Source organism: Pseudomonas parakoreensis, assembly GCF_021602155.1.
GTDB classification, from domain to species: Bacteria; Pseudomonadota; Gammaproteobacteria; order Pseudomonadales; family Pseudomonadaceae; genus Aquipseudomonas; species Aquipseudomonas parakoreensis.
The window spans coordinates 1-230,686 of record NZ_BQHY01000003.1; the positions used below are offsets into that span (position 1 = coordinate 1).

The following is a 230,686-nucleotide window of genomic DNA, read 5'->3' on the forward strand; positions in this document are numbered from 1 at the left end:
GTAAAGGTAAACTTTTTCGACTTTGGCGTCGGGACGCATCATGAGGTGCTGGCTCCAGAAAGAGATCGGGAGCGCAGCATCGGGCTTCAATGGGCGGCTTTGAATGTGTGAGTGATGGATCGGTTACAAATCCTCTATGTCGACGACGGCAGTAATGACCGGACGGCCGACATTCTTCGCCACTATCAGGATGGGTCATCTGTACGTTGCCTGTCCCTGAGTCGCAACTTCGGCAAAGAGGCTGCACTGAGCGCCGGGATAGACCATGCCCGTGGCAGTGCGCTGATCTTCATTGATGTCGACCTGCAGGATCCACCAGAGCTCATCGCGGCCATGGTGGACTACTGGCAACGCGGCTACGACGTGGTGAACATGCAGCGCAACCTGAGAATCGGTGATTCGTGGTTCAAGCGCATGAGTGCCCGGGCTTACTACTGGGTCATGCAGCGCCTGGTGGAGAAGGTGGACATGCCGGCCGATGTCAGCGATTTCCGATTGATTGGGCCTGCGCCGCTGGCAGCCCTGCGGGCCCTGGATGAACGCTCCAGGATTCTCAAAGGCATGATCGGCTGGGTAGGCTTTCGTACCATCGAACTGCCCTACAATCGCACTGTTCGCCATGCCGGGAGCACCAAATGGAATGCAGCTGGCCTGTTCAATCTGGCCATCGAGAGCATCGTCAGCTTCTCTCGCAAACCACTGCGCATTTTCAGCCTCATCAGTTTCGGTCTTTTCGTCTCCAGCATCTGCTACATGCTTGCGTCGCTTGTGGCAGGCAGTTTCGACATCCATCACCTGATCGTCGGAATGGCTTCATTCATGTGCGTCGGTGTCGCCATGGTGGGGGAGTACCTGGGCGTGACACTCGCGGAAGTGAAGCGCCGGCCTCTCTATTTCCTGAAGCACAGCAACAAGGCAGATCCCGTGTCACTCCACCCTTCGATGGCTTCGATCGAGGGTAAGAAATGCTGAACCTGAAGAACGAGAGGACGCTGTGGTGGGTCCTGGGTTCGATTTTGCTATTGCGTTTGGTGGGGCTGGGCATCTACCCGCTGATGGACACATCTGAGGCCCGTTACGCTGAAATGGCTCGCAAGATGGTCGAGTTGAATGACTGGATCACGCCCATGTTCGACTACGGGGTACCGTTCTGGGGCAAGCCTCCGTTGTCCTTCTGGACCCAGGCCGCGAGCATGACGGTCTTCGGCGTTAACGAGTTCGCTGCGCGCTTCCCAGCGTGGCTACTCCACCTGGCAAGCTGTTTCATCATCATCAAACTCGGCACGCAGCAGATTTCTCGTAACGCCGGCATCTGGGCTGCCATTATTTTTTCCAGCACCACACTTGGCCTGGTCTCCAGCGGTGTTGTGCTGACTGACCCTGTTTTGTCGTTCTCGATTCTGCTGGCCAGCTACGGTTTCTGGCGTTGGATGAAGTGCGCCAGCAAGGCGGATGCCTACCTGATGTTCGCAGGTCTCGGGCTGGGCTTGCTTGCCAAAGGGCCGCTGACCCTGGTGCTTATGGGGGCGCCGGCATTCGCCTGGTTCGTTATCTACAAGGAATGGGGACGGGTACTGAGGCTTCCCTGGATTAGCGGCCTTGTACTCATGTTCGGTATATCCGTGCCATGGTATGTCGCGGCCGAGATGAAAACGCCCGGCTTCATGGAGTACTTCTTCGTTGGTGAGCACTGGAGCCGCTACGTCGTCAGTAACTGGGCAGGGGACCTCTATGGTAGTGCTCATGCCAAGCCGTACGGCAGCATCTGGATCCAGCTCGGATTGTCGCTACTGCCATGGGCCTTGTTTCTACCACTGTTGATCCGCAAGCGTGGATCGATGCAGCGCTTCAAAGCCTACCTCTGGCTGTGGGCCTTGGCGACACCGGTCTTCTTCACATTTGCAGGCAACATTCTGTGGACCTACCTGCTACCCGCGCTGCCAGCGTGGGCATTGCTGCTGTCTGCACGGGTCAGCGAAGTTGGCCCGAAGACCACCTGGGCTGCCGCTGCGAGCGCATTGGTGTTGCCAATCATCGGTGCGGGCATCATCTACGCCGGGGTACTAGAGGAGCGCCCTCAGAATCAGCGGGATGTGGTTCAAGCCTGGCTCAATGTGCAGTCTGCTCATTCCGCTCCCCTGATCTATCCTGGCCGCCGCTCATACTCGTCGGAGTTTTACAGCAGCGGGAAGTCCGAGAACATCAAGGATCCTGCCAAGTGGCCGCGGGATGGCTCGTTCTATCTGTCCAGGCGCTTGCGAGACAGCAAGGATGGTCTGCCCGCTGATCTAGCTTGCACATCGATCACCGAAGCGAACGCCAGCCAGCTCCTGCTGTGCCATTGGAAACGCCCCGCACAAGGTGCCGAGGGTCTGGCCGGAGAAAGCAATGCGGAAACGCCTCGCAAGAACGAAGGCTAAATTCCAAGCACAAAAAAGCCAGGTTTTACCCTGGCTTTTTTGTCGATTTCTTTCGTCATTTGAAGTCCTATTTAACCGCCGATTAATTGTCGGCTTGTTCCTTACCATCCTTGCTTTCTTTCTTTTGCTCTTGAGCGACTTGTTGTTTGTTCTGGTCCGAAGAGTCATCGCTCCATAGGCGAGCCTGTTCGGTTCGGAAGTTCTCGTTGAACTGTTTCGTTCGCTCGAAGCCGCCTTCAGCGTAAGCGGTACCCATGAGACCCAGCAGCAGGCTGCCAATAGCGATAGATTTGACAAATTTCATTGTGAACCTCGGTTCATACTAGGCCAACCTGATTAGCGGCCTTTGTTGGTTTGTAGTTTAGGAACGCGAAGCTAACGACAAGGTGAGTCAATAATTACAATTCCGTAATTTTGGCTGCAGATAGGATGCGTTAAATCTTCAAATCTGGAAGGATCATGTCTATCTCGGCACTGTCGAGGGCGACTTCGAATTTTCTCTTAAATTACAATTTTGATATCTAGCGCGTTAATTCAGCGCGGCGTTGTTGGCCGCCCTAGGAGATAGCCATGAATGACATAGAGCCCTGGGCAGTTGCTATCGGTGACTTTCGCCGCTGCACTGAAAAACTCACTGTCCAGCTCGATGAGCTGACCTCGCAGACGCGCACCTCCAGCGCTGTTCTGGAGAGGTCGAACGAACTGGTGGAGCAGGTGGACGCTGTCGGCCGGCAGATTCAGGAGGAGGTGCGAAAGGCGGAGAAGGCTTGGTCGAACGCGGAGGAGGTTGCCTTGCGCGCCGCTGCATCAGCGTATTCAGCTGCATGCCGCGGAGTCGACACCGCCATCCAGCCACTGATCTCGGAGCTTACAGCAGCGACAAAGGCGGCGGACGCCTCTATCCAGGAGCTCAAGCGGGCACCGGTGCTGGCCAAGCGTTATGTGATGGTGGTCGCCACGGCGTTCTTCATTCTGGCGCTGATCTGTGTCTACTCGACCATGCGCCTGATCGATGCCGCCGGCAGCGTAAGTGCTCAAGAGAAAGTGAATGCTCAGTACTTCTCACACCTGTGGAAAAACGCCAATCCTGACGAACAGAAGATTATTAAGTCGGTGATTCTGCGGTCGCCCATGGACCCTGTGGTCCTTCGGCACTGATGCATTGAGGCAAACAAAAGGCCCGTCGATTGACGGGCCTAATCGTGTCTGCGCAATTTAAGCGGCGGTCATTGCCGGCTGCATTTGCTGGGCTTCCGGAAAGTGAAGGTGGAACCAGGTGAAGTTTTCTTCGGTCACCTCCACGCTCGCCGATCCCTGGTGCAGACTCATGATCGACTGCACAATGGCCAAGCCAAGACCGGTACCGCCTTCGCTCCGTGCTCGGCTCTTGTCCACACGGTAGAACCGCTCAAACAAGTGCGCGTGGTGTTCCTTGGCAATACCACGGCCGGGGTTGCCGACACTCAACGTCGTACCGCTCGCACTATGCTGCACCTTAACGTAGACCGTGCGGCCGCGAGGGCAGTAACGGATCGCGTTCGAGACCAGATTCGAGACGGCACGTTGAACCATCAGGCGATTCCCGCGCACCACGTCATCACTGCCGGAGATCTGCAGCTGAATCTCGCCTTCTTCTGCTGAAATGCTGAAGAGATCGCACACTCGCTGAACCTCGTCGACCAAGGAGACGGATTCGAACTCCACCATTGATGCTGGATGACTGACCTGGGCCAAGAACAGCATGTCGGAAACCATGCGGCTCATGCGGTCCAGCTCTTCTGTGCACGACTCCAGAACCTCCCGGTACTCGGAAAGCGATCGTTCTCTGGTCAAGGCAACCTGGGCCTTGCCCATCAGGTTGGAAAGCGGTGCTCGAAGTTCGTGAGCAAGGTCGTCAGAAAACTGCGAGAGCTGCTGAACCCCATCATCCAGGCGAGCCAGCATGATGTTGATGCCGTCGGCGAGCATTTTGAGTTCTGCCGGCATCCCATCAGTTGGAAGGCGATGGTCGAGGCTCTCGGTTGAGATTTTCGAGGCGATCTTGAGGAACTTGGTCAGTGGTAGCAGGCCTCTGCGCACAGTCCACCAGCCAATGGCCAAGATCAGTGCGAGGATGACGGGGGACATCATCAAGGCCCAGGTCAGCAACGCATCGAGCAGCGCCTCACTGGATGACTGGTCCATGGTCATATAGACGCTGACCTCTGTTCCATCGCCCAAACGCATGATTCGAGAAGCACTCAGCAGAGGACGGTCCTGCGTATCACGCCATTCGTGCTCTTTGGGCTGGGCCGCCGGCTGAAACTTGTGCACCTCCAGATTGACCTGTTTCGAGCCAATCGAGAGCAGGGGAGTCTGATTCTGTGAGGTATCGAATATGCTCACATACAGGTTGTTGTGGCCCATGACCAAATCGACAAGCTGATGCGCATCCGCGTTGACGCCGGAGATGTCCGGGATGGTGGACAGGTTGTGAGCCATCCCCGCCATCTTTACTTCCAGGTCTGCTCTGGCATTTCTTTCCAGAGCCTTGCCTACCATCAGATAGCCAAAGGTGGCGAACAGAAGCAGCAACGCTGCGCTCATCAACCCAACTTTTAACCCCAGCTTTGCAGCCAGGCTGAATGGCCTCATGCGCGTTCCTCAAAAACGTACCCAACGCCACGAAGCGTGTGAATGAGCTTGGTTTCAAACGGGTCATCGATCTTCGAGCGCAAGCGCCGGATGGCTACATCGATGACATTGGTGTCGCAATCGAAATTCATATCCCAGACCAACGAGATGATCTGAGAGCGAGTCAGCGCTTCGCCCGTTCGGCTCATGAGCAGGTGCAGAAGCGCAAATTCCTTGGTGGTGAGATCGATGCGTGTGCCACCGCGGAAGACGCGATGGCGGACGGAGTCGAGTTCCAGATCGGCAATTTTCAGCGAGCTCTTCTCGACTAACTCATCACCACGGCGTTGCAGCGAACGGATGCGAGCAAGCAGCTCAGGGAATTCGAATGGCTTCACAAGGTAGTCATCCGCGCCGCCGTCCAAGCCCTTGAGCTTGTCATTGATGCGTCCGCGGGCGGTCAGCATGATGATGCGGACCCGGCTGGTCTTACGGATGGTTTCCAGCAGGTCCCAGCCGTCGATACCCGGGAGGTTCACGTCCAGGAGGACCAACGAATAGACATTAGTGTTGAACAAGTGCAGAGCATCTACACCGTTGTGCACGATATCTACGACATACCCGCTTTCGGATAGGCCCTGCTGAAGATATTCGGCAGTTTTAATTTCGTCTTCCACAACTAGAACGCGCATAACTTATCTCAAGGTGTGAGGAAGGAGTTGGCCTAATCCGCCAAGATTATGGTTGCAGGCTGTTCGAAAGTTTGGCTGAGGGTATGGCATGTGGTAGTCGCTACCTCTGTCCATACGCCGGGTCACCTGAGGACGCTTGAATCTTAACGCGAAGAAGCTGGCCGCGGCGAAATCCTACAAATTTGTAATGTAGCCGCAAGATTTCTGACAGTCATGCAGGCTCCACCCCTAAGCATAGCGGATTCTGGGGCCTGCGGCGGTGTATGACAGATTCGCCTGGCAGGTGGAATCGGCCAGGACAGGCAGCATTTCGGTCGTTAGCTTGCAAGGACTGGTACTGGCCTTGGATCGAGGGCGCCACGCAGGCAGACCCCATGCACGGCCGCAAACCGCAGCGCCTTTCTGCAAATTAGTTCACGTGGCGGCTCGATATTCTCTCGAATAATTATCTTACAATCTATTACATGTCCAAATTGTAATTGCACGATCATCTTGGTGTTAGCCTCCTTTGCTAGTTTAAGGGCAGCGGAAGAGGCATCGCTGCTTTGGAAATTGTCTCATTTCAAAGCAGCTTGGCAAGAGCACCGAGCAGTTGTTCGCGCCAGTGCATTCACCTGTAAACCATACGCTCCTTTGGTAGGTGAATTTTAGCGCCCCCCTACGGGCGCTTTTTTATTAAGGGACTTCTTATGAACACTACTGTATCAGCGATCGCCGTGTTTATGCTCTTTACATCACTAACAGCCAATGCCCAAAGCGGTATGGAGATCAATAAACACATCGAGCGTACTGCTAGAGAGGCTACAGCGGATTATGCTCAACGCGTAAAAAAGCCCATGCCTCAACTAGAAGACTACGCCTATGGCATGGACCTGGACGTTGGTAAGTTGGTGTATGTATCACCCAATGTGCGGTACTGCGGTAATGTAAGAAGCATGATGACCTACGAAGACTCGAAAGGCGAACTGCACATGGTTCGCTACCTGGTGAAGGGCGAGTGTGTTAATAGCCGTTAAGACTCATCAAGATGATCCCTGCGGCCACCGGATCATAGAAGCTCAATGCCGAACCGGCGCAGCAGTATGGCGAAGCCTCCGAAGCTGGCCATTGTGATGAGGATGCTGCTGATCAGTGTCGGCCAAAAGCCGAGCTTAGGTAGCAGCAATGGAAAAGCAATAAACATCGGCAGGGTCGGAAGCACGTACCAGAACGTGTACCAAGCATGGTTGGAGATCTTCTCCATGCTCTGGTTCTCTAAATAGAGCCAGACCAACGTCACGACCGTGACCAAGGGTAGGGCGGCGACCAAGCCGCCCAGCTTGTCGCTGCGTTTCGCCAGCTCTGACACGAGAATCACTATACCGGCAGTGAGTAGGTACTTCGTGATGATCCAGGCCATCGCTGAGCCTTCTGGAGGTTGTTGACGAGGGCAGGCGAAGCCATTCACCAACCCCCTTGAAGCGCTCCTGCCGTTTACGGCATCCCTCACCGCATTTTTTTTGCAACATCACCCTCAGCCAGGAGGGTGATGTGTTTGCATGGTGTTTACCGATCGGTCAGTGCGAGGGTGAGGGAACGCTCTCGTGGAAAGCTGCCCGCTCGATCTGGATGGTGCAGTGATGGATTTCGAATGCATCGCTGACAGCATCCACGACGGCCGCCAACACAGCATCCCCATCTGCAGAATCCCGAACCACTACGTGCGACGTCATCACGTTACTGCCACTGCTGACAGCCCACACGTGCAAGTCATGAACGTCCGTCACGCCATCTACTCCGAGGATGGTGGCCTCGATTGCCGTAACGTCGAGCCCCCTCGGGACACCCTCCATGAGGATCCCCAGGCTTTCGCGAAGCAACTGCCACGTCCGCGGCAGAACCCAAAGGCCGATCGCCACAGCGACAATCGTGTCGACCCAGGTCCAGCCGGTGAAGCGGATGATAAGTGCCGCGATGATTACGCCAAGCGAGCCGAGCATGTCGCTCCAAACTTCGAGGTAGGCTCCTTTGACGTTGAGGCTTTCGTTGCTCGCAGATGCCAGAAGGCGCATCGAAATTAGGTTGATGATCAGGCCGGCGATTGCGATCCACATCATCGCTCCGGTAGCGATCTCCGCCGGCATGAAGAAGCGCTGGTAGGCCTCATACAAGATGTACATCGCCACCAGGAAGAGCAGCACGGCGTTGAACGTCGAAGCCAGAATTTCCAGGCGCGCATAGCCGAAGGTTCTTTTCTGATCCGCCGGCCGCTTGGCTATCTGAAGTGCAATCAGTGAGATCGCCAAGGCGGCAGTATCTGTGAACATGTGAGATGCGTCCGACAGCAGCGCCAGGCTGCCGGTAATCCACGCACCGATCACTTCTGCAATCATGAAGCTGCCAGTCAAGCCGAGCGCCATGATTAGCTTCTTCTGATGCCCCTCGCGTACTGCAGCGCTGCCATGGTCATGATTTGAACCCACGTATTTCTCCTTGCGCAGGGTTGTGGTCTCGTTGGCCTTCCTGTCTACCTAGCCTTAGAGCGTCGCTTGGCCACACTGACTGCAAAATCTTGCTCCTGCACTCAGCAGCGAGCCGCAGGCGGTGCAACCACTCGATAGCGGTGTTCCGCAGTTTAGACAAAAGCGTGCTGACGGATCGTTGGCCGTCCGGCACTGCCTGCAGCCCTGCAGATCTTTGATGGGGGCAGGAGTGGGAGGGCGCCCGCCGTCATACACCTGATTACCGCCGTCGCAGCCCTGCTGCCGGCCATGGCGATCATATTGCTCGGCCCCATGTCCCCCGCTGTGGTGCTTGCCTCCACCGTGGTTTCCACGGCCATGGTGCCCGCCCAGGATGTTTTTGAAAAAGCTCATGGTATTCGCCCCTCATTGATGGGTGACATATTAACGAGCAAAAGTTGAAAATTATGTTCTGCTCGCGAGAAAGACTTGTAAGTTGAATTGAAAGTTCAAAATTAGCCTACGACAAAACGAAACCGTTTTGTTTGTGAAATTAAATTTATCTAGCTGAGCGGAGCATTGCTTTTGGTGGGTAGTATTCCCCTAATTTTGATCATAGCGTGATCAATGACAATCAAAACAGCAGTAATTGGATTTCTGTCAGCATTGTAATCCCGAGGTCATCGTGTCGTTATCAGGTCCCGGAAATAATGCGCTCAGCGAGATTCATTTCTCTTTTTATCCCTATGCCTCACACATACTAAGCGTCCCCAACGCCTAGGGGCCTAAGGCCTCTGACGCTCCGCACATTGCGCAATCGCTCAGCATCTGTCGACGGTTTGCCTTGTAGCTCCCGCTAACTCCATAGCTACCGCCATGGATAAGCAGCTTCCAGAGTTTGATAATGACACCTTCCAAATCCATTGTTCACACCCTGTTAAGCAAATGGATCTTTGCTATTCGCAATGCGCGGCAGAAAGGCATCAGTACTAATTTGCTAATCGGCCTGGTGACTTTTTGGTTACTGCTATTCGCGAACGCTGAGCTCTGGAACGTGCTCTGGAAGCTGGTATTCAAAACCGATGAAGTGAACTGGCAGCTAGCGGCTAGCCTCCCAGTCATAGTATTCGCATGGGTGTTTACCGTTCTGAGCTTGCTGTCATGGGGGCGGCTGGCCAAACCCATACTGTGCCTGGTACTGATCAGCGCGTCTTTTGCGAGTTACTTCATGAATGCCTACGGCATCGTGATCGATTACACAATGTTCACCAACGTTGTGGAGACCGACGTCGCTGAGGCAACCGAGCTGCTGAATTGGAAGCTCGGTCTTTGGGTCGCAATGGTTGGGGTGTTGCCCGTCTACCTGATTGCCCGGGTTCCCCTCCGGCGCAAGCCTTGGGCCAAAGCTTTGGTCAGCAGGTTCATTGCTCTGTCGCTCGCTCTGTTGACCTTATCTGGCATCGCGTTGAGTCAGTACCAGTCGTATGCCTCCTTGCTGCGCAACAATCGGGAGATCCGGCTGATTCTGGTACCTACCAACTTGTTTGCGGCTGGCCATGGGTACCTGAAGCGTCAGCTGGCCTCACCTAAAACGCTGACGGCCATTGGTACTGATGCGGTAGTTAATCGACAGGGTGCGGCTCGTAAACCCAGGCTGCTGGTACTGGCAGTAGGAGAGACCGCTCGCTCCGCCAACTTCTCCCTCAACGGCTACTCCCGTGAAACGAATCCGGAACTAGAAAAGCGAAATGTCATTAGCTTCACGAACGTGAGCTCCTGCGGTACCGCTACCGCGGTCTCGCTGCCATGCATGTTCCTGGACGTGGGTAAGGCCCAGTACAAAGATGGCTTGGCCAAGAGCCGAGAAGGGCTGCTCGACGTGCTTCAACGCGCTGGCATCAGTGTCATGTGGACTGACAACAACTCGGGGTGCAAAGGGGTCTGCGACAGGGTTCCCAACCACAAGGCTGCCTCTCACGCGGATTCCCAACTGTGCACCAGCGAGGAGTGTAAGGACGGGGTGCTGCTCACGGAGATGCAAGACTTCATCAAGCGCCAGGAAGGCGATGCTGTCCTGGTGCTCCACTACAAAGGCAGTCACGGCCCGGCCTACTACAAGCGCTACCCCTCGCAATTCAAGAAATTCGCACCGGTGTGCGAGACCAACGAGCTCGACAAATGTAAGCAGGAGGAGGTGGTCAATGCCTACGACAACTCAATCCTCTACACCGATTATGTGACTGCAAATCTCATCGATATCCTGGCGGCCAACACCAAGTTCGACACTGCGCTGATGTACGTTTCGGACCACGGCGAATCGCTGGGGGAGGGTGGGCTCTATCTACACGGGCTGCCTTACGCGATGGCTCCTGACGAGCAAACAAAGGTGCCGTTGGTACTTTGGATGTCTGACTCGCTCGCGAAGAGCGAAAAGGTCAACGTGGGTTGTTTGAAAGCTCAAACCACGTCACCGCTGAGCCACGACAACCTGTTCCACACCGTGCTCGGCATGATGAACGTCCAGACGTCTTCGTATCGCTCAGCGCTGGATTTCACTGCCCCTTGTAAGCCCTTTGTCGGAGGCTCTTATTCTGGCCTCTGAATGTTCGATGTGGACCGGATCATCGGCCAGGCGGTTCTGCACCAGCCTGCTTTGACAGCTGAGAGAAGCTGGACTAATTACATAGCTGCATTCAACAACCCAAGCGGAAAAGGAAGTTTTGCATGAGCATCAAGCCAGGCCCAAAGCGCACCAATGAAGATGGCACTCCGGACAAAAGGCAGCGAGTCACCCCTGAAAAGCAGAAGGACCATCCGGACCTGAAACCCCACAAGCACAAAAAGGGGGAGTAAGAAAAAAGCAGCTCTCGGGAGCTGCTTTTTTTTTGGGGCTGTGTGCAAACCCTCCCGACCGTCTCGCTGATCAATCGGACCGCGTCGTGAGTCTTCCGCTTGGCTTGATGGATTCTGAAGCTACCTCCGGATCGGTTATCCCTTCAGTGCGGACGACGAGACTGATATCCCAGAGCGTTGAGCTGATACTCGCTGACAGCCCGAAATTGTGATTCTGCGATTTGACGCAGGCGCTCAACCTCTTCGGCAGATGAGCCAGAAGCCTGCGCCTCGTGGTATTGCTTCATCGCATCCACTGCGTCGGTATACATGGGGTGGTCGGGGAGAAGAGCTGGCATCTTTTTCGTCATGTAGCGGCAGGTCCTCACTGGATAGTCGACGGTGGTTTACCTGCTTTGAGGAGCTGAAAATCAATGACCGCCTGATAGAGCGAATCTGCCAATGGGTGAAGACGCTGTACCTCAAGGTCTGGCAATCCAGCAGCCTCCGCTTCGTGGGCCTGTCGGATAGCTTCAAGCGCTTGCCTCATCAGTGGCTCACCAGCCTCGACCATTCCAATGAATGTGCGCTTCACAACATTTTGCTCCATTCAGCTGAAGATGAATTATAGGACACCGCGGCGTGGCAAGGCCCCGAGCAGCATAGGTGTTCGACGCCCGACTGAACGAATCAATGAGGAGCGCGCTGGCCTGGGGAGTGGCCAGGGCGCGTGTCGTAGCTACGTTGTAAACCACTTTTTTTCACTGTAAACCACTGTGGTTACAGTGAAAAAAAGTGGTTTACAACAGGCCTCCTCAGGCCTGAGTCAGCTCCAGCAGATCGCCCAGTTCCTCCCGGGCCATCTTCACTCTATCCATTCTGCGATAAGGATGATCAACCGGCATCCGGATAAGGGATTCGAACCAAGCCGAATCGAATTTGATGACTTCCTTGTGAATGTGCTCAAGCTCACCTCCGCGAGGCTGTGACACTACAAACTCCATGCTTTCAACCAAGCCGGACGCTTCACTGTCTTTGACGATTCGATGGCGGATGAAACTCATTTTGAGATCAAAATATGCCGCCTTCGAACCAGGCACCTTCTTCGATTCCAGCCGACCAGTGCTGCTGATTTCCGCCCCTGGCACCTCAGCGGCAATAGCTTTCACCAGCTCAGCATTTCCAATGACCTTCTGGCCAAACAGGCGGGTGGCGTCCGACATGTAAGCAAAGATCCATGGCACATTGCGAAGCGTCGCGCCGGTATAGAGGTAGCCACGCTCTCCCTTGTAACGCTGCAGCATGCCTCTCAACGCGTTCTCGGAAAGGACCAGTTGGGTCTCTTTCTCCAGGATGTAAACCACGCGATCGAACTGTTCGATCAATAGCTTGAGAATCTTCCGTGGGACGCCGTCAAACCTGGTTTTTCGTTCTGTTTTCTTGTGCTGGCGAGGCTGGAAGTACGGGCAATCGTTACGGGCCTCACTATCAAATGGAGCGATGCCGCGAATGCTCTTAGTAGCATGTTTCCCGAATGGGTTCTTCACGTTAGGCGGTAGCTCATACAGCCCAACCAGCTGGACAGGGTTGTCGCATGCCGGGCATACAGCAAACTGAGCTAGCTTGCCGGCACTTCCAGGCTGGTACCATGGATCTCTGCGGAAGGTCTCGGCCTCGAAACCTTCCTTGTCGATGATCTTGCTTTCTGTGTCTTCGATGCGGACCTTATAGACATCCATCTTTGCTGAAACCGTATCAATAGAGGGTCTCTGGATGGTAACGAGCGAGGATAGGCAGCAGTAGGCCTAACTGACCCTTTTGGTGGTCACCCACTGGTTTGAGGCCCGCCCAAAGCATGCCTGATCGACCTGGGCGGGCCCTAGAAACAACTAACCCCCTGGTGCGCAGTACAGGTCTGGGACCTGCCCGAGGCGTGGGGGCTATTCTTGGAGCGACAGTGACACCGGCTCCGGAGAAAATCAATTGGTTTGTAGAGCAGCCGGTCAGCTAAGGTCAAACCCAGATCCTAAAGGGGAGGCCGATAGCAGCTCAGTCAGCATCATCGGCACCTTCTTCATCTTCATCGGTATCCCCAACACTGAGCCAGTCGTGAAGGTTGTACCGCACGAAGTCTTCCGCATCGAGCATGGTAAAGTCTTGGAGCACCGTGACGTCTGCTCCACCGAAGTACAGCCCATCGTTGAGATTTCTGGCCACCCCGAGCAATTCATTCAGCTGGTCGTGCAGCTCATTTGCGCGCCTGGCGTGCTCTCGTTTGGTCAAAAACCGGAACACCACCTCGTAGGGCTCAGCCGGGTCGCGAATCTCGCCCTTGGGGTTGAAGGAAACCCAAGCACTAGCGAAAAATTGGTTGTTCTGATGGAGGAAATCGTCGACAAGCACGGCGATGCCCTTCATGCCGTCGTCACCTTGGTCTGCCTTCAGGCGGTTGACCAACTCGTCCGGCATCGCAATACGGTTGTAATGGTGGGACATCCAGTATGAGAAATACTGACCGTTTTCTTCGCTCAGCGTGATTACCGGATTTCGGTGGAGCGTCGGAAGCACGGCTCTCTTGGTCCACACACGCTTGTGAATCTTGAGCTCCAAAACCTGCTTTTCCGCGTGCTGCAGGTGCAGCGTACGTGGATTGAGGGCGTGCAGCTGCTTATCAAAGGCCTTTTTCTTTACCTTAACGGCAATCCACTCTATCCACGGCGCATCACAAAGGTTGCGTGCATGCACCGTGCAGGAATGGGAGGCCAACATCCAATAAGCTGGAGCCACCCCCTCGAATTGGCCTTTCAGGACCTCCTCGGATATGTGTTCAATCAAGGCGTCACCTGAGACGGTATCTCCTTGCAGCCAACCAGCAGCGCTAATGGCACTTACGATCTCTTGCTCAGGTGTATCAGCCATAATCAAACCAAATTCGAACCGCCCGATTTTTCTAACCTGGCGATGGTTTTGAGGTCCCTATCACGTAGCTGCTGCGCCTTGCCAGCCAACTCCGCAACCATTCCGTACACACCTTTAGCGCCATTTCGATTCCACGCTTCATCCGAAAGCGCATCCTGAATCAGGCGGCCATCGGCGGTTGGATAGAAAAGCACCCGATGCAGATACTGCGCTTCTTCGGCGTTAACTTGGCGCAACGCCTCAGTTAAAGCCGCAAGCCTCTCGGGAAAACCAGTGGCGGTTTTTCCAGTCCGCCAATTGTACACGGTCTGACGAGACACGTTGAAGATCTGCGCGATGGAGCTATCTGACAACTTGAAGTCGCTCCTAAGCTCCTCGATTAAGGCCGGCGCTACGTCTTCGGTAACATTGGCATCCTGGCTGGTGTCCACCTCGGTCCAGGCACCAGCATGCACGCCATGAAAGCTCATGCCTGCTGAGCCGATAAGTTGTGGATAGGGCAGGGAGGCAGTCCCAGGAGCGACTACTACCGAAACGGCCAGCATCGCTGTGAAAGCAATCGCCAATACAGGGTTTGCTGTCGTGCTACCTACACGCGGAGCAATTTCAGGGTTTTCCCAAGTAGAAGATCTGCTTACAGCAGCCCCGGTAGGATCAATCCATTGCCCATTCATTGCTGTAGTCATTTCGCCTTCCCCCAAACCTCAAAGGCATGATCTTTCGCGACTGTCCTAAAAGCAAAGTTAGCAGTCTTATGCAAACCGTCGAGTCTCGTGCAGATCTCCTCGGTTCCCAGTCGTTCGGCTAACTGCAGCGGCCAATGCGCATCCGTATCGAGAAGAGCACCATTTTCGCTAACAGGCACAAATGCACCTTGCAGAGGAGCACCATGCTTGGATGAATTCCTCGATTGCTTAGCAATTTCGAAAACCATGGCCGGCTCGACCAAATCTTCCGGTATCCACATACCAGTCTGCCGCCAGCATCTGATGTGCAGATACTCCGGATCTAGATGGTAGGTGGTAGTAGAGATTCCAAGCTGCTCCTTGGGGACTTTCCCATGCGCCGCTAGCTCATCGCATTTAAGTGGGAGCATGGCTTCCGGAAGGTAGTCGGCTAGGGTCTCACCTTCAGCTGGTTCAATTTTATCGACGTACCGCATCCCGATAGCGGTGATATCCAATGCACCTGCTTGCCCTACCAGCGCCTCAATGCACTCACGGAAAAGCGCTAAGTGGTTATCAAAATGAAGATAATTTGTGCTTTGCAGGATCATGTGATCCATGGCCAGCACGCACGCGTAGTCAGCATCCCGATTAAGGAACGCCCAAGAATTCGGTTCTCCGCTGTGCATCACTCCAGGCGGCACGCCCTTGACCATCTGGAAGAAGCCCGGGAGGCTCTGACGGATCGTGTGCTGAATGTCTGGGATCAGCTTTGGCAGCTTAAGAATCGGGGCAAATCTGATTACGCTCAACGCATAGATAAGCGGCGCCCTTGCTAAGACCCCTTCGCGTTCTGACATGTTAACTCCTCCACCGCGCCCAACGAGGGACCGGATTCTACATCATTTGACAAATCCTTTGACAAGAACTGTATAGCAGGGCCTTTCGATTTGACAAGCGGTCCCCGTGAGGGATGGAGTGCAGAAAACGCCTCCATCAGGAGCTTACTCGTCATTCCAGAAAAGCCTCTACAGACACCATCGCTAAGCCTCTGAGGAAGCACGAATTTTTAATCAGAGCTCTTCCTAGCAGTGAGAAGAAACTCAACGAATCGTCACCAGATAGCTCAATCCAGGGGAACGCTTGCTCTGATGGGGTGGTTCAGAAACGTGCTGTCTGGTCCAGATTTCTCATCTACGAAGAGCACGAAGAGCTCTTGGATCCAGAGTTTGAGGCCGTGATTGGCTGAATGGAGAGGTCGGAAAGAGGACGGGTGATCCAGTGAAGCACAAGCGCAGTCAGGAGGCTTGCGATGGTGTTCACTGAGATTGAGACGAGAGCATTCCGCATTTTGGAGAGTCCATTTTTTGAAGTGGACCTCTATTTAATGCGCATAAACTGTGTGTCACCACCACCCGCAGAAAATTTCGTCACGCCCCAGAATGGGAATTTGCATTCGGGGCGCACCACGATTCATCTCGTGCCAGAAGCCGCCTGCAGTGCAATCAATTGGCGAGCCAAGACTCGACTACCTCAGCGCCATACTCGTTTTTCCAGGCCTTAAGCGTACGCTGATTACCACCCTTGGTCTCAACAACCTCTCCGCTGTGTGGATTCTTGTAGACCTTTACTTCGCGTGGTTTCCGAGAGGTTTTTGGGGCCATATCAGTGGAAGCCACCGCTTGCGGATCGAGGATCAGCACCACTTGGCGCAGGCCGTAGCCATACTCGTTGAGCAAACTGCGCAGCTTCGTTTCAAATTCCATTTCCTGCTTCAGGGCAGAGTCATTTTTCAGCGCTTCCAGCTCCGCCAGTTGGGCTGCGAGCTGTTGTTCGAGCAGGCGGAATTCAGCGAGACGGGACATAAGATTCTCCAAAATGGGTTCGATGATTTTAGCAATCAAGAAAGAAAGCGTGCTAACTATCTTGATCCCACATGCCTGAATCGGCAATCACGAGGCTGAGCGATCGGTGTGGATAAAAACGTGATGGCTTCAGGATCGTCGATCTGGGCGGCTTCACTTGCGAGGTAATCGATCAGCTTTTTGCTTCTTACCCAAACGTACTGCCGGCAAGCCGCGTTTGGAATGGATGGCCCCGCAACGGGGCGAAACCTGGCCTCCCAAAGGTGCTTGAACGCCTCCCTGGTCGACTTCCCCAAATACACCGCAATCTCCGGTCCCAAGATATAGCCACGCCTGAATCTGTCGATGGCTTGAGGCTTAACCATCAATTGCGTACGCCGGCCTCGTTCGACAGCAGTGCTCCATAGCAGACCCAGTCGAACGAACGCGTATGCGCATTGTTCTTTGACGCCTAACAGCGCAGCAGCCTTGACTACCGACAGGCCGGGAAAGACCGGACTCTTGTTCTCAGCTCGGGCTTGTTGCCACGCTGCAAAATCTTGCGGCTTGAGTAACCACGCCCCTACCGCAACCGAGCCATTCTCAGCTGGGCCGTAAGCGCGAAGTTCACCTGCACGTATTGCCTGAACCAACTCGACCAACCCACCCCCCTTGGGCAGAGAATGCTTGGCCAAGTAGTTGATCGACACCAGGCTCTGGTCAGAGCTGGTAGGCAGCTTCTCATCAATCAATTCGTTGATCGAGCGGCAGTCAATCAGCCACCTTTCGCCTGGGCGCGGTTCTCCACCAAAGAACTGGAGGGTACCACCAGCTAGCAGCTGCCTAACCCGATTGCGACAGAGGCTTAGCAAAGTCGAGGTTTCTTTCATATCAGCCACGCCCTGGAGATGCTGCGAGATTGCCTTCAAATGATCCAGGTCCACGACCGTAAAGACTCGATCTTCATGGACCTTCTCCCGATAGGCGATTTGTCCCTCCTGATGAAGGCGTTTTATGACTGATACCCCGAGACCACAAGCTTCAGCAGCAGAATCGAACGACACCCAACGATGTCTCTCAATCGTCTCCTCACTCAAATTGCGATTTCGCTTCGCTAACGGTGCTTCCCACGCATGCTGCAGAAATGATTCGAACTCTCGACGAAGAAAGTCAAAACAAGAGTCATCCAGATCACGGTGGATGTCGTGGTATATCGGGCCGAACGATCTGCTGAGCGTCCAATGTTCGTTATCGGAATGGACTGCCTTGAGGCCACTCAGCAGTTCTCTGAATGCGAGAGGCCAGTTCATGAGAACCACGCCCGCCGCGTTTGCCATAAGCCGCGATATCTCTAGCGAACCCGAATCAGCAACCTTCAGCGGCTGGGTTCTTTCCGTAGGCAAACTTCTGACAGCGAGACGCGATGACAACTCGTGAAACTGTTCGTAGGTGAGGGCCGCCAATCCCGCGTCAGCTGGCAACGAGTCGGCGTAAAACCTATCTTCAAAGCCAGAGGTGAGCCAGGCGGCCGTATCACTCGCCGGCGCGATCTCAAAATTGGTCCCACTCAATGAGGTGCCACACGCTTGGCAACTATTCGCACTCATTGCGCTTGGATCGGTTTCCTTCAGACAGTTGGGGCACCGCCCGTGGAGTTCAGTGCCGTGGACAGAACACGTCGTAACCAGGGTCAAGCCCCAGCTTTCTCTCCAATAACCGGCTTCGCCCAAACAGATCGGACAGTAACGAGCGTGATGAGTCGTCCATAACTTGACCCCCTTGGGCCTTGGATCACGAAACTCAGCAGATACCGCAGGCCAGCTCAGTGGTCCTTCCATCATCTGCAGCCAGTCCGCAACATCGGTCTCGTCGGCTCGTGCAAAGGCGGTGAGCAGTTCCTTTCTGGGTAATCCGTTGGCTTTCGCCAGGCGCTGCAGGTACCCCAAAAGACTTTCGTCTTGGTGTGGTCGTGGGTTGATTAAAAGACCAAACATTCCTACACATCCATGAAATCGAAGACATAAAAATCAGGGGAGTAGAGCCGGGCCGATAAGCCCGGCCCTTGGCCGTCAGGTACTGCTCTCTTCGAACGTCTCAAACGGCTCCCGCTTCCCGAACAGAGGCTGGAAATTGAAGCTCGCACTGAAGGGGTTTCGATCCTCGGTGGCGTAGCTCCAAACCTCGTCTTCAAAAGCCTGGGCCAGCACAGGAAGTTCAATCCCGACAAGGTCCTGGACTTGAACCAGCCAAACAGCCCTGTCCACAATCTTGATGAGGTAGTCGATCAATCCATAGGAAGCCAGGTAGAAGCGTTTAATCATCGCTGGCTCTACAAAACTGATGGTTTGAACAGGCAGTTCGCCCTCGATTGCCTGCAACAACATCACGAAATGAAGAGACGTATTAGCGGAGAAGGTGAAGCGATCGTATGCCACCGTGGCCGAAAACCTGCGTCGCAGTTGCTCGTTTGCTAGCAGGAGATTTTCGGTGCGCTTCAGCCCAATCAGAACAAACGCGATACTGGTTTCATTCATCAGACTCTTGATCCAGTCTGCTGCCTCATACGCACCATTACGACGATAATCGACCAGGTGCTGCGCCTCATCGAGGACCAACATCTCCACGCCAAGGTTCTTCAGCAGCAGGACTACTCGCGCAAATTTAACCTCTGCCGAATGTCCTCGTGCCTCTGCGAAGGGATCCTTCAGCTCTGCCAAAATGGCTGCTGCCAGGTTCTTTTTGGTTGGAGACGAAGGCATCTCGACGAACAGAACTGTCCGCTTCTGTGGGTCATGGCTCTCCAATTCCTCCAATGACCGAATGTACTCCTTGACCAATGTGCTCTTGCCCACTCCGCTTGGACCTTGGATCAGCAACCCTTTACTTGCTCTGGTACGCCGACTATCGCCGTGGATATCGCCTAGTCGCGTCAACGCTCGCTCGACTTGAGGGCTGTGAATAAAACGATCGCGGAGCGTAAAGCTGTATTCACCATGCTCGTAGCATTCGTACAGATTGATGGCGTTCATGGCTTAGAACTCCCAGCAGGGCGACGAACCGAGACCTTGAAGGCTGCTGGCGGAATGTTAGGAATAGAGTCACCGGTCCATTCCACTTCAGCGAGTACCTTGGGTGGAGGCGTGCTTTCGGTCACTCGACCCTCCTTGTCGATTTTCGCTATGGCAGCTGCGCGTCGTTTTCTGAGCGTCTGCGAACGGCGGGCCTCGTCTGCATCTTCCATAATTTCCTGGTAGCACCTGTGCGTAGCCTCGAAGCTAGGCTGCTCATTATATTTTTCTCGCAGCGCTTTCTCGGCAGCCTTCCACACCTCCCTGCTCTTACCGGCCATTCGCTCATCTTTGGCGGGCACTTTGAAGAACAAGTTTCTGAAGCGGTCGTGAACCCAAACGTGCCCGGCTTCGTCTCGATAGCGGACGTTTACCTTTTCTCCGTCTGCCAAACGCATACGGAGCTCAGCAAGTTCCGTAGAGTGGTAGCCCACTTTGGCAACCTCGATGCCGTAATGGTGAACCTTCACCGAGGCCCGCTTGGCCAGAATGCACTCCAACGAGTCCAGGTCGACGGGAAGGCTGATGACATGGTTCGCCTCGCTAGTCCCCCAGACTTGAGCCGGTGTTCTGTTGTCCAGCCCCCGATGAGGAGTCTGGTGGTAACCATCGACGATCCATTTCACTACCACCGCCTCCAATTGAGGGAGCGTGAAACATGCATTCTTCTCCGAGTCGTAATCGCCACGCTGCTGGATATTCGAGAAGGTGGTACCCGGGAGGTTGTGGATAAGCCCCAGGTTCTGTGTGCTGAAAAAGCGTTCGACGGCACCTTTCCTTTGAGGGGCCCTTGAAGCGGGATACATGATCTCGATACCCAACTCGTTGAATCCCATGATGAGATCGCCCGCGTGAAATTCCGCTGCGTTGTCTGGGACTATTCGAGCCGGCAGCCCACGTGCCCACCATTCATTTCTCACTTTCGGAAAGCGCTTCAGCAATTCGGCTTTTGGACGGATTGAGCGTTCGATCACACGAAGCACGGTTTCCGTATTTGGCGCCGACAGGTGGAGCAAATATCCCATCACCATTCGAGAGAAGCGGTCGAGGACGATCGTCAGATAGGGGCGCCCAATGCACAGCCCCGAGGTTTCATCCACAAGCTGGACGTCCAACAAGGTGTGATCAATTTCCCAACGTTCCAAAATCTCATGGACACGTAGGACACCCGCCGCAACACGGTGCTTCTTGTCTGCTGCGTGTTTTCCGAGCCTCTCCTTATCCACAAGGTACGGATCCAGCTTGGCGATGTACCTTCGGACAGTCATTCCGCTTGGGATCTTGAGCTGATCCGAAGGCAAACGACTTTTGTTCCTCTCTTTTATCTGATCTTCGAATTCTGAAACGACCACGCTGACCGCTGGAATCGTATCCTGCAGGTAGGTTTTATTAATCACCCCTTCAAGAATAACTTCGAGCTCTCCCTGTATCGCGGCAGCCCGACCCTTTTTGGCATGCTGAGGGATAAGCTTTACTACGTTCTGGCCAATGTATTTGGCTGCCCAACGTCGAATAGTGGAAACCGAGGGTGCGCACGCATCCCCAATCTTTTTGGCGATATCTCTAAGTTTCTTGATCATGTCTTCGTCACCCGGTAGCTTGTATTTACCGCGCTTAGTTAGGTCGTCCAGATACTTGCGTCGACGCAATGCCTCATCTCCATGTTTTTTGGGGAAGCATGAAATATCTGGAGGGACGTTCCGCACATACGGAACCTTCCCAAGGTATGGCTGATCAGCGGAGATCTCGATCTCGCGCTTCTCGTAGGCCTCATAGAACTCCTTCTCGGATAGCTTCGTGGGCTCACCAAGCTCATCGAAAAAGAGCAGCTTCCGGTCAATAAGCCTCTTCTCAAGCACCATCAGTACGCCACGAACGATGACGACCAATTTCACCCTAAGGGAAAAGGTTTGCATGACGGTGCCCCCCTTGCAGGAAGACCGGGGAGTCAGTGTCAATTGACCTATCAAGGTCAATGCCCACCACCCCAAGGCCTAACAAGCGCCAGGCTTTCCCCTCACCAACCACGTAGAGCAGATCTGCAACGGTCATAGGCGGCCATTCGTTGAAGGTCGCCATTACCTCCTCCAACGCCTGATGCGAAAGCTCTGGACCGCGCCGGTGATACATCAGCCTTCTAAGATTGGTAGCCAGGGGCTCAGCTTCAATTAACTTTTCAGTGATCACCGAAAAGTTACGGGCAGTGGCGTTGAAGTAGCGCTCAGCGGCATCCAGTCGCTGCCTGACGCTGGCAATCTTCAGTCGGTCGTGAGGCTTCACTTCAAACCACCACTCGCGCCCATCCGCGAGGAAAACCTGTACGTCTGGGTAATATTTGAAGTAGCCCTGGAGCGATGGAACACGTTCCTCACTGGGCTGCGGGACGTAGCCGATGACCGCAGGAGACAGCTCAAGAAGCCGAAAAAGAGCGCCTTCGAGCTGGGACTCCCAGGGCACAGGCTTTTTATTTTTGAGCGATGGGAAGTAGCCGCGGTAATGGTTGGACCGCCGCGTGACCACCTTTCGTACTGTCATGAAACACCTCCGAAAATCTCGAAACGAGCGCCGACGCTGCGCCAAAAAATCAAGGCGCAGGGCGGGCGAAGTGAGGCCTTTCGACAGGCAACACTGTGCCGTCGAGTAACCTCGCTAAGGTCGAAAAAATGGGAGAGGATTGACAGTCGCTTCGAAAAAGCAGACATTGCGGGTTCTGAGGACGCAAGTCTGCTTCGCTAAGCGCGGTCAGTCCTCTCGGGATTGATCGCGTTTTTCTACATTTTCAGGTCTCCTTTTCTCTCATTGGTCATGACTCTCATGACTGATCAGAATCTAAAGCAATCGGCTTGCTCTCTTTATTTCTAAACGGCCACTTCGTGATCGCTGGAGCAATTTGGATCAGGTCTGAAGCTCTCGCTTCAAACAGCTGATTTGGCTGAAAATCTTCAGTGCAAAGCGGAAAAGTTGGTCATAGATCTTATTCCAACATCCCTTCGAAATCTACAAAAAATCCAAAATGGCAACTTCCACCAAATTCCATTTCCATACTAAATTGTTCAAATTAATACTTAACACGTACGCTTAATTAACTATTAAGGTGTTCAAATATTAGTTTTAAAGTCCTCTCAATCTCTCTGCTGCTCAGATCCGCCCGCCGACCCTCTCAGCACTTCCAGCGCCCCATCAAATCACTTCCTCAAATCCCCCCATCTGCATCATTTTCCAATGAGCGGAGTAGGGCGCCCCGGCAGGAATTCCAGGCAAAAAAAAGCCCGCGAAGGCGGGCTTGATGGTGACCGACAGGGGCCATGGTTGAAGCCCGGCCGGTCATCTATTTGTGAAAGCGTGCAGCTTTTCTGTGAACCTACAACGCCGACCGGGATCAGAAATCCAGGTTGGACACCGCCAGCGCATTGCTCTCGATGAAGTCACGGCGAGGTTCGACCGCATCACCCATCAGGGTGTTGAAGATCTGATCCGCGCCAATGGCATCTTCGATGGTGACTTTCAGCATGCGGCGCACGCTTGGGTCCATGGTGGTTTCCCACAATTGATCCGGGTTCATTTCGCCCAGCCCTTTGTAGCGCTGGATGGTATGGCGCTTGGTGCTTTCAGCCATCAGCCAGTCGAGGGCTTCCTTGAACTCGGTGACCGCTTTCTTGCGCTCGCCACGCTGAATGTACGCGCCTTCGTCGAGCAGGGTGCTCAGTTGAGCGCCGAGGGTGACGACGGTCTTGTAGTCGTTGCTGCCGAAGAAGTCGCGGTTGAAAGTGACGTAGTTCGACAGGCCGTGGGAGATCAGTTCAACCTCCGGCAGCCACACGCCACGCTCACGGTCTTCACGCAGGCTGGCCTTGTAGACCAGGCCCGACTTCTCGACGGTGCGCAGACGCACTTCGTACTGAGCCAGCCAGTCTTGCATCTTGGCGTGGTCGCCAAGCATTTCCAGGCTCACGGCCGGCAGGTAGATGAAGTGCTCGGTCAGCTCCTGCGGATACAGGCGCGACAGACGCTTGAGGGTCTTCATCACCATGCGGAAGTCGTTCACCAGACGCTCGAGCGCCTCACCGGAAATGCCCGGGGCCTCTTCGTTCAGGTGCAGGCTCGCATCTTCCAGGGCCGACTGCGTCATGTACTCTTCCATGGCGTCGTCGTCTTTGATGTATTGCTCTTGCTTGCCTTTCTTGACCTTGTACAGCGGCGGCTGGGCGATGTAGATGTAACCGCGCTCGATCAACTCCGGCAACTGACGGAAGAAGAAAGTCAGCAGCAGGGTACGGATGTGCGAACCGTCGACGTCAGCATCGGTCATGATGATGATGTTGTGATAGCGCAGCTTGTCGATGTTGTACTCTTCGCGACCGATACCGCAGCCCAGTGCGGTGATCAGGGTGCCCACTTCCTGGGACGAGATCATCTTGTCGAAACGGGCTTTCTCGACGTTGAGGATCTTGCCCTTCAGCGGCAGGATCGCCTGGGTCTTGCGGTTACGTCCCTGCTTGGCAGAGCCGCCCGCGGAGTCACCTTCCACAAGGTACAGTTCGGACAGCGCCGGGTCTTTTTCCTGGCAGTCAGCGAGCTTGCCCGGCAGGCCGGCAATGTCCAGCGCGCCTTTGCGGCGGGTCATCTCACGGGCCTTACGGGCCGCTTCACGGGCACGGGCCGCGTCGATCATCTTGCCGACGACCAGCTTGGCTTCGTTCGGGTTTTCCAGCAGGAAGTCGGAGAAGTACTTGCCCATCTCCTGCTCGACCGCTGTCTTCACTTCGGACGACACCAGCTTGTCTTTGGTCTGCGAGCTGAATTTCGGATCCGGCACTTTCACCGAAATGATCGCGGTCAGGCCTTCACGGGCATCGTCACCGGTGGTGGCGACTTTGTGCTTCTTCGCCAGACCTTCCTGCTCGATATAGTTGTTCAGGTTACGCGTCAGTGCGGAACGGAAACCCACCAAGTGAGTACCGCCGTCGCGCTGCGGGATGTTGTTGGTGAAGCACAACAGGTTCTCGTTGAAGCTGTCGTTCCACTGCAGGGCGATTTCCACGCCGATGCCGTCTTCACGCTGGATGTTGAAGTGGAACACCTGGTTGACCGCAGTCTTGTTGGTGTTCAGGTATTCAACGAATGCACGCAGGCCGCCTTCGTACTTGAACAGCTCTTCCTTGCCGCTGCGTTCGTCCTTGAGGACGATGCCGACACCGGAGTTGAGGAAGGACAGTTCACGAATGCGCTTGGCCAGGATGTCCCAGCTGAAGTGAATGTTCTTGAAGGTTTCGCTGGAAGCCTTGAAGTGAATCTGGGTACCGGTGGTTTCGCTGTCGCCAACGATCGCCATCGGTGCCTGAGGCACGCCGTGGACGTAGGTCTGTTCCCAGATCTTGCCACTGCGGCGTACGGTCAGTACCAGCTCTTCGGACAGCGCGTTCACAACCGACACACCTACACCGTGCAGACCGCCGGAGACCTTGTAGGAGTTGTCGTCGAACTTACCGCCAGCGTGGAGGACGGTCATGATGACCTCGGCAGCGGAAACGCCTTCCTCTTTGTGCACGTCTACCGGGATGCCACGGCCGTTGTCTTTAACGGTGATGGACTCATCCGGGTGGATGATGATGCTGATGTCGTCGCAGTGGCCGGCGAGGGCTTCGTCGATCGAGTTGTCGACCACCTCGAACACCATGTGGTGCAGACCGCTGCCATCGTCGGTGTCACCAATGTACATACCGGGACGTTTGCGTACGGCATCCAGGCCTTTCAGCACTTTAATGCTCGTTGAGTCGTACGTATTTTCTTCGCTCAATGCCTTCACTCCCGATGGTCGTGGGTCTGGGTGATACGGCCCTGTTCCACGTGGAACAGAGCGACTGGCGTTTCCGTCTGCCAGCCTTCCCTCAATAATTCGTGATCTACACAGGTGATGAAAACCTGGCAGCGTAAGTCTTCCAGCAAGCGGCACAGCGCGCGGCGGTGGCTCTCGTCCAGCTCGGACGGCAAGTCATCCACCAGATAAATACACTGGCCGCGTCGGGCCTGGCTCACCAGATGCCCTTGGGCAATTCGCAAGGCACAGACCACCAGCTTCTGCTGACCCCGGGACAAAATGTCCGCGGCATTGTGTGCGCCCAATCTAAGACGCAAATCAGCCCGTTGCGGTCCGGCCTGGGTATGACCCATTTGCTGGTCCCGTTGCACGGAGCCAGCCAGTACGGCACTCAATTCCCGGTCCTTGTCCCAGCCTCGGTAATAGCTGAGCGTCAAACCTTCAAGCTCAACCAGTTCGCTCAAGGTTTGTTCAAAGACTGGTTTCAAGGCTTTGATATAAGCGCGGCGGTATTCATCGATTTCAGCGCTGGCCTGGCACAGCTCCCTGTCCCAAACCGCTTGCGAAACGGCGTCAAGTGTACCATGCCGCAGCCAGGAGTTTCTCTGGCGCAAGGCCTTCTGCAAACGCTGCCAGGTCGCCATGAAACGCGGTTCGACGTGGAACACGCCCCAGTCCAGAAACTGCCGGCGAATCTTCGGCGCGCCTTCGAGCAAGCGGAAGCTGTCGGGATTGATCAGCTGCAACGGCAGGATTTCTGCCAGTTGCGCAGCGCTACGGGCGTTCTGCCCGTCGATGCGAATCTGGAACTCGCCCTGACGGTCGCGAGATATGCCCAACGCACTGTGGCCACCCTCGGCCAATTCGACCTGACCGAACACGGTGCAGGCGAGTTGCTCGTACTGGATGACCGGCAACAGCCGCGTGCTACGAAACGAACGGGCAAGCCCCAGCAGATGAATGGCTTCCAGAACACTGGTTTTGCCGCTGCCGTTGGCGCCGTAAAGAATGTTGATGCGGGGGGAGGGGGAGAAGGTCACCGGGTGCAGATTGCGCACCGCGGTGACCGAAACACGACTTAACGACATCCAGGATCAGCTGATTACAGACGCATCGGCATGACAACATAAGCCGAGTCGTCATTGTCGGACTCTTGCACCAGCGCACTGCTGTTGGAGTCGGACAGGATCAGGCGAACCTGCTCGGTGGTCATCACGCCCAGCACGTCGAGCAGATAGCTCACGTTGAAGCCGATTTCCAGCGAACCACCGTTGTATTCAACGCCCACTTCTTCTTCCGCTTCTTCCTGCTCCGGGTTGTTGGCCTGGATCTTCAACTGACCGTTGGCCAGTTGCAGACGGATGCCGCGGTACTTCTCGTTGGACAGGATCGCGGTACGGCTGAAGGCTTCACGCAGAGCCTGACGATCGCCCAGTACCAGCTTGTCACCACCCTTCGGCAGAACGCGCTCGTAGTCCGGGAACTTGCCGTCGACCAGCTTCGAGGTGAAGGTGAATTCGCCGGTGGTGGCGCGGATGTGGTGCTGACCCAGAACGATACTGACGTTGCCGTCCGGCTCGGTCAGCAGACGCGCCAGTTCGAGGATACCTTTGCGCGGCACGATCACCTGGTGGCGATCCGGCTGACCGATATCGGCCTGCATCGAGCACATCGCCAGACGGTGGCCGTCGGTGGCCACGGCACGGATTACACCAGCCGAGACTTCCAGCAGCATGCCGTTGAGGTAGTAGCGCACGTCCTGCTGGGCCATGGCGAAGCTGGTGCGTTCGATCAAACGACGCAGTTTGCTTTGTTCCAGGCTGCAGGTCAGCGAACCCGGGCCTTCCTCAACCGTCGGGAAATCGTTGGCCGGCAAGGTCGACAGGGTGAAACGGCTACGACCGGCCTTCACGACCAGTTTCTGCTCGTCGACCTTGATGTCGATCAGTGCGTCGTTGGGCAGGCTCTTGCAGATGTCCATCAGCTTGCGCGCAGGCACGGTGATGGAACCGGTTTCGGCCGGCTCTTCGAGTTGCACGCGCCCCACCAGCTCGACTTCCAGGTCGGTACCGGTCAGCGACAGTTGCTGGCCGTCGACGACCAACAGCACGTTGGACAGTACCGGCAAGGTCTGTCGGCGCTCGACGACGCCTGCGACCAGTTGCAGGGGTTTCAACAGGGCTTCGCGTTGAATGGTGAAATGCATGGTCTAGTCCCTTGCCTTAATAAGCTGCGCTGGTGTTCATCAAGTGGTCAGTGTACGCAGCAGGTTCTTGTAGTCCTCGCGGATGTCCGCGTCGGATTCCTTAAGTTCGTTGATCTTGCGGCAGGCGTGCAACACCGTCGTGTGGTCGCGACCACCAAACACATCGCCGATTTCCGGCAGGCTGTGGTTGGTCAGCTCCTTGGACAATGCCATGGCCACCTGACGCGGACGTGCCACCGAGCGCGAACGGCGCTTGGACAGCAGGTCGGAAATCTTGATCTTGTAGTACTCGGCGACGGTGCGCTGAATGTTATCCACAGAGACCAGTTTGTCCTGCAGTGCCAACAAGTCCTTCAGGGATTCGCGAATCAATTCGATGGTGATGTCGCGGCCCATGAAGTGCGAGTGAGCGATCACGCGTTTCAGCGCACCTTCCAGCTCGCGGACGTTGGAACGAATGCGCTGGGCAATGAAGAACGCCGCGTCGTGAGGCAACTCGACTTTGGCCTGATCAGCCTTCTTCATCAAGATCGCCACGCGGGTTTCCAGCTCCGGCGGCTCGACGGCAACCGTCAGACCCCAGCCGAAGCGGGACTTGAGGCGCTCTTCAAGGCCTTCGATTTCTTTCGGGTAGCGGTCACTGGTGAGAATGACCTGCTGGCCACCTTCAAGCAGGGCGTTGAAGGTGTGGAAAAACTCTTCCTGGGAACGCTCTTTACGGGCGAAGAACTGAATATCGTCAATCAGCAGAGCGTCCACCGAACGGTAGAAGCGCTTGAACTCGTTGATCGCATTCAGTTGCAGTGCCTTGACCATGTCGGCCACGAAGCGCTCGGAATGCAGGTACACGACCTTGGCATTCGGGTTCTTCTTTAATAGATGGTTGCCCACCGCGTGCATCAAGTGGGTTTTACCCAGGCCGACGCCACCATACAGGAACAGCGGGTTGTAGCCGTGCTTGGGATTATCCGCCACCTGCCAGGCCGCCGCGCGGGCGAGCTGGTTGGACTTGCCTTCGACGAAATTCTCGAAGGTGAAGGTGCGGTTCAGGTAACTGGTGTGCTTGAGCGCGCCTTCGACCTGCACTGTGCGCTGTTCGGCGCGAACCGGGGCCTGTTGCGAGGCGGCACCGGCCATCGGGTCAAAGCTGTCGCGGGACGGCTCTTCACTGACTTCCTCGGTTTTCTGCGTCGAGCGCTTGGCCGGGGCTGCACTTGGAGCGGGGGCTGGCGCACTGGCCGGCGCGGTATTGGCCTGCGCCTGGGATACCTGCGCAGCGGCCAACGGCGCATTAGGCGCGGCACGCGGGGCCGAACTGCGTTTGCTGCCTATTAATAAGGAAAGCGCTGGCGCCATGCCATTGCCGTGCTCATCCAGCAGTTCAAGGACGCGACCGAGGTACTTTTCGTTGACCCAGTCCAGCACAAAACGGTTCGGTGCATAGACGCGCAACTCGTCGCCTTCGGCTTCGACCTGTAGTGGACGGATCCAGGTGTTGAATTGTTGGGCAGGCAGCTCTTCGCGCAAAAGCTCCACGCACTGCTGCCAAAGTTCCACTGACACGGATATCCCCTAAGTTGAAAGCCGGTGAGGCAAAAACAAGCGGCCATTGTAGCGGCGAGCCGTCCACTTATCCACATGCAGGTGGTGTGGCGAGCATGATTAATCAATGCGTTAACCGGGAAAAAGGCGACCAACGGTGTGTGCATAAGCTCTGTGGATAACCGCCTCTGAGAGCACTGGACAACTGGGGGTAGAACTCGGTGGATAACCAGCCTGTGGATAACAGGTCATTCCACGCACAGGTTATCCGATAGCGCAGCACAGGCTGAACACGGTTTTCCACCGTAGTTGTCATTCTCTGTACATTACGCTTTACAAGGCCTGAGCACGGTTATCCACAGAAGAGGGCCGGCATAGCTTTTACAAGCTTTACAGAAAAGCTTTAAATAATTCCCTTCTTTATTTTTATGTCTGGCTAACAGGATTTCGGTTACGTGAGCTCCAGAGATCTATTTATAAGGAAACGCTGGTTGGAAATTGACCTGAAGGCTTGCTTTCTCTAGAATCCCCGGTCTCTTAAAACGGGGGCCATTCCGGCCCGTTGTGGACGAACCAGGTAACACGACATGAAACGTACTTTCCAACCAAGCACTATCAAACGCGCTCGTACCCACGGTTTCCGTGCTCGCATGGCTACCAAGAACGGTCGTGCCGTCCTGTCGCGTCGCCGCGCCAAAGGTCGTGCGCGTCTGGCAGTTTGATAATCCGGCACTGGAGGTGAGTCAGGACTTCAGTCGGGAAAAGCGTCTGCTTACCCCCCGGCATTTCAAGGCAGTCTTTGACTCCCCTACCGGCAAGGTTCCGGGGAAAAATCTCCTGCTCCTTGCGCGCAACAACGATCTTGATCACCCCCGTCTCGGGCTGGTTATCGGGAAAAAGAGCGTAAAGCTCTCCGTTGAGCGCAATCGCCTCAAACGTCTGATGCGCGAATCGTTCCGTCTGCACCAGGATTCTCTGGTCGGCTGGGACATCGTTATCGTCGCGCGCAAAGGTTTGGGCGACGTAGAAAACCCCGAATTGATTCAGCATTTCGGCAAACTCTGGAAGCGCCTGGCCCGTAACAAGCCAGTTCCAGCAGTCAAAACCGAAACTGTAGGGGTAGACAGTCCAGATGCGTAAACTGGCCCTCGTTCCGATCCAGTTTTATCGCTACGCCATTAGTCCTTTGATGGCCAATCACTGTCGTTTCTACCCCAGTTGTTCTTGCTACGCGTATGAAGCCATCGAAAATCATGGCCTTCTGCGCGGTGGCTGGCTGACCTTTCGTCGTTTAGGTCGCTGTCATCCGTGGAATCCCGGTGGTTATGACCCGGTTCCACCTATCCCTACCTCCCGTTCTTCTTCGATGGCCGAGTAATCATGGATATCAAACGCACGATCCTGATCGTCGCCCTGGCAATCGTGTCCTACGTCATGGTTCTTAAATGGAACCAGGATTATGGCCAGGCTGCCCTGCCGACTCAGAATGTTGCTTCCAGTACGACTGCATCCGGTTTGCCGGACACCGTTCCTGGCAATAACGCTTCCGCCAGTGACGATATTCCGCGTGCCGCCAGCGATACCAGCGCACCTGTGGAAACGCCAGTCGCTGCCAGCAAGGATCTGATCCAGGTCAAAACCGACGTGCTCGATCTGGCGATCGATCCACAGGGCGGTGACGTTGCTCAACTGACTTTGCCACTGTATCCACGTCGTCAGGACCGTCCTGATGTGCCGTTTCAACTGTTCGACAACGGCGGCGAGCGTACTTATCTGGCACAAAGTGGCCTGATCGGCACCAACGGTCCGGACGCAAGCCCGGCCGGTCGTCCGGTTTACGCTTCGGAGAAGAAAAGTTATCAACTGGCTGACGGTCAGGACCAACTGGTTGTCGACCTGAAGTTCAGCAAGGACGGCGTCAATTACATCAAGCGTTTCACTCTGAAACGCGGGCTGTATGACGTGACCGTGACCTACCTTGTGGATAACCAGAGCGCTCAGCCTTGGTCGGGTTCGATGTTCGCCCAGCTGAAGCGCGATGCCAGTGCCGACCCTTCGTCGACCACTGCCACCGGCACCGCGACTTACCTGGGCGCTGCCCTATGGACAAGTTCCGAGCCGTACAAGAAAGTGTCCATGAAAGACATGGACAAAGGTCAGCTGAAGGAAACCGTCACCGGTGGCTGGGTAGCCTGGCTGCAACACTACTTCGTGACTGCGTGGGTTGCGCCGAAAGGCGAAAACAACATCGTTCAGACGCGTAAAGACAGTAAAGGCAACTACATCATCGGTTACACCGGTCCTTCGCTGACCGCTGCACCGGGTGCGAGAGTTGAAACCAGCGCCATTCTGTACGCCGGTCCGAAAAGCCAGGCCGTGCTGAAACAGTTGTCCCCAGGTCTGGAACTGACGGTCGACTACGGCATTCTGTGGTTCATCGCTCAACCGATCTTCTGGCTGCTGCAACACATTCACGCGATTGTGGGTAACTGGGGCTGGTCGATTATCTTCCTGACCATGCTGATCAAAGGGATCTTCTTCCCATTGTCGGCCGCCAGCTACAAATCGATGGCGCGCATGCGTGCCGTTGCGCCGAAACTGGCTGCATTGAAAGAGCAACATGGCGATGACCGGCAGAAAATGTCGCAAGCCATGATGGAGCTGTACAAGAAAGAGAAGATCAATCCGCTGGGCGGCTGCTTGCCGATCCTCGTGCAGATGCCGGTTTTCCTTTCGCTGTACTGGGTTCTGCTGGAAAGCGTGGAAATGCGCCAAGCGCCATTCATGCTGTGGATCACTGACCTGTCGATCAAGGATCCGTTCTTCATCCTGCCGATCATCATGGGCGCGACCATGTTCATTCAGCAGCGTCTGAACCCGACTCCACCGGATCCGATGCAGGCGAAGGTGATGAAAATGATGCCAATCATCTTCACCTTCTTCTTCCTGTGGTTCCCGGCTGGTCTGGTGCTGTACTGGGTTGTGAACAACTGCCTGTCGATTGCCCAACAGTGGTACATCACGCGTAAGATCGAAGCGGCGACGAAAAAAGCCGAGGCGTAACTTACTCTGTGGATAACACCACTCAAAACGCCCCCTAGTGGGGCGTTTTGCTATCTGCCACTTTTGTCTGGATTCCGGTTTATGAGCGCACCTCGTGAAACCATCGCCGCTGTCGCCACCGCTCAAGGTCGCGGCGGTGTCGGCATCGTCCGTATTTCCGGGCCGTTGGCCAGCGTCGCAGCCAAAGCCATCAGCGGCCGTGAATTGAAACCGCGTTACGCGCATTACGGTCCGTTTTTCAGTGATGATCAGCAAGTGCTGGACGAAGGACTGGCCCTGTATTTCCCGGGGCCGAACTCGTTCACCGGCGAAGATGTGCTGGAACTGCAGGGCCACGGCGGCCCGATTGTTCTGGACATGTTGCTCAAGCGTTGCCTGGATCTGGGTTGCCGTCTGGCCCGCCCCGGTGAATTCAGCGAGCGCGCGTTCCTCAACGACAAACTCGACCTGGCGCAGGCCGAGGCGATTGCCGATCTGATCGAAGCCAGTTCTGCACAGGCTGCACGCAATGCCTTGCGCTCGCTGCAGGGAGCGTTTTCCCAGCGTGTGCATAACCTCACCGAACAACTGATCGGCCTGCGCATCTACGTGGAAGCTGCCATCGACTTTCCGGAAGAGGAAATCGACTTTCTTGCCGATGGCCATGTGTTGAGCATGCTCGACAAGGTACGCGAAGAGTTATCCACTGTGCTGCGAGAGGCCGGACAGGGTGCCTTGTTGCGCGACGGTATGACCGTGGTGATTGCCGGTCGTCCGAATGCCGGCAAGTCCAGCCTGTTGAATGCCCTGGCTGGCCGCGAAGCCGCGATCGTGACTGAGATCGCCGGTACCACGCGGGACATTCTGCGCGAACATATCCACATTGATGGCATGCCGTTGCACGTGGTGGACACCGCCGGTCTGCGCGATACCGATGATCAGGTGGAAAAGATTGGTGTTGAACGAGCGCTGAAGGCGATCACCGAAGCCGACCGGGTGCTGCTGGTGGTCGATGCCACTGCGCCGGAAGCGGCGGATCCGTTTGCCCTGTGGCCGGAATTCCTCGAAACCCGGCCAGATCCGGCCAAAGTCACCTTGATCCGCAACAAGGCTGACCTGACGGGTGAGACGATTGCCCTGGAAGTCAGTGACGATGGCCACGTGACCATCAGCCTCAGCGCCAAATCCGCCGGCGAAGGTCTGGAATTGCTGCGCGACCACCTCAAGGCCTGCATGGGCTATGAGCAAACCTCGGAAAGCAGCTTCAGTGCCCGTCGCCGCCATCTGGAGGCCCTGCGCCACGCCAGTGCAGCGCTGGAACATGGTCGTGCACAGCTGACGCTGGCGGGCGCCGGTGAACTGCTGGCCGAAGATTTGCGTCAGGCACAGCACTCACTGGGCGAAATCACCGGGGCATTCAGCTCCGATGACCTGCTCGGCCGGATCTTTTCCAGCTTCTGCATCGGTAAATAAGCTCTCTGCTGTAACCAGACAGGCCCATTCGCGGCCTGTCTGCACCCTCATTTCCAATTCCTTTCTCCAGTGCCGGGCAGATTCCCTCTCCCTCAGCGGATTTCCGTCGGCCGTCGTACAGTCGCTCAGCCGATTTCTGTGGATTAAGCCCTGTGAATAACTGCCACTGAGGGCAGTTGATAACAGGGCTCCAAAACTGGATATAACTGCCTCTGTGGATAACAACCCCATTCATCCACAGGCTTAAACCGGTTATCCAAGGGCCTCATTGGCACCTGGTCACAGGGTTTTGAAACGCTGTACATACTGAAATATAAGGCTTGTAGCGATCTATCCACAGAAAGGATGGTCAGTAAGAATAAACATAAAAACAAAGGTTTTATAAATTTCTCTCTTTTTTATTCTTTTGATCTCGAGTTCTCCACAGCTGGTTAAATTTTGTGCAAAGGGTTCTTTAGGAAGGGCGAAGTCCCTATACTTGTCGACCAGGTTCAGAAACCTGATCTCAAACTATTCCTGAATGACCTACTTAAGCAGGCACGAGGTGCGTGGTGGATTTCCCTTCCCGTTTTGAAGTGATCGTCATCGGCGGCGGTCATGCCGGTACCGAGGCAGCACTGGCCTCAGCACGTATGGGGGCAAAAACCCTGTTGCTGACGCATAACGTGGAAACCCTCGGTGCCATGAGCTGCAACCCGGCCATCGGTGGCATTGGCAAAAGCCATCTGGTCAAGGAAATCGATGCCCTCGGCGGCGCGATGGCCGTGGCTACCGACCTGGGTGGCATCCAGTTTCGCGTGTTGAACAGCCGTAAAGGCCCGGCCGTGCGTGCGACCCGTGCCCAGGCGGACCGGATTCTGTACAAGGCCGCTGTCCGCGAAATCCTGGAAAACCAGCCGAACCTGTGGATATTTCAACAGGCTGCTGACGACTTGATCGTCGAGCAGGAACAAGTGCGTGGTGTGGTCACACAAATGGGTCTGCGCTTCTTCGCCGATTCCGTGGTACTGACCACCGGAACGTTCCTCGGTGGACTTATCCACATTGGTTTGCAGAACTTCTCCGGCGGTCGTGCAGGTGATCCGCCATCGATTGCCCTCGCACATCGTCTGCGTGAACTGCCGCTGCGTGTCGGTCGCCTGAAAACCGGTACGCCACCGCGTATCGATGGCAAGTCTGTGGATTTCTCGGTGATGACCGAGCAACCAGGCGATACGCCGATCCCGGTGATGTCGTTCATGGGCAACAAGGAACAGCATCCACGCCAGGTCAGTTGCTGGATTACTCACACCAACGCCCGCACCCACGAAATCATTGCGGCGAACCTCGACCGTTCGCCGATGTATTCCGCTGCCGGCGAGATCGAGGGCGTCGGCCCGCGTTACTGCCCATCGATCGAAGACAAGATTCATCGCTTTGCCGACAAGGAAAGCCATCAGGTGTTCATCGAGCCGGAAGGCCTGACCACCCATGAGCTGTACCCGAACGGGATATCCACAAGCTTGCCGTTCGACGTGCAATTGCAGATCGTGCAATCGATTCGCGGCATGGAAAACGCACACATCGTGCGTCCGGGTTATGCGATCGAGTACGACTACTTCGATCCGCGCGACCTGAAGTACAGCCTGGAAACCAAAGTCATCGGCGGTCTGTTCTTCGCCGGGCAAATCAACGGCACCACCGGTTACGAAGAAGCCGGTGCGCAAGGTTTGCTCGCCGGGGCCAACGCTGCGCTGCGCGCCAAGGGCAAAGAAGCCTGGTGCCCGCGCCGCGATGAGGCGTACATCGGCGTACTGGTCGACGACCTGATCACCCTCGGTACCCAAGAGCCGTACCGCATGTTCACTTCCCGTGCCGAGTATCGCCTGATCCTGCGTGAAGACAACGCCGACCTGCGTCTGACCGAAAAAGGCCGCGAACTGGGTCTGGTCGATGACGCGCGTTGGGCGGCGTTCTGCAAGAAGCGCGAAAACATCGAACTGGAAGAGCAGCGCCTGAAAAGCACCTGGGTTCGCCCGGGCACGCAGCAGGGCGATGCGATTGCGGAAAAATTCGGCACACCGCTGACTCACGAATACAACTTGCTCAACCTCTTGAGCCGTCCGGAAATCGACTACGCTGGTCTGGTCGAAGTGACCGGGCAGGGCGCCGAAGATCCACAGGTCGCCGAACAGGTTGAAATCAAGACCAAATACGCCGGTTACATCGACCGTCAACAGGACGAAATCGCCCGTCTGCGCGCCAGTGAAGACACGAAACTGCCTGTGGATATCGATTACACCAACATTTCCGGTCTCTCCAAGGAGATCCAGAGCAAGCTCGGTGCGACGCGTCCGGAGACGCTCGGCCAGGCTTCGCGGATTCCGGGCGTGACCCCGGCAGCGATTTCGCTGTTGATGATTCATTTGAAAAAACGCGGCGCGGGCCGTCAGTTGGAGCAAAGCGCTTGAGTTCTAAGGTCACTTCGCAACACGCCGAAGAGTTATCCACAGGAGCCCGCGCGCTCGGTGTCAATCTCAGTGCAGCCCAGCACGAATTGCTGCTGGGTTACCTGGCCCTGTTGATCAAATGGAACCAGGCCTACAACCTGACTGCAGTGCGCGACCCGGACGAGATGGTCTCGCGGCATCTGCTCGACAGTCTGAGCGTGATGTCGTTTATCGAAGACGGTCGCTGGCTCGACGTCGGCAGCGGCGGCGGCATGCCGGGGATCCCGTTGGCGATCCTGTATCCGGACTCGCAAGTGACTTGTCTGGACAGTAACGGCAAGAAAACCCGCTTCCTGACTCAGGTCAAACTCGAACTCAAACTGGATAACCTGCAAGTTATCCACAGTCGTGTCGAAGCTTTCCAGCCTGCTCAGCCATTTAACGGGATCATCTCCCGGGCGTTCAGCAGCATGGAGAACTTCACCAACTGGACTCGCCATCTGGGCGATGCCGACACGCGCTGGCTGGCAATGAAGGGCGTTCATCCGGCCGATGAGCTGGTAGCATTGCCGGCAGACTTCAAACTCGATAGCGAACACGCCCTGGCCGTCCCCGGTTGCCAAGGCCAACGCCATCTGCTGATACTGCGCCGCACGGCATGATTGGGAACACAAGCAAGAATGGCTAAGGTATTCGCGATAGCGAACCAGAAGGGTGGTGTGGGCAAAACCACCACCTGTATCAACCTCGCAGCATCCCTGGTCGCGACCAAGCGCCGGGTGTTGTTGATCGATCTCGATCCACAGGGCAACGCCACCATGGGTAGCGGTGTGGATAAACATGGCCTGGAAAACTCGGTCTACGACCTGCTGATCGGCGAATGCGATCTGGCCCAGGCCATGCACTTCTCGGAACATGGCGGTTATCAACTGCTGCCGGCCAACCGGGATCTGACGGCGGCCGAAGTGGTGCTGCTGGAGATGCAGATGAAGGAAAGCCGTCTGCGCAGCGCGCTGGCGCCGATCCGTGAAAACTACGATTACATTTTGATCGACTGCCCGCCGTCGCTGTCGATGCTCACCCTGAACGCACTGGTCGCTGCTGACGGGGTGATTATCCCCATGCAGTGCGAATATTTTGCGCTCGAAGGCTTGAGCGACCTTGTGGATAACATCAAGCGCATCGCCGAACTGCTGAACCCCAACCTCAAGGTCGAAGGTTTGCTGCGCACCATGTACGACCCGCGGCTGAGTCTGATGAACGATGTTTCGGCGCAGCTCAAGGAACACTTTGGCGAACAGCTGTACGACACAGTGATCCCGCGCAACATCCGTCTGGCCGAAGCGCCGAGCTACGGTATGCCGGCACTGGCCTACGACAAGCAATCGCGCGGCGCGCTGGCCTATCTGGCCCTGGCGGGCGAAATGGTTCGCCGTCAGCGCAAAAATTCACGCATCGCCACTGCCCAGCCAACTTAAGGAATCCCCATGGCCGTCAAGAAACGAGGTCTCGGACGTGGACTGGATGCACTGCTGAGTGGTCCGACCGTCAGCGCGCTGGAAGAACAGGCGGCGCAGGCCGATACCCGTGAACTGCAACACCTGCCTCTGGATCTGCTGCAGCGCGGCAAATACCAGCCACGCCGCGACATGGACCCGCAGGCACTGGAAGAGCTGGCGTCGTCGATCAAGGCGCAAGGCGTGATGCAGCCGATCGTGGTGCGCCCGATTGGCGGCGGCCGCTTCGAAATCATCGCCGGTGAACGCCGCTGGCGCGCCAGCCAGCAGGCCGGCCAGGAAACCATCCCGGCGATGGTCCGTGATGTGCCGGATGAAACCGCGATCGCCATTGCGCTGATCGAGAACATCCAGCGTGAAGACCTGAACCCGATCGAAGAAGCCGTCGCCTTGCAGCGTCTGCAGCAGGAATTCCAGCTCACACAACAACAGGTGGCCGAGGCTGTGGGTAAGTCCCGCGTGACTGTGGCTAACCTGTTGCGACTTATTGCACTGCCGGAAGTCATCAAGACCATGCTGTCCCACGGTGACCTGGAAATGGGTCATGCCCGTGCTTTGCTCGGTCTGCCGGACAATCAGCAGGTGGAAGGGGCGCGACATGTTGTCGCACGCGGCCTGACTGTGCGCCAAACTGAGGCACTGGTTCGCCAGTGGTTGAGTGGCAAACCGGAGCCTGTGGAAGCGCCCAAACCCGACCCGGATATCGCCCGGCTCGAACAGCGTCTGGCCGAGCGCCTAGGCTCTGCGGTGCAGATCCGCCACGGGAAGAAGGGAAAAGGTCAGTTGGTGATCGGTTACAACTCCCTCGATGAGCTTCAAGGTGTGCTCGCACACATCCGCTGAAACATTTCCTCATGTAGCGCGCAGTCGGAAATCACTACCTGACAGTTGAATAGGGGCAGAACCGCCCCTATACTCTGCGCGCATTTTGTCGGCACAAATTATGCCAAGTTATTGAATTTCGGCAGCCGGCCATTGGAGAGCAAACGTGATGGAAACCCGCAAGCCAAACCGCCTGCCGTTCCATCGCCTGGCGGTTTTTCCGGTGTTGATGGCTCAATTTGTCATTTTGCTCATTGCCGCTTTGGCGCTCTGGCAATGGCATGGAGTCGTTGCCGGATACTCGGGACTTTGCGGAGGCCTGATAGCCTTGCTGCCCAATGTTTATTTCGCTCACAAGGCATTTCGGTTTTCCGGCGCCCGAGCAGCCCAGTCCATCGTCCGGTCATTTTATGCCGGCGAGGCAGGCAAACTGATTTTGACGGCAGTGCTGTTTGCACTGGTGTTTGCAGGTGTGAAGCCATTGGCGCCGATCGCAGTATTCGGCGCTTTCGTGCTGACTCAGTCGGTCAGCTGGTTCGCTCCCCTGCTGATGAGAACAAGACTTTCGAGACCTTAGGGCGTTTGAGGCAACCATGGCAGAAACAACCGCTTCGGGCTATATCCAGCACCACTTGCAGAACCTGACCTTCGGTCAGCTACCTAACGGCGGCTGGGGCTTTGCCCATTCCGCAGCAGAAGCCAAGGAAATGGGCTTCTGGGCTTTCCACGTCGATACCCTCGGCTGGTCGGTCGCGCTGGGTCTGATCTTCGTTTTTCTTTTCCGCATGGCGGCAAAGAAAGCGACTTCGGGTCAGCCGGGTGCTTTGCAGAACTTCGTTGAAGTATTGGTCGAATTCGTCGATGGCAGCGTGAAAGACAGCTTCCATGGCCGGAGCCCGGTGATTGCACCGCTGGCACTGACCATCTTCGTCTGGGTGTTCCTGATGAACGCCGTCGACCTGGTACCGGTCGACTGGATTCCTCAGCTGGCCATCCTGATTTCCGGTGACCACCACATCCCGTTCCGCGCCGTGTCGACCACTGACCCGAACGCGACCCTGGGCATGGCGTTCTCGGTTTTCGCACTGATCATTTTCTACAGCATCAAGGTCAAGGGCATCGGCGGTTTCATCGGCGAACTCACCCTGCACCCGTTCGGCAGCAAGAACATCTTCGTTCAGGCCCTGCTGATCCCGGTGAACTTCCTGCTGGAATTCGTGACCCTGATCGCCAAGCCGATCTCTCTGGCCCTGCGTCTGTTCGGCAACATGTATGCCGGCGAGCTGGTGTTCATTCTGATCGCTGTGATGTTCGGCAGCGGCCTGCTCTGGCTGAGCGGCCTGGGCGTTGTTCTGCAGTGGGCGTGGGCTGTGTTCCACATCCTGATCATCACCCTGCAGGCGTTCATCTTCATGATGCTGACCATCGTCTACCTGTCGATGGCGCACGAAGAAAACCATTAAGAGCAGCCTCGGCTGATCTGATGTCCCTCCCGGTCAAACGGGAGGGGGCTCTTAACCGGGCCTCTGAAACGATTTGTTTTACCGCTTTAATCTAAAAAACCTAAACCATACGACGTAAAAGTCGGGAGGAAAGATGGAAACTGTAGTTGGTCTAACCGCTATCGCTGTTGCACTGTTGATCGGCCTGGGCGCACTGGGTACCGCAATTGGTTTCGGCCTGCTGGGCGGCAAGTTCCTGGAAGGCGCAGCGCGTCAGCCAGAAATGGTTCCAATGCTGCAAGTTAAAATGTTCATCGTTGCCGGTCTGCTCGACGCCGTAACCATGATCGGTGTTGGTATCGCTCTGTTCTTCACCTTTGCGAACCCGTTCGTTGGTCAGATCGCTGGCTAATTACCCGGATTCTTCCGAGTAATTTGATGTGATGGACAACGTAACTGCGAGGTGTTGGCGTGAACATTAATGCGACCCTGATTGGCCAGTCCGTTGCGTTCCTGATTTTTGTACTGTTCTGCATGAAGTTCGTATGGCCTCCGGTCATTGCGGCACTGCACGAACGTCAAAAGAAGATCGCTGATGGTCTGGACGCTGCCAGCCGAGCAGCTCGCGACCTGGAGTTGGCCCAAGAGAAAGCGGGTCAGCAACTGCGCGAAGCGAAAGCTCAGGCAGCTGAAATCATCGAGCAAGCCAAGAAACGCGGTAACCAGATCGTTGAAGAGGCTGTTGAAAAAGCCCGTATCGACGCTGACCGTGTGAAGGTTCAGGCTCAAGCCGAGATCGAACAGGAACTGAACAGTGTCAAAGACAAGCTGCGCGCCCAAGTGGGCTTGCTGGCTGTCGGCGGCGCCGAGAAGATCCTGGGTGCCACAATCGATCAAAACGCGCACGCAGAGCTGGTTAACCAACTGGCTGCTGAAATCTAAGCGAGGGCGATCATGGCAGAACTGACCACGTTGGCCCGACCTTACGCTAAGGCGGCCTTCGAGCACGCTCAGGCCCACCAGCAACTGGCCAATTGGTCAGCCATGCTCGGCCTGGCAGCAGCGGTGTCGCAAGACGACACCATGCAGCGCGTGCTCAAGGCCCCGCGACTGACGAGCGCAGAAAAGGCCGCCACGTTCATTGACGTGTGCGGCGACAAGTTCGATGCCAAGGCACAGAATTTCATCAATGTCGTTGCCGAAAACGACCGTCTCCCGCTTCTGCCGGAGATCGCCGCTCTTTTCGACCTGTACAAGGCCGAACAAGAGAAATCGGTAGACGTTGAAGTGACCAGTGCTTTTGCATTGAACCAAGAACAGCAAGACAAACTCGCCAAGGTTCTCAGTGCACGACTCAACCGGGAAGTGCGCCTGCAAGTTGCGGAGGATGCTGCCCTTATAGGTGGTGTCGTTATCCGCGCCGGCGACCTGGTTATCGATGGCTCGATTCGCGGCAAAATCGCGAAACTTGCCGAAGCATTGAAATCTTGAGTTTGAAGGGGCAGCAGAGCAATGCAGCAACTCAATCCTTCCGAAATAAGTGAAATTATCAAGGGCCGCATCGAAAAGCTCGATGTGACCTCCCAAGCCCGTAACGAAGGCACTGTCGTCAGCGTATCTGACGGCATCGTGCGGATTCACGGTCTGGCCGACGTCATGTACGGCGAGATGATCGAGTTTCCGGGCGGCGTCTACGGTATGGCTCTCAACCTGGAGCAAGACTCCGTAGGTGCCGTTGTACTGGGCGCATACACCAGTCTGGCTGAAGGCATGAGCGCCAAGTGCACCGGCCGCATCCTCGAAGTTCCGGTAGGTAAGGAACTGCTGGGTCGCGTAGTCGACGCACTGGGTAACCCTGTTGACGGCAAAGGTCCACTGGGCAACACCGAGACCGACGCGGTCGAGAAAGTTGCACCGGGCGTGATCTGGCGTAAGTCGGTAGACCAGCCTGTACAGACTGGCTACAAGGCTGTCGATGCCATGATCCCTGTCGGCCGTGGCCAGCGTGAGCTGATCATCGGTGACCGTCAGATCGGTAAAACCGCTCTGGCGATCGACGCGATCATCAACCAGAAAGACAGCGGCATTTTCTGCGTCTACGTGGCAATCGGTCAGAAGCAATCGACCATCGCCAACGTGGTTCGCAAGCTGGAAGAAAACGGTGCACTGGCTAACACCATCATCGTTGCAGCGAGCGCTTCGGAATCTGCAGCACTGCAATTCCTGGCTCCGTACTCCGGTTGCACCATGGGTGAATTCTTCCGCGACCGCGGTGAAGACGCGCTGATCGTTTATGACGATCTGTCCAAGCAAGCAGTGGCTTACCGCCAGATTTCCCTGCTGCTGCGCCGTCCACCAGGCCGTGAAGCTTACCCAGGCGACGTGTTCTATCTCCACTCCCGTCTGCTGGAGCGCGCATCCCGCGTTTCGGAAGAGTACGTAGAGAAGTTCACCAACGGCGCAGTGACCGGCAAAACCGGTTCCCTGACCGCACTGCCGATCATCGAAACCCAGGCTGGCGACGTTTCCGCGTTCGTTCCGACCAACGTGATTTCCATCACCGACGGTCAGATCTTCCTGGAATCGGCCATGTTCAACTCGGGCATCCGTCCTGCAGTGAACGCCGGTGTTTCGGTATCCCGTGTGGGTGGTGCCGCTCAGACCAAGATCATCAAGAAGCTGTCCGGTGGTATCCGTACCGCTCTGGCTCAGTACCGTGAACTGGCAGCATTCGCCCAGTTCGCTTCTGACCTGGACGAAGCGACCCGCAAGCAACTTGAGCATGGTCAGCGCGTTACCGAGCTGATGAAGCAGAAGCAATACGCACCGATGTCGATCGCTGACATGGCGCTGTCGCTGTATGCCGCTGAGCGTGGGTTCCTGACTGACATTGAAATCGCCAAGATCGGCAGCTTCGAACAAGCGCTGATTGCTTTCTTCAACCGCGATCACGCCGATTTGATGGCCAAGATCAACGTTAAAGGTGACTTCAATGACGAAATCGACGCTGGCCTCAAAGCCGGTATCGAGAAGTTCAAGGCCACCCAAACCTGGTAAGCCGCAGCGGGAGCCGCAAGGCTCCCGCTTGCTAACCTGATAGGTGTTACATGGCAGGCGCAAAAGAGATTCGCAGTAAGATTGCGAGCATCAAAAGCACGCAAAAAATTACCAGCGCCATGGAAAAAGTGGCGGTCAGCAAAATGCGCAAGGCACAAATGCGCATGGCTGCTAGCCGTCCTTATGCGGAACGTATCCGCCAGGTAATTGGGCATCTGGCCAACGCCAACCCGGAATACCGCCACCCGTTCATGATCGACCGTGAAGTAAAGCGCGTCGGTTATGTCGTAGTGAGCAGTGACCGTGGTCTGTGCGGCGGCTTGAACACCAACCTGTTCAAGGCCCTGGTCAAGGACATGGCGGTAAACCGCGAAAACGGCGTCGAGATTGATCTGTGTGTTGTTGGTAGCAAGGGTGCGGCCTTTTTCCGCAACTTCGGCGGTAACGTCGTTGCAGCTATCAGCCACCTGGGTGAAGAGCCGTCGATCAATGATCTGATCGGCAGCGTCAAGGTGATGCTGGATGCCTACCTGGACGGCCGTATTGACCGCCTGTCCGTGGTATCCAACAAGTTCATCAACACCATGACGCAACAGCCTACCGTGGAGCAGTTGATTCCACTGGTGGCGACCCCGGATCAAGAACTCAAGCACCACTGGGACTACCTCTACGAACCAGACGCCAAAGAGCTGCTAGACGGCTTGATGGTGCGCTACGTGGAGTCGCAGGTGTACCAGGCGGTGGTCGAGAACAACGCGGCCGAACAAGCTGCGCGGATGATCGCGATGAAGAACGCTACCGACAACGCCGGTGATTTGATCAGCGATTTGCAGCTGATCTACAACAAGGCGCGTCAGGCTGCGATCACCCAAGAGATCTCGGAAATCGTCGGCGGCGCTGCCGCGGTTTAACGGTTCAAATATTCAGAGGATCCAGCTATGAGTAGCGGACGTATCGTTCAAATCATCGGCGCCGTTATCGACGTGGAATTCCCACGCGACAGCGTACCGAGCATCTACGACGCCTTGAAGGTTCAAGGCGCCGAAACCACTCTGGAAGTTCAGCAGCAGCTGGGCGACGGCGTGGTACGTACCATTGCGATGGGCTCGACCGAAGGCTTGAAGCGCGGTCTGGACGTCAACAACACTGGCGCAGCCATCTCCGTACCGGTCGGTAAAGCGACTCTGGGCCGGATCATGGACGTACTGGGCAACCCGATCGACGAAGCTGGCCCGATCGGCGAAGAAGAGCGCTGGGGTATCCACCGCGCCGCTCCTTCCTTCGCTGAACAAGCTGGCGGCAACGAGCTGCTGGAAACCGGCATCAAGGTTATCGACCTGGTTTGCCCGTTCGCCAAGGGCGGTAAAGTCGGTCTGTTCGGTGGTGCCGGTGTAGGCAAAACCGTAAACATGATGGAACTGATCCGTAACATCGCCATCGAGCACAGCGGTTATTCCGTGTTCGCCGGTGTGGGTGAGCGTACTCGTGAGGGTAACGACTTCTACCACGAGATGAAGGACTCCAACGTTCTGGACAAAGTGGCCCTGGTTTACGGTCAGATGAACGAGCCGCCGGGAAACCGTCTGCGCGTAGCACTGACCGGCCTGACCATGGCCGAGAAGTTCCGTGACGAAGGTAACGACGTTCTGCTGTTCGTCGACAACATCTATCGTTACACCCTGGCCGGTACTGAAGTATCCGCACTGCTGGGCCGTATGCCTTCGGCAGTAGGTTACCAGCCGACTCTGGCTGAAGAGATGGGCGTGCTGCAAGAGCGCATCACTTCGACCAAGCAAGGTTCGATTACTTCGATCCAGGCGGTATACGTACCTGCGGACGACTTGACTGACCCGTCGCCAGCGACCACCTTCGCCCACTTGGACGCCACAGTCGTTCTGTCCCGTGACATCGCTTCCCTGGGTATCTACCCAGCGGTAGACCCACTGGACTCGACTTCGCGTCAGCTGGATCCGAACGTGATCGGCAACGACCACTACGAAACCGCTCGCGGTGTTCAGTACGTGCTGCAGCGCTACAAAGAGCTGAAGGACATCATTGCGATCCTGGGTATGGACGAGCTGTCGGAAGCCGACAAGCAGTTGGTAAACCGTGCTCGTAAGATCCAGCGCTTCTTGTCGCAGCCGTTCTTCGTGGCTGAAGTCTTCACCGGTGCTTCGGGTAAATACGTTTCCCTGAAAGACACCATTGCTGGCTTCAAAGGCATCCTCAACGGTGACTACGACCACCTGCCAGAACAAGCGTTCTACATGGTTGGCGGCATCGAAGAAGCGATCGAGAAAGCCAAGAAACTGTAATCCCGGCGCCCGGCAACGGGCGCTAATTTAGGTTGAGGCAATCAGATGGCTATGACAGTCCATTGCGATATCGTCAGCGCGGAAGGGGAAATCTTTTCCGGCCTGGTCGAGATGGTGATTGCGCACGGTGCACTGGGTGATCTTGGTATCGCTCTGGGTCACGCGCCGCTGATCACTAATCTGAAGCCAGGTCCGATCCGCCTGATCAAGCAAGGCGGGGAAGCCGAGGTGTTCTACATCTCCGGTGGTTTCCTCGAGGTTCAGCCGAACATGGTCAAGGTGCTTGCCGATACCGTGCAACGTGCCGCCGACCTGGATGAAGCTCAGGCTCAAGCAGCCCTCAAGGCTGCCGAAGCTGCTCTGCATGAGAAGAGCGCAGATTTCGATTACGGAGCTGCGTCCGCACGTCTGGCCGAGGCTGCAGCTCAGCTGCGCACCGTCCAACAGATCCGCAAGAAGTTTGGCGGTTAATCCGTCAGCCACTTGTTGTGCGATTGATAAAAAAGGGTAGCCTCGGCTACCCTTTTTTCTTTTCCGATTTTTACAACCCGGTCGCAGTTGCTGACCGCCCAGGATTGGTAGCCAGTCATGTCTCTCGAAATCGTTATTCTCGCGGCCGGTCAAGGCACCCGTATGCGTTCGGCGTTGCCCAAAGTGCTGCACCCGGTTGCCGGCAACTCCATGCTTGGGCATGTTATCCACAGTGCACGGCAGCTCGATCCACAGCGCATTCATGTGGTGATCGGCCACGGTGCCGACGTGGTGCGCGAACGTCTGGCGGCTGACGACCTGAATTTCGTCCTGCAGGACAAGCAATTGGGCACTGGACATGCCACGGCTCAGGCGGTCCCGTTCATCAGTGCTGAAAACGTACTGATCCTTTACGGTGACGTGCCGTTGATCGAAGTCGAAACCCTGCAGCGTCTGCTCAAGCACGTCGTACCGGGGCAGATGGGCCTGCTGACCGTTGAGCTGGAAGACCCGACCGGTTACGGCCGCATCGTGCGCGGGGCTGACGGCAAGGTCGCTGCCATCGTCGAACACAAAGATGCCAGCGAAGCCCAGCGCGCGATCACTGAAGGCAACACCGGCATCCTCGCTGTCCCGGCCAATCGCCTGGCCGACTGGATGAGCCGCCTGTCAAACAACAACGCGCAAGGCGAGTACTACCTGACCGACGTGATCGAAATGGCGGTTGACGATGGTCTGGTGGTGGCCACCGAGCAGCCGCACGACCCGATGGAAGTGCAAGGCGCCAATGATCGCAAGCAACTGTCGGAACTGGAGCGGCATTACCAGTTGCGCGCCGGCCGCCGCCTGATGGCGCAAGGCGTGACCCTGCGAGATCCTGCGCGTTTCGATGTGCGGGGCGAAGTCACCGTCGGTCGCGATGTGCTGATCGACGTCAACGTGATTCTCGAAGGCAAGGTTGTCATCGAGGACGACGTGGTAATCGGCCCGAACTGCGTGATCAAGGACAGCACCCTGCGCAAAGGCGTGGTGATCAAAGCCAACAGCCACATCGAAGGTGCGGTGCTGGGTGAAGGCAGCGATGCCGGTCCGTTCGCCCGACTGCGTCCAGGCACGGTTCTGGAAGCGCGCGCGCATGTGGGTAACTTTGTCGAACTGAAAAACGCGCGCATGGGCGAGGGCGCCAAGGCCGGGCACCTGACCTACCTGGGCGACGCGGAAATCGGTGCACGCACCAACATTGGCGCCGGCACCATCACCTGTAACTACGATGGCGCCAACAAATGGAAAACCGTGTTGGGCGAGGATGTATTCATCGGCTCCAACAACTCGTTGGTCGCGCCTGTGGATATCTCGTCCGGGGCAACCACTGCGGCTGGCTCGACCATTACCCAGAATGTGGATAACGCGCAGTTGGCGGTGGGTCGGGCGCGGCAGAAGAATATCGATGGCTGGAAGCGGCCGGAGAAGATCAAGAAGAGCTGAGTTATCCACAGCTGCTTTTAGATCAAAAGATCGCAGCCTTCAGCAGCTCCTATAGAGGGTGCCGGGGGCTGCGATTTTTTATGGCCTGAGCTTGACGATTGAAGGGCAATAGGTTTTTATTGCTTCCGTTATCTTTCGAATCGAAACTTTAGCCGCCATGTCGAAACGCAACACGCCCCAACGCCGCCACAACATTCTCGCCTTGCTCAATGAGCAGGGCGAAGTCAGTGTGGATGAACTGGCCAAGCGCTTCGAAACTTCGGAAGTTACGATCCGCAAGGATCTGGCAGCACTTGAGAGCCATGGTCTGTTGCTGCGTCGTTACGGCGGGGCGATCACCATGCCGCAGGAGCTGGTCGCTGAACCCGGCCAGAGCGTTTCGAAATACAAACAGGCGATTGCCCGCGCTGCCGTCAAACGTATCCGCGAGCACGCCCGCATCATCATCGACAGCGGCAGTACCACCGCCGCCATGATCCCCGAGCTGGGCCAGCAGCCGGGTCTGGTCGTCATGACCAATTCCCTGCATGTCGCCAACGCTTTGAGCGAACTCGAGCACGAGCCGGTGCTGCTAATGACCGGCGGTACCTGGGATCCGCATTCGGAGTCCTTCCAGGGCCAGGTGGCCGAGCAGGTACTACGCTCTTACGACTTCGACCAGTTGTTTATCGGCGCCGATGGCATCGATCTGGTGCGCGGTACCACCACATTCAACGAGTTGCTCGGTTTGAGCCGGGTGATGGCGGAAGTGGCGCGGGAAGTGATCGTGATGGTCGAGGCCGACAAGATCGGCCGCAAAATCCCCAACCTGGAGCTGCCGTGGAGCAGCGTCCATACCCTCATTACCGATGATCGCCTGCCACAAGAGGCCCGCGATCAGATTCAGGCCCGCGGTATCACCGTGATTTGCGCGGCTGTCAGTCAGGAGAAATAAGCATGTGTGGAATTGTCGGCGCAGTTGCTGAACGTAATATCACCGCCATCCTGCTCGAAGGCCTCAAGCGCCTTGAATACCGCGGCTATGACAGCGCCGGCGTAGCGGTTTTCACCAACGACGCAAAGCTCGAGCGCATGCGTCGTCCGGGCAAGGTCAGCGAACTGGAAACCGCGCTGGCCGAACAGCCGCTGGCCGGCCGTCTCGGTATCGCCCACACCCGTTGGGCCACCCACGGTGCCCCTTGCGAACGTAACGCGCACCCGCATTTCTCCGGTGACATCGCCGTGGTGCACAACGGCATCATCGAAAACCACGAAGCCCTGCGTGAGCAACTCAAGGCGCTGGGTTATGTGTTCACCTCGGACACCGACACCGAAGTCATCGCGCACCTGCTGAGCCACAAACTCAAGGATCAGCCTGACCTGACCGTTGCGCTGAAAGCCACCGTCAAAGAGCTGCACGGCGCCTACGGTCTGGCCGTGATCAACGCACAGCAGCCGGATCGTCTGGTCGCCGCGCGCAGTGGCAGCCCGTTGGTGATTGGTCTGGGCCTGGGTGAGAACTTCCTCGCGTCCGACCAGTTGGCCCTGCGCCAGGTCACTGACCGCTTCATGTACCTGGAAGAAGGCGATATCGCCGAAATTCGCCGCGATACCGTGCAGATCTGGGACGTCAACGGCAACGCCGTCGAGCGCCAGACCGTGCAGTACAGCGATGGCGCCGAAGCCGCCGACAAGGGCGAATTCCGTCATTACATGCTCAAGGAAATCCACGAGCAACCGTCCGTAGTTCAGCGCACCCTCGAAGGTCGCCTGAGCAACAATCAGGTGCTGGTGCAGGCCTTCGGTCCACAGGCTGCCGAATTGTTCGCCAAAGTGCGCAATGTGCAGATCGTCGCCTGCGGTACCAGTTACCACGCCGGCATGGTCGCGCGTTACTGGCTCGAAGAACTGGCGGGTATCCCGTGCCAGGTCGAAGTCGCCAGCGAATTCCGCTACCGCAAGGTAGTGGTGCAGCCGGATACCCTGTTCGTCACCATCTCGCAGTCCGGCGAAACTGCCGACACCCTGGCCGCGCTGCGCAACGCCAAAGAGCTGGGCTTCCTGGCCAGCCTGGCAATCTGCAATGTGGGCATCAGTTCGCTGGTGCGTGAGTCCGACCTGACTTTGCTGACTCAGGCCGGTCGCGAAATCGGTGTGGCTTCGACCAAAGCGTTCACCACGCAACTGGTCGGTCTGTTGCTGCTGACCCTTTCGCTGGGTCAGGTACGCGGCACGCTGGGTAAAGACGTCGAGGCCACGCTGGTGGAAGAGTTGCGTCGCCTGCCGGCCCGTCTGGGCGAAGCGCTGGCCATGGACAGCACGGTGGAAAAAATCGCCGAACTGTTTGCCGAGAAGAATCACACCCTGTTCCTCGGCCGTGGTGCGCAGTTCCCGGTGGCGATGGAAGGTGCCTTGAAGCTCAAGGAAATCTCCTACATCCACGCCGAAGCCTACCCGGCCGGTGAACTGAAGCACGGCCCGCTGGCGCTTGTGGATAACGACATGCCGGTGGTCACCGTGGCGCCGAATAACGAACTGCTGGAGAAGCTCAAGTCCAACCTGCAGGAAGTCCGCGCCCGTGGTGGTGAACTGATCGTGTTCGCCGACGAGAAAGCCGGGATGACCAATGGCGAAGGCACCCACGTGGTGCAGATGCCGCACATCCACGACATCCTTTCGCCGATCTTGTACACCGTCCCGCTGCAACTGCTGTCGTACTACGTCGCCGTGCTCAAGGGCACCGACGTCGATCAGCCGCGCAACCTGGCGAAGTCGGTGACGGTGGAATAAGTTATCCACAGCTGACATTGACCTGGTTTTTAACAATAAAGATTGACACAAAACAATAAAGTTTGACACTGGCGAACATAGATTGACACAAGGCTCAAACCCCCGTATCTACGGGGGTTTTCCTTTCCAGGCTTTCCCTTTGGTCTGGAATCATCGCTTCAACTTTCAGCGGGTGTAGTCTAGAAAACGTTTTGTATACGGCCGCTTTGCCGGTCGTGTCCTTCTACGACTTTTTCTCGGCGCGAGGTGAAGCGGTCCGCATCGACTGAGGAGGCGTGGGTTGCGAGGTCGTAAGTTTGCATCACAGCAGGACATTGAACGGCACATTGCAAATGGATTTGGCGAAGGCGCCGGGGCAAGCTACGTGCCTTGGCTGCGGGTACAAGATGTCCCGTCGATAGGTCGTTCGCACAAGATTCAAGGCGTGAAGATCGAGAGGATTCATCACCTCCTGTCAGATCTCGAGCGTTCGTACTTCCTTGTGTGTGAATTTTCTGAAGACGTCGTGGATATACGGGAGCAATACCCTTTACTACCCACAGAGCGTGCGCAAGCGATAGCGTCGGCGATCGATGTACGCTATCCAAGATACCCTAGAACAACACTGCCTTATGTGATGACAACAGACTTCCTGTTAACTGTTAAGGACCCGAGCGGAAACTTCAAATCGGTAGCTAGGACGGTGAAGTATCGTTCCGATTTAATTGGCAATGGAAGTAAAAGAACGCTTGAAAAACTTGAAATTGAAAAGCGTTTTTGGGAAAGCCAAGGTGTTGATTGGAAAATCGTAACAGACGAGTTTTTTACACGAGATTTGATTAAAAATCTTGGACTAATCAGGAGGTACTCGAAGCTCTCTCGTGATTTAATGAAAGCGCCGTTGCATTCGAGTTTTATCGAGTGCCTTGTAAACAGCCGGGAATATTCGTGGACCTTGGCCACCTGTCTAAGAAAAATAGCATCACTTCTGTCCATTTCCTATATAGACGCTCAAGCAATTTTCTTTCATCTGGTTTGGAACAAGATACTGAAAATCGATTTGGTTAACACTCCTCTCCACCTTACTGGTCTAGTTCCTGGCTTCGAAGTTTCACCGGGCCCTGTCCAAGTATCGTTGAAGGAGAAATTATCATGACTGTTCTCGTTAATGACGTTTTCGAGCCTGTAACCGATCTGTCGGTCATTGCTACGATAGCCAGGCTCCTTTACCAGGATGAAACGCATGACTTAGCAGTTTTGATGGATCTAGCTGACCCACCCCGGCAGCCGTACGCGGTTGGTCTGGATGAGCTGCGTCGCTCGATAGCGTCTGGTCACACCAAACCAGCAGCCATCACCACGCCCGAGTTTATGCTTGTGCTTGAGGAACAGTTGGATGAGAGAGCCAAGCAAGGCCGGGACGAAAAGTGGGCCGTCATCGCCCCTCTATTAGATCCTGAATACCCGGGACAAATATTTGTACGAGGTGAGTTAGGCCGGCTTGTTAGCAGACGGGCGTCAGAGCTCGGAATCCAGCGGAAAACGATCTATCGGCTTCTTTACCGATATTGGTTTTATGGTCAAGTTCGCAACTCATTGCTTAATAATTATACGGCGGTAGGTGTTGCCGATAGAAAATATGATCCGAGCAGGCCACCAGGGCGAAAGCCTAAATTTCAAGGCGTTCTTACTTCGCCTTCCAAGATGCTCAGTGCAGTTGATAAACGATGCATCCGTGTTGGATATGCTCTTTATGTAAGAGATAAGAAATCATCTATTTCGAGCGCATATGACGAAATGTTGAGACGATTCTACTCTGTTCGAGACATCTCTAAAAACAGTGAAGAAGAGCTTCGTTTGTTGCCTGGTTCAGAACTCCCCAGCTTGAGGCAGTTCCAATATTGGGGACAGATTTTTTTCGACGAGATTGAAACCGAGCGTGGCCGTAAAGGGTTGAGGAGGTGGTTAAAGGATTGCCGTCCGCTTTCAGGTACCGTTCGAGATTGGCTGCGTGGACCCTGTCATCAGTTCGAAATCGACGCAACGATTGCCGATATTTATTTGGTCAACAGCTACTCTAGACGGATGCTCATTGGTCGGCCCGTTGTTTATATCGTAGTGGATAGTTTCTCCGGAATAATTGCTGGTCTCTATGTAGGATTGGAGGGCCCTAGTTGGAATGGGGCGAGACAAGCGCTGTTCAACGCGTTTACCTCCAAAGTCGAGTTCTGCGCTCAGAACGGCGTTGACATCAATGCAGATGATTGGAATTGTCACCACCTGCCCCACCAGATTTACGCCGACCGGGGAGAGATGCTGTCACTCGCAGCAGAGGGGTTATCCTCAGGGTTGGGAATTGAGATGGGCACTGCCCCACCTTATCGGCCTGATTGGAAGCCTATGGTAGAAAGTCGGTTTGGCATTTTGAATGATTTGACGGGTATCAGGTGGCTACCTGGCGGGGTAGCTGCGCGGGACAAAGAGCGCGGCGAGCGAGATTACCGGCTCGATGCCACGCTGAACCTCAAAGAGTTCACCCAAATCCTCATCAATTGCGTGCTCCACTATAACCGTCACCATCGACAGCCTGACCGACTGACTCAAGCGATGATGAATGACGGCGTAGAACCTACGCCTAACGGTATATGGAATTGGGCCTGCGACAACGACCTGATCGAATCCAACAAACGTCCCGACGAGCTGGTTTATCTCCACCTTTTACCGCGTGAGCGCGCGACCGTTCAAAAGGGCGGAGTGATGTTTCGCGGCATGCACTACGTGTGTGATATGGCCATAGAGAAAGATTGGTTTGCCAAGGCTCGCAAAGGGGGCGTTTGGTCAATAGAGTGTTGGTTCGATCCGAACTCTGCGGCACACATTTGGATTCAAGGAGAGGCCAAGCAGTTTATCCGTTGTGATCTTCGACGATCGGATGCCGGTTACGCGAATTATCGCTCGGACGAGATTTTTGATCTGCTCGAAGCCTATCGCCAAAAACCGCCTACTCGCCGTCGAGCTGAGCTGGAAAGCCGTGTGCAGCTTAGCGATCAGGTCCACCAGATCATCAGTCACGCGCTCGCAGAACGAAAACAGGAACCTGCTCCGCCTACTAAGGCAGAGGCCACTGGAAACATCCGCGAGAACCGCGCAGAAGAACGTCTCCGCGAGCGTGAAAATGCGGTTGTTCCTGAAGGCGTCAGGGTGGAGCCAGCTTCACTTCAATCTGAAACGACACAGAAAGCGCATGATTCATATGCCGGTGAGCGCACCGCTCAGGTTATCGATTTGCTCAAAAGAATTCGGCCAGGACAGGCAAAATGAAAGGTGCACAGACGTTTGCCAATTACGTCAGACAGGACATTAGTGAGTATGCGGGTAACCCGCTTATCGAAGCTTTGCCTCCGATATTGTCGGAGGCGGCGGCTGTTGAACTGATTTCGAACTTTCCTCAGCCGGTGGATCCGAAAGAGCTGACGCTCGAAGGAGCCACTCGAATTCACTGTATCGACAGGCTGAGAACCGTCGTACAGCCGTTCTTGCTACATCTGGAACTGGAGGCCCTGTTCTCACTGCTCATCCGTCGAGGGTATGTCGGGCGTAACCCGATGTCGCCCGCTACCGTCCGGCATTTGCATTCTTTATCGGGAGCTCAGCGTTACCACGATGCGTTCAAGTCCACTGCAGAAACGTTTACGGTCGTCGGCCTGAGCGGCATTGGCAAGTCAACGGCACTCCACGCCATCTTGAGCCTTTATCCACAGACAATCCGTCATGAGCGCTATGAGGGAAAGCAGTTTGTTCATACCCAAATCACATGGCTGAAGCTTGACTGCCCTCGGGATGGATCGCTGGCTGGATTTTGCCAGCAGTTTTTTTATGCGGTTGGAGACGCTCTAGGAGACAAGGACTACCACAAGCGCTACCGGCATCGAAACATCAATGATGCGCTGCAACAGATGGAGCAGGTGGCCAGCACGTTTTTCATCGGCGCCTTGTTGATCGACGAGCTGCAAAACCTCCACCTGGCGAAAACCGGTGGTAAGGAGAGCATGCTGAATTTTTTCCTGCACTTGGTAAACAACATCGGTATCCCGGTGGTTTTCAGTGGCACGAACTCGACGATTAGCCTGTTCTCAGAAGCCATGCGGACTGCCCGCCGAGTTTGTGGTGCTGGTACGCTCGAATTCAAACGATTCGAAAAGGATGATGAGGAGTGGCGGTTGTTGGTCGAAAATCTCTGGAGCTATCAGTGGTGCAAACAGACGGCTGAGCTGACCGACGAGATTTTTGACACGCTGTATGAGCACACTCAAGGCGTCACGGATTTCCTGGTCAAGCTGCTGGTATTGAGTCAGCGTTATGCGGTCCAGAGTGGCTCGGAGTGTTTGACTGCCGAGATCCTGGTGAAGGTAAGCAACTCAAAAATGCAGATTCTAAAGCCAGCCCTTTCAGCTCTGCGTAGCCGTGATCCGAAGCGGATGCGACAGTTTGACGATTTGCTGCCGATTGAGGATCAGCTGAGCGAAATGATGGTTTTCGATGGATTGGCACGAGAGGATCGCCTCACCTTGCTTCGAAGCGTTGTATCCCGTGAGAAGCCGGTAGACCCATCTCCGACCATTTTTGCGAAAGATCACCCATCGCCGATTGCTACTGCTGTGGAAAACTCAGAGGCTAAAGCGCTTAGCGAACATGACGCTCCCCTCGACGCTCTGCGCGCTGCGGGCTGGCTCAACGAGGACCTGTTTGAGTTCTCACCGATGTATCACAAAGCGTGAGTCGGAGGGGGGGTGAAGTGCAACTTAAACTCCATTTCTTCCCCGCCGCGTTTCCCGACGAGACGCTGCACAGCGTGATTTCTCGTTATGCCCGTCTTTGCGGTGTTCGTAATTGCCAAGCAGCATTTGCCGGACTGAAATCGGCGGCAGCTTTTTCGCAAAATGTGGCATTCCCGAGTCATTTAGGGGATTTTGTCGATGCGCTACCCAGCGGTACTGAGCTATCGGTAGCCGAGGTCCTCATGCGCCACACATTATTACCCTACTATGCGCCGTTTTTGAGGATGAGCCAGGTCGAACACGCTCGGACGCTGATGACCGCTGATGGGAAAGGCTTGATGTTGAAGCTGGGCGTCAACGCGAGCCGTATTGGATTCGCCTCCCGAGTGCGGTTATGCCCAGAATGTATCGCACAAGATCAGGCTCAACGGGGAGTCGCTTACTGGCACAGGGTCCACATGCTTCCAGGCGTGCTGGTATGTCCGCATCACGGTACGTCACTCAGGATCCTTGATCCTCGCTGGTCCAGCCGCAGCTCTCGACAACTCAATCTGCCCAATGATGAGAATGTGCAAGCACACACAGTACTTCTCGACACCCCGTTGCGGTGCATGCCACCGCTTCACGAAATAGCGTTGCGCTCACTTCAGGTCCTCGAGTCTGACGTCACTGCTTTGTCGGCGGAGGCGGTGCGCTTCACGCTTTTACACAGGGCAACGCAGCTCAACCTTGCTTCTGATAACCATCGCTTGCACCTGCACATGCTGGCGCAGCACATGGCCGATTTTTTTGCTGCACTCCCGCGAGAATGGGAGTTTTCTATACTCGGAGATGTTCGTGCAGGTACACCCGCCTCATGGGTCACGAAGCTGCTTCGTACGCCTATAACCTCTCACCATCCGCTCAAATACATTTTATTGGCCGGTGCTCTGGGCGTTGAAATGGTGAGCTTGCTTCATGGTCAATGCCCAGTGAAAGAGGCGGTGGCATGTGATCCGAAAGCTCACATTCGGCTTCACGCGCGCCTTTCTCCGGTGATGCCTGGTGAAGGCCTGGACTGTTCGTCAGCCGCTGTGTGGCAACATGCTCTTGAAGGAGCTGATGCCAAAAAGATCGCTGCCGTTCTAGGCGTTTCATCAGCGTATGTCTATCGTCACATCAGAAATGTACCCGGCGGGCAAGATGCTTGGAGGGAGGCACGATTTCACACTGAGCTATGCGCAAGACGCGCGGCTTTCGAGGCTGATTATCGATTTTACAAAGCACATGCATGCAGGGGGTATGCGTGGCTGTATCGCCACGATAAGCAGTGGCTTTCGGAGTCAACTGCAAACCCAAGCCCCCATCGTACGCCTCGTCTAAATAGCACCGAAATGTTCGCTGCCCTCGATGCGAGACTGGCCGGCGAAGTCCGTCAGTGTGCCGACGCGCTTTATGCTCTTGCGGGTAAGCCTGTCCGCATTTCGCGTACCAGGATAGGTCGGGAGCTTCATGTTCTTTCTCGCTTCGAAAAGCAGCTTTGCAAGCTTCCTCTGTGTGCAGCAATGCTCGAAAAAGTATGTGAACCAATCGAAGGCTTTCACGATAGGCGTCTGCGATGGGCTAGACGCCAATTGCTCTCAGAGGGCAAGGCTGTATCACGTTCTTCGCTCTACAGGGTCGCGAGCATTCGACCCATGCTGTAATCCAGCTGGGCATTCCCCCTCCATCTAAAAAGTTCTAAATCAATTCACCATAAACCCATTATTTTTCTGTTAATGAAAAAATTCCCCTCCAGAATAGGTCCGGCATACGCTGGATCATCACGATCAGCATGTAAACGTACTAACCCGCGATCAACGGAAATAGTTTTGCAACCGGCATGGGCTGACCTACGCGGGTTTATCGATACGTGTTTTGTATTCGAGGAATACGGGCGCGGCAGGATTTAGATGAATTCACTACGATTCAAAGTTGAGCGGCTTGTCATTTCAAATCCAGACCGGATGCAGAATTTTAGGGGTCGCATATATACTGCCCCCGGATGCACATTCTCTTCGAGCCCTACCTTTAATCGGTAAATGATGTCTGATCTATTATTTTTCCCCGTTTCGATGCCGGATGAAATGCTTTACTCTCGTGTCACCCGATATCACTATCTGTCAGGTAACAGAACCGCGACGGAAACCTATCGCGATTTGTTCGCATCGAAACCCTTTTGCATCGGTGGCATCGTACCCAAGCAGATCGAGAGGCTCGCGCACAGGCTGCCGGGGCAATCGGAGAGCAATCTCGCAGAGTTGATCAGAAGCAATACTACTTTTCCTGCTTACCGACCGTTTCTTGGGGTTAAGCAGGGGCCAGAGAACGACGTAGGGCCACTGGGTTATGACGGGGTGGTACGGGTGCCCCGCAGAGAAGAGTCCACCCATGGCAAGGCTAAGCTTTGTCCTACCTGCGTTCAGGAAGATTTGATTGAGCGGGGTTCTGCCTACTGGCATCGATCTCACCAGATACCCGGTGTTGCCGTCTGTTGGCGTCATGGCGACGCATTGATCCATGCCTGCCCCGAGTGCTCTCGCCCGTTCTACCGTAAATTGAAGCTGCTTCCCAATCTGACTGAGCCATGCGCATGCGGCTGGAGCCCGTTAAACAGCGCAGCAATACACAAGGGGTCAAAGATGGAACAGAAAGTCGCTCTGTTCGCACACGATATCCTGCAACGCAATATCCCTCCGATAGGCAGTACGGTATTAAGTTCGTGCTACGTCCGCCAATGCAAGAAACGCGGATTCATTTTCGGAAAAAATGCGGGTATCGCAAAACTATTCGACAGCATCCAAAGCGCTTACGGCGATGAGCTTTTGGCGCAGATTGATCCAGCCTACAACACCGGAAAGCATGAGCAATGGATCCGGCTCAAATCAGATAAAGGTCAGCTAAATATGCCGCTCGCGCGGCATTTGATCATTGCTCTTCATTTGTTTTCCAGTGCAGATGGCTTTGAAGAGGCTCTGAAGAATGAGTCTATTCTGCTGAGTGCCGCTGTTTCTCCGCGAGCGCCCAAAGTCGAAGAATCGCGTCTTAGTCAAAAAACTAGATATCGCCAAAAAATCGAGTTGCTTTTAGCGCTACGTACCGATGCCAATATCGAGTACCTCTGGAAGAAGGCGTACAAACCTACGCAATGGATTCTAGAAAATGATAACGCATGGTTAATGGCAAAACTCCATGCACCTAAAAAAGCTACAGTTAAGGTCGAAAAGTCCATCGATTCTAGAGACGACGCCTATGCAGCCCTTATCGAAGCGGGCGTAGATGAGCTGTATAAAGTTACGAAAGATCCGAAGAGAGTGAACATTCGGAATTTGCAATCGCTGCTCCCAGGTTCGTTACCTCATGAGCTGGATCTACGCAAGCAGAGGTTCCCTCTTACTTATCAACAGATCAAGATTCATCAGGAGTCAGTATGGCATTTCCGTCTAAGAACTTTAGTGTGGACTGTCTCTGAACTCATCAGGATGAAGCTCCCCGTGAATTACTCGACGGTAAGATTGACCTCAGCGGTATCAAGCAAGGTTTTCCTGGCTTTTTGCAGTTTCTTCGAGTGGGATCTGGAAAGCCTGGCAAGAACCGGGGTCGACGCGGAGGCCCTGCTCAGGTCTACCGGCGTATCGAGGAATTGGGAGGGACCATCGGTTCAAATAAGCTTTTGAGGGCATCTTTGTTCCGTCAGCGTCTGCCAAACTTTGGTGTTAACAAAAATCCCATCTGGCTTGAAAGCGTAAACGCGGGGTAGCGTCAACCTTTCACATTAGTAACCTTCGCGGCAGCTTTCTGAAAGCTTTCACTTGTTACTCTTTAACTCAGTAAATTGAGCTTTAGGAGAACATCATGAAAGCAATGACAGCAGTGAAAGCGTTTTACGCCGCTTCGATTTTGACCTTATCTTCATTAGCCATGGCTGAAGGAGGCGGTGACCGCGTGTATGGTCGAATGATGCAAGAGAACCAACAAGCAATGGAACAATACGCCTCAAAGAACGGCAAGACTCCTCCTGAAGTTGTTCATTATGAATATGGTATGAACCTCGATATCCAGAAGGTCGTCAGTGTCACGCAAGCCAATAAAACCTGTGGGGTTGCTCCTTCGCGCATGACCTATGAAGACTCTATGGGCAAGCTTAACACCGTGGAATATAAGGTCATGGCCGACAACTGCCCCCATGGAAGCTAGACAATGAAAATTATTTAAGAACTGCATAATTCTCCTTTGTCCGAAACTAGCTTACTGCTCGCTGACGTAGAAGTAATTTTCAGGAAAGCCTGAAGTAATCCATTTTATGAAATCATGTCCGTCAGTTGAAGTGTGTCTAACGTACAGTAAACAATTTCTCGACTACCTGATACATCCCGCCTCCTTGTTTTTCCTTTGGTTTGGGAGGTGGTTTAGGCGCCCTAGTGGCGCCTTTTTTACGTTCGAAATGAGCTATGTCCTCTGCACGGGCATGACCCTCACCATGCAGGAGCAAGATTAGAAGATCAGTTTTCGGGGTATTCAGCAACGACGTGGTCTGTGCCTGCCTTTGACAAGCCGATTACCTTATACGCGTCATGTTTCCCGTCCACATCCATTCCTGGGGAGCCGGCCGGCATGCCTGGAACGGCAATCCCGAGCAGGTCATCACGTTTGCTCATCGCAATGATTTGCTCGGCGGGCACGTGACCTTCAGCAAACTTTCCGTTGATGGTTGCTGTGTGACAGGACGAGAGCTCAGGAGAAATCCCGAGACCGCGCTTGATCGCGCTCATGTTGGTTTCCACGTGATCAACGACGGTAAAGCCGCTGGCTTCAAGGTGCTGGACCCATTTCTTGCAGCATCCGCAATTAGCGTCGCGATGTACATCGATCGTCAATGGCTCTGCTGCGTGACTGGCTGAACTGATGAACAGAGCCACGAGAGCAGCGAGACGAAGTGCCCGTCTGCGACGAAGAGAATTATTTCGCATGGGTATGTTCCTTCCCATCAGTATGTGTATGTGATTTGGGCTGTACGGTTGGAGTCGGGGCCGCGTCATCTGAAGCTTCCCTACCCTTATGATCGGCGTGGTCCGCAGGCTCCTTTGCAGACGGCGCTGCGGAGGGGCCATGGGCATGTGCCGTGTTTTTCTCGTCATCATTAGCGCGGACTTCCGCCCTTTGGTTGGCAGCACCTGCGCCACTTTGCCCCTGGGTCGTTCCATGTTGACCCTCATGGTTGTGCATCACGCTTTCGCCACCACCGTGTTGATGGCCACCGCTACTCGTGATCAGGGCTTTGTATTGCTCTGTATCAAGTGACGGAAGCTGCTGGAGAAATGCGACCATCCCCTATATGTACGGATCGGCCATGCTTTTGCCCCACGCGGGCATGCCGGTGGATTTGATGCCGTGCTTGATGATCCAAAAAGCTGCGGCTGGGTGCCCATCGACGCCCAGTTTTGAAAGGTTCGGAGGTGCGGGGTAAAGGCTGTTACTCAGTTCGGTGCCTGTAAGGCCCGGAGCCAAATGGCAACCGACACACATCGAGTTGTAGTTGCCAGCACCTTCACGGATGAGGGCTTCTTGGCTCAGGTCGGGGACCTGAATGTCGCGCGAGCGCACTTCGATCGAGCGATCCCGAGCAATAGAAAGTAGCGCGTAGACAGGGGCAGAGTGGGGATCATCCGCCCCGACATTGATCACGCCGAAATATACCACGCCGGCAGCCGCTGCTACGGTGGCCAGACCAGCAGCTATCAGTGCCTTCAGTGTAATCTTCATGCCCGGTTCTCAGAACCACATCCGGATACCGGCGACAAAGCGTGCCTCGCTGGCATCTTCACCTTCCTCACGTGCAAAGTCTGCCGTATTGCCATAGGAACGGCTCCAACTCACCCCGATATAAGGGGCAAATTGGCGGACAATCTCATAACGCAATCGGAGCCCCACTTCGGTGTTGGCTAATCCGGACCCGATGCCGCGCTGAGGGTCATTCTTCCCATAAAAATTGACCTCGGCCGTCGGCTGCAAGATCAATCGATTCGTCAGCAGAATGTCGTAATCGCCTTCCAGTCGAGCAGCCGATTGACCGTTCTCACCGATGTAGGCAGTCGCTTCGGCCTCGAAGTTGTAGAGGGCCATGCCCTGAATGCCGAGTGCGGCCCAGGTTTGAGGAGACCCTGGTTTGAAATCCTGTCGTACACCGGTGACGACGTCCCACCACGGTCCGATGGAGTGCCCCCAGAGCGCGGATAATTCAGCACTTTCCGTCACGCCATTGGTACGTTCGCCTTCCGAGCGCAACCACAGTCGATCAATGTCACCGCCGATCCATCCTTTCGCATCCCAAGCCAACGCACTACCGTTGTCAGCATCCTGGTATTCAAACTTATCCAGCAGCATGAAAGAGTTGATTGTTTTGTCGTGGACACCATGACCAGCGACATCTGGAAAGGCGGCTGCACGGTCAGCATCGGTAAGTACGGGGACAGGGGTTCGACTGGTTGTCGTCGTCCCTTCATCCATACTTTCCATGCCGGTCATTTGACCGTCGTCCATTTTCATCTTGCTGTGGTCCATAGCCCCCATGTTGCTATGGTCCATCGCTCCCATGGAGCCATGGTTCATCTTCGAGTGATCCATCTCTTCAGCGGCGTGAGCCACGGCAAAGAAGACAGGACTCGTAGAAACTGCCAATACCATCAACGTTGGGCGTAAAAAATTCTTGGTCATGATCTCAATCCGCCTTCTTGTTTTCATGGTCATGATCCATCGACTCATGGCGCATCTTGGTATGAGGTATCGTCGCGTGATTCGGCGTTGCCTCGTTTGACGTGGTCGCAGTCTTGTTCGGCGCATCCGCAGAAGTAGCAGGTGAAGGATCACCACGTTCTTCGACTGCCAATGCTACGCAGGAGAATCCACCCATCAGGCCAAAAGCAAAGAGGCAACCGATCAGCGATTTACGATTTAGGTGTGTGCTCACAGATCGTCTCCTTTACTCATCAACCCGTACTTCACGGAACATGCCCATTTCCATATGGAAAAGCAGGTGGCAGTGATAGGCCCAGCGACCTAAAGCATCGGCGGTTACTCGATAGCTGCGCTTGGTACCCGGTGGCATGTCGATTGTGTGCTTACGTACCATGAACTTGCCGTTTTCATCTTCAAGGTCGCTCCACATTCCATGAAGGTGGATGGGGTGCGTCATCATGGTGTCGTTTACCAAGGTGATGCGAAGACGCTCCCCGTACTTGAGACGAAGGGGCTCAGCATCAGAAAATTTGATGCCGTTGAAGGACCAGGAAAACTTTTCCATGTGACCGGTCAGATGCAGCTCAATGGTGCGATTGGGCTCTCGGCCATCAGGGTCCTGGAAAGTGCTCTTCAGATCTGAGTAAGTGAGCACCCGTCGACCGTTGTTCCGCAAACCGATACCTGGATCGTTCAGTTTTGGCGTTGGGTTCATGGCCTGCATGTCAACCAACGGGTTGTTGGTTTCGGACGCTGGGTGAGATTGCATCTCGCCTCCCATACCGCCCATCCCTGCCATCTGGCTGTGGTCCATGCCGGCCATGTCGGACATGTCGCCTTTGTCCATCCCCGCCATCTTGCTGTGGTCCATGCCGGCCATGTTGGACATGTCACCTTTGTCCATACCTGCCATCTTGCTATGGTCCATGCCGGCCATGTTGGTCATGTCACCACTGCCCATGCCGGTCATCCCGGTCATGTCACCTTGGTCCATTCCCTGCATCTTGCTGTGATCCATGCCAGCCATACCTGACATGTCACCCTGTTTCATATCGCCGCCGCCCATGCCAGCCATGCTGCCATGGTCCATGCCAGCCATACCGCCCATGCCCATGTCATCCATGGTCAACAGCGGACGCGGATCGATCGCCGGTACCGGTGCTTTCAGTCCTTCACGAACTGCCAAGGTCCCCCGCGCATAGCCGGTTCTATCCATGGACTGGGCAAAGATTGTGTAAGCCTCCTCGGTGGCAGGCTCAACAATCACATCATAGGTTTCTGCCACGGCGATTCGGAATTCATCGACACTGACTGGTTGGACATATTGGCCGTCGGCCGCCACCACGGTCATTTTCAAACCAGGAATGCGAACATCGAAATAGCTCATCGCTGAGCCATTGATAAAGCGCAGGCGTAGCTTCTCGCCAGGCTTAAAAATACCGGTCCAGTTGCCGTTCGGCGCTTGGCCATTCATGAGGTAGGTGTAAGTATCCCCGCTGACGTCTGCCAGATCAGTTGGGTTCATTTTCATTTCGGCCCACATTTTCCGGTCGGCGACGGCAGCAGACCAACCTTGCTTGCTGACGTCGTCGATGAAGTCGCCCACGGTACGTTTGTGGTGGTTGTAGTAGTCCGATTGTTTCTTGAGTTTGGCCATGACGCGCCCAGGATCCTCATCGGTCCAGTCAGTCAGCATCACCACATAGTCGCGATTGTATTGAAACGGCTCAGGCTCTTTCGAATCGATGACTATTGGCCCGTAAACACCTGCCTGCTCTTGCAACCCAGAATGGCTGTGGTACCAGTACGTGCCGTTTTGATGCACCTTGAACTTGTATTCGTACATGCCGTCGGGCGCGATGCCGTGGAAGCTCAAACCCGGTACGCCATCCATGTTGGCAGGCAAAATAATGCCGTGCCAGTGGATGGAGGTGTCTTGATCCAGACGGTTCTTCACGCGCAGAGTGACCGTCTCCCCTTCGCGCCAACGCAGCAAAGGCCCCGGCAACGAGCCATTGATGGTCATGGCTGTGCGCGGCGAGCCAGTGATGTTTACCGGCGTTTCACCAATAAACAGATCAAATTCGTTGCCGGTGAGGACGCTCGGCAGGCCGGGACTGGTCACTGCCCATACAGGAGTGCGCCACAGACCAAGGCCACCAAGGATGCCGCCGGCGGCCAGGCCTTTAACGAATGTCCGTCTAGAGGTTTTGGAATGCATGCCGTTTATTTCCAATCAGTCAAAAGGGAGCCGTTCAAATCAACCCGTGAGTTGGCAAGATGAGCTTCGCGTACCGAAAAAAAGACGAATTTTTCATTGCAAGCGAGCTCAGAAATTGCCACATCTAAACCACCTTCGTGATTACATTTCTGTCAGCTTGGCCGCGTGCCTGATCGTTCAGCAGTTTTTATGGTCCATCGCTTTGGCTTTGCTTTCAGCGACAGGCGGTTGAGCGCTCTGCGTTTGAGCTACCTGGTACGATTCCATCGAATTCGTCCTGGCCACTTCCATACGTGCGAAAGTCCGGTCACCACCGCCTTCAGCCATGGCCAGAGTGGAAACAGTCAGCGCTGCGACGACGAACAAGGTTTTGATGGTGTTCATATGGGCTACCTCAGATGTGTGAAAATATCCCCTCTGAATCACATCATGGATTGGACTCTTTGGGGGTGAGCAAAAGACTCAGTTGGACTATAAGAGACACCCCCTGTCAGGAAGCTTAGGCCAATATTACAGTTGTGTCAGTTTGGAATATTTTTCTTGAAGTACACGCTATTTAATACGTATGGTCTCCATCTTTTCGCATTGCGCGACTTTTATTGAATATAAGATTGAAGTGTAATCATTGCTTTGGGTTCCATTAATTCTCACGGAGGCGATGTTCTAGGTCTCTGCATTAAAATTAATAGGAGACTTGAATGCTCTGCTGCAACAGCTGGGTGTTCAATGATCAAAGAAGATAGTAATGCCACCGAGGGTGATTAATTGTGAGTATTAATTTTGAGAAAGCATTAGGCTCCGCAGAAAGAGCGTTAGTTTATCGTGGCCAAAGAGCTGAGATCTTAAGTAACAATATCGCGAACGCTGACACTCCGAACTTCAAAGCCCAAGACTTGGATTTTTCTACTGTGCTCGCCAGCCAAACCAAAGAACCTGCTACCACTGCGTTTTCTTTGAAAACAACAAACGCAAAGCATTTTCTTAAGAAAGAATCGGCGGTGGCTATATACGGGCGCGACTTGCTTTACAGCACGCCGGCTCAGCCTGCCTTGGACCAAAATACTGTCGATCAGCAGGTCGAGGTCGCGAAATACACGGAAAACGCGATACGTTTCGATGCCGCTTTTACTCGGCTAAATGGAGCATTCAAGGGTTTGCTCAAAGCTCTGCGCGGTGACTAGCAGCATAGGCGCATGCGAGCCAACTTTGGCCGATACAGCGGCTCAGGTACTTTCGGATTCAAAGGTATTCACCATCAGACGACGCTCTACTCAGGAGCAGGCGTCTCCATTCAATGGCTGATCTTGGAAGGAAAACCAACAGCCTCCACAGCTTTACGGAGCTGTTCAGCGTTTTCGCTACTTTCAACACTCACCTTACCGGTTGATCGATCGACGGAGACCGTAGCGTTGTCGTCCAGTGCCTGGATCGCTCTGGTGATTTTGCCGACGCAGCTGCCGCAACCAATGCCTGATACATCTAAGACGACCATGTGAATTACCCTCGTGCTGAGCGGTGTCTTTTCCCCGCAGCGACAGCATCGACGTTGACACCATGGCAAGGTCAACGATTATCTAATCAAAGCCGTGAGCGCAGATTTCGAGAAGTTTTACGGGACTTGACCACTCGGCTGCTAATTAGCTCGCTACCATTTGAACGGTTTCCAGGAGTGCGCCCTATTGTTCTCGTCGGTAAAGGTCGGCTAACGGCAACATTGCGGCTCTCTCGCTTGATCCAACGATTTTGTATGCCTCTCGTTTCGTCAACGGCTTTGATCTGTCCTCCCGCGAACCTTGCATAGGTATAGGGGGGAGGCCTATCATGCGACCCTATATAGGTAGGGGGGGTATAGCGTGGGTCATATCGCATCACACAAAGACGATCTTCTTAAACGTGTAAAACGTATTGCCGGGCAAATTCAAGCTGTTGAACGAGCATTGGAATCGGACTTCGACTGCGCCAAGACACTACATCTTGTTGCGGCCACTCGGGGTGCCATCAACGGGCTGATGGAGGAGATCATCGAGGATCACGCACGAGCACATGTCGCGAACCCCGCGCTCAGCGAAGAAGAGCGTAACAAGGGCGTCGAAGAGCTTCTTGAAGCTATCCGCCGGTACTCCAAGTGAATGCATCCAGGTAAACACGTATGAGCAGGACCGACATCGATTACACACACGACCACGTGTTTCTAGGCTCAGCGCACGATGAGAATGCCAAGCGTACGCTTTGGGTTGTAGCACTCACGGTGGTAATGATGATCGGGGAGATCACCGCCGGCTATATCACGGGTTCGATGGCGTTACTGGCCGATGGCTTCCACATGGCAACCCATGCCGGCGCATTGGGCATCGCGGCGGCCGCTTACGGATACGCAAAACGCCACGCTACCAGCCAGCGCTACAGTTTCGGTACAGGAAAGGTTGGAGACTTGGGCGGGTTCGCCTCGGCGCTGATTCTTGGCATGATTTCGTTGGGCATTGGCGTTGAATCGTTCATGCGTTTGTTGCAGCCAACACCGGTTCAGTTTGGCACCGCGACCCTCATCGCCGTTGTCGGTTTGCTCGTCAACATTGTCAGTGCCCTGCTGCTGGGTCATGGGCATGGGCATGGGCATGGACATGGACATGGGCACGACCACGATCACCCTCATGCCCACAACGGAAACGACAACAACTTGAGGTCCGCCTATGTCCACGTCGTTGCAGACGCGCTGACGTCGATTCTGGCCATCGCTGCCTTGCTTGCCGGTCGATATCTGGGTTGGGTGTGGCTCGACCCGGTCATGGGTATCGTCGGCGCTATCGTTATCGCGCGTTGGGCCTGGACCTTGATGGGGGTAACTGCGGGCGTGTTGCTCGATCAGACCGACGCGCACGTTGCCGAGGAAATCCGCGAACTCGTTGAGAAACCTGGTGGCGCTACCATTACAGACTTGCACGTTTGGAGGGTGGGACCTCAAGCGTGCGCGGCGATCGTCAGCGTTCTAGGTGAAGCCACTGTGAACGCCGAGAGCATTCGTGAGCGTCTCAAAACAGTTCACGAAGTCAGCCACCTGACCGTCGAGTTCCGGCAGACATGACTCAGCGCCTGTCCAGCACAACCTCTATAGGACACACCGATGCCGCCCGGTAAACGTGAACTGGCTCGGATCGAGCGCCAGTTGATCGTCACGCTCACCGACGCGTGCGAAACAGCAAAGGACGAGATAAAGGGGTTTATTTGGCTCACTCACACCGCTGACCTAAGTGCGTTGGCTGAAACCCTGAAGGTCATCTGGGTGTTCGAAACCCTGGCTGACAGGAAGCGGGCCGAGATTGACGCGAAGGCCCGCATCTTTGAGTTGACGGCGATCGCCTTGAAAGAGGCCAATCTTGACCTGCCTGTTTCAGACCGCAATGTCCGCTTTGACTCGGAGCAAGAGTGCCAACGCACGCACATAGGCGACTGGAAACGTCGCGTGGCTCAACTACATAAAGCTAAGGGGGACTGACCATGGCAAAAGAAATCGAGAATCCTTGTATCTCGGTTTGCCAACTCAGTGGTGATCTGTGTGTGAGCTGCGGGCGGAATAAGGAAGACATCAGAAAGTGGAAGCGCATGAAGCGGCCCGAAAAAATGGCCGCTGTGCAAAGGGCGAATGCGCGCTTAAAGGGATTGAAGAAAGCACATGGATCGCCATTCCCCCCGAGTTAAAACCGCTGCAATTTTGAAGGTCAGTCAACTCGGGTATTCCTCAGCCTCAATGCATTGAAAACTACCGACGCGGAACTGACGCTCATGGCTATGGCAGCGATCATTGGCGACAGGAGGTGCCCCGTCAATGGATAGAGCAAACCAGCGGCAAGAGGTATACCCATTGAGTTGTAGAGAAAAGCAAAGCCCAAATTCTGGCGCATGTTTTTAACTGTGGCGACCGAAAGAGCTCGTGCTCGTAAGATCCCCATCAGGTCACCTTTGACCAGCGTGAGTTGCGCGCTATTCATCGCCACGTCAGTCCCCGTTCCCATGGCTATCCCCACATCTGCTCGCGCCAGGGCCGGAGCATCGTTGATACCGTCACCTGCCATGGCCACTTTTCGCCCGTGTTGCTGTAGGTCTGCCACCAGACGTTCCTTGTCTTGGGGTTTGACTTCACCGTGGACCTCTTCAATCCCCATCTCCCTGGCGACAGCCCGAGCGGTAGTAAGCCCGTCCCCAGTAGCCATGATGATTTTCACGTTGTGAGCCTTAAGCTTGGTGACGGCCTCTTTTGAGGTTGGCTTGATCGGATCTGATACGGCCAACAAACCTGCCAATGCGCCGTCGACGGCGAGGTAGATAATACTGATGCCGTCAAGTCGCAACACCTCAGCGCGCTCTTGTAGGGAGTTGGTGCTCACGCCTGCGGCTTCCATCAACGCTGTGTTCCCCAGCTGGAGCTTCTTGCCATCGACAACGCCACTGACGCCGATACCCGAATCCGACTCAAAGGATTCGGGCTTGGTGAGCTTTATGTTCTCGGCTCGGGCGTGATCGACGATCGCATGTGCTAAAGGATGCTCGCTGCCCTGATCAAGGCTGGCAGCCAGGTGAAGGACGTCGTCGGGATTGAAGGTGGGAGTGGCCTCCACGCTGTGAAACACGGGCCGTCCCTCTGTCAGGGTGCCTGTCTTGTCGACAATCAGCGTGTCGATTCTGCAAAGGCTTTCAATTGCACTGGCATCTCTGAACAAAACACCCATGCTGGCTGCTTTACCTGTCGACACCATGATCGACATAGGCGTAGCAAGTCCCAACGCACAGGGACAAGCGATGATCAGCACGGCGACAGCGTTGATTAGACCAAACACCCAACTGGGCTCAGGGCCGAAAAGCCCCCAACCGATAAATGTCATTATCGCAATCGCGATAACACCCATCACGAAGTAGCCGGCAATCGAGTCGGCCATTCGTTGCATCGGCGCCTTGGAACGCTGAGCTCTCGCGACCATCTGTACGATCTGGGACAGCATGGTTTCGGCACCGACCTTCTGGGCCTCCATCACCAGGCTCCCATGCGTATTCAGCGTGGCGCCGATCAGGCTATCTCCAGCTTTCTTCATTACCGGGACTGGCTCGCCAGTGAGCATCGACTCATCCACCGCACTTTCACCCTCAAGTACCGAACCATCAACTGGCACCTTTTCACCCGGTCTGACCCGTAAGTGGTCTCCCAGGTGCACATGTGTGAGAGGAATGTCTTCCTCCTGGCCATCGGCATTGATCCGGCGTGCAGTTTTGGGCGAAAGGCCGAGAAGAGACTTAATGGCGGCGGAAGTTTGTGATCGGGCTTTGAGCTCAAGGATCTGGCCAAGCAACGTGAGCGAGATGATGACCGCTGCCGCTTCGAAGTAAACGCCGATACGTCCATCTTGCATGAAATTGGAGGGAAAACTTTGGGGGAAGAGCGTTGCTATGACGCTGTACAGATAAGCTGCGGCGGTGCCCAACCCAATCAGAGTCCACATGTTGGGACTGCGATTTTTAACCGAGGCCAGTCCCCTTACAAAAAAAGGCCATCCTGCCCATAAGGTCACGGGTGTCGCCAGAGCGAACTCGATCCAGTTTTGAGCCGAACCATGAAGAAGTTGTAACGAGTGACCCGCCATCGCGAGCACGGTTACGACCACGGTTAAGGGCAGCGACCACCAGAAGCGGCGATTGAAATCCCGGAGTTCAGGATTTTCTTCTTCATCAAGCGCCGGCATGACAGGCTCTAGTGCCATGCCACATTTAGGACAGTTACCGGGGCCGGTCTGCCGTATTTCAGGATGCATCGGGCACGTAAATTCAGTGCCCGTTTGTACCGCAGACTCCGGCGTTGTGCTGCCTGACTCGTTGCGCACCACGTGGCCACTGTAGCGCTCAGGGTCCGCTCGAAACTTCTCCTGACATTTCAGGCTACAGAACCGATACGTCTGTCCTTGGTAAGTCTCAGCAAATTTACTCGACGAAGTGACTGCCATTCCACACACCGGGTCATGTAGATCAGCATCATCCCGGGAAGCAGCATGGGTGTGATTATGGTCGTGATGGCCAGAGGTGGTAGGCATGTCTATTCCCCTTGTAAGGTGCTACTAGAAATGAGCATATTCAGTACAACGCTGATTTGCGGCTCCACAGTGGTGCGGTGATGTTTCCGCACGGACCCCGGCTGAGAAGCGTTGCTATGTTACTTGCGACTTAGCGTAGCCAACTCTTGCGTCGGGCCGGCAGAAACAGCCGACTCCGGTTTATTTCAGATCAAATTCGCCGACCATTCCCGATTGGTAATGCCCCGGCACGTTGCAGGCAAACTGAAGCCCTGCACTGTCGTTGAAGGTCCAGATCAGCTCTTGGGTTGAGCCAGGCTCAATCAGGACACTGTTAGGGTCGTCATGCTCCATTGCGACCATCTTCATTCCGCCCATGCCGTGGCTCATGCCGCTCATCTTCCCGGTACCGGTAGGGCTTAATGTTCCGTTCTTGAACATGCTTGCCATTTCTTTCTGGTGTGCTGCATGAGCAGCGGCTTTGCCGATGTTGAACTCATGCAGCAGCGAACCCTCGTTGCGAAGGACAAAGCGGATTGTTTCACCAGGTTTTACGTCGATGCTTTTAGGCTTGAAAAAAATGTCGCCCATCTCGACCTCTACAGTGCGGGTAACGTCAGAGGCCACACCAGGCTGGCCTATGTCGTCTTGTCCATGCCCAGCATTAGCCATAGCCGTAGCAGCGAAAAAAAGGGTCATTGCTGCGATGAACGGGGTAGCGAGCGTAGTTTTCATGGTGACCTCAGGAATACGTGGGAACATTGGCTATGCTAATGATGCTCAGCTGCCAGCTAACTGACTTGGGCATTACTTCTTTGTCAGTTTTCTAAATAGATACGGCGTCCAATTGACGCCGCAACAAGATGCTGACAAGTACTTATCCTGGGGGCGTTTATTGATGGTTTTCTGAAAGCATCAATTTGTGCTCGCGCTGCATCTGGCGCAAAACGTCGTCAACAATTTTGTCGTGCTTCTCCATCCAGGCTAGATGCTGTTGGGGTGACATTGAGGCATCTGGGTGATCGTTGTGGAGCTGGCTCATGATGTCGCCAAGCATCTTCATGTGTTCTGCCATGTGGACGTGACGCTCTCCTTCAGGGGCTTGTTCAGCTTTCATCAACGTGGCCTCGGCCTTGTCGCGCAAACCTTCCATACGCTCAATCACACGATCTCCGCCGCTTTCAGCCCACACAGAAGCCGAGACCAGTATCGAGCTTACAAAAAACAGCATTTTCAGGTGGTTCATCGGGGTAGCTCCTCATGAGGGAATCCGACTTCCATACGATTCATCGCTCAGAGGTCGGTCGAGCACCAATGAAGTGCTCATGTCTGAACCCTAGCCAGCACTCGCTGACATCTACCTGAAGCCAAGATTACTTTTCTGTCAGTTGCTGGTTGGCTGCCAGTTTTCGTTGCAGACTCCGCTTAACCTTTATCTGAGAACGACCTCATGAGACTTCTTGTCGCTGAAGACGAACCAAAAATAGGTATCTATTTGCAGCAAGGGCTCAACGAGGCCGGGTTCAATGTCGACCGTTTCACGAATGGAAAAGAGGCGCTTCAGCACGCTTTGAGCGAAGCCTATGATCTGCTGATTCTCGACGTCATGATGCCGGGTTTGGATGGCTGGGAAGTCCTGCAGAAGGTGCGCGCTTCCGGGAAAGACGTCCCGGTGCTTTTTCTCACCGCCAGAGACCGCGTTGAAGACCGAGTGAAGGGACTTGAACTCGGTGCGGATGACTATCTGATCAAACCCTTCGCGTTTTCTGAATTGCTTGCTCGAGTCAGAACGCTGCTGCGTCGCGGTAGCAGCGCACCTTCGCAAACCTTTATGAAACTGGCTGACCTTGAAGTGGACCTGCTCAAGCGTCGAGCCATCCGAGGAGGCAAACGCATAGACCTTACGGCCAAAGAGTTCGCGTTGCTTGAGCTTCTGCTGCGTCGTCGAGGGGAGGTGCTGCCAAAGTCTCTTATCGCCTCCCAGGTTTGGGATATGAACTTCGACAGCGATACCAACGTTATCGAGGTTGCAGTGAGACGGCTCAGGGCCAAGATAGACGACGATTTTGAGGTCAAGTTGATTCATACCTCAAGGGGAATGGGTTACATGCTCGATGCACCAGATTCGGAGTCGTGATGAACCGGATGTCCCTGACGACTCGTATGAGTCTGATGTTTATGCTCGCGGTAACGGCCGTGCTCACGGTCGCCGGACTCAGTTTCAATAACCTCAGCCGGCATCATTTCAAGATGCTGGATCAGCAGGCATTGTACGAAAAACTCCACTCGACCCAGCGGATCTTGTCCGGGCTGAGCAACATCGATCAATTCAGCGAGGCTAAACCGGAGTTAGAAGCGCTGCTGGGCGCACACCGTGATTTGACTGCGCTTATCATCGATGGCGACGGCAAGGTGCTGTTTGCGGATCCCGGCCCGGTCGACGTTCCGAAGGCGTTTCGAACAACCACAAACACAACCGTCTGGGAATGGCGGGAGCAAGAGCAGATGTTCCGTGGTGTGACTGCGCAATCCGTAGTGACGGGACAAGAAAGGCCATTAACTGTCATGTTGATTTTTGACGTTACGCAGCATATGTCCTTTTTCGAGACGCTCGAACGATGGTTTTGGATAGGGTTGGTGATCAGCGCATTGGTCAGTGCTGCACTCGGCTGGATGGTAGCTAGCAGTGGCATGCGGCCTATCCGCCAGGTCACATGGGTTGCTGCCTCCATGTCAGCAAAATCACTCAAGGAGCGTATTCCCCTGGCACCCGTTCCGAAAGAGCTTCAACAGATGGTGTTGTCGTTCAACGCCATGTTATCCAGGCTCGACGATGCATTTGTCCGGTTATCCAACTTTTCGGCAGACATTGCCCACGAACTACGGACCCCCGTGAGCAACTTGATGACCCACACTGAAGTGGTGCTTTCGAGAAAAAGAAACATCGAGGACTACGAAGACAATTTGTACTCCAATCTTGATGACTTGAAGCGCATGAGCCGGATGATTGATGACATGCTTTTTCTGGCGAAATCTGACAATGGTCTAATTACGCACGAGAGCAAGCCAATAGACCTGGTGGCTGTCGTGGAAAAATTGCTTGAGTACTACCGCCTGTTGGCTGATGAACGAGGGATCGAGCTCAAGGTTTCAGGACGGGGGAGCGTGCGAGGTGATGTTCTTATGCTCCACCGAGCGATTTCCAATCTGCTCTCAAATGCGCTGCGCTACACCTATGAAGGGACGTCAATCAGTGTCGATATTCAGCACAAGGATGCGTCGGTAACGGTTGTCGTGGAAAACTATGGTGAGCCCATTGCCCCCGAACACCTTGAAAAGCTGTTTGATCGTTTTTATCGCGTGGACCCAGCGCGGCGAGAAGGAAGTCCGAGCAACGCAGGGCTAGGTCTGTCAATTACCCGATCAATTGTCGAAGCGCACAATGGCAAGATCTGGTGTACGTCAGGCGACGGGAAAACGGCTTTTCATCTTGAGTTTCCGGCCGTCGATTCCACGGTTAGCTGAGCGACAAAACATTGGGACCAACGACGTCTTGGCGTTCTGCGTTTGCTACGCCTCTGCGGATTTTTCAAAGTGATTGAGCTCCCCTGTCCTGCGGTACGCCGTGTCTTTTCCAGGTCTTGCTACGCTCAACGATTAGATGCCAAACATCGGATCAAGCTGACTGAAATGTAATCGAACAGTTTGTGATCGTGTGGCATCGTGTTCTCGCACTGTGACGTTAGGGCTAGCGAGTTTCTCCTGTTCAACCTAGCGAAGAGGACGGGGGCTCCAAGTTAATCAACAGTGGTTTTTAAAGAAATTAAAAACTAGTTCCTCCCAAAAAACCTCGAATCAACAGCGCTTGCTGTGAGGAGTCTTGCATGTCATTCCTTAAAACTACGTCCGTGGCTGTTGCAATCACTGCTGGTTTGCTTCTGAGTGCAGTGGCCCAGGCACATCCAAAACTACTTTCTTCCACTCCGGCAGAAGGCTCGGATGCGGCGGCTCCGTCGAAAATCGAACTGCATTTTTCTGAGAATCTCACCACTCAGTTCTCCGGTGCAAAGCTGATCATGACCGACATGCCAGGCATGCCTAACTCACCCATGGGTGTAAAGGCCGCCGTCGCTGCTGGTGGTGATCCGAAAACCATGGTGATTACGCCGGCTGCACCGCTGACCACCGGCACCTACAAAGTTGAATGGCGTGCAGTGTCTTCGGACACCCACCCGATCACCGGCAACTTTTCATTCAAAGTGAAATAATCCATGAGCGACTCATTAAATATCGTGGTTCGCTTTGCTCTCTATTTTGACCTGATGTTGTTATTTGGACTGGCCATATTTGGCTTGTACAGCCTCAGGGGAAAGGAAAGGGTATCGGGCACGGTCTTGAACTTTGAGTCGCTTCTCTACGGTACTTCTGTTGCAGGTGTAGTTCTGTCCCTTGCTGCGATGTTGTTGCTTGCAAAAGCAATGAGCGGTGTATCGGAGCTTATGGAGCTACATCACCACATTTTTGAAATGGTCATCATGGGCACCGACGTTGGGCTGACCTGGATGGTTCGGATAGCCGCCTTGGTGGGGGCAATTCTGGGCGTCGCGTTGAATAAACGATATCCGACACCCAGCCTCTGGATCGTCACCGTCTGTGGAGCAATCGCGTTGGCCACGCTAGCCTGGACGGGGCATGGTGCCATGGACGAAGGCAGCCGCCGCTACTGGCATTTTCTCAGCGACATTTTCCATTTATTAGCGGCAGGTGGCTGGTTGGGTGCTCTAGCGGCCTTCGCTCTACTGCTACGGTTGAAATCGCTGAAGGGTGAGGAGGAAGCACGTATTCTTGCCCGCGTGCTGACTGGCTTTGAGTCGGCCGGCGGTGTGATTGTTGCGATCATAAGCGTTACGGGAGTAGTAAATTACCTTTTCATCGTCGGTCCCAACCTTGATGAGGTCATGCTCAGTACCTATGGCCAGTTGCTGTTTTTGAAGATCCTGCTCTTTGCCGGGATGATCGTTTTAGCGACGCTGAACCGCTTTCACTTAAGCCCGCTATTGGAGCGCTCGGTTCGCAATGGTCAATACTCTGTAGCGGTCAATGCCTTGCGCCGCAGCATGAAATTCGAATTCCTAATGGCAATCCTCATCATCTGTCTTGTCGCATGGTTAGGCACGCTAAGTCCTGAAATGGAAATGAGCGCGCAATAGAGGTTTCTGGCAGCTAACCCAGAAGCCTGGAGCGTGATTGTTAGCACCATTTCTACTGGCTACACTTCAGCCCATGACACGCTGTCTACGGCTTTGCCTGATTTTCCTGATTAGCCTGGCGCTTCCCCTCAGCGGGATGGCGGGTGTTCAAGCGCCGGAGAGCCATGTCCAATGAAACCCTTGGATGGCGGATGACAACATGGGCCAACGCTGCCGCCGTGACATGAAGTCCCCCGAACTCGGTGAACCCCGTAAGCCGAGCAAGGGTGCAAAACAGGCGGTAAGCTGCACATTTCAAAGCGGCAATGAATTTACCCTGTCGCACGGTTAAGCACTTTGCGTCAGAAATTTAATAAGCACGGAGGTGTCGGTGGTTCAATAATGATAACTGAGCACGGTTAACTTAGAGCTATTACCATCGATTTTCCCACATGTCGCCGCATGCGGTTTTAATGGGATGGCAAATTTGCGAACCACAGGACAATCCTAAGGCACGCATCCTGAAATAAACCAAGATAGCGGACTTTATTGCACAATGACGATTCTCACCTCGTACAATCTCTACGCACATGGAGTCTTTTGCCGCGTTAACTACGATTCGACAATGATTCAATGATGCGACATTGCTCTATAACACCACCGTGGCAGCAAACACTCAGTCGTGTCAGTTCGGCTTCTAAACCTCGTAAGTCCTGAATACGGATTCGAACTTGTTGGAGTTGCCCTTGCACTTTCGCATCCACAGCGGCGCAGGAAGCGTCGCGTCGGTCAGCCAGGCCGAGTAGATCGCGAATGTCATCGACGCTGAACCCAAGCGCGCGGCTGCGACGGATAAACAGCAGCCGGTTGCGCTCTTCATCTGTGTAAAAGCGATAACCCGACGGTGATCTTCCAGCAGAAGGCAGCAGCCCTGACTGCTCGTAATAGCGGATGGTTACGGCTTTGGTATCGGTCAGCTTCGCCAAGGCACCGATCGTGTACGTGGGCGCATTCATTTCTCTTGACCCTATAGTTGCTGGAATCCTCATTCTACTCGCGTCAGGCAACAAGCAAATCCTTGCTCACCGTTCTACCGATCGCCAGGCCTCTGATCGATGAAAACCCTCCCCGCCGATCTCTTCAACTCGAGTTTGGACGCTTTGCTCTGCACATGGCTGCTTACCTTCGTAGCAGAGCTTCTGTGCTGCTCGTCGGCCGCCGCATAGGGCAAGTGCCCTGTGTGCTTTGCTGTGAGGACGGGATGCCGCCTGATATTAGCGTCACGAAATAGGACGCCGTTGATGCCAACACCGTAGGCGCGAGGGGAAGCAGCATTTCCTATCTACTACCGGCCACTTACTCACTGTGATCACGTTGAACATGAATGGTCGCTGGTGGATGCCTTAAGGCATCGAAGAATCTCTTGACCTTATAGTGGCTATAAGGTGTTCACTCTCGCCATGAAAAGCGGAGAGCGTTCTCATGAAAAACTGTTGCGGTGACGAGCAAGCACCAAAAAAGCCAGCGGGCGTGGACGTTTTTGACCCTGTCGCATCCGGGAGCTGCTGTGCGACTTCCGCAACATCGGGTGAAGACGAAACCGATCGAGATCGAACTACCAGTTGCTGTTCTTCTAAGACCTCGGACGTGAATCCTGCGCTTTCAACAACCAAAAGTGCGGATGGCTGCTCTGCTGGAGGCAACGGCGGAAAGACAAGCTGCTCCACTTCATCTCCGACATCTTCTCAATATCCACCTACCGAACCGAACGAGCCCACCACCTCGGTTGTTACCGATGCATGTTGCTCTGCATCTGGAACGGATGGCCCAAGCGCGTGCGCATCCAAAGTGTCATCAGCCGTTGTCAACGACACGGCTCGCTTGAGTCGTTTCCGGATTGGGCAAATGTGCTGTCCTACCGAGCAGGCGATGATTGAGGGCAAGCTTGCAAAGATGCCTGGAATTCAGAAATTGGAATTCAACATGATGAACCGTACTCTAGGTGTCTGGCACGAATTGCCACATACCCTGGGAATCGAAGCGGCCGTGTCATCGCTTGGTATGCAGGCGGAACCGTTGAATGGCGCGGTCGACGTACCAGGCGCGGATAAGCAGCAAAGCCAGTTTGAAGCTGAATCACTGCGCAAAAGCACCTGGTGGCCGTTAGCGCTGTCTGGTATTGCTGCGGTAGGCGCGGAATTTTTGCATTTCACCCAGGCAGCCCCCGAATGGGTGATTGCTGCTGTAGCTTTAATCTCGGTAGCACTCTGCGGGCCCGCGACTTACAAGAAAGGTTGGATCTCTCTCAAAAATTTCAATCTCAACATAAACGCGTTGATGAGCATTGCGGTGACGGGAGCGGTCCTGATTGGGCAGTGGCCAGAAGCGGCGATGGTCATGTTTTTATTTACTGTTGCCGAATTGGTTGAGGCCAAGTCGTTGGATCGTGCACGCAATGCGATCAAAGGACTGATGGACTTGACCCCAAATCATGCAACGGTGCGCCAGGCAGACGGCAGTTGGCTGGACGTAGATGTCAAAACCGTCCAGATCAGCTCCTTGGTTCGAGTTCGCCCCGGCGAGCGCATTGGTCTGGATGGCAACGTGATCTCCGGCAACTCTACCGTAAACCAAGCCCCTATCACCGGGGAAAGCTTGCCCATCGAGAAAGCTGTCGGTGACCCTGTTTATGCCGGCTCGATCAATGAGTCCGGTTCCTTCGAGTACCGCGTGACGGCTGAGGCCAGCAATACGACACTGGCCCGGATTATTCATGCTGTGGAGGAAGCCCAAGGTTCACGCGCCCCGATCCAGCGGGTCGTCGATAAGTTCGCCAAGGTTTATACGCCATCGGTGTTTTTCTTCGCCCTTGCCGTTGCGATATTCCCGCCCCTGTTTATGGCCGGATTATGGGCTGACTGGATTTATCGGGCGCTGGTGCTTCTGGTAGTCGCTTGCCCTTGCGCACTGGTGATTTCGACCCCGGTGACCATTGTAAGCGGCCTCGCGGCAGCGGCGCGAAAAGGCATTTTAATCAAGGGCGGGGCGTACCTGGAAAGCGGTCGCAAGATCACCCATCTGGCCTTGGATAAAACTGGGACCATTACCCATGGCAAGCCCGTACAGACCGATTTCCTGCCTCTAGCTGATGGATTATCTAGAGATTATCGCATTGCCGCCGCGAGCCTTGCCCAACGTTCGGATCATCCGGTTTCGCGGGCTATTGCCAAACAAACGGCCCAGCAATCGCTGCGGTTGCTGGAAGTGGATAACTTCGAAGCGCTGCTGGGCCGAGGGGTCCGCGGCGAGATCGAGGGTAAGCGCTACCAGTTGGGTAACCATCGTTTGTTGGAGGAGTTGGGGTTCTGCTCACCTAATACCGAAGCCGCCCTGGGCCACCTTGAGCGGCAAGGGAAAACTGTAGTCATTCTGTCCGATGACAAACGGGCGCTGGCGTTGTTTGCAGTCGCCGATACGGTAAAAGCCACCAGCCGAGCCGCAATCGAGGAGCTTCACGCGTTAGGTGTGAAGACTGTGATGTTGACAGGGGACAACCCACATACCGCGCTGGCAATTGCCGCGCAGGTAAACATTGACGAGGCCAAGGGCAATCTCCTACCGATCGATAAGCTCAAAGCCATCGAAGCCTTGATCGATCATAAAGGCACCGTCGGCATGGTCGGTGACGGAATAAACGATGCCCCTGCGCTTGCTCGGGCTGATGTGGGCTTCGCGATGGGGGCAGCTGGCACCGATACGGCGATCGAGACTGCTGACGTAGCAATCATGGATGATGATTTGCGCAAGATTCCTGCCTTCATTCGTCTCTCCCGCCAGACCGGAGCAGTACTTACGCAAAACATTGCGCTCGCGCTGGGCGTTAAAGCCATCTTCCTAGCCGTTACGCTCACTGGTCACGCTACGATGTGGATGGCGGTATTCGCGGATATGGGGGTAAGCCTGTTGGTAGTACTGAATGGCCTGCGCTTGCTGCGCAAATGATACGGACACGATGCCTGCTTTGCTGTTCCAAGACCTGGATCCCAGTGGGTGATACCGCACGAGCAAGAGTCAGTGCTTTTCAAAAAATACCAGTTTCAGATGTACTGGAACGGTTACTACGGAATAGCCAATGAACGGTTTCCCAATGACAGCTCGTGTACAGCCGCCTACTTTGTGGTGGGGAATTGCAGCGGTCCTGGCGTTGATCGATCAAAGTCTAAAGCTTGGCGTCGAGCACCTTTATGAGCTGGGCTCATCGGTCGCCGTAGGCTCATTTTTCAACATAGTGCATGCACGCAATACCGGCGCCGCGTTCAGCTTCTTGGCTGACGCTGGAGGCTGGCAGCGTTACCTTTTCGTTGTTGTTGCGCTAGCCGTAGCATTGACGCTCGTCGCGATCCTTCAACGGGAACGTCACTGGAGCGAAGCCTTGGGCTATTGTCTCGTTTTGGGTGGGGCTGTTGGCAATCTTATCGACCGTTCTTTGCGAGGCTTTGTCGTGGACTATCTGGATTTTCACTATCAAGGCTGGCACTGGCCCGCGTTTAATCTCGCAGATATATGTATTGTCAGCGGCGCATCGTTTTTATTGGTCATAAGCGTGATTAGCCCCGCGTCGCCAAGCAAACGTTGACGATGGAGCGCCACCTTCCAGTACGTGTCCTAAGGTGGTCTGGTCGCGCATGGCTAACGCCTGGGTTAGCGGTTTTTGCTGGGCATGCTGGTCATCAAGATTGGCATCAGCATCAGGCTCACCAAATAGCTATAGGTATCGACGTGCCTGTAACAGTGGAATGCCTGCCGCGTCAGCACACCGAGTTTGCAGTGTTTATTCCAGCCGGTGTTCGGCATCGAATCAGCGGAGCCCTCATCGTTTCAATCTACTTGGACGTCTTGGCAGAAGAGGGCCAGGTTTTGCCGAAGACCATGACGCCGATTCCGATCAATATCGCCCCGGCTGACGCCGCACTAATTGCTGACTCCTTGAAGGCAGGCGCGGGAGACACTCGGTCCGCAGTGCGAAAAGCCCTACAGATAACCGATGCACCTCCAGTCGCCGATCCTCGCCTGGCAATAGTCAGCACGGCCATTTACCAGGGCATGGTACGACGTGAAGAGTTGGCAGCACTGGTACACCTGTCCCCAACTCGATTCTCGCATTGGTTCGTGGAACAAACCGGTTTGCCGCTGCGTAGCTATGCTAAATGGCTACGACTGACCCAAGCTGTTCGACATCTGGCATCCGGAGAACCTATAACCACCGCTGCGCACGCGTCAGGCTTCTCCGACTCAGCCCACTTTTCCAGAACCTTTCGCTCGCTGTTGGGTATAGATCCCTCATCGGCGCTCGCCGAAGTGAGCTTGCATTAAGCGACTAGGTTAGAGGCTTGCGGCCTTAGCTACAGGCCGCTCGCCGATTGGAATAGTTAAGCTTTTAGAGCCAGGATTCGACGTGCGCCGTTCAAAACGATCAGGCCAACGACCGTACCAATCACCAAGTCTGGGTACGGAGACCCTGTCCAAGCGACCAATGCTCCTGCAGCGATTACGCCAACGTTCGCAATCACATCGTTGGCTGAGAAAATCCAACTCGCTTTCATGTGTGCTCCTCCTTCGCGGTGGCTGTAGATCAGCCACAGGCAAGTGACGTTTGCCACCAGCGCGACGGCGCCTATCCCCATCATCAGCATCGATTCAGGTTCACTGCCATAGAGAAAGCGTCGAGCAACTTCCAAAAGCACACCCAAAGCTAGAATGATCTGAAACATACCTGCCAGGTGTGCTGCACGTACTTGCATTCCCGCGCTGCGGCCGACCGCAAAGAGGGCCAGCCCGTAAACGGCCGCATCAGCAAACATGTCCAGCGAGTCGGCAATCAGCCCCGTCGATTGGGCAATCAGGCCAGCACTCATTTCGGCGAGAAACATTGCACCATTGATGCCGAGCAATATTTTTAATGTGCTGGCTTCCTTTGAAGCGTTTTGCTCTTCATTGGCACTGTTGGCTGATACGGACTCTGGGCTGATGGGCTGCGTATCTAATAGCCTTGCCCCCAAGCCAAGTGACTCCAACTTGGTAGCGATCTGCTCTACGGCCCCTTCGTGAAAAACACTCACCTGTCTACCGGATAGGTCAAAAGAAAGTGAAGCTATTTCCTGCAAGCCATTCAGCGCGAGTCTGATCATCCGTTCTTCGGAAGGACAGTCCATTTTTGGTACTGAAAATTTGCTGATCCATGTCCCTTCATTTAATGGCTTAGCTGCTGCTTCTGGGCCTGCTGAAGCCGGGCCACAGCCACAGGATTTGTCACACGAACTCATGGGGCCGCTCCTCTAAATACACTTGATCCTGTCGATTACAAACCTTCTAGCCGCTATAAGGTCAAGCGAGGATATTCATCATTCGATTGTAGCTCTTTCGTTCAATCCAAACGCCAGCCTGTGACTTATCGTCTTCGCTTCCTAAAAGGAGGTGAGCGATGATCATTATTTTCCGATACGTCATACGTTGGATGAGCTATCCGCTCATATTTGGTGGCACCGCTGCGTTCATGGTTTGGGCGCTTTACACCGGGATTCCGCCATGGCCCACAACACTCCTGATCGCTATTGTGAGCTTGTTCACGATCGCCGCGCTGGAGCAATTCCAACCCTTTCGTCAATCCTGGCTCGAAGATCATCAAGACACCTCGACCGATTTATTGCATATGCTGGTCAACCTTTCTGTCATTCAGTTCACTGCTGAAGTCCTCGCCAAGCTTGGCGATGCGGTGCCGGCATCAGTTCGCCTTTTTCCCAGCGAGAGTCCCCTCTGGTTACAGCTGGTTCTGGTCGCAACCGTCCTCGATTTAAGCCTGTATGTCATGCATCGCATCAGCCATCGGGTGCATTGGCTGTGGCGTATGCACATGATTCATCACAGCGTTGATCGCCTTTATTGGATGAATGGGGAGCGCAGACATCCGCTGCATGCGGCGCTAATGGCCGGACCGGGGCTGGTGGTTCTGCTCGCCTCAGGTGCGCCGTCGGCCGTTATCGCGACTTGGTTCAGCATCTTGACCGTTCATTTAGCCTTCCAGCATTCGAACCTGGACTACTCGTTGGGCTGGTTACGCAACGTGATTGGAGTCGCCGAGACACATCGCTGGCACCATAAGCGAGAGTTCGAAGATGCCCAGGTCAACTTCGGAGAGTTTTTACTTATTTGGGATCACCTATTTGGAACCTTCTATGACGCAGCAAACAAGCTCGGTGATGCGCAGGTAGGGCTAAAAGAGCGAGACTTTCCAACAGGCTATCGTGCGCAGCTAATCGCGCCGTTTAGGCGCAAGCCTCAGAACCATATGATCTGAAGTTGCGTACCACGAAACGCCTATTCGCGCATTTACTGCCATGTGTTGTAGGGTCGTGTAGTGACGAACGTCGTAGGGTATGAGGAAGGTATGTATCGAAATTAGGGAGTTTATGTCTTTCGCATAAATTCCCTAATTTCAATACATACGCTGTGCTCAGCACCCCATTCCCAGCACTTGCCCAAAACGAATGCGGCCATCACTTCGTTTCGCTGAGTCACAAAGTGTCCGGTTCGAAGCCGATCCAGCGCCCATCACCCTCGAATCGCTCTTGAAATCAAAGCAAATGGCCTTAAGATGATCTTATCTTGCCATCATCGTTTTTAATCATGGATGTTTCTCGGGGGTAGGTCGGAATGGCAGAACAAGAAGATGCTAAGCCCGCAAGCGGGCGCTTCAACACAAATGAAGAGACGAAGCGGATCGTATGGACACAGACCGCTGGTCATTGTGAACTGTGCGGTACGGATCTGACGTTCGACTATCGTGCTGGCAAGCCAATGAGATGGGGCGAAGTGGCGCATATTCTGCCCGCCAGTCCCAAAGGCCCTCGGGGACGCGCGGATCATGATGCTGAGGCGCACACTAACGATACCGCTAATCTGATGCTCCTGTGCCCAGGTTGTCATGACAAAATTGATCGTGATGCAGACGGGTATCCTGAAAATGATTTGAGTGGTTTACACCAAGCGTACCTGGAACGCATCCGACTCGCCGCAACGACCCCCGATGGTGGTAGAGCCATTCCTCTCATCGTCCTGAGTCAGCATTTCCAGACGATCAACGACATTCCCGTTCGCGATCTGTTGACTGCGATGTCGGCTGAAGGACTAACGGCCTTCGATCAAGGCATTAAAATCACTTTCCCTGCACCCGGACCGCGAGGTAGGGACGCGACCTATTGGCAGAACATCAAAGACAGTGTCCAGTATGAGTTGGAGCAGCAACTCAAGCGTCGCGGCGGCACCTACGGCGATGCGCCTGCACTAGCTGTAGTGGGCTTGGCCGATATCCCGGCATTGATGATGTTGGGCCAGGGTATCGGCGACCGTTCCAAACGCTTGATCTTCTCCTTCCACCGCGAGCATCGGTTGCGCTGGCCCGATCAGTCCGCTGAGCCGCCCGCTTTTTTGTTTACACCTCCCTCCGACGGCGACGGGCCACTGGCGCTTGTGCTCTCCATTTCTGCGCAAGTCCCGGTTCGCGACGTGACCGACGCTCTGCCCGGTGCACGTATTGCAGAGCTGTCGATCCCAGAACCAAGCTATGCGATGGTACAGAACCGTCGGGTGATTCATGCCTTTCGTGACGCACTTCAAATACGGCTGAGCCAGCTTGAAGCTCTGACTCCTGAACCTATCCACGTCTTCGCCGCTATTCCTGCGGCATTGGCCATCGAGTTTGGTGCGTTGCTCACAACGCAGCATCAACATACGTACCTGATCTTTGATCGGGACAAAGAAAACCAAGATCGGTTTACGCAAACACTGCAATTGGGCTCGATGGCCCAGGAGGCTAGGTAAATGCTGTTGAGCAACGAACAGACCAAGCGCAGCAGTTGGGAATATTTTCTGCTTCGCGCCGCGCGGGAAATCTCGCTGTCGGAAGCGCAGTACCAGAAAATCAATGACCGCTACTCCCAACTGGAAAAAATCCTCTCGGCCTCCGACAACCCGCTCCTCGCTGAGGCCCATATCTTCGTTCAAGGCTCGATGCGGCTGAAAACGACCATCAAGCCAATCCCCGGTGCGCCTGCGGATCTGGACACCATTGATGCGGACGCGATTATCTGGCTCCCTCACGCTCAAGGCGCTAGTGCGAAGGAAGTTCTAGAAGCGATTGAGCAGCGTTTTAGGGAAGGCTCCCGCGTTCAGGAAGAAGTTAAGCAATTACGTCGTGGCATCCGGATTGTTTATGCCGACGAGAATCCAGGCTTCCACATCGATGTCACCCCCGCACGTGCGATCAACGGAAATGGCGAAGCCAACGGCGAGGGTAAACTGGAGGTTCCGGATCGGGTCACAGGGTGGAAAGCAAGCAGCCCTATCCCGTACTCGAATTGGTTACAGGTTGCCTCTGCCCAGGAAATTTCTCTGGAAAGCTTGGTAGTTGCCAAAAGCCAGCGGATGCTCGATGCCGCGACACAAGATCCTTTGCCGCATTATCAGGATTACATCGATCAAGATCCCCTGCGTGCGACCATAAAGCTGCTCAAGCGGCATCGCGATGAATGGGCCATCAACACAAGGAGCGCTGATACTCGCCCCATATCCGCTGTCATAACCACTTTGGCCACTCACGCATACCTGGATGTCGTGAAGGAATCACAGTCGAAGCCTTTGGCTCCGCTCGATGCAATTTTGGAAATCGTTCGTAGAATGCCGCAGCACATCGCGCATAGAGGTAACGATTGCTTTGTCTGCAACCCTGCCGATAACGGCGAAAACTTTGCAGAAAAGTGGAATCGACCAGGCGAGGGGCAAGGCTATCGACAAGCATTTGCCAAGTGGCATGCGGACGCCAGTGCATCCGTATCATTGGGTTTGGAAAGTTTTGAATCCAATGATTCCTTTGCAGAAGCAGTGAAAAAGAATTTCGGTATTGCACCGGCATTCATTTCGGCAGTGAACAATGAGATCCCTGCGAATTGGACCATGCCCGGCCGACCGGATGGCACTACTCGAAACTCTGCTTCGATGGGTTCGCTCTTCGGAGGAGCCAGCGGTGGCGGAACCTCTCAGTCGAGCGTAAAGCCAGTTGGACGCCTTGGCTGATCCTATTACGACGCCATTGCAGCGCGGAATCGCCGCACTGCGAAATACCCTAGGTCAGGATGCTGCCGATGCATTGCTCCAGCCCGCACCCATGCGGGCTGACGAAGCGGCGTCCTTTCACTTTCCCTTGCCCATCGATTACACGGGCCAGGAGCGGCGACTGCGTATTGGTTTTCCCTCCAACTTCCCCCGTGGGCTTTTGCGACTGAACGTCGAACCCTCTCCGTGGCTGGTCTGGCCGCATGCCACCAAGTCGGGGCTTTGCCTTCATGGCTTTCAGGAACGCCCCATTATGGGCTCCCCGGAGGTCGTTGTAGAGGACAGCCTTAATCGCCTAGCCCAGATCGTTTCGTTGTCCAAGATGGGATCAAGCCAGGCAACGCGCGATATCGAATTTCAGAATGAGATCACTACCTACTGGTCTTTCCAGCACGGTCAGTCATTCCAGAACCTCTTACTTTTGGATCGACCCCAGGCCGCCTCGCAATTGTTTGCGCTCAGCGATCCGCGCCGGGCTGTGCCATCCGGACAGGAAACGGTTTGGCTAGCATCGAACGTAGCTGCACTCAAAGGGCATTACCGACGGGTTGTCGGGCGCTCCGCTGTCATTCGCGCGGCCGAAACTCCCGGTTTTTACGTCAAGCTTCAGACCTATCCGGATATCCGCACCCCGGATCCAGAAGATCTAATGCTGTGGCTAACACCACATCTTCAACCAGACGATGCCGAGCAATTGCTGGCATGGTTTGAGCAGCATGGAACGTTGGCAAGTCGATGGATTGTTCTAGAGCTTCCAGGGGGGACGGATTCTCCAACTTATTGCCTCAATGTACGCTCGCTTGGCGTACAGCAGGAGCGGGGGGCAAAGTTTGGCTTGCGTACAGCGCGCCGCAGGCCAGCGATCGCAAATGCACATCCTCCGGCGCTCGTCCGAGCAACTGCCCTGGACGTGCTTGATCGAGCGTCCATTCTGTCCCGCGATAAAAGCGGCACTGCACAGCGCCTTGAAAATGCTCGGGTAGTTTGCGTTGGTGTTGGCTCGCTAGGCAGTGCGGTGGCAATACAGTTGGCACGATCCGGTGTTGGCCACCTTACCCTCATCGATCCTGACACCTTGGTGTCAGCCAATCTGGGAAGGCATGTTCTGGGAGCGGATAGCCTAGGGAGATTGAAAGCGTCAGCGTTGAGGGACAAGATTCTGTTAGATCTCCCGACGACAGAATGCACCGCTTATTCGACATTCGCCGAAGTGGTGATGAGCAGCAAACCAGAAGTGTTCGATAATGCAGATCTGGTGGTGATCACGACAGCAGACTGGCAGTCGGAGGTCACTGTATGGCGAGCCAAATCCAGCGGCGTTCCTTGGGGGGTCTTACAAGCCTGGAGCGAACCGTACACCCAGGTAGGCCATGCGCTATTCGCACCAGCCGGCACCTTTGATGGCCGTCATCTATTCACGGACGTCGGCGATTTCTTGCATAAATTTACAGAGTGGCCGGGAGGGGGTGTGGTTCCATTGCCCGCTTGTGGGGAGAGCTTTATCCCAGGCGGCTCGCTGGGGATGACCAATATCGCCTCTATGGTTTCGCACACGGCCTTACGCGCATTGACCGGCAACATTGCCACTGCATCTTGGGTCAGCAGTATCTACAGGCCTGAAGATGTGCCGAGCCTGGGAGGCCAATACCATGGGCCCGAACTGCCAGAGGGGGCGCAGCAAATTTTACTCGAGCGCGGATGGCCGGAAGATAAGGACGAAACGGTATGACGGATATTGCGTGGCGCTGGCGATGGCCGGAAGTTAATTCCGAGCTATTGGTGTCCCAAGCTGTCGCGGACATCTTGAATAGTCATCGGCAGGGCCTTTTTGGCGTGGAGCGAGGGGGACAGTTATTCGTCAATCCGGTTGATCCCAAAGGGTTGCTGCTGGCCTCGGCCACGTTGCCTCATCGCGCTGATCGGTCAGGCTGGTCTTGGCTAGAATTGGATGCGGAGCGATGCCGTCTGGAGATCCAGGCTGCCAACGAACAAGGGTTACGTCTAGTGGGCTATTGGCATACGCATCCCCAATCCATTCCAGTGATATCTCCGGCAGACATCGGAAGTTTTTCCAAATTTGCTGCACGTTACACGCAGGATCTGCCGCACCCCATAGCCGTTATTGTCGGCAAGTCCGAAAAACCAGAAGGTATCAAGGCTTGGTCATTCAGGGACGGCAGATACATTGAGGCAACCTGGGTCGGATGAGCTTCAAGTCCGTGCGGTGGAAGGCGGATCAGCGGTTACCTTTACCCGCTAACATTAGGGCGAAGAGCTCCGCCTGAAAGCGGGCATCATCCAATGCGTTATGGTTGGGTTCGCTGATTGGCTTCAGCGCAGCGGTCATTTTGGATGATTTTGTTTCCTGCCAATTGCAACCTACAGCGCCCATAAAGTAGGCCTTCATGTCGATAGCTGTGAAACCAAAGGGGTTGGTTTCCAAATATTTGTGGAAGTAGTAATTGACGAATGACCAGTCAAACGGTGCGTTTAGCCCTACGAAAATGACCTTCTGCCCCGTTTGGCAGGACGATTTCAGCCATTCACTAAGTGTCAGCATCGCCTCTCGCGGAGCGAGGCCCTCGTGCTCCAGCTTTTCCAGACTCAGCCCCGATACTGCCAGTGCTTCTGGATCGTGTTTTGGGCTATCAGGTCGCAGTTCAAGATAGATGGACGTTGCAGGTTGGTTTACAAGGCAAGCTCCAATGGAAAGCAGACTGTATTCGCCTGGTATAGGCCCAGACGTCTCGACGTCGACGGAAACGTATAGCTCATCAGCGTTCATGTCATATCCTTTTCGTGTAATTGCCTGATCACGCTACCAGCGTATTGCGCGTTCCTTTGGTCAGCTCTGCGCCCGAGCATAATGATGTGTGTCATTCTCTGATGGCTTTGATGAGGGCCAGGCGATCATGAGTGAAACTGAGCGGTGGGTAGCCAAATGCCAGAATACTGAGGACGGTACTGGCGACATCATCATTGAGCTGCCTCCAGAGTTGCTTGACCAAATGGGGTTAGGTATTGGGGACGATCTGGAGCTAACGGTAGCGAATGGCACAATAATGCTAACGCCCATGCACAACTTAACATCGGTGCTGCCCATGTTTGCTGGCATCCTGCGACAGGATGTCTATCATGCTTACCGCATGCGTCTGGAGGCCCTTCTTGATATCTCTGTCAATGCTTCGTGTCTGGACATTCACCACATGATAGTAGCTGGATTCCCGGCCTGTCTGGTCCATGTGCTGTGTGATAGTGGGACCCTTAGCAATGAAGAACGCGACAGAATCGTTCAACCAAAAGCGCTCAAAACAAGGTTGGCAGCCAATCAGCTCTTGACGCTGCATGAGAGCGATCGCCTGTTCCGGTTTGCACACATCAGCGCCTTGGCCGAGGTGATCTTCGGTGACAAAGGCAAGGCCAAACAATGGCTTTCCAAGCCCAAAGCCCGTTTTTTGGGTGAAAGCCCATCAGCGATGGTCACTACAACCATTGGCACACATCTAGTCGAAGAAATGCTGATTCAGGTGTCTGAGGGCCTTTCATTCTAGTTCCACCGCAGCCGAGTGGAACCAACCCTAAGTAATTATGCGAGCACAGCACGCATTGCTAAGGCGGCGCGCTCCATTAAAGTCGGGCGCTACAGAATTGAATATTTTTCTCGCCGACCTTCAGATAGCGCGCTGATCCGTGCTGCGTCAAAAGGTAACTGAAAAAATAATGCAGGCTTAATGCTGATGGGCTTACATCGTGCGTTATTAAGCGGCTCGCATGCGCTAGCTGAAAGCCAGCGTTAATTAATTGTTCGCGCCAATTCTGACGGCTACACTCCAACCTCATGAAACGCTACCTGCGGTTTTGTCTTATTTTCTTGATCAGCCTGGCGCTTCCCCTCAGCGGGATGGCGGGGGTGCAGGCACCGACAGAACCGTGCCCGATGAAAGCCACGGGCATGGCGATGATGGACGACATGGGCATGGATTGTTGCAATGACATGAAGAGCCCGACCGAGCATGGGAAACCCTGCAAACCGGGTCAGGAGTGCAAGACGGGCGGGATGCTACAAGTTTCGATCGTCAAGCCGCCCGTGACTCTGCTCAGCCCCGTCGTGCTGGCCTTTTCCAGCGATTCCGTTCCTTTGTCCACCCCATCCGGTGTATGGCGACCGCCCCGCGTCTGATTCCTGTCCGTTATTGAACCTCATCCTGTTTTTAACGGGATGGCATGGCTGTGCGCAGGCCTTTTGAAGCGCTCAGCGGATCATCGCAGGAATCGCAAACATGAACCCCAAGTGCTTTTGCACAGGTTGGTCCCTAGTGGCCGGTCTGGCGGCAAGCGTACTGGCCTTGCCGAGCTTCGCTACCTCGCTGACGCTCGAAGAGGCCTTGCGGCTGGCCGAAAACACCGCGCCGTCGCTGTCTGCACAGGATGCAAAGATTCAGGCTGCCAGCAGTGCGGCCATTCCAGCGGGTGAGCTACCTGACCCGAAGTTGCTCGCTGGTCTGCAGAACTATCCCATCGGCGGCCCAGATCGCTGGAGCGTCAATGATGACTTCATGACCATGCAAATGGTCGGGGTCAGGCAAGACATGCCCAATAGTGACAAGCGCAGGGCGCGGATCGAGGTGGCGAACGCAGGGGTTGAGCGTGCCGCTGCCGAGCGTCAGGTCGAACGCCTGAACGTGCGCCAAGCCACGGCGCTGGCTTGGATCAGCAGCTATTCAATAGAGCGCAAAGACGCGCTGTTCCAGGACTTCTACAAGGAGAACCGCTTGCTGAGCGACACTGTCCGCGCGCAAATTGCCGGCGGTCGCGCACAACCGGCCGATGCCGTGACACCGAAGCAGGAAGCGGCGCAACTGGCCGAGCAGCAAGACGATCTGATACGCCAGCGTGCTCAAGCGCGCGCGGCGCTGAAACGCTGGATTGGTCCGGCCGCCAACGCAACGCCGGCGGGAAGTCTTCCGCAGTGGCCGATCGATACGTCAGGCTTGCCCCATAAACTGCAACATCATCCCGAGCTGGCCGCGTACGGGCCGATGACCCGTGAAGCGCAAGCCAAGGTGCGCGAGGCGCAGGCGGAGAAAAAGTCCGACTGGAGTTGGGAGGTGGATTATCAGCACCGTGATCGGCAGTTCGGCGACATGGTCAGCGTGCAACTTTCCTGGGATCTGCCGTTGTTTCCGCAGACCCGGCAAAACCCAAAAATTGCCGCACGAGAAGCCGAAGTCAACCAACTCGAATCCGAGCGCGAAGCCTTGTCACGCGAGCATACCGAGCAACTGGAAAGTGTACTGGCTGACTATGAACGGCTCAATCGTGCGGTCCAGCGCAATGCGCAAAGTCTGCTGCCGCTGGCCAAAGAAAAAGTCGAACTCAGCATGGCCAGCTACCGCGCCGGTAAAGGCGATTTGAATGCGGTTGTCGCCGCCCGACGTGAACTCATCGAGGCTCGTCTCAAACAAGTCGAAGTGGAGGAACAGCGAGCACTGATCAATGCACGACTGTATTTTGCGTATGGAGAGGCCAGCCAATGAGCCTTAAAAAGAGTGGGGTTTTGTTGGCAGGCGTTGCAATGGCAGTGGGGATCGCCGGTGGTTACTGGCTAGCACTTCAACGCGTCAGCGAAGTACGGGACGCTTCGTCTGAGCAAAATCAAAACGCACCAAATGAACGCAAAGCCATGTACTGGTATGACCCGATGTACCCCCAACAGAAGTTCGACAAACCGGGTAAATCGCCGTTCATGGACATGCAGCTGGTTCCGCAATACGCCAGTGGCGGCAACGATCAAGCGACGGTCAGCATCGATCCGAGCGTGGCGCAGAATCTCGGTCTGCGCTCGGCGATGGTCAGCCGTGGAGTGTTTGCATCCAGCCTTGATGTGAGTGGCATCCTCGCCTTTAACGAACGGGATGTTGCGGTTATCCAGGCTCGTACTCCAGGCTTTGTAGAGCGGGTCTACGCCCATGCACCCGGTGATCTGCTCAAAGCCAATGCGGCGCTGGCGGATATTCTGGTGCCCGAGTGGGCGGCGGCTCAGACTGAGTTCCTGGCCCTGAAAAATAACGGTGATCGCGACTTGCTCGCCGCTGCGCGGCAGCGCTTACTGCTTAGTGGAATGCCGCCGGGAGTGATTGCCCAGGTCGAACGTAGCGGTAAGGTCCAACCTTATCTGACTTTGACCAGCCCGATTGGCGGGGTGCTGCAAGAGCTCAACCTGCGCATAGGCATGACCGTCGCGGCAGGCGAGACACTGGCGCGGGTCAATGGTCTGAGCAGTGTCTGGCTGGCGGTGTCCGTTCCTGAATCCGACGCGGGTACCATCGCCGAGGGGCAAAAGGTCGAGGCGCAGTTGCCGGCCTTCCCTGGGACCAAGGTCAATGGCACTGTCAGCACAATTCTGCCGGACACCAATGCGGATAGCCGCACCCTGCGCGTACGGGTCGAACTACCCAATCCAGACGGTCGCCTAAAGCCCGGTTTGACGGCGCAAGTGCGCTTGAGCAGCTCAACTGAGCAGGGTGTGGTGTGGGTGCCGAGCGAGGCCGTCATTCGCACCGGTCGACGTGCCTTGGTGATGCTAGCCGAAGATGCTGGCCGATATCGCCCCGTTGAAGTGCAGCTCGGGCAGGAAAGCAGTGGCAAGACAGTAATTGTTAAAGGTCTGGATGAAGGTCAGAAGGTAGTTACCTCGGGCCAATTTCTGCTCGATTCGGAGGCCAGTTTAAAGGGTATCGTGGCCAGTTCAGCAGACGTACCACCCCGTATCGCAGCAGCCTCAGGTCTGCATGAGGCGGACGGGCAGATCGTCGAAATCGACGATAAAGAAGTCACACTCGCCCACGGCCCCTTCAAGACACTGGGCATGCCGGGCATGACGATGACGTTTCCACTTGCCAATCCTACCCTGATTCAGGGTCTGAAAACGGGCGACAAGGTTCGGGTCGCGGTGAGCCAAACCGACGATGGATTGCGTGTCGAACGTCTAGATAAAACGGGAGGTCAGCCATGATCGCTGCCCTCATCCGTTGGTCTGTTGCCAACCGCTTTTTGGTGCTGTTGGCGACACTTTTCGTCACAGCTTGGGGCATCTGGTCAGTTCAGAACACACCAATCGATGCACTACCGGATCTCTCCGATGTACAGGTGATCATCCGTACCCCTTATCCGGGACAAGCACCGCAGATTGTCGAGAATCAGGTCACCTATCCGCTGGCCACCACCATGCTTTCAGTACCTGGAGCCAAGACCGTGCGCGGGTATTCCTTCTTCGGCGACAGCTTTGTTTACGTGCTGTTCGAAGATGGTACCGACTTGTACTGGGCTCGCTCTCGGGTGCTGGAGTATTTGAGTCAAATACAAAGCCGGTTGCCAGCCAGCGCAAAGCCCGCATTGGGACCGGACGCAACGGGAGTGGGCTGGATCTATCAGTACGCACTGGTGGATCGCACTGGTGGGCACGATCTCGCGCAACTTCGTGCGCTTCAAGATTGGTTCCTGAAGTTTGAACTCAAGACGCTGCCCAATGTTGCGGAAGTGGCCACCGTGGGCGGCATGGTCAAGCAATACCAAGTACAGCTCGATCCGCTCAAGATGGCCAATCTCGGGATCACTCAGGCACAGGTGACTGAAGCCATCGGCAAGGCCAATCAGGAAACCGGTGGTGCTGTGCTGGAAATGGCCGAAACCGAGTTTATCGTGCGAGCTTCGGGTTATCTAAAGACGCTCAACGATTTTCGGACGATCCCGCTGAAGTTGGAATCAGGCGGTGTGCCTGTAAGCCTTGGCGATGTCGCCACGATTCAGCTTGGGCCAGAAATGAGACGAGGCATCACTGAACTTGACGGGGAAGGCGAGACCGTCGGTGGCGTAGTGATTTTGCGCAGCGGTAAGAATGCTCGCGAGACCATTACGGCGGTGAAGAGCAAACTGGATGAGTTGAAAAGCAGTCTCCCAGCAGGCGTAGAAATCGTAACAACCTACGATCGCAGCAAGCTGATCGACCGCGCAATAGACAACCTCAGTTACAAGCTGCTGGAAGAGTTCATCGTCGTTGCCCTGGTGTGCGGGATCTTCCTCTGGCACCTGCGCTCATCCTTGGTGGCAATCATTTCGCTACCTGTGGGGGTGTTGATTGCATTCATTGTCATGCGGTACCAGGGCATCAACGCCAACATCATGTCCTTGGGTGGGATCGCTATCGCTATCGGTGCCATGGTCGATGCCGCAGTGGTGATGATTGAAAATGCACACAAGAAAATAGAATTCTGGCACACCTCTCATCCTGGGCAGGAGTTGAAGGGTGAGCAGCATTGGCATGTGATGACCGATGCAGCGGCCGAGGTCGGCCCCGCGCTTTTCTTTTGTCTGTTGATCATCACGCTGTCGTTCATTCCGGTGTTCACATTGGAGGCTCAGGAAGGAAGATTGTTTGGCCCACTGGCGTTTACCAAGACCTACGCCATGGCGGCAGCGGCGGGATTGTCGGTGACGTTGGTGCCGGTGCTGATGGGTTATTGGATTCGGGGACGAATTCCGAGTGAGCAACATAACCCTTTAAACCGCTGGTTGATACGGATCTACCAACCCGCGTTGGACGCAGTTCTGCGCCGTCCGAAAACTACTCTGCTGGTGGCGCTGTTGGTATTTGTCAGTGCGCTATGGCCAATGTTTCGCTTGGGTGGGGAGTTCCTTCCACCACTGGACGAAGGGGATCTGCTCTACATGCCTTCAGCCCTGCCGGGGTTGTCGGTGCAGAAGGCTGCACAACTGCTGCAACAGACCGATCGCCTAATCAAAACAGTCCCTGAAGTTGAACACGTTTTCGGCAAGGCCGGTCGTGCTGAGACCGCTACTGATCCAGCGCCGTTGGAAATGTTTGAAACCACGATTCAGTTCAAACCGCATGAGCAATGGCGCCCAGGCATGACCCAGGAAAAATTGGTGGAGGAGCTGGACCGCGTGGTACGCGTGCCTGGCTTGACCAATATTTGGATACCCCCGATTCGCAACCGCATCGACATGCTGGCCACAGGGATCAAAAGTCCCATCGGGGTGAAAGTTGCCGGCACTAACCTGACGGAAATCGATTCGGTCACCCAGGCGGTTGAAAAGGCAGCCAAAAATGTGCCCGGTGTCAGCTCCGCGTTGGCCGAGCGCCTGACCGGTGGCCGCTACATCGATGTGGATATCGATCGTAATGCAGCCGCCCGCTACGGCATGAATATCGCTGATGTGCAGTCCATCGTGGCTGGTGCTATCGGAGGCGAAAATATCGGGGAGACCATTGAGGGGCTCGCACGTTTTCCGATCAGCGTCCGTTATCCGCGAGAGTGGCGTGACTCACCGGGAGCCTTGGAACAATTGCCCATTTACACATCGTCAGGCATCCAGATCACCCTCGGTACTGTGGCAAAAATAAAAATCACTGACGGTCCACCAATGCTCAAGAGCGAGAACGCGCGGCCTTCGGGCTGGGTATACATCGATGTGCGTGGTCGGGACATTGCCTCCGTGGTCGCCGATCTTCGTCAGGTCGTCAATCAACAGGTCAAGTTGCAGCCTGGTATGAGCCTGAGCTACTCGGGGCAGTTCGAGTTTCTCGAAAGAGCTAACGCACGACTAAAGCTGGTCGTACCGGCCACGCTATTGATCATCTTCGTGCTGCTTTACCTGACATTCGCTCGATTCGATGAGGCCCTGTTGATCATGGCCACACTCCCTTTTGCTCTCACCGGAGGGGCATGGTTCCTCTATTTGCTCGGTTTCAATCTGTCGGTGGCAACGGGGGTCGGCTTCATCGCACTGGCCGGGGTTTCTGCAGAGTTCGGCGTGATCATGCTGCTCTACCTGAAGAATGCTTGGGCTGAACGTGTGGGCCTTGGCGATAACTCTGAACATGCACTAGTGGCGTCGATTCGTGAAGGCGCTGTGCAGCGGGTGCGTCCCAAAGCTATGACTGTGGCTGTCATCATCGCGGGCCTGTTGCCCATACTGTTGGGCAGTGGTACCGGCAGCGAAGTGATGAGCCGAATTGCCGCGCCAATGGTCGGCGGCATGGTAACTGCGCCCTTGCTTTCCCTGTTTGTCATCCCGGCGGCCTATCGCTTAATGCGTCGTCGAAATCTACCTAGCAAACCCGTAACTCTGAAAGGAAATGTCGTATGAAACTGACCCTTATTACAGTTGCCAGCACTGCGGTTGTGCTCTCTTTCGCTGCCCATGCACAAGACACGTCAGCAATGAAAATGGACGGTATGGAAGGCATGGAAATGAAGCAGGAATCAAGGCAGATGGCTGTCGCCGATGCCGAGGGCACGATCAAGGCCATTGATCCTGCGAAGCATACCGTGACACTCGCTCACGGTGCCGTCCCAGCTGTTCAATGGCCGCCGATGACCATGGCCTTTTCCGTGTCGGATGATCAATTGGCAGGGTTGAAGGTAGGAGATCGTGTGTCATTCACCTTTCGGGTCGAAGGAGGTAAAGGAACGATTGTTTCCATAAAAAAATGAGTTACTAATGCTGTCGGTTACCTGCACGCATCGTCACGCTGGTAACCGCGCTGTTCCAAGCGAAGCTCACGGATCTAACGCGACATTCTAAAGGGCTGAAAACCCGGCAAGTGGCAGCCCTTCAAACACGATTCTTTACGGGGCAGCAAAGAAAGACATGAACTACAAAGTGAGGGTTGCGACATCTGATGACGCATCTGCCGTCCAGGCCATCTATGCGCCAATGGTTTTGGACACAGTCATCTCGTTCGAGTTGATACCACCGACGGTTGATGAGATGGCAGCACGAATAGCCGCAACAGTGCCGATATATCCCTTTCTGGTCGCAGAGGTAGAAGGCAAGGTCGTTGGATACGCTTACGCAGGTCAGCATCGAGCCAGGGAAGCTTATCGCTGGTCGGTAGACGTCACCGTCTATATCGACCCTGCGGTACACAGAAAAGGACTTGGTCGTGCGCTTTATCAGCGACTTCTACCGCTCCTCGAAAAACAGGGGTTTCATGCAGCCTATGCCGGCATTGCCTTACCTAACGCAGGAAGCATAGGTATCCATGAAGCGCTCGGATTTACCCACATCGGCACCTACCCCGAAGTTGGGTACAAGCACAGCCAGTGGCATAGCGTGGGCTACTGGCGCAAACCGCTTTGTGCGGTGACGCCACCTAAAGAAATCATCCCATTCATTGAGGTAGAGGGAGTGTAAAGGTCAAGGGTGAGATGACGTTGCTGCTATTCGTCGGCATTGAAACCGGGCGGTTCACTTGGAGCTATGCTGATTGATGATTCTCGTTCGAGTCGGTGTATTGATCGACTGGAGGAACGGATGAATTTGGATGATTTTATCTCAGTGCTTTCCGCAGGTGAGGAAATAGGCGGGTGCCAACTCGCCAATTCAGATGCTGTGGCACTCGCCAATCTGCATTTTCCTTTCCGTGCCTATTGTCTTGTTTCTGAATGGGCGATATTAGATCTCGACGTTACAACGTCTCAGCGGCAAGCGATCGCCGATAGAGAGCTAATCCCTGCTCTGGTTTACGCTTTAACCGTTATCCAAGACAGCAGAGGCCGCTTCCAACCTGGCGATTGGGTCAGAACAACGTTGGGGGTTTCCTTCACTCACGCGTGCTTATTTGAGACGAAAAATACGGTTTATGTGCTTATTGGCGCCGGCCGTAGGGTGAGCACAGACTTAAACATCGCATTGAGCTTGTGTTGAAGGCCTCAGCTTATGCGATCCCCCTTCATGACTGCTTACATTAACTGTTCGTGTCAAACTATGTTGTGAAAAGCCGGACCCTGTATTTGAAGCTCAGTCCATCTGTGTCAGTCTATATTGCTGTTGTCTCTACCCCGAGTCGTTGTACAGACCCCGATTTACGCGAGGTGCTGTGTCAAACTATGTTGTTGTTAACCATGACCCGCAAAAATCGCAGCCTCGGCTGCGATTTTTGTATCCGACTCGAGGGCATCCATGGACCGCTTCCAGGAAATGCAGATCTTCGCCACGGTGGCTCAGGCGCAGGGCTTCTCGGCAGCGGCGCGACGCCTCGGCTTGTCCGCCGCCAGTGTCACTCGCGCGGTTGCAGCGCTGGAGCAGCGTATTGGCACGCAGTTGCTGATCCGTACCACGCGCAGTGTGCATCTGAGCGAAGCGGGTCAGCGTTATCTGGAAGACTGTCGGAGAATTCTCGCCGAAGTGCAGGAAGCCGAGGATTCGGCGGCTGGCAGTCATGCCCAGCCCCGTGGGCAATTGACGGTGACCGCGCCGGTATTGTTCGGTGAGCTGTTTGTCACACCGCTGATGGCGACTTATCTGACGCAATACCCGGACGTTTCGATCAATGCGCTGTTGGTTGATCGGGTGGTGAGCATGGTCGAGGAGGGCATCGATGTCGCGGTACGCATCGGTGAACTGCCGGACAGCAATCAGCATGCGATCCGGGTCGGTGAAGTGCGGCGGGTGATCTGTGGTTCGCCGGCCTATCTGGCCCGGTACGGCCGCCCCGAGCATCCACAGGCACTGGCCGGCGCGCCGGTAGTGGCGACCTCGGCCATCGGCCAGTTGCGCAGTTGGCCGTTTGTGGATCAGGGCGAAGCGATCAGCGTGCGGCCTGAACCGAGGCTGGTGGTCACCGCCAACCAGGCGGCGATTACTGCGGCCTGTCTGGGCTTGGGGCTGACCCGGGTGTTGTCTTATCAGGTCGCCGGCAAGGTGGCCTGCGGCGAGCTGGAAATTGTCCTTGCCGATTTCGAACTGCCGCCGCTGCCGATCCATGTGGTGTATCAGGGCGGGCGCAAGGCGCCGGCGCGGGTGCGCAGTTTTGTCGACCATGCGGTGAAAGCCTTGCGAGAGCATCCGGCGCTGCAGAACGCAGCGTTATTTCATCCAGTGAAATAATCGATTGCGATTGCTGGTGATTCTGTTGCTTTGAGGATGGGGGGAAGATGGCCTCCATCGGCGCTGCCATCCCGAACGGCGCCACCTCCAGCGGAGTCGACCATGCAAGCGATCAAACTCTACAACTTCCCGCGTTCCGGCCACGCCCATCGGGTGGAGCTGATGTTGTCCCTGCTGCAACTGCCGACCGAACTGATCCTGGTCGATCTGGCCAAGGGTGAACACAAGCAAGCGCCGTATCTGGCGATCAACAGTTTCGGCCAGGTGCCGGCGATTGACGATGACGGCGTGGTGCTGGCCGACTCCAACGCGATTCTGGTGTACCTGGCGCTCAAGTATGGCAATGGTCGCTGGCTGCCGACCGATCCGCTGGGTGCGGCACGGGTGCAGCGCTGGTTGTCCGCCGCTGCCGGACCGATTGCTTTCGGACCTGCTGCTGCCCGATTGGTGACGGTGTTTGGCGCACAGTTGAATGCTGAAGAAGCGATTACCCGTGCGCACAACCTGCTCAAAGTGATGGACGTGGAACTGGGCAAGACCCCCTATCTTGCCGGCAGCGAGCCGACCATCGCCGACGTGTCCGCCTACAGTTACATCGCCCATGCGCCGGAAGGCAACGTGGCGCTGGACGACTACGCCAACGTGCGTGCCTGGCTGGCGCGTGTCGAAGCCTTGCCTGGTTTTGTCGGCATGCCGCGCACTGTCGCCGGTCTGCAAAAGACTGCCTGAGGTTCAAGTCCGATCTGATCGAGTTATCCACAATGCGCCGGCGGCGCGGGGAGTTGCGTGATGGAACGTTCACCGTGGCACGCTGGCGAGCAACAACTGCAGGCCCATGTCGGCGTTGCCGAGCGCATGGAGGCCTTCGGCCGAAAAGTGATTCGCGACTGGATGCCGGATCAACACCGCGCCTTTTATGAGCAATTGCCGTTCATGTTGTACGGCGCGGTCGATACCGACGGGCGTCCATGGGCCAGCGTGCTCGAAGGCGCACCAGGGTTTGCCCATTCGCCTGATCCCGGGCACCTGCATTTCGCCAGCCAACCCGCTGCTGATGATCCAGCGCAATTGCGCAATGGCGAACCGATCGGGTTGCTCGGCATTGAATTGCATACCCGCCGCCGCAATCGCCTCAACGGTCATGTCGCCAATCTCACCGAGCAGGGTTTCGAGGTGAGCGTGGATCAGGCTTTCGGCAACTGTCCGCAATACATTCAACTGCGCCAATTCCAGCGCGTGCCGCTGAGCGATCCGCAGACGCGGCCAGCGCAGCACGGCAACGGTCTTGATGACGCGGCCCGGGCGATGATCGAAGGCGCCGACACCTTCTTTGTCGCCAGTTACGTCGATGCCGACGGACAACGTGCGGTGGATGTTTCCCATCGTGGCGGGCAGGCCGGATTTGTCCGGGTCGAAGGTAATCGCCTGACCATCCCGGATTTTGCCGGCAACCTGCACTTCAACACGCTCGGTAATCTGCTGCTCAATCCCAAGGCTGGTCTGCTGTTCATCGACTTTTCCACAGGCGATTTGCTGCAACTGAGCGGGCGGACCGAAATCATCCTTGAAGGGCCGCAGATTGAAGCGTTCCAGGGTGCCGAGCGTCTGTGGACATTCGAGGTCGAGAAACTCGTGCGGCGTCCGGCGGCACTGGCCCTGCGCTGGCGCTTCGACGGTATGTCGCCCACCAGCCTGTTGACCGGCACCTGGGCCCAGGCGGACGCACGTCTGCAGGCCAAGGCACTGGGTGACCGCTGGCGGCCGCTGCGGGTAACCCGCATCGAAAGGGAGAGCCAGCACATCCGCTCGATCTATCTGCAACCGGACGACGGTGCAGGGATGCCAGTGTTTCAGGCCGGCCAGCATCTGCCGCTGCGCTTCACTCTGAACGGGGAAACGCATATCCGCACCTACAGCCTGTCGAGTGCGCCATCGGATGATTTCCTGCGCATCAGTGTGAAACGCGAGGGCTTGATCTCAGGCCATTTGCACCAGCAGATCCGGGTCGGCGATGTTCTTGAGGCACGGGCGCCACAGGGGCACTTCACAGTGGCGCCGCTGGAACAACGGCCGCTGGTGCTGCTGGCGGCGGGGGTTGGCATTACGCCGTTGCTGTCGATGCTGCGCGAGGTGGTGTATCAAGGCCTGCGCACTCGGCGGATTCGGCCGACGTGGTTGCTGCAAAGTTCGCGCAGCCTGGCCGATCAGCCGTTTCGCCAGGAACTTGATCGCTTGCTGGAAAGTGCTGGCGACGCGGTGCGGGTGATTCGCCTGCTCAGCCAGCCGGAAGCCGACGTGCATGAAGGCGTGGATTTCGACCGCCGTGGGCGTATCGACGGGGCACTGCTGCGCGAACTGCTGGAGGTCGAGGATTACGACCAGATCGATTTTGCTGTGTGTGGCCCCGGCGCTTTCACCCAAGGTGTCTACGACGGTCTGCGCGAGCTGGACATTCGCGACGCGCGGATCCATGCCGAAACCTTCGGCCCTTCAACGCTCAAGCGCCAGCCAGACCCGGATGCGGTGGTCATCGAGCAGCCACCGGCCGCGATCACGTCAGTGCCGGTGATGTTCGAGCGTTCTGCCAAGGAGGCGCGCTGGCAGCCGGACGGCGGCAGTCTGCTGGAGCTCGCAGAAAGCCGTGGCCTGCGCCCCGAGTTCAGTTGCCGTGGAGGTTCGTGCGGCACCTGCAAGACACGTTTGGTCAGTGGCGCGGTGAATTATCCACAGCCCCCGGCGGACATGCCGGAAGCGGGGCAGGTGCTGATTTGCTGCGCGGTGCCGGCGCAGAGCGAGCAGTTGCTGGTGCTGGATCTGTAACGCAATTCCCCTGTAGGAGCTGCCGCAGGCTGCGATCTTTTGATCCTGGGTTTTTAAAATCAAAAAGATCGCAGCCTGCGGCAGCTCCTACAGAGGATTGATGTGTTGTGGTGGATCAGGCGTAAGACAGGTCTTTCTCTTCGAGCAGCTCCTGATACAACGCGGTCCACTTGCGGCCCATCTCGTCGGCGGTGAACAACTGCCGGTAACGCGCCTCGGCCTTGATGCCCATGGCCGCCGCGCGTTCGGGGTTTTCCCAGAGGGTACGCATCGCCTCGCGAAACGCCTGTGGATGACTCGGTGGCACCACCAACCCGGTTTCGTTGTGGATATTGATGTAGCTGGTGCCGGTGCCGATTTCGCTGGAGATCATCGGTTTGCCGTACATCGCGCCTTCGAGCAGCGAAATGCCAAACGCTTCGGAGCGCAGATGCGAGGGGAATACGATGGCGTAGCTCAGTTGCAGCAGGGCGACCTTGTCTTCATCGCCCAGACGCCCGAGGAAGTGGATATTACGCAGGCCCAGCGCGGCGGCCTGGGCATGCAGTTCCAGTTCCAGCGGCCCGGCACCGACGATGACCACCGGATAATCCACGTCCTTCAAAGCATCGAGCAGGATGTGCAGACCTTTGTAATAACGCATGACCCCGACGAACAGGAAAAACTTGTCCCCAAGCTGTTGGCGCCAGCGATTCATGCGGTCGCTGTCGGCCTGTGGATAACCCGCCTTGTTCAAACCGTATGGAATCACCCGGGTCTTGTCCTGGAACTGCTGCAACACGTCGCTGGTGTGCAGGTAGTTCGGCGAGGCCGCGACAATCCGGTCGGCGCTGGCCAGGAAGCGGTTCATCAGCGGGCGGTAGAGTTTGAGCAGATGCTTCTGGCGAATGATGTCGGAGTGATAGGTCACCACGCTCGGTTTGTTCAGGCCACTGGCAAAGTGCACCAGGTCCATGAAGGGCCAAGGAAAGTGGTAGTTGATCACATCGGCTTCGGCCGCCAGTTCGCGAAACTGTTTGAACACGCTCCAGGAAAACCCGGTGGAGGCGAACTGGATGTCGAGTCTGGCGCGATGCACTTCGTGTGAGCCGAGTTGTATCACGGGAGGGGTCGGGTCGGCGCTGAGGGTCAGCACCTGACCGTCGATGCCGTGATGCGCGCCGCTTTCACAGAGCTGGAAGATCACTTGTTCGATGCCGCCGACCGAATCTGGCAGGTACGTCTTGAAAAAATGAAGAACTCGCATTCAGCCTCCCATGGCCTGGCGGTAGGCACCGGCGGTGGCCTGTGCGCAACGTTCCCAGGAAAATAGCCGCGTCCGGTGCAATCCGGCTTCTCGGCAGGCCTGCCAATGCGCTTGATCGTCGATCAGGCGGATCAGCGCATCACGCAAGCCCTGTGCATCATCAGGTTCAATGTAGTTGCCCGCCGCGCCGGCGACTTCCGGCATGGCTGAAGAACGGGTGAGAATCACCGGGGTGCCGCTGGCCATGGCCTCAAGTACCGGCAAACCGAAGCCTTCATACCGCGACGGAAACACCAGCGCGCGGGCGCCGGCCAGCAGTTGTGCGACCTGTTCATCCGGCAGATAGCCGAGCAGGCATACGTGACCCGACGCGAGGGCCTGGCGCAGCTCATCGCTGAACTGCGTCTGCTGCCAACCGGCCATGCCGACGATCAGCAGTGGAAAACGCTGGCGCACGGCCTCCGGCAGCAGGGCATGGGCGCGCAATGCCAGGCTCAGATTCTTGCGCGGCTCCAGAGTGCCGACACACAGGAAATATTCGCGCGGGGCAACGGCATGTGCCTTGAGCACCGCTTCGAGGGCGTCGGGTTGCCGTGGGTGGAAGCGCTCGGCTACACCCAGTGGCGCCACCACGAAACGCTCGGCCGGCAGACCAAAAAAAGCCTGCGCCTCGTCGGCAATCGCCTGCGAGTCGGTGATGATCCGTTGCGCCTGTTGCACGCCAGCCGCCAGACGCCGTTCGATTTCCTTGAGGCGCGCCAAGGGCTGGGTCTCAGGAAAGTGCAGATGGGTCAGGTCGTGCAGGGTGATCACGGTCGGGCCATCGAAGGCCAGCGGCCACAGGCTCGGCTCGTGATACAGGTCGATGCCTTGCGTGCGGCCCTGATCGAAACGTTTCTGTTCCAGCCAGCGCCGCGCCTGATAGGCCCCTGGGATCTGCCGCAGCAGTGGCGTCAGGCGCGAGTAGCCGGGCATGGCCGCTTCCGGCAGGGCCGAGCTCCAACCCCAGCCGTGGAACAACGCCACTTCGACATCGGTTGTGTCGCGCAAGGCGCGGACCAGTTCGGCGACGTAGTGGCCGATGCCAGTGCGTGGCGCCTGAAGAATCCGCGCGTTAAGAGCAATGCGCATGCTGGCCTTCGGATGCGGGCAGTGGATGGTTCAGGTTGTGCTCGATGCGCTGCACCAGTTGTGCGCTTGCTTCGCGCCAGCTTAGCCAACGCCATTGGTCGAGGCTCAGAGGTGCCGGAAACTCACCCGAGCGCTCAATCCCGAGCACCAGGTCGGTAAGGCTCTGCGGGTTGTGCAGGTCGAAATACGCCATGTAATCGCCGCCGATTTCGCGGAACACCGGAATGTCGCTGGCCATCGCTGGCAAGCCGCGTTGCATGGCTTCCACCAGCGGCAGGCCGAACCCTTCGACATGCGACGGGAATACCAGCGCGGTGGCGTGAGAATAGGCGTGCTCAAGGCTTTTGTCCGAGAGCGAGTTGAACATGAACAGGCGACGGTTCAGTTGTGGATGCTGGCGGATCCGCTCGATCAGGGCTTCGCACTTCCAGCCGATTTTCCCGGCGATGCACAAGCGCGCTGTGGAGCCAGCCGCCCAGGCACGTTCGAACGCATCGAGCAGGTAGGCGTGGTTCTTGCGCGGCTCGATGGTGCTGACCATCAGGAACACCGGCTCCGGGGTCTTGAACAGGTTCAGCAGGTTGCGATCGACCTCGGCTGCGGCGTCGGTCAGGTCCAGTTCGGAACCCAGGTGGAAGTAGTCGAACCAGCGCTGCTGGACCTGTTGCGTGCCGATCCGGCGCACCATCTCCTGGCGCACCTGATCACGAATGGTGGTCGAGATCGCGACATAGCCGTCAGCGGTGCGCGCGATCCAGTCGAACCAGTCATTGAACACCTTGACCAGACCCGCGTCGCAAAACTGCGGATGGGTCAGCGGGATCAGGTCGTAGATCACCGAAACGATACCCACGCCATCGCGTTTGAGTTGTTCGGCCAAGGGGAAAAAGTTGGCGTGCCAGGAGGAATCGAGCAACACCAGTTGATCGCCGGCCCGATGTTGCAGCGGCACACAACGCTCGGGGATCGGTTTGCCCTTGAGCAGGCGCCCGAGCACGCGCATCGGCAGGCTGAAACAGGCGAACGCCGTGAGCCGGCAGAGCACGTACAGCACTCGCCGGGCGAAATGCGACTGGCTGAAAGGCCGGCGTCGTTCCAGAGCGCGATGGCGCAACCAGAAGCTGTTGGCCCACTGTTCCAGCTTCACCCGCAGGCTGGTCAGATTGATTGTCGGGGTTTTGATCGGCGCCAGGCTTTTCACCTCATACAGGGCACCGTCGAGCATCACCACCGGGATGCATTCGCGCTCGGCGTTGGCTTCTGGCAACTGTTGAATGACGTTGCGCACCACGCGTTGAATGCCCGAGTTGGCGGACGGGTGTTCGAAAACGTAGGTGCACTCCATCAACAGTCGTGTCATCGCGAGATCTCCCTGTCTACCTGCTGCGCCGGGTGTTCGCTGGAGCGGCTGATCTCGGTCCGGGCCTGCAGCCATGAGCAACCGACAAAGTCTTCCTGACGGTTGTTGATGACGTGGAAGACCAGACCGTAATCGCGCCATTCGAAATTGCGATCCAGATGCGAATCCAGACGCGACAGGCTCAGCGCCACCGAATAGCTGCCCTTGCCCAGGCGCATGTCGAAGGCGAAGCGGAATGTCACCTGTTCACCGGCGCTCAGGTCGCTGATCGCCTGGTCCTGGCGATGGGTATTGATGCCGTAGATCGCCTGGCCGAGGCGATCCTTGATCAGAAAGCCCAACACCAGTCGTTCGATGTCCTCGCGCACCTCGGTCTGCACTTCCAGCACCACTGGCTGGCCGACTTCCGCCACTTCCAGGCTGCGCCCTTGAGCGTCGAGCAGGCGCACGCTGACGATCCCCGCTTCACCAGTCCCGGAAATGGTCTGCACCTGGCCGTTGGCGAGCATTTCCTGGCGCACGATCTGCCCTTCGCGCTGGGCAAGCATGGCGTTGTAGTAGTCCATGACCTCTTCGGGTTTGCCGCGCATGGCCAGGCGGCCGTTCTCCAGCAGGATTGCGGTGTCGCAGATCGACTGAATCGCCGAACGGTCGTGGGACACGATCAACAGCGTGGTGCCAGCCTTGCGAAAGTTGCGGATGCGCTCGAAGCTTTTGTGCTGGAAGTAGGCATCGCCCACCGACAGCGCTTCATCGACGATCAGGATGTCCGGACGGCGCGCGGTGGCGACACTGAAGGCCAGGCGCATCTGCATGCCGCTGGAATAAGTGCGCACCGGGTGATCGATGGCTTCGCCGATTTCGGCAAAGCTTTCGATCTGCGGCATCAAGGCTTCGATCTCTTCGACCTGCATGCCCAGTAACTGGCCGGCCATGAACGCGTTCTGACGCCCGGTGAAATCCGGGTGGAAACCCATGCCCAGTTCCAGCAGCGCGGCCACGCGACCTTGCAGTTGAATCTGCCCGCAGCTGGGTTGCGTGGTGCCGGTGATCATCTTCAGCAGCGTACTTTTGCCCGCGCCATTGACCCCGACGATGCCGACGGCTTCGCCGGGCTGAATCTCGAAATCGATGTCCTGCAGGATCCAGTGCAAGTGGTGCCGGGTGCCGGAAAACGGCACCAGCCACTCGAACAACCGGCTCCAGCGATTGGGGTATTGCTTGTAGGCCTTGCCCAGGCCGCTGACGCGTATATGTCCCATCAGAGTTCATCCACCATTTCGCCGACACGTTGCCGGAACAGGCGCAGCGCCATGGCGCAGAACAGCAGGCCGAGGATCAGCAATGGCAGCAGCGACGGCCAGTTCGGCCACTGGTTGTAGAGGAACACGTTCTGGTAGCTGGTCATCAGTGCCGTCATCGGGTTCAGGCTGATCAGGTGCTGGATGCCCGGCGGCAGGATCGACAGTGGATAAACGATGGGGGTCAGCCAGAACCAGAATTGCAGGCAGATGCCGAACATCTGTCCGACATCGCGGAAGAATACGTTGAGGATGCCGAGGATCATCCCCAGCCCGGCGGCGAAGATCACCTGCACCAGCAATAGTGGAATCAGCGCCAGCAAAGCCATGCCGGGCAGGCGCCCGCTGATCAGCAGAAAACCGAAGAACAGCCCGAGAATGATCGCGAAGTTGATCCCGGCGTTGAGCAGCGCAATCACCGGCAGGCAGATCCGCGGGAAGCTGATTTTCTTCAGCAGGTTGGCGTTTTCCAGAAACATGCTCTGGCTGCGCGAGGTGATTTCCGCGAACAGTCCCCAGGTCAGCAGGCCCGCGCACAGGTACACACTGTAGGCCAGGCCGTCATCCACACCCGGCAGGCGCGCGCGCATGATCTGGGAAAAGATCACCGTGTACACGACGATCATCGACAACGGGTTGAGCACGGTCCACAGCGCGCCGAACAGCGAATTGCGATAACGCGCCTGAAACTCCCGCTTGACGCTGCCGAGGATGAATCCGCGATAGCTGCGCAGCGAGCGATACAGGGAAAGCAGCATCAAACCGTCCTGCCGTATTGGTCTTCGAAGCGCACGATATCGTCTTCACCCAGGTATTCGCCGCTTTGCACCTCGATGATCACTAGGTCGATCACGCCGGGGTTTTCCAGGCGATGGCGGTGCCCGGCGGCAATGAACGTCGATTCGTTCTTGGCCACCAGATGCGTACCGCTGCCGTTGTTGGTGACCTTGGCCATGCCTTCGACCACCACCCAGTGTTCGTTGCGGTGATGGTGCATTTGCAGCGACAGCTTGCCACCGGGCTTGACCACGATGCGCTTGATCTTGAAGCGCGGGCCTTCCTCGAGCACGGTATAAGTGCCCCACGGACGGCTGACCGTGCGATGCAGGCGGTAGGCTTCGTGGGACTTGTCCTTGAGCTGCTTGGCGACGCGCCGCACATCCTGGGCACGATCGGCGTGGGCCACCAGCACGGCGTCGGCGGTGTCGACGATGATCAGGTTATCCACACCCACGGCGGCCACCAGCCGGCCTTCGCTCTGCACGAAGTTGTTGTGACTGTCGATGAACACCGCTTCGCCGCTGGCGCGATTGTTGTCGGCATCGGCCGGTACCAGTGCTGCCACGGCGCCCCATGAACCGATGTCGCTCCAGTCGAAACCGGCGGGCACCACCACGACCTTGTCCGAGCGTTCCATCAACGCGTAATCGATGGAGATGTCGGTGATCTCAGCGAACAGCGCTGCTGACAGTTCCTGTTGCAGACAGCCGACGGTTTCCACCGGGGCGCTGGCCTCCATGCAGGCGCGGGTCTGCTCCAGCAACTCCGGTGCGTGCAATTGCAGCTCGTTGATCAGGGTCGCGGTGGTGAAGCAGAACATGCCCGAGTTCCACAGGAAGTTGCCGCTTTCCAGGTAATGCGTGGCGGTTTGCAGGTCAGGCTTTTCCACGAAACGCTGGACCTTTGCCGCGCCTTTGGCATCCAGTGGCGCGCCGGTTTCGATGTAGCCGAAGCCGGTTTCCGGCGCGGTCGGCAGCACGCCGAAGGTCACCAGATAACCGTCCTTCGCCAGGTTGACCGCGTGTTCGACGGCGCTCTTGAGGGCTTGCTGATTAACGATCAAATGGTCGGCGGGCATCACCACCATGATCGCGTCGTCACCGTGCAACGCTTGCAGTGACAAGGCCGCCGCAGCAATTGCCGGGGCGGTGTTGCGCCCGGTCGGTTCCAGCAGGAAGTGTCCGCGATGGCGCGACACCTGAGCGGCGCAATAGTGATCCTTGCTCTGAAAGTAGTATTCGCGGTTGGTCACCGTAACGATGTCGCCCCAGCCGTCCAGCAATGCGGCGGCACGCTGATAGGTCTTGCCCAGCAGCGACTGGCCGTCGGGCAGGGTCATGAACGGCTTGGGATGGCCCTCGCGGGACACCGGCCACAGACGAGTGCCGGCGCCGCCGGACAGAATCACGGGGATCAGCATGGCCTACTCCTTGGCGACGCGTTTCATGTCCGCATCCATCATCATGCGGATCAGGGTGTCGAGGTCGGTTTTCGGTTTCCAGCCCAGCACGCGCTGCGCCTTGGCCGGGTTGCCGAGCAGCACTTCGACTTCGGCGGGGCGGAAGAACGCCGGGTCGATCTTCACGTAATCGCGGTAGTTCAAACCGACGTGATCGAAAGCGATGCGGCACATCTCGCGCACGGTGGTGGTGATGCCGGTGGCGACCACGAAATCGTCAGGTTTGTCCTGCTGCAGCATCAGCCACATGGCTTCGACGTAGTCACCGGCAAAGCCCCAGTCGCGTTTGGCGTCGATGTTGCCCAAGGCCAGTTCCTGCTGCTTGCCCTGTTTGATCCGGGCAGCGGCGTCGGTGACCTTGCGCGTCACGAATTCGATGCCGCGCAGCGGCGATTCGTGGTTGAACAGGATGCCGCTGCTGGCGTGCAGGTCGAAACTTTCACGGTAGTTGACGGTGATCCAGTGGCCGTAGAGTTTGGCGACACCATAGGGGCTGCGCGGGTAGAACGGCGTGTTCTCGTCCTGCTGCTCAGCCTGGATCAGACCGAACATTTCGCTGGTCGAGGCCTGATAGAAACGGGTGTGCGGGCTGAACTGGCGGATTGCCTCGAGCAGGTGGGTCACGCCCAGGCCATCGACGATACCGGTGGTCACCGGCTGATTCCAGGACGCGGCGACAAAGCTTTGTGCGGCCAGGTTGTAGACCTCGTCCGGCGCCGACTTGATCACCGCGCGCTGCACCGAGCAGGCATCGGCCATGTCACCGTCCAGGTAGACGATGTCGCCTTCAACGCCCATCTCGCGCAGGCGCCAGCGTGAATCGCTGCTGCGCCGTGCGACCAGACCGTGAACCTTGTAGCCCTTGTCGAGCAGCAGTCTGGCCAGATAAGCGCCGTCCTGGCCGGTGATCCCTGTGATCAGTGCACTTTTCATTCTTGTCGTACTCGCTGCTCCCAGTCGGACAGGATCGCCCGCAAGGATTGTTGTGTTGTAATTTTCGGCGCCCATTCCGTGACTTGGGCAAGCCTTGCATGACTGCCGCAAACGCGACGCTGATCCGCGCGGCGCATGCGCGCCGGATCCTGGACCAGTTGCAGGTCGACCTCGGCAAGGTCGGCCATTTGCTCGATCAAACTGCGGATGCTTTGCTCGCGGCCCGAGCAAATGTTGTAGACCTGCCCCGGCGTACCCTTTTCCAGCAGAGCGAAATACGCCGAGATCACATCGCCGACATCGAGGAAATCGCGCGTGACGTCAATGTCACCGACTTCCAGTTGCGCGGCTTGCAGGCCTTGTTTGATGCGGTTGATCTGGCGTGCAGCACTGGCGATGACAAAGTTGTCTTTCTGCCCGCTGCCGATGTGATTGAACGGCCGCACCACCAGCACTGGCCAGCCTTCACTCAGGCCCCACTGCAGGCTGAGAAACTCTGCCGACAGTTTGCTCACCGCGTACGGATTGCGCGGGCAGGGCGGTTGCAGTTCGGTAATGGGCAAGGCGCTCTCGTCGACTTGTCCATAGACGTCGCCGGAACTGACATACAGGAACGTCCCGCGAAAACCGCGGGCCTTGAGGGCCTGTAACAGATTGAGGGTACCGAGCAGATTGATTTCGAGCGTTCGGCCCGGGTCACGGAAAGCTTCGGGAACGAAGGTCTGACCGGCCAGGTGAATCACCGCGTCGGGCAATTGTGGCCACAGATCGGTGAGGCTGGTCGCAGCCGTGAGATCGTAAGGCGCCGCCGCAGGCAGCAGTTCCCACGTCGAGCCAGGCTGTTCCAGATGCGACTGGAGATGTTGTCCCACGAACCCACTGAGGCCCGTGATGAACAGACGCTTTTTCAAACACTGACCCCTTGGTCTTTAACCTTCCCACTTTCCCATAGGCTTTGGGGAAAAGTCTGTCAGGCCGGATGAGAAAGACCGGCAGGACAATCGGCAAAGTCGTTGTTGTAGTTATTTGTTACCAATCTGTGCCAAATGATCGGCAATTTCAACAGCGCAAACCGTGACCGGTCAGTTCTCGTCAGCGTAGCCCTATTTATTCTTGTCGGGCGGTTCCCGGATTCGCAAAGGATGTGTTTAGAATGGCCCTCGTCGCCATCTCCCCAGGTTCGCCGGGGTTGTTGCGCAACAGGGTGAAACCAGCCACTAAAACAAGAACGAAGACGAGCTCAGGACGAAGGACGAGCAGCGGTGATCCCGACTCGATTCAGCGCCTGGTCGTCATAGCGTGAAACTGCCGGGATGGTGGTGTCACCGTGGGATGCCATGAATTTCATTCTTTACTCGGACGTCAATGACCGCTCCATCAGCCAGAGTCTGGGGCGTCCGGAATACAGCTATTACTTCGTGCTCAAGGCCTACCGTCCTGTGCTGGAAAGCCTTGGACAGGTGCACGTCGTGTCGTCGGCGGCCGAAGTCGACCCGTTGTATCGGCAGTTGCAACTGGCCGGTCAGGACTGCCTTTTTCTTTCGTTTGCGCCGCCGCATAAAACCCCGACCGACCTGCAATGCCCCGTGGTCTGCGTGATCGCGTGGGAGTACGACTCGATCCCGGATGACCCTCATGAAGATGCCCGGCATGACTGGAGCCAGATCCTGGCCCGCCACGGTCGGGCGATCACGTTGTCCAGTCACACGGCACAAGCCATTCGCCGGACCATGGGCGAAGATTTCCCGGTCCTGGTATTGCCGACACCGTTGTGGGAAGGCTTTGCCGGGGTGCGCGAGCAGTACCCTGCTGCGCCGGTCAACCCAGGCACGGCGTTGCAGATCAAGGGCTGCATTATCGATAGCCGCACGCTCGGGTTGTCCGCCGATGGGCTGATCGCACCCGCTGTCGATGTACAGGAGCCGCAGCCCGCCGCGGTGGTTACGCCCGAAGCAGCGCCGTTACCGCCACTGACCTTGCGCCGACGTGCGTTCATCACCAAACACTACCTGCGCGAAAGTTATCGCGCCGCCGCGACCCCGACTGACCACGGGCCGCTGTTTTTGCTCAAGCACAATCTGTTGTTGTGGTATCGCGAAGCCGTTCGCGACTTGCTGCCACTCGCCTTGCGCCGCCAGCTCTTCCGGTTGCGTAGCCCGGCCCCCGAGCCGTTGCCGCCGGCCGTCATCGTCGAAACACCGCCGGTGGTCGAGCATCCGCAGGCCAGCCTGCCGGACATCAGTGCCACGGTACAGACCGAGGTCAGCGGTGTGGTCTATGTGAGCGTGTTCAACCCTGAAGACGGACGCAAGAACTGGCATCACCTGATCACGGCGTTCTGCTGGGCCATGCGCGATGTCGAAGATGCCACGCTGGTGTTGAAGATGACGCAGAACGATCTGGCGACCTATTACGTGCACCTGATCACCTTGTTGTCGCAGCTGTCGCCCTTCGCCTGCCGGGTGGTGGTCATGCACGGCTATCTGGAGGACGAAGAATTCGCCAGGCTCTACGGTGCTGCCAGTTTCTACGTCAACGCGTCCCGCTGCGAAGGTTTGTGCCTGCCACTGATGGAATTCATGTCCTGCGCTCGTCCGGTGATCGCGCCGGACCACACGGCAATGCACGACTACATCGACGAACGCGTCGGCTTCATCGTCAAGTCCGGCCGTGAGCCGACGATCTGGCCGGATGACGTGCGGATCCTCTACCGCACCCTGCGCCATCGTCCGGATTGGGGCTCGTTGAAAACCGCCTACGAAAACAGTTACGCCATGGCCAAAAACGATCCGGTGGCTTATCAGGCCATGGCCCTGGCGGCCAATGAGCGCATGCGCGAGTACTGCAGTTTTGCTCCGGTGCAGCAGCGTCTGGCGCAGTTTTTTCAACTGACGCCGAGTGCAAGCCCACAGCTGATCGCCGAGGCGGGGACTGCATCATGCTGATCATCATTCATTCGGAAACCAACAAGAGCAACATCCAGCAGAACCTCGGCCGGCCCGAGTACAGCTATTACTTCGTGCTCAAGGAATTCCGCCCGGTACTGGAACGCCTTGGGCAAGTCATTGAAGTGAGCAACCCGGACGAACTGGTTGATCGCCTGTACTTCGATTGTCTGAGCCGTGGCGAAGCGTGCGTGTTCCTGTCGTTCTCGCCACCGCATCGCACACCGATTCATTACGCTTGCCCGACCATCCCGGTATTTGCCTGGGAATTCAGCACCATCCCCACCGAAAGCTGGCACGGCGAGCCACGTCACGACTGGCGCGTGGTGTTGAACGCCTGCGGCATGGCGATTACCCATTCGAGTTTCACGGTGAACGCAGTCTGCGACGTGATGGGCGCGGACTATCCGATCTGCGCGATACCCGCGCCAGTCTGGGACCGTTTTGCCGCACGCGGTGCGCAGTTGCGCAAGCAGCCTGTGGTCGAAGCGGTGCAGTTGAAGTTGCGTGGCCTGTTGCTCGACAGCCGCACGGTGGATCTGCGCGCGTACGGTCCGCCGGGATTGCGCGAAGGCACGCCAATGTCGTTTGCCGGGCCACCGCAGGACTGCCAGCTGCAACTGGACGGCGTGGTCTACACCTCGGTGTTCAACCCGTACGACGGGCGCAAGAACTGGCAGGACATGATCAGTGCCTTCTGCACCACGTTCCGTGACGTCGCCGATGCGACATTGGTGCTGAAACTCACGCACCATGACATCGCCAATGCCCTGAGTGACATGCTGCATCACCTGTACAAGAACCAGTCCTACCAGTGCCGGATCGTGCTGATCCACGGTTATCTGGCGGACGCCGATTACGAAGCGCTGGTGCAGGCCACCAGCTATGTGGTCAACAGCTCCTATGGCGAAGGGCAGTGCCTGCCGCTGATGGAGTTCATGTCCTGCGGCAAACCGGCGATCGCCCCGCTGAATACGGCAATGGCCGATTACGTCGACAGCGACAACGCGTTCATCGTTGATTCCACCGACGAGCTTACGGCTTGGCCTCACGACCCACGCGCGGCTTACCGTACCTTGCGCTACATGACCGATTGGGACTCGTTGTGCGCTGCGTACCGCGACAGTTATGAGGTGGCGAAAAACGACGTCGAACGCTATGCGCGAATGTCCGGGCATGCCGTTCACAACCTGCAGAAGTTCTGCAGTCAGGCGAGTGCAGAAGAACGTCTGCGGAGGTTTTTTGCGCAGCGTGCGCAGGCCCTCAAGCCGTTGTCCGTGGAAGCCTCGGGCGCATGATCCGGCGTCTGCTCGCACGCTTGCTCCCGGCTCCGTCGCCTGCTGCACCTGCACCTGAGCCAAGCGCGCAGGTCTCGCCACGGGATGTGGGGTTGCATGACGCGATTCTCGACGGCTGGTTTTTGCCGGGCAGCGGCGAGTTGCTCAAGGGCTTCGCGATCACGGCTGACGACACCTTGCTCGACGTCGGTTGCGGCGAGGGCGTGGCGACGCTGTTCGCTGTGCGGCAGGGCGCCTCGGTAATTTTCACCGACAGCGAACATGACAAGGTTCGCGATCTGGCCCGGCAGGTTGAGGCGCAGAGCACAAAGCCGAATCTGGGGCTGGTCAGCAACAGCCTGCCATTGCCGCTGGCCGCCGGTTGCGCGAGCAAAGTGGTGTGCATGGAAGTGCTGGAGCACATCGACCAGCCGGAACCGTTCATGGCCGAACTGGTGCGCATGGGCCGCCCCGGTGCGCAGTATCTGCTGAGTGTGCCGGCGCCGGTGGGCGAGCACCTGCAACAAGGCATCGCCCCGGCCAGTTATTACCAGACGCCCAACCATGTGCAGATTTTCACCGAGCAGCGCTTTGCCGAACTGGTGGAGAACGCCGGGCTGGTGATCGAGCATCGGCAGGCCAGCGGCTTCTTCTGGGTGATGGGCATGATCTTCTTCTGGGCCAGCGAACGCGCTGCCGGCCGGGACCTCGGTGGCGCGGTACGCGACCGGATTCAGGCGCCGTATCCGCCGCTGATGGAAAGCTGGGCACGGACCTGGCAAGACCTGCTGGCGCAGCCCGACGGTTTGGCGATCAAGCAGATGCTCGACCGCTTCATGCCCAAGAGCCAGGTGATCATCGCCCGCAAACCGCTGGCTGGAGAAACCTGCACCGGGGGCCAGCCATGAGCGCCAGGCGGATCATGGACATCGAGGTGCTGCGTGCCATCGCCGTGCTCGGCGTGCTGTTTCATCACTTGCATGGCAACCTGTTCACCGACACGGTGCCGCAGCTGGAAAACATTCATGCCTGGGCGCAACCGTGGTGGGGCGTTGATCTGTTTTTCGCGATCTCCGGCTTCGTCATCGCGCGTAGCCTGATCCCCGCGCTGCAAGGCTGCACGACGCGTCAGGAGTGCTGGCAGCAGACGCGCAATTTCTGGCTGCGCCGGGTGTTTCGCCTGTTGCCGTCGGCCTGGTTGTGGCTGGCGCTGATCCTGCTGGCATGCGTGTTTCTCAACCGCTCCGGGGCCTTTGGCAGCTTGCACGCCAACTTGCAGGCGACGCTGGCGGGGGTGTTGCAGTACGCCAATTTCCGTTTTGCCGACAGCTTTTTTCATTACGAATACGGCAGCAGTTTTGTTTACTGGAGCCTGGCGCTGGAGGAGCAGTTCTACCTGCTGTTCCCGCTGCTGATTGTGCTGTGCCGCAAGCATCTGGTCTGGGCCTTGCTGGCGCTGGTGGCGGTGCAACTGTTCACCCTGCGCACGCCGTTGCTGATGGTGGTGCGCACTGATGCCCTGGCGCTCGGCGTGCTGCTGGCGCTGTGGAGCGCGCAACCTTCCTGGCAGCGCTGGCAGCCGACGTTTCTGCGGCGGCCGTGGGCCGGGGTATCAGTGCTGATCGGCGTGGCACTGCTGATGAGTTTCATGGCCACCGACCGTTTCACCTTCGCGCCTTACCGCATCGGCTCGATTGCCGTGCTCGGCGCGCTGCTGGTGTGGATTGCTTCTTACAACCGCGATTACCTGCTGCCGGCGGGCCATTTGCAGCGGCTGATGGCGTGGATCGGCAGTCGTTCCTACGGCATTTACCTGATTCATATCCCGGCCTACCTGCTGGTGCGGGAGCTGATTTTCCGGCTGCAGGCTGCCGATTTGCCGAGCCCGGCCGGGCACCCGATTCTCACCTTGCTGATCGCCTTCGGCCTGATCGTGCTGCTCAGCGAGCTGAACTACCGCTTCATCGAAATGCCGATGCGCAATCGCGGTGCCGCCCTGGTACGGCGCCTCGACACGTCCCGAACTGCCGTTTCAACCCCCGGAGCCACCTCATGCTGAGCCTATTGAAAAAACTCACGGCGGCGACGCCTGCACCGGCCCCCGCGCAACCCGTCGCCCCGGTGGCGGACAAGGTCGATCCGTACATGCTCGGCCTCTACGATGCCAAGCTCAGCGGCTGGTTCAACCAGGAGACCGGCGAGCTGTTCAAGGGCTTCCCGGTGACCGCCGATGACACCTTGCTCGATGTCGGCTGTGGTGACGGCGGCAACGTGCATTTTTGCGGCATGCGCGGGGCGAAGATCATCATCGCCGACATCGACGGCGCCAAGGTCGAGGCCACCCGCCAACGCCTGAGCGATACCCCGGCGCGCAGCGTCGAGTGCCATGTCACCGACTGTAATCCGTTGCCGATCGCCGACGGCACCGCTACCCGAGTGGTCTCCACCGAAGTCATCGAGCACGTCGACGACCCGGCGCAGTTTCTCGCCGAGCTGGTGCGGGTCGGCCAGTCCGGTGCGCTGTACCTGCTGAGCGTGCCGCACCCAAGCTCGGAAGATTTGCAGAAGGACATTGCGGCGCCGGAGTATTTCCAGAAGCCCAACCACATTCGCATCATCAGTGAAGATCAGTTCAAGACGCTGGTCAGCGACGCCGGGCTGGAGATCATCAGCCACAGCCAGTACGGTTTTTACTGGTCGATGTGGATGCTGTTGTTCTGGGAAGCCAAGGTCGATTTCAGCAACCCTGATCACCCGTTGCTCGAGCATTGGGCCAACACCTGGCAAGCGGTGCTCGATTCGCCCCGTGGTGCGCAGATCAAGCAGGCGCTGGACGCGGTCGTGGCGAAGAGTCAGGTGATTATTGCCCGCAAGCCTTGAGTCGCTCCTCCAGGGATTTGTGTACCCTGCATTTTTGTATTGGCAGGGAATAAGCATTTCATGCGGTTCGGCTTTTCGATTTTGATCGCGGCAACGCTGCTGCTCGCTGCTTGCGAGCGGCAGGATGCCCCCGCCCTCGATCAACAACTTTATATCTGGCAACGTCAATGGACGCCGGCCCATGACGCTGCCCTGCGCGAAAGCCGCGAGAGCTTCTCGACATTGCGCGTGTTGGCCTTGCAGGCATTCCCCAATGACGGCTGGCATCGGGCGCAAATCGATGCGGCGTTGCTCAAGCGCGATGGCCGACCGCTGATTGCGGTGGTTCGTCTCGACGGTCAGCTCAAGGCGCTCGATCAGCAACAGGTGAACACACAGATCCTTCAGATGCTGGCTGACTGGCAAGCGCAGGGCCTGACGGTGAGCGGGGTCGAGATCGATCACGACGCCGGTAATGCGCGTCTGCCGGCGTATAGCGAATTTCTCGTGCGTCTGCGTGGCGCATTGCCGGCCAACTTGCCGCTGAGCATCACTGCGTTGCCGGCGTGGCTCGACAGTTCGCAACTGCCGGCACTGCTGGCCAGCGTCGACAGCAGTGTGCTGCAGGTGCACGCGGTCAGCGATCCGCGTCGTGGTCTGTTCGACCCCGAGCAGGCGCGGCGCTGGGCCAAGGCCTGGGGGCGGGTGAGCGACAAACCGTTTTATCTGGCGCTGCCGGCCTACGGCGTGGCGCTGCTGCCGGATGCCGATGGCGTTCCGGTGGTGGAAAGTGAAGTGCCACTCGAGCGCGGCGGCCAGCGGCGCGAATTGCTCGCCGATCCGCAACAATTGAGCCGACTGGCCACTGACATGCGCGAGGATCGCCCGGAACATCTGGCCGGGTTGATCTGGTTTCGTCTGCCGCTGGCCAATGATCGCCGCGCCTGGAGCCTCAGCACGCTGCGCGCTGTAGCCCGTGGCGATACGTTGAGCAGCCGGCTCGGTCTGACGTTCAGCGACCACGATGGCCTGCAGGACATCGCCCTGCGCAATGTCGGTAACCTCGACAGCGCCTGGCCCGCGCGCATCACCGTCAAGGCCAGCGCTTGCGAGGGCGCCGATGCGCTCGCCGGTTACGCGTTGCAACAAAGCGCGGATCTGCTTACCTTCACCCGCCTGCGCGACGGTCGTCTGCCGGCGGGCGGACAACGCGCCATCGGTTGGGCGCGCTGTGCATTTATTGATCAAGGAGGTTCGCATGTTGACCCGTAACTGGCCCCGCCATCTGCTCTGCCTGAGCCTCAGCCTGCCGCTGGGTTCGGCGCTGGCCTGCGGCCCGGACTTTCCGATGCGCCTGCTCGACAATCGTGGGCAAAGCCTGGCCGAGCTGCCGGAGGGCAACTTCAACTTCGAGATCAGCCGCCTCGGCAAAACCATTGCCGGGCTGAAAAACGTTACCTCCGCGACGCACAATCCCGACGACATGTACGGCGACGAGAACGAGCCTGCGGCGCTTCGCGAAAAAGCCGAACAGGTGGGTCTGAGCGCCGAGCAACAAGCACTCGTCAAGCAACTGCGCGGCCTGACCGATGCGCGTCAGGTCGAGGCGCAGGGCGCCAGTCTGCCGGCGGAAATCCGCTTGTACGTGGCCGGCGCGGTGGCGTTTGCCACTGGCGATCATCCGCTGGCGATCGAATACTTCAACAAAGTGCTGGCGCTGCCGGCCGATCAGCGTCCGCTGCGCAGCACTTGGGCGGCGTATTCCCTGGGCCGCACCTGGTTTGCCATGAGTGCCGAGGCGGGCGATGTCATCGAAGTGCTGGAAGACGCACGCGCAGCCTTCCGTCAGGCCCGACAATTGAGCATCGATGGCTTCAGCGATCCGCTGGAACTCGGTGTCGCCAGTCTCGGTGAGGAGGCGCGAGTGCTGCGCAACGCCGGTGACTGGAACGGCGCCATCGAACTGTACGAAGCGCAGAACCTGCACGGCTCGGCCGTGGGTTATACCTCGCTGAAACAACTGATGAATGAGCTGGCCGAACTGCCTGAGCCGCAACTGGCCAAGTTGCTGGAGCGCAAGGCTGTGCAGCAATTGGTTACCGCCTCGTTGATCAGCCGGGTGGGCTGGTCGTTCGACGAACAACCGCCGAACGAAAAGAAACTCATCAAGCTGCTGCAGAACAGCACCCGTGGCAGTCTGGAAAACGCCGATCGACTGGCGGCCATGAACTATCAACAAGGTGATTACGCCAGCGCCAAGGCCTTCCTGGAGAATGCCGGTGACGGCGGACTGGCGTGGTGGCTGCGAGCCAAACTGGCAGTGCGTGACGGTGATAAAAATGCCGCGGCTGCCGCCTATGCCAAAGCTGCGCAGGCTTTCCCGCAGAGCGAGGATTGGGGCTACCGGCGTACCCCGGACTGGGACTTCGAAACCGTCCAGCCGAAATGCCGGGTCGAGGGCGAGAGCGCGATTCTCGCGCTGCAGCGTGGCGAATACCTGCAAGCGTTCGTGCAGTTGTATCGCAGCAACAGCATCTACTGGTTCGACGCGGCGACGGTGGCCGAGCGCGTGCTGACGGTCGATGAGCTCAAGCGCTATGTCGATGACAACGTGCCGGCGCCGCCGGCATTGACCCAACAGCAGCGCGACAACTACGTGCCGCTGCCGGTTGCCGCCAGCCTGCGCAATCTGCTGGGACGGCGCTTGCTGCGTGAAGGGCATTACGAGGAAGCGGTCGGCTATTTCGACAATCCGGACCTGCAGCACAAGGCCCGGCTCTACGGCGAACAACGGATGAAGGCCGACGCTGCGTGGTGGCCGACCAAACGCGCCAGCGCCTTGTACAACGCGGCGTGGACCGCACGTGAATGGGGCATGGACATTCTCGGTTACGAGATGGCGCCGGATTACGCCACGTTCGGCGGCAGCTACAGTCTGGAAAACACCGAGCTGAAAGTCGGGCCGCTGGTGGCCGAGGCTGAAGTCCAGCGCCAGAAGGCCAGCCAGGCGCAACCGGACGAGCGTTATCACTACCGTTTTGTCGCCACCGCGCTGGCCAGCCGGGCTGCCGACAACTTGCCGCACACCAGTCAGGCGTTTGCTGCGGTGTTGTGCAATGCCGCCGGTTTCAACAGCAGCCTTGAAGAACAGAGCGCGTTGTATCGACGCTACGTCAACGAAGGCCCGTACGTGCCTTGGGCGGTGGACTTCGGCAATCAGTGCCCGTACCCGGATTTCGAAAACGCCGACAAGCGTTACGTCACCCAGGTGACCGATGCCGTACGCAATACGTTGCGTCCGTACAAATGGCCGGTGGTCGGTGTCCTGGTGCTGTTCAGTGCGGGCGCCTTGTTGTTGCTCCGTCGTCGGCGCAAGGCGCGCAAGCCCTAAGCCTGCTGGATAAACGTCAGGCGCACGGCAAAGCCGATCAACAGGCTGCCGAACAGCCATTGCTGGACGCGTTGGGCAGTAGGACTGTGTTGCAGCCAACGACCCAGCGCGGCGCCGGTCAGGGCATAGGCACTGTCGAACAGCAGCCCGACGCCCACCAGCAGAACACCCAGGGTGGCAAATTGGGTCAGCACAGCTGCGCCGTCATTGACGATGAATTGCGGCAACAGCACTGAGCAGAACAGCAACGCCTTGGGATTGAGCAGATTGGTCAGCAGGCCACGGCGAATCGCCTCGCGCCATTGCCTTTGGGTGTGTGTCACGGCAGGCGTGTTCAGGTTCGGCAGCAGGCTGCTGCGCAGGCATTGAATGCCGATCCACAGCAGGTACGCCGCCCCGGCCAGGCGCACCAGATCAAACGTCCACGGCGCCGCCTTGAACAGCGCGGCCAGCCCCAGCGCCGCCAATGCCACATGACAGCCCCGGGCCACCGCCAACCCCACGGCGGTCGCCAGCGCCGCACCGCGACCCTGGCGGGCGCCGGTTTGCAGCAACAGGATCATGTCTGGCCCCGGCAACAGGAAGACCACCGCCAATGCCAGAAAAAACAGCCAGATACTTGTCATGTCGCAGCCCTTTCGTTGTCGATTCGGTGAGCAAAGTTTAGGGCGCAAGGGCGGGGCAGGTGCTTGCGAAGTCAGCTTCAAAAAGCCACAAGATTGGCATAACCTGCTTTCTTTTTGCCCCTTGACCAGCAGGATCTGCCAACCATGAAACTCGACGCTTTTGACCGCAAGATTCTCGCGGCGCTGCAACGCAACGGCCGGCTGAGCAACGTCGAACTGGCGGATGAGATCGGTCTGTCGGCGTCACCGTGCCTGCGTCGGGTGCGGATGCTCGAGGAGGCCGGGGTGATTCGTGGCTATCAGGCCAACCTCGATCGCGATGAGGTGGGGTTGGGGCTGACGGTGTTTGTCGGGGTCAAGGTCGAGCGCCACAACGATGAGCAGGCCGAAGCCTTTTACGCGGCGGTGACGGCACTGCCGGAGGTGATCTCAGCGTTTCTGGTGTCCGGGGAATCGGACTTTCTGTTGCAAGTGGTGGTGCCGGACCTGCGTGCGTATGACCGCTTTCTCAGCGGCTGCCTGCTGAAGCTGCCGGGGGTGAGTGACATTCGCAGCAACTTTGCAATTCACACCGTGAAGACGCCGGGGGCGTTGCCGTTGGGGCATCTGCCGCTGTAGAGCGGGTTGCTCCCACATTCGACCGCAATCCTCCAGCAGGAACACGGTCAACTGTGGGAGCTGGCTTGCCAGCGATAGCGGTGTGTCAGCGACCGCAACGGTTACAGGACCGACGCCATCGCTGGCAAGCCAGCTCCCACAGGGTTTGGGTGACCACCTACATCTGCGTTGCCATCCCCTCGACATTCATCGCCGCCTGACGCAGCGCCTCGGAGCGGGTCGGGTGCGGATGGCAGGTCAGCGCGATGTCTTCGGCCGAGGCGCTGAACTCCATGGCCACGCAATATTCTCCAATCATTTCGCTGACACTCGGGCCGACCAGGTGCACACCGAGGATTTCGTCTGTGCGTTCGTCGGCGAGGACTTTGGCAAAGCCTTCGGTTTCGTGATTGATCTTCGCCCGACTGTTGGCGGTGAACGGGAATTTGCCGACTTTGTAGGCACGTCCTTCGGCCTTCAGTTGCTCTTCGGTCTTGCCGACGCTGGCCAGTTCCGGCCGGGTGTAGATGACGTTGGGAATCAAGTCGTAATTGACCTCGCCGGCTTTGCCGACGATCTGTTCGACACAGGCCATCGCTTCGTCTTCAGCCTTGTGCGCGAGCATCGGCCCGGACGTTACGTCGCCGATTACCCAGACGCCATTGACTTCGGTGCGGTGCTGGCGGTTAGCGAGCAGGCCGCGCTTGTCGGTGCTCAGGCCGACGTTCTCCAGGCCCAGGCCTTTGGTGTACGGGCGCCGGCCGATCGCGACCAGTACGTAGTCGGCGTCCAGTAACTCGGCGCTGCCGCCCGCTGCAGGTTCGACGCGGAGTTGCACCCCGTTGGCCGAGGTCGTGGCGCTGGTGACCTTCGAGCTCAATTTGAAGCTGATGCCTTGCTTGCTCAGCGCACGCTGCAGGGTTTTGCCGGCCTCGCCATCAACACCCGGGCAGATGCGGTCGAGGTATTCGACCACGGTCACCTGGGCGCCGAGACGCCGCCAGACCGAGCCCAGTTCCAGGCCGATCACTCCGGCACCGATGACCACCAGATGCTTGGGCACTTCACTCAGCGACAGCGCGCCAGTGGAATCGAGGATGCGCTGATTGTCGATCTCGACGCCGGGCAGGGGCGTGGGTTCGGAGCCGGTGGCAATGATGATGTCCTTGGCGCTCAGCTCGGTCTTCTTGCCTTGATCGTCGGTTACCGTGACTTTGCCAGGACCCTCGATGTGGCCCCAGCCTTTGATCCAGTCGACCTTGTTCTTGCGAAACAGAAACTCGATGCCTTTGGTCAGGCCGCTCACGCTGTCGTCTTTCTGTTTCATCATTTGCGCCAGGTTGAGCGTGGGTTTGACCTCGATGCCGAGGTTGGCGAACTCCGCACCCATGGCCGCGTCGTACAGCTCCGAAGCATGCAGCAAGGCCTTGGACGGCATGCAACCGACGTTCAGGCAGGTGCCGCCGAGGGTGGCGCGGCCTTCCACACACGCCGCTTTCAGGCCCAACTGGCCGGCGCGGATCGCCGCGTTATAACCACCGGGGCCGCCGCCCAGAATGACCACGTCGTAGTGACTCATGCTCTTGCTCCTCGTTGGGGATGCGGATCGCTAAAAGTAGTAGGCGATTAAAATTACGAACGTAATATGTGCGTTTCCGGACATTTCGGTCAAGGCTTCAGGCAAGCGACAGGTTGCGCATCTTTAGATAGGCGTATTTGTGTACGAATATTTCACGCTTTTCGTTATATCGTAACGATAAGACTGGTGAATCAATGGCTTTGGGGTGATATGCAAGTCGATCTGGATGTCGATGGCACGCAAGTGACCGGGTTGCCGCGCTTTCAACAAGCGGCTGCGCAGGGGCGACGATTGCGCCGCCTAGCCTTCGGCCTCGGCGGATTGGCTGGGGCAGGGTGGGTGCTGGCGTTGTTTGTCGAGCTGTTTGCCGCGCAATCGATATGGCCGGCCTTGCTGGTGAATCTGGGCGCGGCGTTGCTGGTGCTGGTCGCCGGACTGCAGTCTGCGTGGTGGGTGACTCAATGGCGCGCGCGGGTCATGCACCCAGTGGCGCAGCAACCGCTGAACGAGGTCGAGCAAACCGCTCCTGACGGCTGGTACGAACGGGTGCTGGAGCGATTGAGTCAGCGCGGTCTGCACCTGCTCGGTCAGATTGGCGCGGCCACGTTGTGGCTGGTCGGCTGGTCGGTGCTGGTGATTCTCGGCATCGAACAAGTCTGGAACCTTGCGTTGCCGCCAGCTGCGGTTGGGCTGTCGGCTACGGTGGGCGCCGCGCTGATGTTGCTGTTGGGGTTCGGCCTGCTGGTGCTGGAGCGGCAACTGGCTCAGGAGAATCCGGCGCAATGGCCGGAAGCCGGTTCGCTCGCACAACTGTCGCGCGTCGCGATCATCAGTCTGGTACTGGGTGCGTTGTGCCTGCTGTTCGCCAGTGAAACTTCCATGTGGCCGGTGCGGCTGGCGGTTCTCATCGGGATCCTGCCGGGATTGGTCGCGATCGAGTTGCTATTGCGCGCAGTTCTGTCGGTGTTCAGCCCTCGACGCGAACAGCTGGAACCGACCCTGCTGGCGCGCAGTTTTGTTGCCGATATGCTGCGTTGGCCACCACAGCCGTTACTCGCTTTGCAGCACGAATTGCACAACCGTTTCGGCATCGATTTGCGCCAGATCTGGGCGTTCAGCTACATGCGCCGCGCTTTTCTGCCGGTGCTGGCGCTGGTCGCCGCCGTCGGTTGGCTGCTGACCGGGATCCACGAAATCCCGCTGCAAGGGCGCGGTATCTACGAGCGCTTCGGCAAACCGGTGCAAGTGTTTGGCCCTGGCTTGCACGCCGGTCTGCCGTGGCCTTTGGGCCGTGTATTGAGCGTCGAGAACGGCGTGGTGCACGAGTTGGCAACCAGCGTCGGCGATGCTCCGGCGCCAACCCTGGCTGAGCCTGCCGAAGGCCCGGCGCCGATGACCGCCAACCGCTTGTGGGATGCCAGTCACGTCAACGACAAATCTCAAGTGATCGCCAGCAGCCGTGGCGATCAGCAGAGCTTCCAGATCGTCAACATGGACGTGCGCTTCGTTTATCGCATTGGTCTGCGTGATCAGGATGCTTTGGCCGCAACTTACAGCAATGCCGATGTGCCGACGCTGATTCGCAGCACCGCGAGCCGGATTCTGGTGCACAATTTTGCCTCGCGTACTCTCGACGGTCTGCTCGGTGCTGACCGGGTAGGGCTGGGCGATGAAATCGGTCGCGCGGTGCAAGGCGATCTGCAGAACCTCAACAGCGGCGTGGAAATTCTCGCCACCGTGGTCGAAGCCATTCACCCGCCAGCCGGCGCCGCCAATGCTTATCACGGCGTGCAAGCGGCACAGATCGGCGCGCAGGCGTTGATCTCTCGTGAGCGCGGTGCGGCGGCCGAAGCCAATAATCAGGCGCAGTTGCAGGCCAGCCTCGCCCGTGATCAAGCCAGTGCCAGCGCCCGTGAAATCAATGCGGCGGCGCAGGCCGCGGACCTTAAGTTCAGCGCTGAACAGAAAGCCTACGCCAGTGCCGGTCAGGCGTTCGTGCTTGAGCAATATCTGAGTCAGCTCAGCCTGGGGCTGAGCAAGGCCAAACTGTTGGTACTCGACCACCGTTTAGGCGGCAGCAGCAATGCGCCGACCATCGACCTGCGTACGTTCACGCTGCCGGCTGATCCGACGCCTGCGCGTACCACCGCTCAACCAGGAGTTGCCCCTTGAGCCAGTCGCACACTCACGATTCCCATGACCACAGCGGCCACGATCACGGCCACACCGGGCATCACCATCATCATGGGCATCATCACCATCACCACGGTGCGCCGGAAGACGCGGGACCGTTCCCTTGGCGGCGGATGGGCTGGGCACTGTTGCTGGTGGGGTTTGCCATCGCGGCGGCGAGCCTGGTGCAAGTGCGCTCGGGGGAGGCCACGGTCATCACCCGTTTCGGTAATCCCTCGCGGGTGCTGCTTGAGCCGGGTTTGAGCTGGCGCTGGCCGGCGCCGTTCGAAGCGGCGATCCCGGTAGACCTGCGCTTGCGTACCACTTCCAGCGGTTTACAGGACGTCGGTACCCGCGACGGTTTGCGCATCATCGTTCAGGCCTACGTGGCGTGGCAGGTGCAGGGCGATCCGGACAACGTACAGCGTTTCATGCGCGCGGTGCAGAACCAGCCGGACGAAGCGGCGCGGCAGATTCGCACGTTTGTCGGTTCGGCGCTGGAAACCACCGCCAGCAGTTTCGACCTGGCGGATCTGGTGAATACCGATGCCGGCAAAGTGCGTATTGCCGAGTTCGAAGCGCAACTGCGTCAGCAGATCGACCAGCAGTTGCTGGCCACTTACGGTGTGCGTGTGGTGCAGGTGGGCATCGAACGCCTGACCTTGCCTTCGGTCACGCTCACCGCCACGGTCGATCGGATGCGCGCCGAGCGTGAAACAATTGCCACCGAACGCACCGCCATCGGCAAGCGAGAAGCGGCGCAAATTCGATCTGCCGCCGAGCGCGATGCGCGAATTGTCCAGGCCGATGCCACGGTGAAAGCGGCAGAAATCGAAGCGCAATCCCGAGTCGAAGCGGCGCAAATTTATGGCCGTGCCTACGCTGGATCGCCGCAGTTGTACAACCTGCTGCGTTCGCTGGACACCCTGGGCACTATCGTCACGCCGGACACCAAGCTGATCCTGCGTACCGACGCCGCACCATTCCGCGTGCTGGTGGACGGCCCGCCGAATGTCGAAAATAAATCCGGATCGCAGCCATGAGTGATGAAGTTCCACGTGGAACACATTCGCTGAGCAGTCCGTGGATTCAGGCCGGACGTTTGGCGTTTTTCGCCTTGTATGCTGTGACGGTATTGGCTGCGTTGGCTTGGGCATTTTCCAATGTGCGGCAGATCGATCCGCAAAATCGGGCCGTGGTACTGCATTTTGGCGCGCTGCAGCGTATTCAGAATGCCGGGCTGTTGCTGGCCTGGCCGCAGCCGTTCGAGCAGGTGGTTTTACTACCGGCAGCGGATCGGGTGATTGAGCGCCGAGTGGAAAACCTGCTGCGCAGCAGCGAGGCGATCAAGGCTGATCGTGTAGCGACTTTCGCCACACCGCTGAGCGATGCCCTGGCCGGTTCCGGTTACTTGCTGACGGGGGACGCCGGCGTGGTGCAACTGGATGTGCGGGTGTTTTACAAAGTGACCGACCCTTACGACTTCGTCCTGCAGGGTGATCATGTGCTGCCGGCGCTGGATCGGCTGGTCACCCGCAGCGCTGTGGCTTTGACCGCCGCGCGGGATCTGGACACGATTCTGGTCGCCCGTCCGGAGTTGATCGGTGCTGATAACCAGGCCGCCGAAAGACGTGAGCGTCTGCGCGGTGATCTGGTGCAAGGCATCAACAAGCGCTTGGCTGAGTTGAAGGCAAGCGGGCAGGGCATCGGCATTGAAGTGGCGCGGGTCGACGTGCAGTCGAGTCTGCCGGATCCTGCGGTCAGCGCTTTTAATGCGGTTCTGACCGCCAGCCAGCAAGCCGACAAAGCCGTCGCCAATGCACGCACCGAAGCAGAAAAACTCACCCAGACCGCCAATGAACAAGCCGACCGCACCCTGCAAGTGGCCCACGCGCAGGCCAGCGAACGGCTGGCAAAAGCCGCTGCCGACACCGCCACGGTGCTGAGCCTGGCCAAAGCGCAACAACAGGGTACCGACCCGCAGATGCTCCTGCGGCTGTACCGTGAACGCATGCCGAAGATTCTCGGTCAGGCCGGTTCCGTGACCACGGTCGATCCGAAAGACGATTCCCGCCTGATCATTCAGGGAGCCAGCAAATGACTGCGACCACTGCCGCACCGAGCCTGTTGTCCTCGGCCGAACAGCGCCGCGCCGCACGGCAATTGACCCTGGCGATGCTCGCCCTTGGCTTGCTCGGCCTCGGTCTGCTCTGGCGCTGGCTATTACCGGAGCAAACCGGTGTCAGTCAGTTGCTGCTGGGTTTCGCTTCTCTATTGGTGGCGGTGCCGGTGATGCGCTCGGCGTGGTACAGCCTGCGTTATCCGAGCCTGCACGGCATCACCGATCAACTGATTGCCCTGGCGATGCTTGGTGCCTGGGCGACCGGGGATCTGCTGACCGCCGCGTTGCTGCCGATCATCATGATCTTCGGCCACGTGCTGGAAGAGCGCAGCGTGATCGGCTCGCAGGAAGCGATTCACGCCCTCGGCCAGTTGACCCGCAGCCACGCGCGCAAGATTCAGACCGATGGCTCGATCATCGAGGTCGATAACGGCACGCTTAAACCTGGCGACACGGTAGAGGTGCGAGCCGGAGATCGGGTGCCAGCGGATGGCCGAGTGTTGTCCGGCCAGGCCAGCCTCGACACGGCGTCGATTACCGGTGAGTCGGTTCCGGTGGAAACGGCGGTAGGCATGACTGTGTTTGGCGGCGCGATCAACCTCGACGGCTTGCTGCGCATCGAGGTGACCCGTACCGGCGATCAATCGACGCTGGGTAAGGTCATCGCGCTGATGCAGAACGCCGAGCGCTCGAAGCCGCCCATTACGCGCCTGCTTGAGCGCTATGCCGGTAGCTACATGGTGCTGGTGTTGTTGCTGGCAGCGGTGACCTGGTTTGTCACCCATGACGCGCAAGCGATGCTCGCAGTGTTGGTGGCGGCATGTCCCTGCGCTTTGGTGCTGTCGGCACCGGCCACAGCGATCGCCGGTGTGGCGGTGGCGGCGCGCCACGGCATTCTGATTCGCAGTTCGGCGTTCCTTGAGGAGTTGGCAGATCTCACGTCGCTGGTTGTCGACAAGACCGGCACCCTGACTTACGGCACCTTGCGTTTGCAATCGATCAGCAGCCCACGGCTGGATCAGGCCTCGGTGATGGCACTGGCCGCCAGCCTCGGCGCGGCCAGCAGCCACCCGGTCAGTCGGGCGTTGGCGGGGTTGGTCGGTCAGGAGCAGAGCCTGCCGCTGACTGATATTCACGAGCGTCAGGGACTTGGGGTGGTCGCCATGACCGCGCAAGGCGAGGCGGCGTTGGGCCGGCCCGAACTGTTCGCGCAACTGGGCATCGTCACCACCACCGTTCCCGAACACGACGGGCCGATTGCCGGATTGGCACTGAATGGCGAATTTGTCGCCTGGCTGTTGCTGGCCGACAGCATCAAACCGGAAGCCCGCTTTGCCCTCAGCGAATTGCGCGAGCTCGGTCTGGGTCGCCAGTTGCTGCTGACCGGCGACCGCCAAAGTGTTGCTCAGACCCTGGCCCGCGAGGTCGGCCTGCAAGAGCTGGAAGCGCAGGCGCTGCCCGAGGACAAACTCAACCGCGTACTGAAGGAAATCGACAACGGTTTTCGGCCGATGGTGGTGGGCGACGGCATCAATGATTCGCTGGCACTGAAGGCTGGAGTGGTCGGTGTCGCAATGGGCGCCGGCGGTGCTGACATTGCGCTGGCCTCGGCGGACATCGTGCTGATAGGCAGTGATCTACGTCGCCTCGGCACCTGTGTGCGACTCAGTCGCCAGTGCCGCCGAACCTTGCAGGTTAACGTGATCATCGGTCTGGGCTGGACCTTGGCGATTGTCATCTTTGCTGCATTTGGCTGGCTCGGCGCGGCCGGGGCGATGATCGCCGCGCTGCTGCACAACCTCAGTACATTGCTGGTGTTGGGCAATGCCGGACGGCTGCTGCGATTTCAGGAGCCATTGCTCAAGCTCAAGGATGGTCCTTGAAATGAGTTGCAGCGAACTGTGCGCCGAATAGGCAGTCATCTATGTAGAAGACGCACACTTCATTGCCGGTTTCCGGGTCGAAAACACGGGTTGCATTCCGGCCTGCTGGAGCGTCTGAAACGATAGTCTCGGCTAATTAAATCGATAGCCTGCTATTTTTCAAGGATGGTCTACCCTCAGATCTGACGTCTGAAACAAGGGGGGATTTTCCATGCTCGCGCAACTTCCACCGGCCTTACAGAATCTGCAGCTTCCTCTTCGCTTGCGACTCTGGGACGGCCATGAGTTCAATCTGGGACCGACGCCCAGCGTCACCATCGTGGTCAAGGACCCGACGATGGTCACCCAGTTCACCCATCCAAGCCTCGACGCGCTGGGGGCGGCGTTTGTTGAAGGCAAGCTTGAACTGGAGGGCTCGATCAGCGAGGTCATCCGGGTCTGCGACGAATTGAGCGCCGCCTTGCTCGACGAAGATGAAGGCGCTCAGCCAGTGCGTGCAGTGCATGACAAGGAAACCGACGCCAAAGCCATTTCCTATCACTATGACCTGTCCAACGCGTTCTATCAGCTGTGGCTGGACAGCGACATGGCGTATTCCTGCGCGTATTTTGAAACGGGCAGCGAAACCTTGGAGCAGGCGCAGCAAGCCAAATTCCGTCATCTGTGTCGCAAGCTGCGTTTGCAGCCGGGCGATTACCTGCTGGATGTCGGTTGCGGCTGGGGTGGTCTGGCGCGTTACGCCGCGCGTGAATTCGGCGCCAAAGTGTTCGGCATCACCCTGAGCAAGGAACAGCTGGAACTGGCCCGTGAGCGCGTCAAGGCCGAAGGCCTGGAAGACCAGGTCGAACTGCAACTGCTCGACTACCGCGACCTGCCGCAGGACGGGCGATTCGACAAGGTGGTCAGCGTCGGTATGTTCGAACACGTCGGCCACGCCAACCTCGCCGAATACTGCAAAGTCCTGTTTGGCGCGGTGAAGGAGGGCGGTCTGGTGATGAACCATGGCATCACCGCCAAGCACACCGACGGCCGGCCGGTGGGGCGCGGTGCCGGCGACTTCATCGAGAAATACGTGTTCCCCAACGGCGAGTTGCCACACCTGGCGATGATCTCCGCCGAGATCAGCGAAGCCGGGCTGGAAATCGTCGATGTCGAAAGCCTGCGCCTGCATTACGCGCGCACGCTGGATCACTGGAGCGAGCGGCTGGAGGATAACCTCGAGGCCGCCGGGAAACTGGTGCCGGATCAGGCGCTGCGCATCTGGCGCCTGTATCTGGCCGGGTGTGCCTACGCGTTTGCCCGGGGCTGGATCAATCTGCATCAGATTCTGGCAGTCAAGGCTCATCCGGACGGCAGCCATGAACTGCCCTGGACCCGTGACGACATCTACAACCCTTGATGCCTGAACCATGCCCTCTCCCTTGGAGAGGGTGATGGGCTTCTAGAGAATCGGTGAAATAAGCCGGGCGATCCGCATGCCGAGCTGTTGCAGGCGGTGGATCTCCCGGCTTTCCTCTTTGGCAACCTCGTAAGCCTGCTCGAAATCATCGTTGAGCATACGTTCCACATGGGCGGCGAATTCGCTGTCGACGGTCAGTAGCATCACTTCGAAATTCAGCCGGAACGAACGGTTGTCCAGATTGGCGCTGCCGATGGCGCTGATTTCGCTGTCGATCAACACCACTTTCTGATGCAGGAACCCCGGTTCGTAGCGGAACACCCGCACGCCGGCGCGCACCGCTTCGAATGCGTACAGGCTGGACGCGGCGTAGACGATGCGGTGATCGGGGCGCGATGGCAGCAGCAGGCGCACGTCGACGCCGCGCAGCACCGCCAGGCGCAACGCGGCGAACACGGCTTCATCGGGAATGAAGTACGGGCTGGTGATCCACACCCGCTCGGTTGCGGCGTGGATCGCTTCGACGAAGAACAGCGAACAGGTTTCGTAGGCGTCGGCCGGTCCGCTGGCCAGCAACTGACAGAGCACGCCGTCGTCCGGGTAAACATCCGGCAGGATCAGCGGCGGCAATGTGCGCGCAGCCCAGAACCAATCCTCGGCAAATGACTCCTGCATGCAGGCCACTACCGGCCCGCGCACTTGCACATGGGTATCGCGCCATGGCGCCAACGGCGGCTTCTCGCCCATGTATTCATCGCCAACGTTGTGCCCGCCAACAAAGCCGAGCACGCCATCGACCACGACGATTTTTCGGTGGTTGCGGAAATTCACCTGGAAGCGATTGAGCCAGCCGCTACGTGTGGCGAAGGCTTTGACCTCGACACCGCCATCGCGCAACGCCTGTACATAACTGTGGGGCAGGGCGTGGCTGCCGATGCGGTCGTAGAGCAGATAAATCGCCACGCCTTCGGCAGCTTTCTTCAGCAACAGATCGCGCAGGCGCTGTCCGAGGCGGTCGTCATGGATGATGAAGAACTGGATCAGTACGGCTTCGCGCGCTTGATCGATGGCCTGGAAAATCGCCTCGAAGGTCGCGTGGCCATTCACCAGCAGTTGCACTTCGTTATTCGCCAGGCATGGCATCCGCCCCAGTTTGGGCATGGCCCGTAGCGAGGCATAGGCATTTGAGGCGCGGGCGGTGAGGGCTTCTTCGACCCACGGTCGCCAGTTCAACTCGGAGATCGCCTGGCGCATCTGTTCGTTGGCCTGGCGCCGTGCCTTGATATAGCCGTCGAAGGTGCTGCGGCCGAAAACCAGATAAGGGATGAGTGTCAGGTAGGGAATGAAAATCAGCGACAATGCCCAGGCGATCGAGCCTTGGGCGGTGCGAACGGTCAGCACCGCGTGGATCGCGGCGATCAAGCCGAGGCTATGTATGAGGGCGATCAGATAGCCGAAAATGTGCGGTCCAAAATAATCCATGGGGCAGCCTTGCTCCTGAAGACTCAATGCGTAACAGACCATGTTCCGAGGCGAATGTCGCTATTTAATTGGTGCATGAACCGAAGCAATCGGCTGACGTCTAACGGCCACTACTGATCAGGAGTTTTTCGATGAACGTTCGTCTGCTGGGTTTGGCGCTGGGCCTGGGTTTGGCAATGCCGGTGGTTGCGCAGGCGCAAATGCTGCAGCCGGGGCTGTGGGAAATGACCTCGAGCAACGTCAAGGTCGATGACCAGCCCATGGATGTGCAATCGATCCTCGGCCAGTTGCAAGGCCAGATGACCCCGCAACAGCGGGCGGCGCTGGAGAAGAACGGGATCAACATCGGCGGCAAGGGCATTCGTGCCTGCCTGACGCCGCAGCAGGTCGCGACCAACGATATTCCGCTGGCCGATCCGCAGTCGGGCTGCAAGCAGCAGATCACCGAGCGCACCGGCAACCAGTGGAAATTCCGCTTCAGCTGCCCGAAAGCGCAAGGCACGGGTGTCGCGACGTTCCTCAGTGATCGTGAGTTCACCACCGTGGCCAACGGCACATTCAATGCGATCGGAATCAACCAGAAGGGCAGTCTGGAAACCCGTGCGGTGTGGTTGGGTCAGGATTGCGGCACTGTGAAGCCAAGAGCTTAAAAGCTTCGCGAGCAAGCTCGCTCCCACAGGGCCAGCGCGATTCCTGATGGGAGCGAGCCTGCTCGCGAAGACGTTCTGTCAGACACCTGATCATTCAACGCATAAACCGCAGCGGCAGCCCCTGACAGCTTTCGTTGATGCGCTGCTCCCGCCAGGCAATCTGCCCCGACACCAACGTCGTATCCACCCGATAGCGGAAAGTCTTGTCAGCAAACGGCGACCATCCGCACTGCGACAGAATCGGTTGCCGCGACACCTCCATGGCCGCGGGCTCAACCAGCACCAGATCCGCCCAATACCCCTCGCGCAAATAACCCCGATCCGGAATCGCAAACAGATCCGCCACCCGATGGCTGGTCTTCGCCACCAACGTGGTGATCGGCAGCACGCCATCGGCCACCAGCTCCAGCAGTGCCGGCAGGGCGTGTTGCACCAGCGGCAAACCGGACGGTGCTTCGGTGTAAGGACGCTGTTTTTCCGCCCAGGTGTGCGGTGCATGATCGCTGCCGATCACATCCAGCCGGTTACTCAGCAGCGCCGCGCGCAAGGCATCGCGGTCGGCCTGATTCTTGATCGCCGGGTTGCATTTGATCAGGTTGCCGAGTGCTGGATAGTCGCGGTCATCGAACAGCAGGTGGTGCAGGCAGACTTCAGCGCTGATGTGCTTTTGAGTGAGAGGCTTGTCTTCGAACAGCTCCAGCTCGCGAGCGGTGGTCAGGTGCAAAACGTGCAGGCGGGTGCCGTGACGTCGGGCCAGTTCCACCGCCAGCGAAGAGGATCGGTAGCAAGCTTCGGCATCGCGGATCAGTGCGTGGATATTCGCCGGCAGGTGGTCGCCGAGGCGTTCGCGCAGACGTGCTGCATTGGCCTCGATGCTTGGTGTGTGTTCGCAATGCGCCAGCAGTATCGTCGGCACCTCGGCGAACAGACGTTCGAGGGTCTGCGGATCATCCACCAGCATATTGCCAGTGGAGGCGCCCATGAACACTTTGACCCCGGCCACTTCGCAGGGGTTGAGCGCGGCCACGGTGTCGAGGTTGTCCTGACTGACACCGAAGTGAAATCCGTAGTTGGCCACGGAGTTGATCGCCGCCCGACGCTTTTTATCCGCCAGCGCTTCCAGGGTGAGCGTGGCCGGTTGGGTGTTGGGCATGTCCATGAAACTGGTGATGCCACCCGCCACCGCTGCGCGTGACTCGGTGTGGATGCAGCCTTTGGCCGGCGCTCCCGGTTCGCGAAAATGCACTTGGTCATCGATCATGCCCGGCAACAGCCATTGGCCATTGGCGTCGATCTCCACACGGGCATTTTCACCGTCGATGCGGCCTGCGATCTTGACGATGCGACCATGGCTGACCAACAGATCGCCGTCGAACTCGCGTCCTTCATTGACCAGTCTGGCGTTGCGAATCAGCACGCTGCTCATGGTTCAGAACTCGTTCTGCAAGGCTTTGTAACCGCGCACCAGATCGACATTGGTGCGCGCCACGTCTTCGGAAAACTCCGAGGCGCTGACACTCACCGGCGGGAACTGCGAGAGGTCGGTGTTGGGGCCGATGCGGGTGGTGGAGGGCACGTAGAACGCGTCCGGTAAATCGCGGCCATCGACCACCGAGTTGTGCCGCACCACACAGCCGTCACCGACCACGCAATTGAACAGCACGCTGTTGAAGCCGATGAACACCCGGTCGCCGACCACGCACGGGCCATGCACGATCGAGCGGTGAGCGATCGAGGTGAATTCGCCGATGGTCACGGCAGCGCCGGATTTGGAATGGATCACCACGCCGTCCTGGATGTTCGAATTGGCGCCGATGGTGATCGGCTCCATCGTGCCCGAAGCGTCGACTTCGTCGGCGCGGATCACTGCGTAGGGGCCGACGAAAACGTTCTCGCCAATGATCACCTTGCCGCAGATGATCGCGGTTTTGTCGACGTAGGCCGACTCGGCAATTTGCGGCAAATCGCCTGAGGGGTTTTTGCGGATCATGGTTGGCTCAGCGCGTCGTAAAGGGTGTTGAGGTTGTATTCGAACAGTCCGGTAAAGGTGCTGGCCGGGCCACTGGCGGCGAGGGCATCGGAGTACAACGTGCCGCCGATATGCGCGCCACTTTCCTCAGCGATCTGCTTGAGCAGGCGCGCGTCTTTGATGTTTTCCATGAACACCGCTTTGACCTTGGCCTGACGGATCTGCGTGATCAGTGCAGCGACTTCGGCGGCCGATGGCTCGCGCTCGGTGGACAGACCTTGCGGCGCCATGAAGTCGATGCCGTAGGCCTGCCCGAGATAACCGAAGGCGTCGTGGCTGGTGACGATCTTGCGATTGCCCGGTGGCAGCGAGCCGAGCTTGGTCTTGGCTTCGGCGAGCAGGGCGTAGATCTGTTTCAGGTAGGTCTGGCTGTTGCGTTGATAATCGGCCTTGTTCGTCGGATCGGCAGCGATCAGCGCCTTGGTGATATTGGCGATGTACAGCTCAGTGTTAGCCAGGTTGTGCCAGGCGTGCGGGTCGGGAATGGTTTCACCGTCTTCATCGAGCGAGCGCGGAATCACGCCGTGGCTGGCACTGATGAGCGGGGCCTGGGTGCCGGTGCTGGTCACCAGTCGATCGAGCCATGGTTCGAAACCGAGGCCGTTCTTGATGATCAGCTTGGCGTTGAGCAGCGCTTTGGCGTCGTCCGGTGTTGGCTCATAGGTGTGCGCGTCGGCGTCCGGGCCGACCATGTTGGTGATCTGGATATGCTCGCCGCCGACCTGATGCACCATGTCGGCGAGGATGCTGAAGCTGGTGACCACCGGCAATTTTTCCGCCGCCGATAACGACATCGACAGCAGCAAGCTGAACAACACGAGTAGAACGCGCATCGGGAAACACCTCATTGGGATGTGAGCAAAGGCGGGCGGCGCAGCAGACCGTGAACCGGTCCGAACACCACGGACAGCAAGTAGACGGACCCCGCGACCAGCACGATGGCCGGCCCGCTGGGCAGCGAGTAGTCGAACGACAGCAACAATCCAAGCCACACCGACAGGCAGCCAATGAGTGCGGAGATGGCAATCAGGCTTGGCAGACGACGACTCCAGAACCGTGAGGCAGCGGCAGGCAGCATCATCAGACCCACCACCATTAATGCACCGATGGCCTGGAAGCCGATCACCAGATTGAACACCACCAGGGTCAGGAACACGCCGTGGGCGAGAGGGCCGAGGCGGCTGACGGTTTGCAGGAATAGAGGATCGAGGGTGTCGAGCAGCAGCGGTTTGTAGATGACTGCCATGGCGATCAGACTGAGGGCCGAGACCCATAACATGCCGTTGAGGGTCGGGCCGTCGACGGCGAGCGCCGAGCCGAACAACAAGTGCAGCAAGTCGAGGCGTTTGCCGGCGATGCCGAGAATCAGCACGCCGCTGGCGAGTGAGATCGGGTAGATCGCGGCGAGGCTGGCATCTTCGCGCAAACCGGTGCGACGGGTAATCCACGCAGCCAGCCCGGCCATGCTCAGGCCCGCACCCAGACCGCCGAACGTTAGCGCGGGCAGACTCAGACCGGCGAACCAGAAGCCCAATGCGGCGCCGGGAAGAATGCCGTGAGCGACGGCGTCGCCGATCAGGCTCATGCGCCGCAGTATAAGAAAAACGCCGAGCGGTGCTGTGCTGCAGGCCAATACCAGTCCGCCGAGCAGCGCTCGGCGCATGAACAGGAACTCGCTGAACGGTTGCCAAAGGTGAGCGACGGTGAGCATCAAGCCACCTGCGTGCCAGGTGTTTGCTGGATCAGCTCGACGCTGTCGCCAAACACGCATTCGTGGTTTTTGATCAGCAGTGTCTGCGGGATGTGTTGGCGGACGGCGGCCAGGTCGTGGCAGACCACCAACAAGGTTCGACCTTCGGCGTGCCAGGCGTGGATGTGTTGCCAAAGCAATTGCTGACCCAGTTCGTCGAGCGCAGCGTGGGGTTCGTCGAGAAGGAGTAGTGGCGCGTCAGCCAGACTCAAACGGGCGAGCAATGCGCGTTGCAGTTCGCCACCGGAGAGCGCCATCAGCGGGCGCTTCTCGAGTCCGCTCAAGTGCCAATTATCGAGTGCATGAGTGAGGCGCTGTGCACGCAGTTGGGTCGACAATCGACGGCCCCAGAACCCTGCAGCCACCAGTTCTTCCAGGCTGATGGGAAACTGTCGATCGAGGTGTTGCTGTTGCGGCAGGAACGACAATCCTCCTTGGCGTGGAACGCCTAGCGCAACTTTTCCGGTCAAGGGTTTCTGCAACCCGGCGATGACTTTCAGCAGGCTGCTTTTACCGCAGCCGTTGGCGCCGACGATAGCGCTCAGACTGCCACTTTCCAGCGTGACCGTCAGTGGTGAAGTCAGCGGTTGGCTTGGCGCGCCCCAGCTCAAGGAATGGCAGCGGATCATGCGTGTTCTCGATGCCAGTGGCTTTCGGCGACGGCGTCGTGGGCGTGCAGACTTTCAGCGTGAATCACTCGCAGGTGGAATCCGCTGACACCGGGGCAGCGCCGCAGGGCCAGATTGAGTCGTCGCGCGGCGTCTTCGCAGAACATCAGGTTCTGCCCGTTGGCCAGCGCGAAGGCTTGTTCGTCGGCGCGTTTCACGGCGGTTTGCACGGCGGTGCCCAGTGCGGCTTCAGCGTCATTGATGATCACGCTGAGGGGCAGCTCATCGATAAACTCGTCCAGATGCATGTGCAATTGCGCGGTGCTGCGTTGGCTGTGCGGAGTGGCAACGATGCCGTGGCTGGAACCAAGCCAAGCCAGAACTTCAGCGTGCTGCAGTGGCTTGTTGGCAAAATCATCGATGAACTGCTGCTGGATCAGTTGCCTCGCTAATGCGGCTGAGCACGGGCAGGTCGAGGAGTAGGGCACATCGATCTTGAGTTCCACGTGGAACACGTTGTTTTTGAGGCTGGCAGAAATGCTCACTGGATAGCTTTTCCACCCCGCCAGTGGGCTGACCAACGCGGGTCGTTTCAGCAGCACTTCGCTGTGGATATTCAGGTAGGCATTGCTGGATAAGCCTTCGTGGCTGGCCAGAAAATCGTCCAGTACCTGATGCAAAACCCGTGGAGAAAGGTTCTGCTGCTCAAGCGTTGCCAAGGCCAGATACAAACGCGACATGTGAATCCCACGCGCCTCACCATCGTCAAGACTGACGCCTGCATCTGCCTTAGCGCTCAGACGCTGGCCATCCAATAAAACCGGCAAGGCAATGCCGCGCATTCCCACCCACTCAAGCGGTAATGCTTGTCGAGAGGCTTGAGTGGCGATATCCGGAAGTGTCAGCGAATTCATGTTCGGAACCATCGTGTTGACTGAATTGGATGTTACATTATAACAATTCAAATCACGATGCTTTTTTCATGAACGGGTTTTCATATGCACAGACGCCACTTGCTCAGTTTGTTTTTGGCCAGCGCAGCCTTGGCTCTGCCCTTCAGTGTCTCGGCCACCCAAGTGCGAAATGCGCGGCTCTGGCGTTCGGGTGAAAAGCTGCGACTGGTCTTCGATTTAAGCGGCCCGGTGCGCTACAAAACGTTCACGTTGAGCGCGCCAGAGCGCTTGATCATTGACCTGTCCGGGGCGAGTCTGAGTGGTGATTTCAGTCAATTGCCGTTAGCAGATACGGCCATTCGCTCGATCCGCGCCGGGCATTTTGGTCAAGGCGATACCCGGATCGTTCTCGATCTGAACACTCCCGTTGTATTGAACAGCTTTGTTTTGGCACCGCAGGATGGTCAAGGACACCGTTTGGTGCTCGACCTGATGAACGCCGATAAAGTGCTGAGCAGCGCAGTGGTTCCACGTGAAACATCCACGAATAACCATCACCTTAAACGCGACATCATTGTCGTGGTTGATCCCGGACACGGTGGTAAAGACCCTGGCGCCGTCGGCGCGAAGGGTGAGCGGGAAAAGGACGTGGTGCTGTCCATCGCACAATTGCTCGCCAAACGTCTTAAAAAGGAGAAGGGCTTCGACGTGAAATTGGTGCGCAATGACGATTTTTTCGTGCCCCTTCGCAAGCGTGTAGACATTGCCCGTCAGCACAAGGCCGACATGTTTATCTCCGTGCACGCCGATGCAGCGCCGCGACTGACGGCGTCGGGAGCTTCGGTGTATTGCCTGTCAGAAGGGGGTGCGACGTCAGCGACTGCACGCTTCATGGCACAGCGCGAGAACGGCGCAGATCTGCTTGGCGCGACCAGTCTGCTCAATCTCAAGGACAAGGATCCGATGCTCGCCGGCGTGATCCTCGACATGTCGATGAACGCCACCATCGCCGCCAGTCTGCAACTCGGCAGCAGCATATTGGGCAGTCTGCAGGGCATCACCACATTGCATCAAAAGCGCGTGGAACAGGCGGGATTTGCGGTGCTGAAGTCGCCGGATGTGCCGTCGATCCTGGTAGAAACCGGGTTTATTTCCAACGCGCGTGACAGCCAGCGCCTAGTGACAACTCGACATCAACAGGCTATCGCTAATGGGTTGTTTGAAGGATTGCAGCGCTATTTCCAGCAGAACCCGCCAACCGACAGCTACATCGCCTGGCAGCAGGCGCAGCAAAAGGTGCAGGTTTAGCAGCCGGTGATCCGGCTGCAGGTGAACTTCGCGCTGCTGCCGTCTGAGCTGGAGAAGCGATTGATCGTCGTCCAGCCCACGCGACGGGTGTAGCCGACCCAGGCTTCGCCGTCAGAGGCGATGCCGGTGAAGAACGTCAGTTGGCCGAACCGACTGTTGGTCTGCGCCCAGTAGCGTTTGCAGTCCTTTTCAAAGCCGCGCAGGTAAATCGTGCGGCCCACCGTATTCACGCTGTAGGCGTTGCCTTGCGCATCGACACATGCCAGCAGGTTAGCGCTGTGTGTGCACTTGGCGAGCATCGGCGCTTGTCCCCATACGTTGGCACCCGACAGCAATGCCAGACTCATTAGCGAGCATTTCAGGACATTTTTCATCATGGTTCCCGACGGGCAGATGGCATGCAGCTTCATGCTCTTTATCGGTTTGGGCAAGAGCAGGTCTGGCTAATTCATATTGTTATACTATAACATCAATTTCATTGAGCCTGAGTCCGCCGATTTAAAGCGTCAGCTTCTGCCGTCACGCTGTCTTGAAGCTCTAGAACGAGGCGCGTTACGCCAAATCCGGCATAAACGCCCATCGGCCACCATCTGATGAGGATTATCCAATGTCATCTCCGCTTCCCGTGACCGTTCTTTCGGGCTTTCTCGGCGCTGGAAAAAGTACGGTTTTGAATTACGTACTACGTAATCGAGAAGGTTTGCGCGTTGCAGTCATCGTTAACGATATGAGCGAGATCAACATTGATGGCAGCGAAGTCCAGCGCGATGTCCGCCTGAACCGTGCTGAAGAAAAACTGGTAGAGATGAGCAATGGTTGTATCTGCTGTACGTTACGCGAGGACCTGTTGGAAGAGGTCAGCAAACTTGCTCGTGAAGGCCGTTTCGATTATCTGCTCATCGAATCCACCGGTATTTCCGAGCCGCTGCCGGTCGCCGAAACCTTCACCTTTCGCGATGAGCTGGGCCAGAGCCTCGCCGACGTTGCTCGACTCGACACCATGGTCACGGTAGTCGACGGCGTGAACTTTCTCCTCGACTATCAGGCTGCCGAGAGCCTCGCGTCCCGCGGCGAGACCTTGGGCGACGAAGATGAACGCTCGATCACCGACCTGTTGATCGAACAAATCGAGTTTGCCGACGTACTGCTGATCAGCAAGATCGACCTCATCAGCCGCCAGGCGCGTGACGAACTCACGGCAATTCTCAAGCGCCTCAATGCCCAGGCGGAAATCATCCCGATGGTGATGGGCGAGGTGCCGCTGGAGAAGATCCTCAACACGCGCCGATTCGATTTTGACAAAGCCGCCCAAGCGCCGGGCTGGCTGCAGGAATTGCGCGGTGAGCATGTACCGGAAACCACCGAGTACGGCATTGCTTCCACGGCTTATCGCGCACGCCGCCCGTTCCATCCGCAGCGTTTTTACAGCTTCATTGACCGTCCATGGACGAACGGCAAATTACTGCGCTCCAAGGGCTTTTTCTGGTTGGCCAGCAAACCCTCCGACGCAGGAAGCTGGTCGCAGGCAGGCGGCCTGATGCGCCACGGTTTCGCTGGACGCTGGTGGCGTTTCGTGCCGAAAAACCAATGGCCGCAGGATCAGGACAGTACCGCAGCAATCATGGAAAACTGGACGCCGAGTGTCGGAGATTGTCGTCAGGAGCTGGTGTTCATTGGTCAGAACATCGATTTCGTACAGCTCAAGTCGGAGCTTGATGCCTGCCTGCTGACTGACGAAGAAATGGCTGCTGGCGTAGACCGTTGGCGCACGCTGCCGGATCCGTTCGGCCCTTGGCACGATGAGGCCGCCTGATGCTTGCGCTCAAGCTGCAGCAGAATCGAGTACGTCATCAGCATCAGGGGGCGACGCCGAAAACGCTGACTCGAATCCTCGAAGACGACGTCAATCTTGCGGTCTGGCAGCGCCAACTGCCGCTGCACATCGCCGATTTCGCAGCGTTGTTGCTGTCGCTCAACGAGCCACTGACGCAGTCGCTCTGCCTCGAATTGCCGGATGAAGACGGCGAGCCTGATCTCAGTGGACTGGCCGCCGGGTTCCGTGATCTGGAAGGCTACGAAGGCTTTGTCGCTGATCTGAGATGGCTGGTCAGTGCCTTCGCCTGCCTGCTGGGTGCACGGCGTATTGGCCTGCGCCTGCGGGTGCTGGACAAGGCCATGTGTCCGCGCTTCCACGTCGATCATGTGCCGGTGCGCCTGATCGCCACGTATGGCGGAATCGGCAGTCAGTGGCTCGAGGAGGGCGCGATGGACCGTGAGCAATTGGGCCAGGCGAACGCTGAGCCAAACGACATGGCGAACATCCAGCAACTGCACAGTGGCGACGTGGCGCTATTGAAAGGCGAGAAATGGCACGGCAACGAAGGCTTCGGTCTGATCCATCGTTCTCCGCAACTGCCAGCGGGTGAACGACGGCTGCTGCTGACGCTCGACTGGCTCGGTTGATGGCTCAAGGCTTGAGCCATTTACCCTGGCTCTGGCCTTCGCAATACGGCTTCAAATACGCCATGTCTGATGCCACGCCGTAATAGTGGATATCCTGGCGATAGGGCATATTGGCGACTTGCGCGTTGCTGCACACGCCGAACGCGCCGCTCGGGCATTGATCGACGTACTGCACCTCGACTTTCTGCCCGGCCAGGGTCGGTTGGCAGAACCCGTCGCTGAACAGCTTCTCGGGAATACTGCGGTTTTGCTGGCAAACCTTGACGTCGAGTCGTTCGCCCTGACTGTGCACAACGCAGGCTTGAGCCAAGGCTTCGCTCGACAGCAACATCAACAGCAACGACCATCCCATCCAACGCATGTCCAATCCCCTCAGAAAACGCCCAATCATGTTGCAGAACATTCCTACCCATGTCATCGCCGGCCCTTTGGGCGCCGGCAAGACCAGTCTGATTCGCCAGCTCATGGCCCAACGGCCGGAAGGCGAGCGCTGGGCGGTGCTGATCAACGAGTTCGGTCAGATCGGCCTCGATGCCGCATTGCTGACCCGCGACGCCGATGGTATCGCACTGGGCGAAGTCGCCGGAGGGTGCCTTTGTTGCGTGAACGGTGTGCCGTTTCAAATCGGCCTCGGTCGTTTGCTGCGCAAGGCCAGACCGGATCGGCTGTTCATCGAGCCGTCCGGACTGGGCCATCCGGCGCAATTGCTCAAGCAGTTGGGTGAGTCGCCGTGGTTGGGTGTACTGGCGCTGCAGCCCTGTGTGTCAGTGCTGGATGCCCAGGCACTGGCAGCCGGGAAAGCGTTTCCACCCGCTCAGCAGGACGCTTTGGGCAGCGCCGGTCTGCTGTTGCTGAACAAGGCAGAAGGTCTGGATGAGGCTGTGCGGCAGACCATCGCCGAGCGTTTGCCGGCGGTCAAATTGATCTGGACGCAGCAGGCGCAACTGTCTTTACGCGAGTTGCCGGGTGTGACGGCGCAAGCACTGGCGGGTGTGGATAACCTTGTTGTTCCGCAGGGGGCGGGACCGATTCCGGCGCTCTGGAGCGACCCGGCATCGCCGATCTGCCTGAGTCAGGCACAAGAGGGCGGTTGGAGCATCGGCTGGCGTTGGCACCCGGGACAGAGGTTCGATACGCAACGTCTGAGCCAATGGCTGCAGAGCCTGAACTGGCGGCGGGCGAAACTGGTTATCCATAGCGCCGAGGGCTGGATCTCGGCCAATGCCGTGGATAACGCTGAACTGGATTGGCAGCCCAGTGAGTGGCGCCGGGATTCGCGTATCGAGCTGATTTTTGCCGACGCGCACAATGTCACTGATTTGCAGGCAGGCCTGGCGCAATGCCAGATTCAGGCGAGTTAGTTCAAGGCTTCCACTTGTTGTGTTCCTGACGCCATTGGCTCAGCTCGATCACTTCGGCCCGTGGGCGGGTAACCTCAACCACCGGTGGCGTGTCGTCGAACGGCGCCGGGTAGGGCGCCAGTTCAATCTGAGCGCTGTGCGCACCAAACTGGGTGATGGTGCCGTTGTGCCGGGTTTCGCCGGTCACGGTGAACTCGAAGTTATAGACCCGGGCCAGGCGCCGCCGGCCGCTGGCATCCTTGATCAAGCCGATTTTTTTCAACGCGACGTTACCGTCCAGCAGTTCGACGCCGACGTTGATGCAATGCTGCTTGACCCGCTCCAGCGCCCGCTCGCGCAAGCCGTGGTTGTGCCAAAGCCATGCGCCGGCAGCGGCGAACAGCATCAGCACGAAGATGTTTTCGAGGGTCAGCATCAACAAGAAACTCCAAAAGATTGGTCCAGCTTAACTGCGTCGCCGGTCTGTCGTACAGGCTGTGTTTCGTCGCATACTGCGCGGCTTGAATTTCAATCGTTTTACGGAATAACCCGAATGAAACGTACGCCTCATCTGCTCGCCATTCAGTCCCATGTGGTCTTCGGCCACGCCGGCAACAGCGCTGCGGTTTTTCCGATGCAGCGGGTCGGGGTGAACGTCTGGCCGCTCAACACCGTGCAGTTCTCCAACCATACCCAGTACGGCCAATGGGCCGGTGAGGTGCTGGCGCCGCAGCAGATCCCCGAACTGGTCGACGGCATTGCCGCCATTGGCGAGCTGGGCAACTGCGACGCTGTACTTTCCGGTTATCTGGGTAGCGCGGCGCAGGGTCGGGCGATTCTCCGTGGTGTCGAGCGCATCAAATCGGTCAATCCGAAGGCGTTGTACCTGTGTGACCCGGTGATGGGCCATCCGGAGAAAGGCTGCAGTGTCCCGGCCGAAGTCAGCGATTTCTTGTTGGAGGAAGCCGCGGCGGTGGCGGACATCATGTGTCCGAACCAGTTGGAACTGGACAGCTTCTCCGGGCGCAAGCCGCAGTCGCTGTTCGATTGCCTGGCGATGGCCCGGGCGCTGCTGGCGCGCGGGCCGAAAGCGGTGCTAGTCAAGCATCTGGATTATCCGGGCAAGCCGGCGGACGGTTTCGAGATGTTGTTGGTGACCGCTGATGAAAGCTGGCACTTGCGCCGTCCGCTGCTGGCGTTTCCGCGTCAGCCGGTGGGCGTGGGCGATCTGACGTCCGGGCTGTTCCTCGCGCGGGTACTGCTCGGCGACAGCCTGGTGGCGGCGTTCGAGTTCACCGCAGCGGCGGTGCATGAAGTGCTGCTGGAGACCCAGGCGTGTGCCAGTTATGAGCTGCAACTGGTGCGGGCGCAGGACCGGATCGCGCATCCGCGGGTGAAGTTCGAGGCGACGGCGATCAGTCTGTAAACGCGTTATTGTTCAAAAGATCGCAGCCTGCGGCAGCTCCTACAGGGTGAACATTAATCCTCTGTAAGCGCTGCCGCAGGCTGCGATCTTTTGCTTTAAGCGTCGCCCTTGATCTCCTGATAACGCTTCTCCAGCTCCTGGCGAATTTGCCGACGCTGCTGCGCCTGCATATAACGACGCTTGTCCTCACTGTTCTGCGGTTGCAGCGGCGGCACGGCGGCCGGTTTGCGCTGGTCATCCACCGCAACCATGGTGAAGAAGCAGCTGTTGGTGTGGCGTACCGAGCGCTCGCGGATGTTCTCGGTCACTACTTTGATGCCGACTTCCATCGAAGTATTGCCGGTGTAGTTGACCGACGCGAGGAAGGTCACCAGTTCGCCGACATGGATCGGCTCACGGAAAATCACCTGATCCACCGACAGCGTCACCACGTAGCGGCCGGCATAGCGGCTCGCGCAGGCGTAGGCCACTTCGTCGAGGTATTTGAGCAGGGTACCGCCGTGGACATTGCCAGAGAAGTTGGCCATGTCGGGGGTCATCAATACCGTCATCGACAGTTGGGCGTTTCCGGGTTCCATAACGTTCTCACGGATCAAGGCTGGATGGCTGGACGCACCTCTGCGGGTGCCTGGTGGCTTTTTCAAAAGCACCGTTATCGGGACGCCAGACGGCTGGCTGCCGTCACGCCGCGACCGATCTGTTTCCTTATATTGCACCGCCTTCCAGCCGGAAGTCGCGGTGTTAACCTGCAAAAGGCCCTGCCCAAGGGCAATTCCTACACAAAAAGCGGATTTTTACCCAACTCGCTCAGAGCTTTCTGAAGTCTCACGGCGGGTCACGTCATACAAGGAGCCCACACCATGCATGCCATCAGCTTTATTCAGGACCTGGCAGTGATCATGTTGGTCGCAGGTGTGGTCACCGTGCTGTTTCACCGCTTCAAGCAGCCGGTCGTGCTCGGCTACATCGTCGCCGGTTTCATCATCGGCCCGCACACACCGCCGTTCGGACTGATCCACGACGAAGAAACCATCAAGACCCTCGCCGAGCTGGGGGTGATTTTCCTGATGTTCTGCCTCGGGCTGGAGTTCAGCCTGCGCAAGTTGTTCAAGGTCGGGGCCACGGCGTTTATCGCGGCGTTCCTCGAAATTGTCCTGATGATCTGGATCGGCTATGAAATCGGCCGCTGGTTCGACTGGAACACCATGGATTCGCTGTTTCTCGGCGCAATCCTCGCCATCTCCTCGACCACCATCATCGTCAAGGCGCTCAACGACCTGAAGATGAAGAACGAGCGCTTCGCCCAGTTGATCTTCGGCGTGTTGATCGTCGAGGACATCCTCGGCATCGGCATCATCGCCTTGCTGTCGAGCATCGCGGTCAGCGGCACGGTCAGTTCGGGCGAAGTGTTTTCCACGGTTGGCAAACTGTCGTTGTTCATGATCGTCGCGCTGGTGATCGGCATTCTGCTGGTGCCGCGTCTGTTGGCTTATGTCGCCAAATTCGAAAGTAACGAGATGCTGCTGATCACCGTGCTCGGCCTGTGTTTCGGCTTCTGCCTGCTGGTGGTCAAGCTCGAATACAGCATGGTGCTCGGCGCCTTCCTGATCGGCGCGATCATGGCCGAGTCGCGGCAGTTGCTGAAGATCGAGCGCCTGATCGAACCGGTTCGCGACCTGTTCAGTGCAATCTTCTTCGTCGCCATCGGCCTGATGCTCGATCCGATGATCCTGCTGCAATACGCGTGGCCGATCGCGGTAATCACCGTGGCGGTGGTGCTCGGCAAGATGTTGTCCTGTGGCCTCGGGGCGTTTATCGCCGGCAATGACGGACGCACCTCACTGCGGGTCGGGATGGGGCTGTCACAGATTGGCGAATTTTCCTTCATCATCGCCGCACTCGGGATGACGCTGCAGGTCACCAGCAACTTTCTTTATCCCGTCGCGGTGGCGGTGTCGGTGATCACCACGCTGCTGACGCCGTACCTGATCCGCGCGGCCGATCCGCTGTCGATCGAACTCTCAGCGGCGGTACCCAAGCGTCTGGGCCGAGTATTCGGCATGTACGGCGAGTGGCTGCGCAGTATTCAGCCGCAAGGCGAGGGCGCGATGCTGGCGGCGATGATCCGGCGGATCCTGTTGCAGGTCGGGGTCAACCTGGCGCTGGTGATCGCGATCTTCTTCAGCGGTGCGTTCTTTGCCGGACGGCTGTCGGAGTGGATGCAGGACTGGGTCGCTGATCCGAGCTGGCAGAAGGCGTTGATCTGGGGCGGGGCGCTGCTGCTGTCGCTGCCGTTTCTGATCGCGGCGTATCGCAAGCTCAAGGCGCTGTCGATGCTGCTGGCGGAGATGGGCGTGAAGCCGGAGATGGCCGGGCGGCACACGCAGCGAGTGCGGCGGGTGATCTCCGAAGTGATCCCGATCCTCTCGCTGCTGGTGATCTTCCTGCTGTTGGCAGCCTTGTCGGCCAGTATCCTGCCGACCAACAAGTTGCTGGTGCTGGTCGCCGTGGTGGCGGCCGCCGTGGCGGCGCTGCTCTGGCGCTGGTTCATCCGCGTGCACACGCGGATGCAGGTGGCCCTGCTGGAAACCCTCGACAACCACAAGGAATCGTCGGGGCACTGATTGCCCGGGGCGGCTGGTGGATCAGCTTTCCAGCCAGACGTCCCGCGCCCAGTGCCACACCGATTCCCAGGACTCTTCGGTGATCAGCTCTTCTTCGCCGGACCACAGCACCACGGTGCCGTCTTCTTCGACGCAGTAGTAGTTGTCGCCGTCCTGGCAGATCGGGATCAGGTCGCGCGGTACGCCAGCATCCCAGGCATTGGCCGCGACATCCGGCAGGTAAGTGTGTGATTGCGGGTCGGTGACGGTCACCGGCTCGAGGCTGCCATACACAACATCGCTGACGGTCAGCAGAAACTCTTTGAAGACGAACGGGATGTTGATGAAGAGTTCTTCTTCGATCTCCACCAACTGGTCTTCGTCGGGCAACTCCAGGGGAACCGGTACGGGTTCGTTGGCTTCGCGCAGTTGTTCGATGATTTCTTCCACGTCCGGGATCCTCTTGCTTGAATGGCGCGGTTTATATGGGCCGGTTTATACAGTAGCTCGCTATAGATGCAACCGCGAAATAGAAAACCCCGGCCTGAGCCGGGGTTTTTATTACCACATGCGTAACGCGGTGGGGATCAGCCGTTCTGGCGGATACCGGCCACCAGCCAAGGCTGGTTCTCGCCCTGTGGACGTTCCATGTTCCAGCTTTCGCTGAACACTTCGCCCTGGTCGAAACGCGAGGTCTTCGACACGCCGCTGAAGGTCAGGGTGGCGATGGTCTTGTCGGCACGATCATCCACGCCGTCCAGCTGCACTTGCAGGTTGTCGATGTAGGTCGACTGGAAGCCGTCGCCCAGATCCGCACGCTCACGCTTGAGGAACTCGAGCATCTGCGGGGTCACGAACTCGGCGATCTTGTCCATTTCGTTGGCGTCCCAGTGCTGCTGCAGCGACTGGAAGTGGCTGCGCGCGGCTTCAAGGAAGCGCTGTTCGTTGAACCAGGCTGGCGCGTTGATCACCGGACGAGCGGCAGCCGGAGCAGCCGAACCACCGAAGATCGAACCCATGGCAGCAGGCTTCTGTTCGAATACTTCACGCTGCATCGGCGCGCCGGCCGGAGCCAGGTGCTCCTGCTGCTTGCGTCGACGAGCGGCGATGAAGCGGAAGATCACGAACGCGATCACGGCCATGATCAGGATGTCGAAGATCTGCATGCCCTGGAAGCCGCCGCCCATGAACATGGACGCGAGCAGGCCACCGGCGGCGATACCGGCCAGAGGGCCGAGCCATTTCGAAGCGCCACCGGCCTTGGCCGCGGCACCGGCAGCGCCGGCTGCACCAGCGGTCGCTGCTGCGCCGCCCATGCCTGGGGAAGAAGGAGCCATCTGGCTGGTCTGGTGCGTCGGCGCAGCGCCGGCACTTTTGCCACCACCAAAGCGCTTGGCGTTGGCGTCGAGGCTCATCGTCAGGCCGATGCACAACGCCATGGCGATGCTAAGAAAACGTTTCATAAAGGGAATTCCCGTTTGTGGAGACACGCGCGCCATGTTGCACAGCTGAAGTGTTACTGGCTAGCGAGAGAGTGTTTCGGGCTTTTGCCTGACAGGTTACGTTCAGCTCCGTCGAAGCAATAAGGCCATGTACTTTTGTCTGTAGGAAAAAGGGATAGGTTCAGCGAGAAATCGCTTAACGACGTAGCGCCAGCATCACCACACCGGCCGTGATCAGGCCGATGCCGCCCCATTGGCGCAGGTCGAGCTTCTCGCCCAGCAGGATCACGCCGAGCACCGCCACCAGCACCACGCTGAGCTTGTCCACTGGCGCGACCAGCGAAGCCGGGCCGACTTTCAGCGCGCGGAAATAGCACAGCCACGACGCGCCGGTACCCAGGCCGGACAACAGCAGGAACAGGTAGCTCTTGGCGGAAATTGATCCCAAGGACTGATATTGGCCCGTCGCGTACAAAATCAAGGCCAGGCTGACCAGTACCACGATGGTGCGCAGCAGAGTGGCGAAGTCGGAATTGACGTTTTCGATGCCGATCTTGGCAAAGATCGCCGTCAGCGCGGCGAACGTCGCCGAGAGCAGGGCCCAGAATGTCCAGGAAGAGAAGAAGCCTGAGCCCATGCAAATATCCTTGTTAGATCATCCAACGCCGACCCCTGTGGGAGCGAGCCTGCTCGCGAAAGCCACACTGCGGTTTATCAGATCAACCACGGTGATGTCATTCGCGAGCAGGCTCGCTCCCACAGAAAAGCGAAACCGGCGTCAGATCGCTTCCAGCTTGGCATACCCCAGCATCAGCCACTTGCTGCCTTCGCTGAAATTCACCTGCACCCGTGCCTGCGCGCCGGAACCTTCGAAGTTGAGGATCACGCCGTCGCCGAAGATCGAATGGCGTACTGCCTGACCCAGGCTGAAGCCGGTTTCCGGAATCTCGCTGCCGCTGAACAGGTTGCTGCCGCTCATCGACTGGTTGCCGCCAAACGGTCGGCTGACGCTGTTCGACAGGCGCACTTCCTGGATCAGCCCCTTCGGCACCTCGCGGACGAAACGCGAGACCTTGTTGTAGGTCTCGCTGCCGTACAGGCGTCGGGTTTCGGCATAGGTCATCACCAGATTCTGCATGGCGCGGGTGATGCCGACATAGGCCAGACGGCGTTCCTCTTCAAGGCGCCCCGGTTCTTCCAGGCTCATCTTGTGCGGGAACAGGCCTTCTTCCATGCCCACCAGGAACACGTAAGGGAATTCCAGGCCTTTGGCGCTGTGCAGGGTCATCAGTTGAATGCTGTCTTCATGCTCGTCGGCCTGAGTGTCGCCGGCTTCCAGCGACGCGTGGCCAAGGAATGCCGCCAGGGGCGTCAGCTCTTCGTCTTCTTCGGTGTTTTCGAAGTTGCGCGCGGCGCTGACCAGTTCCTCAAGGTTTTCTACCCGGGCCTGGCCTTTCTCGCCTTTTTCCGCTTCGTGATAGGCAATCAGCCCTGATTGCTCGATGACGGTCTGGGTCATCAAATGCAACGGCATCTCCATGCACTTGGCAGCGAGATTTTCGATCAGCTCGATAAACGCTCCCAGGGCGCCGGCAGCACGACCGGTCAGGCCTTTATTGGCGACCAGTTGCCGCATCGCTTCCCACATCGACACATCGCTGTGACGGGCATGGTCGCGGATCGCCTCGACGGTTTTCTCGCCAATGCCACGGGCCGGGACGTTGATGACCCGCTCCAGCGCGGCATCGTTGCCGCGACCTTCCAGCAAACGCAGGTAGGCCATGGCGTTCTTGATTTCCGCGCGCTCGAAGAAGCGCTGGCCGCCATAGATACGGTACGGAATGCGCTCGCGCAGCAAGGCTTCTTCCAAAACGCGCGATTGGGCGTTGGAGCGGTAAAGAATCGCGATGTCGCTGCGAGCCAGGCCGGTTTTCAGCGCGCTTTCGATGGTTTCGACAACATAGCGTGCTTCGTCGTGTTCGTTGAACGCGGCATACAGGTTGATCGCTTCGCCATCGCCACCGTCGGTCCACAGCTCTTTGCCGAGGCGTCCGGTGTTGTTGGCAATCAAGGCGTTGGCCGCTTTGAGGATGCCGGCGGTGGAGCGGTAGTTCTGCTCCAGGCGGATGGTCACCGAATCCGGGAAGTCGGACGAGTACTGATGAATGTTCTCGATTTTCGCCCCGCGCCAGCCGTAGATCGACTGATCGTCGTCGCCGACCACCATCAGGCTGTCGCCGCCCTTGCCCAGTAGGCGCAACCAGGCGTACTGCACGGCGTTGGTGTCCTGGAACTCGTCCACCAGAATGTGGCGGAAGCGCTTTTGATAGTGCGCCAGCAGACCCGGATGATCGCGCCACAGGTCGAGGGCGCGTAGCAGCAGTTCGGAAAAATCGATGACGCCGGCGCGCTGGCAGGCCGCCTCGTAGGCTTCATAGATGCCGCGCATGGTCGCCAGGTACAAGTCGCCGCTGGCCTGAATGTGCTGTGGGCGCAGACCTTCGTCTTTCTGCCCGTTAATGAACCATTGGGCCTGACGCGCCGGCCAGCGTTGCTCGTCCAGCCCCAGCTCGCGGATCACCCGCTTGACCAGGCGTTGCTGGTCGTCGCTGTCGAGAATCTGGAAAGTCTGGCTCAACCCGGCTTCCTGCCAGTGCGCCCGCAACAGGCGGTGCGCCAGGCCGTGGAAGGTACCGACCCACATGCCGGCCGGGTTGATACCCAGCAACTGCTCGATGCGATGACGCATCTCGGCAGCGGCCTTGTTGGTGAAGGTCACCGACAGAATGGAGTGGGGCGAGGCGTTTTCCACCTGGATCAACCAGGCGATACGGTGCACCAGCACTCGGGTTTTACCGGAACCGGCACCGGCCAGGACCAACTGACGGCCAACGGGGGCTGCTACGGCCTGGCGTTGGGCATCGTTGAGGGAGTTCAGCAGAAGGGAGAGATCATCGCGCATCGGGGCATTCTAGGGTGCGCCGCAGGCCCGGGCAAACCGAGCTTTGCATTAGCCGATGAAAGCGCCGTCGATGACGACCGGTCGGTCACTGGCTACAGGCTTCGGCCCGCCTCGCTTTGCGGGTTTTGCCGGTGATCGGACGGGAAAAGTTTCCGGCAAATTATGATCTGGAGCAGTTTGGCAACGGGGGCTGCTTGTGTATGCTCCGTCCACGTTTCGGGCCCAATGCTCACTCTTATAAGAACAACAACATTGCACAAGACCCTCAGCTCAGACCTGTCGGGCCCCTCTGTGGAACCCCGGGTCATCCGCAAGCAATACGCCGTCGAAATGGCGGTCGAACGCACGCGCCTGCTGTATCAGGGCTCGCTGCTGCCGACGATGTTCATGTTGCTCAATGGTCTGGTCTGCGCCGCTTTGCTCTGGAGCCCGCAGCGCTATTTCGTGGTCAGCATCTGGCTGGTCTGGTTGTTGTCGCTGGTGGCGCTGCGGGTGATTCAGGTCGCCGCGTTCGATTCGGCGATCCCGGACCGTCAGGCCCAGCCGATCTGGTTCCGCATGTTCCTGTTAGGCTCGACCATGACCGGCCTGACGCTGGCTGGCGCCGGCATTGCGCTGGTGCCCGCCGACAACTTCATGCAGCAAGCCTGGGTGTTCGGCCTGATCGGTGCCGCGACGTTATCGGCCAGCGTTGCCTACGCCGTCAGCCTGCCGGCGTTTCTGTCCTTTACCTTGCCGTGCCTGCTGCCGGCGATCGGCTACCTGTTCTGGGGCGGTGATGAGCAGGCGCGCGGTTGGGGCTGGCTCGGGCTGATTCTGCTCGGTTCGCTGAGCGTGGTCGCCTGGCAGGTCAATCGGCTGATTGATCGTGGCTTGCTGCGACGGTTTCAGAATCAGCACCTGATCGAACACCTGCAGCAAGCGCAGAACCGCAGCGAGCAGCTCAATCAGGCGCTGGCCAAGGAGATCGAACAGCGGCGCTGCGCCGAGGGCCAATTGCGTGAAGCACAGATCGAGCTGGAAGATCGCGTGGCGCAGCGCAGTCGCGAACTGGACGTAGCCAATCAGGCGTTGAGCAAAAGCGAAGCCCGTCTGGCCCTGGCGTTGAAGGCCAGTGAGCTGGGGCTGTGGGACTGGAACCTGCAAACCGACGAAGTCCATCACACGCAGATTCAGGAGTTGTTCGGCCTCGCGCCTGAATACGTCACGGCGATCCTGCGCGACCTCAAGCCACGCCTGCACCCGGAGGATGTGCCAGGGCTCAAGCAGGCGCTGATCGAACACCTGAAAGGGCGCACCGAGGACTATCAGATCGAATACCGCGTACGGCACGGTGACGGCCATTGGGTATGGATCGAAGACCGCGGCCGCGCTGTGGAGCGCAGTGACAGTGGCCGGGTGATCCGCATGGTCGGCACCCGGCGCGACATCAGCGCGAGCAAAAGCCTTGAAGAACAGCAGCGACTGGCGGCCACGGTGTTCGAAGCGGCCAGCGAAGGCATCGTCATTCTCGACCCGAACTACGCGCTGATCGCGATCAATCAGGCGTTCAGCCGGGTCACCGGTTATGACATCGAAGACATGCTCGGGCGCAATGTCGTCGAGTTGCCGTGCAGTCGTGATGCGCGGCGACATTACGTTTCGATCCGCCACGCGCTGCAGCAGCACGGCAGCTGGCAGGGCGAACTGGTGGAGACCCGCAAGAACGGCGAGCTGTATCCGCAGTGGCTGCAACTCAATGCGGTGCGCGACAGTCGGGGAAACGTCAGTCATATCGTTGGCTTCTTCGCCGATCTTTCTGCACGGCGCGAATCCGAAGAACGCATGCGCTACCTGACGCACTACGATGAACTCACCGGGCTGGCCAATCGTTCGCTGTTCCGCGAGCGCATGCACGAAGCCCATCAGCGCGTGCGTCAGGGCGGCCGGCGCAGTCTGGCGCTGCTGCACATCAATCTCGATCGCTTCAAGCTGCTCAACGACAGCCTCGGTCATGAGGTCGCGGACCAACTGCTGCAGAAAATGGCCCGACGCCTGGTCAATGCGTTGCCGGAGGCCGACACCATTGCGCGCCTGTCCGGTGACGAGTTTGCGGTGCTGTTCGATGCCTACGGCAACCTGTCGAGCCTGGCACGGGTCGCCACGCGGCTGTCGAGCAAGCTGCGCCTGCCGTTGACGGTCGAAGGGCATGAACTGGTGGTCAGTGCCTCGATGGGCATCAGTATGCTGCCGGACAACGCCCGAGAGATTGCCGCGCTGGTCAGTCAGTCGAACATGGCCATGCAACACGCCAAGCACTTGGGCGGCAACAATTTCCAGTTTTATACCGACAGCTTGCAGGCCAGCACCCTTGAGCGTCTGCAACTGGAGAACCAGTTGCGCAAAGCCATCGAAGACAAGCAGCTCAAGGTGTTCTACCAGCCGAAGCTGTGCCTGCAAACCGGGCGCCTGAATGCGGCGGAAGCGCTGGTGCGCTGGGATCATCCGACCATGGGCCGGGTGCCGCCGGGGGACTTCATCGGCCTGGCCGAGGAAACCGGACTGATCGGCCCGATCGGCGAATTCGTGCTGCGCCAGGCCTGCTGGCAGGCGTGCGAGTGGCAGCGCCAGGGGCTGGCGCCGATTCGGGTATCGGTGAACCTGTCGGTGCATCAACTGCGTCAGGGCAAACTGGTCAGTCTGGTGCGGCAGGTGCTGGAGGAAACCGGGCTCGCGCCGCACTACCTCGAACTGGAACTCACCGAGAGTCAGCTGCTGGACAGCGTCGAACACATCATCGCGACCTTCCAGCAACTGCGCGATCTGGGGGTGAAGCTGGCAATCGACGATTTCGGCACCGGCTATTCGTCACTGAGTTACCTCAAGCGGATTCCGGTGGATTACGTGAAGATCGATCAGGCGTTCATTCGCGGGCTGGGGCAGGGCAGTGAGGATGCGGCGATCACCCGGGCGATCATCGCCATGGCTCACGGGCTGTCGTTGAAAGTGGTGGCCGAAGGTGTCGAGCGGCAAGAGCAGCTGGAATTTCTACGCGTCGAGCGCTGCGACGAAGTGCAGGGTTATCTGATCAGTCGTCCGGTGGAGGCCGACCGTCTGGCCGGGCTGTTGCGCGAACAGGAAAAACCGCTTTAAGGGCTACATGCACTCCATCGCGCCTGATATGGGGACATGGAGTTACGCATTGAGCAGGCAAAAAGCCAATTCATGTAGTATAACTACAAGCGTGCTACATCCTTGCCCATAAGAAGAGTCCAGCCCCTTGAATCTGCTGCAACACATCGCCCAGTCACGTCACCTGTTACGCAAGTCGGAGCTCAAGGTCGCCGACCACGTGCTGCTTGACCCTGCGGCGGTGATGCACAGTTCCATGGCCGACCTGGCCCACAGCGTCGGCATCAGCGAACCGACCATCGTGCGCTTCTGCCGGGCCATTGGCTGCTCCGGGTTTCAGGATCTCAAACTCAAACTGGCGCAGAGCCTGGCCGCCGGTGCCAGCTTCGGCCAGTTTGCGATCCATGAAGACGACTCGGTCGCCGACTACAGCCTGAAAATTTTCGACACCACATTGCATACGCTGATGGAGGTTCGCGAGAAGCTCGATCCGGTGGAATTGCAGCGTGCCGTGACGCTGATGTCCCAGGCGCAGCGCGTCGAGTTCTACGGCTTTGGTGCGTCTGGCGCGGTGGCGGCGGATGCGCAGCACAAGTTCTTCCGTCTGCTGCTGACCGCTGCGGCGTATTCCGACCCGCACATGCAGGCGATGTCGGCGGTGACCTTGAAGCCGACCGACGTGGCGATCTGCATTTCCCAGTCCGGGCGCTCCAAGGATCTGCTGATCACTGCCAACCTGGTGCGCGAGAGCGGCGCTTCGCTGATCACTTTGTGCCCGAGTCAGACACCGTTGGCGGAGCTGTCGACGGTCAACCTGGCCATCGATGTACACGAAGACACCGAGATCTACACGCCGCTGACCTCGCGCATTGCGCATCTGGTGGTGATCGACGTGCTGGCGATGGGCGTGGCGATGGCGCGTGGGCCGAGTCTGGTCAATCACTTGAAGAGCGTGAAGCGCAGCCTGCGCAGCTTGCGGCTGTCCCCCAAAGCCGTGAAAGCCCTCGACGACTAAAGTCATTCTAAGGTCGTTCCGACCTTGATCGCGGGCAAGCCCGCTCCCACAGGGATTGATGGTGTTCACAAATTGTGTGCTCCACACAAAAACCTGTGGGAGCGGGCTTGCCCGCGATGGCGTCCTCGAAAAAAACACGGTTATCAGAAATTTTCATCGCACTGTCATCCCCGCGCAGCCAAACCGTCATCCCTCACGCCTATCGTGAAACTCCCGTACTCGCCTTGGGAGACTCGAAATGGCTCAGCCCTACGAAGAACGCAACAGCGCCGCGAAAACCCGTCGTCAGCAGGAAGACCAGCGCCGTATGGAATTCCGTCGCGCCATCGAAGATCGCTTCGAACTCCGTCAGCTTCAGAGCGAAATCAGCGATTTTCCCGAGGACATCGAACTCAACTACTGGCAGGCCGCACCGGCAGCTTCCCGTCGAAGCGCTCAACCAGCGCGCTGATCTGCGCCCGCTCGCTGCGGATAAACGCCAGGAAGGCATGCGCCACCGGTGACAGCCGTTTGGCCTTGGCTTGCACCAGACACCAGCTGCGAAACAGCGGCAACTCCTCGACCGGTAGCTCCACCAGGCCGCCGGTCGCCAGTTCCAGGTTCAGGGCGTGGCGCGTCAACAGCGCCAGGCCCAGCCCCGCCACGACGCATTCACGTTGAGCTTCGGCCGAGGCCACTTCCTGAGTCTGGGTGAAGTGCACGCGTTTCTCTTTGAAATACTCTTCACAAGCCAATCGCGTACCTGAGCCCGGTTCGCGGATCAGCAGCGTGTAAGGCTCAAGATCCTGCAGACGCAGCGGCCCCATGTGCGCCAGCGGATGGTCCGGGCGCGCCACGGCGACAATCGGGTTGTTCAGAAACGGCAGAAACTCCAGACCCATGTCCTGCGGCACCATCGACATGATCACCAGATCATCGCGGTTGTCCGAGAGGCGGCGAATCACCTGGCCGCGGTTGACCACAGTCAGCTGCAGGTTCACTTCCGGGTGCTGGCGCTTGAACGCGGCGAACAGGTGCGGCACGAAGTATTTGGCACTGGACTCCACTGCCAGCTTCAACTGGCCTTGCAGCGAGCCCTGCATGTCCGACAGCTGCATGTCGAGGTTTTCCAGGCGGCCGAAGATGTCCCGGCTGGCACGCTGCAGGGCTTCGGCGGCCTCGGTCATGTAGAGTTTTTTGCCGACGTAGTCGAATAATGGCTGGCCGATCAGCTCTTCCAGCTGACGAATCTGTAGGCTGACGGCCGGTTGTGTTAGAGACATTTCATCGGCGGCGCGGCTGTAGGAACGTAAATCACACACTTCGTTGAAGATCTGCAATTGGCGTAATGTCATACGCATCAAGGACTTACGCATTTCTCACGGGCTCTGGCGGCGGGCTGATGGTTTAACTATAAGTCTTTGCTTATGCCTGACCCAATTTTTATTCATTTTTGTTAATCCCTTGCGAGCGCTAGTGTGGGGCTGCGACTAAATTGAAACATTTAGTCACGCGTCGACCTGGGTCTAGCAGGTCGTGGTGCCACCGGCTCAAGGGAACCTCCAAGTGATAACAAAGATCCTGATCGCCAACCGTGGTGAGATTGCCGTACGAATCGTGCGAGCCTGCGCCGAAATGGGCATTCGCTCGGTTGCGATTTTTTCCGACGCCGACCGGCATGCCTTGCATGTGAAGCGTGCGGACGAAGCCCACAGCATCGGTGCCGAGCCACTGGCCGGTTATCTGAACCCGCGCAAGCTGGTGAACCTGGCGGTGGAAACCGGTTGCGATGCATTGCATCCCGGTTACGGCTTCCTGTCGGAAAATGCCGAGCTGGCAGACATCTGCGCCGAACGCGGAATCAAGTTCATTGGCCCGTCGGCGGAAGTCATTCGCCGCATGGGCGACAAGACTGAAGCCCGGCGCAGCATGATCAAGGCCGGCGTACCCGTCACCCCAGGCACCGAAGGCAACGTCTCCGGTATCGAAGAAGCCCTGGCCGAAGGCGACCGCATCGGTTACCCGGTGATGCTCAAGGCTACTTCTGGTGGTGGCGGGCGCGGCATCCGTCGCTGCAACAGCCGCGAAGAACTCGAACAGAATTTCCCTCGGGTGATTTCCGAAGCGACCAAGGCTTTCGGTTCGGCGGAAGTGTTCCTGGAAAAATGCATCGTCAACCCGAAACACATCGAAGCGCAGATCCTCGGCGACAGCTTCGGCAACGTCGTGCACTTGTTCGAGCGTGACTGCTCGATCCAGCGCCGCAACCAGAAGCTGATCGAGATCGCCCCGAGCCCGCAACTGACCCCGGAACAGCGCGCCTACATCGGCGACCTGTCGGTGCGCGCGGCCAAGGCTGTGGGTTACGAAAACGCCGGCACCGTGGAGTTTCTGCTCGCCGAGGGCGAGGTGTACTTCATGGAGATGAACACCCGGGTGCAGGTGGAGCACACCATCACCGAAGAAATCACCGGGATCGACATCGTCCGCGAACAGATCCGCATCGCTTCCGGCCTGCCACTGTCGGTGAAGCAGGAAGATATTCAGCACCGTGGTTTCGCGTTGCAGTTCCGCATCAACGCCGAAGACCCGAAGAACAACTTCCTGCCGAGCTTCGGCAAGATCACGCGTTACTACGCTCCCGGCGGCCCGGGCGTGCGCACCGACACGGCGATCTATACCGGTTACACCATTCCGCCGTTCTACGATTCGATGTGCCTGAAACTGGTGGTCTGGGCGCTGACCTGGGAAGAGGCGATGGACCGTGGCCTGCGGGCGCTGGACGACATGCGCCTGCAAGGCGTGAAGACCACCGCCGCCTACTACCAGGAAATCCTGCGCAATCCGGAATTCCGTAGCGGCCAGTTCAATACCAGCTTCGTTGAAAGCCACCCTGAACTGACCAACTACTCGATCAAGCGCAAACCCGAAGAGCTGGCCCTGGCCATCGCCGCCGCCATCGCCGCCCACGCAGGCCTGTGAGGAATATAAGAATGAGCAAGAAGATCTTTGTCACCGACACCATCCTGCGCGACGCTCACCAATCGCTGCTCGCCACCCGTATGCGCACCGAAGACATGCTGCCGATCTGCGACAAGCTCGATAAGGTCGGTTATTGGTCACTGGAGTGCTGGGGCGGCGCGACGTTCGACGCCTGCGTACGCTTTCTGAAAGAAGACCCGTGGGAGCGCCTGCGCCAACTGCGCGCCGCGCTGCCCAACACCCGCCTGCAAATGCTTCTGCGCGGGCAGAACCTGCTCGGCTACCGCCACTACAGCGATGACGTGGTCAAAGCCTTCGTCGCCAAGGCCGCAGTCAATGGCATCGACGTATTCCGTATCTTCGACGCAATGAACGATGTGCGTAACCTGCGCGTGGCCATCGAAGCGGTGAAAGCTGCCGGCAAACATGCGCAAGGCACTATCGCCTACACCACCAGCCCGGTGCACACCATCGACGCGTTCGTGGCGCAGGCCAAGCAGATGGAAGCCATGGGGTGCGACTCGGTGGCGATCAAGGACATGGCCGGTCTGCTGACACCGTACGCCACCGGTGAACTGGTCCGCGCCTTGAAGGCCGAGCAGTCGCTGCCAGTGTTCATCCACTCGCATGACACCGCTGGTCTGGCGGCGATGTGCCAATTGAAAGCCATTGAAAACGGCGCCGATCACATCGACACCGCGATCTCCAGCTTCGCCTCGGGCACCAGTCATCCGGGCACCGAGTCGATGGTTGCTGCGCTCAAAGGCACCGAATACGACACCGGTCTGAACCTCGAGCTGCTGCAGGAAATCGGTCTGTACTTCTACGCCGTGCGCAAGAAGTACCACCAGTTCGAAAGCGAATTCACCGCAGTCGATACCCGTGTGCAAGTCAACCAGGTGCCGGGCGGGATGATCTCCAACCTTGCCAACCAGTTGAAAGAGCAGGGCGCGCTGAACCGCATGGCCGAAGTGCTGGCGGAAATCCCGCGGGTGCGTGAAGACCTTGGTTTCCCGCCGCTGGTGACTCCGACGTCGCAGATCGTCGGCACTCAGGCGTTCTTCAACGTGCTGGCTGGCGAGCGCTACAAGACCATCACCAATGAAGTGAAGCTGTACCTGCAAGGTGGTTACGGCAAGGCGCCGGGCGTGGTCAACGAGAAGTTGCGTCGTCAGGCCATCGGCAGCGAAGAGGTGATCGACGTGCGTCCGGCGGATCTGCTCAAGCCGGAAATGACCAAGTTGCGTGCCGACATCGGCGCACTGGCCAAGTCCGAAGAAGACGTGCTGACCTTCGCCATGTTCCCGGACATCGGGCGCAAGTTCCTCGAAGAACGTGCCGCCGGCACCCTGGTTCCGGAAGTGCTGTTGCCGATCCCTGAGGCCGGTGGTGTGGCGAAGGCTGGCGGCGAAGGCGTGCCGACCGAGTTTGTCATCGACGTCCACGGCGAAACCTACCGCGTCGACATCACCGGTGTCGGTGTGAAGGCCGAAGGCAAGCGTCACTTCTACCTGTCCATCGACGGCATGCCGGAAGAGGTGGTGTTCGAACCGCTCAACGAATTCGTCGGCGGTGGCAGCAGCAAACGCAAGCAGGCGTCGGCACCGGGCCATGTCAGCACCACCATGCCAGGCAACATCGTCGATGTGCTGGTCAAGGAGGGTGACACCGTCAAGGCTGGCCAGGCTGTATTGATCACCGAAGCGATGAAGATGGAAACCGAAGTCCAGGCAGCGATTGCCGGCAAGGTCACCGCCATTCATGTGGCCAAGGGCGACCGGGTCAACCCGGGCGAAATCCTGATCGAGATCGAAGGCTGAGATAACCGCCGCGATCCAACGCTTTAAACCTCGGGGGGGGCATGTGCTCCCCTTTTTTTTCGCCTGCAATATGCCGTTTTCTGTAGGCGCTGCCGCAGGCGGCGATCTTTTGACTTTGCTCTTGGAGATCAAAAGATCGCAGCCTGCGGCAGCTCCTACAGGGTAGCGTTGTGTCAGAACGCCATGCGCCACTGGCCTGCCACGCCGTAACTGCGGCTGTCGTTGCCGGCCTCACCGGTGAGGCCTATGGCCAGGGCGTTGCGGTCGGACAGCGTCAGGTCCAGACCGGCGTCCAGCGTAAAGCTGTTGCGATCCATCTCGGCGCCGGTGACTTCATAGCTTCTGCCACCCTTGACCAGTTGCTGGCGCGTTACGTTATCCAGATCGCCGTAGGTGTGTTTCACGCTGGCGCTCAGACGCGGCATCAGTTGCATGCCGTTCGACAGCTGGCTGATGTTCGCCAGGCGCAGGCCGAGGGTGCTGCTCGGATTCGCCTGGGTCTGACCCTGAACCTTGAGCGCCGCATCGCCACCTTTCTCGGTGTAGCCGTCACGTTGATAGCGTTGATAGCCGACGCTGGCGAACGGCTCGATGCTGACGTTGCCACGACCGAGGTTGTAGCCGACTTCGGCAAAGGCGTGCTGGGTGCTGGCGCCATAGCTGCTGTTGAGCCGATCGCTGAAACCCTTGAACGCAACGCGACGTTTGCCGCTGCCGTCATGGCTGCCGTACGAGGCGCCCAAGCGTAAGGCTAACGGGCCATCCTGACGCAACGCGTAGGCGCCGAGGTGCCAGCTGTCGAGATCACCGTCGTACTGCCGGGCATCGAAGCGGGTCTGCGCTTTTGCACCCATCAGGCCGACGTGCCATTGCTCGTCGATTCGCCAGTCGGACCCCATGACCAGACCTTGGGTGGAATGCTTCAGAACACTGGCGGCGTCACGATCTACCTGGCCGCCATGCCCCAGTGCCTGCAGCCAGACCCGCCCGTTGCCTTCGCCACCAGCCGCTCGGCGCGGTGCATTCCCTGAGCTCTGCGCGCCATTGCCGCTGTCCAGTTGATGCATGGCCGAAAGCATGCTGGCGCTGAGCGGATTGACGCTGCTCAGTGTGGCTTTGGCGAGGTTGGCGTTGCTGCCGGCGGCGAGTTGTTCGAGAGCCAGGCTGGCCGTCGGCTTGCTGGAGCCGAGCAGGGCCGTGACGGCAGTATTTTGAGGGGTGGCCGCGCTGATGGCTTTGCTTGTCTGGCGAAGTGTCTCAGGCTCTTGAGGTTGCTGAGGTTGCTGAGGTTGCTGAGGTTGCTGAGGTTGCTGAGGTTGCTGAGGTTGCTGAGATGGGGAGGGTGTCTCGTCAATGCTTTGGGCGAGCGCCTGACTACTCTGCGTGGTCGCAAGTTTTTCGAGCGGCACATCGTTACGGGCATAGAGCAAGCCCACTCGTTGTGCTTCGTAGTGCAGCGTCGGAGTCATGTATGCCAGATCGTTTTCAACGGTGCCGAACTGTCCCTCAATCTGTTCCGCTTGCAGAACGGTGTGTTGGCTGCTTTGCGGATAGTCGCCGGCGGTGACGAGTTTCAGGGTGGCGTCACCCAAATGCGCGGTTCCTTTTACGACCACCGTCTGACTGTTGCCGGAGGCATCCACGGCATAGGCCAGTACGGCAGAACGGGCCAGGCGCAGATCTCCCGCGATCTTGGGTGCGCCATAGACATCGTCGACGGTCATGCGTCCGTGCAGGTTCAAATGATTTACCGCACCATTCCCGGCTATATGGGCGTTTTCATGAACATCCACCGTGCCGTCGATGAGGCCCTGGTTGGTCAGGTCACCGCCAGCCGCGACAGTGGCGCCGCCATTGATCGCTCCTTTGTTGATCAGAATACCCTCGGTCACTGCCGTGCCCAGAATTTGCCCATCGTTGACCAGCAATGCCTTCGGATGGACCAGTACGCCGATGTTGAAATCACCCGGTCCGCTACGGGTCCAGCTCCCGCGCCTGACCTCCAGCCCGCTGAAGTTACGGGTTTCACCCAGCACGCCTTTCTTGTTCGCGTCGAGTTGCAGCAGGTTGTCGCCCCCGCCACCGTCGACCAGACCGGCGAAACTGCCCCGAGATTGCACGGTGACAAGATCGTTGCGGCCATCGAGCGCCAGCGCTACACCCTCCTGCGCCGGATACGCTTTGCTGACCTTCAGTTGGACGGTGTCCGGATGATTGGCGAAAGCGTTGATCGCTGATTTGAATGTTTCAGTGGGTGCGGGAGAGATGCCTTGAGTGTCGGGCGGTGTGTCCTGAGCCATGGACAGATCAGCACATCCTATGGCCAGGGTAAATGCCAGTGTCAGGTGTTTGGGTCGAAAGTGGAATTGAACGGGCATCGAGTTCAGCCTCTCGTGGAAGGAGGCCAAACTCTAAGTTGGAGCCTGCAGGCACCGATGTCAGCCGGATCGCTCGGTGCTGCGGGCTGTGTCGTTTTGATCGGCGGAAAAGGCCGGATCAACGCAGATTTGCGCATTACGTCCTGCCGGCCTGCTGCCCTTTCCTACAAGTTGTGTTGTCACTGGCCGCTGGTAATGATCAGAAACTCATCTGCCACTGCTCGATCCGCCCGTGGTCGATGTCTGTCGACGCATCAGCTCAGCTACGCCGCACATAAGCCTTGCCATAATGCCGCTCCATGCGCGCCTGAATCAGCTCCAGACCGATCGACATCAGCCAGTAAATGATCGCCGCCGTGGTCAGCATCTCGATGTAGCGGTAGCTCGAGCGTCCGTAGGACTGTGCCAGAAACATCACTTCCCAGACGCCCATCACCGAGATCAGTGACGAGTCCTTGAGCATCGAGATGAACTGGTTGGTGGTCGGCGGGATGATCGTGCGCATCGCCTGGGGCAGGGTGATGCGCCAGAAGATCACGCTCTCGCGCATGCCCAGCGCCAGCGAAGCTTCGCGTTGGCCGTAGGGCACGCCGAGGATGCCGGCGCGGAAAATCTCGCTCAGGTACGCGCCATAGTTGAGTGACAGGGCAATGATCCCGGCGACCACTGCGCCGGGCACCACGCCCAATTGCGGCAGGCCGAGGTAGATCAACAGGATCTGGATCAGCAGCGGCGTGCCGCGAAAGAACGAGGTGTAGAAACTGGCGATCCCGAACGCCACGGCGCTTTTCGACAGGCGCGCGAGGGCGGTGACGAAGCCCAGCAAAGACGAAGCGACGATGGCGCACGCGCAAAGAAACAGGGTCAGCGCCGCACCCTGCAGAAAGCCGTTGGGCGCCAGGTGCACGCCAAGCAGATTCGGCAGCTTGTCGAGGATGATCGAGAGCTTCAGATCGAAGCTCAGGAAAAACCCGGCGAACAGGCTGAACATCACAGCCCAGGTCAGGTACAGGCGCGTGCGGAAACCAAGCAGCCGTTGCAGGCGCGATTCAGCCACCGGTTGCGGCGGCTGTGGGGGTGTCGGGAAGGCAGTCATTGGCTGATATCGGCGCCGATCCATTTCTGCGACAGCGTGCTCAGCGTGCCGTCCTGCTTGAGTTGCGCGAACACCTCGCGCACCTTGGCGTCCCACTGGGCGTCACCCTTTTCGATGGCCACCGAGTTCGGCTCCGAGTACAGCGGCGCGCCGGCCAGTTTGAAGCGCTGGTCCTGATTCAGGCGCGGCTGCGCGGTCACCAGGTTGGTGAGGATGGCGTCCAGGCGCACACCGGCGCCCAGGCCCAGGTCCTGGAAGGCGACGTTGTCGGTATCGTACGGAGCGATCTGCACATCTTCGAACGGGTATTCCAGGTGCGTGTCTTCGGCGCCTTCGATGACCAGATTCTTGTTCAGATAACTTTCGTAGCTGCTGGCGCTGGTCAGGCCGACTTTTTTGCCGCTCAAGTCCTTGGCGCCGTGGATGCGATCGTCCTTGGCGTCGACCACGATCACGGCGGGCGAGGCGTAGTACTCGACCGGGAAATCGAACACTTCTGCGCGGGCCTTGCTCGGGGTCATGGAGCAGATGCAGATGTCGTAGCGCCCGCTCCAGCGGCCGGCAGCAATCACGTCCCAGGATGGCGTTTCCAGGCGCAGCTTGACCCCCAGTTTTTCCGCGACGGCTTTGGCGACGTCGACGTCGACGTCGAAGCCGTCGAGTTGATTCTGCTCATTGAGAAACGAGAAGGGCGGGTAGCTTTCCATCAGCACGCCGACCAATTCTTTTTTCTGTTCGACGCGATCGAGTGTGGCGCCGCCGAAGGCTTGAGTGGACGCGGCCAGAATCGTCAGGCCCAAGGCCAGTAGCGGTTGAAGTTTCACAGTCGACACCTGAAAAAGGGGTTGTTATTAACCGAATGGTGCGTATTAAATAGTTATAAGAACTACTCTGGTAGTGAGAAATATTCATAAGCATATGAGCGAAAAGCATATGGGCACAGCAAGCACGGTAATTCTCGATGGCGGCATGGGCCGTGAGTTGCAACGCGCCGGGGCGCCGTTTCGGCAGCCCGAGTGGTCGGCGCTGGCCCTGATCGAAGCGCCGCAAGCGGTCGAAGCGGTGCACGCCGCTTACATCGCCAGCGGCGCCAAGGTGATCACCAGCAACAGTTATGCGGTCGTGCCGTTTCATATCGGCGAGGCGCGGTTTGCCGCTGAAGGTCAGGCTCTGGCGGCGTTGGCCGGGGAGCTGGCACAGCGTGCGGTGCAGGCTTCGGGCAAAGCGGTGCGGGTGGCCGGTTCGTTACCGCCGCTGTTCGGTTCCTATCGCCCGGACCTGTTCGAAGCGACGCGGGTGAACGAATTGCTGGCGCCACTGGTGACCGGCCTGGCGCCGCATGTCGATCTGTGGCTGGCGGAAACCCAGAGCTCGATCATCGAGGCGCGTTCCATTCGTGCCGGTCTGCCGCAGGACGGCAAACCGTTCTGGCTGTCGTTTACTTTGAAGGATGAAAACACCGACGAAGTACCGCGTCTGCGTTCCGGTGAGCCGGTGGCTGAGGCTGCGGCCGTGGCGGCGGAGCTGGGCGTCGAGACGCTGCTGTTCAACTGCAGCCAGCCGGAAGTGATCGGCGCGGCGATTGACGCAGCGCGCGATACCTTCGAACGCCTGGGCGTGCAGATTCACATCGGCGCGTATGCCAATGCGTTTCCACCGCAACCGAAAGAGGCGACGGCCAACGACGGCCTCGATCCGTTGCGCGACGATCTGGACCCGCCGGGGTATCTGCACTGGGCGAAGGATTGGCAGCGGCGTGGTGCCAGCCATTTGGGCGGTTGCTGCGGGATCGGCCCGGAACACATTGCGGTGCTGGCGCAGAAACTGGGGTAAACAACAGATCAAAAGATCGCAGCCTGCGGCAGCTCCTGCATGGGATTGATGTTCACCCTGTAGGAGCTGCCGATTTTGCTTTGACGATTTAACTACGGCACTCGACCAAGCCTTTCACCTGCCCGGTCGGCGTCTGGTTGGCATCGCTCAACCACTGCTCGAACCCTGCCGCAATCGCCGGCCACTCTGAATCCAGAATTGAATACCACGCGGTATCGCGGTTCTGGCCCTTGACCACCATGTGCTGGCGGAACACGCCTTCGAAGCTGAAGCCCAGGCGTTCGGCGGCGTATTTGGAGCGGGCGTTGCCGTTGTTGCATTTCCATTCCAGGCGCCGGTAGCCCAGCGCGAAGGCATATTTGGCGAGCAGGTACACCGCTTCAGTGCTTTTCGGCGAGCGCTGCATCGACGCGCCGAAGGTCACGTGGCCGATCTCGATGCGGCCCTGCGCCGGGACAATCGACATCAGACTCAAAATGCCCTGCACCTGGCCTGTAGCGCGGTCGATGATGCTGAAGAAATACGGATCGCTGCTGGCCGCATGGTTGTTCAGCCAGTCATTGAACGCGTTGCGCTGCGGAAACGGCCCGTAGGGCAAGTAATCCCACAGCTTAGGGTCGGCGCCGGGGCCCTCAAGGGCGTTAAACAGCTCGTCGCCGTGGCGCGCCGGGTCAAGTCTTTCCAGGCGGATAAAGCGGCCTTCGAGCAGTTTGCTGGTGGGCGCCGGAACACCTTTCCAGTCGGCAAGGGAAGTGGTCATGCACGCGGCTCCTTAAATGGCTTTGCGAAACTGGATGAATCCCGGGCGCTCGGCGATGCGCTCGTAGAGCTGGATCGCGGTGGCATTGGTTTCGTGGGTCAGCCAATGCACCTTGCAGCAACCGTCGGCCTTGGCAGTGGCGTAAACGTGTTCGATCAGCCGGCGTCCGACGCCAGTGCCACGGGTCTCTGGCACTACCAGCAGGTCCTGCAGGTAGCAGGAGTTTTCGATGCTCCAATTGGAACGGTGATAGATGAAATGCACCATGCCCACTGCTTTTCCGTCGGCCCAGGCGAGGGCGGCATGAGTCGGTTCGCTCGGGTCGAGGAAGCGCTGCCAGGTGCTGTGCGTGACGGTGTCCGGCAACTCGGTGTTGTAAAAGCGCAGGTAGGCCTGCCACAACGGCAGCCAGGCGGTGTGATCACCGGCAGTCACCGGGCGGATCTGGATCTGACTCATGCTGATTTCCTTAACGCATCAAGTGGGCGAGGGTCTGGTCATGGATGTCGGGGCTGGCAGCCAGGCCTTCGCGCACGCCGGCAATGTCTTCGGCGCTGCGGTTCTGGCTGAGCTTGCGCTTGCCTTCGAGGCGGTCGATGGGAATGGCGAAACCGACGATGGCCTTGAGCATGCCGTCGATGTAGTCGGCTGGCGCGTCGTCGACCTTCCACGGCTGCGCGCGCCCGGCTTCATGGCGATCAGTCAGTGTGCTGACGATGTCGAGCAGGCGCCCGCCGTCGCTGAAGGTTTCGGCGTGGCCGTAGGCGTGCACGGCGACGTAGTTCCAGGTCGGCACGACTTTGCCGTGCTCGGCCTTGCTCGGGTAAAACCCGGGGCTGACGTAGGCGTCGGGGCCGGCAAATATCAGCAGCGCTTCGGCGCCGTCGCGCAGGTCTTTCCATTGCGGATTGGCTTTGGCCAGGTGCCCGTACAGCGTGCCGTTCGGACCCTGTTCGCGGTGCAGCAGCACCGGCACATGGCTGGCTTGCAGGCCGTTTTCACCGTGACTCACGAGAATGGCAAGGCGAGTGGCGAGGATCAGTTCGTGCAATTGCGACAGGTCGTCGATGGCGAAGGCGCGGGGCGTGTACATGAAGAGATTTTCCTTGGCGAATGCCTGCATCCTAGGCAGGCTATTGGTCTGTTGTAAGAGCCATTGATGACCAATTTCATAGGTCCATTGCAATGCCCGAATCGACCACACTGTCTATGCCGTTCAATCCGGCCGGAATCGAACTCGACCGCCGCCAAGGCTTGAGCCGTCAGCTTTATCAGGCGTTGCGCGCGCGCGTGCTGGATGGACGCCTGGCCAGTGGCACGCGCTTGCCTGCCAGTCGCGATTTGGCTCTGGCGCTGGCGATTTCGCGAAACAGCGTGGTGCGGGCCTATGACCAGTTGTATGCCGAGGGTTTTATCGAGGGGCGGGTGGGGGACGGCACGTATGTTGCCCAATTGCCCCAGAAAGTGCTGCCGGCAAAAAAACTATCCACAAAAATATCCACAGGGTTTTCAACAGGCTTACCCACAGCCTTATCCACAGATGGGCTGGATTTGCCTGTGGATTCGTCCAGCAAGGTTATCCACAGTGCTGCGCTGGCTCGCATCAAAAACAATCATTTGTCTCGTCCACCGAGTGGCCCGCCCCGGGCTTTTCGGGTGGGTGTTCCGGCGTTCGATCTGTTTCCTTTCGATGTCTGGGCCAAGCTGAATGCGGCTTTCTGGCGCAAACCGGATCTGCAGCAACTGTGTTACGGCGATCCGGCCGGCGATGCACGATTACGCGGCATGATCGCCGCCTATTTGCGCAGTTCACGAGGCCTGCCATGCACAGCTGAGCAAATTGTGATCACCAGTGGCGCGCAGCAGGGGATCAGTCTTTGTGCACAGCTGTTAGTCGAGCCGGGTGACGGCGTGGCGATCGAGAATCCGGGCTATCGGGCAGCCGGTCATGCCTTCGCCGTAGTCGGTGCGCGGTTGCACGGAGTGGCGGTGGACAGTGAGGGAATCGACTGCAATCAACTGGCGGACCTGAAGGACTGTCGGCTGACTTACGTCACACCATCGCATCAGTACCCCACCGGCGTGGTCATGAGTCTGGCTCGACGGCTTGAGCTGTTAGCCTGGGCCGAGCGCGCACAGGGCTGGATCGTCGAGGATGATTACGATGGCGAGTACCGTTACAGCGGTGCGCCGCTAGCGCCTTTGGCTGCCCTTGACCGACAGGGGCGCGTTCTTTATGTCGGCACGTTCGGCAAAGTCGCTTTTCCGGCATTACGCCTGGGTTATCTGGTGTTGCCGCCGGGATTGGTGGATGCCTTTGCCCAACGGCGCGCCGTGGATGTGCGTCATTCGGAAGTCAGTACGCAAGCGGTGATGGCCGAGTTCATGGCCGCCGGGCATTTCCAGCGGCACATCCGGCGCATGCGTCGCGCGGCGTTGAGTCGGCGCAACAGTCTGCTCGGTGGCTGGCCGCAAGATATTGCGGGCATCGGCCCATTGCCCGCTGTCGCCGCCGGGCTGCACTTGACCGTTGCCGTCGAGAATGTGGCACGCGAACGCGAACTGATTGAGCTGGCGCGCGGTGTCGATGTCGAAATCAATGCCTTGAGCAGCTATTGGCTGGAAGACTCGACGGTTCCGGTCGATCGTCGTGCCGGGCTGGTTCTGGGCTTCGCAGCCGTGTCTGAACAGGCGATCGAGGCGGCGCTCCAGCGTTTGCGAACGGTTTGGTGCACCCCTTTGACTTGAAGCGGGAGCCATGTTGGCGCCCGCATCCGTTCTCAAGGGCGTGGTTCGAGTTGCAGGAACACACTCGGATCACTGATCCGGCGCAAGACGTAATCAAGCGGCGTCAGACTACTCAAGGCTTTACGACGTTCGGCACTGAGCGACTGCAGGTGTGCATCGGCGATTTTCAGGTGTGCGGCGGTGAATTGTTCTGGCGGGTCTGCCAGCGAATCATAGTGAAAGTGCGCCAGCCACAGCGGTCGGTCCTGATCAGTGCTGTCGAGTATCTGATATTCCTGAAAATAATCCTGGCGCTTTTTGGTCCTGATCCGCCCCTGGTCGTTTCTTGCGACCCGCACTTGGTCGTTTTCCAGCAGCCATTGCAAGTAGGCTTGTCGCGGCTGGCGATGTTTGAGCAGTTCTGCGCGCACGGCGATGCCTTGGGCGCGCAGGCGCTCGGCGGCGCCGTTGAGTTCCATGCTCAAGGTTGCGACGGGCAGCCGCGTTCCACCGCCGGCGACGATGCGCGCCTGGGCTTGTTCAACATTGCTTGCCAACTGCTCCAGTCGGCGGGCCTGATTATTGAAGAGATCCTGCATGTCAGCCGGTATGCGGTTGGGTTTGAGCGCATCGCGGCGGGTCCGGTCAATGAACGCCTGGACGTGCTCATTTTGTGTCAGGGCGTCATCGATGATGTCGATATCGTCGAGGTGTGCTTGGGGAGCCGCCTTCGGCGCAACCGGGAGTACTTGTTGCAGCAACGTTTCGCCGGCGGTTGCCGGCTTGGCGGGTGCAGGATCGCGTGGACGACTCTTGGTGACCTTGCCGGCGGGGCGAGACGGTCCTGCGACCGGTGGCTTTGCCGCGAGCGGCATGGCTCTGTCGGCGTTCTCCGGCAGCCCTTCGCTCAATTGTTCCTGGGCCAACTGCCTGAACTCACCGATAAGGCTTTTGATTCGCTCGATTTCAGTTGGGTCGATCATGTCGGGATACTCGCCTGGCAAGTCGCCCAGACGTTGTTCGGCGTCATCATAGACATCGATCAACCGGCTCAGGCGATCAATGCGCGCCTCCACGCTCTGTCCCGTATCGGGCGATCTGAGCAAGGCGGCATGCTGGTGGCTGGCGGTTGCCGCTTCGACAATCAATGCACCGGTTGCTTCCCGTGCCGCTTCGGTGGCCGTGGTACGCAGGCATAATTCATGGGACATGCCGATGGCATTGGATTTCAAGTCCCATTGAGTAAAAGCAGGCAGCAGGTTGCGCAATTGTTGGGCGGTGGTCATGCCGGCGCTGCCGGTAGCATCAAGCGCGGCGAGGGAGTCGCTGGACTGTTTCAGGCGGGCAATCATTTCCTGGCTCAACGCCAGGGTTTGTTGCACCTCCTGAACATGCGACTGCAGTGCGCTCGATGAATCGATCACGGTGTTCTCGACCAGCTTTTGAGTCAGCTGCGAGTACGCGTTGCGTTTGAGGACGAACCAGAGGCTGAGGTTTTTCTGCAGCAGCACTGTCATGCGCTGCAACTCGCTGAAATAGCCCTCCGTTCCGCCCAGCAGGCGCCACTGGCCAAGGTTTTTCAGGGCCTCGTCGTAATCGCCTATGAGTTTTTCCACCTGCTCAAGGTAGCGTCTGGAAGCCTCTTCATGGGCTTGTCCCGAGCTGCCCAGCAATGATGTCTGAGCGGTTTCCAGGGCGGCGTTAGCCGTGGCTTCCTGACCTCTGAAAACGTCCAGGGCCGAGCCCAGTTGGTTTCTTTGCGTTTCCTTTTCCTTGCGCTGAGCCTTGAGCCGGCTCTTGAGGCTTGTGCCTCCGGCGCCGCCGCGCAAGCGCAGTCGTGTGTCCACGAACCATTGACCCCGCTGGTTATGGATCAACAGAGGCCCGGTGTTTGAAGGCGTCTTCGGATAGACGATCAGCACCTGCTCGTCATCGTTTTCCATGACCTCAAACCAGCGCTCACCGACCTGGGCAAAGGTCTTTGAATTGAGGCGATACATGGGCGCCTTGCCGCGCAGCAAGGTTTCCAGATTGGCCGCGGTCAAGTCAGGAGGCGAGACTGCCAGACCGTTCAAAAACGTTGCCAACGCCGATGTCGAACGACGAGGTACCGAGCCGCTGGCTGCAAGCGAAGAGCAGTGGCTGTCAGGCAGCTCGCCAGTCATGACGGTATTGATGTGCGTAACCGTGGGCAGCGCAGGCCTCGTCGGGCGGATGATTTCGACTCTGGGCATTGTTGCGGTGCGGGTGCCGGTCTTGCGTCGAGCGGCGGCGTGATGGGCCAGAATCATCCCCATGTTCAGCAGCATGTCGGCAATGGCGCTCCACTGGGCACGCCGATCGCCGCGATTGTATGCGTCAACGACTTGATCAGTTTCACTGATGCTTTGCCAGACCCAGATAGCGGCTCCCGCCGGGCCGCAGAGAAAGTTTGCGGCCACGTTGAGCAGCGCCCAGCCGCTGTCGCGCAGCAGGTTCCAGCGTCGTTGCGCATTAGACAGTGATTGACGGTCCGCGAGCTCGGCCATCGCCAGTGCATGGGTCTTGAACAGGACCGTAAACACCTCCCCGGTCAGTTCTTGTGTGGACAACTCGACAGGCCCGGCCCAGTTCGCGGAGGTCCAGGGCTCGGCCAGCATTTGTGCCCCCAGCCATGGACTCGGCAGGCCGACAGGGAACGTGTATTGCTCATATTTGAAGCTGGTTTGCGAATCCGCCAGCCAGGCGAGTACCGAATCTCTCAAGGCGCCTGATTGATGCAAGGCGTACAACAGGTTTTGTGTCGAAGGGAACTGCAGCAGTGGCTGATCCATCAAGGGGCGATACAGCAGACAAGGCCCGGTTTCGTTATTGCGTTCAGCGATGATGAACATATTGGTGACGGTGTCACCGTTGTCCTGCCCGGCATGCACGAACTTCAGGGGACGGATGCCTACGGTACGCGGCCGGCCGGGCGTCGGTTTGAGCCATTCACGCACAAAGCGATAACCCTGCTCATCGATACCGCCAAGGCCACGCAGTTTGCACTCCAGCGCAATCAAGGGAAGCAGCGCTTGCAGTTGGCTGATGTAGAAAGCCTGCTGCAACGGTGCTTGCACCGGATCGTCAATCAATCTGTTTCTGATCAGTTCAGGGTAGGCCTGGCCAATATCAACCTTGGCCGCCATGTTCGTCAGGTAGGCGACCGTCAGCCAGGACGGCACCGGGTATGCCGGGCTGAACGCAATGGAGGCCAGATACGGCGCGCTGTTTTGCAGTGCGTACTCAGCCAGGGTTTCGGTATGAGTGTCATGCGGATTGGGCAGCGTCACGCCACCCGATTCGAAACTATGGGTGACATGGATGCGCAGGTTCTCAAGCGGCAGCCCGACAGCAGTTGTCTGCTCGGCAAGGATCGCCTCACGCATACGGTTCTGTGCATAGGTGTCGATAGCCGGAATCGGTTGCAGGGCGTTGTCTGCCTGGCGATAAAGCTGGCCCAGGGCATTGATCGATTGACTGTACTGATCAAGGTCGGCGGCCGATGCGCCAAACAGCCAGTCGGGTATTGCCTCGTTCAGACCGATGAGTGCGTTTGCTGGCGGCTCGCTGTCGTCCAGCGCCGAGGAAAGAGTGCCGCTCGGCGATTGTGCTGCGGTGACGAGGCTTTGTCGGGTCAATGCCTTAATGGCATCCAGCTGGCTGGAGACCAGCGCCCAGGCCATGTGATCAAAGAAATTGCCTTCGGGTTCGAATAATTGCCACTGCAGGTTCTGACCGCTCGGCAATGCGATGCGCGAAGGCAATGTGTCACCCAGTTGCTCAAGAGAGTCGTACGTTTCATAACCGTTTTCCACGGTGTACATCATGACCAGATCGCGTTGCTCGTAACGTCCGGTCACCACGGCAGCGCCCCCCAGAAGAAAGTGATGTGCGATGCCTTGAGCATCGACGCCATCCATATCCAGCAGGCATACCCGAATGGCCGCCAGTGTTTTGTCCTGGATCAGACGTTTCTGTTTATCGGGTTGCTGAGAGATGGCCCGCGCGACCCGACACTGAATCTCATCCCAACCGTCAGCGCTGCTCACGTCCAGCGCTTTGCGCAATGCTTCGGACAGGGCCTGCCATCGCGGCACCTGGTGTTGAGTGCTGTTCCAATATTCCAGCTGGTGTTCGGCAAAAGCCACGAACAGCAAGGGCGAGCAGTCATTGAGCACCACGGCAATGGCCTCGATATCGACGTCCAGATGCACCACGGGCGTGGCCTGTGGATTCAGGGTCAAATAGTGTTCGCCCTCCAGATAGTTGGCACTGGAACCGCTCAGGCAGTGGCGGATCAGGGTCTGGGTCAGCGATTCGTATCGGGTCGGCAAGGCCATCAGATTACCGTCGAGCCACTGCCAGTGCGGTGTTGCGACCTTGGCCACGTCGGGATCGATATCTCGTTGCGGATAGCGCGCTTTCAGTGCCTGGCGGAGCATGGCGGCGGCGACCTCATCGATTGTCGGGCCGCGACTGGTCTGGTGGATGATCAGGCTTTTTTGTAGCAGTGTCCGGGTTTCGCTGTTCTCTGAATCGTTGCTCATTGTCATTTCCTTTTGACGTGGCGGGTTCATTTGAAAAACAGTGCGCGTGCCTGCTGCGGGCTGATCGCGCTGCGATAGATGGCAATGATTTGCGGGTTGCTGCTGGCGGAGCTCAAATCGATGGCGCCGGCCAAGCGCCGCTGTTCCTGAAGTTTCAGGTGGGCCGCCGTGAAGGCATCGACAGGCGCGTCGAGGCTGTCGTAATGGAAGTGGGCGTACCATAACGGCCTGCCGGTGCCCCGCTCGCGAATCTCATACTCCTGCAAGTAATCCTTGCGCGGCCCTTTCAAGCGGCGTCGGGCTCCGCTCGAGACAATGACGACTTCCTCCTTGCTTAATAACCATTGGATCCGGGCAGCCGTGGGCGGTTGTTGTTTGATCATTTGCACCCGCACCCGGTAACCCTCGGCGTACAGGCGCCCACAGGCTGCATGCAGCTGCGCGATCAGCGCGGGTGGTTCCTCGGTGCTGTTGGCCCGCAGGCGCGCCTGCTCCAGGTTTTTTGCCTGCTCATCAAGCTGTTCGGCCTTGTGCTGAAACAATTCTTCGATTTCTATCGGGATGCGCCCGGGCTTTTTCGCGTGCGCCTCGGTCTGCCGGATGAATCCTTCCACGCCCTCCAGCAGCGTCTGGCCTTGAGTCAGTTGCGTGGCGAGATCCGTGGCGGAGGCCGTGGGGTGACGACGACCGGGCTGTACGCGCTCGACCCAGACTCCCGGAGTTTTTTCATGAAAGGTGGCAATCACGTTGCCGGTCATGGGCGCTTTTACATCGAGCAGGATCGGTTGTCCTGGCGCCGAAGGACGCAGTTCCCCAACGACCGTGCCTTTGAAACGGGTTTTGATGACTCGTTTGCGTGAAGCCGGCGCGGGCCTTGAAGGGCCGGGAAGAGGTTTGACAGGCGCGTGATCCAGCAGCAGTTGCGCCAGGTGTTTCTCGGTTTGCTGCTGGAATTCGCCGATCCGGGTGCGTAGATGTTCGAACGGCAGATCAAGGATCTCGTCCTTGTGGTTGATCTGAAAATCTTCGAGCGACTGAGCGATGTCGGCAAACTGTTCCAGCAGGTCGTTGAGGCCTTCGATCCGTTCGCTGGTCCCGAGGCTGGGGTGTTCGGTCATCAGTTCCTGAGAGGTCTGGATGACCAGATTGCTGCTGTCGATCAAGCGTACGAGATCGGCTTGCGCCTGCCTCGGGCCTGCCGGCGCCTGTTCTTTCAGACAGAGATCGCGCGCCAGCGAAACCTGCAGCGCTTTGAGATCGTTGACACTGTAAGCAGGAAGCTTGGTGCGATAGGTATTGGCGATTTGTGCGGCGCTCTTGCCCAACCGGCTCAGTTCCTGGAAGCGCGAGTGGGCGAATTCGATCCTGTTGATCATGCCTTCGCTTAAGTCTGACATCTTGCGATAGGTCGCGACGTCACCGGCACCCTGGGCCGCCTCTTGTGCTTCAAGCAGTACCAGGGTTTCCCTGAGCGCTTGAGCGAATGTCGGGTTGCGCTGGTCGAGCCAGGTCTGGTTGAAGAACAACTGCGTACCGAGCATCTCGGTCATGGCGCTACGGAAGTTGGGCACCGTCTCCAGCAGATTCAACGCTTTCAACTGCTCGATCGGGGCCGCGTACTCTCCGGTCCGGCGCTCCAGCAGTTCGAGGAACCGAGTCTGCTCGGTCAGTAATGTCTGGTCGCTGGCCGCCTTCATGGCGTTATAAGCGGCTGTCAGTTCCTGACGTGCCTGTTCGCGCTGGGCATCGAACTCCGTGAGTTGTTTCTTGAGCGCCGCGATGCGTTCGCGGTTTTCCTGGCGTTTAGCCAGGCGGCGTCTGGACAGGCCTCCTCCGCGCAAACGCAGGCGGGTGTCGACGAACCATTCGCCCCGTCGATTACGTATCAACGCAGGCCCATGTTGCCCAGGCTGCTGTTCGCTATTGATGATCGATACGTCACCCGTGGCCGCAACCGTTACCTCGAACCAGCGTTCACCCACTGGCGCGTAGTAGCGGGTGGCGTGACGGTAAAGATAGGCATGCAGGCCGGTTTCGCTGGCCGGTGGCACCAGTGAGACCGGACGAGTGACGGCGAAACGATCAAGGGTTTTGGCCAGGTTCAATGCGGTATCGGTGTGCAATGAACTTCGGTGCTGAACCGGATGCTCGCCCAGCACATCGGCCTGCTGAACAATCGTCACAGGTGTGTGTGTCGAAGGCCTGCTGACGGTGTCGGCAAGGGGCGCTGGCGCTCTTTCGGTTCTGTCATGTGCCCAGTTGCGCGTGCTGGCGTGATGGGCGAGCACCATGGCCAGGGTCAACAGCAGATCGGTCATTGCGCCTTTCTGCTGCTCGGTGTCACCGGTGACGCCGGCATCGAGGGTTTGCTGCAAGTCGTCCAGAATTTGCCAGATCCAGGCGGCGGTGCCTGCCGTGCGCCCGAAAAACGGCAGCGCGGCGTTGAAAATCAGCCAACCCGCTCGCTTGAAACTTTCCCAGCGATTTTCGCTGTTAGAGATCGATTGTCGATCAGCCAGCTCGATCATGGCGCCGACATTGGCCTTGAAGACAGACGCCAGGTAATCGGTGTTGAGAACCCGTGTTCCCAGCGTCAGGGTTCCGCTCATTTGCAGCGACGTCAGTGGGTCGGCGAGCAGTTGCGAGAGCGACCATACCGTCGGTCGGTCGTCGCTGAACACATAGTTGGCGTAATTGGCACGGACATTACCTGGCAGCCAGGCGAGGACTGATTGACGCAGTGTCGGCGAATGTTTGATCGCGTAAAGCAGGTTGGCCGGCGAGGGGTACTGGCTCAGGCAATGATCAAGCAAAGGCCGGTACAGCAGGCATGGGCCCTTGTCCATCTGCCGGGGACCGATGACGTACATGTTGGCGACTTCGTCCGTGGATTGGCCCGGGCGCCACGCCGGATTGAGGGCCAGCGGGCGAATGACGATCTCTTGACCGTCAACCCGGCGATTGGCATCGACTATCTGCACGACAGCGGCGATATAGCGATACCCCGTCTCATCGATGCCGGCCTGTGCGCGAATTTTCTGTTGCAAAGCGAGCAGCGGCAGTTCAACGCGCAAGCGGCTGGTGAACAGGTTCTGCCGGCGCAGGCTTTCCAGCGAATCATCACGCAGTTTGCTTTTGATCAGGGCGGGATAGGTCCGGCCAATGTCGACCGTGGTGATCAGCGCTTCCAGATAGCTTGCCGTCATCCACGCCGGCACCGGGCTGCCGCTGAGACTGCACACGGTTTTGTTGCCCGTAGGCAGGCTGATGAGGTTTTGTAGCGCCAGGTCGCCCAGGCTGAAGGTACTGCGCTCGGATTCAAGCGGCGGCGCGAACGCGCCCCACACCACCACACTCTCCACCACGACCCGGATGTCGGCCAGATTCAGTTCCGCCGCATCGGGATGGTCCTTGAGCATCGCCTCGCGCAGTTGCTTCAGTGCGAACTCCTGAATCGGCGGGATACCGTCATCGAACGACTGGCCGCTGTTCTGGATCTGCACCTGCGCCAATTCCATCAAGTGGCGGCTGTAAGCGGTCAGATCGGTAGACGATGCCTTGGCCATCCATTCGGGCAGCGCTTGTTGTAGCTGCTTGAAACGAGAGGGCGATTGGCTGTCTGTCGGATTGAGTCCGTGAGTGGTGCGGTTGATAGGCGGGGCCAGACTGATTGAGTCGGTTTGTGTGGCGAGCGCAGTGATGGCATCGGCCTGGAGTGCGATCAGGTTGCACGCCAAGTGGTCGAAGTAATCGCCCTCAGGTTCAATCAATCGCCATTGCAAGGTGCCTGACGGGCTGCCTTCGATCTGTGTATGCAGTGACGCGCCCAGTGCCTGCAACGAGTCGAAGGCCTGAAAGCCTTGAGTGATGGTGTGCGTGAGAATCAGCGTACGGTTGTCGAGCGTGCCGATCAGGACCGCCATATCGAGCACGTTGATGTGCCTGGAAACGCCGTTGTCGTCGGTGTCCAGGTCGATCAGGCAGGCGCGTGAGAGAAAGTGGTCATGGACATGGCGCGTGGTTTTTTGCGGATAGTCGAAAAGACCGCGAGCCATGGCGCGCTGGTCGTCGTCCCACGCTGGATAGGACTGCACGTTCCACAGCTCGCGCAGGGATCTGGCGAGCTCCTTCCAGCGTGGCATCGAAGCGCGGGTCAACTGATTCCAGTATTCGACCTGTTGTTCGGCAAACGCAACGAACAGCAACGGTGCCAGTTCATTCAGCAGTCTGGCGATGGCTTCGATGTCGACGGGCAGTTGCACTGGGGTCGGTGCCAGAGGTTGCAGCGTCAGGTAGTGCTCGCCGTCCAGCCAGGTCACCGATGTGGCGCCAACGCCGAGACGCACGAGGATGTCAGTCAGGGATTCGTAATACCACGGTCCGGGGACGACCTGCTGATCCTGAACGGTCCAGCCTGGTGTCACGACCATGGCCAGTCGAGGATCGATTCGTAGTGTCGGGTACAGACTGTTGAGCGAAGGTTGCAGGGCGTTGGTCGCCACCTCTCTGATAGACGGCCCGGTGACCAGTTGCGTGAGGAGGGCATCCCGGTCGGTAGACAGCGCAGGGGTGGAAGAGGGGCTCGGTGTTTCGGTCATGGTCACATCCTTTGTGCAGGGCGGCAGGCACAGCGCGGGTGCGGTGGGCGATCCGTTGCAAGGTAGTGACAGGTGAAGTATTCGAGGTGGTAGATAGATATTGCAGGCAAAAAAAGACCTGCGCGTGCGCAGGTCTTGGTCATGCGAAGCGATCAGGTGCCGGACTTGATCTTGGTCCAGGCCCGTGTGCGCGCCCGTTCGGCATCACGCGGCAGCGGTTGCAGGGTGTAGAGCGTGCTCATCGCCGCATCGGTCGGGTACAGGTTGGGGTTGTTGCGGATCGCCGGATCGACCAGCCCGGTGGCGTCCTTGTTCGGGTTCGGGTAGCCGACGAAGTCGCTGACCGGGGCGATCACTGCCGGTTGCAGCAGGTAGTTGATGAAGGTGTAGGCGTCTTGCGGATTCTTCGCGCCCTTGGGAATGGCGAGCATGTCGAACCAGATCGGTGCGCCTTCCTTGGGCAGGCGCATGTCGACCACGACACCGTTCTTCGCCTCTTTGGCGCGGTTGGCCGCTTGCGAGAAGCTGCCGGAATAACCCACTGCGACGCAGATGTCACCGTTGGCAATATCAGCCATGTATTTGGAGGAGTGGAAGTAAGTGACGTACGGGCGGATCTTCATCAGCAACGCCTCGGCCTTGGCATAGTCCGCCGGCTTTTTGCTGTTGGGGTCCAGGCCCAGGTGTTGCAGGGCCAGCGGCAGGATCTCCGACGGCGAGTCGAGCAGGGCGACGCCGCACTGCTTGAGCTTGCTGATGTTCTCTTCCTTGAAAATCAGGTCCCAGCTGTCCACCGGCGCGTTGTCACCCAGTGCGGCCTTGACCTTGGCCGGGTTGAAACCGATCAGGATGGTGCCGTACATGTATGGCACGGCGAACTGGTTGCCCGGGTCGTTGGCCTCGATCAGCTTCATCAGTTTCGGATCGAGGTGATTCCAGTTCGGCAGCTTGCTGCGGTCCAGCGGCTGGAACACCCCGGCCTCGATCTGCTTGGCGAGGAACACATTGGACGGCACCACCACGTCATAGCCGGAGTTGCCGGTCAGCAGCTTGGCTTCCAGCGCTTCGTTGGTGTCGAAGATGTCGTAGACCAGTCTGGTCTGGGTGTTCTGCGCCTTGAAGTCTTCCAGCGCCTTGGGCGTGATGTAGTCGAACCAGTTGTAGACGCGCAAGGTGCGTTCTTCGGCGTGGGCGCCGAAGCTGAGCAGCGCCGCGCACAGGGCTGGCGCCATGCAGTGCTTGAGTCGGTTCATTGTTCGAACCCTTCCAGCACGTTCACCGCGTTGATGCCGATTTCTTCGACGGCGTAGCCACCTTCCATCACGAACAGGGTCGGTTTGCCGAGGGCGGCGATGCGCGTGCCCATTGCCAGGTAATCCGGGCTGTCGAGCTTGAACTGCGAGATCGGGTCGTCCTTGAACGTGTCGACGCCCAGCGACACGACAATGATGTCGGCGCCATAGCTGTCGATCTCGTTACAGGCCTGCTCCAGTGCCGCGCTCCACACCTCCCAGCCGGAGCCGGCCGGCAGCGGATAGTTGAAGTTGAAGCCTTCGCCGGCGCCTTCGCCGCGTTCATCCTCGTAGCCGAGGAAGAACGGAAACTCGGCTTCCGGGTGGCCGTGGATCGAGGTGAACAGCACGTCGCTGCGCTCGTAGAAAATCGACTGGGTGCCGTTGCCGTGGTGATAGTCGACGTCGAGGATCGCGACTTTCTGGTGGCCGGCATCGAGGAAGGCCTGAGCGGCAATGGCGGCGTTGTTGAGGTAGCAATAACCGCCCATCAAGTCGCTGGCGGCGTGGTGTCCCGGTGGCCGGCACAGGGCGAACGCACTGTGTGCGCCACGCTGGATTTCCGCTTGGGCAGTCAGCGCCACTTGCGCTGCACTGTAGGCGGCTTGCCAGGTGCCGGCGGTGATCGGTGCGCCGCCGTCGAAGCTGTAGTAACCGAGCTGGCCGTGCAGGCTGGTCGGTTTGATCTGGCGCAGCGTGCGTGCCGGCCAGGTGTAAGGCAGCAGGTCGCCGTCGGTGTTGAATTCGGTCCAGCGCGCCCAGGCGCCTTTGAAGAAGTCGAGGTAGTCGCGGCTGTGAATGCGCGCGATCGGCTCCAGGCCGAAGTCCTTCGGCGCCTCCACCGGGCCGAGGTTCTGGTGCTGTACCCGTTGCAGTACGTGGTCGGCACGCGATGGCATCTCGAAGCACGGCTTGAGCTGGCCGTCGATGAGCTCGCAGCGGCCGTGGTGCAGGTGGTGATCGTCCGAGTAGATGGTCAGCATTTGTTGTTCTCCGCAGGGGCTGATTCGGTTGCCCCCAGTGTTGCGGCGCGCGGCGCAACGGAGAACGGCAGGAAAGGCCAAAAGGGGATCGATATGGCCAAAAACTCTGACCGCAATTCGCCCCTTTCCAGCAGATCAAAAGATCGCAGCCTTCGGCAGCTCCTACACAGATCGGCGTAGGAGCTGCCGAAGGCTGCGATCTTTTGATCTTCAGGGTCTGAACTGGCTCGGCGCCACGCCGCTCCAGCGCACGAACGCATGGCGGAAGCTTGCGGTTTCGCTGAAACCCAGGGTCTCGGCGATGCGGTAGATCGGCAACTGATCCTCACACAGCATCTGCTTGGCGCGCTCGAAACGCAGTTCGTCGAGCAGCTCCTGATAACTGCTGCCCATGTCCTTGAGGTGACGGCGCAAGGTGCGCGGCGAGCATTTCATCTGCTGGGCCAGCCCCTCGAGGCCTGGTGCTGCATTGAGCTGGGCACTGAGCAGCTGGCGAATCCGCCCCAGCCACGCCTGCCGTCCGGTGAATTCGATGTTCTGTTTGCGGCAGCGGTCGGCCATGGCCTGATGGGTGATGCTGTCGGCCAGTGGCAACGGTTGATCGAGCCAGCGCCGGTCGAAGGCGAAGGCGTTGTCCTTGGCGGCGAAGTGCAGCGGGCTGGCGAAGTGCTCGGCATAACTGTCGCGATAATCCGGCGCAGCATGTTCAAAACGCGTCGCCAGCAATGGCAGCGGATGCCCGAGCAGGTCGTCGCAGATGACCTTCAGCGACACCAGGCAGAATTCCGCGTTGAACACCGCCATCTCCGGGCTCTCGCGGTAATCGGCAGCGACGAACCAGACGCGCTCGCCATCGTCTTCCAGGCTCAGTTCGAAAAGTGTTCCCAACAGCGCCGGATAGCGAATCGCCAGGCGCAAAGCGTCACCGAAGGTGGCACAGGTCAGCAGCGCGTAACCGAGGATGCCGTAGCAGGAAACGTGCATCCGCCGGCCCAGTTCCAGGCCAATGTCGTGCTTGAGCGCGACCGCGTTGGCGCACACCTGCATTTCCTGATTGGTGGTGATGCGCGTGTCGGCGCGGTTCAGATCCGCCGCACTGATGCCGCTGCCGGCCAATAGCGCCTCGCTCGACAGGCCTTCATCTTTGAAGGTGTTGAGGATAAGAGAGACGGCGTTGAGGGTGGTGAGGTGGGAGTGCAGCATGGGATCTTCCAGCCTTGGGGGTGCTGGAAACGGCAGCAAGTTATATGCCGCACAGAGATCAAACGGTGTGAGGGCTGTTGTGGCGAGGGCGCTTGCTCCCGCTGGGGCGCGTAGCGGCCCAAAAACACTGCGACTGCTGCGCAGTCGAGCGGGAGCAAGCGCCCTCGCCACAGGGGATCACTCCTGCAAGGGTTCGGGTGGAGTCAGATCAGCTCGCCACACAGGTCGAGCTCGATCAGCCGGCGCACTTCGGTCGATTCCAGACCTGCACCCAACAACGCCTGCAACTTGCCGAACGCCGCCTCGCGGGTCATGCCGCCGCCGGATAACACGCCAACGCCGCGCAAACGACTGCCGGCTTCATACACATCCAGCTCGACCCCGCCTTCATGGCACTGCGTGACCGCGACCACCACCACGCCGTTATCCCGCGCGCGGCCAAGGCTGGCGAGGAACTCGGGATTGTCGCTCGGCCCGGTGCCGCTGCCGTAGCACTCCAGCACCAGACCCTGGATACCGCCGTCGAGCAACCCGTCGACAATCCCGGCGCTGATGCCGGGGAACAGTGGCAGCACAGCGACATTCGCCAGTTGTTTTGGCTGGTCGTAGTGCAGCGCTGCCGGAATCGACGTGGCTTTCATGCCGCCGCCCTGACGCGTCAGGCGCTTGAACGGATGACGGCCGAAGCTGCGCACTTTCGCGCAACGGGTCGGATCCAGCAGTTCGCCATGGAAGTACAGATGCACGCCCGGCGCCAGGCCTTGGCCGAGGGCGACCAATGCGCCGCTGAGGTTTTCCCAGGCGTCGCTGTCGGTGACACCGGCCGGCAGCATCGAGCCGGTGAAGCACACGCGGGCATGCAGGCCCAGCAACTGAAAGCTCATGGCGGCAGCGCTGTAGGCCAGGGTGTCGGTGCCATGCAGGATCAGCACGCTGTCGCAGCCTTGCACGTCCACCGCATCGACCACCGCTTCGCGCAGTTGCTGCCAGTAGGCCGGGGTCATGTTGGCGCTGTCGATCAGCGGCGACATTTCCCGGAAGCGCCATTGCGGCACCACCAGTTCGGGCTGGCTGTGCAGGTACTCGCGCATGCGGGCTTCGAAACCGGACGCCGGGGCCAGGCCGTTGGCACTGGCCTGCATGCCGATGGTGCCACCGGTATAGAGCACCATGACGTGTTGGGCGGCGGGATAAGTCGACGAATTCATGGGGATTCTCCGAAAGGATGAGGTCCTTGTGGGAGCGAGCCTGCTCGCGATGGCGGTTCATCATTCAGCATTGATGTTGGCTGAAAGACAGCTATCGCGAGCAGGCTCGCTCCTACAGGTTATTGCATCACAATAACTGACGGGCGCAGGGGATGCGCCCGTCATTCACCTGTCAGCGTTGCGCTGCAGGGATGCCTTGCGGCTCGACTGCGGTCTTGCCGGCGGCTGGCGCCTCGGTCGGCCAGGCCTTCAGGTCCAGATCCAGATCGGCAAATTTGCTGGAGTCGAACACCGGCTGCTTGATGCCGGCGCGGCGCTGTTCGTCGTAGTCGCGCATCACGCGCATGCCGACCTTGAACAGCATGGCCAGGGCCATCAGGTTGACGAAGGCCAGGCAGGTCATGGTGATGTCGGCGAAGGCGAACACGGTCGACAGATCCTGCATCGAACCCCATACCACCAGTGCCAGCACCAGACCGCGGAACACCATCAGCACAGCGCGGTTGCGGCTGAGGAACTGCAGGCTGTTTTCGCCCAGGTAGTAGTTGTAGAGGATGCAGGTGAAGACGAACAGCGACAGCGCAACGCTGACGAAGATGCGCCCCCAGTCACCGACCACGGCGGCCAGCGAGTTCTGGGTCAGGACGATGCCGTCACCTTCGAAGCCCGGGGTGTAGAAGCCCGACAGCAGGATCAGCAGCGCGGTGCAGGTGCAGATCACGAAAGTGTCGAGGAACACGCTGAAGGCCTGAACCACGCCCTGAGCGCCCGGGTGTTTCACCGAGGCCACGGCGGCGACGTTCGGCGCACTGCCCAGGCCCGCTTCGTTGGCGAACACGCCACGCTTCACGCCCATGACGATGGCGCTGCCGAGCAGGCCACCGAAGGCCGGGTCGAGACCGAAGGCGCTCTTGAAGATGGTTTCCAGCATGGCTGGCACGTGTTCGATCTGGGTGCCGATCACGTACAGGGTCACGCCGATATAGGCCAGGGTCTTGACCGGCACCAACAGGTCGGACACCGCAGCGATGCGCTTGATACCGCCGATGAAGGTGATGGCCAGCAGCACCGCCAGGACGATCCCGGTGTGGCGTGGGTCGAAGGCAAAGGCGTTTTGCAGCGAGTGGGTCACGGTGTAGGACTGCAGGCCGATGAAGGCGAAGCCGTAGGTGACCAGCAGCAGGACCGAGAACACCACTGCCATGCCTTTCAACTTCAGGCCGTGCTGGATGTAGTAGGCCGGGCCGCCACGGTACAGGCCGTCGCCGTCGGCGCGCTTGTAGACCTGCGCCAGGGTGCATTCGAAGAAGCTGCTGGACATGCCGACCAGTGCGGTCACCCACATCCAGAACACCGCACCCGGACCACCGAGGGTTACGGCGATGCCGACACCGGCGATGTTGCCTGCACCGACGCGGCCGGCAAGGCTGAGCATCAGGGCCTGGAACGAGCTGAGTTGCCCGCCGCTGCTTTTCAGGCTGTCGCGGAACACCGCGAACATGTGGAAGAAGTGGCGCAATTGAACGAAACGCGAGCGAATCGTGAAGTAGCTACCGAGCCCGACAATGAGCACGATCAGTACTTTCCCTGAGAGGAAGTCGTTGATGACTTCGAGCATGGATTTTTCCTCGCTGTTTTTTGTGTAAGCAAATGCTGGATGTTCAGAAACATCGCGTTACACCGGTTTGCGCGCGGCACGACAGGTGAGGCGAAGATTTCGTCCCGGATCCATTTCGCGGGTTTGTTATTAGTTCGGGTTTCGCATGGGTTATGGCCTCGTTACCGACGACCGCTCACGCGAAGAGGGGCGGCACTATACCGATCAGTGCGGCGCCCGTCTGCACGCTCGTGGTGCAAGCGACGAAACGAGAGTTGCTGCAAAATCAAAAGATCGCAGCCTTCGGCAGCTCCTACAGGGTTACATCCATCATGTAGGAGCTGCCGAAGGCTGCGATCTTGGCGGTATCAAATACACAAAACATTTAACGTCCTGCCCGCAAAGAAGTTAAAAAAAAGGGCTTGGGGACTGATCCCCAAGCCCTCAAAAGGTGAGAGGTGTCTAGTCCCTCGACCTGGTGAGCGGTGCTACAAATAACGCGTCGGCTCAGGCTTTGAGCGGAACCAGACGCGGGGCAATCATGTTTTCCGGGCGCAGGATGTCGGCGAGCATGGCTTCGTCGAGCAGGCCTTCTTCGCGCACCAGTTCCAGCACGCCACGGCCGCTTTCAAGGGCGATACGGGCGATGCGGGTGGCGTTTTTGTAGCCGATGTACGGGTTCAGCGCGGTGACCAGACCGATCGAGTGCTCGACCAGTTCGCGGCAGCGGGCTTCGTTGGCGGTGATGCCGACGATGCAGTGCTCGCGCAGCATGTCCATGGCGCGTTGCAGCAGGCGGATCGAGTCGAGGATCTTGAACGCGATCAGCGGCTCCATCACGTTCAGCTGCAGTTGGCCGCCTTCGGCTGCCATGGTCAGGGCCAGATCGTTACCGATAACCTGGAACGCGACCTGGTTGACGGCTTCCGGAATCACCGGGTTGACCTTGCCGGGCATGATCGAGCTGCCTGGCTGACGCGCCGGCAGGTTGATTTCGTTGATGCCGGTGCGCGGGCCGCTGGACAGCAGGCGCAGGTCGTTGCAGATCTTCGACAGCTTGACCGCGGTGCGCTTGAGCATGCCGGAGAACAGCACGAAGGCGCCCATGTCGGAAGTGGCTTCGATCAGGTCGGCAGCGGGCACCAGCGGCTGACCGCTGATCAGCGCCAGACGCTGGACGGCCAGCGCCTGATAGCGCGGGTCGGCGTTGATGCCGGTGCCGATCGCGGTACCGCCCAGGTTCACTTCAGTCAGCAGTTCCGGGGCCAGCGTCTTCAGACGGGCCAGGTCTTCGCCCATGGTGGTGGCGAACGCACGGAACTCTTGACCCAGGGTCATCGGCACGGCGTCTTGCAGCTGGGTACGACCCATCTTCAGGACGTGGTTGAATTCTTCACCCTTGGCGGCGAAGGCCTGAATCAGGCTGTCGAGGCTGGCCAGCAGCGAATCGTGACCCAGCAGCAGACCCAGGCGAATGGCGGTCGGGTAGGCGTCGTTGGTCGACTGCGCCATGTTCACGTCGTCGTTCGGGTGCAGGTACTGGTACTCGCCTTTCTGGTGACCCATTGCTTCGAGCGCAATGTTGGCGATCACTTCGTTGGCGTTCATGTTGGTGGACGTACCGGCGCCACCTTGAATCATGTCGACCACGAACTCTTCGTGGAAATCACCGCGGATCAATCGGGCACAGGCTTCGCTGATGGCAGCGTGCTTGGCTTCGCTCAGATGACCCAACTCACGGTTGGCGTCAGCGGCGGCCTGTTTGACCATCGCCAGACCCACAACCAGTTTCGGGTAATGCGAAATCGGAACGCCGGAGAGACGGAAGTTGTTCACCGCTCGCAGGGTCTGGATGCCGTAATACGCTTGAGCCGGTACTTCGAGGGCGCCAAGCAGGTCGTTTTCTGTGCGGAAAGATGCAGCGGAGGACATGATAGAAATCATCTCGATATGGACCCGGTCTATGCCGGAACGCTGCGAATGCTAGGCTTACAGGATTTTTTGGGCCAATGCTGTTAAACACTGGCCTATGCACATTCGGTATAATGCCCGTGTGACGCCGCCTGCGCGGCAGACGTGTGACCTGTTTTGGTGCGTTCCCGGGAGGGCGTGATGAATCTGGAAAGCAAATGGCTCGAGGACTTCAGTGCCCTGGCCGCCACCCGCAGCTTCTCGCAGGCGGCCGAACGGCGCTTCGTGACCCAGCCGGCGTTCAGTCGGCGGATCCGCAGCCTCGAAGCGGCGCTGGGCCTGACGCTGGTCAACCGCTCGCGCACGCCGATCGAACTGACGGCGGCCGGGCAACTGTTTCTGGTGACCGCGCGCACCGTGGTCGAACAGCTCGGCGAAGTGCTGCGCCACCTGCATCACCTGGAAGGCGGGCAGGGCGAAGTGATGCAAGTCGCCGCCGCGCACTCGCTGGCGCTGGGATTCTTCCCGCGCTGGATCGCGCAACTGCGCAATGAAGGGCTGAACATTGCCACACGGCTGGTCGCGACCAACGTCGGCGACGCGGTGCACGCGCTGCGCGAAGGCGGCTGCGACCTGATGCTGGCGTTCTACGACCCGGACGCAGCGATGCAGATGGACCCGGAAATCTTCCCGTCGTTGCACCTGGGCCAGACCGAGATGCTCCCGGTGTGTGCGGCGGATGCCGAGGGCAAGCCGCTGTTCGATCTGGAAGGTGACGTCAGCGTACCGTTGCTGGCGTACAGCGCCGGGGCGTTTCTCGGGCGCTCGGTAAATGGTCTTTTGCGTCAGCGTCAGCTGCGCTTTACCACCATCTATGAGACCGCCATGGCCGACAGCCTGAAAAGCATGGCCCTGGAAGGCCTCGGCATCGCCTGGGTACCGCAACTGAGCGTGCGCGCCGAGCTGGCCCGCGGCGAACTGGTGGTCTGCGGCGGCCCGCAATGGCATGTACCGCTGGAAATTCGCCTGTACCGCTGCGCACTGGTGCGCAAGGCCAACGTACGGTTGCTCTGGCGCAAACTTGAGGGCGGCGCTGCACAGGCTTCCTGAGCCCACCCAACAACCCTGTGGGAGCTGGAGCGCTGACCTTCAAGTCAATAAAACCGGGCCTTTCGCTGATTTGACAGATGGTCGTTTCGGGGGCTGTTTATTGGCATCTTTGCGGTATACTGCGCGGCCTTCGGCCGGTACGTCCGGCCATTTTTCGTACAATCAAGCCACGCAATCCTGCGTGGCTTGTTGTTTTTGACGCGCCTGCGGGCGCCCAGAGAGAAGAGGCGCGACGATGAGTGCACTGGTTGGCGTGATCATGGGCTCCAAGTCCGATTGGTCCACCCTTAGCCACACCGCCGATATGCTGGAAAAGCTCGGCATCCCGTACGAGGTCAAGGTGGTTTCCGCCCACCGCACCCCGGATCTGCTGTTCCAGTACGCCGAAGAGGCTGAGGGCCGTGGCATCGAGGTGATCATCGCCGGTGCCGGTGGCGCAGCCCACCTGCCAGGCATGTGTGCGGCCAAGACCCACCTGCCGGTGCTGGGCGTTCCGGTGCAGTCGTCGATGCTCTCGGGCGTCGATTCGCTGCTGTCGATCGTGCAGATGCCAGCAGGCATCCCGGTTGCCACCCTGGCCATCGGCAAGGCCGGCGCGATCAACGCCGCGCTGCTGTCGGCGAGCATCCTCGGCGCCAAGCATCCACAATTCCACGCGGTACTGAAAACCTTCCGTGCCGAGCAGACAGACAGCGTCCTGGACAATCCAGACCCACGTATTGCCTGAGGTTGTTGAGATGAAGATCGGTGTAATCGGTGGCGGCCAGTTGGGCCGCATGTTGGCGCTGGCGGGCACTCCGCTGGGCATGAACTTCGCTTTCCTCGACCCCGCGCCGGACGCTTGTGCCGCCGCGCTGGGCGAACACCTGCGGGCCGATTACGGCGATCAGGATCACCTGCGCCAACTGGCTGACGAAGTCGACCTGGTGACCTTCGAGTTCGAAAGCGTCCCGGCGGAGACCGTGGCGTTTCTCTCGCAATTCGTCCCGGTCTATCCGAGTGCCGAAGCCCTGCGCATCGCTCGCGACCGCTGGTTCGAGAAGAGCATGTTCAAGGACCTGGGCATTCCGACTCCGGCCTTCGCCGACATTCAATCGCAAGCCGACCTGGACGCCGCCGTGGCTTCGATCGGTCTGCCGGCCGTGCTGAAAACCCGCACCCTGGGGTACGACGGCAAGGGTCAGAAAGTCTTGCGCAAGCCAGAAGACGTGGTGGGTACGTTCGCCGAACTGGGCAGCGTGGCCTGCCTGCTGGAAGGCTTCGTGCCGTTCACCGGCGAAGTCTCGCTGATCGCCGTGCGTGCCCGTGATGGCGAAACCCGCTTCTACCCGCTGGTGCACAACACCCACGACAGCGGCATCCTCAAGCTGTCGGTGGCGAGCACCGATCACCCGCTACAGGCGTTGGCCGAAGACTACTCCAGCCGTGTGCTCAAGCAGCTGGATTACGTCGGCGTGATGGCGTTCGAGTTCTTTGAAGTCGACGGTGGCCTCAAGGCCAACGAGATCGCCCCGCGTGTGCACAACTCCGGGCACTGGACCACCGAAGGCGCCGAGTGCAGCCAGTTTGAAAACCACCTGCGTGCCGTGGCCGGTCTGCCGCTGGGTTCGACCGCCAAGGTCGGCGAGAGCGCGATGCTCAACTTCATCGGTGTGGTTCCTCCGGTCGAGAAGGTCATCGCTATCGAAGATTGCCATCTGCACCACTATGGCAAAGCCTTCAAGGCCGGGCGCAAGGTTGGTCACGCCAACCTGCGCTGCGCCGACATGGCCACGCTGCAGGCGCAGATCGTCAAGGTCGAAGCGCTGATCGCCGAGTAACGACAGTTTCATCTGGCAGCGGCGGAACCATTCAGGGCTCGCCGTTCTCTCATGGCAGGATGCCAAAGTCTGACTAGGCTTTGGCATATCTACCATTGAGTGTCAGAGGGAATGCCATGGGAATTATCGGAACCATCTTTATCGGCTTGATCGTCGGCCTGCTGGCACGCTTCCTCAAACCGGGCGATGACAGCATGGGCTGGATCATGACCATCCTGCTCGGTATCGGCGGTTCGCTGGCGGCCACTTACGGCGGCCAGGCCCTGGGTATCTATCAGGCAGGTCAAGGCGCAGGCTTCATCGGTGCGCTGGTCGGCGCGATCGTGCTGCTGGTGATCTACGGCCTGATCAAAAAGAACTGATCCAAGCGACCAAGTCCTCTCTGCCAACGCGGCAGGGAGGGCTAGAATGCTCGGCGATTCGACGTCCTTCCTTATCCGAGCATCTTTTACCGAGCACCTCCATGCGCCGTCTTTTGTTGACTCTCCTTTTGCTGGGCAGCGGTCTGGCCCACGCCGGCGAACTGCCGGAAACCGACTGGCTGGAACTGATGCCCAAGTCGGACCAGAAAGCCCTCGAGGCCATGCCCGAAATCGACCACAATTCCCCGGAAGCCACCGGCACCTTCACCGAGAAGGGCGGCATGAAGCAGGCCAAGGGTTTGCCGGCGGTGATGTATTCGACCAAGACCGTGGCGTCGATGAACGACAAGCACATCCGCATCGGTGGCTACCCGGTGCCGCTGGAGTCCGATGCCAAGGGGCGCAGCACGCTGTTCTTCCTCGTGCCATACCCGGGCGCGTGCATCCACGTACCGCCACCGCCGCCGAATCAACTGGTGCTGGTGCGTTATCCCAAGGGCTTGAAGCTGGATGATATCTACACGCCGCTGTGGGTGACCGGCACGCTGAAGATCGAGAAGGTCAGCAATGACCTGGCCGACGCGGCGTATGCGCTGGATGCGGACAAGGTGCGGGTGGTGCAGGAGTCTGATCTCTAAAGCAAAAGATCGCAGCCTTCGGCAGCTTCTACATTGGAATGCGTTTCCCTGTAGGAGCTGCCGAAGGCTGCGATCTTTTGATCTTAAAGCGGTTTACTACCGACGCTGACACCCATCGTATGGCTCGCACCCGACGCCAGATTTACCACATCATTCATCACATTCGCCGTCTCGATGCACAGCATGCGCTGCCAGCCGTCGTTGTCCATGTCGGCCAACGCTGCCGCACGGTCTATCCACGGGTTCCAGATCACCGCGGTGCGTGAGCCAGTGGCGGTCAGTACGATGCGCCGCTCCCAGGCCGGGTCGACGATGCTCAGTTGCGGTGGCGCATCAAGATAGATGCGGTCGGTTTCGCCAGCGAAATGCAGGTCACCTTGCTGGTTGTGGGTTTTCCACTCATCCAGCGTCTCGATGTAATCCAGACCGTCCACACCGTCGACGTGCACGTTGCGCACATCGCTGACTGCGAAATAAGTGTGCAGCGCCTGGCTGATGCTGACGGCTTCGGCACCTCGGTTGTGGCTGGTCAGGCTGATGTGCAACTGATCATTCAGATGCAGGGTCAGGATCAGGTCAACCTGATGCGGCCAGCCCGGCAGGCCACCTTCGGGGTAGGGCAGCTTGAATTCGACCTTGACGCCGTCAGCCTCTGATTCGATGCCGCCCAGCTCCCAATCCATCGCTCGCACCAGACCGTGTGCGGGTGCCGGTTGCTCACCGGTGTACATGGCCTGCACGCTCTGCGGGTTGCGTTCGAACTTGCCGAACCATGGCCAGCATACCGGCACACCGGCGCGGATGCTCTTGCCGGTCTTGAACACAGCCTTGTCATTGAGCCAGATGATCGGCGGCTGGCCGTCGATCTGATAACTGAGGATGTGCGCGCCTTGCTGGGCCACCAGCACTTCGGCCTGACCGTGGCGGATGCGCCAGCAGTTCAGTTCATCCAGTTTCACGGCTTCAACGTTGGGCGTGTTCATGGGACAGCTCTCGATCAGACACTTGGGACGACTATCGACCGCAAAACCGCGGTGAGGTTTAACGTGCGCGCGGCGGCACCGAGCGGGTGCGACCGCTGCCGTCGATGGCGACGAAGACGAACACCGCCTCGGTCACTTTACGCCACTCGCTGGACAGCGGATCGTCACTCCACACTTCGACCATCATCTGGATCGAGCTACGGCCGATTTCCAGGGTCTGGGTATAAAAGGACAATTGCGCGCCGACCGCGACCGGCACCAGAAAGGCCATGCGGTCGATGGCCACGGTTGCCACACGGCCACCGGCAACGCGGCTGGCCATCGCGGTCCCCGCCAGGTCCATCTGCGCCACCAGCCAGCCGCCGAAAATATCGCCAAAGCCGTTGGTTTCGCGCGGGAGTGCGGTGATTTGCAAGGCCAGGTCGCCTTGCGGGATCGGATCTTCTTGTTCGAGCTCTATCATGCCGGGGGTGCCTCTGACCCGTGACTCTTCGTTGGTATTGCTGGTGGTAGCCGTCTTAAGGAAAAACGATTCAGCACCGAACATACTGCGTTCGTCACGTTTTCCATAGGCGCCTAAAGGGGAAACTCTGCGAAACCGGCTGATCCCGTTCAAAAACCGGGCCAACGACGTTTTCGCACAGCAACCCCCTACAAACCGGAGCAAGGTTGCGAGTATATCGGTCGGTAGACTCCGCGACGACCATCGGGTTCTGATTTTGACCGGCAAATACGCGCCTCTATGTGCTTTTTCGAACAATTTGCTATGGTGCCGAACCTGCCCAAGCCACAGCCAGCGTTGTTGTGGCGGTAGATCCGCCTATAAGAGAAGCCCTTGCCATGACCACAGCGCCTTCGAGCCTCGCGCAGCCCGAGCAACCTGCACGCCCCCTGACCCGCAATGATTACAAGACTCTGTCGCTATCGGCCCTGGGCGGTGCGCTGGAGTTTTACGATTTCATCATCTTCGTGTTCTTCGCCACCGTGGTCGGCAAGCTGTTCTTCCCGGCCGACATGCCCGAGTGGCTGCGCCTGATGCAGACCTTCGGCATTTTCGCCGCCGGTTACCTCGCGCGGCCGCTGGGCGGCATCGTCATGGCGCACTTCGGCGACCTGTTGGGGCGCAAGAAAATGTTCACCCTGAGCATTTTCATGATGGCCGTGCCGACCCTGATCATGGGCCTGCTGCCAACCTACGCACAGATCGGCCTGTGGGCGCCGATTCTGTTGCTGCTGATGCGAGTGATCCAGGGCGCAGCGATTGGCGGTGAGGTGCCGGGGGCGTGGGTCTTCGTTTCCGAACACGTACCGCAAAAGCACATCGGCTACGCCTGCGGCACTCTGACCAGCGGCCTGACTGCCGGCATTTTGCTCGGCTCGCTGGTCGCCACGGCAATCAACAGCATCTACACGCCAGTGGAGGTGTCCGACTACGCCTGGCGGATCCCATTCCTGCTCGGCGGCGTCTTCGGCCTGTTCTCTGTGTACCTGCGCCGCTGGCTGCACGAAACTCCGGTGTTCGCCGAGCTGCAACTGCGCAAGGCGCTGGCCGAGGAAGTGCCGTTGCGTGCGGTGCTGCGTGACCATCGTGGGGCGATTGCGATCTCGATGCTGCTGACCTGGCTGCTGTCGGCCGGTATCGTCGTGGTGATTCTGATGACCCCGACCGTGCTGCAGACGGTCTATCACTTCTCGCCGACAGTAGCGCTGCAATCGAACAGCCTGGCCATCGTGTTTCTGAGCTTTGGCTGCATCATCTCCGGCGCCCTGGCCGACCGTTTCGGCGCCGGCCGTGTGTTTGTCTTCGGTTGCCTGGGCTTGCTGATCAGCTCTTGGACCTTCTATCACAGCCTCGCCGATCACCCGAACTGGTTGTTCCCGCTGTATGCGCTGACCGGCTTGCTGGTCGGCACTATCGGTGCGGTGCCTTATGTGATGGTCAAGGCGTTCCCGCCGGTGGTGCGCTTCAGCGGGCTGTCCTTCTCTTACAACGTCGCCTACGCCATCTTCGGTGGCCTGACGCCGATGGTGGTCAGCCTGTTGCTTAAAGAGAGTGCGATGGGCCCGGCCTACTATGTGGCGGTCCTCTGCACGATGGGGATTCTGGTGGGGGCGTGGCTCTGGAAGAAGGGGCGCTGATCCAAAGATTCAGCTATTTAGGGCTCTCGCCAGCGTGAGAGCCTTGTTTCACACTCGCTAGCCGGGAGTCGAGCTCCATGCTCAAGCATGTGGGCCAAGGCTTCTGCTGCATGCAGTCTTTCGATGACGTGATGTTCAACCATCAAATCCAGTAACCAAAGAGCTCCGTGTACTTGGAGTCCGTCTCGCTGTGCCTGGCGCCTCAATTTGCCATCTCCGGTGAGTAAAGGGCGACGTGTTTGCTGTGCCAGCAGGTAACAAGACACATCGGCCAGCGAACTGTTGTTGTGTTCGATTCGTAAACCATATAACCGCATGACACTGGCGTCATCGAGTGATTCGACTATCAGACCTTGATCAAGCAATTCGTCATGTGGGAAGTCTTCAAGTTCATGCATTACGAAGTCAGTACAACACAATGTGAAAGGCAATCTAAACATCTGCTCCAGTAATCCGGCATTTCTGAAATCGATCCAGATATTCGTATCACTGATGTAGATAAGGCTCATGCACTCTCCAATGAGCCCAGGAAACTTGGGTCCAGGGCTTTTACTGGCTTGCGCAAGAGTTCGGCAGCCCGGGATTTGGTAATCAGCCCTTCTGCCAGTGCCCAAAATGCTAACGACTCAAACCTTTGCGGCGGTTTGCACGGCATCGGCTCAGGTTCCGACTTTCGCCAGCCTTTGGCACTGAATTGAATAGTGAGGGATTTATAACCACCTTCGCTGAGTAGCTTCAGATCCTTCAGTCGTCTCAGGGCGGCATGCATCGATATTCCGTATTGCCGCTTTGCAATCAGTAGTTCTTGTGGATAAACCCTGGTGCGAGGATGGTTGCCGAAATCGCCAGTAACGCTTTTGGCTGGATACAGAAACGCCCCTGCGAAACGATGGCAGCAATTTTCTTTATCCTTTTCAGACATCTCCTCTGGCAATGCCATCACCCAATGACCGAGCTCATGGGCGGCAGTAAACCTGATTCGTTCGCCTGGGCGATCAGCATTCAACGCAATTAGGACATGCTTCCCGTCGCCAGTTGTAGCACAGGCACCATCGAAATCGTCTGGGCCATTGAGCATTGCAATCTTGATGCTGTGCTCTTCCAGCTGTTCGGTGAGGTTGGCAATGGGGTCAGTGCCAATTCCCCAGAATTGGCGAAGCTCCTCAGCCGCTAGCTCGGCTTCATCAATAGAGGAGACTGCAATCATTTGTGCGGGAGTGACAGGGGTGTTGATGTCTGCGGGATCGAAACATTCCTCTAGGGCGATGTATCGCTCGAGGTGCTCTCGAATTTTTTCTTCTACTTGGGCCTGGCGATACTTGGGCATCTTGGCCAGCTTACGAAATTCCAGAGGTGCCAAAGGTATCGCTTCTGAGCGGAAAAAGTACTCAGGATTGACCTGCAGTGCTTTAGCTAGTTGCAGCAGGCGAGTGGAGTTCGGGGTGCTCAACCCCTTCTCATATTTGCTCAAAGCTTGTTTGGTTATGTCGCCGAGCTGGATGGCCAGAGCATCAAGGGTTAGCCCTCGTTGCAGGCGTGCGCGACGAATTCGGTCGTTTATCATGGTGCCCTCTCGTGGTTGACAAGACTATCTTTTGGTATTGATTTGTCAACCTTGGAAAAGTTTCATTTTTTTGTGCCGCGCCCATGCTGGCCTTTCATCCAATTGTCATATTTCAGCCATAGAGTGTTCACACGGCCTGCTGATACTTGGCCCCGACTTAACACACCCTATCTGCTAGGAGTAAGGCATGAAACTGAAGCGTTTGATGGCGGCAATGACTTTTGTCGCTGCTGGCGTTGCGACTGCCAACGCGTTCGCCGCTGTTGACCCTGCTATCCCGAGCTACACCAAGACCACTGGTGTGTCGGGCAACCTGTCCAGCGTCGGTTCCGATACCCTGGCCAACCTCATGACCCTGTGGGCTGAGAACTACAAGAAAGAATATCCGAACGTAAACATCCAGATTCAGGCTGCTGGCTCCGCCACCGCGCCACCTGCGCTGACCGAAGGCACCTCCAACCTGGGCCCGATGAGCCGCAAGATGAAGGACACCGAACTGGCGGCCTTCGAACAGAAATACGGCTACAAGCCAACCGCTATTCCGGTGGCCGTGGACGCCCTGGCGGTGTTCGTGCACAAGGACAACCCGATCCAGCACCTGACCATGGAGCAGGTTGACGCGATCTTCTCGTCCACCCGTCTGTGCGGCGCCAAAGCCGACGTGAAAACCTGGGGCGACCTGGGCGTGACCGGCGACCTGGCCAACAAGCCAGTGCAACTGTTCGGTCGTAACTCGGTATCCGGCACCTACGGTTACTTCAAGGAAGAAGCCCTGTGCAAAGGCGACTACAAGCCTAACGTCAACGAACAACCAGGTTCGGCGTCGGTTGTGCAGTCGATCAGCTCCTCGCTGAACGGCATCGGCTACTCGGGCATCGGCTACAAGACTGCCAGCGTGAAGACTGTTGCTCTGTCGAAGAAAGGCAGCACTGACTTCATCGAAGACACCGAAGAAAACGCCCTGAACGGCAAGTACCCTCTGTCGCGCTTCCTCTACGTTTACGTGAACAAGGCTCCGAACAAGCCTCTGGCCCCGCTGGAAGCCGAGTTCGTGAAACTGGTTCTGTCCAAACAGGGCCAGGAAGTGGTGGTGAAAGACGGCTACATCCCACTGCCAGCCAAGGTTGCTGCAAAAGCACTGGCTGACCTGGGTCTGCAGGAAGGCGGCGCTGAAGTCGCAAAAAAGTAACAAACTGAGTCAGGGGTAAACCCCGCCTGACTCATGTGGGAGCGAGCCTGCTCGCGAAGGGGCCTTCAGAACCGGCACTTTCGCGAGCAAGTTCGCCCCACACTCCCCGAATTCTTTTATCCACTGCCAGTGCCCTGCTGGCGGCGGATTTGCTGCGTCACTGCATTGTCATCTTTCTGTCATACAGGATCGCTAGGGTGTGCGCATGAATGATCTGGCCAATTCCAAAATGACTACGAACCCTCCCAAGCGCATTGACTTCAATACGCCTGAGTTGCAACGCAAGCGCCGCATTCGCGCGCTCAAGGATCGCTTCACCCGCTGGTACGTCCTCGTTGGCGGGCTGGCGGTGCTGGCAGCCATCACCCTGATCTTCTTCTTCCTCGCCTACGTCGTTGCCCCGTTGTTCCAGGGTGCCAGCCTGACCGCGAAAGATGCCATTACCCCGGCCTGGATGCAGGACGCCGGCAAGCCGCTGATGATTTCGCTCGAAGAGCAGAATCAGGTGGCGATGCGCGTTTCCGACAAGGGCCAGGCACTGTTCTTCGACATCGACAGTGGCGCTGAATTGAAACGCGTCGATCTGCCGGTTCCTGCTGGCGCGACCGTCACTTCCATTGGCGAAGATCAGCCAGGTCATCCGCTGGTAGCGGTGGGCCTGTCCAATGGCCAGGCGCTGGTGTTCCGTCACACCTATAAAGTCAGCTATCCCGATGGCAAGAAAACCATCACCCCGGCCATCGAATACCCGTACGGCGAAGCGCCGATCGCGGTGAACGAGAGCGGCGGGGCGCTGGAACATGTGAGCCTCAACGCTACCGATTCGACGCTGATGCTGGTGGGTTCGACCGGTGCGCAACTCAATGTGCTGTCGCTGACCAGCGAAGAAAACATGATGACCGGCGAAGTCACCAACGAGCAGAAGCGTATCGAACTGCCGCAGATGACCGAGCCGGTGAAAAACATCTTCGTCGACCCGCGCCAACAATGGCTGTACGTGGTCAACGGGCGCGCCCAGGCCGACGTGTTCAGCCTGCGCGACAAGAGCCTCAACGGTCGCTACAAACTGCTGGAAAACGCTGACGCAGAGGTCACCGCGAGCACGCAACTGGTGGGTGGCATCTCGCTGATCATCGGTGACTCCAAGGGTGGCCTGGCCCAGTGGTTCATGGCCCGTGATACCGATGGCGAACTGCGCCTGAAGCAGATCCGTACCTTCCAGATGGGCACCACGCCGATCGTTGAAATCACTGCCGAAGAGCGTCGCAAGGGCTTCGTGGCCCTCGATGCCAGCGGCAAGCTCGGTGTGTTCCACAGCACCGCGCACCGCACGTTGCTGGTCGAGCCGGTGGCCGAAGGTCAGGGCCTGTTCGGCCTGTCGCCGCGCGCCAACCGGGTGATCGTCGAGGCGGGCGGCAAGCTGCAACCGCTGCTGCTCGACAACCCGCACCCGGAAGTGTCGTGGAGCGCGTTGTGGAGCAAGGTCTGGTACGAGAACTACGACGAGCCTAAATACGTCTGGCAATCGACGGCGGCTAACACCGATTTCGAACCGAAACTGAGCCTCTCGCCACTGACCTTCGGTACCCTGAAAGCCGCGTTCTACGCGATGCTGCTGGCGGCACCGCTGGCGGTTGCTGCTGCGATCTACACTGCGTATTTCATGGCCCCGGGCATGCGCCGCAAGGTCAAGCCGGTGATCGAGCTGATGGAAGCGATGCCGACGGTGATCCTCGGGTTCTTCGCCGGTCTGTTCCTCGCCCCGTATGTGGAAGGGCATCTGCCGGGCATCTTCAGCCTGCTGATGCTGTTGCCGATCGGCATTCTGGTGGCCGGTTTCACCTTCAGTCGCCTGCCTGAATCGATCCGCCTGAAAGTCCCGGATGGCTGGGAGAGTGCACTGCTGATTCCGGTGATTCTGTTTGTCGGTTGGTTGTCGCTGTACATGAGCCCGTACATGGAGAACTGGTTCTTTGGCGGTGACATGCGCATGTGGATCTCCCACGACCTGGGCATCACCTACGACCAGCGCAACGCTCTGGTGGTCGGTCTGGCGATGGGTTTTGCGGTGATCCCGAACATCTACTCGATTGCCGAAGACGCCGTGTTCAGCGTGCCGCGTGGCCTGACCCTCGGTTCCCTGGCGCTCGGTGCCACGCCGTGGCAGACCATGACCCGCGTGGTGATCCTCACCGCCAGCCCGGGCATTTTCTCGGCGCTGATGATCGGCATGGGCCGTGCGGTCGGCGAAACCATGATCGTGCTGATGGCCACGGGTAACACCCCGGTCATGGAAATGAACCTGTTCGAAGGCCTGCGCACCCTGGCCGCCAACGTCGCGGTGGAAATGCCTGAGTCGGAAGTCGGCGGCAGCCACTACCGCGTGCTGTTCCTTTCGGCGCTGGTGTTGCTGTTGTTCACCTTCGTCATGAACACCCTCGCGGAACTGATTCGTCAGCGTCTGCGCAAGAAATACTCGTCGCTTTAAGAAAGGTAGAAGTCTGTGAAACAGAACTCCCTGAAAGGATGGTTCAAGAGCGGCGCCCCCGGCGTCTGGATCAGCGGTGGCGCGGTGTCCATCGCGGTCATCATGACCATTGGCCTGCTGGCAGTGATTGCCGTGCGCGGTCTGGGTCACTTCTGGCCGGCAGACCTGGTGCATGCCAGCTACGACGTGCCGGGCCAGGCCAATCACTTGGTGATCGGCGAAATCGTACAGAAGGAAGAAGTGCCGCGAGCGCGTCTGAAGAGCGCCGGTTTGCCGGTGCCTGATCAGGGCCCGGAATTCATGACCCGCGAGCTGATCAAGGTCGGCAACCGTGACCTGAACGGCAACGACTTCACCTGGGTGGTCGGCGAATGGCTGACCAAGCAGACCACGCCGCCGGAACTGATGGCGATCGAGCGTCGCGAGTGGGGCAACTTCTACGGCTACCTGGTCAACGTCAAGCAGGACGGCAAGGTTATCGCCGAGGGCGAAGCCGCATGGCCAGAGCTGCAAGCGCGGATCAACCGCGTGAACGGCCTCGCCGCGCAGCTCAAATCGCTGGAAAAGACTGACATCGGTGCGATCAACGCAGGGCTGGAACGCATCCGTCTGCACGGGCGCAAACTGGAACTGGACGGCAAGCTCGACGCCACCGCGCAAGCGGACATGGACGCAGAGCGTGCCGAGCTGAACGCGCGTTATCAGGACGTCGAAGCACGCCTGAGCGATCTGCATGCGCAGTTCAACCGCGACGCGTTGACCGCCCGCGATGCCAACGGCAAAGAGATCGAAATCAGCCTGGGCAAAGTGGTTCATGCTTATCAGCCGAACGCCATGGGCACGATGACCAAGATCGGTTTCTACTTCGGCAAGGTCTGGGAGTTCCTCTCGGATGACCCGCGGGAAGCGAACACTGAAGGCGGGATCTTCCCGGCGATTTTCGGCACCGTGATGATGACCCTGATCATGGCAATGATCGTCACCCCGTTCGGCGTGCTGGCGGCGGTGTACCTGCGTGAATACGCCAAGCAGAACACCCTGACCCGAGTGATCCGCATCGCGGTGAACAACCTCGCTGGTGTGCCGGCGATCGTCTACGGCGTGTTCGGCCTGGGCTTCTTCGTCTACGTGCTGGGTGGATCGGTCGACCGTCTGTTCTTCCCTGAAGCGCTGCCGGCGCCGACGTTCGGCACACCGGGTCTGCTCTGGGCTTCGTTGACCCTGGCGCTGCTGGCGGTGCCGGTGGTGATCGTGGCGACCGAGGAAGGTCTGGCGCGTATCCCGCGCACCGTCCGTGAAGGCTCGCTGGCACTGGGCGCGACCAAGGCCGAGACGCTGTGGAAGATCGTCCTGCCAATGGCCAGCCCGGCCATGATGACCGGCATGATCCTCGCCGTGGCTCGCGCCGCCGGTGAAGTGGCGCCGCTGATGCTGGTGGGTGTAGTGAAACTGGCACCGTCGCTGCCGGTCGACGGCAATTACCCGTACCTGCACCTGGACCAGAAGATCATGCACCTGGGCTTCCACATCTATGACGTCGGCTTCCAGAGCCCGAACGTCGAAGCGGCACGGCCGCTGGTGTACGCCACGGCGTTGCTGCTGGTGCTGGTGATCGCCACGTTGAACCTGTCGGCGGTGTGGATTCGTAACCACCTGCGCGAAAAATACAAAGCGCTGGATAGTTGACACAAACCCTGTGGGAGCTGGCTTGCCAGCGATGCAGACGACTCGGTCTGCCAGTAACACCGCGGTGATGCCATCGCTGGCAAGCCAGCTCCCACAGGAATCGCGACAGACACAGAATTTGAGTAACCCGCTGGCGTTGTCCGGCGGTACAACGAACCGAATTTGTTAGCACAGGGAGCCTCCCATGCAGCACGAAACACATACCCACGGCATCAACATGTCGGCCCTGGGTCGCGACAAGCAGAGCCTGAGCCTCGAGCAGGAAACGGTAGCCATCGAAGTCCCGGGTCTGAGCCTGTTCTACGGTGAGAAGCAGGCGCTGTTCGACGTCAGCATGAACATCCCGAAACAGCGCGTGACCGCGTTCATCGGCCCGTCCGGCTGCGGCAAGTCCACGCTGCTGCGCACCTTCAACCGCATGAACGACCTGGTGGACGGCTGCCGTGTCGAAGGTGCGATCAACCTGTACGGCAACAACATCTATCGCAAGGGTGAAGACGTCGCCGAATTGCGTCGCCGCGTCGGCATGGTGTTCCAGAAGCCCAACCCGTTCCCCAAGACCATCTACGAAAACGTGGTCTACGGCCTGCGTATCCAGGGCATCAACAAGAAGCGCATCCTCGACGAAGCCGTCGAGTGGGCGTTGAAAGGCGCGGCCCTGTGGGATGAGGTCAAAGACCGTCTGCATGACTCGGCACTCGGCCTGTCCGGTGGTCAGCAGCAGCGTCTGGTGATAGCCCGCACCATCGCCGTTGAACCGGAAGTGTTGCTGCTCGACGAACCGTGCTCGGCCCTCGACCCGATCTCGACCCTGAAAGTCGAAGAGCTGATCTACGAGCTGAAGTCCAAGTTCACCATCGTCATCGTGACCCACAACATGCAGCAGGCCGCGCGTGTTTCCGACTACACGGCGTTCATGTACATGGGCAAACTGGTGGAATTCGGCGACACCGACACCCTGTTCACCAATCCGGCGAAGAAGCAGACCGAAGACTACATCACCGGTCGTTACGGCTAGCAGATGGCGGTTGCTCACAGAAATTGACGCTGCGGCCCGCCGCACCTTACCGGACGCTCCAAGGACGCCAACATGATTAGTAAAGAAGGCCTTACCCACCACATCTCCGCGCAGTTCAACGCTGAACTGGAAGAAGTGCGCAGCCACCTGCTGGCCATGGGCGGGCTGGTCGAGAAGCAGGTCAACGACGCGGTCACCGCACTGATCGAGGCCGACTCCGGCCTGGCTCAGCAGGTGCGCGAGATCGACGACCAGATCAATCAGATGGAACGCAACATCGACGAAGAATGCCTGCGCATTCTCGCCCGTCGGCAGCCGGCGGCGTCCGACCTGCGTCTGATCATCAGCATCTCCAAGTCGGTGATCGATCTGGAGCGCATCGGCGACGAAGCGACCAAGATTGCCCGCCGTGCCATTCAGCTGTGCGAAGAAGGCGAAGCGCCGCGCGGTTATGTCGAAGTGCGCCATATCGGCGATCAAGTGCGCAACATGGTGCGCGATGCGCTGGACGCCTTTGCCCGCTTCGACGCCGATCTGGCCCTGTCGGTGGCGCAATACGACAAGGTCATCGACCGCGAATACAAGACCGCGCTGCGTGAGCTGGCCACCTACATGATGGAAGACCCGCGCTCTATTTCGCGGGTTTTGAGCATCATCTGGGTGCTGCGTTCGCTGGAGCGTATCGGCGACCACGCGCGCAACATCTCGGAGTTGGTGATCTACCTGGTACGCGGCACCGATGTGCGGCACCTGGGCCTCAAACGCATGAAAGAAGAAGTTCAAGGCACAAGCGGCGAAACCGCTAATGTTCCGGGCGATGCTGACGATAAGTAAGATTGCCTGAGAAAAGCGCCCGGCCCTTTGGCCGGGCGTTTTTGTTTAGGGCGATTGAGCAGAGAATCGAATTAAAAAGCAGCACCCGCGAACGAAAAGTCCCGGCGTGACTGAAGATTGTTGGCAATGTGCCATCAGCAAAGCGGTATGCTTGCCGGGATTTTTATAGGGGTGTTGGATGAGCAAGATCAGTGTGTTGGTCGTGGACGACGCTTCGTTCATTCGCGACCTGGTGAAAAAGTGCCTGCGTAATTACTTCCCGGGGATCCGCACCGAGGATGCCATCAACGGCAAAAAGGCTCAGGCCATGTTGGCCAAGGAAGCATTCGACCTGGTGCTGTGCGACTGGGAAATGCCGGAAATGTCCGGTCTTGAACTGCTGACCTGGTGCCGCGAGCAGGACAATCTCAAGACCATGCCATTCATCATGGTCACCAGCCGTGGTGATAAAGAGAACGTGGTGCAGGCGATTCAGGCCGGCGTTTCCGGCTATGTCAGCAAGCCGTTCACCAACGAGCAACTGCTGACCAAGGTCAAGCAGGCGCTGAACAAGGTCGGCAAGCTCGACACTCTGATGAACAGCGCGCCGACCAAGATGAATTCGGCATTCGGCAACGATTCCCTGAGCGCGTTGACCGGTGGCAAGCCTGCGGTGGTCGGTGCTGCGCCGGCACCTGCTGCGGCGCCGTCCCGCGGCTTGCTCAACAGCCCGCCAGTCCAGGCTCCGGCCGCCTCCAAAGCCCCGGCCGGAGGTCGTGGCCAGGGCCAGTTGCGCCTGCCGGGCGGCACCCAGCAATGCGTGATCAAGGCCCTGAGCATCAAGGAAGCGCTGTTGGTGGTGAAACGCACCGAGACCCTGCCGCAGATTCTCGACAGCGCCGTGCTCGATCTGGAGCAGGGCGACAACGCCGAAATCGCCCGCCTCAACGGCTACCTGCACGCCATCGTTGCCCACGAACAGAAAGCCGACAGCGACTGGCTGCAACTGACATTCCGTTTCGTCGACCAGGATGCGCAGAAGCTCGACTACATCTCCCGCCTGATCGCCCGCGGTACGGCGCAGAAGCACTTCGTTCCGGGCGCGTAAGCGGCGTCTGTGAAAAGATCGCAGCCTGCGGCAGCTCCTACATTGGAATGCATTTCCCTGTAGGAGCTGCCGCAGGCTGCGATCTTTTGCTTTGTGCGCTGGGCAATTTGAAACATCTGTCGACTAGCCTGGTCTGTCTCAGCTGCTAGGCTCTTTTCCAGGCCTTCCTTCGACAGATTCCTGCCCATGCTCGCGCGCCTGCTGTTTCTCTGTGGTCTTTTCCTGGCCTCCACCTCGACTGTGGCCATGACCATCTACAAATCCACCGATGCCAACGGTGTCGTGTCGTACAGCGATCGGCCGAGCAAAGGCTCGCAGGTGTTCGTGTTTCAGGACCGCATGGTCGAACATCTGGAGCGCCAGGTGTACCTCGACATCAAGAAGCAGAAGGGCGCCGACGTGGTGTTCGTGCGCAACGATCTGTATGCACCGGTCGAGATTGCGCTGGCGTTTACCGGGATGAGCAACGTGCGTGGCGTGCCGGCCCAGACCATCCGCCGAGTGCTGCCTGCGCGCAGTAATACCCGGTTGGCACTGCTCACAGCGATTACCCAGGGTCAGCCGCTGGTGTATTCACCGCAATTTCAGTATTCCCTGGGTGACCCTGCAGGCGCCGCGCAAAGCTATCGCTATCCGTTGCCGTGGCGGGGCGGGCCGTTCCGTCTGAGTCAGGGCGCCAATGGCCAGTACAGCCATTACGGGCCGAAGAACCGGTATGCGATGGACATCGCCATGCCGGTCGGCACGCCGATCATCGCCGCACGGGCCGGGGTGGTGGTGAAAACCGAAAATTCGCAGAGCGGGCGCGGCAATGATGCGTCCGGCAATTTCGTCCGGGTGCTGCATGACGACGGCACGATGGGCGTGTACCTGCACCTCAAGCAAGGTTCGGTGAGCGTGCGCGAGGGGCAGCGGGTGACGGTCGGCAGCCCGCTGGCACTGTCGGGCAATACCGGCAACAGCAGCGGTCCGCACCTGCACTTTGTGGTGCAGCGCAATACCGGGCAGGGGCTGGTGTCGATTCCGTATCAGTTCAACCAGCCGCTGGGGGCATTGCCCAACTTTGCGTTGGGCAAACAGTAAAACCGTTAGGGGGCCGCTGTGGAGGGGCTTTTGTGGTGAGGGGATTTATCCCCGATGGACGGCGCAGCCGTCCCAAAATCATTGAAGGCATTGAGTCAGGAGTTACGCGATTGCAGATTACAGGGACGCTCCGCGACCCATCGGGGATAAATCCCCTCACCACAGAAGCGTCCCCCAAAACACCCATCAATCCAGCATCAACACCTTGGCCAGCACAATCTTCGGCCCTTTCATCTTCTTGATGATGATCCGCAGGCCTTCGACTTCCAGCACTTCTTCCTCTTCCGGGACGCGCTTGAGGGTTTCATAGACCAGCCCGGCGAGGGTTTCCGCTTCGATGTGATCCAGGTCGATACCGAGCAGGCGTTCAACCTTGAACAGCGGCGTGTCGCCGCGTACCAGCAGCTTGCCCGGCTGATACGCGAGGATCCCGCGCTCGGCCTTGCGGTGTTCGTCCTGGATGTCGCCGACCAGCACTTCCAGCACGTCTTCCATGGTCAGGTAGCCGATGATGTTGCCGTCGGCCTCTTCCACCACGGCGAAGTGCGAGCCGCCCTTGCGGAACTGCTCCAGCAGCTGCGACAGCGGCATGTGCCGCGACACGCGCTCCAGCGGGCGGGTCAGCTCGGCCAGGTTGAACGACTCCGGAATGTGGTCCAGCGCCGCCAGCTCCAGCAGCAGGTCCTTGATGTGCAACAGACCGACGAACTCCTGGCGCTCGCTGTCGTACACCGGGTAACGGCTGAACTTGTGGCGGCGGAACATCGCGAGAATTTCTTTCAGCGGCGCGTTGAATTCCAGGGTAATCAGGTCTTCGCGGGAGTTGGCCCAGTCGACCACCTCCAGTTCGCCCATCTCCACCGCCGAGGCCAGCACGCGCATGCCCTGGTCGCTCGGGTCCTGACCACGGCTGGAGTGCAGGATCAGTTTCAGTTCTTCGCGGCTGTAATGGTGTTCGTGGTGCGGGCCGGGTTCGCCTTGGCCGGCGATGCGCAGAATCGCGTTGGCGCTGGCGTTGAGCAGGTAGATCGCCGGGTACATCGCCCAGTAGAACAGGTACAGCGGCACTGCCGTCCACAGCGACAGCAGCTCGGGTTTGCGGATCGCCCATGACTTGGGCGCCAGCTCACCGACCACGATGTGCAGGTAGGAAATGATGAAGAACGCGGTAAAGAACGAAATGCCTTTGACCACTTCCGGCGACTGCACGCCGACCGCGCTCAGCAGCGGCTCGAGCAGGTGCGCGAACGCCGGTTCACCGACCCAGCCCAGACCGAGGGAGGCGAGGGTGATACCGAGCTGACAGGCCGAGAGGTACGCATCCAGTTGACTGTGAACGGTGCGCAGGATGTGCCCGCGCCAGCCGTTCTTGTCGGCGATGGCCTCGACCCGGGTCGAGCGCAGTTTGACCATGGCAAATTCCGCCGCAACGAAGAAGCCGTTGAGCAACACCAGGATCAGAGCGAAAAGAATCATGCCGAAATCGGCGAAAATCGTAGCGAGGGACAAGCCAGGGGAAGGGTCCATGATGGAGTTTTGCAGGTTCCGTGTGATTCGTAAGAGAGAAAAAATCGCGCCTGAAAGGCAGACGCAAGTCAGCCAATGTAGCGGCTGACTTGGCGATTGCCTAGTGGCGCGTGCTGGCCGGTATCACTCGGCGGCGCTGATGGCCCGTGCATGGGCCACCTGGGCCGGGGCGAAGTGGCAGGTGAACGTGCTGCCATGACCAGGCACGCTGCTGATCTCCATCCGTGCGCGGTGGCGCAGCAACACATGTTTGACGATTGCCAGGCCCAGCCCGGTGCCGCCGGTGTTGGAGTTGCGACTGGAGTCGACACGGTAGAAGCGTTCGGTCAGGCGCGGCAGGTGCTTGCTGTCGATGCCGATCCCGGAGTCCTGCACGCTCAGGTGCGCGCCTTGCTCGTCGCCCCACCAGCGAATGCGGATGTTGCCCTCGGCCGGGGTGTACTTCACGGCGTTGAACACCAGGTTGGAGAAGGCGCTGCGCAGTTCCGCCTCGCTGCCCTTGAGCAGGATCTTGCCATCGGCTTCGAGGGTGATTTTCTGGTTTTTCTGCCCGGACAACTGCTGCGCATCGCTTTTGATCGACTGCAGCAGGGTGTCGATCTGCACCGGCTGATTGTCCGACGGGTAATCGGTGGCTTCCAGTTTCGCCAGCAACAGCAGGTCGTTGAGCAGGGTCTGCATGCGCCCGCCCTGTTGCTGCATCTGCTGCAGGGCGCGACTCCAGCGCGGATTCACTTCCTCGACATTGTCGAGCAGGGTTTCCAGGTAGCCGCAGATCACCGTCAGCGGCGTGCGCAGTTCGTGGGAGACGTTGGCGATGAAGTCTTTGCGCATCTGTTCCAGTTGATGGATGCGCGTGACGTCGCGCACCAGCATCAAATGTTCATTGTTGCCGTAGCGCGTCAGGTACAGCTGAATGCGCACCCGATCATTGGTCGGCGAAGGGATTTCCAGCGGTTCGGCGTAGCTGTCCTGCTCGAAGTATTCCTTGAAGCGCGGATGGCGCACCAGGTTGGTCACCGGTTGGCCACTGTCCTGCGGGGTCTTGAGGCCGAGCAGGGTTTCGGCAGCGCGGTTCCACCATTCCAGATTGCCGTCGCTGTCGAGCATGATCACCGCATCTTTGAGCGCGGCGGTGGACTCCTGTACCCGGTCGATCACCGCTTGCAGGCGTCCGCGTACCCTTTGGTCGCGGCGTTGCAGGTGGTAGATGCTGTCGAACACCTCGCCCCACAGGCCATAGCCATCGGGCGGTGCTTCATCGGGTTGGTGCAGACGCAGCCATTCGTGCAGGCGCAGCAGTTGCTTGAGCGTCCAGGCCAGATACAGGCCCAGGCCGGCAGCGAGGCTCCAGCCGTAATAGCCGCTGATCAAACCGATCACCAGGCAGGCGGTGACCAGCAACAGCATGTGGCGAATCAGGGTGCCATGCCAGTTTTGATTCACGGAAAATACGGTCCTTGTCAGCGAGTCTGGCGGTCGGATCAGGCCTTGGTGGAAAACCGGTAGCCGGTGCCGCGCACGGTTTGTACCAGATTTTCGTAGGCATCGCCGAGGGCCTTGCGCAGGCGCCGGATGTGTACGTCGACGGTGCGCTCTTCAACATAGACGTTGCCGCCCCAGACCTGATCCAGCAACTGCCCGCGCGTGTAGGCGCGTTCCTGGTGAGTCATGAAGAATTGCAGCAGACGGTATTCGGTCGGGCCCATCTCGGCCGGACGGCCGTCGATGGTCACGCGGTGGCTGATCGGGTCGAGCAGCAGGCCGCCGACTTCGATTGGTGCTTCGCCATCGGTCGGGCCGGCGCGACGCAGCACAGCCTTGAGGCGGGCGACCAGTTCGCGTGGGGAAAACGGCTTGGTGATGTAGTCGTCGGCGCCGACTTCAAGACCCTGAATCTTGTTGTCCTCTTCGCCCTTGGCGGTGAGCATGATGATCGGGATGTCCCCGGTCAGTTCGTCACGCTTGAGGCGGCGGGCCAGTTCGATGCCGGAGGTGCCGGGCAGCATCCAGTCGAGCAGGATCAGGTCCGGTTTGCGGTCAACGATGATGGCGTGTGCCTGCTGCGAGTTCTCCGCCTCGAGGCAGTCATAGCCGGCCATTTCCAACGCAACGGCGATCATTTCGCGAATGGGCGCTTCGTCGTCGACGATCAGAATGCTCCTGCCAACCATGCCTTAATCCTCTTGTCATTTAACTGTCTTGCGCCGCATTAGATAACGGAATTATTGCAGTCGTGTGACAGTATTTTAGTCGTCCGGCGGTTGGCGTGATCCTGGACTAAGCTCTAAGTCCGAATCCTGACAACCACAAAAGAAGGTTTCCATGACTCAAATGACTGCTTCTTTCAAAGCCCTGCTGATGGCTGCTGCCGTTGCATTACCGTCGATGGCGTTCGCCGCCGACCCGGTCATGATGAAAGACGGCATGATGACCGATCACAAAGGCATGACCGTGTACACCTTCGACAAGGACACGGGCGGTAAATCGATGTGCAACGGCGATTGCGCGAAGAACTGGCCGCCGATGATGGCGCCGGCGGGTGCCAAGGCTGAAGGCAAATTCACCCCCATCAAGCGTGATGACGGCACCATGCAGTGGGCATATGACGGCAAGCCGCTTTACACCTTCAAAATGGATGAAAAACCCGGCGACATGAAGGGGGAAGGGTTCAAGGACATGTGGCACATGCCTAAACACTGATTCCTGCAGTAACTACGTCCCTGTGGGAGCGAGCAGGCTCGCTCCCACAGGTTTTTGTGGATCAGCGCAACGCGTAATCCAGCACGATCCCGACAAAAATCGCCAATCCGGCCCAATGGTTGTGCAAGAACGCCTTGAAGCAACGCATGCGGTCGCGATCGCGGGTGTACCAGAACTCCCACGCATAACAGCCAGCGGCCACCAGCAGGCCGAGATGGAACCACGTCCCCAGCTCGAACTTCGACCCGGCCAGCAACAGGCAGCCGAGCGACAGCGCCTGCAACGTCAGGATGATCACCCGGTCCGCATCGCCGAACAGAATTGCCGTGGATTTCACGCCGATCTTCAGGTCATCGTCACGATCGGTCATCGCGTAATAGGTGTCGTAACCCACTGTCCACAACAGATTGGCGATCCACAGCAGCCACGCGGCGGCAGGCAGTTCGCCGGTTTCGGCGGTGAACGCCATCGGCATGCCCCACGAGAACGCCGCGCCGAGCACCACTTGCGGGTAATAGGTGTAGCGCTTCATGAACGGATAGGTGAACGCCAGCGCCAGGCCGCCCAGCGACAGCCAGATGGTCGGCGCATTAGTGCACAGCACCAGCAGGAAACTCACGCCCATCAGCAGCGCGAAGAACACCAGCGCCTCTTTCGAACTGACCTTGCCGCTGGCCAGCGGTCGTTGCGCGGTGCGTTTGACGTGGCCATCAACCTTGCGGTCGGCCCAGTCGTTGATCACGCAACCCCCGGCGCGGGTCAGTACCACACCAAGGACGAAAATCACGATATTGGCCAGCGAAGGCGCGCCCTTACCGGCAATCCATAGCGCCCATAGCGTCGGCCACAGCAGCAGGTAAATGCCGATCGGCTTGTCCATGCGCGTCAACTGAATGAAATCCCAGGCGCGTGGATTCAAACGGTTCAGGGACTTGAGCAGGCTCTGGTACATCAGCAGTTCTCCGGATGGGCGCGGGCGGCGTTCCACAGCGTCGGCAGGAAAATCTCCGCCACCAGCACGCTCAAGGCGCCACGGTCGAAGCGCGAACGGCGGCCCCACAGTTCGGGCGCCTGGCAGGCTGACGGCAACCAGTCCTGCGGGTAGTGGCAGACCTCGATGGCGCGGCGCTGGAAGGCGTGGTCGCAAAACAGCAGTTCGCCCAGCGAGCGGCTGCCCAGTTCATCCATGTGCAAGCCGTCGCCTTGCAGGGCGGCGCGTGACGCCACGCTGCGGGCGAACACCCAGGCTTCGCCGTGACCGCGCAGATACACCTCGCGCACCCAGCCTTCGCTGCCTTCGGCCAGATCCAGCGCCGCGCATTCGTCGCTGCGCAAAGTGTCCCAGCCTTCGAACAGCGGCGTGACACTGAAGCCGTCATTCGACAGCCGCGTCAGGCGGCGGGTCAGCGAGCCTTCGTCGAACAACCAGTTCAGGGTCAACGAATCGGGAAGGGACGTCAGTCGGCTTTGAGTCAGCCAGAGCGGGGCCGGGCAGGCATTTGAATGGTGCACAATGAGTCATTATTGGCCGCAAATGAGGCGGCGAGCTTAACATGGCGTGCTGCGAATTTGATGGATCCGGGTCGCCGTTGCGCCGAACAGGCTTGCATCTGCCCGGCACCCTCAGTACAAAACGCCCTGAGCCGGACGGCAGCACAACCACCATCGACCGTCCGCGCCGACCAAAGCCTGAAACCCTGAGGAAGTACCTGAATGAAAAAGTGGCAATGCATCGTCTGCGGCCTGATCTACAACGAAGCTGACGGCTGGCCGGATGACGGCATCGCGCCGGGCACCCTGTGGCAGGACGTGCCGGAAGACTGGCTGTGCCCGGACTGTGGCGTCGGCAAACTCGACTTCGAAATGATCGAAATCAACTAAGCACCAACAAGGAGTAAGGCATGAGCGCACCTGTCGTCATCATCGGCACCGGCCTGGCGGGCTACAACCTGGCCCGGGAGTTTCGCAAGCTCGACAGCGAAACCCCGCTGCTGCTGATTACTGCAGATGATGGCCGCTCATACTCCAAACCGATGCTCTCCACCGGTTTCGGCAAGAACAAGGACGCCGACGGCCTGAGCATGGCCGAACCCGGCGCGATGGCCGAGCAATTGAAGGCCGAAGTGCGCACCCACACGCGCATCAGCGGCATCGACGCCGGCCACAAGCGCCTGTGGATCGGCGAAGAAGCGGTGTACTACCGCGACCTGATCCTCGCCTGGGGCGCGGAAACCGTGCGGGTGCCGATCGAAGGCGATGGCGCCGAACTGGTATTCCCGATCAACGATCTCGAAGACTACGCACGCTTTCGTGCCGCCGCTGCTGGCAAGCGCCGCGTATTGCTGCTGGGAGCGGGCCTGATCGGCTGCGAATTCGCCAACGACCTGATCCTCGGCGGCTACGAGGTGCAACTGGTGGCGCCGTGCGAGCAAGTGATGCCGATGCTGCTGCACCCGGCCGCTGCGGCCGCCGTGCAGGCCGGGCTGGAAAGCCTGGGCGCGCGTTTTCACCTTGGCCCGGTGCTGACCCGCCTGCAAAAAGTCGCGGACGGGCTGGAAGCGCATCTGTCCGACGGTCAGGTGATTGCCTGCGATGTGGTGGTGTCGGCCATCGGCCTGCGTCCGCGCATTGATCTGGCCGCGGCGGCCGGGGTGCAGGTCAACCGCGGCGTTGTTGTCGACCGGTATCTGAAAACGTCCCACCCCAATATCTACGCCCTGGGCGACTGCGCCGAGGTCGATGGGCTGAATCTGTTGTACGTGATGCCCCTCATGAGCTGTGCGCGTGCGCTGGCACAAACCCTGGCGGGTAATCCGACGGCGGTGAGCTACGGCGCGATGCCGATCACGGTGAAAACCCCGGTGTGCCCGTTGGTCGTTTCGCCACCGCCAAGGGGCAGCGAAGGCGTCTGGACCGTCGAAGGGCAGGGCGCCGAAATCAAGGCCCTGTGCCACAGCGCCGAGGGTCAGTTGCTCGGTTACGCGCTGACTGGCGCGGCAGTGATGGAAAAACTCGCCCTGAACAAACAGCTTCCGCCCCTGCTGGCGTAAATACCGGTCGTTCTGTCGGAATCACCCCGCTTTTGCCCCTACAAAGGTCGCGGGGAGACTGGCGCCGCCGGTATCCGCGTGCCATTCTCACTCCCGTCTGCCGCAGAGTAGAGCCTGCGGCGCCTTGGGCGCTGTTCCAACGAGAACAGCACGGACATAACAACAAAAAACCGTCAAAGGGGCTTCACTAATGCGTAAACCAGAACTCGCCGCTGCAATCGCTGAAAAAGCGGATCTGACCAAAGAACAGGCCAACCGCGTTCTCAACGCCGTCCTCGAAGAAATCACCGGCGCTCTGCACCGCAAGGACAGCGTCACGCTGGTGGGCTTCGGCACCTTCCTGCAACGCCACCGCGGCGCCCGCACCGGCAAGAACCCGCAAACCGGTGAGCCGGTGAAGATCAAAGCCAGCAACACCGTGGCATTCAAGCCAGGCAAGTCGCTTAAAGACAGCGTCAATCCTTAAATTGCGGCGAACTCCCTGACGAGCAGGGAGAACTGCAATAAAAATGGGCACACCGATTGCGGTCGGGTGCCCATTTTTTGTGGCTGCCCATCGGCTTACTGACGTCGGAAACAGGCCTTGCCGTTGCCGAAATCCACGGCCAGACAGTTCGGTTCGATGGCCAGTTGCAGATCCTGAAACAGGCCAGACAAATCGCTGTTCGACGCCGCTTTGGTCTCGCTCTTCAGCGTCACGGTGTTGTTCTCCACCCGCCAGGTGCCTTTGGCAAAGCCGTCTGCGCTGCCGTACGCCACGCCGGCGTCAAACGTGCCGTCCTTGCGCAACAGCAATTCAGCGCCCATTTCCATTGCGCCGGTCAGATAGTAATGACCATCCAGTGGCGGTGTCTCTGCAGAGGCTTGAGTGACGGGTAGCGACATCAGTGCTGCGAACAACAGGGGTTTCAATTCCATGAGGTAAAGCTCCTTGGCGGCTCCGGGCTCGGGAGCCGAATGAGATGCAGGCTTCGGACCGTGGCTCAACAGTCAGCCGGTCTGGTTGACATTGCCGGTCGAAAAGAATTTACCAAGGCAAGCTGGCAACGTGGGAAATAAAACGATGTAAGAATTATCCCTGACATTTATCAGAGTATTTTCGGCATGGAAGTGTTGCTTAAGGGCTGGAAATGACTGTTGGATCGCACTTCGATAATTATTGAGTTGGCACTGAAGTGCAGCATTCACGAGATGGATAAAGTTTCAGAAAAATGAATTGCCATCAATTTGATGGCACTTTTGTTGTTGCGCGTTGTCGCCAGTGAATTGTTTGTAAAATCCAGCGGGTTTTCGGAAGAATCCTACTTCTATTTTTTTCGAGAGTTGTCATGCTGGCCGCCGTGTAATGGGCCGGATGTTCGATGCGATTTGTGCAAGCTGGATCGGGCCGCTCTGGATCAAGGGTTTTGAGGGCGCAGGGCGAATGTTCACAATATAATTCGCCATCAGGGATTCCCCTGCCATATATAGGGTGATCTCTTACACAGCCCAATGAACACTTCGTCTTGTTGTTTAATCAGATGCTTGCTAGTGGCCATCATAGTGATTACGATGCGCCCACTTGAAAGAGCACATCTCAATTGGATGAGTCGCTTCACCGCTCTTCGATACTGTCCCGCGCCGCGGTAACTCCAACAGGCGCCTGACTGTAATCCTGAATAAAGGCCATGGATGTCCTACTCAAGCAAACTTTCCGCCCATTACCTCGAACTCGCAAAAGTCTCTGTTTCCAAAGAGAATTTCGCGGGCGAAGACGTTCGTTTTTCGAGCGAATTCGAGGCGCTGGAAAGCGAGCTGGCCAAAGCCTCGTCGATGCACGAAAGCGGGCAGATCGACTGGCTGAAAATCCGTGAAAACAGTGAAAACCTGCTGCGTACCCAATCCAAGGATTTGCGTGTCGGCGCCTGGCTGACCTGGTCGCTGTACCAGCGCGAATCCTTCCCCGGGCTGCTGGCCGGCCTCGGTCTGCTGCACCATCTGTCGGAAAACCACTGGGCCGACGTTCATCCGCTCAAACCGCGCACCCGTGCCGCCGCCATCGGCTGGCTGGTGCCGCGCCTGGAGCAGGTGCTCACCGAAAACATCGCGATCAAGGAGCAACTGCCGATGTTCCGGCAGTTGTCCGAGCACCTGGCCGGTCTCGATGCCGCGTGCACCGAACATTTGGGCGACGATGCGCCGCTGCTGTTGCCGCTCTCGCGTCGCCTGAAAACCATGATCCAGCGTGCCGCCGACAATCAGCCGGCCCCTGGTGTGGTGGGTGCGGCGGTGGCGCAGGTCAAGCAGGCCGCGAGCCAGCTGCTGACCCCCGGCGCACCGATCGACAACGAAAAAGACGCTTACAAGGCACTGCGCGCCCAGCAGGAAAGCGCGCGTCCGTTGTGTGCCTGGTGGCTCAAGCAGAAGGCCACCGACCTGCGCGCCCTGCGTCTGAACCGTACTTTGCTGTGGCTGCCGATCGACGCGGTGCCCGAGCGCAACGCCGAGCAGATCACCGTGTTGCGCGGTCTGCCGGTGGACAAGCTCAAGCAGTACCAGGATCGCTTCGATCAAGGCAAATACGCCGACCTGCTAGTGGAACTGGAGGCGAGCCTGGCGAAGGCGCCGTTCTGGTTCGACGGCCAGAGGATGGTCTGGGAGTGTCTCCAGAACCTCAACGCCGAGATGGCAATGCGCGAAGTGGAAATCCACTTCGCGCTTTTGGTTCAGCGCCTGCCCGGCATTATCGAATGTCGCTTCCATGACGGTGCGCCGTTTGCCGATCCGTCCACCCGGGCGTGGATCGCCGGCAATGTCATGCCGCACCTGCAAAGCGCCAGCGCGCCGCGCAAGGTCGAAACCGACGACGTCGAAACCCAGCCCGCCTGGGAAAAAGCCCTGCAGGACGTGCTGCCGCTGCTGCGCAAGGAAGGCCTCAAGCCTGCTGTGCAGATTCTCAAGCAAGGCCTGCAAACGGCCCACGGCGGACGCGAGCGGTTCTTCTGGCAGTTCGCCCTCGCGCGGCTGTGCTTCATGGCCAAGAAATACGAACTGGCCAAGAACCAGCTCGAAACCCTCGATCAGACATTACAGGACTCAGGCCTGCACGCCTGGGAGCCCGATCTTGCATTGGAAGTGCTGCACCTGCTGCACAGTTGCTGCGAGCTGTTGCCGCAGAACCATGCAGTGCGTGAACGCAAGGAAGAGATTTATCGCAGGCTGTGCCACCTCGATCTCGAAGTGGTACTCGAATAGGCCCCAGGGCCACAACCGCAAGGAGAAAAGCCATGGCCAAAGAAGGCTCGGTAGCCCCCAAGGAACGCATCAACGTCACCTTCAAACCCGCCACCGGCGGTGCTCAGGAAGAGATTGAACTGCCGCTGAAGCTGCTGGCAATCGGTGACTACACCCACCGCAAGGACGATCGCAAAATCGAAGATCGCAAGCCGATCAGCATCGACAAGATGACCTTCGACGAAGTGTTGGCCAAGCAAGAACTGGGTCTGACGCTGAGCGTGCCGAACCGTCTGCAGGAAGATGGCGAGGCCGACGAGCTGGCTGTGCAATTGCGCGTCAATTCGATGAAGGACTTCAACCCGGCCAGCCTGGTCGAGCAAGTGCCTGAGCTGAAAAAACTGATGGAACTGCGCGATGCGCTGGTGGCCCTCAAAGGCCCGCTGGGTAACGCACCTGCGTTCCGTAAAGCGATCGAAGGCGTGCTCGCCGACGACGAATCCCGCGGTCGCGTACTCGGTGAGCTGGGCCTGAACGCCGCAGCCCCGGACGCCTGAGACTCCAGCCAAGGAAGCCAACACAATGAGCACTAGCGCAGCACAAGAGAAGAGCGCCGAGAGCGGCGAATACAGCATTCTCGACAGCATCATCGCCGAAACCCGTCTGACTCCGGACGACGAAGCCTACGACATCGCCAAGCGTGGCGTCTCGGCGTTCATCGAAGAACTGCTCAAGCCGCAGAACAACGGTGAGCCGGTCAAGAAGGCCATGGTTGACCGCATGATCGCCGAGATCGATGCCAAGCTCAGCCGTCAGATGGACGAAATCCTGCACCACCCGGATTTCCAGGCGCTGGAATCGTCGTGGCGTGGCCTGCAGTTGCTGGTCGACCGCACCAACTTCCGCGAAAATATCAAGATCGAAATCCTCAACGTCTCCAAAGAAGACCTGCTGGACGATTTCGAAGATTCGCCGGAAGTCATGCAGTCGGGCCTGTACAAGCACATCTACACCGCTGAATACGGCCAGTTCGGTGGTCAGCCGGTGGGCGCGATCATCGCCAACTACTTCATGTCCCCAAGCTCGCCGGACGTGAAACTGATGCAGTACGTGGCCAGCGTTTCCTGCATGTCCCACGCGCCGTTCATCGCCGCGGCCGGCCCGAAATTCTTCGGTCTCGAAAGCTTCACCGGCCTGCCGGATCTGAAGGATCTGAAAGACCACTTCGAAGGCCCGCAGTTCGCCAAATGGCAGAGCTTCCGTACTTCGGAAGACTCCCGTTACGTTGGCCTGACCGTGCCGCGTTTCCTGCTGCGTAACCCGTACGATCCGGAAGAAAACCCGGTCAAATCGTTCGTGTACAAGGAAACCGTTGCCAACAGCCACGAGCACTACCTGTGGGGCAACACCGCGTTCGCGTTCGGCACCAAGCTGACCGACAGCTTCGCCAAATTCCGCTGGTGCCCGAACATCATCGGCCCACAGAGCGGTGGCGCGGTTGAAGATCTGCCGTTGCACCACTTCGAAAGCATGGGCGAAATCGAAACCAAGATCCCGACCGAGGTTCTGGTCTCCGACCGTCGTGAATACGAACTGGCCGAGGAAGGCTTTATCTCCCTGACCATGCGCAAAGGTTCCGACAACGCGGCGTTCTTCTCCGCCAGTTCGGTGCAGAAGCCGAAGTTCTTCGGCATCAGCGCAGAAGGCAAGGCGGCAGAGCTGAACTACAAGCTTGGCACCCAACTGCCGTACATGATGATCGTCAACCGCCTGGCTCACTACCTCAAAGTGCTGCAGCGCGAGCAACTCGGTTCGTGGAAAGAGCGTACCGACCTCGAACTGGAACTGAACAAGTGGATCCGCCAGTACGTGGCCGACCAGGAAAACCCGAGCGCCGAAGTGCGTGGCCGTCGTCCGCTGCGCGCTGCGCAAGTGATCGTCAGTGACGTTGAAGGCGAGCCGGGCTGGTACCGCGTGAGCTTGAACGTGCGCCCGCACTTCAAGTACATGGGTGCCGATTTCACCCTGTCGCTGGTTGGCAAGCTGGACAAAGAGTAAGAGCGACTCATGGACGGATACGGCAGCCTCTTCGAACGCCTCAACGGCGACGTGGAACTACGCAAGGGCAACAGCCTTGAGGCTTGTGCCATGGCGTCAGTGGCTGCCCATCTGGCCAAAATGCTCAGCACCCGGGCCGGCAGCGTGCAAACGCTGGCCGACTACGGGTTGCCCGATCTCAATGACATGCGTCTGAGCCTGCACGACTCCCTGAGTCAGGCCCGTCTGGCCATCGAAAACTTCATCGAAGCCTACGAGCCGCGCCTGAGCAACGTGCGTGTCATTTCCCTGCCGCGTGACCACGACCAGTTGCGGCTGGCCTTCAGCATCGAAGGCCTGCTGGAAGTCGAGGGGTTCAAGCGTCAGGTCAGTTTTTCCGCGCGCCTGGATGGCAGCGGTCAAGTGAAGGTCACCTAAGGAGATTCCCGATGTCTGGCAAACCCGCAGCACGCGTATCCGACCCCACCGCTTGCCCACTTCCTGGCCACGGTACCAACCCGATCGCCGCCGGTTCCGGCGACGTGTTCTTCGACGGCCTCGCGGCCGCCCGCCAAGGCGATGCCTCGGCGTGTGGTGGTGCGTTGGTTGGCGATCTGGCGACCACGGTTTTGATCAATGGCAAACCTGCCGCCACCGTAGGTTCAGTCGGGGCCCATGGCAACAAGGTCACTGCCGGCTCCGGGACGGTGATTATCGGCAATTCGCATTCGCCGGCGCCGTTTGTGCCGCCGTTACCGGTGGAGATCAAATGGCCGTTCGATGAGCACTTTACGATCAATTGCCAGGACACAGGCAAGCCAATGGCGGGTGTGGCGTACACATTGAAAACCGCTTCGGGAAAGATCATCAATGGTGTTACCAGTGCTGATGGAAAAACGCAGAAAATTTCTTCCGCTCAGGCCGAGGCGGTGGAATTAATAATTGAACAACAAACTGAAGTGATGATTGGCTGAGTGCTTGGCTGGTTTTTATACGTGAGCTTCGGTTTCTAAGGTTTGAAGTAAGGACGTTGATATGGCAGACACGGTAGTAGCATCCAGCCTCACCCCAGCGAGTAACAAAGCTGGGCAGTCTACTGTTGTTCGTCTTTTTAAAGTTAGCGATATTCCTGCTGCCATGGACAAAATGAAATGGCCGGTTGCCGCCGCATTGATGCGTCACTGGTTTAATGGTGCCCCTTGGAAGAACGCCAGTGGCGGAATGGAAAAAGAAGAAAAAGAACGTGTGAGGCCGGTGCCCGATCAGTATATCGAAGAAAATATAGTGAAGATGGACTGGGTGCTGAAATTCAAGAAGCCTGAAGAAACGCGTAAAGTTCTTAAAGCGGCGTGGAATAATGAAAAAGCCATGCCAGAAATAAGCACCAAGATACTCCGTGCATTTGGAAAGTTGGGTCCTGGTTGTTATCCAGTTAGATTTAACGGTAAGGGGCGCGCAGCCGAAAAGTTCGGTTATTTTAACTCGCGTGCAGTTAACTTCAGTCAGTTGGGTGGTGGTGAACTCGATGAGCTGCGCGGAGCTTTGGCGAACTTCAATATGCGAGTTATCGCAGAAGGCGTTGTCAACGTCTTTGACAGGAAAGTCGTGTTCGTAGCCGATCGCCTGGGTTACTACGTTGAAGACAATTACGATTTTAACGATGGTGATGATTTCATCAGTCAGCCACTCGGATTCTGGAATTTCGATGGCGTCGCCGGGGTAATGGACGCCAATGCGCAAAATATGGCAATCGATCAGGAAACTGCAGGTATCGCTCGGTCATCCATATTCGGAATGAGCGAGGCGGCAGAAAAGCGGTTTGTCGAAGCTGCGAATAAACGATATTTCTTTATCCAGAACAAGCATTTTGTGGAATACAGGAAGCTTTACTCAAAAGGCGGGGATTTCAAGCTGTTCTCCGATATTTTTTATGAAAATATTAATCCTGTGACTATTGAGTTGGTGAAAAATTGATGCGCGCCAAAAAGATTGTCCTGCTCCTCGGCTTTTTGCTGGTCGTGATTGTTTTTTTTGCTGTTTCCATGAACGGTATTATTACGCGTCAGGCGAGCAGTTCTGTAGTAAGCGAATCAGGGAACTATTTGATTGAAAATGTGCCCGTCAGAGGTTTGCTTGTGCCTTTTGATGATTTGTCATACTTGCGAATTACCGACAAGAGAGACTCGAACGCAGTATTTCGATCGCCTTTATATTCTCGCGGTACTGTAGATATGACTGCCCATGAAGATAATGTAATTGTGGGTATCGTATGGATCGATTTTTACAAGCGCGATCAACATTTTGGTATCAGAGTTCCGGAGTGGAAACCGCATTGGCTCAACGCTTTTATCAGTAACACCCCTTATGAAATTGCTGAGGGCGATTAGGGGAGAGCCAAGTCGCCGGCATGACATGAACACCACTATCCGTCCGTTCTACAGGGTGTGTTTTTGATGAGTTCCACTACCAGGCAGGTAACCCGTGTCCTTTAACCACTACTACCAAAGCGAACTCACCGCACTGCGCCAACTCGGTCGCCGTTTCGCCGAGCGTAGTCCGGCGTTGGCGCCGTTCCTGGGCCAGGCCGGGCGGGATCCGGATGTGGAGCGGTTGCTGGAAGGTTTTGCGTTCCTTACCGGGCGTCTGCGGCAGAAGCTCGATGACGAGCTGCCGGAGCTCAGCCATTCGCTGATGCAACTGCTGTGGCCGAACTACATGCGCCCGCTGCCGGCGTTCAGCATTTTGCAGTTCGATCCGCTCAAGCGTTCTGGCCCGGCGCTGGTGGTCGAGCGCGATACGCCGATCGAAAGCAAACCGATCGAAGACGTGCGTTGCCGCTTCCGCACCTGCTACCCGACCGAGGTGCTGCCGCTGGATCTGGCCGCGCTGAACTATTCGGTAAAGGGCGACGGTTCGCTGCTCAGCCTGCGTCTGGAAATGAGCGCCGACGGTCACCTCGGTGAGCTGGAACTGAGCAAACTGCGCCTGCACTTTGCTGGCGAACGCTACATCAGCCAGATGCTGTACCTGAGTCTGCTGCGCAACCTGGAAGGCATCGAACTGATCCCGCTCGACGGTGCGGGCAAGCCCATCGACGGTGTGGCCGGCAAGCCGATGGCGTTCAAGATTCCCGGTGACCGGGTCAAGCCAGTGGGCTTTGCCGAAGAAGAGGCGTTGATCCCGTATCCGCTGAACACCTTCCGTGGCTATCGCTACCTGCAGGAATACTTCGCCTTCCAGGACAAGTTCCTGTTCGTCGACGTCAACGGTCTGGACATCCTCAAGGCGCTGCCGGAAGACACGCTCAAGCAGATGCGCGGCCTGGAGTTGCGTTTCGATATTCGCAAGAGCGGCATCATGCGCATGCGGCCGACCCTGGATAACGTGAAGCTGTTCTGCACGCCGATTGCCAACCTGTTCGCCCACGACGCCCTGCCGATCCGCCTTGATGGCAAACAGGATGAATACCTGCTGCTGCCGGCGGAATACGATTTGGAAAACTGCGGCGTGTTTTCGGTGGAAACCGTCACCGGCTGGAAGCCCGGCGGCCTCGGTTATCAGGAGTACGTGCCGTTCGAGTCGTTCGAGCACGACCCGAGTTTCGACGTGCCCAACAGCCGTCCGCATTACAGCATCCGCCAGCGTTCGTCCTTGCTGCATGACGGCCTCGACACCTACCTGAGCTTCGGCATCCGCCACACCGAAGCCCACGAAACCCTGTCGATCGAGTTGATGTGCACCAACCAGAACCTGCCGCGCAAGCTCAAGCTTGGCGACATCTGCATGGCTTGCGAAGAGACCCCGGAGTTCCTCAGTTTCCGCAACATCACCCCGGCCACGTCGAGCTTTGCGCCGCCGCTGAACCGTGACTTCCTGTGGAAGCTGATCAGCAACATGTCGCTCAACTATCTGTCGCTGGCCGACGTCAACGCGTTGAAGGTGATTCTCGAAACCTACGACCTGCCGCGCTACTACGACCAGCACGCGGAGAAGGTCAGCAAACGCCTGCTCGGCGGCCTCAAGCACATCAAGCACCACCACGTCGACCGGCTGCACCGTGGCTTGCCGGTGCGCGGTCTGCGCACCGAACTGACCATCGACCCGGAAGGGTATATCGGCGAAGGCGACCTGTTCGTTTTCGCCTCGGTTCTTAACGAGTTTTTCGCGCTTTACGCCAGTCTCAATTCGTACCACGAGCTGCGGGTAAAAAGCACACAGGGAGAGGTGTACCAATGGACACCACGTATGGGCCTGCAGCCCCTGCTTTAAGCGGGCTGACCAAGGTAATACGCGAGTACTCGCTGTTTCAGGCCGTGCTGCTGGTGATCGACCGGCTGCGCGAGGCGCACCCGTACCTGAGCGAAGACGATCTGTACGACCAGGTGGAGTTTCAGGCCAACCCGAGCCTGGGCTTTCCGCGCAGCGACGTCGATCGCGTGGAGTTTTTCGAAGAGCACGGGCAGATGCGCGCGCGCATGCGTTTCAACCTGATCGGCCTGGTCGGCTCCGGTTCGCCGCTGCCGGCGTTCTACGGCGAGCAGGCGCTGGGCGACAGCGAGGACGGCAACCCGACGCGCAACTTCCTCGACCTGTTCCACCATCGCCTGCAACGGCTGATGCTGCCGATCTGGCGCAAGTACCGTTATCGCGCCAGCTTCCAGAGTGGCGCGATCGACCCGTTCTCGTCGCAGCTGTTTGCGCTGATCGGTCTGGGCGGCGACGAGATCCGCAAGGCCAAGGAGCTGAACTGGAAGCGCCTGCTGCCATACCTTGGTTTGCTCAGCTTGCGCGCGCACTCGGCGGCGCTGATCGAAGCCGTGCTGCGTTACTACTTCAAGCACGAAGACCTGGTCATCGAGCAGTGCATCGAGCGCCGCGTGGAGATCCTCGACGAGCAGCGCAACCGCCTCGGTCGCGCCAACAGCCTGCTCGGTGAAGACTTGGTGCTGGGCGAGCGGGTGCGCGACCGCAGCGGCAAATTCCGCATTCACATCACCGAACTCGACTGGGAGCGATTCCACGAATTCCTGCCGATCGGTTTCGGTTACCAGCCGCTGTGCGCGCTGGTGCGGTTCACCTTGCGTGACCCGCTCGATTACGACATTCGCCTGGTGCTGCGCCCGGAAGAAATCCGCGAACTGCGCATTGGTGAGAAGAACGACTGTCGCCTGGGATGGACCAGTTGGCTGGGCTGCGAAAAAGCAGACGGCGTGGTCACCCTGGGCAGCAAAATTCATTAAGGACGTGAGCCATGATCAACGTAGACCTGCAACAACTCATCCAGGCGCTGGACGCCGAAACCCGTCGTGATCTGGAGCGTTCGGCCGAACGTTGCGTGGCCCGTGGCGGCAGCAAGATCCTCGTCGAAGACCTGCTGCTGGGTTTGCTGGAACGTCCGAATGGCTTGCTGTCGCGCGCCTTGCAGGATGCGGATGTCGATGCCGGTGAACTGAGCGCTGCGCTGCAATCTCGCGTTGAACACAGCGCCTCGCGCAACCCGGTGTTTGCTCCGGAACTGGTGCAGTGGCTGCAAGACGCGCTGCTGGTGGCCAACCTCGAACTGGGCCAGACCTCGGTGGAAGACGCCGCGCTGATCCTCGCGCTGCTGCGCAACCCGATGCGCTACGCCGGCAGCCGTTACCAGCCGTTGCTCGCCAAACTGAACATCGATCGCCTGAAGGAATTTGCCCTGTCGCAACAGGAGCAACCGGCCGCCAGCGGCAAGCCGGCGGCGCAGGGCGAATCGCTGCTGCAGCGCTTCACCCACAACCTGACCCAACAGGCCCGCGACGGCAAACTCGACCCGGTGCTGTGCCGCGATGGCGCGATCCGCCAGATGGTCGACATCCTTGCCCGTCGCCGCAAGAACAACCCGATCGTGGTCGGTGAGGCCGGGGTCGGTAAAACCGCCATCGTCGAAGGCCTGGCCTCGCGCATCGCGGCCGGTGAAGTGCCGCAGGTGCTCAAGGGCGTCGAGCTGCTGTCGCTGGACATGGGCTTGCTGCAGGCCGGCGCCAGCGTCAAGGGTGAATTCGAGCGTCGTCTCAAAGGCGTGATCGACGAAGTCAAAGCCTCGCCGAAACCGATCATCCTGTTCATCGACGAAGCCCACACCCTGATCGGCGCGGGCGGTAATGCCGGCGGTTCCGACGCGGCCAACCTGCTGAAACCGGCGCTGGCTCGCGGTGAACTGCGCACCATCGCTGCGACCACTTGGGCCGAGTACAAGAAATACTTCGAGAAGGACCCGGCGCTGGCCCGTCGTTTCCAACCGGTGCAGTTGCATGAGCCGACCGTCAGCGAAGCGGTGACCATCCTCCGTGGTCTGGCGCAGGTCTACGAGAAGAGCCACGGCATCTACCTGCGCGATGACGCGGTGGTCTCGGCGGCGGAATTGTCGGCGCGTTATCTGGCCGGTCGGCAGTTGCCGGACAAAGCGGTCGACGTCCTCGACACCGCCTGCGCTCGCGTGCGCATCAGCCTTGCCGCTGCCCCGGAAAGCCTCGAGCGCCTGCGTGGCGAACTGGCCGAAGGTGGTCGTCAGCGTCAGGCCCTGCGTCGCGATGCCGAGGCCGGTCTGCTGATCGACCACGAAGCGCTGGATGCACTGGAAGCGCGACTGGACGAAGCCGAAAACGAAAGGGTCGCGCTCGAAACGCTGTGGATTGAACAGAAACAACTGGCCGAGCGCCTGCTGGAACTGCGCCAGCAACTGGCCAAGGCCCGCGAAGCTGCCGCCGTCGAGCCGACTGTCAGCGTTGAAGAAGACGCCGAAGGCACGGTGATCGAAACCATCGCCGCCGAGGTCGAGGAAGGCCAGAGCGTTGAAGCGCTGGAAGCCGAACTGCACCAGACCCACAGCGCCCTGACCGCGGCTCAAGTCAAAGAGCGTCTGGTCAGCTTCGAAGTCTGCCCGCGTCTGGTAGCCGAAGTGATCAGTGCCTGGACCGGCGTGCCGCTGGCGCAACTGGCCCGCGAACACAACGCCAAGGTCGCCAGCTTCGCTACCGATCTGCGCACGCGCATCCGGGGTCAGGAACAAGCCGTGCACGCGCTGGATCGCTCGATGCGCGCCACTGCCGCCGGTCTGAACAAACCGGATGCGCCGGTCGGCGTGTTCCTGCTGGTCGGCCCGAGCGGCGTCGGCAAGACCGAAACCGCGCTAGCCCTGGCTGACCTGCTGTACGGCGGCGACCGTTTCATCACCACCATCAACATGTCCGAATTTCAGGAGAAGCACACCGTCTCGCGTCTGATCGGTGCGCCACCGGGCTACGTCGGTTACGGCGAGGGCGGCATGCTCACCGAAGCGGTGCGCCAGAAGCCGTACTCGGTGGTGCTGCTCGATGAAGTCGAAAAGGCTGATCCGGACGTGCTCAACCTGTTCTACCAGATCTTCGACAAGGGCGTGGCCAATGACGGCGAAGGTCGCGAGATCGACTTCCGCAACACCCTGATCCTGATGACCTCGAACCTTGGTAGCGACAAGATCAGCGACCTCTGCGAAGACGGCGCTCGTCCGACCGCCGAGCTGCTGGAAGAAACCATTCGCCCGGTACTCAGCAAACACTTCAAACCGGCGCTGCTGGCACGGATGAAAGTAGTGCCGTACTACCCGGTCGGCGGCCCGGTGCTGCGCGAGCTGATCGAAATCAAACTCGGTCGTCTGGGCGAGCGCCTCAATCGCCGTCAGCTGGATTTCAGCTGGTGCCAGAACCTCGTCGATCACCTGTCCGAGCGTTGCACGCAAAGCGAAAGCGGTGCGCGTCTGATCGACCATCTGCTCGATCAGCACGTGCTGCCGTTGGTGGCTGACCGCTTGCTCGATGCGATGGCCACCGGTGAAAGCCTCAAGCGTGTGCATGCCACGCTCGATGGCAACGCCAGCGTGACGTGCGAGTTCGCCTGAGGTGGGTGTGATGTTCACTCAAGTGCCGCAACCACTGGTCTACGCCGAAGCGTTGCTGGCGCAGTTCGCCAGCCTGTCGCGCGCGGCGGACGGTGCTGCGCTGCTGGGTGACTTCGTGCGTGGCCTGGCCGAACTGAGCGGTTGCGAATTGACCCAGCTGTACCTGCTCGACGCCACCCACACCTGCCTGGGGATGAACGCCGAGTGCCTCGACGGCGCGCTGCAACCGCGCGCCGCCACCAGCCTGCCGGCGGACTACAACGGTGAGCAGCTGCTGCAGTTTGCCCTGTGTCAGAACCGCGTGGTCTGCCTCGACGACCTGAGCGGCAGCCTGCACGAGACCAGTTTTCTGCCGGCTGCGGCGACACCGTGGCAATCGCTGCTGTGCGTGCCGCTGGTCAATCAGCACAAAGCGGTCGAAGGCTTGTTGCTGTGCGCCAGTCGTCGTCGTGTGGACCTGCAAGGCTTTGCCGATTCGCTCGGTCAGCTCGGCTCGTTCGTGCTCGGTCAATTGCACTTGCTGCAGCGTCTGCGCCAGCCGCTGGCCGAGTCGGCCACGGTGGCGCGCAGTGTGCCGAGCATCAGTGGTTATGGCTTGATCGGCAAAAGCGCCGCCATGCGCCAGACCCATTCGCTGATCAGCAAAGTCCTGCACAGCCCGTACACGGTGCTGTTGCGCGGCGAAACCGGGACCGGCAAGGAAGTCGTGGCCCGGGCGATTCACGATTGCGGCCCGCGTCGCTCTCAGGCGTTCATCGTGCAGAACTGCGCGGCCGTCCCGGAAAACCTGCTGGAAAGCGAGCTGTTCGGCTATCGCAAAGGCGCCTTCACCGGCGCTGATCGTGACCGCGCGGGGCTGTTCGATGCAGCCAACGGCGGCACGCTGTTGCTCGATGAGATCGGCGACATGCCGCTGTCGCTGCAAGCGAAGATATTGCGCGTGTTGCAGGAAGGCGAGATCCGCCCGCTGGGCTCCAACGACACGCACAAGATCGACGTGCGCATCATCGCCGCAACGCACCGCGATCTGTCGACGCTGGTCAGCGAAGGCAAATTCCGCGAGGACTTGTATTACCGTCTCGCGCAGTTCCCGATCGAGCTGCCGGCCTTGCGTCAGCGCGAAGGCGACATCCTCGAACTGGCTCAGCATTTCGCCGAGAAGACCTGCGCGTATTTGCAGCGCGACCCGGTGCGCTGGTCGAGCGCGGCGCTGGAACACCTGTCCGGTTACACCTTCCCCGGCAACGTGCGCGAACTCAAGGCACTGGTCGAACGCGCGGTGCTGTTGTGCGAGGGCGGCGAGTTGCTGGCCGAGCATTTCTCACTGCGCATGGAGCCGATGCCCGAAGACCACAGCGGCCTGAACCTGCGCGAACGCCTGGAAAAAGTCGAACGCACGTTGTTGCTCGACTGCCTGCGCAAAAACGACGGCAACCAGACCCTCGCCGCCCGCGAACTGGGCTTGCCGCGCCGCACCCTGCTGTACCGCCTCGGGCGGTTGAATATCAACCTGGGTGATTTCGATGGTTGACCTGAACCTGTCTCTTGCAGTGTGCACAACTCCTGTCTTGAACGGCTTATCTGTGGCGAGGGGATTCATCCCCGATCGGCTGCGCAGCAGTCGTAATCGAGCAAGCGCGGTTCTCCTGCAAGAACCGGTGATCAGGTCTTGGGGCTGCTTCGCAGCCCATCGGGGACAAGTCCCCTCGCCACAGGTTGCTCACTTGCCACAGAAGGTGCGTGCATCTCGCTGGTCTGGCTCAAGGCCCCGATGCAGAGCCTTCGAGACCACCCAAAGAATTAATTTCAGCGCCGCCCGCAAGGGTCGGCGCTTTGTGCTTTGTCTACCCCTGGAGACCCTCTGATGTCTGTTCGTCACTGGCACGCTGTCCTGCTGACCCTCGTCGTTCTATGCGGCCTTGGCGGCTGCAGCGGCAATTACAAATTCAACGACAACGACTATCGCCCGTTGGGTGATCCGCAAGCGGTCAATCGCGGCAAGTGACCGCAAGGAGCATCAAACATGGAATTGGTTTTCGAAATGCTGAACACCAAGCAGTTCGTGCCCACCGAGTTGTGCCAGAAGACCTTCAAACAGGCCGGCGGCGTGATCGGGCGGGGCGAGGACTGCGACTGGATCATTCCTGACCGCAAGCGTCATCTGTCCAATCACCACGCGATTGTCAGCTACCGCGAAGGCACGTTTTTCCTCACCGACACCAGCAGCAACGGGGTTCAGGACGGCGGCAGCGGCGCTCGCCTGCACAAGGGCGAACCGGTGCGCATCGAGCACGGCAGCACCTACGTGCTCGGCGACTTCGAGATTCGTGCACGGCTGGTGCGTGACCCGGCGACCTTCGACGGTGAAGTCGGCCGTCCGCGTGCCGCCGGCAGCATCATTCCGGACGACGCCTTCCTCGACCTCGATCCGCTGAACGCGATCGAACAGCAAGAGCGCGTCTATTCGGAAATCGACGAACTGTTGGCGCCGACCGCCAAGCCCGAGGACTCCCGCCAGCGTGCCGACTATGCACGCATCGACATGGAAAGCCTGATGGTGCCCGAGCTGGTCGCCCCGGTTGAACCCGAGCCAGCTCCGGCCCCGAAAGCCGTCGAGCGTCAGAGCGAGGGTTTCTGGGAGCACTTCGGTGCGGCGCTGGGTGTGGATCTCAAAGGCCTTGATCACGACGCCCGCGAAGCTCTGGCGCTGAACGCCGCGCGGCTGCTGCGCCAGAGCATCGGCGGACTGCAGCAGAGCCTGCGCACCCGTTCGGAGCTGAAAAACGAACTGCGTCTGGCCCAGACCACCGTGCAAGGCACCAACAAGAACCCGCTGAAGTTCGCGGTTGATCCGAGCGAAGCGCTGGAGATTCTGTTGCAGCCGCACAAGCCCGGGCACCTGCCGGCCGAGCAGGCGATTTCCCGCGCGTTCCGCGATCTGCAGGCGCATCAGGTGGCCTTGCTCACCGCCAGCCGCGCCGCCGTACGCGGCACCCTCGAGCACTTCTCGCCAGAACAACTGACCCTGCGTTTCGAACGCGACAACAAGCCGTTGATCGCCACCTCCGGCGGACGCTGGAGAGCGTTCGGCCGTTACCACCAGGCCCTGCGTCAGGACGATGACTGGAGCGAGCGTCTGCTGGCCCGCGACTTCGCCCAGGCCTACGAAGAACAGATCCGCCTGATTTCTACCCTACACACCGACCACCAAGGATGATGCGCATGTCTCGCCGCTCGACCGCTTTTTTCAAGACGCTGACTGCGCTCACCGTGCTGGTGCTGCTCGCCGGTTGCTCGTCGCTGTCGCCGTACTCGAAAGTGACCAAGATCAACCTGAAGCTGACCGGCAGCGATCAGCTCAACCCGGACCTCAATGGCCGTCCTTCGCCAATCGTCGTGCGCCTGTTTGAACTCAAGCACCCGGTGACCTTCGAGAACGCTGATTTCTTCAGCCTCTACGAGCGCGCCAAGGAATCCCTCAACCCGGATCTGGTGGCCAGCGAAGAACTCGAACTGCGCCCGGGTGAAACCGTGGAAATGAAGCTCAGCGTGGAGGAGGGCAGCCGCTACGTCGGCGTTCTCGCCGCGTACCGTGATCTGCCGGAAACCAAGTGGCGCTACACCGTGCAGGTCACCCCGCTGGAATTGACCGAGGCCGATCTGACCCTCGATCAGGCCGGGATCCGCAACACCCATGAAGCGCTCGCCAAGGCGGATGACTGAAGATGAATACCCATAAAGTCATTTGGCAGGAAGGCATGCTGCTGCGGCCGCAGCACTTCCAGCACAACGATCGCTATTACGATCACCAGATGAAAACCCGCACCCAGTTGCTGGGTGGCTACACCTGGGGTTTCCTCAATCTGGAGATCGACTTGCAGTTCCTCAACATGGGCAAACTGGTGATCAGTGCCGCCTCGGGGATTCTGCCGGACGGTAGCCTGTTCGAACTCGGCGGCAACACTGAGCCGCTGGCACTGGACGTGCCGCCGAACACCGGCAACACGCCGATTTACCTGGCGCTGCCGCTGGTCACCGGTAACCACATCGAAGCGCGCCGCCCGGAGCAGTCCGACGTGCTCGCACGTTACACCGCGTACGACGCCGAAGTGGCCGACTCCAACGCCGGCGACGATTCCGCCAGCCAGGTCAGCTGTGGTCGCCCGGATTTCAAACTGTTGCTCGGCGAGCAGCAGAGCGATCAGGCCTACGTGAAGCTGAAGATCTGCGACGTGCTCGACACCACGCCCGACGGCGTGATCAGCCTCGACCCGGATTTCGTGCCGACCTACATCCAGGCTCACGCGTCCAGTTATCTGCTGTCGTGCCTCAAAGAAGTCATCAGCATGCTCAACCACCGGGGCGACACGATTGCCGAGCGGATCCGCTCCAACGGCAAGGTCGGCGGTGCGGAAGTCGGCGACTTCATGATGCTGCAATTGATCAACCGCACCGAACTGCTGCTGCGCCATTACCTCGGTCTGGAGCAGGTGCATCCGGAAGAGTTGTATCGCACGCTGCTGACCATGCTCGGCGATCTGGCGACCTTCTCCAGCGACAGCAAACGCCCGCGACTGGACAGCCGCTATTCCCACGCCGATCAGGGCGCGAGCTTCCGCAAACTGATGGAAGCGATTCGTCAGGTGCTGTCGATGGTGCTCGAACAGCACGCCATCGAACTGATCCTGCAGGCGCGTCAGTACGGGATCATCGTGTCGCCGTTGCACGACCACAAACTGCTCGGCTCGGCGTCGTTCGTGCTGGCGGCGAGTGCCAACTGCGACTCCGAAGAACTGCGCCATCGCTTGCCGGCGCACCTCAAGGTCGGCCCGGTGGAGCGCATCCGCCAACTGGTCAACCTGCACCTGCCGGGGATCAAGGTCAAACCGTTGCCGGTGGCCCCGCGGCAGATCGCGTTCCACTCGAACAAAACCTACTTCATCCTCGAACTCAGTTCCGAAGACCTGGCGCAACTCGAGCGCTCCGGCGGCTTCGCGTTCCACGTGTCCGGCGAATTCGCCGAGCTTGAACTGAAATTCTGGGCCATCAGGAACTGACCGACATGATCAAGGAAACGGATTACAACCAGGACGACAAAACCGTCCTGCTCGATCGTCAGGGCCACGGACCGGCAGCCAGTCCGCTGACCGACTTCGCCGCGCCGCCGCGCTTCGAGCAACTGGAAGAACGGATGATCTACGCCGCGCGCCTGCGCCCGGCGGAGGCGTTCAACATCAGCCTCAATTCGCTGGTGGCGGCGTCGTCCGAACTGCTTTCGGAAGTGGTGCGCCTCAAGCACAGCGAAACCCGCGAAGACCTCTACGCGCTCAACGAGCGCCTGACCGCCGGGCTCAAGCTGTTTGAAGTGCGCGCGTTGCATAACGGCGCCGAAAGCAGCCAGGTGATGGCCGCGCGTTACGTGCTCTGCACGGTGGTCGACGAAGCTGTGGTGACCACGCCGTGGGGCAACGAAAGCGAGTGGTCGCAGATGAGTCTGCTCAGCAGCTTCCACAACGAGACCTTCGGTGGCGAGAAGTTCTTCCAGCTGCTCGACCGGCTGTCGAAGAACCCGGTCAAGCACCTGCCGATGCTTGAGCTGATGTACCTGTGCCTGTCCCTCGGTTTCGAGGGCAAGTACCGCGTACAAGCACGCGGCATGCTCGAACTCGAAGGCATCCGCGACGCCCTGTACCGGCAGATCCGTCAGTTGCGTGGCGACGTGCCGCGCGAGTTGTCGCCGCACTGGGAAGGCCTCAACGACCAGCGCCGCAACCTGGTGCGCATCGTGCCGGCGTGGATGGTGGTGCTGTTCACATTGGTCTGCCTGGTGGTGATGTATTCGGGCTTTGCCTGGGTCCTGGGCGAGCAGCGCGACACCGTTCTGCAACCTTATCAGCCGCTTGATCCGGCCGCGGTGCAACCGCAGTCGCAGCCGTAAACAGGGACGTGTGATGAAAAAGTTTTTCAAGAAAGTCGGCGCCTTCCTGCGCCAGACCTGGGTCTGGACTCTGCTGCTGGTGCTGTTCGTGGCGCTGCTGGTGTGGTTCGTCGGCCCGTTGTTGGCGGTGGATGACTACAAGTTCTGGGAGAGCTCGACCTCTCGCTTGCTGACCATCGCCGTGCTGTTCCTGATCTGGGGCCTGACCATGGTCTTCGTCAGCTGGCGCGCGGGCATCCGCAAGAAAGCCATCGAAGAAACCGAAGACGGCCAGGATCGCATCCGTCGTGACGAGCTGATCGAAGAAGAACAGAAAGAGTTGAAGGCGCGCTTCAAGGACGCGCTGAAAACCCTGAAGACTTCGAGCCTGTATCGCGGCCGCAGCGAGCGCTGGCGCAACGATTTGCCGTGGTACCTGCTGATTGGTCCGCAGGCCTCCGGCAAGACCAGCCTGCTGGACTTCTCCGGGCTGGA

Annotated in this window: 204 protein-coding genes and 4 pseudogenes (1 of these 208 cut by a window edge); 124 read left to right on the forward strand and 84 right to left on the reverse strand. The window is 58.4% G+C overall.

What is annotated here, in order from left to right:
• Positions 1-126 precede the first annotated feature (126 nt).
• Both L6D63_RS04765 and L6D63_RS04770 read left to right on the forward strand, forming a co-directional pair.
• A pseudogene (locus L6D63_RS04765) lies at positions 127-972 on the forward strand (glycosyltransferase family 2 protein); the annotation flags it as partial.
• Positions 966-2,420 (forward strand): phospholipid carrier-dependent glycosyltransferase, encoded by a 1,455-nt coding sequence (locus tag L6D63_RS04770; protein ID WP_010951444.1) that lies wholly within the window; start codon positions 966-968, stop codon positions 2,418-2,420. The pseudogene L6D63_RS04765 and the gene L6D63_RS04770, both read left to right, overlap by 7 nt.
• A gap of 82 nt (positions 2,421-2,502) precedes the next feature.
• Here L6D63_RS04770 and L6D63_RS04775 read toward each other — a convergent pair whose 3' ends face one another.
• Complete coding sequence (locus L6D63_RS04775; protein WP_010951443.1) at positions 2,503-2,724, reverse strand: hypothetical protein; 222 nt, start codon at positions 2,722-2,724, stop codon at positions 2,503-2,505.
• A 266-nt stretch (positions 2,725-2,990) separates the two neighbouring features.
• Here L6D63_RS04775 and L6D63_RS04780 point away from each other — a divergent pair, with 266 nt between their 5' ends.
• Entirely contained in the window at positions 2,991-3,578 is a 588-nt protein-coding gene (locus L6D63_RS04780) for a hypothetical protein (RefSeq protein WP_010951442.1), read from the forward strand.
• A 57-nt stretch (positions 3,579-3,635) separates the two neighbouring features.
• On the opposite strand, the gene L6D63_RS04785 is transcribed toward L6D63_RS04780, so the two are convergent.
• On the reverse strand, positions 3,636-5,054 hold the full coding sequence (locus L6D63_RS04785; protein ID WP_010951441.1) for a heavy metal sensor histidine kinase: 1,419 nt from the start codon (positions 5,052-5,054) through the stop codon (positions 3,636-3,638).
• Entirely contained in the window at positions 5,051-5,725 is a 675-nt protein-coding gene (locus L6D63_RS04790; RefSeq protein WP_003253457.1) for a heavy metal response regulator transcription factor, read from the reverse strand. The genes L6D63_RS04785 and L6D63_RS04790 overlap by 4 nt, the downstream gene beginning before the upstream one ends.
• A 689-nt stretch (positions 5,726-6,414) precedes the next feature.
• Here L6D63_RS04790 and L6D63_RS04795 point away from each other — a divergent pair.
• Positions 6,415-6,741, forward strand: a complete 327-nt coding sequence (locus L6D63_RS04795) for a DUF2790 domain-containing protein (protein WP_010951440.1) — start codon at positions 6,415-6,417, stop codon at positions 6,739-6,741.
• Positions 6,742-6,773: 32 nt separating this feature from the next.
• Here L6D63_RS04795 and L6D63_RS04800 read toward each other — a convergent pair whose 3' ends face one another.
• The 3 genes from L6D63_RS04800 to L6D63_RS04810 form a co-directional block, all read right to left on the reverse strand.
• Positions 6,774-7,124 carry a DUF3147 family protein gene (locus L6D63_RS04800; RefSeq protein WP_011953105.1) on the reverse strand — a complete coding sequence of 117 codons (351 nt, stop codon included), beginning with the start codon at positions 7,122-7,124 and terminating at the stop codon, positions 6,774-6,776.
• Positions 7,125-7,281: 157 nt separating this feature from the next.
• Entirely contained in the window at positions 7,282-8,187 is a 906-nt protein-coding gene (locus L6D63_RS04805) for a cation diffusion facilitator family transporter (RefSeq protein ID WP_010951438.1), read from the reverse strand.
• Positions 8,188-8,241: 54 nt separating this feature from the next.
• Positions 8,242-8,580, reverse strand: coding sequence for a zinc ribbon domain-containing protein (locus tag L6D63_RS04810; protein WP_079732563.1), 339 nt, complete (start codon positions 8,578-8,580; stop codon positions 8,242-8,244).
• A 490-nt stretch (positions 8,581-9,070) separates the two neighbouring features.
• Here L6D63_RS04810 and L6D63_RS04815 point away from each other — a divergent pair, with 490 nt between their 5' ends.
• Together L6D63_RS04815 and L6D63_RS28615 are read left to right on the forward strand one after the other, a co-directional pair.
• Positions 9,071-10,768: a phosphoethanolamine transferase gene (locus L6D63_RS04815; RefSeq protein WP_003298414.1), complete on the forward strand. Its 1,698-nt coding sequence runs from the start codon at positions 9,071-9,073 to the stop codon at positions 10,766-10,768.
• Positions 10,769-10,890: 122 nt separating this feature from the next.
• Positions 10,891-11,019: a hypothetical protein gene (locus L6D63_RS28615; RefSeq protein WP_003253468.1), complete on the forward strand. Its 129-nt coding sequence runs from the start codon at positions 10,891-10,893 to the stop codon at positions 11,017-11,019.
• A gap of 143 nt (positions 11,020-11,162) precedes the next feature.
• On the opposite strand, the gene L6D63_RS04820 is transcribed toward L6D63_RS28615, so the two are convergent.
• The 15 genes from L6D63_RS04820 to dnaA all read right to left on the reverse strand — a co-directional run bounded on the left by L6D63_RS04820 (position 11,163) and on the right by dnaA (position 29,081).
• The gene (locus tag L6D63_RS04820) at positions 11,163-11,369 is read right to left on the reverse strand and encodes a hypothetical protein (RefSeq protein WP_003298411.1); all 207 of its coding nucleotides are present in this window, start codon (positions 11,367-11,369) and stop codon (positions 11,163-11,165) included.
• Between the two features lie 14 nt (positions 11,370-11,383).
• A complete protein-coding gene (locus tag L6D63_RS04825; protein ID WP_003298409.1) occupies positions 11,384-11,593 on the reverse strand; it encodes a hypothetical protein in 210 nt (69 codons plus the stop codon).
• A 220-nt stretch (positions 11,594-11,813) separates the two neighbouring features.
• The gene (locus L6D63_RS04830; RefSeq protein WP_010951435.1) at positions 11,814-12,737 is read right to left on the reverse strand and encodes a hypothetical protein; all 924 of its coding nucleotides are present in this window, start codon (positions 12,735-12,737) and stop codon (positions 11,814-11,816) included.
• Between the two features lie 310 nt (positions 12,738-13,047).
• Positions 13,048-13,917, reverse strand: a complete 870-nt coding sequence (locus L6D63_RS04835) for a hypothetical protein (RefSeq protein ID WP_016497350.1) — start codon at positions 13,915-13,917, stop codon at positions 13,048-13,050.
• 2 nt (positions 13,918-13,919) lie between these two features.
• Positions 13,920-14,603: a transcriptional regulator gene (locus L6D63_RS04840; protein ID WP_126404318.1), complete on the reverse strand. Its 684-nt coding sequence runs from the start codon at positions 14,601-14,603 to the stop codon at positions 13,920-13,922.
• On the reverse strand, positions 14,600-15,442 hold the full coding sequence (locus L6D63_RS04845) for a TIGR04255 family protein (protein ID WP_010951432.1): 843 nt from the start codon (positions 15,440-15,442) through the stop codon (positions 14,600-14,602). The genes L6D63_RS04840 and L6D63_RS04845 overlap by 4 nt, the downstream gene beginning before the upstream one ends.
• Before the next feature lie 645 nt (positions 15,443-16,087).
• Positions 16,088-16,447 carry a histone-like nucleoid-structuring protein, MvaT/MvaU family gene (locus tag L6D63_RS04850; RefSeq protein ID WP_010951431.1) on the reverse strand — a complete coding sequence of 120 codons (360 nt, stop codon included), beginning with the start codon at positions 16,445-16,447 and terminating at the stop codon, positions 16,088-16,090.
• Between the two features lie 56 nt (positions 16,448-16,503).
• Entirely contained in the window at positions 16,504-18,420 is a 1,917-nt protein-coding gene (locus L6D63_RS04855; protein WP_010951430.1) for a TniQ family protein, read from the reverse strand.
• 75 nt (positions 18,421-18,495) lie between these two features.
• The gene (locus L6D63_RS04860) at positions 18,496-19,455 is read right to left on the reverse strand and encodes a TniB family NTP-binding protein (RefSeq protein WP_010951429.1); all 960 of its coding nucleotides are present in this window, start codon (positions 19,453-19,455) and stop codon (positions 18,496-18,498) included.
• Entirely contained in the window at positions 19,452-21,410 is a 1,959-nt protein-coding gene (locus tag L6D63_RS04865) for a DDE-type integrase/transposase/recombinase (RefSeq protein WP_016497347.1), read from the reverse strand. Before L6D63_RS04865 ends, L6D63_RS04860 begins: the two co-directional genes overlap by 4 nt.
• A complete protein-coding gene (locus L6D63_RS04870; RefSeq protein ID WP_011953077.1) occupies positions 21,391-22,029 on the reverse strand; it encodes a TnsA endonuclease N-terminal domain-containing protein in 639 nt (212 codons plus the stop codon). The genes L6D63_RS04865 and L6D63_RS04870 overlap by 20 nt, the downstream gene beginning before the upstream one ends.
• A gap of 844 nt (positions 22,030-22,873) precedes the next feature.
• Complete coding sequence (gene gyrB / locus L6D63_RS04875; protein ID WP_007960764.1) at positions 22,874-25,291, reverse strand: DNA topoisomerase (ATP-hydrolyzing) subunit B; 2,418 nt, start codon at positions 25,289-25,291, stop codon at positions 22,874-22,876.
• Between the two features lie 5 nt (positions 25,292-25,296).
• A complete protein-coding gene (gene recF / locus L6D63_RS04880; protein ID WP_003220208.1) occupies positions 25,297-26,400 on the reverse strand; it encodes a DNA replication/repair protein RecF in 1,104 nt (367 codons plus the stop codon).
• A gap of 14 nt (positions 26,401-26,414) precedes the next feature.
• Entirely contained in the window at positions 26,415-27,518 is a 1,104-nt protein-coding gene (gene dnaN, locus L6D63_RS04885) for a DNA polymerase III subunit beta (protein WP_003220202.1), read from the reverse strand.
• Between the two features lie 39 nt (positions 27,519-27,557).
• Positions 27,558-29,081 (reverse strand): chromosomal replication initiator protein DnaA, encoded by a 1,524-nt coding sequence (gene dnaA / locus L6D63_RS04890; protein WP_041073598.1) that lies wholly within the window; start codon positions 29,079-29,081, stop codon positions 27,558-27,560.
• Between the two features lie 566 nt (positions 29,082-29,647).
• On the opposite strand from dnaA, the gene rpmH reads away from it, so the two are divergent.
• The 28 genes and pseudogenes from rpmH (at position 29,648) to L6D63_RS05030 (ending at position 58,854) form a co-directional block, all read left to right on the forward strand.
• Positions 29,648-29,782, forward strand: a complete 135-nt coding sequence (gene rpmH / locus L6D63_RS04895) for a 50S ribosomal protein L34 (RefSeq protein ID WP_003213577.1) — start codon at positions 29,648-29,650, stop codon at positions 29,780-29,782.
• A gap of 16 nt (positions 29,783-29,798) precedes the next feature.
• The gene (gene rnpA, locus L6D63_RS04900) at positions 29,799-30,200 is read left to right on the forward strand and encodes a ribonuclease P protein component (RefSeq protein ID WP_011336726.1); all 402 of its coding nucleotides are present in this window, start codon (positions 29,799-29,801) and stop codon (positions 30,198-30,200) included.
• A complete protein-coding gene (gene yidD / locus L6D63_RS04905; RefSeq protein WP_080921994.1) occupies positions 30,193-30,438 on the forward strand; it encodes a membrane protein insertion efficiency factor YidD in 246 nt (81 codons plus the stop codon). Before rnpA ends, yidD begins: the two co-directional genes overlap by 8 nt.
• Before the next feature lie 2 nt (positions 30,439-30,440).
• On the forward strand, positions 30,441-32,123 hold the full coding sequence (gene yidC / locus L6D63_RS04910) for a membrane protein insertase YidC (RefSeq protein ID WP_131670801.1): 1,683 nt from the start codon (positions 30,441-30,443) through the stop codon (positions 32,121-32,123).
• Between the two features lie 81 nt (positions 32,124-32,204).
• Entirely contained in the window at positions 32,205-33,575 is a 1,371-nt protein-coding gene (gene mnmE, locus L6D63_RS04915) for a tRNA uridine-5-carboxymethylaminomethyl(34) synthesis GTPase MnmE (protein ID WP_047297392.1), read from the forward strand.
• 551 nt (positions 33,576-34,126) lie between these two features.
• A complete protein-coding gene (gene mnmG, locus L6D63_RS04920; RefSeq protein WP_131670800.1) occupies positions 34,127-36,025 on the forward strand; it encodes a tRNA uridine-5-carboxymethylaminomethyl(34) synthesis enzyme MnmG in 1,899 nt (632 codons plus the stop codon).
• A complete protein-coding gene (gene rsmG, locus L6D63_RS04925; protein ID WP_131670799.1) occupies positions 36,022-36,666 on the forward strand; it encodes a 16S rRNA (guanine(527)-N(7))-methyltransferase RsmG in 645 nt (214 codons plus the stop codon). Before mnmG ends, rsmG begins: the two co-directional genes overlap by 4 nt.
• An 18-nt stretch (positions 36,667-36,684) precedes the next feature.
• Positions 36,685-37,482 carry a ParA family protein gene (locus L6D63_RS04930; protein WP_131670798.1) on the forward strand — a complete coding sequence of 266 codons (798 nt, stop codon included), beginning with the start codon at positions 36,685-36,687 and terminating at the stop codon, positions 37,480-37,482.
• A 9-nt stretch (positions 37,483-37,491) separates the two neighbouring features.
• Complete coding sequence (locus tag L6D63_RS04935; protein ID WP_095667937.1) at positions 37,492-38,364, forward strand: ParB/RepB/Spo0J family partition protein; 873 nt, start codon at positions 37,492-37,494, stop codon at positions 38,362-38,364.
• Between the two features lie 148 nt (positions 38,365-38,512).
• Positions 38,513-38,920 (forward strand): F0F1 ATP synthase subunit I, encoded by a 408-nt coding sequence (locus L6D63_RS04940; protein ID WP_003229783.1) that lies wholly within the window; start codon positions 38,513-38,515, stop codon positions 38,918-38,920.
• 16 nt (positions 38,921-38,936) lie between these two features.
• Positions 38,937-39,806, forward strand: a complete 870-nt coding sequence (atpB, locus tag L6D63_RS04945) for a F0F1 ATP synthase subunit A (RefSeq protein ID WP_047297389.1) — start codon at positions 38,937-38,939, stop codon at positions 39,804-39,806.
• Between the two features lie 133 nt (positions 39,807-39,939).
• Positions 39,940-40,197, forward strand: coding sequence for a F0F1 ATP synthase subunit C (gene atpE, locus L6D63_RS04950; RefSeq protein ID WP_003097235.1), 258 nt, complete (start codon positions 39,940-39,942; stop codon positions 40,195-40,197).
• A gap of 59 nt (positions 40,198-40,256) precedes the next feature.
• Entirely contained in the window at positions 40,257-40,727 is a 471-nt protein-coding gene (locus L6D63_RS04955) for a F0F1 ATP synthase subunit B (RefSeq protein WP_011336718.1), read from the forward strand.
• 12 nt (positions 40,728-40,739) lie between these two features.
• Entirely contained in the window at positions 40,740-41,276 is a 537-nt protein-coding gene (locus tag L6D63_RS04960; RefSeq protein ID WP_007911956.1) for a F0F1 ATP synthase subunit delta, read from the forward strand.
• A 21-nt stretch (positions 41,277-41,297) separates the two neighbouring features.
• Entirely contained in the window at positions 41,298-42,842 is a 1,545-nt protein-coding gene (atpA, locus tag L6D63_RS04965; RefSeq protein WP_041073579.1) for a F0F1 ATP synthase subunit alpha, read from the forward strand.
• A 50-nt stretch (positions 42,843-42,892) separates the two neighbouring features.
• Positions 42,893-43,753 (forward strand): F0F1 ATP synthase subunit gamma, encoded by an 861-nt coding sequence (gene atpG / locus L6D63_RS04970; protein ID WP_007954161.1) that lies wholly within the window; start codon positions 42,893-42,895, stop codon positions 43,751-43,753.
• Between the two features lie 27 nt (positions 43,754-43,780).
• Positions 43,781-45,157: a F0F1 ATP synthase subunit beta gene (atpD, locus tag L6D63_RS04975; protein ID WP_007954162.1), complete on the forward strand. Its 1,377-nt coding sequence runs from the start codon at positions 43,781-43,783 to the stop codon at positions 45,155-45,157.
• Between the two features lie 45 nt (positions 45,158-45,202).
• Positions 45,203-45,628, forward strand: coding sequence for a F0F1 ATP synthase subunit epsilon (locus L6D63_RS04980; protein ID WP_007954164.1), 426 nt, complete (start codon positions 45,203-45,205; stop codon positions 45,626-45,628).
• Between the two features lie 117 nt (positions 45,629-45,745).
• The gene (gene glmU / locus L6D63_RS04985) at positions 45,746-47,113 is read left to right on the forward strand and encodes a bifunctional UDP-N-acetylglucosamine diphosphorylase/glucosamine-1-phosphate N-acetyltransferase GlmU (RefSeq protein ID WP_095667938.1); all 1,368 of its coding nucleotides are present in this window, start codon (positions 45,746-45,748) and stop codon (positions 47,111-47,113) included.
• Positions 47,114-47,270: 157 nt separating this feature from the next.
• Complete coding sequence (locus tag L6D63_RS04990; RefSeq protein ID WP_047297387.1) at positions 47,271-48,047, forward strand: DeoR/GlpR family DNA-binding transcription regulator; 777 nt, start codon at positions 47,271-47,273, stop codon at positions 48,045-48,047.
• A 2-nt stretch (positions 48,048-48,049) separates the two neighbouring features.
• On the forward strand, positions 48,050-49,882 hold the full coding sequence (gene glmS, locus L6D63_RS04995; protein WP_131670797.1) for a glutamine--fructose-6-phosphate transaminase (isomerizing): 1,833 nt from the start codon (positions 48,050-48,052) through the stop codon (positions 49,880-49,882).
• 280 nt (positions 49,883-50,162) lie between these two features.
• A complete protein-coding gene (locus tag L6D63_RS05000; RefSeq protein ID WP_045061250.1) occupies positions 50,163-51,017 on the forward strand; it encodes a TnsA endonuclease N-terminal domain-containing protein in 855 nt (284 codons plus the stop codon).
• A complete protein-coding gene (locus L6D63_RS05005; protein WP_045061251.1) occupies positions 51,014-53,182 on the forward strand; it encodes a Mu transposase C-terminal domain-containing protein in 2,169 nt (722 codons plus the stop codon). The genes L6D63_RS05000 and L6D63_RS05005 overlap by 4 nt, the downstream gene beginning before the upstream one ends.
• Positions 53,179-54,639 carry an ATP-binding protein gene (locus L6D63_RS05010; RefSeq protein ID WP_019816907.1) on the forward strand — a complete coding sequence of 487 codons (1,461 nt, stop codon included), beginning with the start codon at positions 53,179-53,181 and terminating at the stop codon, positions 54,637-54,639. The genes L6D63_RS05005 and L6D63_RS05010 overlap by 4 nt, the downstream gene beginning before the upstream one ends.
• A gap of 17 nt (positions 54,640-54,656) precedes the next feature.
• A complete protein-coding gene (locus L6D63_RS05015; RefSeq protein WP_082060923.1) occupies positions 54,657-56,324 on the forward strand; it encodes a TnsD family Tn7-like transposition protein in 1,668 nt (555 codons plus the stop codon).
• A gap of 378 nt (positions 56,325-56,702) precedes the next feature.
• Positions 56,703-57,152 (forward strand): annotated as a pseudogene (locus tag L6D63_RS05020) (TniQ family protein); the annotation flags it as partial.
• 147 nt (positions 57,153-57,299) lie between these two features.
• Entirely contained in the window at positions 57,300-58,334 is a 1,035-nt protein-coding gene (locus L6D63_RS05025) for a hypothetical protein (protein ID WP_062386190.1), read from the forward strand.
• 187 nt (positions 58,335-58,521) lie between these two features.
• On the forward strand, positions 58,522-58,854 hold the full coding sequence (locus L6D63_RS05030; protein WP_062386549.1) for a DUF2790 domain-containing protein: 333 nt from the start codon (positions 58,522-58,524) through the stop codon (positions 58,852-58,854).
• Positions 58,855-59,159: 305 nt separating this feature from the next.
• Here the strand turns inward: L6D63_RS05030 and L6D63_RS05035 are convergent, their stop codons facing one another.
• The 6 genes and pseudogenes from L6D63_RS05035 to L6D63_RS05060 form a co-directional block, all read right to left on the reverse strand.
• On the reverse strand, positions 59,160-59,627 hold the full coding sequence (locus tag L6D63_RS05035) for a DUF411 domain-containing protein (RefSeq protein ID WP_062386186.1): 468 nt from the start codon (positions 59,625-59,627) through the stop codon (positions 59,160-59,162).
• A pseudogene (locus tag L6D63_RS05040) lies at positions 59,617-60,420 on the reverse strand (c-type cytochrome). The gene L6D63_RS05035 and the pseudogene L6D63_RS05040 overlap by 11 nt, the downstream one beginning before the upstream one ends.
• Positions 60,421-60,429: 9 nt before the next feature.
• A complete protein-coding gene (locus L6D63_RS05045) occupies positions 60,430-61,404 on the reverse strand; it encodes a copper resistance protein B (RefSeq protein WP_019816897.1) in 975 nt (324 codons plus the stop codon).
• On the reverse strand, positions 61,376-61,624 hold the full coding sequence (locus tag L6D63_RS05050; RefSeq protein WP_131670796.1) for a hypothetical protein: 249 nt from the start codon (positions 61,622-61,624) through the stop codon (positions 61,376-61,378). The genes L6D63_RS05045 and L6D63_RS05050 overlap by 29 nt, the downstream gene beginning before the upstream one ends.
• A 12-nt stretch (positions 61,625-61,636) precedes the next feature.
• Complete coding sequence (locus L6D63_RS05055; RefSeq protein WP_034115529.1) at positions 61,637-63,613, reverse strand: copper resistance system multicopper oxidase; 1,977 nt, start codon at positions 63,611-63,613, stop codon at positions 61,637-61,639.
• Between the two features lie 177 nt (positions 63,614-63,790).
• Positions 63,791-63,997, reverse strand: a complete 207-nt coding sequence (locus L6D63_RS05060; protein WP_019816895.1) for a co-regulatory protein PtrA N-terminal domain-containing protein — start codon at positions 63,995-63,997, stop codon at positions 63,791-63,793.
• Between the two features lie 383 nt (positions 63,998-64,380).
• Here L6D63_RS05060 and flgB point away from each other — a divergent pair, with 383 nt between their 5' ends.
• Positions 64,381-64,794: a flagellar basal body rod protein FlgB gene (flgB, locus tag L6D63_RS05065; RefSeq protein WP_019816894.1), complete on the forward strand. Its 414-nt coding sequence runs from the start codon at positions 64,381-64,383 to the stop codon at positions 64,792-64,794.
• A gap of 110 nt (positions 64,795-64,904) precedes the next feature.
• On the opposite strand, the gene L6D63_RS05070 is transcribed toward flgB, so the two are convergent.
• On the reverse strand, positions 64,905-65,105 hold the full coding sequence (locus tag L6D63_RS05070) for a heavy-metal-associated domain-containing protein (RefSeq protein ID WP_019816893.1): 201 nt from the start codon (positions 65,103-65,105) through the stop codon (positions 64,905-64,907).
• 361 nt (positions 65,106-65,466) lie between these two features.
• Here L6D63_RS05070 and L6D63_RS05075 point away from each other — a divergent pair, with 361 nt between their 5' ends.
• From L6D63_RS05075 to L6D63_RS05090, 4 genes are read left to right on the forward strand one after another with little or no spacing between them, the layout of a single operon-like run.
• Complete coding sequence (locus L6D63_RS05075) at positions 65,467-65,742, forward strand: metal/formaldehyde-sensitive transcriptional repressor (RefSeq protein ID WP_019816892.1); 276 nt, start codon at positions 65,467-65,469, stop codon at positions 65,740-65,742.
• Positions 65,743-65,762: 20 nt separating this feature from the next.
• Positions 65,763-66,695, forward strand: coding sequence for a CDF family Co(II)/Ni(II) efflux transporter DmeF (gene dmeF, locus L6D63_RS05080; protein WP_019816891.1), 933 nt, complete (start codon positions 65,763-65,765; stop codon positions 66,693-66,695).
• A 39-nt stretch (positions 66,696-66,734) separates the two neighbouring features.
• Positions 66,735-67,106: a hypothetical protein gene (locus L6D63_RS05085; RefSeq protein ID WP_045061253.1), complete on the forward strand. Its 372-nt coding sequence runs from the start codon at positions 66,735-66,737 to the stop codon at positions 67,104-67,106.
• 2 nt (positions 67,107-67,108) lie between these two features.
• Entirely contained in the window at positions 67,109-67,309 is a 201-nt protein-coding gene (locus L6D63_RS05090; protein WP_019816980.1) for a DUF1289 domain-containing protein, read from the forward strand.
• 20 nt (positions 67,310-67,329) lie between these two features.
• Here the strand turns inward: L6D63_RS05090 and L6D63_RS05095 are convergent, their stop codons facing one another.
• The 3 genes from L6D63_RS05095 to L6D63_RS05105 all read right to left on the reverse strand — a co-directional run bounded on the left by L6D63_RS05095 (position 67,330) and on the right by L6D63_RS05105 (position 70,912).
• Positions 67,330-69,687, reverse strand: a complete 2,358-nt coding sequence (locus tag L6D63_RS05095) for a heavy metal translocating P-type ATPase (protein WP_024014913.1) — start codon at positions 69,685-69,687, stop codon at positions 67,330-67,332.
• A 180-nt stretch (positions 69,688-69,867) separates the two neighbouring features.
• Positions 69,868-70,401: a cupredoxin domain-containing protein gene (locus L6D63_RS05100; protein WP_019816982.1), complete on the reverse strand. Its 534-nt coding sequence runs from the start codon at positions 70,399-70,401 to the stop codon at positions 69,868-69,870.
• 157 nt (positions 70,402-70,558) lie between these two features.
• A complete protein-coding gene (locus L6D63_RS05105; RefSeq protein WP_024014911.1) occupies positions 70,559-70,912 on the reverse strand; it encodes a co-regulatory protein PtrA N-terminal domain-containing protein in 354 nt (117 codons plus the stop codon).
• A gap of 204 nt (positions 70,913-71,116) precedes the next feature.
• Here L6D63_RS05105 and L6D63_RS05110 point away from each other — a divergent pair, with 204 nt between their 5' ends.
• The 5 genes and pseudogenes from L6D63_RS05110 to L6D63_RS28740 all read left to right on the forward strand — a co-directional run.
• Positions 71,117-71,803, forward strand: a complete 687-nt coding sequence (locus tag L6D63_RS05110; protein WP_019816984.1) for a heavy metal response regulator transcription factor — start codon at positions 71,117-71,119, stop codon at positions 71,801-71,803.
• Positions 71,803-73,191: a heavy metal sensor histidine kinase gene (locus L6D63_RS05115; RefSeq protein ID WP_019816985.1), complete on the forward strand. Its 1,389-nt coding sequence runs from the start codon at positions 71,803-71,805 to the stop codon at positions 73,189-73,191. Before L6D63_RS05110 ends, L6D63_RS05115 begins: the two co-directional genes overlap by 1 nt.
• Positions 73,192-73,550: 359 nt before the next feature.
• The gene (gene copC, locus L6D63_RS05120; protein WP_024014909.1) at positions 73,551-73,934 is read left to right on the forward strand and encodes a copper homeostasis periplasmic binding protein CopC; all 384 of its coding nucleotides are present in this window, start codon (positions 73,551-73,553) and stop codon (positions 73,932-73,934) included.
• Between the two features lie 3 nt (positions 73,935-73,937).
• Positions 73,938-74,876: a copper homeostasis membrane protein CopD gene (copD, locus tag L6D63_RS05125; RefSeq protein ID WP_019816987.1), complete on the forward strand. Its 939-nt coding sequence runs from the start codon at positions 73,938-73,940 to the stop codon at positions 74,874-74,876.
• 73 nt (positions 74,877-74,949) lie between these two features.
• A pseudogene (locus L6D63_RS28740) lies at positions 74,950-75,173 on the forward strand (hypothetical protein); the annotation flags it as partial.
• Positions 75,174-75,463: 290 nt separating this feature from the next.
• Here the strand turns inward: L6D63_RS28740 and L6D63_RS05130 are convergent.
• On the reverse strand, positions 75,464-75,871 hold the full coding sequence (locus L6D63_RS05130) for a MerR family transcriptional regulator (protein WP_019816989.1): 408 nt from the start codon (positions 75,869-75,871) through the stop codon (positions 75,464-75,466).
• 913 nt (positions 75,872-76,784) lie between these two features.
• On the opposite strand from L6D63_RS05130, the gene L6D63_RS05135 reads away from it, so the two are divergent.
• From L6D63_RS05135 to L6D63_RS05145, 3 genes are all read left to right on the forward strand, one after another.
• A complete protein-coding gene (locus L6D63_RS05135) occupies positions 76,785-78,857 on the forward strand; it encodes a heavy metal translocating P-type ATPase (RefSeq protein WP_236170284.1) in 2,073 nt (690 codons plus the stop codon).
• A 130-nt stretch (positions 78,858-78,987) separates the two neighbouring features.
• Complete coding sequence (gene lspA, locus L6D63_RS05140; RefSeq protein WP_019816991.1) at positions 78,988-79,491, forward strand: signal peptidase II; 504 nt, start codon at positions 78,988-78,990, stop codon at positions 79,489-79,491.
• 143 nt (positions 79,492-79,634) lie between these two features.
• Positions 79,635-80,228, forward strand: a complete 594-nt coding sequence (locus L6D63_RS05145; RefSeq protein WP_225568928.1) for a helix-turn-helix transcriptional regulator — start codon at positions 79,635-79,637, stop codon at positions 80,226-80,228.
• Between the two features lie 56 nt (positions 80,229-80,284).
• Here L6D63_RS05145 and L6D63_RS05150 read toward each other — a convergent pair whose 3' ends face one another.
• Positions 80,285-81,178 carry a cation efflux transmembrane domain-containing protein gene (locus tag L6D63_RS05150; RefSeq protein ID WP_032872266.1) on the reverse strand — a complete coding sequence of 298 codons (894 nt, stop codon included), beginning with the start codon at positions 81,176-81,178 and terminating at the stop codon, positions 80,285-80,287.
• Between the two features lie 158 nt (positions 81,179-81,336).
• Here L6D63_RS05150 and L6D63_RS05155 point away from each other — a divergent pair, with 158 nt between their 5' ends.
• The 5 genes from L6D63_RS05155 (at position 81,337) to L6D63_RS05175 (ending at position 87,230) form a co-directional block, all read left to right on the forward strand.
• Positions 81,337-82,209: a sterol desaturase family protein gene (locus L6D63_RS05155; RefSeq protein ID WP_062386183.1), complete on the forward strand. Its 873-nt coding sequence runs from the start codon at positions 81,337-81,339 to the stop codon at positions 82,207-82,209.
• A gap of 356 nt (positions 82,210-82,565) precedes the next feature.
• Positions 82,566-83,732 carry an SAVED domain-containing protein gene (locus L6D63_RS05160; RefSeq protein WP_019816995.1) on the forward strand — a complete coding sequence of 389 codons (1,167 nt, stop codon included), beginning with the start codon at positions 82,566-82,568 and terminating at the stop codon, positions 83,730-83,732.
• Positions 83,733-84,983: a nucleotidyltransferase domain-containing protein gene (locus L6D63_RS05165; protein ID WP_019816996.1), complete on the forward strand. Its 1,251-nt coding sequence runs from the start codon at positions 83,733-83,735 to the stop codon at positions 84,981-84,983.
• Positions 84,967-86,751, forward strand: a complete 1,785-nt coding sequence (locus L6D63_RS05170; RefSeq protein WP_019816997.1) for a HesA/MoeB/ThiF family protein — start codon at positions 84,967-84,969, stop codon at positions 86,749-86,751. Before L6D63_RS05165 ends, L6D63_RS05170 begins: the two co-directional genes overlap by 17 nt.
• Positions 86,748-87,230, forward strand: a complete 483-nt coding sequence (locus tag L6D63_RS05175) for a Mov34/MPN/PAD-1 family protein (protein WP_019816998.1) — start codon at positions 86,748-86,750, stop codon at positions 87,228-87,230. The genes L6D63_RS05170 and L6D63_RS05175 overlap by 4 nt, the downstream gene beginning before the upstream one ends.
• A 28-nt stretch (positions 87,231-87,258) precedes the next feature.
• Here the strand turns inward: L6D63_RS05175 and L6D63_RS05180 are convergent, their stop codons facing one another.
• Positions 87,259-87,807: a 3'-5' exonuclease gene (locus tag L6D63_RS05180; protein ID WP_054916991.1), complete on the reverse strand. Its 549-nt coding sequence runs from the start codon at positions 87,805-87,807 to the stop codon at positions 87,259-87,261.
• An 88-nt stretch (positions 87,808-87,895) separates the two neighbouring features.
• Between L6D63_RS05180 and L6D63_RS05185 the strand changes: the two genes are divergently transcribed.
• From L6D63_RS05185 to L6D63_RS05235, 11 genes are all read left to right on the forward strand, one after another.
• Complete coding sequence (locus L6D63_RS05185) at positions 87,896-88,573, forward strand: antitoxin Xre/MbcA/ParS toxin-binding domain-containing protein (protein WP_236170285.1); 678 nt, start codon at positions 87,896-87,898, stop codon at positions 88,571-88,573.
• A 287-nt stretch (positions 88,574-88,860) separates the two neighbouring features.
• A complete protein-coding gene (locus tag L6D63_RS05190; RefSeq protein WP_054916990.1) occupies positions 88,861-89,202 on the forward strand; it encodes a hypothetical protein in 342 nt (113 codons plus the stop codon).
• Between the two features lie 100 nt (positions 89,203-89,302).
• Positions 89,303-90,559, forward strand: coding sequence for a TolC family protein (locus tag L6D63_RS05195; RefSeq protein WP_054916989.1), 1,257 nt, complete (start codon positions 89,303-89,305; stop codon positions 90,557-90,559).
• The gene (locus L6D63_RS05200; protein WP_054916987.1) at positions 90,556-92,037 is read left to right on the forward strand and encodes an efflux RND transporter periplasmic adaptor subunit; all 1,482 of its coding nucleotides are present in this window, start codon (positions 90,556-90,558) and stop codon (positions 92,035-92,037) included. The genes L6D63_RS05195 and L6D63_RS05200 overlap by 4 nt, the downstream gene beginning before the upstream one ends.
• Complete coding sequence (locus tag L6D63_RS05205) at positions 92,034-95,192, forward strand: efflux RND transporter permease subunit (protein WP_062386182.1); 3,159 nt, start codon at positions 92,034-92,036, stop codon at positions 95,190-95,192. Before L6D63_RS05200 ends, L6D63_RS05205 begins: the two co-directional genes overlap by 4 nt.
• Positions 95,189-95,539, forward strand: coding sequence for a copper-binding protein (locus L6D63_RS05210; RefSeq protein WP_062386181.1), 351 nt, complete (start codon positions 95,189-95,191; stop codon positions 95,537-95,539). The genes L6D63_RS05205 and L6D63_RS05210 overlap by 4 nt, the downstream gene beginning before the upstream one ends.
• A gap of 157 nt (positions 95,540-95,696) precedes the next feature.
• Positions 95,697-96,242 carry an arsinothricin resistance N-acetyltransferase ArsN1 family B gene (locus L6D63_RS05215; RefSeq protein WP_062386180.1) on the forward strand — a complete coding sequence of 182 codons (546 nt, stop codon included), beginning with the start codon at positions 95,697-95,699 and terminating at the stop codon, positions 96,240-96,242.
• A 120-nt stretch (positions 96,243-96,362) separates the two neighbouring features.
• Entirely contained in the window at positions 96,363-96,755 is a 393-nt protein-coding gene (locus L6D63_RS05220; RefSeq protein ID WP_062386179.1) for a DUF6957 family protein, read from the forward strand.
• A 255-nt stretch (positions 96,756-97,010) separates the two neighbouring features.
• Positions 97,011-97,937: a LysR family transcriptional regulator gene (locus L6D63_RS05225; RefSeq protein WP_131670794.1), complete on the forward strand. Its 927-nt coding sequence runs from the start codon at positions 97,011-97,013 to the stop codon at positions 97,935-97,937.
• Positions 97,938-98,039: 102 nt separating this feature from the next.
• Positions 98,040-98,666, forward strand: a complete 627-nt coding sequence (locus L6D63_RS05230) for a glutathione S-transferase family protein (RefSeq protein ID WP_131670793.1) — start codon at positions 98,040-98,042, stop codon at positions 98,664-98,666.
• Positions 98,667-98,726: 60 nt separating this feature from the next.
• Positions 98,727-100,757 (forward strand): pyridoxamine 5'-phosphate oxidase family protein, encoded by a 2,031-nt coding sequence (locus L6D63_RS05235; protein ID WP_131670792.1) that lies wholly within the window; start codon positions 98,727-98,729, stop codon positions 100,755-100,757.
• Positions 100,758-100,872: 115 nt separating this feature from the next.
• Here L6D63_RS05235 and L6D63_RS05240 read toward each other — a convergent pair whose 3' ends face one another.
• The 8 genes from L6D63_RS05240 to L6D63_RS05275 are packed head-to-tail and all read right to left on the reverse strand — an operon-like array spanning position 100,873 to position 109,878.
• Complete coding sequence (locus L6D63_RS05240; protein WP_131670791.1) at positions 100,873-102,003, reverse strand: glycosyltransferase family 4 protein; 1,131 nt, start codon at positions 102,001-102,003, stop codon at positions 100,873-100,875.
• Entirely contained in the window at positions 102,004-103,134 is a 1,131-nt protein-coding gene (locus L6D63_RS05245) for a glycosyltransferase family 4 protein (protein ID WP_131670790.1), read from the reverse strand. It lies immediately after the preceding gene.
• The gene (locus tag L6D63_RS05250) at positions 103,118-104,494 is read right to left on the reverse strand and encodes a glycosyltransferase family 4 protein (protein ID WP_131670789.1); all 1,377 of its coding nucleotides are present in this window, start codon (positions 104,492-104,494) and stop codon (positions 103,118-103,120) included. Before L6D63_RS05250 ends, L6D63_RS05245 begins: the two co-directional genes overlap by 17 nt.
• Positions 104,491-105,756 carry an ABC transporter ATP-binding protein gene (locus L6D63_RS05255; protein WP_131670788.1) on the reverse strand — a complete coding sequence of 422 codons (1,266 nt, stop codon included), beginning with the start codon at positions 105,754-105,756 and terminating at the stop codon, positions 104,491-104,493. The genes L6D63_RS05250 and L6D63_RS05255 overlap by 4 nt, the downstream gene beginning before the upstream one ends.
• A complete protein-coding gene (locus tag L6D63_RS05260) occupies positions 105,756-106,553 on the reverse strand; it encodes an ABC transporter permease (protein ID WP_131670787.1) in 798 nt (265 codons plus the stop codon). The genes L6D63_RS05255 and L6D63_RS05260 overlap by 1 nt, the downstream gene beginning before the upstream one ends.
• Positions 106,553-107,995, reverse strand: coding sequence for a mannose-1-phosphate guanylyltransferase/mannose-6-phosphate isomerase (locus L6D63_RS05265; protein ID WP_131670786.1), 1,443 nt, complete (start codon positions 107,993-107,995; stop codon positions 106,553-106,555). Before L6D63_RS05265 ends, L6D63_RS05260 begins: the two co-directional genes overlap by 1 nt.
• A gap of 3 nt (positions 107,996-107,998) precedes the next feature.
• Complete coding sequence (gene gmd / locus L6D63_RS05270) at positions 107,999-108,967, reverse strand: GDP-mannose 4,6-dehydratase (protein WP_047297367.1); 969 nt, start codon at positions 108,965-108,967, stop codon at positions 107,999-108,001.
• On the reverse strand, positions 108,964-109,878 hold the full coding sequence (locus L6D63_RS05275) for a GDP-mannose 4,6-dehydratase (protein WP_131670785.1): 915 nt from the start codon (positions 109,876-109,878) through the stop codon (positions 108,964-108,966). The genes gmd and L6D63_RS05275 overlap by 4 nt, the downstream gene beginning before the upstream one ends.
• 426 nt (positions 109,879-110,304) lie before the next feature.
• On the opposite strand from L6D63_RS05275, the gene L6D63_RS05280 reads away from it, so the two are divergent.
• From L6D63_RS05280 to L6D63_RS05310, 7 genes are read left to right on the forward strand one after another with little or no spacing between them, the layout of a single operon-like run.
• The gene (locus L6D63_RS05280) at positions 110,305-111,912 is read left to right on the forward strand and encodes a glycosyltransferase (protein ID WP_131670784.1); all 1,608 of its coding nucleotides are present in this window, start codon (positions 110,305-110,307) and stop codon (positions 111,910-111,912) included.
• Positions 111,906-113,210, forward strand: coding sequence for a glycosyltransferase (locus L6D63_RS05285; protein WP_131670783.1), 1,305 nt, complete (start codon positions 111,906-111,908; stop codon positions 113,208-113,210). The genes L6D63_RS05280 and L6D63_RS05285 overlap by 7 nt, the downstream gene beginning before the upstream one ends.
• Positions 113,207-114,097, forward strand: a complete 891-nt coding sequence (locus tag L6D63_RS05290) for a class I SAM-dependent methyltransferase (RefSeq protein ID WP_108184279.1) — start codon at positions 113,207-113,209, stop codon at positions 114,095-114,097. The genes L6D63_RS05285 and L6D63_RS05290 overlap by 4 nt, the downstream gene beginning before the upstream one ends.
• Positions 114,094-115,248, forward strand: a complete 1,155-nt coding sequence (locus tag L6D63_RS05295; RefSeq protein WP_131670782.1) for an acyltransferase family protein — start codon at positions 114,094-114,096, stop codon at positions 115,246-115,248. Before L6D63_RS05290 ends, L6D63_RS05295 begins: the two co-directional genes overlap by 4 nt.
• Positions 115,242-116,069: a class I SAM-dependent methyltransferase gene (locus L6D63_RS05300; protein WP_047297362.1), complete on the forward strand. Its 828-nt coding sequence runs from the start codon at positions 115,242-115,244 to the stop codon at positions 116,067-116,069. The genes L6D63_RS05295 and L6D63_RS05300 overlap by 7 nt, the downstream gene beginning before the upstream one ends.
• 60 nt (positions 116,070-116,129) lie before the next feature.
• Positions 116,130-117,320 (forward strand): DUF3142 domain-containing protein, encoded by a 1,191-nt coding sequence (locus L6D63_RS05305; RefSeq protein ID WP_131670781.1) that lies wholly within the window; start codon positions 116,130-116,132, stop codon positions 117,318-117,320.
• Positions 117,307-119,439, forward strand: coding sequence for a hypothetical protein (locus L6D63_RS05310; protein ID WP_131670780.1), 2,133 nt, complete (start codon positions 117,307-117,309; stop codon positions 119,437-119,439). The genes L6D63_RS05305 and L6D63_RS05310 overlap by 14 nt, the downstream gene beginning before the upstream one ends.
• On the opposite strand, the gene L6D63_RS05315 is transcribed toward L6D63_RS05310, so the two are convergent.
• Positions 119,436-120,065, reverse strand: a complete 630-nt coding sequence (locus tag L6D63_RS05315; protein WP_131670779.1) for a LysE family translocator — start codon at positions 120,063-120,065, stop codon at positions 119,436-119,438. The two genes, L6D63_RS05310 and L6D63_RS05315, sit on opposite strands and share 4 nt — an antisense overlap.
• A 144-nt stretch (positions 120,066-120,209) precedes the next feature.
• Here L6D63_RS05315 and L6D63_RS05320 point away from each other — a divergent pair, with 144 nt between their 5' ends.
• Positions 120,210-120,683, forward strand: a complete 474-nt coding sequence (locus L6D63_RS05320; RefSeq protein WP_007960832.1) for an Lrp/AsnC family transcriptional regulator — start codon at positions 120,210-120,212, stop codon at positions 120,681-120,683.
• Between the two features lie 157 nt (positions 120,684-120,840).
• Here the strand turns inward: L6D63_RS05320 and lpdA are convergent, their stop codons facing one another.
• The gene (lpdA, locus tag L6D63_RS05325) at positions 120,841-122,241 is read right to left on the reverse strand and encodes a dihydrolipoyl dehydrogenase (RefSeq protein WP_131670778.1); all 1,401 of its coding nucleotides are present in this window, start codon (positions 122,239-122,241) and stop codon (positions 120,841-120,843) included.
• 210 nt (positions 122,242-122,451) lie between these two features.
• Here lpdA and hflK (L6D63_RS05330) point away from each other — a divergent pair, with 210 nt between their 5' ends.
• From hflK (L6D63_RS05330) to cfaB, 5 genes are all read left to right on the forward strand, one after another.
• On the forward strand, positions 122,452-124,413 hold the full coding sequence (gene hflK, locus L6D63_RS05330; protein WP_236170293.1) for a protease modulator HflK: 1,962 nt from the start codon (positions 122,452-122,454) through the stop codon (positions 124,411-124,413).
• The gene (gene hflC, locus L6D63_RS05335) at positions 124,410-125,456 is read left to right on the forward strand and encodes a protease modulator HflC (protein ID WP_131670777.1); all 1,047 of its coding nucleotides are present in this window, start codon (positions 124,410-124,412) and stop codon (positions 125,454-125,456) included. The genes hflK (L6D63_RS05330) and hflC overlap by 4 nt, the downstream gene beginning before the upstream one ends.
• A complete protein-coding gene (hflK, locus tag L6D63_RS05340) occupies positions 125,453-126,514 on the forward strand; it encodes a protease modulator HflK (RefSeq protein ID WP_131670776.1) in 1,062 nt (353 codons plus the stop codon). The genes hflC and hflK (L6D63_RS05340) overlap by 4 nt, the downstream gene beginning before the upstream one ends.
• Positions 126,511-128,418, forward strand: coding sequence for a cation-translocating P-type ATPase (locus tag L6D63_RS05345; protein ID WP_131670775.1), 1,908 nt, complete (start codon positions 126,511-126,513; stop codon positions 128,416-128,418). The genes hflK (L6D63_RS05340) and L6D63_RS05345 overlap by 4 nt, the downstream gene beginning before the upstream one ends.
• A gap of 211 nt (positions 128,419-128,629) precedes the next feature.
• A complete protein-coding gene (gene cfaB, locus L6D63_RS05350; protein WP_131670774.1) occupies positions 128,630-129,817 on the forward strand; it encodes a C17 cyclopropane fatty acid synthase CfaB in 1,188 nt (395 codons plus the stop codon).
• 42 nt (positions 129,818-129,859) lie between these two features.
• Here cfaB and cls read toward each other — a convergent pair whose 3' ends face one another.
• On the reverse strand, positions 129,860-131,299 hold the full coding sequence (gene cls, locus L6D63_RS05355) for a cardiolipin synthase (RefSeq protein WP_095667958.1): 1,440 nt from the start codon (positions 131,297-131,299) through the stop codon (positions 129,860-129,862).
• Positions 131,300-131,430: 131 nt separating this feature from the next.
• Between cls and L6D63_RS05360 the strand changes: the two genes are divergently transcribed.
• Positions 131,431-131,949: a DUF3617 domain-containing protein gene (locus tag L6D63_RS05360; RefSeq protein WP_027610324.1), complete on the forward strand. Its 519-nt coding sequence runs from the start codon at positions 131,431-131,433 to the stop codon at positions 131,947-131,949.
• 94 nt (positions 131,950-132,043) lie between these two features.
• On the opposite strand, the gene L6D63_RS05365 is transcribed toward L6D63_RS05360, so the two are convergent.
• From L6D63_RS05365 to folE2, 6 genes are read right to left on the reverse strand one after another with little or no spacing between them, the layout of a single operon-like run.
• Positions 132,044-133,375 (reverse strand): dihydroorotase, encoded by a 1,332-nt coding sequence (locus tag L6D63_RS05365; protein ID WP_047297350.1) that lies wholly within the window; start codon positions 133,373-133,375, stop codon positions 132,044-132,046.
• Between the two features lie 3 nt (positions 133,376-133,378).
• Entirely contained in the window at positions 133,379-133,939 is a 561-nt protein-coding gene (locus L6D63_RS05370; RefSeq protein ID WP_047297349.1) for a gamma carbonic anhydrase family protein, read from the reverse strand.
• Positions 133,936-134,811, reverse strand: coding sequence for a metal ABC transporter substrate-binding protein (locus L6D63_RS05375; RefSeq protein WP_047297348.1), 876 nt, complete (start codon positions 134,809-134,811; stop codon positions 133,936-133,938). The genes L6D63_RS05370 and L6D63_RS05375 overlap by 4 nt, the downstream gene beginning before the upstream one ends.
• Positions 134,812-134,822: 11 nt before the next feature.
• Positions 134,823-135,689, reverse strand: coding sequence for a metal ABC transporter permease (locus tag L6D63_RS05380; RefSeq protein ID WP_131670773.1), 867 nt, complete (start codon positions 135,687-135,689; stop codon positions 134,823-134,825).
• Positions 135,689-136,357, reverse strand: coding sequence for a metal ABC transporter ATP-binding protein (locus L6D63_RS05385; protein WP_047297346.1), 669 nt, complete (start codon positions 136,355-136,357; stop codon positions 135,689-135,691). The genes L6D63_RS05380 and L6D63_RS05385 overlap by 1 nt, the downstream gene beginning before the upstream one ends.
• The gene (folE2, locus tag L6D63_RS05390) at positions 136,354-137,250 is read right to left on the reverse strand and encodes a GTP cyclohydrolase FolE2 (protein ID WP_047297345.1); all 897 of its coding nucleotides are present in this window, start codon (positions 137,248-137,250) and stop codon (positions 136,354-136,356) included. Before folE2 ends, L6D63_RS05385 begins: the two co-directional genes overlap by 4 nt.
• Before the next feature lie 84 nt (positions 137,251-137,334).
• Here folE2 and L6D63_RS05395 point away from each other — a divergent pair, with 84 nt between their 5' ends.
• Positions 137,335-138,537 (forward strand): N-acetylmuramoyl-L-alanine amidase, encoded by a 1,203-nt coding sequence (locus L6D63_RS05395; protein ID WP_047297344.1) that lies wholly within the window; start codon positions 137,335-137,337, stop codon positions 138,535-138,537.
• Here L6D63_RS05395 and L6D63_RS05400 read toward each other — a convergent pair.
• Entirely contained in the window at positions 138,534-138,911 is a 378-nt protein-coding gene (locus L6D63_RS05400) for a glutamine synthetase (RefSeq protein ID WP_131670815.1), read from the reverse strand. The two genes, L6D63_RS05395 and L6D63_RS05400, sit on opposite strands and share 4 nt — an antisense overlap.
• Before the next feature lie 233 nt (positions 138,912-139,144).
• Here L6D63_RS05400 and zigA point away from each other — a divergent pair, with 233 nt between their 5' ends.
• Together zigA and L6D63_RS05410 are read left to right on the forward strand one after the other, a co-directional pair.
• A complete protein-coding gene (zigA, locus tag L6D63_RS05405) occupies positions 139,145-140,350 on the forward strand; it encodes a zinc metallochaperone GTPase ZigA (RefSeq protein ID WP_047297343.1) in 1,206 nt (401 codons plus the stop codon).
• Complete coding sequence (locus L6D63_RS05410; RefSeq protein WP_131670772.1) at positions 140,350-141,000, forward strand: DUF1826 domain-containing protein; 651 nt, start codon at positions 140,350-140,352, stop codon at positions 140,998-141,000. Before zigA ends, L6D63_RS05410 begins: the two co-directional genes overlap by 1 nt.
• A gap of 4 nt (positions 141,001-141,004) precedes the next feature.
• Here L6D63_RS05410 and L6D63_RS05415 read toward each other — a convergent pair whose 3' ends face one another.
• Complete coding sequence (locus tag L6D63_RS05415) at positions 141,005-141,361, reverse strand: hypothetical protein (RefSeq protein ID WP_047297341.1); 357 nt, start codon at positions 141,359-141,361, stop codon at positions 141,005-141,007.
• 28 nt (positions 141,362-141,389) lie between these two features.
• Between L6D63_RS05415 and L6D63_RS05420 the strand changes: the two genes are divergently transcribed.
• Complete coding sequence (locus L6D63_RS05420) at positions 141,390-142,361, forward strand: CobW family GTP-binding protein (protein WP_131670771.1); 972 nt, start codon at positions 141,390-141,392, stop codon at positions 142,359-142,361.
• Position 142,362: 1 nt separating this feature from the next.
• On the opposite strand, the gene L6D63_RS05425 is transcribed toward L6D63_RS05420, so the two are convergent.
• Entirely contained in the window at positions 142,363-142,776 is a 414-nt protein-coding gene (locus L6D63_RS05425) for a DUF3301 domain-containing protein (RefSeq protein WP_025112628.1), read from the reverse strand.
• 117 nt (positions 142,777-142,893) lie between these two features.
• On the opposite strand from L6D63_RS05425, the gene pdxY reads away from it, so the two are divergent.
• Positions 142,894-143,766, forward strand: coding sequence for a pyridoxal kinase PdxY (gene pdxY / locus L6D63_RS05430; RefSeq protein WP_047297339.1), 873 nt, complete (start codon positions 142,894-142,896; stop codon positions 143,764-143,766).
• Between the two features lie 95 nt (positions 143,767-143,861).
• Here pdxY and L6D63_RS05435 read toward each other — a convergent pair whose 3' ends face one another.
• Complete coding sequence (locus L6D63_RS05435) at positions 143,862-144,344, reverse strand: acyl-CoA thioesterase (protein ID WP_003229693.1); 483 nt, start codon at positions 144,342-144,344, stop codon at positions 143,862-143,864.
• Between the two features lie 282 nt (positions 144,345-144,626).
• Here L6D63_RS05435 and L6D63_RS05440 point away from each other — a divergent pair, with 282 nt between their 5' ends.
• Entirely contained in the window at positions 144,627-146,390 is a 1,764-nt protein-coding gene (locus tag L6D63_RS05440) for a cation:proton antiporter (protein ID WP_131670770.1), read from the forward strand.
• A gap of 21 nt (positions 146,391-146,411) precedes the next feature.
• Here L6D63_RS05440 and L6D63_RS05445 read toward each other — a convergent pair whose 3' ends face one another.
• The 4 genes from L6D63_RS05445 to uvrD form a co-directional block, all read right to left on the reverse strand.
• Positions 146,412-146,819 (reverse strand): SMI1/KNR4 family protein, encoded by a 408-nt coding sequence (locus L6D63_RS05445; protein ID WP_024164487.1) that lies wholly within the window; start codon positions 146,817-146,819, stop codon positions 146,412-146,414.
• 137 nt (positions 146,820-146,956) lie between these two features.
• Positions 146,957-147,832: a Tim44 domain-containing protein gene (locus L6D63_RS05450; RefSeq protein ID WP_041073858.1), complete on the reverse strand. Its 876-nt coding sequence runs from the start codon at positions 147,830-147,832 to the stop codon at positions 146,957-146,959.
• Positions 147,833-148,007: 175 nt separating this feature from the next.
• Complete coding sequence (locus L6D63_RS05455) at positions 148,008-148,448, reverse strand: EamA family transporter (protein ID WP_027610340.1); 441 nt, start codon at positions 148,446-148,448, stop codon at positions 148,008-148,010.
• 141 nt (positions 148,449-148,589) lie between these two features.
• Positions 148,590-150,773, reverse strand: a complete 2,184-nt coding sequence (gene uvrD / locus L6D63_RS05460; protein ID WP_041073860.1) for a DNA helicase II — start codon at positions 150,771-150,773, stop codon at positions 148,590-148,592.
• A gap of 225 nt (positions 150,774-150,998) precedes the next feature.
• On the opposite strand from uvrD, the gene L6D63_RS05465 reads away from it, so the two are divergent.
• The 3 genes from L6D63_RS05465 (at position 150,999) to L6D63_RS05475 (ending at position 155,350) form a co-directional block, all read left to right on the forward strand.
• Positions 150,999-153,905: a GGDEF domain-containing phosphodiesterase gene (locus tag L6D63_RS05465; RefSeq protein ID WP_131670769.1), complete on the forward strand. Its 2,907-nt coding sequence runs from the start codon at positions 150,999-151,001 to the stop codon at positions 153,903-153,905.
• A 127-nt stretch (positions 153,906-154,032) separates the two neighbouring features.
• Positions 154,033-154,899, forward strand: coding sequence for a transcriptional regulator HexR (hexR, locus tag L6D63_RS05470; RefSeq protein ID WP_007962240.1), 867 nt, complete (start codon positions 154,033-154,035; stop codon positions 154,897-154,899).
• Positions 154,900-155,137: 238 nt separating this feature from the next.
• Positions 155,138-155,350: a PA3496 family putative envelope integrity protein gene (locus L6D63_RS05475; RefSeq protein ID WP_007962241.1), complete on the forward strand. Its 213-nt coding sequence runs from the start codon at positions 155,138-155,140 to the stop codon at positions 155,348-155,350.
• Here L6D63_RS05475 and L6D63_RS05480 read toward each other — a convergent pair.
• Complete coding sequence (locus L6D63_RS05480; protein ID WP_131670768.1) at positions 155,292-156,254, reverse strand: LysR family transcriptional regulator; 963 nt, start codon at positions 156,252-156,254, stop codon at positions 155,292-155,294. The genes L6D63_RS05475 and L6D63_RS05480 overlap by 59 nt on opposite strands.
• Positions 156,255-156,444: 190 nt before the next feature.
• On the opposite strand from L6D63_RS05480, the gene L6D63_RS05485 reads away from it, so the two are divergent.
• Positions 156,445-157,860: an acetyl-CoA carboxylase biotin carboxylase subunit gene (locus L6D63_RS05485; RefSeq protein ID WP_041073867.1), complete on the forward strand. Its 1,416-nt coding sequence runs from the start codon at positions 156,445-156,447 to the stop codon at positions 157,858-157,860.
• An 11-nt stretch (positions 157,861-157,871) separates the two neighbouring features.
• A complete protein-coding gene (gene oadA / locus L6D63_RS05490; protein WP_007962245.1) occupies positions 157,872-159,680 on the forward strand; it encodes a sodium-extruding oxaloacetate decarboxylase subunit alpha in 1,809 nt (602 codons plus the stop codon).
• Positions 159,681-159,853: 173 nt separating this feature from the next.
• On the opposite strand, the gene L6D63_RS05495 is transcribed toward oadA, so the two are convergent.
• The 3 genes from L6D63_RS05495 to L6D63_RS05505 all read right to left on the reverse strand — a co-directional run bounded on the left by L6D63_RS05495 (position 159,854) and on the right by L6D63_RS05505 (position 163,978).
• Entirely contained in the window at positions 159,854-161,980 is a 2,127-nt protein-coding gene (locus L6D63_RS05495) for an autotransporter domain-containing protein (RefSeq protein ID WP_373873756.1), read from the reverse strand.
• A gap of 337 nt (positions 161,981-162,317) precedes the next feature.
• Complete coding sequence (locus L6D63_RS05500) at positions 162,318-163,154, reverse strand: amino acid ABC transporter permease (RefSeq protein ID WP_047297332.1); 837 nt, start codon at positions 163,152-163,154, stop codon at positions 162,318-162,320.
• Positions 163,151-163,978 carry an ABC transporter substrate-binding protein gene (locus L6D63_RS05505; RefSeq protein WP_131670766.1) on the reverse strand — a complete coding sequence of 276 codons (828 nt, stop codon included), beginning with the start codon at positions 163,976-163,978 and terminating at the stop codon, positions 163,151-163,153. The genes L6D63_RS05500 and L6D63_RS05505 overlap by 4 nt, the downstream gene beginning before the upstream one ends.
• Before the next feature lie 109 nt (positions 163,979-164,087).
• Between L6D63_RS05505 and L6D63_RS05510 the strand changes: the two genes are divergently transcribed.
• Positions 164,088-164,987, forward strand: coding sequence for a homocysteine S-methyltransferase family protein (locus L6D63_RS05510; protein WP_047297330.1), 900 nt, complete (start codon positions 164,088-164,090; stop codon positions 164,985-164,987).
• 88 nt (positions 164,988-165,075) lie between these two features.
• On the opposite strand, the gene L6D63_RS05515 is transcribed toward L6D63_RS05510, so the two are convergent.
• From L6D63_RS05515 to L6D63_RS05525, 3 genes are read right to left on the reverse strand one after another with little or no spacing between them, the layout of a single operon-like run.
• A complete protein-coding gene (locus L6D63_RS05515) occupies positions 165,076-165,747 on the reverse strand; it encodes a GNAT family N-acetyltransferase (protein ID WP_131670765.1) in 672 nt (223 codons plus the stop codon).
• Between the two features lie 12 nt (positions 165,748-165,759).
• Positions 165,760-166,206, reverse strand: coding sequence for a GNAT family N-acetyltransferase (locus tag L6D63_RS05520; protein ID WP_095667977.1), 447 nt, complete (start codon positions 166,204-166,206; stop codon positions 165,760-165,762).
• Between the two features lie 10 nt (positions 166,207-166,216).
• Positions 166,217-166,840 (reverse strand): FMN-binding negative transcriptional regulator, encoded by a 624-nt coding sequence (locus L6D63_RS05525; RefSeq protein WP_047297327.1) that lies wholly within the window; start codon positions 166,838-166,840, stop codon positions 166,217-166,219.
• Positions 166,841-166,932: 92 nt separating this feature from the next.
• Between L6D63_RS05525 and pdxR the strand changes: the two genes are divergently transcribed.
• Positions 166,933-168,495, forward strand: coding sequence for a MocR-like pyridoxine biosynthesis transcription factor PdxR (pdxR, locus tag L6D63_RS05530; protein WP_131670764.1), 1,563 nt, complete (start codon positions 166,933-166,935; stop codon positions 168,493-168,495).
• 32 nt (positions 168,496-168,527) lie between these two features.
• Here pdxR and L6D63_RS05535 read toward each other — a convergent pair whose 3' ends face one another.
• From L6D63_RS05535 to aspA, 8 genes are all read right to left on the reverse strand, one after another.
• Positions 168,528-173,042, reverse strand: a complete 4,515-nt coding sequence (locus tag L6D63_RS05535; RefSeq protein WP_131670763.1) for a hypothetical protein — start codon at positions 173,040-173,042, stop codon at positions 168,528-168,530.
• A 26-nt stretch (positions 173,043-173,068) separates the two neighbouring features.
• The gene (locus L6D63_RS05540) at positions 173,069-177,640 is read right to left on the reverse strand and encodes a DUF6543 domain-containing protein (RefSeq protein WP_131670762.1); all 4,572 of its coding nucleotides are present in this window, start codon (positions 177,638-177,640) and stop codon (positions 173,069-173,071) included.
• 152 nt (positions 177,641-177,792) lie between these two features.
• Positions 177,793-178,893: a polyamine ABC transporter substrate-binding protein gene (locus tag L6D63_RS05545; protein ID WP_131670761.1), complete on the reverse strand. Its 1,101-nt coding sequence runs from the start codon at positions 178,891-178,893 to the stop codon at positions 177,793-177,795.
• The gene (locus tag L6D63_RS05550; protein WP_121182790.1) at positions 178,890-179,915 is read right to left on the reverse strand and encodes a histone deacetylase family protein; all 1,026 of its coding nucleotides are present in this window, start codon (positions 179,913-179,915) and stop codon (positions 178,890-178,892) included. The genes L6D63_RS05545 and L6D63_RS05550 overlap by 4 nt, the downstream gene beginning before the upstream one ends.
• A gap of 210 nt (positions 179,916-180,125) precedes the next feature.
• The gene (locus tag L6D63_RS05555) at positions 180,126-181,118 is read right to left on the reverse strand and encodes an AraC family transcriptional regulator (protein WP_047297321.1); all 993 of its coding nucleotides are present in this window, start codon (positions 181,116-181,118) and stop codon (positions 180,126-180,128) included.
• A gap of 203 nt (positions 181,119-181,321) precedes the next feature.
• A complete protein-coding gene (locus L6D63_RS05560) occupies positions 181,322-182,326 on the reverse strand; it encodes an asparaginase (RefSeq protein ID WP_131670760.1) in 1,005 nt (334 codons plus the stop codon).
• Positions 182,327-182,498: 172 nt separating this feature from the next.
• A complete protein-coding gene (locus tag L6D63_RS05565; RefSeq protein WP_131670759.1) occupies positions 182,499-183,944 on the reverse strand; it encodes an alanine/glycine:cation symporter family protein in 1,446 nt (481 codons plus the stop codon).
• A gap of 486 nt (positions 183,945-184,430) precedes the next feature.
• Complete coding sequence (aspA, locus tag L6D63_RS05570) at positions 184,431-185,855, reverse strand: aspartate ammonia-lyase (protein WP_041474969.1); 1,425 nt, start codon at positions 185,853-185,855, stop codon at positions 184,431-184,433.
• Positions 185,856-186,035: 180 nt separating this feature from the next.
• Here aspA and L6D63_RS05575 point away from each other — a divergent pair, with 180 nt between their 5' ends.
• From L6D63_RS05575 to L6D63_RS05595, 5 genes are all read left to right on the forward strand, one after another.
• Positions 186,036-186,944: a LysR substrate-binding domain-containing protein gene (locus L6D63_RS05575; protein ID WP_041071648.1), complete on the forward strand. Its 909-nt coding sequence runs from the start codon at positions 186,036-186,038 to the stop codon at positions 186,942-186,944.
• A gap of 235 nt (positions 186,945-187,179) precedes the next feature.
• Positions 187,180-187,671, forward strand: a complete 492-nt coding sequence (gene purE, locus L6D63_RS05580) for a 5-(carboxyamino)imidazole ribonucleotide mutase (RefSeq protein WP_003229641.1) — start codon at positions 187,180-187,182, stop codon at positions 187,669-187,671.
• A 10-nt stretch (positions 187,672-187,681) separates the two neighbouring features.
• Entirely contained in the window at positions 187,682-188,764 is a 1,083-nt protein-coding gene (locus L6D63_RS05585) for a 5-(carboxyamino)imidazole ribonucleotide synthase (RefSeq protein ID WP_047297318.1), read from the forward strand.
• Positions 188,765-188,880: 116 nt separating this feature from the next.
• A complete protein-coding gene (locus L6D63_RS05590) occupies positions 188,881-189,126 on the forward strand; it encodes a GlsB/YeaQ/YmgE family stress response membrane protein (RefSeq protein WP_003229635.1) in 246 nt (81 codons plus the stop codon).
• Positions 189,127-189,227: 101 nt separating this feature from the next.
• The gene (locus tag L6D63_RS05595) at positions 189,228-189,764 is read left to right on the forward strand and encodes a DUF3299 domain-containing protein (RefSeq protein ID WP_007962278.1); all 537 of its coding nucleotides are present in this window, start codon (positions 189,228-189,230) and stop codon (positions 189,762-189,764) included.
• Between the two features lie 83 nt (positions 189,765-189,847).
• On the opposite strand, the gene L6D63_RS05600 is transcribed toward L6D63_RS05595, so the two are convergent.
• On the reverse strand, positions 189,848-190,747 hold the full coding sequence (locus L6D63_RS05600) for a D-hexose-6-phosphate mutarotase (protein ID WP_047297317.1): 900 nt from the start codon (positions 190,745-190,747) through the stop codon (positions 189,848-189,850).
• 58 nt (positions 190,748-190,805) lie between these two features.
• Positions 190,806-191,210: an acyl-CoA thioesterase gene (locus tag L6D63_RS05605; protein WP_003229628.1), complete on the reverse strand. Its 405-nt coding sequence runs from the start codon at positions 191,208-191,210 to the stop codon at positions 190,806-190,808.
• A 377-nt stretch (positions 191,211-191,587) separates the two neighbouring features.
• Between L6D63_RS05605 and L6D63_RS05610 the strand changes: the two genes are divergently transcribed.
• The gene (locus tag L6D63_RS05610) at positions 191,588-192,886 is read left to right on the forward strand and encodes an MFS transporter (protein WP_131670758.1); all 1,299 of its coding nucleotides are present in this window, start codon (positions 191,588-191,590) and stop codon (positions 192,884-192,886) included.
• Positions 192,887-192,903: 17 nt separating this feature from the next.
• Here L6D63_RS05610 and L6D63_RS05615 read toward each other — a convergent pair whose 3' ends face one another.
• Positions 192,904-193,395, reverse strand: coding sequence for a PIN domain-containing protein (locus L6D63_RS05615; RefSeq protein ID WP_108184236.1), 492 nt, complete (start codon positions 193,393-193,395; stop codon positions 192,904-192,906).
• Positions 193,392-194,450 (reverse strand): helix-turn-helix domain-containing protein, encoded by a 1,059-nt coding sequence (locus L6D63_RS05620; protein ID WP_095667991.1) that lies wholly within the window; start codon positions 194,448-194,450, stop codon positions 193,392-193,394. Before L6D63_RS05620 ends, L6D63_RS05615 begins: the two co-directional genes overlap by 4 nt.
• A gap of 187 nt (positions 194,451-194,637) precedes the next feature.
• Between L6D63_RS05620 and L6D63_RS05625 the strand changes: the two genes are divergently transcribed.
• The 7 genes from L6D63_RS05625 (at position 194,638) to L6D63_RS05655 (ending at position 203,835) form a co-directional block, all read left to right on the forward strand.
• Positions 194,638-195,639: a phosphate ABC transporter substrate-binding protein PstS gene (locus tag L6D63_RS05625; protein ID WP_034152107.1), complete on the forward strand. Its 1,002-nt coding sequence runs from the start codon at positions 194,638-194,640 to the stop codon at positions 195,637-195,639.
• 454 nt (positions 195,640-196,093) lie between these two features.
• Positions 196,094-198,127 carry an ABC transporter permease subunit gene (locus tag L6D63_RS05630; RefSeq protein ID WP_174376841.1) on the forward strand — a complete coding sequence of 678 codons (2,034 nt, stop codon included), beginning with the start codon at positions 196,094-196,096 and terminating at the stop codon, positions 198,125-198,127.
• Between the two features lie 15 nt (positions 198,128-198,142).
• Entirely contained in the window at positions 198,143-199,813 is a 1,671-nt protein-coding gene (gene pstA / locus L6D63_RS05635; protein ID WP_131670757.1) for a phosphate ABC transporter permease PstA, read from the forward strand.
• A 184-nt stretch (positions 199,814-199,997) separates the two neighbouring features.
• Positions 199,998-200,831 carry a phosphate ABC transporter ATP-binding protein PstB gene (pstB, locus tag L6D63_RS05640; RefSeq protein WP_007962289.1) on the forward strand — a complete coding sequence of 278 codons (834 nt, stop codon included), beginning with the start codon at positions 199,998-200,000 and terminating at the stop codon, positions 200,829-200,831.
• Positions 200,832-200,903: 72 nt separating this feature from the next.
• The gene (gene phoU / locus L6D63_RS05645) at positions 200,904-201,665 is read left to right on the forward strand and encodes a phosphate signaling complex protein PhoU (RefSeq protein WP_007962290.1); all 762 of its coding nucleotides are present in this window, start codon (positions 200,904-200,906) and stop codon (positions 201,663-201,665) included.
• 178 nt (positions 201,666-201,843) lie between these two features.
• Complete coding sequence (locus L6D63_RS05650) at positions 201,844-202,752, forward strand: response regulator (RefSeq protein ID WP_131670756.1); 909 nt, start codon at positions 201,844-201,846, stop codon at positions 202,750-202,752.
• A 186-nt stretch (positions 202,753-202,938) separates the two neighbouring features.
• Positions 202,939-203,835, forward strand: coding sequence for a peptidoglycan DD-metalloendopeptidase family protein (locus L6D63_RS05655; RefSeq protein WP_041071631.1), 897 nt, complete (start codon positions 202,939-202,941; stop codon positions 203,833-203,835).
• 186 nt (positions 203,836-204,021) lie between these two features.
• On the opposite strand, the gene L6D63_RS05660 is transcribed toward L6D63_RS05655, so the two are convergent.
• The 3 genes from L6D63_RS05660 to phoB form a co-directional block, all read right to left on the reverse strand.
• A complete protein-coding gene (locus L6D63_RS05660; protein ID WP_007962298.1) occupies positions 204,022-205,362 on the reverse strand; it encodes a hemolysin family protein in 1,341 nt (446 codons plus the stop codon).
• Between the two features lie 123 nt (positions 205,363-205,485).
• The gene (phoR, locus tag L6D63_RS05665) at positions 205,486-206,772 is read right to left on the reverse strand and encodes a phosphate regulon sensor histidine kinase PhoR (protein ID WP_230679407.1); all 1,287 of its coding nucleotides are present in this window, start codon (positions 206,770-206,772) and stop codon (positions 205,486-205,488) included.
• 74 nt (positions 206,773-206,846) lie between these two features.
• Positions 206,847-207,536: a phosphate regulon transcriptional regulator PhoB gene (phoB, locus tag L6D63_RS05670; RefSeq protein ID WP_003229608.1), complete on the reverse strand. Its 690-nt coding sequence runs from the start codon at positions 207,534-207,536 to the stop codon at positions 206,847-206,849.
• 151 nt (positions 207,537-207,687) lie between these two features.
• Between phoB and L6D63_RS05675 the strand changes: the two genes are divergently transcribed.
• On the forward strand, positions 207,688-208,065 hold the full coding sequence (locus L6D63_RS05675) for a COG4315 family predicted lipoprotein (protein ID WP_041071626.1): 378 nt from the start codon (positions 207,688-207,690) through the stop codon (positions 208,063-208,065).
• A 61-nt stretch (positions 208,066-208,126) separates the two neighbouring features.
• On the opposite strand, the gene ubiA is transcribed toward L6D63_RS05675, so the two are convergent.
• Both ubiA and L6D63_RS05685 read right to left on the reverse strand, forming a co-directional pair.
• The gene (ubiA, locus tag L6D63_RS05680) at positions 208,127-209,017 is read right to left on the reverse strand and encodes a 4-hydroxybenzoate octaprenyltransferase (protein WP_047297312.1); all 891 of its coding nucleotides are present in this window, start codon (positions 209,015-209,017) and stop codon (positions 208,127-208,129) included.
• Positions 209,017-209,577: a chorismate--pyruvate lyase family protein gene (locus L6D63_RS05685; protein ID WP_047297311.1), complete on the reverse strand. Its 561-nt coding sequence runs from the start codon at positions 209,575-209,577 to the stop codon at positions 209,017-209,019. Before L6D63_RS05685 ends, ubiA begins: the two co-directional genes overlap by 1 nt.
• A 201-nt stretch (positions 209,578-209,778) precedes the next feature.
• Here L6D63_RS05685 and L6D63_RS05690 point away from each other — a divergent pair, with 201 nt between their 5' ends.
• The 3 genes from L6D63_RS05690 (at position 209,779) to L6D63_RS05700 (ending at position 211,581) form a co-directional block, all read left to right on the forward strand.
• Positions 209,779-209,946 (forward strand): rubredoxin, encoded by a 168-nt coding sequence (locus tag L6D63_RS05690; RefSeq protein WP_041071620.1) that lies wholly within the window; start codon positions 209,779-209,781, stop codon positions 209,944-209,946.
• 20 nt (positions 209,947-209,966) lie between these two features.
• The gene (locus L6D63_RS05695; protein ID WP_131670755.1) at positions 209,967-211,115 is read left to right on the forward strand and encodes an NAD(P)/FAD-dependent oxidoreductase; all 1,149 of its coding nucleotides are present in this window, start codon (positions 209,967-209,969) and stop codon (positions 211,113-211,115) included.
• A 190-nt stretch (positions 211,116-211,305) separates the two neighbouring features.
• Positions 211,306-211,581, forward strand: a complete 276-nt coding sequence (locus L6D63_RS05700; protein WP_003213368.1) for an HU family DNA-binding protein — start codon at positions 211,306-211,308, stop codon at positions 211,579-211,581.
• 95 nt (positions 211,582-211,676) lie between these two features.
• On the opposite strand, the gene L6D63_RS05705 is transcribed toward L6D63_RS05700, so the two are convergent.
• Positions 211,677-212,033: a hypothetical protein gene (locus L6D63_RS05705; RefSeq protein ID WP_047297309.1), complete on the reverse strand. Its 357-nt coding sequence runs from the start codon at positions 212,031-212,033 to the stop codon at positions 211,677-211,679.
• Between the two features lie 753 nt (positions 212,034-212,786).
• Here L6D63_RS05705 and tssA point away from each other — a divergent pair.
• From tssA to tssM, 17 genes are all read left to right on the forward strand, one after another.
• A complete protein-coding gene (tssA, locus tag L6D63_RS05710) occupies positions 212,787-214,349 on the forward strand; it encodes a type VI secretion system protein TssA (protein ID WP_047297308.1) in 1,563 nt (520 codons plus the stop codon).
• Positions 214,350-214,381: 32 nt separating this feature from the next.
• Complete coding sequence (gene tssB, locus L6D63_RS05715) at positions 214,382-214,885, forward strand: type VI secretion system contractile sheath small subunit (RefSeq protein WP_003229587.1); 504 nt, start codon at positions 214,382-214,384, stop codon at positions 214,883-214,885.
• A 25-nt stretch (positions 214,886-214,910) separates the two neighbouring features.
• Positions 214,911-216,386: a type VI secretion system contractile sheath large subunit gene (gene tssC, locus L6D63_RS05720; protein ID WP_003229584.1), complete on the forward strand. Its 1,476-nt coding sequence runs from the start codon at positions 214,911-214,913 to the stop codon at positions 216,384-216,386.
• A 9-nt stretch (positions 216,387-216,395) separates the two neighbouring features.
• Positions 216,396-216,803 (forward strand): type VI secretion system baseplate subunit TssE, encoded by a 408-nt coding sequence (tssE, locus tag L6D63_RS05725; RefSeq protein WP_047297307.1) that lies wholly within the window; start codon positions 216,396-216,398, stop codon positions 216,801-216,803.
• Positions 216,804-216,814: 11 nt separating this feature from the next.
• Positions 216,815-217,339, forward strand: a complete 525-nt coding sequence (locus L6D63_RS05730; RefSeq protein ID WP_131670754.1) for a PAAR domain-containing protein — start codon at positions 216,815-216,817, stop codon at positions 217,337-217,339.
• Between the two features lie 61 nt (positions 217,340-217,400).
• On the forward strand, positions 217,401-218,339 hold the full coding sequence (locus L6D63_RS05735) for a DUF6402 family protein (protein WP_131670753.1): 939 nt from the start codon (positions 217,401-217,403) through the stop codon (positions 218,337-218,339).
• On the forward strand, positions 218,339-218,752 hold the full coding sequence (locus tag L6D63_RS05740) for a hypothetical protein (protein ID WP_131670752.1): 414 nt from the start codon (positions 218,339-218,341) through the stop codon (positions 218,750-218,752). Before L6D63_RS05735 ends, L6D63_RS05740 begins: the two co-directional genes overlap by 1 nt.
• Positions 218,753-218,846: 94 nt before the next feature.
• Positions 218,847-220,634 carry a type VI secretion system baseplate subunit TssF gene (tssF, locus tag L6D63_RS05745; RefSeq protein WP_121182770.1) on the forward strand — a complete coding sequence of 596 codons (1,788 nt, stop codon included), beginning with the start codon at positions 218,847-218,849 and terminating at the stop codon, positions 220,632-220,634.
• Positions 220,598-221,605, forward strand: a complete 1,008-nt coding sequence (tssG, locus tag L6D63_RS05750) for a type VI secretion system baseplate subunit TssG (RefSeq protein WP_041071592.1) — start codon at positions 220,598-220,600, stop codon at positions 221,603-221,605. The genes tssF and tssG overlap by 37 nt, the downstream gene beginning before the upstream one ends.
• A gap of 11 nt (positions 221,606-221,616) precedes the next feature.
• Entirely contained in the window at positions 221,617-224,274 is a 2,658-nt protein-coding gene (gene tssH / locus L6D63_RS05755) for a type VI secretion system ATPase TssH (protein ID WP_095667999.1), read from the forward strand.
• A gap of 10 nt (positions 224,275-224,284) precedes the next feature.
• Positions 224,285-225,805: a sigma-54 interaction domain-containing protein gene (locus L6D63_RS05760; RefSeq protein WP_131670751.1), complete on the forward strand. Its 1,521-nt coding sequence runs from the start codon at positions 224,285-224,287 to the stop codon at positions 225,803-225,805.
• Positions 225,806-226,138: 333 nt separating this feature from the next.
• Positions 226,139-226,279, forward strand: a complete 141-nt coding sequence (locus L6D63_RS05765) for a hypothetical protein (protein WP_003229566.1) — start codon at positions 226,139-226,141, stop codon at positions 226,277-226,279.
• 18 nt (positions 226,280-226,297) lie between these two features.
• Complete coding sequence (gene tagH / locus L6D63_RS05770) at positions 226,298-227,491, forward strand: type VI secretion system-associated FHA domain protein TagH (RefSeq protein WP_047297299.1); 1,194 nt, start codon at positions 226,298-226,300, stop codon at positions 227,489-227,491.
• A gap of 5 nt (positions 227,492-227,496) precedes the next feature.
• Entirely contained in the window at positions 227,497-227,997 is a 501-nt protein-coding gene (gene tssJ, locus L6D63_RS05775; RefSeq protein ID WP_007962325.1) for a type VI secretion system lipoprotein TssJ, read from the forward strand.
• A 2-nt stretch (positions 227,998-227,999) separates the two neighbouring features.
• Positions 228,000-229,331, forward strand: coding sequence for a type VI secretion system baseplate subunit TssK (tssK, locus tag L6D63_RS05780; protein ID WP_007962327.1), 1,332 nt, complete (start codon positions 228,000-228,002; stop codon positions 229,329-229,331).
• A 5-nt stretch (positions 229,332-229,336) separates the two neighbouring features.
• Positions 229,337-230,212 (forward strand): type IVB secretion system protein IcmH/DotU, encoded by an 876-nt coding sequence (gene icmH, locus L6D63_RS05785; protein WP_003229559.1) that lies wholly within the window; start codon positions 229,337-229,339, stop codon positions 230,210-230,212.
• Between the two features lie 13 nt (positions 230,213-230,225).
• On the forward strand, positions 230,226-230,686 hold the 5' end (the start) of the coding sequence (gene tssM, locus L6D63_RS05790) for a type VI secretion system membrane subunit TssM (RefSeq protein WP_131670750.1). The gene runs 3,079 nt beyond the window's last position; 461 of the gene's 3,540 nt are visible here — the first part of the coding sequence; the start codon lies at positions 230,226-230,228; its stop codon lies off the right edge, out of view.

Coding starts and splice junctions, on each gene's coding strand:
- L6D63_RS05475 (WP_007962241.1), top strand. CDS start 155,138: ATGGCTCAGCCCTACGAAGAACGCAACAGCGCCGCGAAAACCCGTCGT.
- L6D63_RS04860 (WP_010951429.1), bottom strand. CDS start 19,455: ATGAACGCCATCAATCTGTACGAATGCTACGAGCATGGTGAATACAGC.
- L6D63_RS04980 (WP_007954164.1), top strand. CDS start 45,203: ATGGCTATGACAGTCCATTGCGATATCGTCAGCGCGGAAGGGGAAATC.
- L6D63_RS05260 (WP_131670787.1), bottom strand. CDS start 106,553: ATGCTGCTTTCCCTGTATCGCTCGCTGCGCAGCTATCGCGGATTCATC.
- L6D63_RS05130 (WP_019816989.1), bottom strand. CDS start 75,871: ATGAATGCGCCCACGTACACGATCGGTGCCTTGGCGAAGCTGACCGAT.
- L6D63_RS05595 (WP_007962278.1), top strand. CDS start 189,228: ATGCGCCGTCTTTTGTTGACTCTCCTTTTGCTGGGCAGCGGTCTGGCC.
- L6D63_RS04940 (WP_003229783.1), top strand. CDS start 38,513: ATGGAAACCCGCAAGCCAAACCGCCTGCCGTTCCATCGCCTGGCGGTT.
- L6D63_RS05025 (WP_062386190.1), top strand. CDS start 57,300: ATGGAACAGAAAGTCGCTCTGTTCGCACACGATATCCTGCAACGCAAT.
- L6D63_RS05195 (WP_054916989.1), top strand. CDS start 89,303: ATGAACCCCAAGTGCTTTTGCACAGGTTGGTCCCTAGTGGCCGGTCTG.
- L6D63_RS05630 (WP_174376841.1), top strand. CDS start 196,094: ATGCAGGACGCCGGCAAGCCGCTGATGATTTCGCTCGAAGAGCAGAAT.
- L6D63_RS05045 (WP_019816897.1), bottom strand. CDS start 61,404: ATGACCATGAAAACAAGAAGGCGGATTGAGATCATGACCAAGAATTTT.
- hflK (WP_131670776.1), top strand. CDS start 125,453: ATGAGTGATGAAGTTCCACGTGGAACACATTCGCTGAGCAGTCCGTGG.
- L6D63_RS05515 (WP_131670765.1), bottom strand. CDS start 165,747: ATGACCACTTCCCTTGCCGACTGGAAAGGTGTTCCGGCGCCCACCAGC.
- tssB (WP_003229587.1), top strand. CDS start 214,382: ATGGCCAAAGAAGGCTCGGTAGCCCCCAAGGAACGCATCAACGTCACC.
- L6D63_RS04845 (WP_010951432.1), bottom strand. CDS start 15,442: ATGTCAGAACGCGAAGGGGTCTTAGCAAGGGCGCCGCTTATCTATGCG.
- L6D63_RS05500 (WP_047297332.1), bottom strand. CDS start 163,154: ATGACTGCCTTCCCGACACCCCCACAGCCGCCGCAACCGGTGGCTGAA.
- hflK (WP_236170293.1), top strand. CDS start 122,452: ATGCAAGTCGATCTGGATGTCGATGGCACGCAAGTGACCGGGTTGCCG.
- L6D63_RS05585 (WP_047297318.1), top strand. CDS start 187,682: ATGAAGATCGGTGTAATCGGTGGCGGCCAGTTGGGCCGCATGTTGGCG.
- dmeF (WP_019816891.1), top strand. CDS start 65,763: ATGAGCAGGACCGACATCGATTACACACACGACCACGTGTTTCTAGGC.
- L6D63_RS05415 (WP_047297341.1), bottom strand. CDS start 141,361: ATGCGTTGGATGGGATGGTCGTTGCTGTTGATGTTGCTGTCGAGCGAA.
- cfaB (WP_131670774.1), top strand. CDS start 128,630: ATGCTCGCGCAACTTCCACCGGCCTTACAGAATCTGCAGCTTCCTCTT.
- L6D63_RS05575 (WP_041071648.1), top strand. CDS start 186,036: ATGAATCTGGAAAGCAAATGGCTCGAGGACTTCAGTGCCCTGGCCGCC.
- L6D63_RS05410 (WP_131670772.1), top strand. CDS start 140,350: ATGCTTGCGCTCAAGCTGCAGCAGAATCGAGTACGTCATCAGCATCAG.
- icmH (WP_003229559.1), top strand. CDS start 229,337: ATGATCAAGGAAACGGATTACAACCAGGACGACAAAACCGTCCTGCTC.
- L6D63_RS04870 (WP_011953077.1), bottom strand. CDS start 22,029: ATGACAGTACGAAAGGTGGTCACGCGGCGGTCCAACCATTACCGCGGC.
- L6D63_RS05085 (WP_045061253.1), top strand. CDS start 66,735: ATGCCGCCCGGTAAACGTGAACTGGCTCGGATCGAGCGCCAGTTGATC.
- L6D63_RS05090 (WP_019816980.1), top strand. CDS start 67,109: ATGGCAAAAGAAATCGAGAATCCTTGTATCTCGGTTTGCCAACTCAGT.
- L6D63_RS05440 (WP_131670770.1), top strand. CDS start 144,627: ATGCATGCCATCAGCTTTATTCAGGACCTGGCAGTGATCATGTTGGTC.
- L6D63_RS05210 (WP_062386181.1), top strand. CDS start 95,189: ATGAAACTGACCCTTATTACAGTTGCCAGCACTGCGGTTGTGCTCTCT.
- L6D63_RS05420 (WP_131670771.1), top strand. CDS start 141,390: ATGTTGCAGAACATTCCTACCCATGTCATCGCCGGCCCTTTGGGCGCC.
- L6D63_RS04830 (WP_010951435.1), bottom strand. CDS start 12,737: ATGGATGTCTATAAGGTCCGCATCGAAGACACAGAAAGCAAGATCATC.
- L6D63_RS05035 (WP_062386186.1), bottom strand. CDS start 59,627: ATGCGAAATAATTCTCTTCGTCGCAGACGGGCACTTCGTCTCGCTGCT.
- L6D63_RS05705 (WP_047297309.1), bottom strand. CDS start 212,033: ATGGAATTGAAACCCCTGTTGTTCGCAGCACTGATGTCGCTACCCGTC.
- L6D63_RS05010 (WP_019816907.1), top strand. CDS start 53,179: ATGAAAGGTGCACAGACGTTTGCCAATTACGTCAGACAGGACATTAGT.
- L6D63_RS05700 (WP_003213368.1), top strand. CDS start 211,306: ATGCGTAAACCAGAACTCGCCGCTGCAATCGCTGAAAAAGCGGATCTG.
- L6D63_RS05610 (WP_131670758.1), top strand. CDS start 191,588: ATGACCACAGCGCCTTCGAGCCTCGCGCAGCCCGAGCAACCTGCACGC.
- L6D63_RS04770 (WP_010951444.1), top strand. CDS start 966: ATGCTGAACCTGAAGAACGAGAGGACGCTGTGGTGGGTCCTGGGTTCG.
- L6D63_RS04930 (WP_131670798.1), top strand. CDS start 36,685: ATGGCTAAGGTATTCGCGATAGCGAACCAGAAGGGTGGTGTGGGCAAA.
- L6D63_RS05565 (WP_131670759.1), bottom strand. CDS start 183,944: ATGCTCGAAGTCATCAACGACTTCCTCTCAGGGAAAGTACTGATCGTG.
- L6D63_RS05695 (WP_131670755.1), top strand. CDS start 209,967: ATGAGCGCACCTGTCGTCATCATCGGCACCGGCCTGGCGGGCTACAAC.
- L6D63_RS05265 (WP_131670786.1), bottom strand. CDS start 107,995: ATGCTGATCCCCGTGATTCTGTCCGGCGGCGCCGGCACTCGTCTGTGG.
- L6D63_RS05205 (WP_062386182.1), top strand. CDS start 92,034: ATGATCGCTGCCCTCATCCGTTGGTCTGTTGCCAACCGCTTTTTGGTG.
- L6D63_RS05055 (WP_034115529.1), bottom strand. CDS start 63,613: ATGCATTCCAAAACCTCTAGACGGACATTCGTTAAAGGCCTGGCCGCC.
- copD (WP_019816987.1), top strand. CDS start 73,938: ATGAGCGACTCATTAAATATCGTGGTTCGCTTTGCTCTCTATTTTGAC.
- oadA (WP_007962245.1), top strand. CDS start 157,872: ATGAGCAAGAAGATCTTTGTCACCGACACCATCCTGCGCGACGCTCAC.
- L6D63_RS05225 (WP_131670794.1), top strand. CDS start 97,011: ATGGACCGCTTCCAGGAAATGCAGATCTTCGCCACGGTGGCTCAGGCG.
- purE (WP_003229641.1), top strand. CDS start 187,180: ATGAGTGCACTGGTTGGCGTGATCATGGGCTCCAAGTCCGATTGGTCC.
- L6D63_RS04960 (WP_007911956.1), top strand. CDS start 40,740: ATGGCAGAACTGACCACGTTGGCCCGACCTTACGCTAAGGCGGCCTTC.
- L6D63_RS05380 (WP_131670773.1), bottom strand. CDS start 135,689: ATGCTCACCGTCGCTCACCTTTGGCAACCGTTCAGCGAGTTCCTGTTC.
- L6D63_RS05300 (WP_047297362.1), top strand. CDS start 115,242: ATGCTGAGCCTATTGAAAAAACTCACGGCGGCGACGCCTGCACCGGCC.
- L6D63_RS05150 (WP_032872266.1), bottom strand. CDS start 81,178: ATGAGTTCGTGTGACAAATCCTGTGGCTGTGGCCCGGCTTCAGCAGGC.
- cls (WP_095667958.1), bottom strand. CDS start 131,299: ATGGATTATTTTGGACCGCACATTTTCGGCTATCTGATCGCCCTCATA.
- folE2 (WP_047297345.1), bottom strand. CDS start 137,250: ATGAATTCGCTGACACTTCCGGATATCGCCACTCAAGCCTCTCGACAA.
- rpmH (WP_003213577.1), top strand. CDS start 29,648: ATGAAACGTACTTTCCAACCAAGCACTATCAAACGCGCTCGTACCCAC.
- L6D63_RS05425 (WP_025112628.1), bottom strand. CDS start 142,776: ATGCTGACCCTCGAAAACATCTTCGTGCTGATGCTGTTCGCCGCTGCC.
- L6D63_RS05525 (WP_047297327.1), bottom strand. CDS start 166,840: ATGTACACGCCCCGCGCCTTCGCCATCGACGACCTGTCGCAATTGCAC.
- L6D63_RS05690 (WP_041071620.1), top strand. CDS start 209,779: ATGAAAAAGTGGCAATGCATCGTCTGCGGCCTGATCTACAACGAAGCT.
- L6D63_RS05310 (WP_131670780.1), top strand. CDS start 117,307: ATGTTGACCCGTAACTGGCCCCGCCATCTGCTCTGCCTGAGCCTCAGC.
- tssA (WP_047297308.1), top strand. CDS start 212,787: ATGTCCTACTCAAGCAAACTTTCCGCCCATTACCTCGAACTCGCAAAA.
- lpdA (WP_131670778.1), bottom strand. CDS start 122,241: ATGAGTCACTACGACGTGGTCATTCTGGGCGGCGGCCCCGGTGGTTAT.
- pstB (WP_007962289.1), top strand. CDS start 199,998: ATGCAGCACGAAACACATACCCACGGCATCAACATGTCGGCCCTGGGT.
- L6D63_RS05455 (WP_027610340.1), bottom strand. CDS start 148,448: ATGGGCTCAGGCTTCTTCTCTTCCTGGACATTCTGGGCCCTGCTCTCG.
- pdxY (WP_047297339.1), top strand. CDS start 142,894: ATGAAACGTACGCCTCATCTGCTCGCCATTCAGTCCCATGTGGTCTTC.
- L6D63_RS05255 (WP_131670788.1), bottom strand. CDS start 105,756: ATGGGACATATACGCGTCAGCGGCCTGGGCAAGGCCTACAAGCAATAC.
- tssC (WP_003229584.1), top strand. CDS start 214,911: ATGAGCACTAGCGCAGCACAAGAGAAGAGCGCCGAGAGCGGCGAATAC.
- L6D63_RS04990 (WP_047297387.1), top strand. CDS start 47,271: ATGTCGAAACGCAACACGCCCCAACGCCGCCACAACATTCTCGCCTTG.
- L6D63_RS05235 (WP_131670792.1), top strand. CDS start 98,727: ATGGAACGTTCACCGTGGCACGCTGGCGAGCAACAACTGCAGGCCCAT.
- tssK (WP_007962327.1), top strand. CDS start 228,000: ATGAATACCCATAAAGTCATTTGGCAGGAAGGCATGCTGCTGCGGCCG.
- L6D63_RS05180 (WP_054916991.1), bottom strand. CDS start 87,807: ATGAACGCTGATGAGCTATACGTTTCCGTCGACGTCGAGACGTCTGGG.
- L6D63_RS05625 (WP_034152107.1), top strand. CDS start 194,638: ATGAAACTGAAGCGTTTGATGGCGGCAATGACTTTTGTCGCTGCTGGC.
- L6D63_RS05620 (WP_095667991.1), bottom strand. CDS start 194,450: ATGATAAACGACCGAATTCGTCGCGCACGCCTGCAACGAGGGCTAACC.
- glmU (WP_095667938.1), top strand. CDS start 45,746: ATGTCTCTCGAAATCGTTATTCTCGCGGCCGGTCAAGGCACCCGTATG.
- glmS (WP_131670797.1), top strand. CDS start 48,050: ATGTGTGGAATTGTCGGCGCAGTTGCTGAACGTAATATCACCGCCATC.
- L6D63_RS05190 (WP_054916990.1), top strand. CDS start 88,861: ATGAAACGCTACCTGCGGTTTTGTCTTATTTTCTTGATCAGCCTGGCG.
- gmd (WP_047297367.1), bottom strand. CDS start 108,967: ATGAAAAGTGCACTGATCACAGGGATCACCGGCCAGGACGGCGCTTAT.
- yidC (WP_131670801.1), top strand. CDS start 30,441: ATGGATATCAAACGCACGATCCTGATCGTCGCCCTGGCAATCGTGTCC.
- L6D63_RS05555 (WP_047297321.1), bottom strand. CDS start 181,118: ATGCTGCACTCCCACCTCACCACCCTCAACGCCGTCTCTCTTATCCTC.
- L6D63_RS05650 (WP_131670756.1), top strand. CDS start 201,844: ATGAGCAAGATCAGTGTGTTGGTCGTGGACGACGCTTCGTTCATTCGC.
- mnmE (WP_047297392.1), top strand. CDS start 32,205: ATGAGCGCACCTCGTGAAACCATCGCCGCTGTCGCCACCGCTCAAGGT.
- recF (WP_003220208.1), bottom strand. CDS start 26,400: ATGTCGTTAAGTCGTGTTTCGGTCACCGCGGTGCGCAATCTGCACCCG.
- L6D63_RS05245 (WP_131670790.1), bottom strand. CDS start 103,134: ATGCGCATTGCTCTTAACGCGCGGATTCTTCAGGCGCCACGCACTGGC.
- L6D63_RS05360 (WP_027610324.1), top strand. CDS start 131,431: ATGAACGTTCGTCTGCTGGGTTTGGCGCTGGGCCTGGGTTTGGCAATG.
- L6D63_RS05535 (WP_131670763.1), bottom strand. CDS start 173,042: ATGAGCAACGATTCAGAGAACAGCGAAACCCGGACACTGCTACAAAAA.
- tssE (WP_047297307.1), top strand. CDS start 216,396: ATGGACGGATACGGCAGCCTCTTCGAACGCCTCAACGGCGACGTGGAA.
- L6D63_RS04935 (WP_095667937.1), top strand. CDS start 37,492: ATGGCCGTCAAGAAACGAGGTCTCGGACGTGGACTGGATGCACTGCTG.
- L6D63_RS05615 (WP_108184236.1), bottom strand. CDS start 193,395: ATGAGCCTTATCTACATCAGTGATACGAATATCTGGATCGATTTCAGA.
- L6D63_RS05200 (WP_054916987.1), top strand. CDS start 90,556: ATGAGCCTTAAAAAGAGTGGGGTTTTGTTGGCAGGCGTTGCAATGGCA.
- L6D63_RS05095 (WP_024014913.1), bottom strand. CDS start 69,687: ATGCCTACCACCTCTGGCCATCACGACCATAATCACACCCATGCTGCT.
- atpD (WP_007954162.1), top strand. CDS start 43,781: ATGAGTAGCGGACGTATCGTTCAAATCATCGGCGCCGTTATCGACGTG.
- L6D63_RS05605 (WP_003229628.1), bottom strand. CDS start 191,210: ATGATAGAGCTCGAACAAGAAGATCCGATCCCGCAAGGCGACCTGGCC.
- phoR (WP_230679407.1), bottom strand. CDS start 206,772: ATGCTGTTGCTGGTCACCGCCTGCCTGGTGATCGGTTTGATCAGCGGC.
- L6D63_RS05450 (WP_041073858.1), bottom strand. CDS start 147,832: ATGAAACGTTTTCTTAGCATCGCCATGGCGTTGTGCATCGGCCTGACG.
- tssH (WP_095667999.1), top strand. CDS start 221,617: ATGATCAACGTAGACCTGCAACAACTCATCCAGGCGCTGGACGCCGAA.
- L6D63_RS05375 (WP_047297348.1), bottom strand. CDS start 134,811: ATGCGCGTTCTACTCGTGTTGTTCAGCTTGCTGCTGTCGATGTCGTTA.
- L6D63_RS04820 (WP_003298411.1), bottom strand. CDS start 11,369: ATGACGAAAAAGATGCCAGCTCTTCTCCCCGACCACCCCATGTATACC.
- L6D63_RS05540 (WP_131670762.1), bottom strand. CDS start 177,640: ATGACCGAAACACCGAGCCCCTCTTCCACCCCTGCGCTGTCTACCGAC.
- L6D63_RS05005 (WP_045061251.1), top strand. CDS start 51,014: ATGACTGTTCTCGTTAATGACGTTTTCGAGCCTGTAACCGATCTGTCG.
- L6D63_RS05655 (WP_041071631.1), top strand. CDS start 202,939: ATGCTCGCGCGCCTGCTGTTTCTCTGTGGTCTTTTCCTGGCCTCCACC.
- L6D63_RS05290 (WP_108184279.1), top strand. CDS start 113,207: ATGATCCGGCGTCTGCTCGCACGCTTGCTCCCGGCTCCGTCGCCTGCT.
- L6D63_RS05400 (WP_131670815.1), bottom strand. CDS start 138,911: ATGAAAAATGTCCTGAAATGCTCGCTAATGAGTCTGGCATTGCTGTCG.
- tagH (WP_047297299.1), top strand. CDS start 226,298: ATGGAATTGGTTTTCGAAATGCTGAACACCAAGCAGTTCGTGCCCACC.
- atpB (WP_047297389.1), top strand. CDS start 38,937: ATGGCAGAAACAACCGCTTCGGGCTATATCCAGCACCACTTGCAGAAC.
- L6D63_RS05760 (WP_131670751.1), top strand. CDS start 224,285: ATGTTCACTCAAGTGCCGCAACCACTGGTCTACGCCGAAGCGTTGCTG.
- L6D63_RS05285 (WP_131670783.1), top strand. CDS start 111,906: ATGCTGATCATCATTCATTCGGAAACCAACAAGAGCAACATCCAGCAG.
- L6D63_RS05385 (WP_047297346.1), bottom strand. CDS start 136,357: ATGATCCGCTGCCATTCCTTGAGCTGGGGCGCGCCAAGCCAACCGCTG.
- L6D63_RS05730 (WP_131670754.1), top strand. CDS start 216,815: ATGTCTGGCAAACCCGCAGCACGCGTATCCGACCCCACCGCTTGCCCA.
- L6D63_RS05345 (WP_131670775.1), top strand. CDS start 126,511: ATGACTGCGACCACTGCCGCACCGAGCCTGTTGTCCTCGGCCGAACAG.
- yidD (WP_080921994.1), top strand. CDS start 30,193: ATGCGTAAACTGGCCCTCGTTCCGATCCAGTTTTATCGCTACGCCATT.
- pdxR (WP_131670764.1), top strand. CDS start 166,933: ATGCCCGAATCGACCACACTGTCTATGCCGTTCAATCCGGCCGGAATC.
- L6D63_RS05740 (WP_131670752.1), top strand. CDS start 218,339: ATGCGCGCCAAAAAGATTGTCCTGCTCCTCGGCTTTTTGCTGGTCGTG.
- L6D63_RS05160 (WP_019816995.1), top strand. CDS start 82,566: ATGGCAGAACAAGAAGATGCTAAGCCCGCAAGCGGGCGCTTCAACACA.
- dnaN (WP_003220202.1), bottom strand. CDS start 27,518: ATGCATTTCACCATTCAACGCGAAGCCCTGTTGAAACCCCTGCAACTG.
- L6D63_RS05165 (WP_019816996.1), top strand. CDS start 83,733: ATGCTGTTGAGCAACGAACAGACCAAGCGCAGCAGTTGGGAATATTTT.
- L6D63_RS05135 (WP_236170284.1), top strand. CDS start 76,785: ATGATTGAGGGCAAGCTTGCAAAGATGCCTGGAATTCAGAAATTGGAA.
- L6D63_RS04795 (WP_010951440.1), top strand. CDS start 6,415: ATGAACACTACTGTATCAGCGATCGCCGTGTTTATGCTCTTTACATCA.
- L6D63_RS05675 (WP_041071626.1), top strand. CDS start 207,688: ATGACTCAAATGACTGCTTCTTTCAAAGCCCTGCTGATGGCTGCTGCC.
- L6D63_RS05370 (WP_047297349.1), bottom strand. CDS start 133,939: ATGATCCGCAAAAACCCCTCAGGCGATTTGCCGCAAATTGCCGAGTCG.
- L6D63_RS05315 (WP_131670779.1), bottom strand. CDS start 120,065: ATGACAAGTATCTGGCTGTTTTTTCTGGCATTGGCGGTGGTCTTCCTG.
- L6D63_RS05320 (WP_007960832.1), top strand. CDS start 120,210: ATGAAACTCGACGCTTTTGACCGCAAGATTCTCGCGGCGCTGCAACGC.
- L6D63_RS05155 (WP_062386183.1), top strand. CDS start 81,337: ATGATCATTATTTTCCGATACGTCATACGTTGGATGAGCTATCCGCTC.
- L6D63_RS05560 (WP_131670760.1), bottom strand. CDS start 182,326: ATGAATTCGTCGACTTATCCCGCCGCCCAACACGTCATGGTGCTCTAT.
- L6D63_RS04815 (WP_003298414.1), top strand. CDS start 9,071: ATGACACCTTCCAAATCCATTGTTCACACCCTGTTAAGCAAATGGATC.
- L6D63_RS05220 (WP_062386179.1), top strand. CDS start 96,363: ATGAATTTGGATGATTTTATCTCAGTGCTTTCCGCAGGTGAGGAAATA.
- L6D63_RS05510 (WP_047297330.1), top strand. CDS start 164,088: ATGGGCACAGCAAGCACGGTAATTCTCGATGGCGGCATGGGCCGTGAG.
- aspA (WP_041474969.1), bottom strand. CDS start 185,855: ATGTCCTCCGCTGCATCTTTCCGCACAGAAAACGACCTGCTTGGCGCC.
- L6D63_RS28615 (WP_003253468.1), top strand. CDS start 10,891: ATGAGCATCAAGCCAGGCCCAAAGCGCACCAATGAAGATGGCACTCCG.
- L6D63_RS04790 (WP_003253457.1), bottom strand. CDS start 5,725: ATGCGCGTTCTAGTTGTGGAAGACGAAATTAAAACTGCCGAATATCTT.
- L6D63_RS04800 (WP_011953105.1), bottom strand. CDS start 7,124: ATGGCCTGGATCATCACGAAGTACCTACTCACTGCCGGTATAGTGATT.
- L6D63_RS05395 (WP_047297344.1), top strand. CDS start 137,335: ATGCACAGACGCCACTTGCTCAGTTTGTTTTTGGCCAGCGCAGCCTTG.
- L6D63_RS04865 (WP_016497347.1), bottom strand. CDS start 21,410: ATGCAAACCTTTTCCCTTAGGGTGAAATTGGTCGTCATCGTTCGTGGC.
- L6D63_RS05070 (WP_019816893.1), bottom strand. CDS start 65,105: ATGGTCGTCTTAGATGTATCAGGCATTGGTTGCGGCAGCTGCGTCGGC.
- tssJ (WP_007962325.1), top strand. CDS start 227,497: ATGTCTCGCCGCTCGACCGCTTTTTTCAAGACGCTGACTGCGCTCACC.
- atpA (WP_041073579.1), top strand. CDS start 41,298: ATGCAGCAACTCAATCCTTCCGAAATAAGTGAAATTATCAAGGGCCGC.
- phoU (WP_007962290.1), top strand. CDS start 200,904: ATGATTAGTAAAGAAGGCCTTACCCACCACATCTCCGCGCAGTTCAAC.
- L6D63_RS04840 (WP_126404318.1), bottom strand. CDS start 14,603: ATGACTACAGCAATGAATGGGCAATGGATTGATCCTACCGGGGCTGCT.
- L6D63_RS04855 (WP_010951430.1), bottom strand. CDS start 18,420: ATGTTTGGTCTTTTAATCAACCCACGACCACACCAAGACGAAAGTCTT.
- L6D63_RS05100 (WP_019816982.1), bottom strand. CDS start 70,401: ATGAAAACTACGCTCGCTACCCCGTTCATCGCAGCAATGACCCTTTTT.
- L6D63_RS05590 (WP_003229635.1), top strand. CDS start 188,881: ATGGGAATTATCGGAACCATCTTTATCGGCTTGATCGTCGGCCTGCTG.
- L6D63_RS05110 (WP_019816984.1), top strand. CDS start 71,117: ATGAGACTTCTTGTCGCTGAAGACGAACCAAAAATAGGTATCTATTTG.
- L6D63_RS04810 (WP_079732563.1), bottom strand. CDS start 8,580: ATGAGCTTTTTCAAAAACATCCTGGGCGGGCACCATGGCCGTGGAAAC.
- tssG (WP_041071592.1), top strand. CDS start 220,598: ATGGACACCACGTATGGGCCTGCAGCCCCTGCTTTAAGCGGGCTGACC.
- L6D63_RS04775 (WP_010951443.1), bottom strand. CDS start 2,724: ATGAAATTTGTCAAATCTATCGCTATTGGCAGCCTGCTGCTGGGTCTC.
- L6D63_RS05295 (WP_131670782.1), top strand. CDS start 114,094: ATGAGCGCCAGGCGGATCATGGACATCGAGGTGCTGCGTGCCATCGCC.
- L6D63_RS05435 (WP_003229693.1), bottom strand. CDS start 144,344: ATGGAACCCGGAAACGCCCAACTGTCGATGACGGTATTGATGACCCCC.
- atpE (WP_003097235.1), top strand. CDS start 39,940: ATGGAAACTGTAGTTGGTCTAACCGCTATCGCTGTTGCACTGTTGATC.
- L6D63_RS05545 (WP_131670761.1), bottom strand. CDS start 178,893: ATGAACCGACTCAAGCACTGCATGGCGCCAGCCCTGTGCGCGGCGCTG.
- zigA (WP_047297343.1), top strand. CDS start 139,145: ATGTCATCTCCGCTTCCCGTGACCGTTCTTTCGGGCTTTCTCGGCGCT.
- L6D63_RS05215 (WP_062386180.1), top strand. CDS start 95,697: ATGAACTACAAAGTGAGGGTTGCGACATCTGATGACGCATCTGCCGTC.
- L6D63_RS05060 (WP_019816895.1), bottom strand. CDS start 63,997: ATGAACACCATCAAAACCTTGTTCGTCGTCGCAGCGCTGACTGTTTCC.
- L6D63_RS05365 (WP_047297350.1), bottom strand. CDS start 133,375: ATGAGCAGCGTGCTGATTCGCAACGCCAGACTGGTCAATGAAGGACGC.
- L6D63_RS04780 (WP_010951442.1), top strand. CDS start 2,991: ATGAATGACATAGAGCCCTGGGCAGTTGCTATCGGTGACTTTCGCCGC.
- uvrD (WP_041073860.1), bottom strand. CDS start 150,773: ATGCGCGATGATCTCTCCCTTCTGCTGAACTCCCTCAACGATGCCCAA.
- L6D63_RS04785 (WP_010951441.1), bottom strand. CDS start 5,054: ATGAGGCCATTCAGCCTGGCTGCAAAGCTGGGGTTAAAAGTTGGGTTG.
- L6D63_RS05240 (WP_131670791.1), bottom strand. CDS start 102,003: ATGCGAGTTCTTCATTTTTTCAAGACGTACCTGCCAGATTCGGTCGGC.
- atpG (WP_007954161.1), top strand. CDS start 42,893: ATGGCAGGCGCAAAAGAGATTCGCAGTAAGATTGCGAGCATCAAAAGC.
- L6D63_RS05735 (WP_131670753.1), top strand. CDS start 217,401: ATGGCAGACACGGTAGTAGCATCCAGCCTCACCCCAGCGAGTAACAAA.
- L6D63_RS04850 (WP_010951431.1), bottom strand. CDS start 16,447: ATGTCCCGTCTCGCTGAATTCCGCCTGCTCGAACAACAGCTCGCAGCC.
- L6D63_RS05465 (WP_131670769.1), top strand. CDS start 150,999: ATGCTCACTCTTATAAGAACAACAACATTGCACAAGACCCTCAGCTCA.
- phoB (WP_003229608.1), bottom strand. CDS start 207,536: ATGGTTGGCAGGAGCATTCTGATCGTCGACGACGAAGCGCCCATTCGC.
- ubiA (WP_047297312.1), bottom strand. CDS start 209,017: ATGTACCAGAGCCTGCTCAAGTCCCTGAACCGTTTGAATCCACGCGCC.
- L6D63_RS04835 (WP_016497350.1), bottom strand. CDS start 13,917: ATGGCTGATACACCTGAGCAAGAGATCGTAAGTGCCATTAGCGCTGCT.
- L6D63_RS05765 (WP_003229566.1), top strand. CDS start 226,139: ATGTCTGTTCGTCACTGGCACGCTGTCCTGCTGACCCTCGTCGTTCTA.
- L6D63_RS05520 (WP_095667977.1), bottom strand. CDS start 166,206: ATGAGTCAGATCCAGATCCGCCCGGTGACTGCCGGTGATCACACCGCC.
- L6D63_RS05250 (WP_131670789.1), bottom strand. CDS start 104,494: ATGACACGACTGTTGATGGAGTGCACCTACGTTTTCGAACACCCGTCC.
- L6D63_RS05230 (WP_131670793.1), top strand. CDS start 98,040: ATGCAAGCGATCAAACTCTACAACTTCCCGCGTTCCGGCCACGCCCAT.
- L6D63_RS05660 (WP_007962298.1), bottom strand. CDS start 205,362: ATGGACCCTTCCCCTGGCTTGTCCCTCGCTACGATTTTCGCCGATTTC.
- L6D63_RS05600 (WP_047297317.1), bottom strand. CDS start 190,747: ATGAACACGCCCAACGTTGAAGCCGTGAAACTGGATGAACTGAACTGC.
- copC (WP_024014909.1), top strand. CDS start 73,551: ATGTCATTCCTTAAAACTACGTCCGTGGCTGTTGCAATCACTGCTGGT.
- L6D63_RS05305 (WP_131670781.1), top strand. CDS start 116,130: ATGCGGTTCGGCTTTTCGATTTTGATCGCGGCAACGCTGCTGCTCGCT.
- L6D63_RS05105 (WP_024014911.1), bottom strand. CDS start 70,912: ATGAACCACCTGAAAATGCTGTTTTTTGTAAGCTCGATACTGGTCTCG.
- L6D63_RS05175 (WP_019816998.1), top strand. CDS start 86,748: ATGACGGATATTGCGTGGCGCTGGCGATGGCCGGAAGTTAATTCCGAG.
- L6D63_RS05030 (WP_062386549.1), top strand. CDS start 58,522: ATGACAGCAGTGAAAGCGTTTTACGCCGCTTCGATTTTGACCTTATCT.
- lspA (WP_019816991.1), top strand. CDS start 78,988: ATGAACGGTTTCCCAATGACAGCTCGTGTACAGCCGCCTACTTTGTGG.
- L6D63_RS05480 (WP_131670768.1), bottom strand. CDS start 156,254: ATGCGTAAGTCCTTGATGCGTATGACATTACGCCAATTGCAGATCTTC.
- L6D63_RS05495 (WP_373873756.1), bottom strand. CDS start 161,980: ATGGCTCAGGACACACCGCCCGACACTCAAGGCATCTCTCCCGCACCC.
- L6D63_RS05115 (WP_019816985.1), top strand. CDS start 71,803: ATGAACCGGATGTCCCTGACGACTCGTATGAGTCTGATGTTTATGCTC.
- L6D63_RS05550 (WP_121182790.1), bottom strand. CDS start 179,915: ATGCTGACCATCTACTCGGACGATCACCACCTGCACCACGGCCGCTGC.
- L6D63_RS05280 (WP_131670784.1), top strand. CDS start 110,305: ATGAATTTCATTCTTTACTCGGACGTCAATGACCGCTCCATCAGCCAG.